This window comes from Streptomyces sp. NPDC026672, from assembly GCF_040638185.1.
Lineage (GTDB): Bacteria > Actinomycetota > Actinomycetes > Streptomycetales > Streptomycetaceae > Streptomyces.
On the sequence record NZ_JBEZXS010000004.1, the window covers coordinates 57,331 to 280,682 of the forward strand.

Annotated in this window: 235 protein-coding genes, 2 tRNA genes, 4 pseudogenes and 1 riboswitch (2 of these 242 only partly in view); of the genes and pseudogenes, 103 read left to right on the top strand and 138 right to left on the bottom strand. The window is 69.4% G+C overall.

Annotated features, from left to right (window positions below; all coding sequences use genetic code 11):
• Together pflA and AB0F77_RS05135 are read left to right on the top strand one after the other, a co-directional pair.
• On the top strand, positions 1-289 hold the final stretch of the coding sequence (pflA, locus tag AB0F77_RS05130) for a pyruvate formate-lyase-activating protein (protein WP_361941658.1). It extends 551 nt beyond the left edge of the window; the window shows 289 of its 840 coding nt (coding positions 552-840); its start codon lies beyond the left edge, outside the window; its stop codon occupies positions 287-289.
• Positions 290-350: 61 nt separating this feature from the next.
• On the top strand, positions 351-521 hold the full coding sequence (locus AB0F77_RS05135; RefSeq protein WP_361941661.1) for a hypothetical protein: 171 nt from the start codon (positions 351-353) through the stop codon (positions 519-521).
• A 19-nt stretch (positions 522-540) separates the two neighbouring features.
• Here the strand turns inward: AB0F77_RS05135 and mscL are convergent, their stop codons facing one another.
• The 6 genes from mscL to AB0F77_RS05165 all read right to left on the bottom strand — a co-directional run bounded on the left by mscL (position 541) and on the right by AB0F77_RS05165 (position 6,377).
• The gene (gene mscL / locus AB0F77_RS05140) at positions 541-1,011 is read right to left on the bottom strand and encodes a large conductance mechanosensitive channel protein MscL (RefSeq protein ID WP_361941664.1); all 471 of its coding nucleotides are present in this window, start codon (positions 1,009-1,011) and stop codon (positions 541-543) included.
• Positions 1,012-1,149: 138 nt separating this feature from the next.
• Positions 1,150-1,632, bottom strand: a complete 483-nt coding sequence (locus tag AB0F77_RS05145) for a hypothetical protein (RefSeq protein ID WP_361941666.1) — start codon at positions 1,630-1,632, stop codon at positions 1,150-1,152.
• Positions 1,633-1,908: 276 nt separating this feature from the next.
• On the bottom strand, positions 1,909-2,742 hold the full coding sequence (locus AB0F77_RS05150; protein ID WP_361941669.1) for an S-methyl-5'-thioadenosine phosphorylase: 834 nt from the start codon (positions 2,740-2,742) through the stop codon (positions 1,909-1,911).
• A 100-nt stretch (positions 2,743-2,842) separates the two neighbouring features.
• Entirely contained in the window at positions 2,843-3,184 is a 342-nt protein-coding gene (locus AB0F77_RS05155; RefSeq protein WP_361941672.1) for an FmdB family zinc ribbon protein, read from the bottom strand.
• 67 nt (positions 3,185-3,251) lie between these two features.
• Positions 3,252-4,541 carry an MFS transporter gene (locus tag AB0F77_RS05160; RefSeq protein WP_361941675.1) on the bottom strand — a complete coding sequence of 430 codons (1,290 nt, stop codon included), beginning with the start codon at positions 4,539-4,541 and terminating at the stop codon, positions 3,252-3,254.
• 336 nt (positions 4,542-4,877) lie between these two features.
• Positions 4,878-6,377: a potassium/proton antiporter gene (locus AB0F77_RS05165; protein ID WP_361942536.1), complete on the bottom strand. Its 1,500-nt coding sequence runs from the start codon at positions 6,375-6,377 to the stop codon at positions 4,878-4,880.
• Positions 6,378-6,671: 294 nt separating this feature from the next.
• Between AB0F77_RS05165 and AB0F77_RS05170 the strand changes: the two genes are divergently transcribed.
• Positions 6,672-9,509 carry a penicillin acylase family protein gene (locus tag AB0F77_RS05170; protein WP_361941678.1) on the top strand — a complete coding sequence of 946 codons (2,838 nt, stop codon included), beginning with the start codon at positions 6,672-6,674 and terminating at the stop codon, positions 9,507-9,509.
• Between the two features lie 111 nt (positions 9,510-9,620).
• Here AB0F77_RS05170 and AB0F77_RS05175 read toward each other — a convergent pair whose 3' ends face one another.
• The gene (locus AB0F77_RS05175; RefSeq protein WP_361942539.1) at positions 9,621-10,241 is read right to left on the bottom strand and encodes a 5-formyltetrahydrofolate cyclo-ligase; all 621 of its coding nucleotides are present in this window, start codon (positions 10,239-10,241) and stop codon (positions 9,621-9,623) included.
• A 108-nt stretch (positions 10,242-10,349) separates the two neighbouring features.
• Here AB0F77_RS05175 and galU point away from each other — a divergent pair, with 108 nt between their 5' ends.
• The 7 genes from galU (at position 10,350) to AB0F77_RS05210 (ending at position 16,071) form a co-directional block, all read left to right on the top strand.
• Entirely contained in the window at positions 10,350-11,252 is a 903-nt protein-coding gene (galU, locus tag AB0F77_RS05180) for a UTP--glucose-1-phosphate uridylyltransferase GalU (RefSeq protein ID WP_361941681.1), read from the top strand.
• A 4-nt stretch (positions 11,253-11,256) separates the two neighbouring features.
• Positions 11,257-12,579 (top strand): gephyrin-like molybdotransferase Glp, encoded by a 1,323-nt coding sequence (gene glp, locus AB0F77_RS05185; protein WP_361941684.1) that lies wholly within the window; start codon positions 11,257-11,259, stop codon positions 12,577-12,579.
• A 178-nt stretch (positions 12,580-12,757) separates the two neighbouring features.
• Positions 12,758-13,237, top strand: coding sequence for a cyclic pyranopterin monophosphate synthase MoaC (gene moaC / locus AB0F77_RS05190; RefSeq protein WP_361941687.1), 480 nt, complete (start codon positions 12,758-12,760; stop codon positions 13,235-13,237).
• The gene (locus tag AB0F77_RS05195) at positions 13,234-13,749 is read left to right on the top strand and encodes a MogA/MoaB family molybdenum cofactor biosynthesis protein (RefSeq protein WP_361941690.1); all 516 of its coding nucleotides are present in this window, start codon (positions 13,234-13,236) and stop codon (positions 13,747-13,749) included. Before moaC ends, AB0F77_RS05195 begins: the two co-directional genes overlap by 4 nt.
• A 20-nt stretch (positions 13,750-13,769) precedes the next feature.
• On the top strand, positions 13,770-14,432 hold the full coding sequence (locus AB0F77_RS05200) for a GNAT family protein (protein WP_361941693.1): 663 nt from the start codon (positions 13,770-13,772) through the stop codon (positions 14,430-14,432).
• Between the two features lie 185 nt (positions 14,433-14,617).
• Positions 14,618-15,901 carry a gephyrin-like molybdotransferase receptor GlpR gene (glpR, locus tag AB0F77_RS05205; protein WP_361941696.1) on the top strand — a complete coding sequence of 428 codons (1,284 nt, stop codon included), beginning with the start codon at positions 14,618-14,620 and terminating at the stop codon, positions 15,899-15,901.
• Between the two features lie 96 nt (positions 15,902-15,997).
• A tRNA-Ala gene (locus AB0F77_RS05210) sits at positions 15,998-16,071 on the top strand.
• Positions 16,072-16,167: 96 nt separating this feature from the next.
• Here AB0F77_RS05210 and AB0F77_RS05215 read toward each other — a convergent pair.
• The gene (locus tag AB0F77_RS05215) at positions 16,168-16,662 is read right to left on the bottom strand and encodes a GNAT family N-acetyltransferase (protein ID WP_361941699.1); all 495 of its coding nucleotides are present in this window, start codon (positions 16,660-16,662) and stop codon (positions 16,168-16,170) included.
• Between the two features lie 68 nt (positions 16,663-16,730).
• On the opposite strand from AB0F77_RS05215, the gene AB0F77_RS05220 reads away from it, so the two are divergent.
• Complete coding sequence (locus AB0F77_RS05220) at positions 16,731-17,534, top strand: exodeoxyribonuclease III (RefSeq protein WP_361941702.1); 804 nt, start codon at positions 16,731-16,733, stop codon at positions 17,532-17,534.
• Positions 17,535-17,558: 24 nt separating this feature from the next.
• Here the strand turns inward: AB0F77_RS05220 and AB0F77_RS05225 are convergent, their stop codons facing one another.
• On the bottom strand, positions 17,559-18,179 hold the full coding sequence (locus AB0F77_RS05225) for a MerR family transcriptional regulator (RefSeq protein ID WP_361942542.1): 621 nt from the start codon (positions 18,177-18,179) through the stop codon (positions 17,559-17,561).
• Positions 18,180-18,376: 197 nt separating this feature from the next.
• On the opposite strand from AB0F77_RS05225, the gene AB0F77_RS05230 reads away from it, so the two are divergent.
• The 4 genes from AB0F77_RS05230 (at position 18,377) to AB0F77_RS05245 (ending at position 21,989) form a co-directional block, all read left to right on the top strand.
• Positions 18,377-19,882 (top strand): NAD(P)/FAD-dependent oxidoreductase, encoded by a 1,506-nt coding sequence (locus AB0F77_RS05230; RefSeq protein ID WP_361941705.1) that lies wholly within the window; start codon positions 18,377-18,379, stop codon positions 19,880-19,882.
• Entirely contained in the window at positions 19,879-20,814 is a 936-nt protein-coding gene (locus tag AB0F77_RS05235; RefSeq protein WP_361941708.1) for an alpha/beta hydrolase, read from the top strand. The genes AB0F77_RS05230 and AB0F77_RS05235 overlap by 4 nt, the downstream gene beginning before the upstream one ends.
• Positions 20,811-21,695 carry an SDR family oxidoreductase gene (locus tag AB0F77_RS05240; RefSeq protein ID WP_361941710.1) on the top strand — a complete coding sequence of 295 codons (885 nt, stop codon included), beginning with the start codon at positions 20,811-20,813 and terminating at the stop codon, positions 21,693-21,695. The genes AB0F77_RS05235 and AB0F77_RS05240 overlap by 4 nt, the downstream gene beginning before the upstream one ends.
• Before the next feature lie 108 nt (positions 21,696-21,803).
• Complete coding sequence (locus tag AB0F77_RS05245) at positions 21,804-21,989, top strand: hypothetical protein (protein ID WP_361941713.1); 186 nt, start codon at positions 21,804-21,806, stop codon at positions 21,987-21,989.
• Between the two features lie 142 nt (positions 21,990-22,131).
• On the opposite strand, the gene AB0F77_RS05250 is transcribed toward AB0F77_RS05245, so the two are convergent.
• Positions 22,132-25,383 carry a S41 family peptidase gene (locus tag AB0F77_RS05250; RefSeq protein ID WP_361941716.1) on the bottom strand — a complete coding sequence of 1,084 codons (3,252 nt, stop codon included), beginning with the start codon at positions 25,381-25,383 and terminating at the stop codon, positions 22,132-22,134.
• 177 nt (positions 25,384-25,560) lie between these two features.
• Here AB0F77_RS05250 and AB0F77_RS05255 point away from each other — a divergent pair, with 177 nt between their 5' ends.
• The 5 genes from AB0F77_RS05255 to AB0F77_RS05275 all read left to right on the top strand — a co-directional run bounded on the left by AB0F77_RS05255 (position 25,561) and on the right by AB0F77_RS05275 (position 30,553).
• Positions 25,561-26,160 (top strand): TetR/AcrR family transcriptional regulator, encoded by a 600-nt coding sequence (locus AB0F77_RS05255; RefSeq protein WP_361941719.1) that lies wholly within the window; start codon positions 25,561-25,563, stop codon positions 26,158-26,160.
• Positions 26,161-26,288: 128 nt separating this feature from the next.
• Positions 26,289-28,505 carry an MMPL family transporter gene (locus AB0F77_RS05260; protein WP_361941722.1) on the top strand — a complete coding sequence of 739 codons (2,217 nt, stop codon included), beginning with the start codon at positions 26,289-26,291 and terminating at the stop codon, positions 28,503-28,505.
• Positions 28,506-28,647: 142 nt separating this feature from the next.
• Complete coding sequence (locus AB0F77_RS05265; RefSeq protein ID WP_361941725.1) at positions 28,648-29,160, top strand: YbaK/EbsC family protein; 513 nt, start codon at positions 28,648-28,650, stop codon at positions 29,158-29,160.
• 147 nt (positions 29,161-29,307) lie between these two features.
• A complete protein-coding gene (locus tag AB0F77_RS05270; protein ID WP_361941728.1) occupies positions 29,308-30,198 on the top strand; it encodes an NAD(P)-dependent oxidoreductase in 891 nt (296 codons plus the stop codon).
• A gap of 79 nt (positions 30,199-30,277) precedes the next feature.
• On the top strand, positions 30,278-30,553 hold the full coding sequence (locus AB0F77_RS05275) for a DUF1876 domain-containing protein (RefSeq protein WP_361941731.1): 276 nt from the start codon (positions 30,278-30,280) through the stop codon (positions 30,551-30,553).
• Positions 30,554-30,583: 30 nt separating this feature from the next.
• Here the strand turns inward: AB0F77_RS05275 and AB0F77_RS05280 are convergent, their stop codons facing one another.
• The 6 genes from AB0F77_RS05280 to AB0F77_RS05305 form a co-directional block, all read right to left on the bottom strand.
• Positions 30,584-31,753 (bottom strand): serine hydrolase domain-containing protein, encoded by a 1,170-nt coding sequence (locus tag AB0F77_RS05280; protein ID WP_361941734.1) that lies wholly within the window; start codon positions 31,751-31,753, stop codon positions 30,584-30,586.
• Positions 31,754-31,827: 74 nt separating this feature from the next.
• Complete coding sequence (locus AB0F77_RS05285) at positions 31,828-32,274, bottom strand: organic hydroperoxide resistance protein (protein WP_361941737.1); 447 nt, start codon at positions 32,272-32,274, stop codon at positions 31,828-31,830.
• A gap of 105 nt (positions 32,275-32,379) precedes the next feature.
• A complete protein-coding gene (locus AB0F77_RS05290) occupies positions 32,380-32,847 on the bottom strand; it encodes a MarR family transcriptional regulator (RefSeq protein WP_361941738.1) in 468 nt (155 codons plus the stop codon).
• 69 nt (positions 32,848-32,916) lie between these two features.
• Positions 32,917-33,696, bottom strand: coding sequence for an ABC transporter ATP-binding protein (locus tag AB0F77_RS05295; protein ID WP_361941741.1), 780 nt, complete (start codon positions 33,694-33,696; stop codon positions 32,917-32,919).
• Entirely contained in the window at positions 33,684-34,445 is a 762-nt protein-coding gene (gene cbiQ, locus AB0F77_RS05300) for a cobalt ECF transporter T component CbiQ (RefSeq protein ID WP_361941744.1), read from the bottom strand. The genes AB0F77_RS05295 and cbiQ overlap by 13 nt, the downstream gene beginning before the upstream one ends.
• A gap of 1 nt (position 34,446) precedes the next feature.
• Positions 34,447-35,490, bottom strand: a complete 1,044-nt coding sequence (locus AB0F77_RS05305; RefSeq protein ID WP_361941747.1) for an energy-coupling factor ABC transporter permease — start codon at positions 35,488-35,490, stop codon at positions 34,447-34,449.
• Between the two features lie 188 nt (positions 35,491-35,678).
• On the opposite strand from AB0F77_RS05305, the gene AB0F77_RS05310 reads away from it, so the two are divergent.
• Positions 35,679-36,041 (top strand): SsgA family sporulation/cell division regulator, encoded by a 363-nt coding sequence (locus AB0F77_RS05310; RefSeq protein ID WP_361941750.1) that lies wholly within the window; start codon positions 35,679-35,681, stop codon positions 36,039-36,041.
• 192 nt (positions 36,042-36,233) lie between these two features.
• Here the strand turns inward: AB0F77_RS05310 and AB0F77_RS05315 are convergent, their stop codons facing one another.
• The 3 genes from AB0F77_RS05315 to AB0F77_RS05325 all read right to left on the bottom strand — a co-directional run bounded on the left by AB0F77_RS05315 (position 36,234) and on the right by AB0F77_RS05325 (position 41,574).
• Positions 36,234-37,898, bottom strand: coding sequence for a penicillin-binding transpeptidase domain-containing protein (locus AB0F77_RS05315; protein WP_361941753.1), 1,665 nt, complete (start codon positions 37,896-37,898; stop codon positions 36,234-36,236).
• Between the two features lie 105 nt (positions 37,899-38,003).
• Positions 38,004-39,635, bottom strand: a complete 1,632-nt coding sequence (locus AB0F77_RS05320; protein WP_361941756.1) for a penicillin-binding transpeptidase domain-containing protein — start codon at positions 39,633-39,635, stop codon at positions 38,004-38,006.
• A 154-nt stretch (positions 39,636-39,789) separates the two neighbouring features.
• Positions 39,790-41,574 carry a phospholipid carrier-dependent glycosyltransferase gene (locus AB0F77_RS05325; RefSeq protein ID WP_361941759.1) on the bottom strand — a complete coding sequence of 595 codons (1,785 nt, stop codon included), beginning with the start codon at positions 41,572-41,574 and terminating at the stop codon, positions 39,790-39,792.
• A 194-nt stretch (positions 41,575-41,768) separates the two neighbouring features.
• Here AB0F77_RS05325 and rsmI point away from each other — a divergent pair, with 194 nt between their 5' ends.
• The 10 genes from rsmI (at position 41,769) to AB0F77_RS05375 (ending at position 55,083) form a co-directional block, all read left to right on the top strand.
• The gene (gene rsmI, locus AB0F77_RS05330) at positions 41,769-42,671 is read left to right on the top strand and encodes a 16S rRNA (cytidine(1402)-2'-O)-methyltransferase (RefSeq protein ID WP_361941762.1); all 903 of its coding nucleotides are present in this window, start codon (positions 41,769-41,771) and stop codon (positions 42,669-42,671) included.
• 429 nt (positions 42,672-43,100) lie between these two features.
• Positions 43,101-43,544 (top strand): hypothetical protein, encoded by a 444-nt coding sequence (locus AB0F77_RS05335; RefSeq protein WP_361941765.1) that lies wholly within the window; start codon positions 43,101-43,103, stop codon positions 43,542-43,544.
• A gap of 47 nt (positions 43,545-43,591) precedes the next feature.
• Positions 43,592-44,485 (top strand): TatD family hydrolase, encoded by an 894-nt coding sequence (locus tag AB0F77_RS05340; RefSeq protein ID WP_361941768.1) that lies wholly within the window; start codon positions 43,592-43,594, stop codon positions 44,483-44,485.
• 98 nt (positions 44,486-44,583) lie between these two features.
• Positions 44,584-45,993 (top strand): ubiquitin-like domain-containing protein, encoded by a 1,410-nt coding sequence (locus AB0F77_RS05345; protein ID WP_361941771.1) that lies wholly within the window; start codon positions 44,584-44,586, stop codon positions 45,991-45,993.
• An 82-nt stretch (positions 45,994-46,075) separates the two neighbouring features.
• Positions 46,076-46,978, top strand: coding sequence for a 16S rRNA (adenine(1518)-N(6)/adenine(1519)-N(6))-dimethyltransferase RsmA (gene rsmA, locus AB0F77_RS05350; protein WP_361941774.1), 903 nt, complete (start codon positions 46,076-46,078; stop codon positions 46,976-46,978).
• Positions 46,975-47,868, top strand: coding sequence for a 4-(cytidine 5'-diphospho)-2-C-methyl-D-erythritol kinase (locus tag AB0F77_RS05355; RefSeq protein ID WP_361941777.1), 894 nt, complete (start codon positions 46,975-46,977; stop codon positions 47,866-47,868). Before rsmA ends, AB0F77_RS05355 begins: the two co-directional genes overlap by 4 nt.
• A 148-nt stretch (positions 47,869-48,016) precedes the next feature.
• Positions 48,017-49,825, top strand: a complete 1,809-nt coding sequence (locus AB0F77_RS05360; RefSeq protein ID WP_361941780.1) for an ABC-F family ATP-binding cassette domain-containing protein — start codon at positions 48,017-48,019, stop codon at positions 49,823-49,825.
• 365 nt (positions 49,826-50,190) lie between these two features.
• Positions 50,191-51,987, top strand: coding sequence for a PQQ-binding-like beta-propeller repeat protein (locus AB0F77_RS05365; protein WP_361941783.1), 1,797 nt, complete (start codon positions 50,191-50,193; stop codon positions 51,985-51,987).
• Between the two features lie 62 nt (positions 51,988-52,049).
• Positions 52,050-54,110 carry a PQQ-binding-like beta-propeller repeat protein gene (locus AB0F77_RS05370; RefSeq protein WP_361941786.1) on the top strand — a complete coding sequence of 687 codons (2,061 nt, stop codon included), beginning with the start codon at positions 52,050-52,052 and terminating at the stop codon, positions 54,108-54,110.
• A gap of 259 nt (positions 54,111-54,369) precedes the next feature.
• The gene (locus tag AB0F77_RS05375; protein WP_361941789.1) at positions 54,370-55,083 is read left to right on the top strand and encodes a LuxR C-terminal-related transcriptional regulator; all 714 of its coding nucleotides are present in this window, start codon (positions 54,370-54,372) and stop codon (positions 55,081-55,083) included.
• Positions 55,084-55,197: 114 nt separating this feature from the next.
• On the opposite strand, the gene AB0F77_RS05380 is transcribed toward AB0F77_RS05375, so the two are convergent.
• A complete protein-coding gene (locus tag AB0F77_RS05380) occupies positions 55,198-55,521 on the bottom strand; it encodes a hypothetical protein (protein ID WP_361941792.1) in 324 nt (107 codons plus the stop codon).
• 20 nt (positions 55,522-55,541) lie between these two features.
• Positions 55,542-57,233, bottom strand: a complete 1,692-nt coding sequence (locus AB0F77_RS05385) for a sodium:solute symporter family protein (protein WP_361941795.1) — start codon at positions 57,231-57,233, stop codon at positions 55,542-55,544.
• Between the two features lie 177 nt (positions 57,234-57,410).
• Here AB0F77_RS05385 and galT point away from each other — a divergent pair, with 177 nt between their 5' ends.
• From galT to galK, 3 genes are read left to right on the top strand one after another with little or no spacing between them, the layout of a single operon-like run.
• Positions 57,411-58,472, top strand: a complete 1,062-nt coding sequence (gene galT / locus AB0F77_RS05390) for a galactose-1-phosphate uridylyltransferase (RefSeq protein ID WP_361941798.1) — start codon at positions 57,411-57,413, stop codon at positions 58,470-58,472.
• Positions 58,469-59,437, top strand: a complete 969-nt coding sequence (gene galE / locus AB0F77_RS05395) for a UDP-glucose 4-epimerase GalE (RefSeq protein WP_361941801.1) — start codon at positions 58,469-58,471, stop codon at positions 59,435-59,437. Before galT ends, galE begins: the two co-directional genes overlap by 4 nt.
• Complete coding sequence (gene galK, locus AB0F77_RS05400) at positions 59,438-60,592, top strand: galactokinase (protein WP_361941804.1); 1,155 nt, start codon at positions 59,438-59,440, stop codon at positions 60,590-60,592.
• 99 nt (positions 60,593-60,691) lie between these two features.
• Here the strand turns inward: galK and AB0F77_RS05405 are convergent, their stop codons facing one another.
• Positions 60,692-61,171 (bottom strand): GNAT family N-acetyltransferase, encoded by a 480-nt coding sequence (locus AB0F77_RS05405; RefSeq protein WP_361942545.1) that lies wholly within the window; start codon positions 61,169-61,171, stop codon positions 60,692-60,694.
• 259 nt (positions 61,172-61,430) lie between these two features.
• Here AB0F77_RS05405 and AB0F77_RS05410 point away from each other — a divergent pair, with 259 nt between their 5' ends.
• Positions 61,431-62,204 carry a response regulator transcription factor gene (locus tag AB0F77_RS05410; protein ID WP_361941807.1) on the top strand — a complete coding sequence of 258 codons (774 nt, stop codon included), beginning with the start codon at positions 61,431-61,433 and terminating at the stop codon, positions 62,202-62,204.
• Between the two features lie 231 nt (positions 62,205-62,435).
• Here the strand turns inward: AB0F77_RS05410 and tamR are convergent, their stop codons facing one another.
• Positions 62,436-62,933 carry a MarR family transcriptional regulator TamR gene (gene tamR / locus AB0F77_RS05415; RefSeq protein ID WP_361941810.1) on the bottom strand — a complete coding sequence of 166 codons (498 nt, stop codon included), beginning with the start codon at positions 62,931-62,933 and terminating at the stop codon, positions 62,436-62,438.
• A 104-nt stretch (positions 62,934-63,037) separates the two neighbouring features.
• Between tamR and AB0F77_RS05420 the strand changes: the two genes are divergently transcribed.
• Both AB0F77_RS05420 and AB0F77_RS05425 read left to right on the top strand, forming a co-directional pair.
• A complete protein-coding gene (locus AB0F77_RS05420) occupies positions 63,038-63,850 on the top strand; it encodes a trans-aconitate 2-methyltransferase (RefSeq protein WP_361941813.1) in 813 nt (270 codons plus the stop codon).
• Between the two features lie 2 nt (positions 63,851-63,852).
• The gene (locus AB0F77_RS05425; RefSeq protein ID WP_361941815.1) at positions 63,853-64,251 is read left to right on the top strand and encodes a VOC family protein; all 399 of its coding nucleotides are present in this window, start codon (positions 63,853-63,855) and stop codon (positions 64,249-64,251) included.
• Here the strand turns inward: AB0F77_RS05425 and AB0F77_RS05430 are convergent.
• Both AB0F77_RS05430 and AB0F77_RS05435 read right to left on the bottom strand, forming a co-directional pair.
• Entirely contained in the window at positions 64,248-64,925 is a 678-nt protein-coding gene (locus AB0F77_RS05430) for a TetR/AcrR family transcriptional regulator (protein WP_361941818.1), read from the bottom strand. The two genes, AB0F77_RS05425 and AB0F77_RS05430, sit on opposite strands and share 4 nt — an antisense overlap.
• The gene (locus AB0F77_RS05435; protein WP_361941821.1) at positions 64,922-65,929 is read right to left on the bottom strand and encodes an acyl-CoA desaturase; all 1,008 of its coding nucleotides are present in this window, start codon (positions 65,927-65,929) and stop codon (positions 64,922-64,924) included. The genes AB0F77_RS05430 and AB0F77_RS05435 overlap by 4 nt, the downstream gene beginning before the upstream one ends.
• 303 nt (positions 65,930-66,232) lie before the next feature.
• Here AB0F77_RS05435 and ppc point away from each other — a divergent pair, with 303 nt between their 5' ends.
• Positions 66,233-68,965 (top strand): phosphoenolpyruvate carboxylase, encoded by a 2,733-nt coding sequence (gene ppc, locus AB0F77_RS05440; protein WP_361941824.1) that lies wholly within the window; start codon positions 66,233-66,235, stop codon positions 68,963-68,965.
• A gap of 78 nt (positions 68,966-69,043) precedes the next feature.
• On the opposite strand, the gene AB0F77_RS05445 is transcribed toward ppc, so the two are convergent.
• The 7 genes from AB0F77_RS05445 to AB0F77_RS05475 all read right to left on the bottom strand — a co-directional run bounded on the left by AB0F77_RS05445 (position 69,044) and on the right by AB0F77_RS05475 (position 74,761).
• Positions 69,044-69,550, bottom strand: a complete 507-nt coding sequence (locus tag AB0F77_RS05445) for a hypothetical protein (protein WP_361941832.1) — start codon at positions 69,548-69,550, stop codon at positions 69,044-69,046.
• Between the two features lie 42 nt (positions 69,551-69,592).
• On the bottom strand, positions 69,593-70,195 hold the full coding sequence (gene pth, locus AB0F77_RS05450) for an aminoacyl-tRNA hydrolase (protein WP_361941835.1): 603 nt from the start codon (positions 70,193-70,195) through the stop codon (positions 69,593-69,595).
• A 69-nt stretch (positions 70,196-70,264) separates the two neighbouring features.
• Positions 70,265-70,861, bottom strand: a complete 597-nt coding sequence (locus tag AB0F77_RS05455; RefSeq protein WP_361941838.1) for a 50S ribosomal protein L25/general stress protein Ctc — start codon at positions 70,859-70,861, stop codon at positions 70,265-70,267.
• Between the two features lie 237 nt (positions 70,862-71,098).
• Positions 71,099-72,079 carry a ribose-phosphate diphosphokinase gene (locus AB0F77_RS05460; protein ID WP_361941841.1) on the bottom strand — a complete coding sequence of 327 codons (981 nt, stop codon included), beginning with the start codon at positions 72,077-72,079 and terminating at the stop codon, positions 71,099-71,101.
• 132 nt (positions 72,080-72,211) lie between these two features.
• A complete protein-coding gene (gene glmU / locus AB0F77_RS05465; RefSeq protein ID WP_361941844.1) occupies positions 72,212-73,660 on the bottom strand; it encodes a bifunctional UDP-N-acetylglucosamine diphosphorylase/glucosamine-1-phosphate N-acetyltransferase GlmU in 1,449 nt (482 codons plus the stop codon).
• A 150-nt stretch (positions 73,661-73,810) separates the two neighbouring features.
• Positions 73,811-73,886 (bottom strand) — tRNA-Gln (locus AB0F77_RS05470).
• Between the two features lie 14 nt (positions 73,887-73,900).
• Positions 73,901-74,761 carry a hypothetical protein gene (locus AB0F77_RS05475; protein ID WP_361941847.1) on the bottom strand — a complete coding sequence of 287 codons (861 nt, stop codon included), beginning with the start codon at positions 74,759-74,761 and terminating at the stop codon, positions 73,901-73,903.
• Positions 74,762-74,927: 166 nt separating this feature from the next.
• Here AB0F77_RS05475 and AB0F77_RS05480 point away from each other — a divergent pair, with 166 nt between their 5' ends.
• Complete coding sequence (locus AB0F77_RS05480) at positions 74,928-76,313, top strand: histidine kinase (protein ID WP_361941849.1); 1,386 nt, start codon at positions 74,928-74,930, stop codon at positions 76,311-76,313.
• 70 nt (positions 76,314-76,383) lie between these two features.
• Here AB0F77_RS05480 and AB0F77_RS05485 read toward each other — a convergent pair whose 3' ends face one another.
• Positions 76,384-76,878, bottom strand: a complete 495-nt coding sequence (locus AB0F77_RS05485) for an SUKH-3 domain-containing protein (RefSeq protein WP_361941852.1) — start codon at positions 76,876-76,878, stop codon at positions 76,384-76,386.
• 103 nt (positions 76,879-76,981) lie between these two features.
• The gene (locus AB0F77_RS05490) at positions 76,982-77,518 is read right to left on the bottom strand and encodes a YwqJ-related putative deaminase (RefSeq protein ID WP_361941855.1); all 537 of its coding nucleotides are present in this window, start codon (positions 77,516-77,518) and stop codon (positions 76,982-76,984) included.
• A 290-nt stretch (positions 77,519-77,808) separates the two neighbouring features.
• Between AB0F77_RS05490 and AB0F77_RS05495 the strand changes: the two genes are divergently transcribed.
• From AB0F77_RS05495 to AB0F77_RS05505, 3 genes are all read left to right on the top strand, one after another.
• Positions 77,809-78,837: an SMI1/KNR4 family protein gene (locus tag AB0F77_RS05495; protein WP_361941857.1), complete on the top strand. Its 1,029-nt coding sequence runs from the start codon at positions 77,809-77,811 to the stop codon at positions 78,835-78,837.
• Positions 78,838-78,843: 6 nt separating this feature from the next.
• Positions 78,844-82,218 carry an SUKH-4 family immunity protein gene (locus tag AB0F77_RS05500; protein ID WP_361941860.1) on the top strand — a complete coding sequence of 1,125 codons (3,375 nt, stop codon included), beginning with the start codon at positions 78,844-78,846 and terminating at the stop codon, positions 82,216-82,218.
• A gap of 211 nt (positions 82,219-82,429) precedes the next feature.
• Complete coding sequence (locus AB0F77_RS05505) at positions 82,430-83,341, top strand: cellulose-binding protein (protein ID WP_361941862.1); 912 nt, start codon at positions 82,430-82,432, stop codon at positions 83,339-83,341.
• A 119-nt stretch (positions 83,342-83,460) separates the two neighbouring features.
• On the opposite strand, the gene AB0F77_RS05510 is transcribed toward AB0F77_RS05505, so the two are convergent.
• Positions 83,461-84,954 carry an MFS transporter gene (locus tag AB0F77_RS05510; protein ID WP_361941865.1) on the bottom strand — a complete coding sequence of 498 codons (1,494 nt, stop codon included), beginning with the start codon at positions 84,952-84,954 and terminating at the stop codon, positions 83,461-83,463.
• A 418-nt stretch (positions 84,955-85,372) separates the two neighbouring features.
• Here AB0F77_RS05510 and AB0F77_RS05515 point away from each other — a divergent pair, with 418 nt between their 5' ends.
• The 4 genes from AB0F77_RS05515 (at position 85,373) to AB0F77_RS05530 (ending at position 93,564) form a co-directional block, all read left to right on the top strand.
• A complete protein-coding gene (locus AB0F77_RS05515) occupies positions 85,373-86,161 on the top strand; it encodes an ABC transporter ATP-binding protein (protein WP_361941868.1) in 789 nt (262 codons plus the stop codon).
• Complete coding sequence (locus AB0F77_RS05520) at positions 86,158-88,725, top strand: FtsX-like permease family protein (RefSeq protein ID WP_361941871.1); 2,568 nt, start codon at positions 86,158-86,160, stop codon at positions 88,723-88,725. Before AB0F77_RS05515 ends, AB0F77_RS05520 begins: the two co-directional genes overlap by 4 nt.
• Before the next feature lie 261 nt (positions 88,726-88,986).
• A complete protein-coding gene (mfd, locus tag AB0F77_RS05525; protein WP_361941873.1) occupies positions 88,987-92,520 on the top strand; it encodes a transcription-repair coupling factor in 3,534 nt (1,177 codons plus the stop codon).
• Positions 92,521-92,847: 327 nt separating this feature from the next.
• Positions 92,848-93,564 carry an HNH endonuclease family protein gene (locus AB0F77_RS05530; RefSeq protein ID WP_361941875.1) on the top strand — a complete coding sequence of 239 codons (717 nt, stop codon included), beginning with the start codon at positions 92,848-92,850 and terminating at the stop codon, positions 93,562-93,564.
• A 42-nt stretch (positions 93,565-93,606) separates the two neighbouring features.
• Here AB0F77_RS05530 and AB0F77_RS05535 read toward each other — a convergent pair whose 3' ends face one another.
• Both AB0F77_RS05535 and AB0F77_RS05540 read right to left on the bottom strand, forming a co-directional pair.
• Positions 93,607-94,356, bottom strand: a complete 750-nt coding sequence (locus tag AB0F77_RS05535; protein WP_361941878.1) for a hypothetical protein — start codon at positions 94,354-94,356, stop codon at positions 93,607-93,609.
• Between the two features lie 182 nt (positions 94,357-94,538).
• On the bottom strand, positions 94,539-95,246 hold the full coding sequence (locus AB0F77_RS05540) for a hypothetical protein (RefSeq protein WP_361941881.1): 708 nt from the start codon (positions 95,244-95,246) through the stop codon (positions 94,539-94,541).
• 190 nt (positions 95,247-95,436) lie between these two features.
• Here AB0F77_RS05540 and AB0F77_RS05545 point away from each other — a divergent pair, with 190 nt between their 5' ends.
• The 7 genes and pseudogenes from AB0F77_RS05545 to AB0F77_RS05575 all read left to right on the top strand — a co-directional run.
• Positions 95,437-97,719, top strand: coding sequence for an N-6 DNA methylase (locus AB0F77_RS05545; RefSeq protein ID WP_361941884.1), 2,283 nt, complete (start codon positions 95,437-95,439; stop codon positions 97,717-97,719).
• 241 nt (positions 97,720-97,960) lie between these two features.
• Positions 97,961-98,611, top strand: coding sequence for a hypothetical protein (locus AB0F77_RS05550; protein ID WP_361941887.1), 651 nt, complete (start codon positions 97,961-97,963; stop codon positions 98,609-98,611).
• 38 nt (positions 98,612-98,649) lie between these two features.
• Complete coding sequence (locus AB0F77_RS05555) at positions 98,650-100,134, top strand: serine/threonine-protein kinase (RefSeq protein WP_361942548.1); 1,485 nt, start codon at positions 98,650-98,652, stop codon at positions 100,132-100,134.
• A gap of 154 nt (positions 100,135-100,288) precedes the next feature.
• Positions 100,289-101,116, top strand: coding sequence for a glycoside hydrolase domain-containing protein (locus AB0F77_RS05560; RefSeq protein ID WP_361941890.1), 828 nt, complete (start codon positions 100,289-100,291; stop codon positions 101,114-101,116).
• A gap of 212 nt (positions 101,117-101,328) precedes the next feature.
• Positions 101,329-101,973: a SurA N-terminal domain-containing protein gene (locus tag AB0F77_RS05565; protein WP_361941893.1), complete on the top strand. Its 645-nt coding sequence runs from the start codon at positions 101,329-101,331 to the stop codon at positions 101,971-101,973.
• 191 nt (positions 101,974-102,164) lie between these two features.
• Positions 102,165-103,193, top strand: a complete 1,029-nt coding sequence (locus tag AB0F77_RS05570; RefSeq protein ID WP_361941896.1) for a nucleoside triphosphate pyrophosphohydrolase — start codon at positions 102,165-102,167, stop codon at positions 103,191-103,193.
• A gap of 183 nt (positions 103,194-103,376) precedes the next feature.
• Positions 103,377-104,144: pseudogene (locus AB0F77_RS05575) on the top strand (cytochrome P450); the annotation flags it as partial.
• A 111-nt stretch (positions 104,145-104,255) separates the two neighbouring features.
• Here AB0F77_RS05575 and AB0F77_RS05580 read toward each other — a convergent pair.
• Positions 104,256-105,503 carry a cytochrome P450 gene (locus AB0F77_RS05580; protein ID WP_361941899.1) on the bottom strand — a complete coding sequence of 416 codons (1,248 nt, stop codon included), beginning with the start codon at positions 105,501-105,503 and terminating at the stop codon, positions 104,256-104,258.
• Positions 105,504-106,031: 528 nt separating this feature from the next.
• Here AB0F77_RS05580 and AB0F77_RS05585 point away from each other — a divergent pair.
• Together AB0F77_RS05585 and AB0F77_RS05590 are read left to right on the top strand one after the other, a co-directional pair.
• Positions 106,032-106,385: a hypothetical protein gene (locus AB0F77_RS05585; protein ID WP_361941901.1), complete on the top strand. Its 354-nt coding sequence runs from the start codon at positions 106,032-106,034 to the stop codon at positions 106,383-106,385.
• A 269-nt stretch (positions 106,386-106,654) separates the two neighbouring features.
• Positions 106,655-107,323: a hypothetical protein gene (locus tag AB0F77_RS05590; RefSeq protein ID WP_361941903.1), complete on the top strand. Its 669-nt coding sequence runs from the start codon at positions 106,655-106,657 to the stop codon at positions 107,321-107,323.
• 34 nt (positions 107,324-107,357) lie between these two features.
• Here the strand turns inward: AB0F77_RS05590 and AB0F77_RS05595 are convergent, their stop codons facing one another.
• The 62 genes from AB0F77_RS05595 to AB0F77_RS05900 form a co-directional block, all read right to left on the bottom strand.
• On the bottom strand, positions 107,358-108,857 hold the full coding sequence (locus AB0F77_RS05595; RefSeq protein WP_361941906.1) for a hypothetical protein: 1,500 nt from the start codon (positions 108,855-108,857) through the stop codon (positions 107,358-107,360).
• Positions 108,854-109,042: a hypothetical protein gene (locus AB0F77_RS05600; protein ID WP_361941909.1), complete on the bottom strand. Its 189-nt coding sequence runs from the start codon at positions 109,040-109,042 to the stop codon at positions 108,854-108,856. Before AB0F77_RS05600 ends, AB0F77_RS05595 begins: the two co-directional genes overlap by 4 nt.
• Before the next feature lie 3 nt (positions 109,043-109,045).
• Positions 109,046-109,288 (bottom strand): hypothetical protein, encoded by a 243-nt coding sequence (locus AB0F77_RS05605; RefSeq protein ID WP_361941912.1) that lies wholly within the window; start codon positions 109,286-109,288, stop codon positions 109,046-109,048.
• The gene (locus tag AB0F77_RS05610) at positions 109,285-109,752 is read right to left on the bottom strand and encodes a hypothetical protein (protein WP_361941915.1); all 468 of its coding nucleotides are present in this window, start codon (positions 109,750-109,752) and stop codon (positions 109,285-109,287) included. Before AB0F77_RS05610 ends, AB0F77_RS05605 begins: the two co-directional genes overlap by 4 nt.
• Before the next feature lie 7 nt (positions 109,753-109,759).
• Complete coding sequence (locus AB0F77_RS05615) at positions 109,760-110,050, bottom strand: hypothetical protein (RefSeq protein WP_361941918.1); 291 nt, start codon at positions 110,048-110,050, stop codon at positions 109,760-109,762.
• 14 nt (positions 110,051-110,064) lie between these two features.
• On the bottom strand, positions 110,065-110,550 hold the full coding sequence (locus tag AB0F77_RS05620) for an HNH endonuclease signature motif containing protein (protein ID WP_361941921.1): 486 nt from the start codon (positions 110,548-110,550) through the stop codon (positions 110,065-110,067).
• Entirely contained in the window at positions 110,547-111,062 is a 516-nt protein-coding gene (locus AB0F77_RS05625; RefSeq protein WP_361941924.1) for a hypothetical protein, read from the bottom strand. The genes AB0F77_RS05620 and AB0F77_RS05625 overlap by 4 nt, the downstream gene beginning before the upstream one ends.
• A gap of 9 nt (positions 111,063-111,071) precedes the next feature.
• Positions 111,072-111,833 (bottom strand): transglycosylase SLT domain-containing protein, encoded by a 762-nt coding sequence (locus tag AB0F77_RS05630; RefSeq protein ID WP_361941927.1) that lies wholly within the window; start codon positions 111,831-111,833, stop codon positions 111,072-111,074.
• Positions 111,834-111,891: 58 nt separating this feature from the next.
• A complete protein-coding gene (locus tag AB0F77_RS05635) occupies positions 111,892-112,176 on the bottom strand; it encodes a hypothetical protein (RefSeq protein WP_361941930.1) in 285 nt (94 codons plus the stop codon).
• 2 nt (positions 112,177-112,178) lie between these two features.
• Positions 112,179-112,925 (bottom strand): peptidoglycan recognition family protein, encoded by a 747-nt coding sequence (locus tag AB0F77_RS05640; RefSeq protein ID WP_361941933.1) that lies wholly within the window; start codon positions 112,923-112,925, stop codon positions 112,179-112,181.
• Complete coding sequence (locus AB0F77_RS05645; protein ID WP_361941936.1) at positions 112,925-113,230, bottom strand: hypothetical protein; 306 nt, start codon at positions 113,228-113,230, stop codon at positions 112,925-112,927. Before AB0F77_RS05645 ends, AB0F77_RS05640 begins: the two co-directional genes overlap by 1 nt.
• A gap of 14 nt (positions 113,231-113,244) precedes the next feature.
• Positions 113,245-115,050, bottom strand: coding sequence for a fibronectin type III domain-containing protein (locus AB0F77_RS05650; protein WP_361941939.1), 1,806 nt, complete (start codon positions 115,048-115,050; stop codon positions 113,245-113,247).
• 165 nt (positions 115,051-115,215) lie between these two features.
• Entirely contained in the window at positions 115,216-115,617 is a 402-nt protein-coding gene (locus tag AB0F77_RS05655; RefSeq protein ID WP_361941942.1) for a hypothetical protein, read from the bottom strand.
• 1 nt (position 115,618) lies between these two features.
• The gene (locus AB0F77_RS05660; RefSeq protein ID WP_361941945.1) at positions 115,619-115,867 is read right to left on the bottom strand and encodes a hypothetical protein; all 249 of its coding nucleotides are present in this window, start codon (positions 115,865-115,867) and stop codon (positions 115,619-115,621) included.
• Positions 115,868-115,979: 112 nt separating this feature from the next.
• Positions 115,980-116,228 carry a hypothetical protein gene (locus AB0F77_RS05665; protein ID WP_361941949.1) on the bottom strand — a complete coding sequence of 83 codons (249 nt, stop codon included), beginning with the start codon at positions 116,226-116,228 and terminating at the stop codon, positions 115,980-115,982.
• Between the two features lies 1 nt (position 116,229).
• Complete coding sequence (locus AB0F77_RS05670; protein WP_361941952.1) at positions 116,230-116,523, bottom strand: hypothetical protein; 294 nt, start codon at positions 116,521-116,523, stop codon at positions 116,230-116,232.
• Between the two features lie 5 nt (positions 116,524-116,528).
• Positions 116,529-117,098 carry a hypothetical protein gene (locus AB0F77_RS05675; protein ID WP_361941955.1) on the bottom strand — a complete coding sequence of 190 codons (570 nt, stop codon included), beginning with the start codon at positions 117,096-117,098 and terminating at the stop codon, positions 116,529-116,531.
• Positions 117,095-117,895, bottom strand: coding sequence for a hypothetical protein (locus tag AB0F77_RS05680; protein WP_361941958.1), 801 nt, complete (start codon positions 117,893-117,895; stop codon positions 117,095-117,097). The genes AB0F77_RS05675 and AB0F77_RS05680 overlap by 4 nt, the downstream gene beginning before the upstream one ends.
• A 1-nt stretch (position 117,896) precedes the next feature.
• Positions 117,897-118,103 (bottom strand): hypothetical protein, encoded by a 207-nt coding sequence (locus AB0F77_RS05685; RefSeq protein WP_361941961.1) that lies wholly within the window; start codon positions 118,101-118,103, stop codon positions 117,897-117,899.
• Complete coding sequence (locus tag AB0F77_RS05690; protein ID WP_361941964.1) at positions 118,100-118,375, bottom strand: hypothetical protein; 276 nt, start codon at positions 118,373-118,375, stop codon at positions 118,100-118,102. The genes AB0F77_RS05685 and AB0F77_RS05690 overlap by 4 nt, the downstream gene beginning before the upstream one ends.
• A gap of 3 nt (positions 118,376-118,378) precedes the next feature.
• Complete coding sequence (locus tag AB0F77_RS05695; protein WP_361941967.1) at positions 118,379-118,753, bottom strand: hypothetical protein; 375 nt, start codon at positions 118,751-118,753, stop codon at positions 118,379-118,381.
• 117 nt (positions 118,754-118,870) lie between these two features.
• Positions 118,871-119,158, bottom strand: coding sequence for a stage V sporulation protein S (locus AB0F77_RS05700; RefSeq protein ID WP_361941970.1), 288 nt, complete (start codon positions 119,156-119,158; stop codon positions 118,871-118,873).
• 61 nt (positions 119,159-119,219) lie between these two features.
• Positions 119,220-119,786, bottom strand: a complete 567-nt coding sequence (locus tag AB0F77_RS05705) for a crossover junction endodeoxyribonuclease RuvC (RefSeq protein ID WP_361941973.1) — start codon at positions 119,784-119,786, stop codon at positions 119,220-119,222.
• Entirely contained in the window at positions 119,786-120,259 is a 474-nt protein-coding gene (locus AB0F77_RS05710) for a hypothetical protein (protein WP_361941976.1), read from the bottom strand. The genes AB0F77_RS05705 and AB0F77_RS05710 overlap by 1 nt, the downstream gene beginning before the upstream one ends.
• Entirely contained in the window at positions 120,256-121,164 is a 909-nt protein-coding gene (locus AB0F77_RS05715) for a hypothetical protein (protein ID WP_361941979.1), read from the bottom strand. The genes AB0F77_RS05710 and AB0F77_RS05715 overlap by 4 nt, the downstream gene beginning before the upstream one ends.
• Positions 121,146-121,511 carry a WhiB family transcriptional regulator gene (locus AB0F77_RS05720; RefSeq protein ID WP_361941982.1) on the bottom strand — a complete coding sequence of 122 codons (366 nt, stop codon included), beginning with the start codon at positions 121,509-121,511 and terminating at the stop codon, positions 121,146-121,148. The genes AB0F77_RS05715 and AB0F77_RS05720 overlap by 19 nt, the downstream gene beginning before the upstream one ends.
• Positions 121,511-121,825, bottom strand: coding sequence for a hypothetical protein (locus tag AB0F77_RS05725; protein WP_361941985.1), 315 nt, complete (start codon positions 121,823-121,825; stop codon positions 121,511-121,513). Before AB0F77_RS05725 ends, AB0F77_RS05720 begins: the two co-directional genes overlap by 1 nt.
• Positions 121,825-122,868 carry a hypothetical protein gene (locus tag AB0F77_RS05730; RefSeq protein WP_361941988.1) on the bottom strand — a complete coding sequence of 348 codons (1,044 nt, stop codon included), beginning with the start codon at positions 122,866-122,868 and terminating at the stop codon, positions 121,825-121,827. The genes AB0F77_RS05725 and AB0F77_RS05730 overlap by 1 nt, the downstream gene beginning before the upstream one ends.
• Before the next feature lie 57 nt (positions 122,869-122,925).
• Positions 122,926-123,129 (bottom strand): hypothetical protein, encoded by a 204-nt coding sequence (locus AB0F77_RS05735; RefSeq protein ID WP_361941991.1) that lies wholly within the window; start codon positions 123,127-123,129, stop codon positions 122,926-122,928.
• Between the two features lie 36 nt (positions 123,130-123,165).
• Positions 123,166-123,582 carry a hypothetical protein gene (locus AB0F77_RS05740; RefSeq protein WP_361941994.1) on the bottom strand — a complete coding sequence of 139 codons (417 nt, stop codon included), beginning with the start codon at positions 123,580-123,582 and terminating at the stop codon, positions 123,166-123,168.
• Positions 123,579-123,947, bottom strand: a complete 369-nt coding sequence (locus AB0F77_RS05745; protein ID WP_361941998.1) for a hypothetical protein — start codon at positions 123,945-123,947, stop codon at positions 123,579-123,581. Before AB0F77_RS05745 ends, AB0F77_RS05740 begins: the two co-directional genes overlap by 4 nt.
• A gap of 22 nt (positions 123,948-123,969) precedes the next feature.
• Positions 123,970-125,853, bottom strand: coding sequence for a DNA polymerase (locus AB0F77_RS05750; protein WP_361942001.1), 1,884 nt, complete (start codon positions 125,851-125,853; stop codon positions 123,970-123,972).
• 81 nt (positions 125,854-125,934) lie between these two features.
• Positions 125,935-126,663, bottom strand: a complete 729-nt coding sequence (locus tag AB0F77_RS05755) for a hypothetical protein (RefSeq protein ID WP_361942004.1) — start codon at positions 126,661-126,663, stop codon at positions 125,935-125,937.
• Between the two features lie 3 nt (positions 126,664-126,666).
• Positions 126,667-127,122 carry a hypothetical protein gene (locus AB0F77_RS05760; protein ID WP_361942007.1) on the bottom strand — a complete coding sequence of 152 codons (456 nt, stop codon included), beginning with the start codon at positions 127,120-127,122 and terminating at the stop codon, positions 126,667-126,669.
• Positions 127,119-127,598 (bottom strand): hypothetical protein, encoded by a 480-nt coding sequence (locus AB0F77_RS05765; RefSeq protein ID WP_361942010.1) that lies wholly within the window; start codon positions 127,596-127,598, stop codon positions 127,119-127,121. Before AB0F77_RS05765 ends, AB0F77_RS05760 begins: the two co-directional genes overlap by 4 nt.
• A 104-nt stretch (positions 127,599-127,702) precedes the next feature.
• Positions 127,703-129,289, bottom strand: coding sequence for a DEAD/DEAH box helicase (locus tag AB0F77_RS05770; RefSeq protein ID WP_361942013.1), 1,587 nt, complete (start codon positions 129,287-129,289; stop codon positions 127,703-127,705).
• Positions 129,289-130,263, bottom strand: coding sequence for a CHC2 zinc finger domain-containing protein (locus tag AB0F77_RS05775; protein WP_361942016.1), 975 nt, complete (start codon positions 130,261-130,263; stop codon positions 129,289-129,291). The genes AB0F77_RS05770 and AB0F77_RS05775 overlap by 1 nt, the downstream gene beginning before the upstream one ends.
• Positions 130,241-131,479 (bottom strand): DnaB-like helicase C-terminal domain-containing protein, encoded by a 1,239-nt coding sequence (locus AB0F77_RS05780; protein ID WP_361942019.1) that lies wholly within the window; start codon positions 131,477-131,479, stop codon positions 130,241-130,243. The genes AB0F77_RS05775 and AB0F77_RS05780 overlap by 23 nt, the downstream gene beginning before the upstream one ends.
• Positions 131,476-131,751, bottom strand: a complete 276-nt coding sequence (locus AB0F77_RS05785; RefSeq protein WP_361942022.1) for a hypothetical protein — start codon at positions 131,749-131,751, stop codon at positions 131,476-131,478. Before AB0F77_RS05785 ends, AB0F77_RS05780 begins: the two co-directional genes overlap by 4 nt.
• Positions 131,751-132,584, bottom strand: a complete 834-nt coding sequence (locus AB0F77_RS05790; RefSeq protein ID WP_361942025.1) for a BRO family protein — start codon at positions 132,582-132,584, stop codon at positions 131,751-131,753. Before AB0F77_RS05790 ends, AB0F77_RS05785 begins: the two co-directional genes overlap by 1 nt.
• On the bottom strand, positions 132,585-133,037 hold the full coding sequence (locus AB0F77_RS05795) for a hypothetical protein (RefSeq protein ID WP_361942028.1): 453 nt from the start codon (positions 133,035-133,037) through the stop codon (positions 132,585-132,587). It lies immediately after the preceding gene.
• Entirely contained in the window at positions 133,034-133,696 is a 663-nt protein-coding gene (locus AB0F77_RS05800; RefSeq protein WP_361942031.1) for an ATP-binding protein, read from the bottom strand. The genes AB0F77_RS05795 and AB0F77_RS05800 overlap by 4 nt, the downstream gene beginning before the upstream one ends.
• Positions 133,696-134,229, bottom strand: a complete 534-nt coding sequence (locus AB0F77_RS05805) for a hypothetical protein (RefSeq protein WP_361942033.1) — start codon at positions 134,227-134,229, stop codon at positions 133,696-133,698. The genes AB0F77_RS05800 and AB0F77_RS05805 overlap by 1 nt, the downstream gene beginning before the upstream one ends.
• Positions 134,230-134,401: 172 nt before the next feature.
• Positions 134,402-134,845 (bottom strand): hypothetical protein, encoded by a 444-nt coding sequence (locus AB0F77_RS05810; RefSeq protein WP_361942036.1) that lies wholly within the window; start codon positions 134,843-134,845, stop codon positions 134,402-134,404.
• Positions 134,846-134,943: 98 nt separating this feature from the next.
• Positions 134,944-135,822: a hypothetical protein gene (locus AB0F77_RS05815; protein WP_361942039.1), complete on the bottom strand. Its 879-nt coding sequence runs from the start codon at positions 135,820-135,822 to the stop codon at positions 134,944-134,946.
• Between the two features lie 145 nt (positions 135,823-135,967).
• On the bottom strand, positions 135,968-136,276 hold the full coding sequence (locus AB0F77_RS05820) for a hypothetical protein (RefSeq protein WP_361942042.1): 309 nt from the start codon (positions 136,274-136,276) through the stop codon (positions 135,968-135,970).
• Positions 136,277-136,289: 13 nt separating this feature from the next.
• Complete coding sequence (locus tag AB0F77_RS05825; protein ID WP_361942045.1) at positions 136,290-138,368, bottom strand: hypothetical protein; 2,079 nt, start codon at positions 138,366-138,368, stop codon at positions 136,290-136,292.
• Positions 138,365-141,286 carry a hypothetical protein gene (locus AB0F77_RS05830; protein WP_361942048.1) on the bottom strand — a complete coding sequence of 974 codons (2,922 nt, stop codon included), beginning with the start codon at positions 141,284-141,286 and terminating at the stop codon, positions 138,365-138,367. Before AB0F77_RS05830 ends, AB0F77_RS05825 begins: the two co-directional genes overlap by 4 nt.
• A gap of 9 nt (positions 141,287-141,295) precedes the next feature.
• On the bottom strand, positions 141,296-142,072 hold the full coding sequence (locus AB0F77_RS05835; RefSeq protein WP_361942051.1) for a hypothetical protein: 777 nt from the start codon (positions 142,070-142,072) through the stop codon (positions 141,296-141,298).
• Between the two features lie 11 nt (positions 142,073-142,083).
• Positions 142,084-143,607, bottom strand: a complete 1,524-nt coding sequence (locus AB0F77_RS05840) for a baseplate J/gp47 family protein (RefSeq protein WP_361942054.1) — start codon at positions 143,605-143,607, stop codon at positions 142,084-142,086.
• A gap of 99 nt (positions 143,608-143,706) precedes the next feature.
• Positions 143,707-144,801, bottom strand: a complete 1,095-nt coding sequence (locus tag AB0F77_RS05845) for a poly-gamma-glutamate hydrolase family protein (RefSeq protein ID WP_361942057.1) — start codon at positions 144,799-144,801, stop codon at positions 143,707-143,709.
• A gap of 10 nt (positions 144,802-144,811) precedes the next feature.
• Complete coding sequence (locus AB0F77_RS05850; protein ID WP_361942060.1) at positions 144,812-145,786, bottom strand: phage baseplate assembly protein V; 975 nt, start codon at positions 145,784-145,786, stop codon at positions 144,812-144,814.
• Positions 145,783-146,982, bottom strand: a complete 1,200-nt coding sequence (locus AB0F77_RS05855) for a contractile injection system protein, VgrG/Pvc8 family (RefSeq protein ID WP_361942063.1) — start codon at positions 146,980-146,982, stop codon at positions 145,783-145,785. The genes AB0F77_RS05850 and AB0F77_RS05855 overlap by 4 nt, the downstream gene beginning before the upstream one ends.
• A complete protein-coding gene (locus tag AB0F77_RS05860) occupies positions 146,969-147,253 on the bottom strand; it encodes a hypothetical protein (RefSeq protein WP_361942066.1) in 285 nt (94 codons plus the stop codon). The genes AB0F77_RS05855 and AB0F77_RS05860 overlap by 14 nt, the downstream gene beginning before the upstream one ends.
• 10 nt (positions 147,254-147,263) lie before the next feature.
• Positions 147,264-147,971, bottom strand: coding sequence for a hypothetical protein (locus tag AB0F77_RS05865; RefSeq protein WP_361942069.1), 708 nt, complete (start codon positions 147,969-147,971; stop codon positions 147,264-147,266).
• Positions 147,971-150,937 carry an NlpC/P60 family protein gene (locus AB0F77_RS05870; protein ID WP_361942072.1) on the bottom strand — a complete coding sequence of 989 codons (2,967 nt, stop codon included), beginning with the start codon at positions 150,935-150,937 and terminating at the stop codon, positions 147,971-147,973. Before AB0F77_RS05870 ends, AB0F77_RS05865 begins: the two co-directional genes overlap by 1 nt.
• 142 nt (positions 150,938-151,079) lie before the next feature.
• Positions 151,080-151,937 carry a hypothetical protein gene (locus AB0F77_RS05875; RefSeq protein WP_361942075.1) on the bottom strand — a complete coding sequence of 286 codons (858 nt, stop codon included), beginning with the start codon at positions 151,935-151,937 and terminating at the stop codon, positions 151,080-151,082.
• A gap of 30 nt (positions 151,938-151,967) precedes the next feature.
• Entirely contained in the window at positions 151,968-152,552 is a 585-nt protein-coding gene (locus AB0F77_RS05880) for a phage tail protein (RefSeq protein WP_361942078.1), read from the bottom strand.
• Positions 152,553-152,630: 78 nt separating this feature from the next.
• The gene (locus tag AB0F77_RS05885) at positions 152,631-154,625 is read right to left on the bottom strand and encodes a phage tail sheath subtilisin-like domain-containing protein (protein WP_361942081.1); all 1,995 of its coding nucleotides are present in this window, start codon (positions 154,623-154,625) and stop codon (positions 152,631-152,633) included.
• Between the two features lie 5 nt (positions 154,626-154,630).
• Positions 154,631-155,581, bottom strand: a complete 951-nt coding sequence (locus AB0F77_RS05890; protein WP_361942084.1) for an Ig domain-containing protein — start codon at positions 155,579-155,581, stop codon at positions 154,631-154,633.
• A 233-nt stretch (positions 155,582-155,814) separates the two neighbouring features.
• A complete protein-coding gene (locus AB0F77_RS05895) occupies positions 155,815-156,036 on the bottom strand; it encodes a hypothetical protein (protein ID WP_361942087.1) in 222 nt (73 codons plus the stop codon).
• 86 nt (positions 156,037-156,122) lie between these two features.
• Entirely contained in the window at positions 156,123-157,118 is a 996-nt protein-coding gene (locus tag AB0F77_RS05900) for a hypothetical protein (RefSeq protein ID WP_361942090.1), read from the bottom strand.
• Positions 157,119-157,182: 64 nt separating this feature from the next.
• Here AB0F77_RS05900 and AB0F77_RS05905 point away from each other — a divergent pair, with 64 nt between their 5' ends.
• On the top strand, positions 157,183-157,371 hold the full coding sequence (locus AB0F77_RS05905) for a hypothetical protein (RefSeq protein WP_361942093.1): 189 nt from the start codon (positions 157,183-157,185) through the stop codon (positions 157,369-157,371).
• Between the two features lie 47 nt (positions 157,372-157,418).
• Here AB0F77_RS05905 and AB0F77_RS05910 read toward each other — a convergent pair whose 3' ends face one another.
• The 15 genes from AB0F77_RS05910 to AB0F77_RS05980 all read right to left on the bottom strand — a co-directional run bounded on the left by AB0F77_RS05910 (position 157,419) and on the right by AB0F77_RS05980 (position 168,857).
• Complete coding sequence (locus AB0F77_RS05910; protein ID WP_361942096.1) at positions 157,419-157,628, bottom strand: hypothetical protein; 210 nt, start codon at positions 157,626-157,628, stop codon at positions 157,419-157,421.
• Entirely contained in the window at positions 157,628-158,740 is a 1,113-nt protein-coding gene (locus AB0F77_RS05915) for a hypothetical protein (RefSeq protein ID WP_361942100.1), read from the bottom strand. Before AB0F77_RS05915 ends, AB0F77_RS05910 begins: the two co-directional genes overlap by 1 nt.
• A 10-nt stretch (positions 158,741-158,750) precedes the next feature.
• Positions 158,751-159,434 carry a hypothetical protein gene (locus AB0F77_RS05920; RefSeq protein ID WP_361942103.1) on the bottom strand — a complete coding sequence of 228 codons (684 nt, stop codon included), beginning with the start codon at positions 159,432-159,434 and terminating at the stop codon, positions 158,751-158,753.
• Positions 159,418-160,017: a hypothetical protein gene (locus AB0F77_RS05925; protein WP_361942106.1), complete on the bottom strand. Its 600-nt coding sequence runs from the start codon at positions 160,015-160,017 to the stop codon at positions 159,418-159,420. Before AB0F77_RS05925 ends, AB0F77_RS05920 begins: the two co-directional genes overlap by 17 nt.
• Positions 160,018-160,023: 6 nt before the next feature.
• A complete protein-coding gene (locus AB0F77_RS05930) occupies positions 160,024-160,866 on the bottom strand; it encodes a hypothetical protein (protein ID WP_361942109.1) in 843 nt (280 codons plus the stop codon).
• 2 nt (positions 160,867-160,868) lie between these two features.
• Positions 160,869-161,360: a hypothetical protein gene (locus AB0F77_RS05935; protein ID WP_361942112.1), complete on the bottom strand. Its 492-nt coding sequence runs from the start codon at positions 161,358-161,360 to the stop codon at positions 160,869-160,871.
• Positions 161,360-161,650, bottom strand: coding sequence for a hypothetical protein (locus tag AB0F77_RS05940; protein WP_361942115.1), 291 nt, complete (start codon positions 161,648-161,650; stop codon positions 161,360-161,362). Before AB0F77_RS05940 ends, AB0F77_RS05935 begins: the two co-directional genes overlap by 1 nt.
• 112 nt (positions 161,651-161,762) lie before the next feature.
• A complete protein-coding gene (locus AB0F77_RS05945) occupies positions 161,763-162,149 on the bottom strand; it encodes a hypothetical protein (RefSeq protein WP_361942118.1) in 387 nt (128 codons plus the stop codon).
• 78 nt (positions 162,150-162,227) lie between these two features.
• On the bottom strand, positions 162,228-163,370 hold the full coding sequence (locus AB0F77_RS05950) for a N4-gp56 family major capsid protein (protein WP_361942121.1): 1,143 nt from the start codon (positions 163,368-163,370) through the stop codon (positions 162,228-162,230).
• 81 nt (positions 163,371-163,451) lie between these two features.
• Entirely contained in the window at positions 163,452-164,279 is an 828-nt protein-coding gene (locus AB0F77_RS05955; RefSeq protein WP_361942124.1) for a hypothetical protein, read from the bottom strand.
• A 59-nt stretch (positions 164,280-164,338) separates the two neighbouring features.
• Positions 164,339-165,925, bottom strand: coding sequence for a phage portal protein (locus AB0F77_RS05960; protein ID WP_361942551.1), 1,587 nt, complete (start codon positions 165,923-165,925; stop codon positions 164,339-164,341).
• Entirely contained in the window at positions 165,922-166,053 is a 132-nt protein-coding gene (locus AB0F77_RS05965) for a hypothetical protein (protein ID WP_361942127.1), read from the bottom strand. The genes AB0F77_RS05960 and AB0F77_RS05965 overlap by 4 nt, the downstream gene beginning before the upstream one ends.
• A 74-nt stretch (positions 166,054-166,127) precedes the next feature.
• On the bottom strand, positions 166,128-166,835 hold the full coding sequence (locus AB0F77_RS05970; RefSeq protein WP_361942130.1) for a hypothetical protein: 708 nt from the start codon (positions 166,833-166,835) through the stop codon (positions 166,128-166,130).
• Between the two features lie 3 nt (positions 166,836-166,838).
• The gene (locus AB0F77_RS05975; protein ID WP_361942133.1) at positions 166,839-167,234 is read right to left on the bottom strand and encodes a hypothetical protein; all 396 of its coding nucleotides are present in this window, start codon (positions 167,232-167,234) and stop codon (positions 166,839-166,841) included.
• A 69-nt stretch (positions 167,235-167,303) separates the two neighbouring features.
• On the bottom strand, positions 167,304-168,857 hold the full coding sequence (locus tag AB0F77_RS05980) for a terminase family protein (RefSeq protein ID WP_361942136.1): 1,554 nt from the start codon (positions 168,855-168,857) through the stop codon (positions 167,304-167,306).
• Positions 168,858-168,961: 104 nt separating this feature from the next.
• Here AB0F77_RS05980 and AB0F77_RS05985 point away from each other — a divergent pair, with 104 nt between their 5' ends.
• From AB0F77_RS05985 to AB0F77_RS05995, 3 genes are all read left to right on the top strand, one after another.
• A complete protein-coding gene (locus AB0F77_RS05985) occupies positions 168,962-169,984 on the top strand; it encodes a hypothetical protein (protein ID WP_361942139.1) in 1,023 nt (340 codons plus the stop codon).
• Positions 169,985-170,128: 144 nt separating this feature from the next.
• A complete protein-coding gene (locus tag AB0F77_RS05990; RefSeq protein WP_361942142.1) occupies positions 170,129-170,584 on the top strand; it encodes a KTSC domain-containing protein in 456 nt (151 codons plus the stop codon).
• Between the two features lie 268 nt (positions 170,585-170,852).
• Positions 170,853-171,080 carry a hypothetical protein gene (locus tag AB0F77_RS05995; RefSeq protein ID WP_361942145.1) on the top strand — a complete coding sequence of 76 codons (228 nt, stop codon included), beginning with the start codon at positions 170,853-170,855 and terminating at the stop codon, positions 171,078-171,080.
• Here AB0F77_RS05995 and AB0F77_RS06000 read toward each other — a convergent pair.
• The 3 genes from AB0F77_RS06000 to AB0F77_RS06010 are packed head-to-tail and all read right to left on the bottom strand — an operon-like array spanning position 171,077 to position 174,873.
• On the bottom strand, positions 171,077-172,192 hold the full coding sequence (locus AB0F77_RS06000) for a glycosyltransferase family 4 protein (RefSeq protein ID WP_361942148.1): 1,116 nt from the start codon (positions 172,190-172,192) through the stop codon (positions 171,077-171,079). The two genes, AB0F77_RS05995 and AB0F77_RS06000, sit on opposite strands and share 4 nt — an antisense overlap.
• The gene (locus AB0F77_RS06005) at positions 172,189-173,574 is read right to left on the bottom strand and encodes a hypothetical protein (protein WP_361942151.1); all 1,386 of its coding nucleotides are present in this window, start codon (positions 173,572-173,574) and stop codon (positions 172,189-172,191) included. Before AB0F77_RS06005 ends, AB0F77_RS06000 begins: the two co-directional genes overlap by 4 nt.
• A 48-nt stretch (positions 173,575-173,622) precedes the next feature.
• Entirely contained in the window at positions 173,623-174,873 is a 1,251-nt protein-coding gene (locus tag AB0F77_RS06010) for a nucleotide sugar dehydrogenase (protein ID WP_361942154.1), read from the bottom strand.
• Positions 174,874-174,939: 66 nt separating this feature from the next.
• Between AB0F77_RS06010 and AB0F77_RS06015 the strand changes: the two genes are divergently transcribed.
• Complete coding sequence (locus AB0F77_RS06015) at positions 174,940-175,713, top strand: glycosyltransferase family 2 protein (protein WP_361942157.1); 774 nt, start codon at positions 174,940-174,942, stop codon at positions 175,711-175,713.
• A 25-nt stretch (positions 175,714-175,738) separates the two neighbouring features.
• Here the strand turns inward: AB0F77_RS06015 and AB0F77_RS06020 are convergent, their stop codons facing one another.
• From AB0F77_RS06020 to AB0F77_RS06030, 3 genes are all read right to left on the bottom strand, one after another.
• Complete coding sequence (locus AB0F77_RS06020; RefSeq protein ID WP_361942161.1) at positions 175,739-176,641, bottom strand: TauD/TfdA family dioxygenase; 903 nt, start codon at positions 176,639-176,641, stop codon at positions 175,739-175,741.
• 231 nt (positions 176,642-176,872) lie between these two features.
• Positions 176,873-177,343 (bottom strand): hypothetical protein, encoded by a 471-nt coding sequence (locus AB0F77_RS06025; RefSeq protein WP_361942164.1) that lies wholly within the window; start codon positions 177,341-177,343, stop codon positions 176,873-176,875.
• A 17-nt stretch (positions 177,344-177,360) separates the two neighbouring features.
• Positions 177,361-177,753 carry an ATP-binding protein gene (locus AB0F77_RS06030; RefSeq protein WP_361942167.1) on the bottom strand — a complete coding sequence of 131 codons (393 nt, stop codon included), beginning with the start codon at positions 177,751-177,753 and terminating at the stop codon, positions 177,361-177,363.
• Positions 177,754-177,955: 202 nt separating this feature from the next.
• On the opposite strand from AB0F77_RS06030, the gene AB0F77_RS06035 reads away from it, so the two are divergent.
• Entirely contained in the window at positions 177,956-178,843 is an 888-nt protein-coding gene (locus AB0F77_RS06035; protein WP_361942170.1) for a DUF5753 domain-containing protein, read from the top strand.
• Positions 178,836-179,066: a DUF397 domain-containing protein gene (locus AB0F77_RS06040; protein ID WP_361942173.1), complete on the top strand. Its 231-nt coding sequence runs from the start codon at positions 178,836-178,838 to the stop codon at positions 179,064-179,066. Before AB0F77_RS06035 ends, AB0F77_RS06040 begins: the two co-directional genes overlap by 8 nt.
• A 588-nt stretch (positions 179,067-179,654) precedes the next feature.
• Here AB0F77_RS06040 and AB0F77_RS06045 read toward each other — a convergent pair.
• From AB0F77_RS06045 to AB0F77_RS06070, 6 genes are all read right to left on the bottom strand, one after another.
• On the bottom strand, positions 179,655-179,984 hold the full coding sequence (locus AB0F77_RS06045) for a hypothetical protein (RefSeq protein ID WP_361942176.1): 330 nt from the start codon (positions 179,982-179,984) through the stop codon (positions 179,655-179,657).
• Positions 179,974-180,180 (bottom strand): hypothetical protein, encoded by a 207-nt coding sequence (locus AB0F77_RS06050; protein WP_361942179.1) that lies wholly within the window; start codon positions 180,178-180,180, stop codon positions 179,974-179,976. The genes AB0F77_RS06045 and AB0F77_RS06050 overlap by 11 nt, the downstream gene beginning before the upstream one ends.
• A 5-nt stretch (positions 180,181-180,185) precedes the next feature.
• Positions 180,186-180,548: a hypothetical protein gene (locus AB0F77_RS06055; protein ID WP_361942182.1), complete on the bottom strand. Its 363-nt coding sequence runs from the start codon at positions 180,546-180,548 to the stop codon at positions 180,186-180,188.
• Positions 180,548-180,967 (bottom strand): hypothetical protein, encoded by a 420-nt coding sequence (locus AB0F77_RS06060; RefSeq protein ID WP_361942185.1) that lies wholly within the window; start codon positions 180,965-180,967, stop codon positions 180,548-180,550. The genes AB0F77_RS06055 and AB0F77_RS06060 overlap by 1 nt, the downstream gene beginning before the upstream one ends.
• Entirely contained in the window at positions 180,960-181,208 is a 249-nt protein-coding gene (locus AB0F77_RS06065) for a hypothetical protein (protein ID WP_361942188.1), read from the bottom strand. The genes AB0F77_RS06060 and AB0F77_RS06065 overlap by 8 nt, the downstream gene beginning before the upstream one ends.
• 171 nt (positions 181,209-181,379) lie before the next feature.
• Positions 181,380-181,862: a hypothetical protein gene (locus AB0F77_RS06070; RefSeq protein ID WP_361942191.1), complete on the bottom strand. Its 483-nt coding sequence runs from the start codon at positions 181,860-181,862 to the stop codon at positions 181,380-181,382.
• A gap of 96 nt (positions 181,863-181,958) precedes the next feature.
• Between AB0F77_RS06070 and AB0F77_RS06075 the strand changes: the two genes are divergently transcribed.
• Positions 181,959-182,246 carry a hypothetical protein gene (locus AB0F77_RS06075; RefSeq protein WP_361942194.1) on the top strand — a complete coding sequence of 96 codons (288 nt, stop codon included), beginning with the start codon at positions 181,959-181,961 and terminating at the stop codon, positions 182,244-182,246.
• Positions 182,247-182,529: 283 nt separating this feature from the next.
• On the opposite strand, the gene AB0F77_RS06080 is transcribed toward AB0F77_RS06075, so the two are convergent.
• From AB0F77_RS06080 to AB0F77_RS06105, 6 genes are all read right to left on the bottom strand, one after another.
• Positions 182,530-182,862 (bottom strand): hypothetical protein, encoded by a 333-nt coding sequence (locus AB0F77_RS06080; RefSeq protein WP_361942197.1) that lies wholly within the window; start codon positions 182,860-182,862, stop codon positions 182,530-182,532.
• A gap of 19 nt (positions 182,863-182,881) precedes the next feature.
• Positions 182,882-183,148, bottom strand: coding sequence for a hypothetical protein (locus AB0F77_RS06085; RefSeq protein ID WP_361942200.1), 267 nt, complete (start codon positions 183,146-183,148; stop codon positions 182,882-182,884).
• Positions 183,145-183,540, bottom strand: coding sequence for a peptide ligase PGM1-related protein (locus AB0F77_RS06090; protein ID WP_361942203.1), 396 nt, complete (start codon positions 183,538-183,540; stop codon positions 183,145-183,147). The genes AB0F77_RS06085 and AB0F77_RS06090 overlap by 4 nt, the downstream gene beginning before the upstream one ends.
• Before the next feature lie 520 nt (positions 183,541-184,060).
• The gene (locus AB0F77_RS06095) at positions 184,061-184,987 is read right to left on the bottom strand and encodes a fibronectin type III domain-containing protein (protein WP_361942206.1); all 927 of its coding nucleotides are present in this window, start codon (positions 184,985-184,987) and stop codon (positions 184,061-184,063) included.
• 130 nt (positions 184,988-185,117) lie between these two features.
• A complete protein-coding gene (locus AB0F77_RS06100; protein ID WP_361942208.1) occupies positions 185,118-185,432 on the bottom strand; it encodes a hypothetical protein in 315 nt (104 codons plus the stop codon).
• A 380-nt stretch (positions 185,433-185,812) separates the two neighbouring features.
• Complete coding sequence (locus AB0F77_RS06105) at positions 185,813-186,199, bottom strand: STAS domain-containing protein (RefSeq protein ID WP_361942211.1); 387 nt, start codon at positions 186,197-186,199, stop codon at positions 185,813-185,815.
• A gap of 216 nt (positions 186,200-186,415) precedes the next feature.
• On the opposite strand from AB0F77_RS06105, the gene AB0F77_RS06110 reads away from it, so the two are divergent.
• On the top strand, positions 186,416-187,153 hold the full coding sequence (locus AB0F77_RS06110; protein ID WP_361942214.1) for a hypothetical protein: 738 nt from the start codon (positions 186,416-186,418) through the stop codon (positions 187,151-187,153).
• Positions 187,154-187,668: 515 nt separating this feature from the next.
• Here AB0F77_RS06110 and AB0F77_RS06115 read toward each other — a convergent pair.
• Both AB0F77_RS06115 and AB0F77_RS06120 read right to left on the bottom strand, forming a co-directional pair.
• Positions 187,669-187,860, bottom strand: coding sequence for a hypothetical protein (locus AB0F77_RS06115; RefSeq protein ID WP_361942216.1), 192 nt, complete (start codon positions 187,858-187,860; stop codon positions 187,669-187,671).
• Positions 187,861-187,864: 4 nt separating this feature from the next.
• Entirely contained in the window at positions 187,865-188,920 is a 1,056-nt protein-coding gene (locus AB0F77_RS06120) for an endonuclease/exonuclease/phosphatase family protein (RefSeq protein WP_361942219.1), read from the bottom strand.
• Between the two features lie 183 nt (positions 188,921-189,103).
• Here AB0F77_RS06120 and AB0F77_RS06125 point away from each other — a divergent pair, with 183 nt between their 5' ends.
• The 30 genes and pseudogenes from AB0F77_RS06125 (at position 189,104) to AB0F77_RS06270 (ending at position 212,023) form a co-directional block, all read left to right on the top strand.
• Positions 189,104-189,499 (top strand): hypothetical protein, encoded by a 396-nt coding sequence (locus AB0F77_RS06125; RefSeq protein ID WP_361942222.1) that lies wholly within the window; start codon positions 189,104-189,106, stop codon positions 189,497-189,499.
• 2,226 nt (positions 189,500-191,725) lie between these two features.
• Positions 191,726-192,370, top strand: coding sequence for a hypothetical protein (locus tag AB0F77_RS06130; protein ID WP_361942225.1), 645 nt, complete (start codon positions 191,726-191,728; stop codon positions 192,368-192,370).
• Between the two features lie 2 nt (positions 192,371-192,372).
• Positions 192,373-192,852, top strand: a complete 480-nt coding sequence (locus tag AB0F77_RS06135) for a hypothetical protein (protein ID WP_361942228.1) — start codon at positions 192,373-192,375, stop codon at positions 192,850-192,852.
• A 133-nt stretch (positions 192,853-192,985) separates the two neighbouring features.
• The gene (locus AB0F77_RS06140) at positions 192,986-193,201 is read left to right on the top strand and encodes a hypothetical protein (RefSeq protein ID WP_361942231.1); all 216 of its coding nucleotides are present in this window, start codon (positions 192,986-192,988) and stop codon (positions 193,199-193,201) included.
• Positions 193,198-193,371 carry a hypothetical protein gene (locus AB0F77_RS06145; protein WP_361942234.1) on the top strand — a complete coding sequence of 58 codons (174 nt, stop codon included), beginning with the start codon at positions 193,198-193,200 and terminating at the stop codon, positions 193,369-193,371. Before AB0F77_RS06140 ends, AB0F77_RS06145 begins: the two co-directional genes overlap by 4 nt.
• Positions 193,372-193,666: 295 nt before the next feature.
• Positions 193,667-194,059 carry a hypothetical protein gene (locus AB0F77_RS06150; protein WP_361942237.1) on the top strand — a complete coding sequence of 131 codons (393 nt, stop codon included), beginning with the start codon at positions 193,667-193,669 and terminating at the stop codon, positions 194,057-194,059.
• A 70-nt stretch (positions 194,060-194,129) separates the two neighbouring features.
• On the top strand, positions 194,130-194,423 hold the full coding sequence (locus AB0F77_RS06155) for a hypothetical protein (RefSeq protein WP_361942240.1): 294 nt from the start codon (positions 194,130-194,132) through the stop codon (positions 194,421-194,423).
• 146 nt (positions 194,424-194,569) lie between these two features.
• Positions 194,570-194,851 carry a hypothetical protein gene (locus tag AB0F77_RS06160; protein ID WP_361942243.1) on the top strand — a complete coding sequence of 94 codons (282 nt, stop codon included), beginning with the start codon at positions 194,570-194,572 and terminating at the stop codon, positions 194,849-194,851.
• Positions 194,852-194,954: 103 nt separating this feature from the next.
• A complete protein-coding gene (locus tag AB0F77_RS06165) occupies positions 194,955-195,422 on the top strand; it encodes a hypothetical protein (RefSeq protein WP_361942246.1) in 468 nt (155 codons plus the stop codon).
• A 2-nt stretch (positions 195,423-195,424) separates the two neighbouring features.
• Complete coding sequence (locus AB0F77_RS06170) at positions 195,425-196,171, top strand: hypothetical protein (RefSeq protein WP_361942249.1); 747 nt, start codon at positions 195,425-195,427, stop codon at positions 196,169-196,171.
• Between the two features lie 83 nt (positions 196,172-196,254).
• Positions 196,255-197,022, top strand: coding sequence for a hypothetical protein (locus AB0F77_RS06175; RefSeq protein WP_361942252.1), 768 nt, complete (start codon positions 196,255-196,257; stop codon positions 197,020-197,022).
• A gap of 45 nt (positions 197,023-197,067) precedes the next feature.
• Positions 197,068-197,592, top strand: a complete 525-nt coding sequence (locus tag AB0F77_RS06180; RefSeq protein ID WP_361942255.1) for a hypothetical protein — start codon at positions 197,068-197,070, stop codon at positions 197,590-197,592.
• Position 197,593: 1 nt separating this feature from the next.
• Positions 197,594-198,049: a hypothetical protein gene (locus tag AB0F77_RS06185; protein ID WP_361942258.1), complete on the top strand. Its 456-nt coding sequence runs from the start codon at positions 197,594-197,596 to the stop codon at positions 198,047-198,049.
• A gap of 63 nt (positions 198,050-198,112) precedes the next feature.
• The gene (locus AB0F77_RS06190; RefSeq protein WP_361942261.1) at positions 198,113-198,700 is read left to right on the top strand and encodes a hypothetical protein; all 588 of its coding nucleotides are present in this window, start codon (positions 198,113-198,115) and stop codon (positions 198,698-198,700) included.
• Positions 198,701-198,836: 136 nt separating this feature from the next.
• Positions 198,837-199,868, top strand: coding sequence for a DUF932 domain-containing protein (locus AB0F77_RS06195; RefSeq protein WP_361942264.1), 1,032 nt, complete (start codon positions 198,837-198,839; stop codon positions 199,866-199,868).
• Between the two features lie 121 nt (positions 199,869-199,989).
• Positions 199,990-200,871 carry a hypothetical protein gene (locus AB0F77_RS06200; RefSeq protein WP_361942267.1) on the top strand — a complete coding sequence of 294 codons (882 nt, stop codon included), beginning with the start codon at positions 199,990-199,992 and terminating at the stop codon, positions 200,869-200,871.
• An 8-nt stretch (positions 200,872-200,879) separates the two neighbouring features.
• A complete protein-coding gene (locus AB0F77_RS06205) occupies positions 200,880-201,749 on the top strand; it encodes a hypothetical protein (protein ID WP_361942270.1) in 870 nt (289 codons plus the stop codon).
• Positions 201,750-201,840: 91 nt separating this feature from the next.
• Positions 201,841-202,902, top strand: coding sequence for a DNA cytosine methyltransferase (locus AB0F77_RS06210; protein ID WP_361942273.1), 1,062 nt, complete (start codon positions 201,841-201,843; stop codon positions 202,900-202,902).
• A gap of 34 nt (positions 202,903-202,936) precedes the next feature.
• Complete coding sequence (locus AB0F77_RS06215) at positions 202,937-203,554, top strand: hypothetical protein (RefSeq protein WP_361942276.1); 618 nt, start codon at positions 202,937-202,939, stop codon at positions 203,552-203,554.
• A gap of 192 nt (positions 203,555-203,746) precedes the next feature.
• A complete protein-coding gene (locus AB0F77_RS06220; protein ID WP_361942279.1) occupies positions 203,747-204,946 on the top strand; it encodes a hypothetical protein in 1,200 nt (399 codons plus the stop codon).
• A gap of 113 nt (positions 204,947-205,059) precedes the next feature.
• The gene (locus AB0F77_RS06225) at positions 205,060-205,515 is read left to right on the top strand and encodes a hypothetical protein (protein ID WP_361942282.1); all 456 of its coding nucleotides are present in this window, start codon (positions 205,060-205,062) and stop codon (positions 205,513-205,515) included.
• A 78-nt stretch (positions 205,516-205,593) separates the two neighbouring features.
• Positions 205,594-206,064 carry a hypothetical protein gene (locus tag AB0F77_RS06230; protein ID WP_361942285.1) on the top strand — a complete coding sequence of 157 codons (471 nt, stop codon included), beginning with the start codon at positions 205,594-205,596 and terminating at the stop codon, positions 206,062-206,064.
• Entirely contained in the window at positions 206,061-206,798 is a 738-nt protein-coding gene (locus AB0F77_RS06235) for a hypothetical protein (protein ID WP_361942288.1), read from the top strand. The genes AB0F77_RS06230 and AB0F77_RS06235 overlap by 4 nt, the downstream gene beginning before the upstream one ends.
• Positions 206,799-206,897: 99 nt before the next feature.
• Complete coding sequence (locus tag AB0F77_RS06240) at positions 206,898-207,689, top strand: hypothetical protein (RefSeq protein ID WP_361942291.1); 792 nt, start codon at positions 206,898-206,900, stop codon at positions 207,687-207,689.
• A 158-nt stretch (positions 207,690-207,847) separates the two neighbouring features.
• The gene (locus AB0F77_RS06245) at positions 207,848-208,171 is read left to right on the top strand and encodes a hypothetical protein (RefSeq protein WP_361942294.1); all 324 of its coding nucleotides are present in this window, start codon (positions 207,848-207,850) and stop codon (positions 208,169-208,171) included.
• Between the two features lie 11 nt (positions 208,172-208,182).
• Complete coding sequence (locus AB0F77_RS06250; RefSeq protein ID WP_361942297.1) at positions 208,183-208,491, top strand: hypothetical protein; 309 nt, start codon at positions 208,183-208,185, stop codon at positions 208,489-208,491.
• 292 nt (positions 208,492-208,783) lie between these two features.
• Complete coding sequence (locus tag AB0F77_RS06255) at positions 208,784-209,479, top strand: Lsr2 family protein (RefSeq protein ID WP_361942300.1); 696 nt, start codon at positions 208,784-208,786, stop codon at positions 209,477-209,479.
• A gap of 107 nt (positions 209,480-209,586) precedes the next feature.
• A pseudogene (locus AB0F77_RS06260) lies at positions 209,587-209,937 on the top strand (Lsr2 family protein); the annotation flags it as partial.
• Positions 209,938-210,905: 968 nt separating this feature from the next.
• Positions 210,906-211,331 carry a hypothetical protein gene (locus AB0F77_RS06265; RefSeq protein WP_361942303.1) on the top strand — a complete coding sequence of 142 codons (426 nt, stop codon included), beginning with the start codon at positions 210,906-210,908 and terminating at the stop codon, positions 211,329-211,331.
• Positions 211,331-212,023: a hypothetical protein gene (locus tag AB0F77_RS06270; protein ID WP_361942306.1), complete on the top strand. Its 693-nt coding sequence runs from the start codon at positions 211,331-211,333 to the stop codon at positions 212,021-212,023. The genes AB0F77_RS06265 and AB0F77_RS06270 overlap by 1 nt, the downstream gene beginning before the upstream one ends.
• 70 nt (positions 212,024-212,093) lie before the next feature.
• On the opposite strand, the gene AB0F77_RS06275 is transcribed toward AB0F77_RS06270, so the two are convergent.
• Positions 212,094-212,780 (bottom strand): YkgJ family cysteine cluster protein, encoded by a 687-nt coding sequence (locus tag AB0F77_RS06275; protein WP_361942309.1) that lies wholly within the window; start codon positions 212,778-212,780, stop codon positions 212,094-212,096.
• A 274-nt stretch (positions 212,781-213,054) separates the two neighbouring features.
• Between AB0F77_RS06275 and AB0F77_RS06280 the strand changes: the two are divergent.
• The 8 genes and pseudogenes from AB0F77_RS06280 to AB0F77_RS06315 form a co-directional block, all read left to right on the top strand.
• Positions 213,055-214,167, top strand: a pseudogene (locus AB0F77_RS06280) (recombinase family protein); the annotation flags it as partial.
• A 948-nt stretch (positions 214,168-215,115) separates the two neighbouring features.
• A pseudogene (locus AB0F77_RS06285) lies at positions 215,116-215,625 on the top strand (cytochrome P450); the annotation flags it as partial.
• Between the two features lie 201 nt (positions 215,626-215,826).
• Positions 215,827-216,864 (top strand): transglycosylase family protein, encoded by a 1,038-nt coding sequence (locus AB0F77_RS06290; protein ID WP_361942312.1) that lies wholly within the window; start codon positions 215,827-215,829, stop codon positions 216,862-216,864.
• A 197-nt stretch (positions 216,865-217,061) separates the two neighbouring features.
• A riboswitch (cyclic di-AMP (ydaO/yuaA leader) is annotated at positions 217,062-217,229 on the top strand.
• Positions 217,230-217,233: 4 nt separating this feature from the next.
• Positions 217,234-217,950, top strand: a complete 717-nt coding sequence (locus AB0F77_RS06295; RefSeq protein WP_361942315.1) for a transglycosylase family protein — start codon at positions 217,234-217,236, stop codon at positions 217,948-217,950.
• 344 nt (positions 217,951-218,294) lie between these two features.
• Positions 218,295-219,581: a phosphopyruvate hydratase gene (eno, locus tag AB0F77_RS06300; RefSeq protein ID WP_361942318.1), complete on the top strand. Its 1,287-nt coding sequence runs from the start codon at positions 218,295-218,297 to the stop codon at positions 219,579-219,581.
• Between the two features lie 101 nt (positions 219,582-219,682).
• Positions 219,683-220,159 carry a septum formation initiator family protein gene (locus tag AB0F77_RS06305; protein ID WP_361942320.1) on the top strand — a complete coding sequence of 159 codons (477 nt, stop codon included), beginning with the start codon at positions 219,683-219,685 and terminating at the stop codon, positions 220,157-220,159.
• Positions 220,160-220,231: 72 nt separating this feature from the next.
• Positions 220,232-220,831 (top strand): DUF501 domain-containing protein, encoded by a 600-nt coding sequence (locus tag AB0F77_RS06310; RefSeq protein ID WP_361942323.1) that lies wholly within the window; start codon positions 220,232-220,234, stop codon positions 220,829-220,831.
• On the top strand, positions 220,828-221,769 hold the full coding sequence (locus tag AB0F77_RS06315) for a Ppx/GppA phosphatase family protein (protein WP_361942326.1): 942 nt from the start codon (positions 220,828-220,830) through the stop codon (positions 221,767-221,769). The genes AB0F77_RS06310 and AB0F77_RS06315 overlap by 4 nt, the downstream gene beginning before the upstream one ends.
• A gap of 4 nt (positions 221,770-221,773) precedes the next feature.
• Here the strand turns inward: AB0F77_RS06315 and AB0F77_RS06320 are convergent, their stop codons facing one another.
• Entirely contained in the window at positions 221,774-222,043 is a 270-nt protein-coding gene (locus AB0F77_RS06320; protein WP_361942329.1) for a type II toxin-antitoxin system RelE/ParE family toxin, read from the bottom strand.
• A complete protein-coding gene (locus AB0F77_RS06325) occupies positions 222,040-222,312 on the bottom strand; it encodes a type II toxin-antitoxin system Phd/YefM family antitoxin (RefSeq protein WP_067233910.1) in 273 nt (90 codons plus the stop codon). Before AB0F77_RS06325 ends, AB0F77_RS06320 begins: the two co-directional genes overlap by 4 nt.
• Positions 222,313-222,907: 595 nt before the next feature.
• Between AB0F77_RS06325 and AB0F77_RS06330 the strand changes: the two genes are divergently transcribed.
• On the top strand, positions 222,908-223,352 hold the 5' portion of the coding sequence (locus tag AB0F77_RS06330) for an NAD(P)/FAD-dependent oxidoreductase (protein ID WP_361942333.1). The gene runs 938 nt beyond the window's last position; only the first 445 of its 1,383 coding nucleotides appear in the window; its start codon is at positions 222,908-222,910; its stop codon lies beyond the right edge, outside the window.

Below are 223,352 nucleotides of genomic sequence, written 5' to 3' on the forward strand. Positions count from 1 at the left end.
CCTCGCCTTCGCCCGGCGGCTCGCCGACCTGGGCACGGAGGTCCACGTCCGTTTTGTGCTCGTGCCCGGTCTCACCGACGACCCCGCGAACATCGAGGGCGTCGCCGCCTTCGCCGCCGGTCTCGGCAACGTCTCGCGCGTCGACGTCCTGTCCTTCCACAAGCTGGGCGAGGCCAAGTGGCAGGCGCTCGGCATGCCCTTCACGCTCCACGACACCCCCAGCCCCACCGCGGAGCAGACGGCGCGGGCCAGGGACGTCTTCACGGCCCACGGCCTGTACGCGGTGTGAGTGCGGCAGACCCTGGCTCCGGCCCGGACGACGGCCGCGGGAGGGGCCGTACCCTTGAGACATGAGTACCGGCCCCGACCCCGAGCCGCGCGACCCGAAGGCCGCGCTGATCTTCGACGATCCGCTGAGCCGGCCGTCCTCGGACGACACGGACCGCGGATGGGGCGAGCGAGGCGACGGTGACGCCGACCTGAAGCGCTTCCTCGACGAGAAGCCGCCCCACCACCTCTGAACGGCGCTCCGCAGCGCGGCTAGCGCCCGTCGGGCGTGGAGCCCGAACCCGAGCCGCGCTGGGCGACCAACTCGTCGCGGATCTGCTTCAGCACCTCCAGCTCGGACAGCTCGATGACCTCGTGGGTGCCTTCCTTCGCCTTCCTGCGGGCCTCGACCCGGGCCAGGTACTTCGCCATCGGCAGGACCATCAGGAAGTAGACCACCGCGGCGGTGATCACGAAGCTGAGCGTGGCGCCGAGCACCGAGCCCCACAGCAGCTGGATGCCGTGCGTTCCCTGGCAGGACGTGCTCAGGCACGAGCTGTAGTTGTCGAGGTTCTGGGTGCCGATCGTGCCGACCAGCGGGTTGATTATCCCCTTCACCAGTGAGTTGACGATGTTCGTGAAGGCGGCGCCGATGACCACTGCGACTGCCAGGTCGACGACGTTGCCGCGCATCAGGAACGCCTTGAAGCCCTGCCAGACGCTTGGTTCCTTCTTCTCGCTCACCTCGGGGACTCTCCTCATGTGCACAGGGTGTGGAACGAAACGCTCCGCAACCTACGACACGATGAGGCCATCCTGTCCAATTCCATCCCCCGATCGAGCGACTTGACAGCGTGGCGCCAAGCAAACGACGGGTGAAGTTCAGCACAGCGTCACCGCCAGCCGCGCCGTCGCGCTCGCGCCGACCAGCCGGGCCGCCGTGGAGCGCGGCACCGAGAGCACGACCAGCGCGCCGCTCTGCGCGCCGTCGTCCAGTGGCTCGGGCAGCGCGCTCACCCGCGCGCCGCGCGCGATCACCCTGGGCTCACCGCCGGTCGCCGGATCGTCCGCGGCGACGACGTCGACCCGGTCCCCCGGCCTCAGCAGCCGGACGGTCGCGGCGTCGGCGATCCGCACCGGCGCCGTCACCGTCTCCACCGCGTCCGGCCGTCGTACGGGCTCCGCCGCCGGATGCCCGCGGGGCCGCTCGGAGCGGTGCGGATCGGTGGCGGTGCGCGGCCCGGCGGCCACCAGCGCGGCCGCCGTGACGGCGAGCCCGGCGGCTACGGCCCGCCGCCGGTGCCGTACGAGCCGTTGCAGCTGATGGCGGCCGCCGCGCACCCGGACCGGCGCGAAGTGGGGCACCTCACAGGTGGCCGGCGCGTCGATGCCGAGCGGGCGCGGCGTGGGGAAGGGAGGCGGGAAGGACGAGGAGGACGGGGAAGGAGACGAAGGAGAGGAAGGCGACGAGGACGGGGAGGGGTACGGGGGAGTCAAGGACATGAGGACCACCACCTGCGGCGAGGGATCGGCTGGTGACCCCACGATGCGGCCTCGCGCCGATGTCCGCCGGAGCCGGTGGCCTACCGACGGGTTGTGGACAACTCGCTCACCCGAACGGGGAGTTCCGTCCCCGGACGCCTACGGCAGAGCGAACCCCGGGTCCATCCCGCCGAGGGCGTTCGTGCACAGGCAGTCGCGGGCCGAGTTCTCCGGCAGCGCGGCCACCGCGTCGAACAGCACGCCCCGCAGTCGGTCCACGTTGGCGGCGAACACCTGGAGCACCTCGTCGTGCGAGACGCCCTCGCCGGTCTCGGCGCCCGCGTCGAGGTCGGTGACCAGGGTCAACGACGTGTAGCAGAGCTCCAGTTCGCGGGCGAGGGACGCCTCGGGGTGACCGGTCATGCCCACCACCGACCAGCCCTGGGCCTGGTGCCACAGCGATTCGGCGCGCGTCGAGAAGCGTGGCCCCTCGATCACGACCAGCGTCCCGCCGTCCACGGCCTCCCAGTCCTGGCCGCGGGCCGCCTTCAGCGCGGCGGCCCGGCCGGTGGGGCAGTACGGGTCGGCCAGCGACACGTGCACCACGTTCGGGACGGTCCCGTCGGGCAGCGGCAGCCCGTCGAAGTAGGTCCCCGGCCGCGACTTCGTGCGGTCCACGAGCTGGTCCGGGACGAGCAGCGTGCCGGGGCCGTACTCGGGGCGCAGACCGCCGACCGCGCAGGGGCCGAGGACCTGGCGCACACCGAGCGAGCGCAGCGCCCAGAGGTTGGCGCGGTAGTTGATGCGGTGCGGCGGCAGATGGTGGCCGCGGCCGTGGCGGGGCAGGAAGGCGACCCGCCGGCCGGCGATCTCGCCGAGGAAGAGGGAGTCGCTGGGTGCCCCGTAGGGGGTGTCGACCTGGACCTCGGTCACGTCGTCGAGGAAGGAGTAGAAGCCCGAGCCGCCGATGACACCGATCTCTGCGTTCGCCATGACGAGCACATTAGCTGGCCGGACGGACGCCGGAAGCCCGTCCCCCGGGAACGCCGAAGACCCCGTCGTCCCGTGACGGCGGGGTCTCGCGAGCGGAGTGTCAGGCCGCGGAGGTGTTCGTGGAGCTCGACGAGGACGACGGGGAACTCGACGAACTCGATGAGGACGACGAGCCCGACGCGGACGACGTCTTCGCGTCCGACGACGTGGAGCCCGACGAGGACGAGCCGGCGGGCTTGGTGGCCGGGCTGCTGCTCGAGGAGGAGCCGCGGCTGTCGTTCCGGTAGAAACCGGAGCCCTTGAAGACAATGCCGACCGCGGAGAACACCTTCTTCAAGCGGCCACCGCAGTTGGGGCACTCGGTCAGGGCGTCGTCGGTGAACTTCTGCACCGCCTCGAGGCCCTCGCCGCACTCGGTGCACTGGTACTGGTAGGTCGGCACTGTCTTCCTCCTGGCACTCTCACTCGATGAGTGCTAACGACGGTCCATAGTGACGTATTCCCGGGGATCAGTCCACTGTGACCGGCTCGCGGTGACCGACGCCACGTGCCACCGTGCGGTTCCGCTGCCGCGCGGTGAGCCGTGAGCGCAGTGCCACCAAGGTGATCAGGGCGAGCATCGTGCCGGCCATCGGCACGAGGAATCCGGCGCCGCCCCGGAAGCGGTCCTCCAGTTGTCCGGCCACGGTGACGGCGGCCGCCTGGCCCAGGGCGACCGCGCCGGTCAGCCAGGTGAACGCCTCGGTGCGGGCGGCGGCCGGGACCAGCCCTTCGACCAGGGTGTAGCCGGTGATCAGGGCGGGGGCGATGCACATGCCGACCAGCAGGCCGAGCCCGGCCAGGACGGGCACCGAGTGGGCCGTCCACAGGACGGACGCGGTGAGCGCGAGCGCCGCGTACCCGATCACGAGCCGGTGGCGCGGGCCGGTCCGCCAGGCGATCGCGCCGCACACGACGCCGGAGAGCATGTTGCCCGCGGCGAAGGTGCCGTACAGGACGCCGTTGAGACCGGGTTCGCCGATCGACTCGCTGAACGCGGCGAGCGAGACCTGCATGCCGCCGAAGACGGAGCCGATCCCCAGGAAGGCCACCGCCAGGACGCGCACGCCGGGGACGCGCAGCGCGGAAGGATGCCTCCCCCGCGTGTGGGTGTCCTTCGTCACCGTCGGCTGCGTACGCCTGCTCGCGGCGAACAGCAGGCCGCCGACGAGGGTCAGCGCGGCCTCCGCGACGAGGCCGGCCGCCGGGGCCACCGTGGTGCACAGGGCGGTCGCCAGCAGCGGGCCGACGACGAAGGTCAGCTCGTCGGTGACCGACTCGAAGGCCGCGGCGGTGCCCATCAGGGGCGAGTCCTGAAGCCGTACGCCCCAGCGGGCGCGGACCATCGGGCCGATCTGCGGGACCGAGGCGCCGGTGGGCACGGCCGCCGCGTACAGCGCCCACAGGGGTGCGTGCGACAGGGCGAGCGCCGTCAGCGCGAGACCCGACAGCGCGTGCACGAGCACCCCGGGGATCAGCACCGCGCGCTGGCCGTGGCGGTCGGCGAGCCGCCCGCCGTAGGGCGCGAACAGGGCCATGGAGACGCCGGTGACGGCCGCGGCGGCGCCGGCGGCGCCGTACGAGCCGGTGGTGTGCTGGACGAGCAGCACGATGGAGAGGGTGAGCATCGCGAACGGCTGACGCGCCGCGAAGCCGGGGAGCAGGAACGTCCACGCGCCGCTGGTGCGCAGCAGCTGCCCGTAGCCCGGGCGGGACGGTGCCGGAGTGTCCGACGGCTCGGTGGTGACCGTGGATGCCACGGCCCGTGCCTTTCTGCCGCCTGGTAGCGCGCCCGTGCGGGGGGCGCCGAGAGCTGTCCTCTTGCGCGGAACTGCGGTGGATACCGGAGCCCGCTGAGGAGAGCGTCCCGGCCGCCATACGGTCGCGCCAGCTCTGCGTCAGGCAGAGTTGGTTCGATCAGGGTGCCTCGATCGTACAGGGATCAAGGCCCGGAACGCCTGTGAAACCGAGCACCGAAGGACGGTTCACCTGGGATCGTCGGGGGAGCGGAGCACGGTGAGTGGGGCACGCGCGCGGCGCGTGGGGTACGGCGCGCACCGCACCGAGTACGGCGCGCGGAAAGGCGCTCAAGGTGCTCACCTTCCGCCGCCGTTCGTCCCCAGCCACCCGGCCAGCTTGCCGCCGTGCGCGACCGCGCGCAGGCGGCGTTCCGCGGCGTCCCGGACGGGGTCGGTGGTGACGACGAGGAGTTCGTCGCCGTGCCGCAGCGCCGTCGTGGGCATGGGGACGAACGATTTCCCGTCACGTACGACGAGGGTGACGGCGGCCCCGGCCGGCAGGCGCAGCTCGTTGACCTCGACGCCGTGCATCCGCGAGCCCTCGGGGATGGCGACGGACAGCAGATGGCCGCGCAGCCGCTCCAGGGGCGCGGACTCGATGCCGAGGTCGGCCGCCTCCGGTTCGTCGCCCAGGCGCAGCTTGCGGGCCACCCAGGGCAGCGTCGGGCCCTGGACCAGGGTGTAGACGACGACCAGGATGAAGACGATGTTGAAGATCCGGTGGCTGGCATCGACACCGTTCACCATGGGGATCGTCGCCAGGATGATGGGCACCGCGCCGCGCAGCCCGGCCCAGGACATCAGGATCTGCTCCGGCCACGGCACCCGGAACGGCATCAGGCTCAGCACCACGCTCAGGGGCCGCGCCACCATGGTCAGCACCAGCCCGATGACGAGTCCAGGCCAGATGTCGTCGCCGAGCTCGTGCGGGGTGACCAGCAGGCCGAGCAGGACGAACATGCCGATCTGGGCGATCCAGCCGAGTCCTTCGGCGAACCCGCGCGTGGCGGGCCAGTGCGGCAGTTTGGCGTTGCCGAGCACCATCGAGGCGAGGTAGACGGCGAGGAATCCGCTGCCGTGCGCCAGGGCGCCCGCGGCGTAGGCGGTGACCGCGATGGCCATGACGGCGATCGGGTAGAGGCCGGAGGCGGGCAGGGCGACGTGCCGCAGTCCCCAGGAGCCCAGCCAGCCGACCGCGAGCCCGATGCCGGCGCCGATGGCCAGTTCCAGCGCTATCTCGCCCACCAGCACGTACCAGTGCTCGATCGGCCCGGCGGTGGAGAAGGCGACCACCAGGATGACCACCGGGGCGTCGTTGAAGCCGGACTCCGCCTCCAGCGTGCCCGTCACGCGCGCGGGGAGCGGGATGCGGCGCAGCACGGAGAAGACCGCCGCCGCGTCCGTCGAGGACACGACCGCCCCGATGATGAGCGCCTGCCGCCATTCCAGCCCGGTCACGTAGTGCGCACCCGCGGCCGTGACCCCGACGCTGACCGCCACCCCGAACAGCGCCAGCGTGGAGGCGGCGGGGAGGGCCGGCCGGATCTCCTTCCACTTCGTGCCGAGACCGCCCTCGGCGAGGATCACGACCAGGGCCGCGTAGCCGATGACCTGGGTCATCTCGGCGTTGTCGAAGTGGATGTCCCCGATGCCGTCCTGGCCCATGAGGACGCCGATGCCCAGGTAGACGAGCAGGCTGGGCAGCCCGCTGCGCGACGAGACCCGGACGGCCGCGACGGCGACGAGCAGGACGACGGAGCAGATGAGCAGGAGCTGGTTGAGGTGATGGACAGTCAGCGGCGGATCCCTTCACCGGCCTCACGCGCGGGAGGCGCGAAGCGTACGTGCGCGCGGTGCGAAGCACCCGTGACGACACGCACCGGTGCCGTGGTGCTCCGCACCCAAGTACTTCATTACCTTACCTAACTCTTGACGTTTTCTTGACGCGCGGCGAGGCAAGATCGAACGCCCGTCCGCGCGGGTTCCCGACTCCGCGTCAAGGGGCACCGGGCCCTGCGCCTATGGTTGCTCCAGCGCTCATTCAAAAGGACAGCCCGCCTCGCCGCTCGCGTTAGGACAGCAAGGACAGCGATGCCCCCCAACACCACCGCCACAACGGGTGACAAGCCCGGCAAGTCCGGCAGGAAGAAGGGGCGAAAAGCCCGACTGCTCGTCCTGGTGCTCGTCCTGGCCGTCGTCGGGGGCGTCGCTTACGGGGGGTACTGGTCGGTCAGCACCGTCCGTGCCTCCTTCCCGCAGACCAGCGGTTCCCTGACACTGGACGGCCTGTCCGGACCGGTCGAGGTGAAGCGGGACGGCAACGGCATCCCGCAGATCTACGCCTCGTCCGACGCGGACCTGTTCATGGCGCAGGGATACGTCCAGGCGCAGGACCGGTTCTACGAGATGGACGTGCGCCGGCACATGACGTCCGGCCGCCTGTCGGAGATGTTCGGCAAGGGCCAGGTCAAGAACGACGAGTTCCTGCGCACCCTGGGCTGGGACCGGGTCGCGAAGAAGGAGTACGACACCAAGCTGTCGGCCGCGACGAAGAAGTACCTCCAGGCGTACGCGGCGGGGGTCAACGCCTATCTCCGGGGCAAGGACGGCAAGGACATCTCCCTGGAGTACGCGGCGCTCGGCTTCAGCAACGACTACAAGCCGCAGCCTTGGACCCCGGTCGACTCGGTGTCCTGGCTGAAGGCGATGGCCTGGGACCTGCGCGGCAACATGCAGGACGAGATCGACCGCGCCCTGATGACCAGCCGCCTCGGCCCGCAGCAGATCCGCGACCTCTACCCGGACTATCCGTACGGCCGCAACAAGCCGATAGTCCAGGAGGGTCAGTACGACGAGCTGACCAAGTCGTTCAAGCAGGGCGAGGGCGCCACGACCGGTTCGGGCACCTCCACGGGCTCGGGCACGACGGGTTCGGGCACCGCGACCGGCTCGGGCGTCACGAGCGGTTCAGGGGCCACGACGGGCACCGGGGGCACCGAATCCTCGTCCACGTCCGGATCGGCGCTCACGAGCCAGCTGGAGGGCCTCTACAACGTCCTGGACGACGTCCCCGCGGCCGTCGGCGTGAACGGTCAGGGCATCGGCTCCAACTCCTGGGTCGTCGGCGGGGAGCACACCATCACCGGCAAGCCGCTGCTCGCCAACGACCCGCACCTGTCGGCCTCGTTGCCGTCGGTCTGGTACCAGATGGGCCTGCACTGCCGCACCGTCTCGGACAAGTGCCAGTACGACGTCGCCGGTTACACGTTTGCCGGGATGCCCGGTGTGATCATCGGCCACAACGCGGACGTCGCCTGGGGCATGACCAACTCCGGGGTCGACGTCACCGACCTCTACCTGGAGAAGCTCAGCGGCGACGGCTACCTCTACGACGGCAAGGTCCGGCCCTTCAAGTCCCGCGAGGAGACCATCAAGGTCGCCGGCGGCCCGTCCAAGAAGATCGTCGTCCGGGAGACCGACGACGGCATGCCCCTGCTGTCCGACCGCGACAACGAACTCGTCAAGGTCGGCAGGAAGGCCACCGTCGACACCGCGGCCCCCGACCGCGGCGACGGCTACGGCATCGCCCTCAGGTGGACCGCCCTGGACCCGGGCACGACCATGGACGCCGTCTTCGCGCTCGACAAGGCGGCCGACTGGAGCGACTTCCGCGACGCGGCCGCGCTGTTCGACGTGCCCTCGCAGAACCTGATCTACGCCGACACCGACAACCACATCGGCTACACGCTGCCCGGCCGCATCCCCACCCGCGCGGACGGCGACGACGGCTCCGTCCCGGCGCCCGGCTGGGACCCCAAGTACCGCTGGACCGGCTTCGTCGAGCAGGACGAGCTGCCCTACGAGCTCGACCCCGCGCGCGGCTACATCGTCACCGCCAACCAGGCCGTGGTCGACAAGGACAAGTACCCCTACACGCTCACCACGGACTGGGGCTACGGCACCCGCAGCCAGCGCATCAGCGACCTGATCGAGTCGAAGATCAAGGGCGGCGGCAAGATCTCCACCGACGACATGCGCCAGATGCAGCTGGACAACAGCAGCGAGATCGCCAAGCTGCTCGTGCCCAAGCTGCTCCAGATCGACCTCGGCGACAAGGACGTCCGCCAGGCGCAGAAGCTGCTGGAGGGCTGGGACTACACGCAGGACGCCGACTCGGCCGCCGCCGCGTACTTCAACGCGGTCTGGCGCAACGTCCTCAAGCTGGCCTTCGGCAACAAGCTGCCCAAGGAGCTGCGGCCCAAGGGACAGTGCCTGTGGGTCGACAAGATCGACAGCACCGGTCCGGTGGACGACGACACCAAGGTGCGCGAGTGCGGCGAGCGCGACGCGGACCAGGCGCAGCCGGACGGCGGCGACCGCTGGTTCGAGGTGGTCCGCAACCTCATGGACAAGCCGGACAGCGACTGGTGGACGACCCCGGCCTCCCGCACGGGCAACCGCCCCGCCGCCACCAACCGCGACGAGCTGTTCAAGCGCGCCATGATCGACGCCCGCTGGGAGCTGACGGCCAAGCTGGGCAAGGACATCGACACCTGGAGCTGGGGCCGGCTGCACCGCCTGTTCCTGAAGAACCAGACCCTCGGCACCAGCGGCCCCGGCATCCTCCAGTACGTCCTCAACCGAGGCCCCTGGAAGATCGGCGGCGGCGAGGCCACGGTCAACGCGACCGGCTGGAACGCCGCCGGCGGCTACGGCGTCGTATGGGTGCCGTCGATGCGGATGGTGGTCAACCTGGACGACTTCGACAAGTCCAAGTGGATCAACCTCACCGGCGCCTCCGGGCACGCCTACAGCGCGCACTACACCGACCAGACGGACAAGTGGGCCAACGGCGAACTGCTCTCGTGGTCGTTCTCCGCGAAGGCGGTCGACGGCAGCACCAGCGACACCCTGGTCCTCAAGCCGTGACCCGCTGACCGCGGCCTGACCGGACCTGGTCCGACCGAAAGGGCCCTCCCCACGTGTGGGGAGGGCCCTTTCGCATGCGCCCCGGTGCGGAAGCCGACGGGGGCCCCGGGATCAGGGGCTCGCGAAACGGCGCACGCCCGACGGCGTCACCACGGCGTGCACCGGACGGTCGTGCGCCTGCGCGGGCACACTCGCCACGACCTCCGCGTCGTACAGCAGCACCACGAGCGCGGGGCGCACGCCCGCGCGCTCCAGCCGGGCCAGCACACGGTCGTACGAGCCTCCGCCGCGCCCCAGCCGCATCCCGCGCCCGTCGATCGCGAGCCCGGGCAGCAGGACGACGTCGGCGGTCAGCACCGCGTCCGGGCCGAGCCGCTCGCCGCCCGGCTCGAAGAGTTCCATCCTTCCCGCGTGCCGCACCCGCGCGAGGGCGCCCTCACCGGCGTACGCGCCCCAGTCCAGGTCGTTGTCCGGCAGGAGCGCGGGAAGCAGGACCCGCACGCCCCGCGCGCGCAGCGCGTCCAGCAGCGCGAGCGTGCCGGGCTCGCTCCCCACGGAGACGTACGCCGCCACCGTGCGCGCCCGCTCCAGCTCGGGCAGCTCCAGCGCGCGCCCGGCCAGCACCGTGCCCGTGTCCCGCACGGCGTCCGCCGTCAGTCCGTCCCGCGCCGAGAGGATCTCCCGGCGCAGCGTTCGCTTGTCGGGCTCGGCGCCACGTCCGACGTTTTCCACAGGTCGCACCCGCACCCTTTCCATGTGTTCATCCTTGATATGCCCATATGAGTGCTTGGTGGTCGGAGCCACGGATTCTCGCCAAAGGCACCGGATAGGGTTGCCGGCATGACTGAGTCGCACCCCAGGATCAGCAAGGCTGTCATTCCCGCAGCAGGTCTCGGCACCCGGTTCCTGCCGGCGACCAAGGCCACTCCCAAGGAGATGCTGCCGGTCGTGGACAAGCCCGCGATCCAGTACGTGGTCGAGGAGGCCGTGGCCGCGGGGCTCGATGACGTTCTCATGATCACGGGACGCAACAAGCGTCCCCTGGAGGATCACTTCGACCGCAACTACGAGCTGGAATCCGCCCTGGAGAAGAAGGGCGACGCGGAACGGCTCGCCAAGGTCCAGGAGTCCAGCGACCTCGCGACCATGCACTACGTGCGCCAGGGCGACCCCAGGGGCCTCGGTCACGCCGTGCTGTGCGCCGCCCCGCACGTCGGCCACGAGCCCTTCGCGGTCCTGCTCGGTGACGACCTGATCGACCCGCGCGACCCCCTGCTCCAGCGCATGATCGAGGTCCAGGAGCGGCACGGCGGCAGCGTCGTCGCGCTCATGGAGGTCGCGCCCGAGCAGATCCACCTCTACGGCTCCGCGGCCGTGGAGGCCACCGGCGACGCCGACGTCGTCAAGGTGACCGGCCTGGTCGAGAAGCCGGACCCGGCCGACGCCCCGTCGCACTACGCGGTCATCGGCCGTTATGTGCTCGACCCGCGCGTCTTCGGCATACTGCGCCGCACCGAGCCCGGCCGCGGTGGCGAGATCCAGCTCACCGACGCCCTCCAGCAGCTCGCCCAGGACGAGAAGGTCGGCGGGCCCGTGCACGGGGTCGTCTTCGAGGGCCGCCGCTATGACACCGGCGACCGCGGTGACTACCTGCGTGCCATTGTCAGACTCGCGTGCGAACGTGAAGACCTGGGCCCGGACTTCCGTACCTGGCTCCGCAGTTACGTAGCCGAGGAGATGTAGCGAGTTGAGCAGCGCCGCGACCCCCGCCGCCGACCAGGACCGCCTCTGGTCCGTGGACGAGCACCTGGAGGACGTCCTCACCACCCTCCGCCCCCTCGACCCCATCGAGCTGCAGCTGCTCGACGCCCAGGGCTGCGTCCTGGTCGACGACGTCACCGTGCCGGTCTCCCTGCCGCCGTTCGACAACAGCTCCATGGACGGGTACGCGGTGCGGGTCGCGGACGTGGCGGGCGCGAGCGAGGAGTTCCCGGCCGTCCTGGAGGTCGTCGGCGACGTGGCGGCGGGCGCCGCCGAGCTGATCCACGTGGGTCCCGGCCAGGCCGCCCGCATCATGACCGGCGCCCCGCTGCCGCCCGGCGCCGAGGCCGTCGTACCCGTGGAGTGGACCGACGGGGGCCTCGGCGAGGGGCCCGTGGCCGGCATGCGCGCCCGCAGCCTCGCCCCCGAGGGCGCCACCGGGCACGTACGCGTGCACCGGCCCGCCGAGGCACGCGCGCACGTGCGCCCGAAGGGCAGCGACGTGCGGGCCGGCGACCTCGCCCTGGAGGCGGGCACGGTGCTCGGCCCGCCGCAGATCGCCCTGCTCGCCGCGATCGGCCGCGGCAGCGTACGCGTGCGCCCGCGCCCGCGCGTGGTCGTCATGTCCACCGGCAGCGAACTGGTCCAGCCGGGGGAGCAGTTGGCGAACGGCCAGATCTACGACTCCAACAGCTTCGCCCTCACCGCCGCCGCCCGCGACGCCGGAGCCATCGCCTACCGGGTCGGTGCCGTCGCCGACGACGCCGACGTCCTCCGGACCACCATCGAGGACCAGCTCGTGCGCGCCGACCTCCTGGTCACCACGGGCGGCGTGAGCGTGGGCGCGTACGACGTCGTCAAGGAGGCGCTCGCGCACGCCGGGGACGAGGACGAGCCGGGCGGCGGTGTGGAGTTCCGCAAGCTCGCCATGCAGCCCGGCAAGCCGCAGGGCTTCGGCTCGATCGGCCCCGACCACACCCCGCTGCTGGCCCTGCCCGGCAATCCGGTGTCGTCGTACGTCTCCTTCGAGCTGTTCGTCCGCCCCGCCATCCGCACCCTGATGGGGCTCGACGACGTCCACCGCCCCAGGACGCGGGCCACCCTGAAGGCGGACAAGGCGCTGAGCTCGCCCCCGCGGCGCAGGCAGTTCCTGCGGGGCTCGTACGCCGACGGCGAGGTGGTGCCCGTCGGCGGCTCCGGCTCGCACCTGATCGCCGCCCTGGCGCACGCCGACGCGCTGATCGTCGTCCCCGAGGACGTCGACACCGTCGAGCCGGGCACCGAGGTCGAGGTCGTCCTGCTCGGCTGACCCCCCGGCGCGCGGCGCCCCGCACCGGCGTGCGCCCGCGGGCCGCGCGCCCCCGGCGTCCCCCGCCGGGGATCACGGGGTCCTGCTCGGGTGGACGCGCGGACTTGGCGGTACCGTGTCGCGCACGACAGGCCCGCTCACCGCACCGCGCGGGCCCTACCCGGGAGCGCCGCACACCATGAGTACGCAGGACCGACTGACGCACATCGACGAGGCGGGCGCGGCCCGCATGGTCGACGTATCCGGGAAGGACGTGACCGCGCGCACCGCCCGCGCCAGCGGCCGCGTCCTCGTCTCGCCCCGTGTGGTCGAGCTGCTGCGCGGGGAGGGCGTCCCCAAGGGAGACGCACTGGCCACCGCCCGTATCGCGGGCATCATGGGTGCCAAGCGGACCCCGGACCTCATCCCGCTGTGTCACCCCTTGGCGGTCTCCGGTGTGAAACTGGACCTGTCGGTCGCGGACGACGCCGTGGAGATCCTGGCCACCGTGAAGACCACGGACCGTACGGGCGTCGAGATGGAGGCCCTGACCGCGGTGTCGGTGGCCGCCCTCACCGTGATCGACATGGTCAAGGCGGTCGACAAGGGAGCGGTCATCACGGACGTGCGGGTGGAGGAGAAGACCGGCGGCAAGTCGGGCGACTGGAGCCGGACGTGAGCGCGGGGGCGTACCGCGCGCTCGTCGTCACGGCGTCCAACCGCGCCGCCGCGGGCGTCTACGAGGACAAGGGCGGCCCGCTGATCGCCGACGCCCTCGCGCGCTTCGGCTTCGCCGTGGACGGGCCGCGCGTGGTGCCCGACGGCGACCCCGTGCGGGACGCGCTGCGCGCCGCCGTGGAGGCCGGGTACGACGTCGTCGTCACCACCGGGGGCACGGGCATCTCGCCCACCGACCGCACGCCCGAGGCGACGCGCGAGGTGATCGACCGCGAGGTGCCGGGCATCGCGGAGGCCGTCCGGGCGTACGGCCGCGACAAGGTGCCGACCGCCGCGCTCTCCCGGGGCCTGGCCGGGGTCGCGAGCGGCACGCTGATCGTCAATCTGCCGGGTTCCTCGGGCGGGGTGAAGGACGGGCTGGCCGTCCTGGAACCCCTCCTGGTCCACGCCGTCGACCAGATCCGCGGCGGCGACCACCCCAGACCCGGTGCCATCAGTGGGGGTGCGAGCTGAACAGCCCATCCTGGCCCGTCGTGCTGGTGGACGGCGACATCGTCCTCAGGCCCATAAGGCTGCGCGACCAGCGGGTCTGGCGCGAGGTGAACCGGCGCAACCGGGACTGGCTGCGTCCGTGGGAGGCGACGATCCCGCCGCCGACGCCCAGCGGTCCTGTCACGCACCGGCCGACCTACCGCCAGATGGTCCGGCACCTGCGGGCCGAGGCGAACGCCGGCCGGATGCTGCCGTTCGTCATCGAGTACCAGGGGCGGCTGGTCGGGCAGTTGACGGTCGCCGGGATCACCTGGGGCTCGATGTGCTCGGGGCACGTCGGCTACTGGGTGGACCAGTCGGTGGCCGGGCGCGGGGTCATGCCGACGGCGGTGGCGCTCGTCGTGGACCACTGTTTCCGCACGGTCGGGCTGCACCGCGTCGAGGTCTGCATTCGTCCCGAGAACCGGCCCAGCCGGCGGGTCGTGGAGAAACTCGGATTCCGCGAGGAGGGGTTGCGTCCGCGATATCTCCACATCGACGGGGCCTGGCGCGACCACCTCGTCTTCGCGCTCACCGCGGAAGAGGTGCCCGAGGGATTGCTCGCCCGCTGGCGCCGGGAACGCTCCCAGCGGGCCCAGGAGTCAGGCGGGTCCGCGAACAGCGTGCCCCGGAATCCGCAGAACACTCCGGGGAATCCCGGGTAGCCCCGGAAATTGAATAAGTGTTCGAAATTGATCGGCCGCCGACCGTCTCGGAGCCGGTAATTCGCGGCAACGGCGGCCCGCTGATCGGATGCGTCACACAAAAAGCTCGAAATATCAGCCAGATCGTGCGACACACCGACGCAATTGGCGGATGGCCTCAGGGAAACCCCTCTACCGTGTGAGGCGTGAGCAGCAGCGGCCTCATCTACGCAGTCATTGTCGGGGCCTGGGCCGCCTACTTGGTGCCGATGTGGCTCCGTAGGCAGGACGAGCTGAACGAGGCCCGTCCGACGGAACGCTTCAGCACCGCCATCCGGCTGCTGTCCGGACGGGCGGGCATGGAGCGCCGTTACGCCAGGGACCTGCGGGCGCGCTCCGCCCATGAGGGGGAGCCCGACGCCCGCGACCCGGGCGACGCCACCGACTCGGTGGACGTCCGGGCCTTCGCCATGCCGCCGACGCGCCGTCAGGCGCGGGCGGACGTGGAGCCGGAGGCACCGGCGCCCCCGGAACAGGAGCACGAACGCGCGAGCGCCCCGGCGCACGCGTCGGCTTCCGCGCCGGCGCGGAAGCGTGACTCCGCGCCCCCGGCACCCGCGCCCGCCCCGGCGCCCAACTCCGCACCCGAGCCCGCGCGCAAGCGTGTGCCGGCAGCGCGGCGCACGCCCTCGGCCTCGACGCAGGCGGCCGCCGCGCGCGCCCGGCGCTCGAAGGTCCTCGCGCGCCGTCGGCGCAGCACCGTGGTGCTCTTCCTCGCCTTCACGCTCGGCGCGATCGTCGCCGCCGTCGGCGGGCTCGCGTTCCTCTGGGCGCCCGGCGTGCCCGCCGTGCTGCTCAGCGCGTACATCGCGTATCTGCGCTCCCAGGAGCGCCGCCGGTTCGCCTACCAGATGGACCGGCGCCAGGCCGAGGCCGCCGCGCAGCGGCTGCGGGAGCGCCAGCCCCGGCGGCGCGCGCCCCTCGACGAGGGCGCGCTCCCCGACGAATCGGACGAGGGACCAGAGGACGTCCCCGACCCCGGACTGTCCGCGCTCGCCGCGGATCGGCGCGCTCTCGTCGAGCAGACGGACCACGCCGAATGGGTGGACCAGCAGCGTGAGCGCCGGCGGCGTCCCGAGCAGGGGGACAGCTGGGAGCCGGTCCCCGTGCCGCTGCCGACGTACGTCACCGCGCCGGTCGCGCCGCGCGCCACGTCCGACGTGGACCTGAAGGCGCCCGACGCGTGGAGTTCGGCGCGCTCCAGCTCCGTGGCGGGGTCCGTCGCGGCGGAGCAGGAGACGAAGCCCGCGGAGCAGCCGGAGACGGCGCCGACGCGGGAGCCGGTGACCGTCGCGGAAGACAGACCGGCGGCCGACGGGCGCAGTGACGCCCGCCGCGCCGCCTCCGCCCGCCGCGCGCGGGAACGTGGCCGCACACCGCTGTTCGACCAGTACGAGGACGGCGACCGGCCGCGCGCGGCCAACGAGTGACGGCCGTGGTCCCGCTCCGGGAACCCGCCCCCTGACCAGTCGGGGAACGGATTTCCAAGCACCCCGACGGGGGTGCTAGAGTTTCACTCGTTGCAAGGGCCTGTGGCGCAGTCCGGTAGCGCACCTCGTTCGCATCGAGGGGGCCAGGGGTTCAAATCCCCTCAGGTCCACGCAGCATGAAGCCCCGGTCGGCGAAAGTCGACCGGGGCTTCATCGTGTTCGGGGACGCGCGGGGGCCGACCCCGGAGGGTCGGCCGTGGCGCGGCCTACAGCGCGGTGCCCGGCCGGAGGGGCTTCGCGAAGCAGCGGCTCGACTCGTAGGCGCGGTAGTAGCCGAACTTGGTACAGGGCTCGTAGCCGCTGGAGGTGTACAGGGCGATCGCCTCCGGCTGCGCGGTGCCGGTCTCCAGGACCATGCGCACCCGGCCGGCCGCGCGGGCGTCCTCCTCCAGGGCGGCCAGCATGCGGCGGGCGAGGCCCCGGCCGCGCATCTCCCGGACCACGAACATGCGCTTGAGTTCGGCGTCGCCGTCCTCGTTGCCCTCGCCGTTCTCGTCCTGGCTGCGCCAGCCGCCGGTGGCCACCGGGCGGTCGTGCTCGTCGTACGCGATCAGATACACGCCCGCGGGGGGCTGGAAGTCCGACGCGTCGAGGACCGTGGCGTCGCCGCCGTCGCCGTAGCGCACGTGGTACTCCGCCTGGACCTCGTCGTTGAGTTTGACGGCGTCGGGGTGTTCGAAGGGGACGGGGCGTATATTCATGCTGGGCATCGTACTTCTATGCGGGTAAGGGAACCGGACGTCGTCCAGTGTGCCGGTATCGTGCCCTGGTGCTGACTGTGACCTCGGTGAACGTGAACGGACTGCGGGCCGCCGCGAAGAAGGGCTTCGTGGAGTGGCTGGCGGAGACCCCCGCCGACGTGCTGTGCCTCCAGGAGGTGCGTGCCGAGCCGGAGCAGCTGCCCGCGGGCGTGCGGCAGCCGGACGGCTGGCACGTCGTGCACGCCCCGGCCGCCGCGAAGGGCCGCGCGGGCGTCTCCCTCTACACGCGGCGCGAGCCCGACCGCGTCCGGGTCGGCTTCGGCTCGGCCGAGTTCGACACGAGCGGGCGGTACGTCGAGGCGGACCTGCCCGGTGTCACCGTCGCCTCGCTCTACCTGCCGTCCGGTGAGGTCGGCACCGAGCGGCAGGACGAGAAGGCGCGCTTCATGGGCGAGTTCCTCGTCCACCTCAAGGAGCTGCGCGAGCGGGCCGCGGCCGAGGGGCGGGAGGTCGTCGTCTGCGGCGACTGGAACATCGCCCACCGGCAGGCCGACCTCAAGAACTGGCGCGGCAACACCAAGAACTCCGGCTTCCTGCCCGAGGAGCGCGAGTGGCTGGGCGCGGTCCTCGACCCGGCGGACGGCGGTTACGTCGACGTCGTGCGCGCGCTGCACCCGGACGTCGAGGGGCCGTACTCCTGGTGGTCCTACCGGGGACGGGCCTTCGACAACGACTCCGGCTGGCGGATCGACTACCAGTGCGCGACACCGCGGCTCGCGGGCCGGGCGGTCAAGGCGGTCGTGGAGCGCGCGGCCACGCACGCCGAGCGGTGGTCCGACCACGCGCCCGTGACCGTCGTCTACGACCTCTAGCGGCACTCCACGGCCGCCGACGGCTCAGTCCTCCTTGCGCAGCCTGCGGTCGAGGGCGAGGGAGAGTTCCGCCTCCACCACGCTGCGGGCCAGCGGGCGCAGCCGCTGGAGGTCCTCCTCGGGGCCGTGACGCAGGATCAGGTCGGTGAACAGGGCCGCCAGGGCGTCGGCGTGCTCGCGGACGCGGGCGCCGGCCGTCAGGACCTCCGCGAGCGGGATGCCCTCGCGGACCAGGGCCGAGGAGACCTCCAGCAGACGGCGGCTGACGTGGACGATCTCGTCGCCGTCGGTGCCGAGGTAGCCGAGGTCCAGGGCGGCGGCGAGGTTCTCCGGGGTGACCTCGCCCTCGAAGCGGGCGGCCAGCTCCTCGGGTGTGAGGCGGACCGGCTCCTCCTCGGTGGGCGTGCCGACGCCCAGCAGGTCGGCGACGTCGCGGCCGCGGTCGAGGGCGTCGGCGAGTTCCGCGATGCCGTTCAGGGTGTGGCCGCGCTCCAGGAGCGCCGAAATCGTGCGCAGACGGGCCAGGTGGTGGTCGTCGTACCAGGCGATACGGCCCTCGCGGCGGGGCGGTGCGATCAGTTTGCGTTCGCGGTAGAAGCGCAGGGTGCGGACCGTGATGCCGGCCAGCCGGGCCAGCTCCTCCATGCGGTACTCGCGGGGGGCCCGCCGGTCCCCGGTCACGTCCTCGCCCCGTACTGCGTCTGCTGCCACTCCCGAAGCCTAGATCGTACCGGCGGTAACTTTCCTTCTCGCGACCCCTACCCATGAGTACGGAGCTGCCCTACCCTCCCATTGCGCCAGTGTTCACTGGCGGAGTCGGAGTGATGCCGGGAGGCTGCGGGATGGCCGAGCACGAGCACGTACGGGTGGCGGTGATCGGGTCCGGGTTCGGGGGACTGGGCGCGGCCGTGCGCCTGCGCCGCGAAGGGATCACCGACTTCGTGGTCCTGGAGCGGGCCGACGGCGTGGGCGGCACCTGGCGGGACAACAGCTACCCGGGGTGCGCCTGCGACGTGCCGTCCCACCTCTACTCCTTCTCCTTCGCGCCCAACCCCGACTGGCCGCGCACCTTCTCCGGGCAGGAGCACATCCGCGCCTATCTGGAGCACGTCGTCGACGCCTTCCACCTGCGGCCGCACATCCGGTTCGGCTCCGAGGCGAGGCTGATGAGCTGGGACCCGCGCAGGCTGCGCTGGAACATCGAGACCAGTCGCGGTCCGCTCGGCGCCGACGTCGTCGTCTCCGCCACCGGGCCGCTGTCCGACCCGAAGGTCCCGGAGATCCCGGGCCTGGACTCCTTCCCCGGCCGGGTGTTCCACTCCGCCCGCTGGGACCACGGCCACGACCTGCGCGGCGAGCGGGTCGCCGTGATCGGCACCGGCGCCTCCGCCATCCAGATCGTGCCGTCCCTCCAGCCGCTCGTATCGCGGCTGACCCTCTTCCAGCGCACCCCGCCCTGGGTGATGCCGCGCGTCGACCGGGCCATCAGCGGCGCCGAACGCACGCTCCACCGCAGGCTGCCCCTCACCGCGCGGGCCCGGCGCGGACTGCTGTGGGGCATCCGGGAGTTGCAGGTCCAGGCGTTCACCAAGCACCCCGAGGAGCTCGGGTTCGTCGAACGGCTCGCCAGGCGCAACATCGCCCGCGCGATCGAGGACCCGGCCCTGCGCGCCAGGCTCACCCCGGACTACCGCATCGGCTGCAAGCGGATCCTGCTGTCGAGCGCGTACTACCCGGCGCTGGCCCGGCCCAACGTGGACGTGGTCGCGAGCGGGCTCGCCGAGGTGCGCGGCTCGACCCTCGTCGCCGCCGACGGGAGCACGGCCGAGGCCGACACGATCGTCTTCGGCACCGGCTTCCACGTCACCGACATGCCCATCGCCGAACGGGTGGTGGGCGCCGACGGCCGGACGCTCGCGGAGAGCTGGAAGGACGGCATGGAGTCGCTGCGCGGGGCGTGCGCCACCGGCTTCCCCAACTTCATGACGATCATCGGGCCCAACACCGGCCTGGGGAACTCCTCCATGATCCTGATGATCGAGTCCCAGCTGAACTACCTGGCCGACTACCTGCGTCAGCTCGGTGTCCTCGGCCCGCGCGCCGCCCTCGACGCCCGGCCCGGCGCGGTACGCGCCTGGAACGACCGGGTGCAGGAGCGGATGCGGCGCACGGTGTGGAGCAACGGCGGCTGCACCAGCTGGTACCTGGACGCGAACGGCCGCAACACCACCGTCTGGCCCGGGACGACCACCGAGTTCCGGCGGGCCACCCGGCGCGTGGACCTCGCGGAGTACGAGGTCCTGCGCGTTCCCGCGCACAGCGGCGCGCGGACGGAGGTGGAGGCGTGAGCCTGCCGACGCACGCCGCCCCGAGCGCCTTCACGCCACCCGTCCCCGCCCGTGCCCTGACCGTGGTCTCCGCCGACGGCGCCCGCCTGCACGTCGAGGTGCACGGCCCCGACCACGCGCCCGCCGTCGTCCTCGCACACGGCTGGACCTGCTCGACCGCCTTCTGGGCGGCGCAGATCCGGGACCTCGCCGCCGACCACCGCGTCATCGCGTACGACCAGAGGGGGCACGGGCGCTCGCCCGTGAGCCAGGCGTGCACCACGCGCGCGCTGGCGGACGATCTGGAGGCCGTGCTCGCGCACACCCTCGCGCCCGGGGAGAAGGTCGTGATCGCCGGCCACTCCATGGGCGGCATGACCGTGATCGCCGCCTCCGCGCGCGAGGGCTTCCGGGAGCACGCGGGCGCGGTCCTGCTGTGCAGCACGGGAAGCTCACGGCTCGTACCGGAGGCACGTGTCGTACCGTTGCGCGCCGGACGCGCACGCACCTGGATCACGGCGCGCCTCCTGGGCTCGCGCGCCCCCCTGGGACCGGTCACGCCCCTCGCGCGCCGAGTGCTCAAGTACGCCACCATGGGCGCCGGTTCCACTCCCCCCATGGTGGAGGCGTGCGCGCGGATCGTGCACTCCTGTCCGCGCGCCGTGCGCGGCGCGTGGGCGGGAGTGCTGGGAACTCTCGACCTCGACCACGGCGTAAGGGAGTTGACGGTGCCCACGGCGGTCGTCGTCGGCACCGCCGACCGGCTCACGCCACCGGTGCACGCGCGGGCGCTCGCCGCCGCGCTCCCGGCGTGCGTCGGGCTGACCGAGCTGCCCGGCATCGGCCACATGACCCCGGTCGAGGCGCCGGGAGCGGTCACCGGCAGGATCCGGGAACTCGTCACCACCTATCCGATCGGTGAGCGGAACACGCACGTCGAGGAGGACGCATGAGCAGGGTCGGGCTCGCGGGGCAGGTCGTGGTGGTGACCGGGGCGGCGCGCGGTGTGGGCGAGTCGCTGGCGCGCAGGCTGTCCGCGCGCGGTGCGACGCTCGCGCTGGTCGGTCTGGAGGCCGCCGCGCTGAAGGAGGTCGCCGGGCGGCTGCACGGCGAGAGCGGCCACTGGTACGCCGACGTCACCGACCACGAGGCGATGGCGCGGGTCGCCCGGGAGGTCGAGGAGCGGTTCGGCAAGGTCGACGTCGTGGTGGCCAACGCCGGTGTGGCGGCGGGCGGTCCGTTCGCCGACTCCGACCCGGTGGCGTGGCGGCGGGTGATCGAGGTCAATCTGATCGGCTCGGCGGTGACGGCCCGCGCCTTCCTGCCCGCGCTCGTGGAGAGCCGCGGTTACCTGCTCCAGATCGCCTCGCTCGCCGCGATCACCCCGGCGCCGATGATGACGGCGTACTGCGCGTCCAAGTCGGGCGTGGAGGCGTACGCGCACAGCCTGCGCGCCGAAGTCGGCCACCAGGGCGTGCGGGTGGGCGTCGGATACCTGTCGTGGACGGACACGGACATGGTGCGCGGCGCCGACCGGGAGGACGTGATGCGGGAGTTGAGGCAGCGGCTGCCGTGGCCGTCGAACAAGACCTATCCGCTCGGTCCCGCGGTCGACCGGATCGTGGCGGGGATCGAGCGCCGGTCGAGCCATGTGTACGCGCAGGGGTGGCTGCGCGGGATGCAGGGCGTGCGCGGGGTCCTCCCGACGCTCGTCGGGACCGTCGGGCAGCGCGAGATGCGGCGGTTCGCGCCCCGGCTGCGGGGCATGCGCACGGGGCTCGTCGGGGCGGGAGGGGCGGCCGACGAACAGGAGCGCGCTACGCAGCGTGAGTGATCGACATGCGCAGCGTGGTCGCCCGTGTGAATCTGGTCGAGGCCCCACCGAGGGCCGATCAGGCCCCGCTCGGGGCCGTACCCCCACCCACCACGGGAGTGAACCCACATGGGTATGAAGGACCAGTTCCAGGAGAAGTCCCAGCAGGCCCAGCAGCAGGGCAAGCAGAAGGCGCAGCAGGGCCGGGACCAGGCCCAGCAGCAGGGCCAGCGCGGTCGCCGGCAGGGCGACGAGGAGATGAACCGCGCCCGCCGCGAGGGCGAGGACCGTCACGACCACGACTACGACGCCTGACGTCGTCCGCCGTGACGACCTGACGTCGGTGCCCGGCAGCCGGTGCGTGCCGCCGGCGGCCGGACGGCGAAGGGGCGCCCCTCCCGGGGGGCGCCCCTTTCACCTCGTCCCTCTCTCGACTCGCCCCACGCGGCGGGAGCTCTCAACTCGTCCCGCGCGGCGGGAGCTTGGGGCGGGAGCGGTCGGGGACGTCGCCGAGGTCCGGCGGTGTCGCGGCCGGCTGGGTGTCCAGCAGTTCCAGGGCCAGCTCCACCGCGCGGTCCATCTCGACGTGCCGGCCCTCCGCCCAGTCCAGGGGCGAGCGCAGCACCTCGATGTCGGGGGAGACGCCGTGGTTCTCCACGGACCAGCCGTACGCGTCGAACCAGGCCGCGTTCATCGGCACCGTGATGACCGTGCCGTCGCCGAGCCGGTGCCGCCCGGTCATGCCGACCACACCGCCCCAGGTGCGCTGCCCGACCACCGGACCGAGCCGGAGGAGCTTGATCGCCGCCGTGATCATGTCGCCGTCGGAGGAGGTCGCCTCGTCCGTGAGCGCCACGATGGGTCCCCGGGGCGCGTTGGAGGCGTACGAGACGGGCTGGGCGTCGCGGGTCAGGTCCCAGCCGAGGATGGTGCGGGTCAGCTTCTCCACGACGAGTTCGCTGATGTGGCCGCCCGCGTTGCCGCGCACGTCCACGATGAGCGCGGGCCGGGAGACCTCAAGGCGCAGATCGCGGTTGAACTGGGCCCAGCCCGAGCCGCCCATGTCGGGGATGTGCAGATAGCCGCACCGGCCGCCGCTCAACTCCCGTACGACCTGGCGGCGTTTGGACACCCAGTCCTGGTAGCGCAGCGGCCGTTCGTCGATCAGCGGGACCACGGCCACCCGGCGGGCCCGGCCCGTGCCGCCCTCGGCGGAGGTGAAGGTGAGCTCGACCGTCGTCCCGCCGGAACCGGCGAGCAGTGGGTACGGCCCGGTCACGGGGTCCACGCGCCGGCCCTCGACGTGGGTGAGCACGGCGCCCTCGCGGATGCCCGTACCGGCCAGCGGGGAGCGGGCCTTGGAGTCGGAGGAGTCGCCGGGCAGGATGCGCTTGACCGTCCACTCGCCGTCGCGGCACACCAGGTTGGCGCCGAGCAGGCCCTGGTGGCGCTGGTAGTGCGGCGGGCCCTCGTTGCGGCGGGCGGCGGTGACGTAGGCGTGGGAGGTGCCGAGTTCGCCGAGGACCTCGCGCAGCAGGTCGGCGAACTCGTCGGGGGTGGAGACCCGTTCGACCAGCGGGCGGTACTGCTCAAGGACCGCGTCCCAGTCGACGCCGCACATCCCCGGGTCCCAGAAGTAGGCGCGGATGAGGCGGCCGGCCTCGTCGTAGGACTGGCGCCACTCGGCGGCGGGGTCGGCCTCGTGCAGGATGCGACGCAGGTCGATCCAGACCGTCGTGTCGGCGTCGCCCGGCTCGGTCGACGGCACGGCGCGCAGTTCGCCCTCGTCGACGACGACGAGCCGGGTGCCGTCGCCGCTGATCCCGAACCAGTCGAGGTCGGAGGCGAGTGGGGACCTCTTGGCCTTGCCGATGCTGAAGTGCTCCAGGGTCGGCCTGCCGCTGGTGTCCGCCGGGTTGGCGAAGGTCTCGCCGAGCGCGCCGGAGATCGGCCAGCGCAGCCACACCAGGCCGCCGCCGGCCACCGGGTACAGCGCCGAGTACTTGGACGCGGTGACCGGGAAGGGCGTCACACGGCTCTCCAGGCCCTCGACCTCGACGGTGACGGCCGTGCCGTCGCCGGGTTCGTCCTCGACGGGGTCGAGTCCGCCGGCGGCGGGGCGGCCTTCGGGGTTCAGGGCGAAGGGGGAGGGGGTGGCCGAGGAGAGCGGGACGAGGTAGGGGCGGCAGCCGAGCGGGAAGGACAGGTCGCCGGTGTGCACGTCGTAGACCGGGTCGAAGCCGCGCCAGGAGAGGAAGGCCAGATAGCGGCCGTCGCGGGTGAAGACCGGGTTCTCGTCCTCGAAGCGGCCGTTGGTCACGTCGACGATCAGTCGCCCCTCCTGGCCGGGGCCCGGTACGCGGGCCATCTTGATCTGCCGCAGGGAGCGTCCGACGCCCGGGTGCGACCAGGTCAGCCAGGTCCCGTCGGGCGAGAACGCCAGGTCGCGCACGGGTCCGTTGAGCGACTGGATCAGCTCGGTGACCTCGCCGCCGGAGTCCTCGCCTGCGTCCAGGAGCAGCAGCCGGCCGTCGTGCGAGGCGACGGCCAGGCGCTCGCCGGGCGGGTCGGACACCAGCTCCAGGACGCGGCCGAGCGCGCCGGAGGCCAGCCGGCGCGGCTCGCGGTCGCCGCTGGCCCGGGGCAGTTGGGCGATCTCGACGGCGTCCTCGCCCTCCGCGTCGGTGACGTAGGCGACCTGCCCGGTGGAGCCGAGCATCTCCGGGAGGCGGACGCGTACGCCAGGGGTGTCGCTGATGGTGCGGGCGGGGCCGTCGCGGTGGGTGAGCCAGTACAGGCTGCCGCGTACGACGACGGCGCTGGCCCGGCCGGTCTCGTCGACCGAGAGGCCGTCCACGTGCTGGGCGGCCGGGACCGGGTGGCGGCGGCGTCCCGCGCGCGGGCCGGACAGCCGGACGTCGAGCCTGCGCGGCCGGGCGTCCGGGGAGAGGTCGTCGACGAGCCAGAGGTCGCCCGCGCACTGGTACACCACGCGGGTGCCGTCACTGGCGGCGTGGCGGGCGTAGAAGGCGTCGTGGTCGGTGTGCCGACGCAGGTCGGAGCCGTCGTACGCGCAGGAGTAGAGATTGCCGACGCCCTCGTGGTCGGAGAGGAAGGCGACGCGGCCCGCGACGAACAGGGGGGAGTGCAGATGGCCGTCGAGATCGGGCAGCAGCCGTCGGCCGTGCAGCCACAGCCGGCCCGTGGCGCCGCCCCGGTAGCGCTTCCAGGCGGCGGGTTCGTGCGGCGGTGCCCCGGTGAGCAGGAGGGTCCGGCGCTCGCCGTCGAGGTCGGCGACCTGGATGTCGCAGACCGGCCCCCAGGGCAGCCGGCGGCCGGGGTCGCCGTCGGGGGAGACCTTGTGGGCCCAGGTGAAGTAGGAGAAGGGCTGGCTGTGGGAGGCGACGGCGAGGATGTCGCCGTCCGGGGTCCAGCCGCAGACCCGGGTGTCGCTGCTGCCCCAGTACGTCAGCCGGGTCCCGGGCCCGCCGTCGACGCCGACGAGGTGGATCTCGGGCACCGGGTCGCGCCAGCTGGTGTACGCGATGTGGCGGCCGTCGGGCGAGAAGCGGGGGTGGCCGGTCTTGGCGCGGTCGACGGTGAGCCGCCACGCGCGGCCGGGCGGGTCGAGCGGGGCCAGCCAGAGGTCGTCCTCGGCGACGAAGCACAGCAGGTCACCGCTGAGGTGCGGAAGGCGCAGATAGCTCACCCACCCATGCTTTTCCGCCGACGGGGGCCCAGCAACTCGTGACCGGTGCCCGGCACCTTACGCGGACTTGACGGACGTGACCCAACCCACGTACGAAACAGTTTCGTTTCGATGAGGGCTGCGGTACATTCGTCATGTACGAAACCGTGTCGTTCGGAGCAGGAGAGGGTGAGGGACATGACCGAGGCCGCGACGGCGCGCCGCAGTCGCATCACACCCGAGCGCGAGGCCGAGTTGTACGAGGCCGTGCTCGACCTGCTCCGCGAGGTCGGCTACGACGCCCTCACCATGGACGCCGTGGCCGCCCGCACCCGCTCCAGCAAGGCCACCCTCTACCGCCAGTGGGGCGGGAAGGCCGAGCTGGTCGTGAAGGCCGTCCGGCACGGCAAGCGGCACCGCCTCGACGAGATCGACACCGGCAGCCTGCGGGGCGACCTGCACGCCATGGTGACGGTCGAGGACGACTGCACCATCGAGCAGAACTCCGCGCTCATGCGCGGCGTGGCCATGGCCATCCACTCCAACCCCGACCTCGGCCAGGCGTTCCGGGCCCATCTTCTGGACCCCGAGATGAGCGGGTTCCAGAAGGTGCTCCAGCGGGCGATCGACCGGGGCGAGGTCCAGGAGGGCCGCCCGGCGCTCGACTTCCTGCTGCACATGATGGTCGGCGGCTTCGCCACCCGGGCGCTGTTCGACGACCAGCCGCCCACTCAGGCGTTCCTCATCTCGTACATCGACGCCGTGGTCCTCCCCGCCCTCGGCGTCCCCACCGCCTGAGCAGTTCCTCACCGGCCTCACGGCCTCACCTGACGCCACCGCTCACGTCGTCGGGCCGATCACGCCTGCACCCACGGGCCGATCACCCCTGCCCTGAACACCCCACGACTGACCGGGAGTACGCCCTCGTGGCCACGTTCCTCTATCGACTGGGCCGGCTCGCCTTCAGGCGACGGCACTTCGTCGCCCTGATCTGGGTTGCCCTGCTGACGCTCGCCGGCGTCGGCGCGGCCAACGCCCCAGCCGCCGGCAACTCGTCCTTCTCCATTCCGGGAACGGAAGCGCAGAAAGCATTCGACCTGCTGGAACAGCGCTTCCCCGGAGCCAGCGCCGACGGTGCCACGGCCCGCGTCGTCTTCAAGGCGCCCGGCGGCGCGAAGATGACCGACGCCGACAACAAGGCCACCGTCGAGAAGACCGTCCGGGAGCTGTCCGACGGCTCCGAGGTCGCCTCGGTCGCCGACCCCTACACCGGGCACGCCGTCAGCCAGGACGGCACGATCGCCTATGCCTCGGTGAAGTACAAGGTCTCCGGCATCGAGCTGGAGGACGCCTCGCGCACCGCCCTGGAGGAGGCCGCGCAGGACGCGCGGGACGCCGGACTGACCGTCGAGGTCGGCGGTGACGCCCTCAACACCGCGCCCGAGACCGGCGCCACCGAGGTCATCGGCATCGCCATCGCCGCCGTCGTCCTCGTCATCACCTTCGGCTCGCTGCTCTCGGCCGGGCTGCCGCTGCTGACCGCCCTGATCGGCGTGGGCATCGGCGTCTCCACCGTCACCGCGCTCGCGAGCGCCCTGGACCTCGGCTCCACCACCTCCATCCTGGCCTCCATGATCGGCCTCGCCGTCGGCATCGACTACGCCCTGTTCATCGTCTCCCGCTACCGCGCCGAACTCGCCGAGGGCCGCGAGCGCGAGGAGGCCGCGGGACGCGCCGTCGGCACCGCCGGCTCGGCCGTGGTCTTCGCCGGCCTCACCGTCGTGATCGCCCTGGTCGGCCTGTCGGTCGTCAACATCCCGATGCTGACGAAGATGGGCGTCGCCGCCGCCGGCACGGTCGCCGTCGCGGTGCTGATCGCCCTGACGATGATCCCCGCCCTGCTCGGCTACGCGGGCCGCCGGGTCCGCCCGACCGGCGTGAAGAGCAGGTTCCTCGGTGGCAACCGCGCCGCCCGCGCGGGCAAGGCAGGCAAGCCCAACATGGGCACCCGCTGGGCGAGCTTCGTCGTACGGCGCCCGGTCGCCGTCCTCCTGCTGGGCGTCGTCGGCCTCGGCGCCGCCGCCGTCCCGGCCGCCTCCCTCCAGCTGGGCCTGCCCGACGACGGCTCCCAGCCCACCTCCACCACCCAGCGCCGCGCCTACGACCTGCTCTCCGAGGGCTTCGGGCCCGGCTTCAACGGACCGCTGCTGGTCGTCGTCGACGCCAAGGGCAGCGCCCACCCCAAGAGCGCGTTCACCGAGGTCGGCGACCAGATCAAGGGCCTCGACGACGTCGTGACGGTGACCCCGGCCGCGCCCAACCCGGCCGGTGACACCGCCACCATCACCGTGGTCCCCAAGTCCAAGCCGTCCTCGTCGACCACCGAGGACCTGGTCCACGCGATCCGCGGCAAGGGCGCGGAGATCACCGCCGACACCGACGCCAAGGTCCTCGTCACCGGCTCGACGGCCATGAACATCGACGTCTCGCAGAAGCTGAACGACGCGCTGGTCCCGTACCTCGCGCTCGTCGTGGGACTCGCCTTCCTGCTGCTGATCGTGGTGTTCCGCTCGGTCCTCGTCCCGCTGAAGGCGGCCCTCGGCTTCCTGCTCAGCGTGCTCGCGGCCCTCGGTGCCGTCGTCGCGGTCTTCCAGTGGGGCTGGCTGTCCGGCCTGATGGGCGTCGAGGAGACCGGCCCGGTCATGTCGATGATGCCGATCTTCATGGTCGGCGTGGTCTTCGGCCTCGCCATGGACTACGAGGTGTTCCTCGTGACCCGGATGCGGGAGGCGTACGTCCACGGGGAGACGCCGAGCCAGGCCGTCGTCACCGGCTTCCGGCACGGCGCCCGGGTCGTCACGGCCGCCGCCGTCATCATGATCGCCGTCTTCTCCGGCTTCATCGGCTCCAGCGAGGCCATGATCAAGATGATTGGCTTCGGACTCGCGGTCGCCGTTCTCTTCGACGCGTTCGTCGTCCGCATGGCGATCGTCCCGGCGGTGCTCGCCCTGCTCGGCCGCCGCGCCTGGTGGCTGCCGAAGTGGCTGGACCGCGCCCTGCCCAACGTCGACGTCGAGGGCGAGGGCCTGCGCGCCCACGAGGACGGTCCCCTGGACGACGAGCGGGAGCTCGTCCGCGCGTAGCGCTTCGTCGGGTTGGCCGCGATCGGGGGCGTACGAAAAGCCGGCCGGTGAGGGTTCCGTGGGGACGGGGCTGCCCTCACCGGCCTTTTCGTGCCGGAAACCTGGTCGCGTGCCGTCCGCGCGCACCACTACGGTGCCGTCCATGACCACAGCCGCCACCGACGCCGAGGGCTCCGGAGCCCACCCCCGGTTCGCCGCAGCCCTGGAGGAACTGGGCCTCGGCGAGCTGCACTCGCGTATCCGGCGCTTCCCGGACGCCACGCGCACCGCCGCCGAGGCCGCCGCCGCGGTCGGCTGCGCACTCGGCCAGATCTGCAAGTCGCTCGTCTTCGCCGCGGACGGTGACCCGGTCCTCGTCCTCATGGACGGCGCCTCCCGCGTCGACCTGGACCTCGTGCGCGCGGAACTCGGCGCCGGACGGGTCACCCGGCCCCGGGCCGACGTCGTCCGCGAGACCACCGGCTACGCCATCGGCGGGGTGCCGCCCTTCGGGCACCGCACCCGCACCCGGGTCCTCGCCGACCGCTCTCTGCTCGCCCACGACGTGGTCTGGGCCGCCGCGGGCACCCCGTACACCGTCTTCCCGATGGCCCCCGGCGACCTCGTCGCCCACGCGGGCGCCACCCTCGTGGACGTACGCGAGCGCACTGCGTGACCCCGACGCGCTGCGGGAGTCCTCGATCCTGGTCGGGGCGGGCATCGGGCTGATGCCGCACGGCGGATGATCCGTTCGCCCCGGTGGTGCGGGAAACTGGGGAAGGACAGCGTCGAACGGGAAGCAACGAGAACAGGGAAGCGACGTATGACCGACAAGCTCACCGTGAGCGTCCTGGGCACCGGCATCATGGGCGCCGCGATGGCCCGCAACCTCGTCCGCGCGGGACACACCGTGCGGGTGTGGAACCGCACCCCCGCCAAGGCCGAGCCGCTGGCCGCCGACGGCGCGCAGGTCGCCGGTTCGCCGGCCGAGGCCGTGCGCGGCGCCGACGCCGTGCTGACCATGCTGTACGACGGCGCCGCCGTCCTCGACGTGATGCGCGAGGCCGCCCCCGCACTGCCCCGGGGCGCCGTGTGGGCGCAGTCCACCACCGCGGCCGTCGACTCGATCCCCGAACTGGCCGCCTTCGCCGAGCAGTACGGGCTGGTCTTCTACGACGCCCCCGTGCTCGGCACCCGGCAACCCGCCGAGGCCGGGCAGCTCACCGTGCTCGCCGCGGGCCCCGAGAAGGGCCGGGAGACGGTCGTACCGGTCTTCGACGCGATCGGCGCCCGCACCCTGTGGACCGGCGAGGACGCGTCCCAGGCCGGTGCGACCCGGCTCAAGCTGGTCGCCAACAGCTGGGTCCTCGCGGCCACGGCCGCCACCGGCGAGGTCCTCGCCCTCGCCCAGGCGCTCGGCGTCGACCCGGACGACTTCTTCGGCCTCATCGCCGGCGGCCCCCTCGACATGGGCTATCTGCGCGCCAAGGCCGGGATGGTGCTGGAGGGGCGGCTGACCCCGGCCCAGTTCGCGGTGACCACCGCCGAGAAGGACGCCCGGCTGATCGTGCGGGCGGGCGAGCGGAGCGGGGTGCGGCTGGACGTCGCCGCCGCCACGGCCGACCGGCTCGCCCGCGCCGCCGCGCAGGGGCACGCGGACGAGGACATGGTGGCCGCCTACTTCGCCAGCTTCGAGGAGAAGCCCGCCACCTGAGCGAGCGGCGGCGGTGTCCGACGTGACGTCCCGGCACCGGAGGCGCACCCTGGTAGGAGCGATTCCGGAGGTGGTCGTCATGATGCACACCGCGGTGGGATGGCACATCGAGCTGGAGTTCGTGGAGGACGACCAGCACACGCGGGCGGTGGCCCTGGTACGCCTGCCCGACGGGACGGAGGTGCGGGCGCACGGTCACGCCAGCCGGCACCGCACCGACACCAACCAACCGCGCGTCGGCGAGGAGATCGCCGGCGCCCGCGCCCTGAACGAGCTGGCCATGCAGCTGCTCACCAAGGCGCACACGGAGATCGACTCGGAGTCCGGGCGCGTCTCGCACCCGATCAACGTCTGAGGAACCCGTGGGCCGGGGCGGCGCGGACGGCTACGCGAGTGCCGTCCGCACCGCCTTGACCAGCGCCTGGGCGCGCGGATCGGCGGTCACGCCGGGCCGGAAGCCATTGGTCACGTAGCCGAACGCGAGGCCCGACTCCGGGTCGGCGAACGCGAGCGAGCCCCCGCGTCCCGGGTGGCCGAAGGAGCCGGGCGACAGCAGCGGCGAGGCGACGCCGTGCAGCATGTAGCCGAGGCCGAAGCGGGTGCCGACGACCAGCACGCGGTCGGGGCCCGCCGACTCCTCGGCGCGGGCGAGTTCGGTCGTCCCGGCGGTGAACAGCCGTCGTCCGCCGTCCACTTCGCCGATCAGGGAGGCGTAGAAACGCGCCAGGCCCTCGGCGGTGGCGACACCGTTGGAGGCGGGCAGGGCGGCGGCCCGGTACGCGCGGGAGTTCTCGTCCGGGAGCGGTGTGATCGCGGCGAAGGCACGGCGGGTCAGGGATCCGGGGTCGGCGTACGCCTCGGCGACGGCCCGCTTGGGACGGGTGCGCAGCGCGCCCTCCGCCTCCGGGACCTCGGCCGGTCCGACGCGCCCCACGCGCGGCTGCTCGGACGGGGGCACACCGAGCCAGAGCTCCGCGCCGACGGGCCGGGCGATCTCGGCCGCGATCCACTCGCCGACCGGGCGCCCGGTGACGCGCCGCACCAGCTCGCCGGTCAGCCAGCTGTAGGTCTGCGCGTGGTAGCCGTGGTCCGTGCCCGGCTCCCACACCGGCGCCTGCGCGGCGACGGCCGCCGCGCCGAGATCGGGGTCGGCGGCCTCCTCGGGCGTCAGCGGCCGGTCGAGCACGGGCACGCCGGCGCGGTGCGCGAGCAGATGCCGCACCAGGGTGCGCTCCTTGCCCGCCGCTTTGAACTGCGGCCAGTACGCGCCGACCGGCGCGTCCAGATCCAGCTCGCCGCGCTGGTGCAGGAGCAGCAGCGCGGCGGCGGCCACGCCCTTCGTCGCGGAGCGCACGACCTGGGCGGTGTCCCGCTCCCAGGGCGCGTCGCCGTCGATGTCGCGGGTGCCGCCCCACAGGTCGACGACCCGGTGCCCGTCGCGGTAGACGGACACCGCCGCGCCCCGCTCCCCGAGCAGCTCGAAGTTGCGGACGAACGCCTCCCGGACGGGCTCGAAGCCCCCGGCCACCGTGCCGTTCACGACCGTGCCGCTCACGTCCGCACTTCCCTTCGGCTCGCCTTCGACAGTGGGTGCAACCCCTGTGACAAGCCTGCGATTCCTTCGTTGCGTCAGCCGAGGACGATCGTTACATCGATGTTGCCTCGGGTGGCGTTGGAGTACGGGCAGACCTCGTGCGCCTCGTCGACCAGCTTGGCCGCGACGTCCGCGTCGAGGACGGGCAGCGAGACGTTCAGGGCGACCGCGAGGCCGTAGCCGCGGTGCTTGTTGGGGCCGATGCCGACCTTGGCGGCGACCGTGGAGCCGGTCAGGTCGTAGCCCGAGCGGTTGCCGACCATGATCAGGGCGTTGTGGAAGCAGGAGCTGTAGCCGGCGGCGAACAGCTGCTCGGGGTTGGTGCCGTCGCCGTCGCCGCCGAGTTGCGGGGGCATCGCGACCTTGAGGCCGATGTGGCCGTCCTGGCTGGTGACGAAGCCGTCGCGGCCACCGTGTGCGGTGGCTTCGGCGACGTACACGATCTTCGTCGGGCGGGTGTCGACAACGGCGCCGTCAGTCATGGCGGGGCTCCCCAGAAACAAGTGCGCACAAGAACATCGTGCACAAGGTACTGGTCGGTAGGGGGCCGTTCGTCGGCAGGGGTGGGGACCGTGCGCGGCCGGGGATCAGCGGCGCGCGGAGGCCGCCTCCGCGCGCTCCGCGATGCCCCACAACTCCGCGCGCAACCGCGCCACTTCGGATGCGGCGAGCCCCGTCGTCGTGAGCAGCGCGCCGGGTACGCGCGCCGCGCGCTCCCTCAGTTCCTCCGCGCGCCGGGTGCACACCACGAGCACCGAGCGCTCGTCGCGGGCCGAGCGCTCCCGGCGCACGAGACCGGCGCCCTCCAGCCGCTTGAGCAACGGCGACATCGTGCCGTAGTCGAGCCGGAGCGCGCCGGTCAGTTCCTTCACCGTGGTCTGCCCCCGCTCCCACAGCGCGAGCAGGACGAGGTACTGCGGGTAGGTCAGCCCGAGTTCGTCGAGCAGCGGACGGTACGCGGCGGTCAGCGCGCGCTGGGCGGCGTAGAGCGCGAAGCACAGCTGGTCGTCCAGCGACAGCGAAGCGGCGGCCCCTTGTTCGTCTTGACGCGTCACGCGCCCATTCTCACGGACGCACCGGGACGGCCGTCACGGAAACGCGTCATCCCCGCCGCGTGGCGGTGATCACGTTCCCGCCGTCACCGACCTCGGGTCGAAGCCGAAGGGGAGTTCCAGGCGGTGGGTGCGCATCAGGGTGTCGTCGGACAGCACCTCGCCGGTCGGGCCGTCCGCCGCGATCACCCCGTCGCTGAGGATCAGCGCGCGCGGGCACAGCTCCAGCGCGTACGGCAGGTCGTGCGTGACCATCAGCACGGTGACGTCCAACGAGCGCAGGATGTCGGCCAGTTCACGGCGGGAGGCGGGGTCGAGGTTGGAGGAGGGCTCGTCCAGGACGAGGATCTCCGGCTCCATCGCGAGGACGGTGGCGACGGCGACCCGGCGGCGCTGCCCGAACGACAGGTGGTGCGGCGGCCGGTCGGCGAACTCCGCCATGCCGACCCGCTCAAGGGCCGTGCGCACCCGCTCCTCCAGCTCGGGCCCCTTCATCCCGGCCGCCGCGGGACCGAACGCCACGTCCTCGCGCACGGTCGGCATGAACAGCTGGTCGTCCGGGTCCTGGAAGACGATCCCGACCCGGCGCCGGATCTCCGCCATGTGCTTCCTGCCGACCGGCAGCCCGGCCACGGTCACGGTGCCCGCGCCGCCGCTCAGGATGCCGTTGAGGTGCAGCACGAGGGTCGTCTTGCCGGCGCCGTTCGGGCCGAGCAGCGCGACCCGCTCGCCCCGGCCGACAGCGAAGTCCACGCCGAACAGGGCCTGGTGGCCGTCGGGGTAGGCGAAGGCGAGGCCGGAGACCTCCAGGGACGCGGGCGTGTTGTCGGTGGCAGCAGTCACAGGGTCCATCCCAGCAGACAGACGACGAGGGCGGCGAGGGGGAGGGCGAGGGCGTACGACCACTGGGCGCGGTCCGCGCTCACCTCGTCGATCACCGGCATCGAACCGGCGTACCCGCGGCTGACCATGGCCAGGTGGACCCGCTCGCCGCGTTCGTAGGAGCGGATGAACAGGGCGCCCGCCGACTTGGCGAGCACGCCCCAGTGCCGTACGCCCCGGGCCTCGAAGCCGCGCGACTCCCGCGCGATGCGCATGCGCCGCATCTCGTCGGTGATGACGTCGCCGTAGCGGATCATGAACGTGGCGATCTGGACGAGCAGCGGGGGCAGCCTGAGCCGCTGGAGGCCGAGCAGCAGCTCGCGCAGTTCGGTGGTGGCGGCCAGCAGGACCGAGGCGGCGACGCCGAGCGTGCCCTTGGCGAGCACGTTCCAGGCGCCCCACAGGCCGTTGACGCTCAGCGACAGTCCGAGGACGTCGACCCGCTCGCCCTCCGCCACGAACGGCATCAGGACGGCGAAGGCGACGAACGGCACTTCGATCAGCAGCCGTTTGAGGAGGAAGGGGGCGGGCACCTGCGCGTAGGACGCCACGAGGGCGAGCAGGACGGCGTGGAGCCCGAACGCCCAGATCGCCTCCCGCGGTGTCGACACCACGACCACCACGAAGGCGAAGGCGGCGGCGAGCTTGGTGTGCGGCGGCAGTGAGTGCACGGGTGAGTGCCCGTGCCGGTACAGCCGGTGCGCGTGCCCGGAGCCCATGTCAGATTCCTGTGCTCACGGGGGAGACGTCCGCGCCGCGGCGCCTGCGCACCGCCCAGAAGACCGCGCTGCCCGCGACGACGGTGACGCCCACGCCGATCACGCCGGCGAGCCCGCCGGACAGCCGGGCGTCGGAGACGTCCTTGACCCCGTAGTCGGCGAGCGGCGAGTCGGCCGACGCGTGCTCCTCGGTCTTCGTGTCGATGCCCTTGTCGTGGGCGACCTTCTCCAGGCCGTCGGGGTCGGCGGAGGCGTAGAAGCTGACGAAGCCGGCGAGCACCAGCGAGGCCACCAGGCCGGTGATCCACACCTTGCGGTGCGAGCGGGCTGCCACGGGCACCGGTTCGGCGCCGGGCGTGTCGACGAGCTCGCCGTTCACCCGCAGCTTGAGGCGCTGCCGGAGGCCCCGGGCGCCGTACACGAGGTCGGGCCGCACGGCGACGACGGCGCCGACGGTGAGCGCGGTGATGACGGCCTCGCCGACGCCGATGAGCACGTGGACGCCGATCATCGCCGTGGCGACCTTGCCTATGGCGACGTCGGTGGTGCCGCCGATCGCGTAGATCAGGGTGAAGGCGACCGCGGCGGCCGGCACCGAGACCAGCGCGGCCACGAAGGCGGAGCCGGTCACCGAGCGCCGGGTGCGCGGCAGCACCTTGACCAGGCCGCGGAAGACGGCGTACGCCACGACGGTCGTGACGATCGCCATGTCGGTGATGTTCACGCCGAGCGCGGTCAGTCCGCCGTCCGCGAAGAGGATGCCCTGCATGAGCAGGACGACGGACACGCAGAGAACACCTGTGTAGGGGCCGACGAGGATGGCGGCGAGGGCGCCGCCCAGCAGATGGCCACTGGTCCCGGCCGCGACCGGGAAGTTCAGCATCTGCACCGCGAAGATGAACGCCGCGACGAGTCCGGCCAGCGGAGCGGTGCGCTCGTCGAGCTCGCGGCGGGCGCCGCGCAGGCTCACGGCGATGGCGCCGGCGGCGACCACTCCGGTGACCCCGGAGACGGGGGCGTCGATGAATCCGTCAGGTACATGCACCGTTCGATTTTAGTGGCTTGTTGCGAACCTTTTGCAAGAGCGAGGAGGTCGTGCATTGCGGGGAGAAGGGTGTGCTCATCGGGGCGGGTTCACCGCTCCGGTGAGCGCAAAACAGGAAATATGCGACATTGGAGGAGGAGGCGGATGCACAGCTTTCATACAGGTCACGCAGCGTTAGGGGCCGTCCGATGTCCGTAGTCGAGCAGTACGCACGCGTCCACATCGTCACGGACGAGGACGATCCCACCGACCCCGGCGCCGTTCCCGTCATCCTGCGGTACGACCCCGAGGCCGACCCGCGGTCGGTGCGGATCGGCCTGCCCGAGCCCCTGCCCGGACCGCACGAGTGGACCTTCTCCCGCTCGCTGCTCGAACAGGGCCTGCGGGCCCCGGCCGAGAGCGGCGGCGTACGGGTGTGGCCCTGCGGCCGGGTCCAGGCCGTCGTGGAGTTCCACTCGGCGCACGGCGTCTCGGTCGTCCAGTTCGAGTCGAAGGCCCTGCTCCGCTTCCTGCGCCGCACGTACATGGCCGCGGAGCCGGTGACCCGCTAGGGCGTGTTTCGAAAGTGGCGCCGTCCGCCCGGAGGGCGGGGCCCGCGGCGTCTGGTGCGTGCAGTCGCAAGGCGGAGGATCGCCCTCGTACTGGATGTACTTGGGCGTTCCGACAACGCAGCGAGTGTGCGTGCCAGGCGTCGCGGGCCAGGCGGGACTTTCGAAACACGCCCTAGACGTCGGGGGCGACGGTCAGCCGCCCGCCTTCAGGAGGGACGCGACGATCGGACCGGCCGTGTCACCGCCGTGGCCGCCCGCCTGGACCACGCCCGCGGCGGCGAGGTCACCGCGGTAGGCCGTGAACCAGCCGTTGGGCTTCTTCTGGTTGTCGACCTCGGCCGAGCCGGTCTTGGCGCCGTAGTCGGGCCCGAGACCGGACATGGCCTCGGCCGCCGTGCCGTACGCCGCCGTGTAGTTCATCAGCTCGCGCAGCTGCGCGAGCGTGCCCGCCGACATCGTCCGCGTGGCCTTCACGAGCGTGCGGTGGTCGAACGACGGGTCCACCAGGTACGGCTGGTGGAACGTGCCCGTCTTCACCGTCGACGCCACCGACGCCATGTTCAGCGGGTTCATCCGCACCCCGCCCTGACCGATCAGCGAGGCCGCCATCTGCGCCGCCGACTGCACCGGCACCGACCCGTCGAAGGTCGGCACGCCGATCGCCCAGTTGTTCATCGACAGCCCGAACACCTGCTGCGCCTGCTTCGTCAGGTCGTCGTCGTGCAGCTTCTTCGCCTGGCTGATGAAGGCGGTGTTGCAGGAACGCGCGAAACTCGCCTTGAACGTGCCGCCCTTGATCTCGAAGTCGTCGTCGTTGTGGAACTTCCACCCGCCGTACGTGAACGTCTTCGGACAGGGGTGCTTCTTGTCCGCCGACGCCAGCCCCTTCTCGATCAGCAGCGACGACGTGACGACCTTCATCGTGGAGCCGGGCGCCAGCGAGCCCTGGAAGGCCGTGTTGAAGCCGTGGCCGGAGTTGGCCACCGCCAGCACCTCACCGGTCGACGGCCGCAGCGCGACGACCGACGCCTGCGGCCGGCCCTCGACCTGCTGCTCGGCCACCTTCTGCAGGTCCGGGTCCAGCGTGGTCTTCACCGTGCCCGGCGTGCCCTCGCTCAGTTCGAGGACCGTCTTGTCGGACAGCTCGGCCTTCTTCGACTCCTTGCCGCGCACCACCCGCAGCTCGACGCCGGCCTTGCCGCCCGCCTTCTTGCCGTACTTCTCCCGCAGCCCGTCCAGCACCGTCCCCAGGGACGGGAAGGCCGCCGCGGTCAGCTCGTTCCCTTCGCGGTCCAGCGCCTTGACCGGTGGGGTGCCCGACTCGCCGGTGACCAGCGTGTCCCCGTCCTTGAGGTCCGGGTGGACGACGGCCGCGTGCCAGCCGACCAGCGGCTCGCCGTTCAGCTTGTTGCGCACGACCGTGAGCGCGCTGTCGTACGCGAGCGGCTTGCTGACGCCCTGGAAGGTCACCGTGGCCTTCACGGAGAACGGGACCCGGTCGCCCTCGGCGACGCCCGGCGCCAGCGTCACGCCCGTCAGATGCGCGCTCTCGGTCAGGCCGGTGAGCAGCGACGTGGCCGCGCCCACGTCGTCCGTGGCGTCGGCGGCCTCGGCGACCCGGCCCTGCTGCCACGCGGTCAGGAAGCGCGCGGACGCCGTCCGCACCTCGCTCGCGGACAGCGGCCCCGTCTTCACGTGGGCCGCCGTGGTGTGCGTCTCGTCCTCGGCCGCCGCTCCACCGCCGCCCAGCAGCGCGTAGGCGCCGAACCCGGCGCCCACGACGGCCACGGCGATCGTGCCGCCGACCACCGCGGGTCTCTTCGTCCGCCGTTCCGCGACACGCCTTCTCTTGCCCACTGCTCAGATCCTCCGCGCCTCGCCCAGGGTCCCCCGCCGCCCTCGTGTCCCACACACACCACAACGACGGCTACCAGCCTAGAGTCCCGTGCCGTCGTGACCGGCTCAGCCCGCGGTCCGTAGCACAGCTGCGACAATCGGGCCGGCCGCGTCGATGCCGTGACCGCCGTCCTGCGTCATGGCCGCCGCCGCGACGTCGTTGCGGTAACCGGTGAACCAGCTGTTCGACTTCGACTGTCCGTCGACCTCCGCCGAACCGGTCTTCGCGCCGATGCTGCCGCCCAGACCGGACATCACACCGGCCGCGGTGCCGCTGGTCGCCGTGCGGTTCATCATCGCGCGCAGCTGCTGCACCGTGCCCGCCGACAGCCCCCGCGCCTGTGCCCGTTGACGGTCGTCCAGCTTCAGCGGTACGAGGATCGGCTGGCGGAAGGCCCCCGTCATCGCGGTCGCCGTCACGGACGCCATGTTGAGCGGGTTCATCTGGACCTGGCCCTGGCCGATCATGTTGGCGGCCTTGTCCGGGCCGCCGGAGGCGGGGACCGAGCCGTCGAAGGACGGGATGCCCGTCTGCCAGTTGTCCCGCCCGAGCCCGAAGCGGTCCTCGGCCTCCCGGGTCAGCGTGTCCGGGTTCACCTCGTCCGCGAACTTCACGAAGGCCGTGTTGCACGAGCGGGCGAAGCTCTCGGAGAGCGTGGCGTGTTCGTCCGGCTGGAGACCGGTGAGGTTGTGGAAGGTCTGGCTCAGCGACACCGCGGAGTCCGGGCATGGGGCCGGGCCGTTCATCGAGGTGATCCCGTTGTCGATCAGCGTGGCCGCGGTGAGGATCTTCATCGTGGAGCCGGGGGCCAGCTTGCCGAGGAAGGCCGCGTTGAAGCCGTCCTGGCGGTGGTTGGCGACCGCCAGCACCTCGCCCGTGCTCGGCTTGACCGCCACCACGGACGACTCGGCGTACTTGCTCACCGCCGTCTCGGCCGCGGCCTGCGCGGACGCGCTCAGCGTGGTCGTCAGCCGGCCCGCCCTGCCCGTGGCGAGGGTGACCAGCGGGGTGTCCGGGGCGCCGTCCGCCTCGTGCCGGATCGCCAGCTCCACCCCGGGTGTGCCGCCCGCCTTGTCGCCGTACTTGGCGCGCAGCTCGTCCAGGATCGGGCCCAGGGACGGGTACTTCTCCTTCGTCAGCACGACCCCGTTGCGGTCCACCGCCTCGATGGGCGGCGCCGCCGACTCGCCGGTGACCAGGGTGTCGCCCTGCTGGAGCTGCGGATGGACGACGGACGGGCTCCAGTCGACGAGGGCGCGGTGCGTGGTCACACCGCGCACGACCGTCAACTCGCTCTCGTAGTCGAGGGGCTTGGACTTCCCCTCGTACGACACGGTCGCCTTCACCGTGAACGGCACGGTGGTGCCGGTCGCCGTGCCGGGCGTGATGTGCACCCCGCCGATGTGGGCGTCCGCGCCGTAGGCGGTCAGCAGCTGTTCGGCGCTCGCCGCGTCGTCGGTGTACGTCGCCGCCGTCGCCGCGTCGCCCTTCTCCCACGCGGCGAAGAACCGCTGTGTGGCCTCACGGACCTCGGAACTGCTCGGCGGGCCGGTCTTCACCGCGGGCGCGCTCTTGCCGACGAGGCCGCCCCCGCTCCCGTCCAGCGCGGACAGGATGTTGTACGCCCCGTACCCCGCCCCGCCGACCAGCACCGCGAACACGCCGCCTATGACACCGGCCTTGACCCCGTTGCGCATGACGCGAAACCCCTCCCCCTGCCCCCGTGTCGGTCTTTGCACCCTAAGTGACACCGGGGAAACGGTTGAGCAATGTTGTCGGAACTTGTCCGAACAGAGATCGCGAAACGCCGAATCACGCCGGGACCCGGGCGGTCCGGTCACACCCGCCCGATCACACCCAGGTGTCCAGCCACATCCGCGAGCGCCAGTTGTCGATGGGGAGGGCTGTGCCCGTGTACAGGGGCCAGAAATAGATGAAGTTCCAGGCGATCAGGAGGACCAGGACGCCCGCGCTCGCCGCGCCGACCACGCGGCGGGTGTCGCTGGAGCCGGGCGGGCCGACCAGGGCGCCGATCATCATGGCCACCGCCAGGCACAGGAACGGCACGAAGACGACCGCGTAGAAGAGGAAGATCGTCCGCTCCTGGTACATGAACCAGGGCAGGTAACCGGCCGCGACACCGCAGGCGATGGCGCCCGCGCGCCAGTCGCGCCGCAGCAGCCAGCGCCACAGCACGTACAGCAGCGCGAAGCAGGCCGTCCACCACAGCAGCGGCGTGCCGAGCGCGAGGACCTCACGGGCGCACTTCTCGCCGGCGTCCGCCGGGCAGCCGTCCGTGCCGGGCGACGGGGACTCGTAGAAGTACGAGACCGGGCGGCCCAGGACGAGCCAGCTCCACGGGTTGGACTGGTAGGTGTGCGGCGTCGACAGGCCGACGTGGAACTTGTACACCTCGTGCTCGTAGTGCCACAGGCTGCGCAGCCAGTCCGGCAGGAACGTCCAGTTGCCGCCCCTGCCGTCGGTCGCCGCCCAGTTGCGGAAGTAGCCGCCGGAGCCGTCGGCCGGCGAGAGGATCCAGCCGGTCCAGGACAGCAGGTACACGCCGATCGCCACCGGGACGGTCGCCAGGAACGTGATGCCCGTGTCGTGCCGGAGGGCCGCCGCGTACGGGTGGTGGGCCCCCGCGACCCTGCGCGCGCCGACGTCCCACAGCACCGCCATCACGCAGAACGCGGCCAGGATGTAGAGGCCGTTCCACTTGGTGCCGATGGCGAGACCGAGCATCAGCCCCGCGGCCCAGCGCCAGGGGCGCAGGCCCAGCCGGAAGGTGTCGCCCACCGTCGCGTCCGGGCGGACCCGGCCGTCCGCGTCGACCGGCAGCGCGTCGGCCAGCTTCTGCCGGGACCTGTCCCGGTCCACGATCAGACAGCCGAACGCCGCGACCACGAAGAACATCAGCACCCCGTCCAGCAGCGAGGTGCGGCTCATCACGAAGTGCAGTCCGTCCACGGCCATCAACGCGCCCGCGAGGCAGCCGAGGAACGTCGAGCGGAACATCCGGCGCCCGATGCGGCACAGCAGCAGCACGCTGAGCGTGCCGAGCAGTGCGGTCATGAACCGCCAGCCGAACGGATCGAACCCGAAGACCAGTTCACCGAGTCCGATCACGTACTTGCCGACCGGCGGATGCACCACGTACGCCGGATCCGAGGGCAGGCTGACGCCCGAACCCTTCTGGAGCACCAGGTCGTTGGCGTTCTTGCCCAACTGGTCCCAGCTGACCTCGAAGCCGCGGTGGACGAGCGCCCACGCGTCCTTCGCGTAGTACGTCTCGTCGAATATCACCCGCCTCGGGCTGCCCAGGTTCCAGAACCGCAGCAGGCCCGCCACGAGCGTCACCAGCAGCGGGCCCACCCAGCCCGACCAGCGGGTGATCCGCACGGCCAGGGCCGGCGGCACGCCCAGCGCCAGCCACAGGCGCGGGCTCGGCTCGGCGTACGGCGGCACCAGGCGCTCCACGACACCCGTGGTGTCGGTCCTGGTCGCCGCCGGGTCCGTGGTGCCCGACGGGTGTCCCGTGTATCCGAAACGGCGCAGCCGCTGCTGCCACGCCGGCCGCTGGTCGTGCGGGGCCTGGCTCTGCCGGGTGTCCGTGGAGGACGCGGTACTGGTCACCGCGCCATCGTAGGGAACCCTTCTGTGTGAGTCCCGCGCATGGGCGGTACGGGTGGTGACGGGATCGATTTCGGAGGCCGGTTCCGGGGGCCGGGCGGTGGTCCGCGGCGGGGTCTTCCGTGCCTCTCCCGCCGTTCTCCCGCGCGGGCGCGCGTGCCGGTGGGGCAGCGCGCGGGTGCTGCGAGGATGGGGGCGTGACTGGAACCCTTGTTTTGGCGGGCACCCCCATCGGCGACATCGCGGACGCGCCGCCCCGGCTGGCGGAGGAACTGGCCGGCGCCGACATCGTCGCGGCCGAGGACACGCGGCGGCTGCGGTGGCTCACCCAGGCGCTGGGTGTCACCCCCAAGGGGCGGGTCGTCTCCTACTTCGAGGGCAACGAGGCCGCCAGGACCCCGGAACTGGTCGAGGAACTGCTCGGCGGCGCCCGTGTGCTGCTGGTGACGGACGCGGGGATGCCGTCGGTCTCCGACCCCGGGTACCGGCTGGTCGCCGCTGCCGTCGAGAAGGACGTCCGGGTCACCGCCGTCCCCGGCCCGTCCGCGGTGCTCACCGCGCTCGCGCTGTCCGGGCTGCCCGTCGACCGGTTCTGCTTCGAGGGGTTCCTGCCGCGCAAGGCCGGCGAACGGCTGTCCCGCCTGCGGGAGTCCGCGGACGAGCGCCGCACCCTCGTCTACTTCGAGGCCCCGCACCGCCTGGACGACACCCTCGCCGCGATGGCCGAGGTCTTCGGCCCCGAACGCCGGGCCGCCGTCTGCCGGGAACTGACCAAGACGTACGAGGAGGTACGGCGCGGTCCCCTCGCCGAACTCGCCGCGTGGGCGGCCGAGGGCGTGCGCGGCGAGATCACCGTTGTCGTCGAGGGCGCCCCGGAACGCGGGCCCGAGGAGCTCGACGCGGCGGAACTCGTACGGCGTGTGCGCGTGCGTGAGGAGGCGGGGGAGCGCCGCAAGGAGGCGATCGCCGCGGTGGCCGCCGACGCCGGGCTCCCCAAGCGCGAGGTGTTCGACGCGGTGGTGGCGGCGAAGAACGCGGAGCGCGGGAGCGGGAGTGGGAACGGGAGCGCGAGCGGGAGTGGGGGTGCGGGGCGGGTGTGAGCGCTCGGCCGGGGCGCTCGTGCGAGGGTGCGCGCGGGGCGCGTGAGCGGTGGTTCGCGCTGGTTAATCCGGAGGCCGTGCGCGCCGGAGTCGCGGGCGGGCGTGGGCGCTTGCGGGAGGGGCGTGCGGGGCGGGAGTGCGCGCCCCCTGGCCTGCGGTGTTGCGTCCTCTGAGCGCGCCGCTCCTCCCATGAGCGTGCGCCCCACGGCACGGTAAAGGGCGCTTGCGGAAGGCAAAGCTCACCCCTGCCCGCCGGGCCGATTCGGCAAGGAAAGTCCAAATCGCCCCCAACACTCGGCAGACCTGCTGCATTCACGGCCGTGGAGGCGTCCACTGGTCGAAGGGACGCACCCGTCCCTCGTCCCCAGGGTTCCGGGGGGAACCCGCACGACGGGGACGCTTGTCCGGCGGACAAGAGGAGCAGTTCGCATGAGTGAGATCGCAGGGCAGACCGGCCTCCACGGCACGGCCACGGCCGTCGTCCACGAGTCGTATTCCTTCGCCTGCATGCGCTGCGGGCACGGCTGGGAGCAGTCGTACGAGATAGAGCACCACAGGGACGCCGACGGCAGCGAGTTCGTGATGTACGTGGCCGACGGCCGTTTCGTGCCGTCCCCGCTGAGCCGGCCGACGTGCCACAACTGCGACGGCCATCTCGTCCGGATCATGCGGCCGGGCCAGGTCTCGTCCGTGCGCAGCGCGGCCCGCCGCCCGGAGCGCACCGCGCCCGCGAACACGGCGGGCACGAACACGGCGGACGCGACGGGGACGACCGGGACCGCCGAGGTGCCGGAGCAGGCTGCGGCGGCCGAGGGGCAGCACCACTGGCACCTGTCCGATCTCCTCCACCCCTTCCAGCGCAAGGCGGGCTGAGCAGGGCGCCGGCGTTCGGGGGCGGGCCCCTTCCGTAGGATCGGGCCATGCCTTCGAACGCCGACAGGGCCGACAAGAACGCGGCGCCGCCGCTCCCGGAGCCCCTGCGGGTGCCGGTCGCCGACTCGCACACCCACCTCGACATGCAGTCCGGCACGGTCGAGGAGGGCCTGGCCAAGGCCGCGTCGGTGGGCGTGACGACCGTCGTCCAGGTCGGCTGCGACATCAAGGGCTCCCGGTGGGCGGCCGAGACCGCGGCGGCGTACGAGAACGTCCACGCGACCGTCGCCCTGCACCCCAACGAGGCTCCGCGCATCGTCCATGGGGACCCCGACAACTGGTCCCGGCAGGGCGCGCGTGAGCCCGGCGGCGACGCCGCGCTGGACGAGGCCCTCGCCGAGATCGACCGGCTGGCCGGGCTGTCCCAGGTCAAGGGCGTCGGCGAGACAGGGCTCGACCACTTCCGCACCGGCCCCGAGGGCAAGGACGCCCAGGAACGGTCCTTCCGCGCCCACATCGAGATCGCCAAGCGGCACGGCAAGACCCTCGTCATCCACGACCGTGACGCCCACGCCGACGTCCTGCGCGTCCTCAAGGAGGAGGGCGCCCCCGAGCGCACGGTCTTCCACTGCTACTCCGGCGACGCGGAGATGGCGGAGATCTGCGCCCGCGAGGGCTACTACATGTCCTTCGCCGGCAACGTCACCTTCAAGAACGCCCAGAACCTGCGCGACGCCCTCGCCGTCGCCCCGCTGGAGCTGGTCCTGGTGGAGACCGACGCCCCCTTCCTGACGCCGGCCCCCTACCGCGGGCGCCCGAACGCCCCCTACCTCGTCCCCGTCACCGTGCGCGCGATGGCCGCCGTGCGCGACATCGACGAGGACACCCTGGCCGCGGCCCTGGGGGCGAACACGGCCCGCGCCTTCGGCTACGACGGCTGACACGCTGGGTAGTCGCGCCACTTGGGAGAGTGACGGGCGCTCCGCTAGGTTCTGGGGGCCCGATCCGGACCCCTCTGCCCCACCGGGAGCGCTTCGGCGTGAGCACCTCGCGTGACGAGACGTACGGCCCGCACGACCCCCAGGGCCCAGGACCCCACGGCGCACCGCCGGATGTGCACAGCGCACAGACGATGGCGTACGGAGTGCGAGGGGCGCCCGGTGCTCCGGCGCGCGCCGGAGCGTATGCCGTGCCCCACGCGCCCACCCGCGCGGAACCGGTGGTGCCGCGCCAGGTGGGGCGCACGCCCGACCAGGGGGCGCAGGCGCCCGTTGCGCGCACGAAGCGCACGAGCCGTGCCGAGCGCCGGCGCACTGCCCGGTCCGCCCGGCGCCCGGAGTCCGCCGTGCGCCGTCTGCTGCCACAGGCGCTGGTCGTCGCCTTCCTCGCCGGCGGCACCACCGCGTTCGTCGCCGACGACAAGGCCATCGAGCTGACCGTCGACGGAAGGTCCCGCATCCTGCACACCTTCGCCGACGACGTCACCGAGCTGCTGGCCGAGGAGGGCGTGCGGCTCGGCGCGCACGACGTGGTCGCGCCCGCCCCCGGCGCCGCGCTCACCAGCGGTGACGCGGTGGCCGTGCGCTACGGGCGCCCCGTACGGATCACGCTCGACGGACGGGCGCGCGAGGTGTGGACGACGGCGCACACCGTGGAAGGGGCGCTCGATCAGCTCGGCGTACGCGCTCAGGGCGCGTATCTGTCCGCCTCGCGCTCCCAGCGCATCGGACGCGCCGGGCTCACGTTCGACGTCCGCACCGAGCGCAGCGTCACCGTCATGGCCGACGGCCGCGCGCGGACCGTGCGCACCAACGCCGCGACCGTGCGCGAGGCCGTGGCGGACGCCGGGGTCACCCTGCGCGGCCGGGACACCACCTCCGTCCCTCCCGCCGGCTTCCCGCGCGACGGGCAGACGGTGACCGTGCTGCGGGTCACCGGCCGGAAGGACGTGTGGGGGGAAGAGCGGGAGGAGGTGCGGGAGGAGACCGTCCCCTTCGCCGTGCGCCGCACCGCCGACCCCACGCTGTTCACGGGCACGGAGGTGATCGACCGGCCCGGCCTGCCCGGGGTGCGCCGGGTCACCTCTCTCGTGCGGAGCGTCGACGGGGTCCGGCAGAAGCCCCGCCGGGAGCGCGTGGAGCTGGTGCGGGAGCCGAGCCCGCGGCTCGTGCGGGTCGGCACGAGGCCCGGGCCGGACGCCGACGCCGCCGACGCCCTGGACTGGCGGGCACTCGCGGTCTGCGAGTCCGGCGGGCGCCCGCACGCGGTGGACCCGTCGGGGACGTACGGCGGGCTGTACCAGTTCGACACCCGCACCTGGCGCGGCCTCGGCGGCAAGGGCCGCCCGCAGGACGCGTCCGCCGCGGAGCAGACGTACCGGGCGAAGCGGCTCTACCTCCGCCGCGGCACCAGCCCCTGGCCGCACTGCGGCTCCCGCCTGGAGGACTGACGCGGGCCGGTGACGGTCCGCCGTGGTGCCCGTGGTGCTCCGCCCGGCGGGAGGGGGCGCCGGGGCCCCGTACCCTTGTGCCGTGAGCAGCCCCACCCCCGACGCCCTCCTCGGCCCCGCCGACATCCGTGAGCTCGCGGCAGTGCTGGGCGTACGCCCCACCAAGCAGCGCGGCCAGAACTTCGTGATCGACGCCAACACGGTCCGCCGTATCGTCCGCACCGCCGGGGTACGCCCCGACGACGTGGTCGTCGAGGTCGGCCCCGGGCTCGGGTCCCTCACCCTGGCGCTGCTGGAGGCCGCCGACCGGGTCACCGCCGTCGAGATCGACGACGTCCTGGCCGCCGCGCTGCCCGCGACGATCGCGGCGCGCATGCCGGAGCGCGCGGAGCGCTTCGCGCTGGTCCACTCCGACGCGATGCACGTCGACGCACTGCCCGGCCCCGCCCCGACGGCCCTGGTCGCGAACCTGCCGTACAACGTGGCCGTCCCCGTGCTGCTGCACATGCTCGACACCTTCCCGAGCATCGAGCGCACCCTCGTCATGGTGCAGTCCGAGGTCGCCGACCGGCTTGCCGCGGCGCCCGGTTCGAAGGTGTACGGCGTGCCGTCCGTCAAGGCCAACTGGTACGCCGAGGTGAAGCGGGCCGGGGCCATCGGGCGCAATGTGTTCTGGCCCGCGCCGAACGTCGACAGCGGGCTCGTCTCGCTCGTCCGGCGCACCGAGCCGGTCAGGACCACCGCCTCCCGCCGCGAGGTCTTCGCGGTCGTCGACGCGGCGTTCGCACAGCGGCGCAAGACGCTGCGGGCGGCCCTCGCCGGATGGGCGGGGTCCGCGGCGGCGGCCGAGGCGGCGCTGGTCGCGGCCGGCGTTTCGCCACAGGCGCGCGGGGAGTCGCTGACGGTGGAGGAGTTCGCGCGGATCGCGGAGGCCGCATCACCGCCGGGGACGACCCCCGCACCCCCGAACGAGGAGAGCAAGTGAGCGTCACGGTACGGGTCCCGGCCAAGGTCAACGTCCAGCTCGCCGTGGGCGCGGCCCGGCCGGACGGGTTCCACGGCCTGGCCAACGTCTTCCTCGCGGTGGGGCTGTACGACGAGGTCACGGTGACCCCGGCCGACGAGCTGCGCGTCACCTGCGAGGGCCCCGGCGCCGACCAGGTCCCGCTGGACCGTACGAACCTCGCCGCGCGCGCGGCCCTCGAACTCGCCGCGCGCCACGGCATCGACCCCGCCGTGCACCTCCACATCACCAAGGACATCCCGGTCGCCGGGGGCATGGCGGGCGGCAGCGCGGACGGCGCGGGGGCGCTGCTCGCGTGCGACGCGCTGTGGGGGACCGGCGCCTCGCGGGACGAACTCCTCGACATCTGCGCCGGGTTGGGCAGCGACGTGCCGTTCGCCCTGGTGGGCGGGGCGGCGCTCGGGACCGGGCGCGGGGAGCAGCTGACGGAGCTGGAGGTCGGCGGCACGTTCCACTGGGTGTTCGCGATGGCCGAGCGGGGGCTGTCGACGCCGGCGGTGTTCCGGGAGTTCGACCGGCTGGCCGAGGGCCGGGAGGTCCCCGAGCCCGTCGCGTCCGCGGAACTCCTCGCCGCGCTCGCCAAGGGCGACCCGGACGCCCTCGCCGCCGCCGTCTCCAACGACCTCCAGCCGGCCGCGCTCTCCCTCTACCCGGAGCTGGCCGACACCCTCGCGGCGGGCCTCGGGGCGGGCGCGCTCACGGCGCTGGTCTCCGGTTCGGGCCCGACCACCGCGTTCCTCGTCCGGGGCCCCGAGCCGGCCGAGAAGGTCGCGGACGCGCTGCGGGCGTCGGGGACGTGCCGGACCGTGCGCATCGCGTCCGCGCCCGCGCCCGGGGCGACGGTGCTCTGAGGCCGCCGCGCGCGCGGGCGCACCCCCGTCCGCACCGGCTCACCCCTTCCGCGCACCCGCCCACCCCTCCCTCCAGCCCTCGCGCCCCGCTCCCACCCCCGCAGGCTCTACGCTTGAAGGCTGATCGATCCCCGCGCACAGGAGTGAAATGGCCGTCAACCTGGTCAATGTCGAGAACGTCAGCAAGGTGTACGGCACCCGTGCCCTGCTGGACGGTGTCTCGCTCGGAGTGTCGGAAGGGGACCGGATCGGGGTCGTCGGGCGCAACGGCGACGGCAAGACCACCCTCGTCCGGATGCTCGCCAAGGTGGAGGAGGCCGACACCGGGCGGGTCACGCACACCGGCGGACTGCGGCTCGGCGTCCTCACCCAGCACGACTCGCTCGATTCGGCCGCGACCGTGCGCCACGAGGTCATCGGGGACATGGCCGACCACGAGTGGGCGGGGAACGCCAAGGTCAGGGACGTCCTGACCGGACTGTTCGGCGGGCTCGACCTGCCCGGCTTCCCCAAGGGCCTCGACACGGTCATCGGACCGCTCTCCGGTGGTGAGCGGCGCCGTATCGCGCTCGCCAAGCTGCTCATCGAGGAGCAGGACCTGATCGTCCTCGACGAGCCCACCAACCACCTCGACGTCGAGGGCATCGCCTGGCTGGCCCGGCACCTCCAGGAGCGCCGCTCGGCGCTGGTGTGCGTGACCCACGACCGGTGGTTCCTCGACCAGGTCTGCACCCGCATGTGGGACGTGCAGCGCGGCACGGTCCACGAGTACGAGGGCGGCTACTCCGACTACGTCTTCGCGCGGGCCGAGCGCGAGCGCATCGCCGCCACCGAGGAGGCCAAGCGGCAGAACCTGATCCGCAAGGAGCTGGCCTGGCTGCGCCGCGGGGCGCCCGCGCGGACGTCCAAGCCGCGCTTCCGCGTGGAGGCCGCCAACGAGCTGATCCAGGACGTGCCGCCGCCCCGGGACAGCTCCGAGCTGATGAAGTTCGCCTCCTCGCGGCTCGGCCGGACGGTCTTCGACCTGGAGGACGTCAGCGTGCAGGCCGGCCCCAAGCTGCTGCTCCAGCACGTCACCTGGCAGCTCGGACCGGGCGACCGGATCGGCCTCGTCGGCGTCAACGGCGCAGGCAAGACCTCGCTGCTGCGGGCCCTGGCGGACGCGGCGCGCTCGGAGGGCGAGACGCAGCCGGTGGCCGGGCGGGTCGTCGTCGGTCGGACCGTCAAGCTGGCCTACCTCTCCCAGGAGGTCGCCGAACTCGACCCCGACTTGCGGGTCCTGGAGGCCGTGCAGCAGGTGCGCGAGCGCGTCGACCTCGGCAAGGGCCGGGAGATGACCGCAGGCCAGCTGTGCGAGACGTTCGGCTTCACCAAGGAGAAGCAGTGGACGCCGGTGGGCGACCTGTCCGGCGGTGAGCGCCGGCGCCTCCAGCTGCTGCGGCTGCTGATGGACGAGCCCAACGTGCTCTTCCTCGACGAGCCCACCAACGACCTCGACATCGAGACCCTCACACAGCTGGAGGACGTCCTCGACGGCTGGCCCGGCTCGATGATCGTCATCTCCCACGACCGGTTCTTCGTCGAGCGCACCACCGACCGGGTGTTCGCGCTGCTCGGCGACGGCGCGCTGCGGATGCTGCCGCGCGGCATCGACGAGTACCTGGAGCGGCGCCGGCGCATGGAGGAGGCGGTCACCGCGTCCGCCGCCGCGACCGCGCCCCGGGCCGCCGTGCCGGAGCGGAGCGCCGCGGACCAGCGCGCCGCCAAGAAGGAGCTCCAGCGGATCGAGCGCCAGCTGGACCGCGTCTCCGAGAAGGAGTCCACGCTGCACGCCCGGATCGCCGAGAACGCCACGGACTTCGCCAAGGTGGCCGAACTCGACGCCCAGTTGCGCGAGCTGACCGGCGAGCGCGAGGAACTGGAGATGCGCTGGCTGGAACTGGCCGAGGACGCGTGAGGCGCGCGGGGCGGTGACAGCGGGGTGGTGACACCCGTGACAGGCCCGCGCGTTCGTCCGCCCCGGTCCGGACCGGAGTACCGGTCCGGACCGGTCTGGTTTCGGCCGGTCCTGATCCGTTCCTGATTTGGGGTGGGCAGGGCGAATCGGGGCGGGGGCGCGCGGTGCGTGGAGGGGGTGTGAAGGGTCGTAACGGAGGCATCACGGCGCGGTTCTCCCTTGGGAACAGCGGGGGATCGGGCCCGGACCGGTGTCGGTGCCGAGTGATAGAAATGGGCAGTCCGGGAACCGTCCGACGGCCTTCCCGGGCCCGCCACCGCCTTCGGGTGTGGCCAGAAATCAGTGAATACAGGGGGAAAGCGCTGATGACCCAGCCGCCGGAGCAGCCGCCGCAGGGCGGTTTCGGAGCACCGCAGGAACAGCCGCCGCAGGGCGCGGGATTCGGCGCCCCGCAGACTCCGCCGCCGCCCGCCCCGCAGACGCCTCCGCCCGCCGGACCGCAGCCCCCGCAGCAGCCCGGCCCCTATGCCCAGCCCGGCCCGTACAACACCCCTGGTCCCTACGGCCAGCCGCAGCAGCCGGGACCGTACGCCCAGCCGCAGCAGCCCGGACCGTACGGGCCACCGCAGCAGCCGGGACCGTACGGACAGCAGCCCGCGTACGGCTACCCGGCGCAGCCCCAGTACCCCGGCGCTCCCGTCGGCCCCGGCACCCCGCCGCCCGGTGGCGGAGGCGGCTTCAGGGGGAAGCCCGCGCTGGTGATCGGCGCCGCGGTCGCCGCGCTGCTCGTCATCGGCGGCACGGTGTTCGCGCTCACGAGCGGCGGTGACGACAAGAAGCCGGTCGCGCAGAAGTCCGACGACCCCGAGCCCACCGGCTCCGCCTCCGCCGACCCGGTCAACCCCGGTGACGGCAGCGGCGACGGCGGTGAGGACCCCGAGAACCTCAACGAGGGCCGCAAGCCCGGCGAGTCCAAGGTGCTCTGGTACAAGTCGGCGCCGGACGCGCCCGGTTCCGGCGCCGACGCCCCCGGCATGTGGATCACCGGCAGGACGGCGGTGAAGGCGGCGTACAAGCAGGTCTTCGCCTTCGACGTGGCCGACGGCAAGCCCACGTGGGCGCCGATCACGTTCCCGGAGAAGATCTGCGCGGTCACACCGCAGAAGTCGGCGGACGACAAGGTCGTCGTGGCGTACATGAGCGGCAGCACCGACCGCGCCAAGTGCAACCGGCTCCAGCAGATCGACCTGAACACGGGCGCGAAGGGCTGGAGCGGCGAGGTCGCCGACGGCGCGCTGTTCGACAGCACGATCACCGTCGAACTGAGCGTCGCCGGCAAGACGCTGATGGTGGGCCGCTCGCAGTCGGGCACGGCGTACGACCTGGCCACCGGGAAGAAGCTGTTCGACAAGAAGAAGTACGGCGCCTCCTGCTTCCCGACCGCCTTCGCGGGCGGCACGGACCGGCTGGTCTCCGTGGCCTCCTGCGGCGCGGGCGGCACCGACGCGCACGACGAGATCCAGGAACTCGACCCGGCCACCGGCAAGGTGCGCTGGACCCAGAAGGTCAAGAACGGCTGGACGGTCGCGCGGACCTACTCCGTCGACCCGCTCGTGGTCTATCTGACCAACCAGGACAAGAAGGCGTGGAACATCTCGACCTTCACCGCGAGCGGCGGCTTCCGCTCGGAGGTCAAGGTCGACGAGAAGTTCGCCCCGCAGTGCGGCTGGGCGATCCTCGAACGCGACCTCCAGGGGTGCAGCGGTGTCGTGGTCGACGCCGACACCCTCTATCTGCCGACCGACGCGACGAGCGGCGCCAACGAGATCGTGGCGATCGGCCTCGCCGACGGCAAGGAGAAGTGGCGGGTCAAGTCGCCCGCGGACGAGAAGATGACGCCGCTGAAGACCGACGGCGGTCACCTCGTGGCGTACGTCGAGCCGACCTACGACGCGGGCGGCCAGGTCGTGTCGATCCCGACCACGGGCTCGGGCCACCAGCCGGTCCGGCTGATGCAGAACCCGGAGGGTGCCGCGCGGATCGAGGGCGGCTTCTACGACGGTGACGTCGACTGGGTCGACGGGCGTCTCTACATCTCCTCCACCCGGCTGACCGGCAACGACGACACGAAGGAGAAGCTGATGCTCGCCTACGGCAAGTGAGGCCGCCCGGCCCCTCCACATCGTCACCGCCGTCCCCGAGCGCTCTCCAGAGGTAGCCCGCCATGACCCAGCCGCCCGACCAGCCCCCGCAGCAGGGAAGCTTCGGCCCGCCCCAGGACCAGCCACCCCAGCAACCGCCCACCCCCGAGCCGCCCGCCCCGCAGCCGTCGGCACCCCAGCCCCCGGCCCCGCAGCAGCCTCCGGCCCCCGAGCAGCCCGCGCAACAGCCGTCGGCGCCCCAACCCCCCGCCCAGCAGCCCCCGGTCCCCGGGCAGCCCGCGCCGCACCAGCCCCCCGCACCCCAACCCCCTGCCCAACAGCCCCCGCAGCAGGGCGGTTTCGGGGCTCCGCAGCCTCCGCAGGGCGGTCAGCCGGGCTTCGGGGCTCCCCAACCCCCGGTCGGTCCGCCGGACTTCGCCAAGTCGCCGGAGCCGGGATACGGCTACCCGCAGCAGCCCCCGCAGGGCACCGGCCCCCAGACCCCGCCGTCCCCGCCCCCCGGATACGGATATCCGCAGGGTGCGCCCCCGCAGCCCCAGGGCTACGGCTACCCGGGCCAGCAACCCAACCCGTACGCCCAGCCGACGGCCTACGGCCGGCCCGGGTACGGCTACCCGGGGCAGCCCACCGTGCCGATGCAGCCGCAGCCCGGTATGCCCGGCGGGCCCGCGAAGTCCAGGGCGCAGCTGGTCATCATCGTCGCGGCGGTCGTCGCGATCGCGCTGATCGTGGGCGGCGGCATCTGGTACGCGAAGGGCTCGGGCGACGGCCAGGACGGCAAGAAGGACACCACCGCCGGCTCCGGCGGCACCACAGGAGGCCAGGACACCAAGGGCGACAGCGGCGGCGGCACCTCCACGGGCGGAAAGGAGAAGGTGCCCTCCGACCCCGCCTCCAAGGTCCTCTTCCAGGTCCCGATGCCCAAGGTGGACGACACGGTCGTCACCTCCGGCTCCTGGCTGACCGACAAGGTGTACGCCAAGGCCGGCGTCGCGCAGATCGTCGGCTACGACCCCGCCAAGGGCACCAGGCTGTGGACGATCCCGCTGCCCGGCCCGGTCTGCACGGTCACCGACCACGTCACGGCCGACCACAGGACGGCCGTGGTCTTCCAGCCGAAGATGCCGCAGAAGAACTCCTCGGCCGGGTGCAGCCAGATCGCCGTGATCGACCTCGACGCGGGCGCCAGGCTCTGGACGAAGACGGTCCGGTCCGGTGACACCCCGATCAACCTCGACAACGTCACGATCGCCCAGGACACCGTGGCGGTCGGCAGCACCAGCGGCGGCGCCGCCTTCGACCTCTCCACCGGCAAGTCGCTGTGGCAGCCCAAGCCGGCCGACACCTGCTACGACGCCGGGTACGGCGGCGGTGCGAAGCTGGTGGCGGTCCGCAAGTGCGGCACGTACGACAGCCGTCAGCTGCACATCCAGACCATCGACCCGAAGTCCGGGAAGGTGATCTCCGAGTACAAGATGGCCACGGGCATCGAGTACGCCGCCGTGGTCTCGACGGACCCGCTGGTCGTGGCCGCCGACGTCGGCGACAGCGCCGGCGACGGCAGCGGCATCTCGGACTACTTCTCCATCGACAACAGGACGGGCGGCCTGCGCGCCCGCATCTCCGCGCCGGGCGACGAATTCGGCGGCCGCTGCGACGGCATCTCCCGCATCGAGTACTGCAAGGAGATCGTCGTCGGCGGCGACCGGCTGTACGTGCCGACCGAGGAGCACGACGGCGACGGCAAGTACAGCAGGACCAACGAGATCGTCGCCTTCGACCTGGCCACCGGGAAGCAGACCGGCCAGCGCGCCGACGCGGGCGACGGCTACACGATCTCCCCGCTGCGCATGGACGGCGGCAACCTGCTCGCGTACAAGCGCCCGCCCTACGACAAGGGCGGCCAGATCGTCAGCATCGACGGCGGCTCGTTCAAGGAGACCAGGCTGCTGGAGAACCCGGCGACCGAGTCGGTGCGGGACGCGGAGACCGGCATGCTGCCGGAGTACGCCGAGATCCGCTACGCCGAGGGCCGCCTCTACATGTCCGCGGTCTTCGCCAGCAAGCGGCAGACCTCGTCCGGCGACGAGTACCTGGTGGTCGCGTTCGGCGCCGGCGGCTGACCGGCCGCGCCCCTCGCCGTGACGGCTCCGTCCCTGCTCAGGGGCGGAGCCGTGCGCGTACCGCTCATCACCCGCGAAAGCAAGAAAACCCTGAGATTCCTCCGATCCGGGGCACTTCTCATCAGTAGGGGCAGCGCAACGTCGAACAAGCGTGTAGCTTCCGGGGGCATGAAGGCGGAGGTGCCGGGGGCCCTCTGTCCACGCGGACCAGTGGGCATCCATAGTGGGGCATCCATTGGGGGGACTGGGGGGTTGCTCTGTGGGAGTGCGGCTCATGGTGGTCGACGACCACCGGTTGCTCGCCGAGGCGCTGGCCTCGGCGCTGAAACTGCGCGGACACCGGGTGCTCGCGGCGGCGGCTCCGGCCGCGGGCGCGGCCGAGCTGGTGATCGCCCGCGCGCCCGAGGTGTGCCTGCTGGGCACGGCGGCGCCGGCCGAGCCGGGGGTCTTCGACCCGGTGGTGCGGATCAAGCGGGAGCGGCCGCAGGTGGCGGTGCTGGTCCTGGGTCCTGTGCCCTCGCCGCGCGGGATCGCGGCGGCCTTCGCGGCCGGGGCGGCGGGGTACGTACGGCACGACGAGCGGATCGAGGGCGTCGAGCGGGCGATCATGAAGGCCAGGGCGGGAGAGGCGGCCGTCGCACCGCAACTGCTCCAGGGCGCGTTCGGCGAACTGCTGAATCCCGCGGCCCAGCCCGACGACGAGGGTCAGCGGCTGCTCCAGATGCTCACCCCGCGGGAGGTGGAGGTGCTGGTCAGGGTCGCCGACGGCGAGGACACCCGGCTGATCGCGGCCGGCATGGGCATCGCCCCGTCCACGGCCAGGACCCATGTCCAGCGGGTCCTCATGAAACTGGGGGTGGGCTCCCGACTGGAGGCGGCGGCGCTCGCCGCGCGCACGGGGCTGCTGGACCGGGCGGGCCCGCCGTCCGGTCCGGGACCGCGCCCGTATCCGGCGGAGGGGCCGGAGCGGTAGGCGCTCCGGCCCCTCGGGAGCCGTGCCGTCAGTGCCGGGTCGCGGGGCCGGCCGGCGTGCGGTCCGGCGTGCGGCCCGGCGTGCGGTCAGGGCTGCGCTCCGGCGTGCGTGCGGTCACTTCGCCGGTCCGTCCTGCGGTTCCGTCTCCGCGGGGACCGGCGGGGGAGTGGGGCGCAGCTTCAGCCAGGCCAGGAAGAACAGCCCGAGGAGGAGCATGCCGATGCCCGTCCACAGGTTGATGTTGATGCCCTGGGCCTTGTCGATCTCGGCCTGGGAGTCGGTGATGCCGGTGATCGTCACGATGACGCCGTAGAGGACGAACAGCCCGCCGATGATGCGGCGCAGGTCGAAGATGCGGGCGGCGGTCGCGGACTTCTCCTCGAGTTCGCTGACCTCCCGCTGGACGTCTCGCTCGGAGTATCCGTGGTGCTCGTTCATGGTCTCTCCATCCTCCCGCGTCACAGCGAGAACGGGATGTAGCAAGCGGCCGCGATGATCACGGCGCCCCAGCCCAGCAGGGCCGGCTTGCGGTACCAGGCGTCGTCGCCCGCGGCCGGGGCCTCGGCCATACCGGGGGAGCGGGTGCCGTAGACGAGGCCCTGGAGGTCCTCCGCCGGCTTGGGGCTGGTGAACAGCGACACGACGACCATGACGACCGCGCCCGCGACGAAGCCCGCGATCGCGGAGACGAAGTTGGCGCCCTGGTCGGACGGGATGCCGATGACGTCCTGCTTGTAGAGGACGAAGTAGTTGATCATCGCGGCGGTGGTGCCCGCGAGCAGGCCCCAGAAGCCGGACTTGGCGGACGCGCGCTTCCAGAACATGCCGACGATGAAGACGACGAACATCGGCACGTTGAAGAAGGAGAACAGCGTCTGGAGGTAGCTCATGATGTTCGAGAACGACGACGCGAGGAACGCCGTGCCGATCGAGGCGAGCACGCCGATCGCCGTGATGAGCCGTCCGAAGCGCACGTAGTAGCCGTCCTCGCGGTCCTTGACGACGTACTTGGCCCAGATGTCCGTGGTGAACACCGTGTTGAACGACGACACGTTGGCCGCCATGCCGGCCATGAAGGCGGCGAGCAGACCGGTCACCGCGATGCCGAGCACACCGTTGGGCAGCAACTCCTGCATGAGGTACGGGATCGCGTCGTTGTACTGGAGGTCCGAGCCCGCGGTGCCGATCTTCGGGACCAGCGCGGCGGCGACCAGGCCCGGGATCATCACCAGGAAGACGATGAAGATCTTCGGGTAGGCGGCGATCAGCGGGGTGCGCTGGGCGGCCGAGAGGTTCTTCGCGGACAGGGCGCGCTGCACCTCGGCGAAGTTGGTCGTCCAGTAGCCGAAGGAGAGCACGAAGCCGAGGCCGAGCACGATGGTCAGCCAGTTGGCGCCCAGCGGGTTGACGCTGCCGATGCCGGTGCCGCCCCAGGCGGTGGTGAAGTCCTGCCCGTGGGTCGCGGTGAGCTTGTCGGTCAGACCGCCCCAGCCGCCGACCTTCTTCAGACCGAGCATGGTGATCGGGATGAGGGCCGCCAGGATCACGAAGAACTGGAGCACCTCGTTGTAGATCGCGGACGACAGACCGCCGAGGGTGATGTACGCCAGCACGAAGAAGCCGGCGACCACGATGGCCACCCACTGCGGCCAGCCCAGCAGGGCCTCCACCACGATCGCCAGCGCGTACAGGTTCACACCGGCGATCAGGATGGCGGCAAAGGCGAACAGGATCGAACTCAGCAGATGGGCGGCCCTGTCGAAGCGCAGCAGCAGGAACTCGGGGACCGAGCGGACCTTGCTGCCGTAGTAGAAGGGCATCATCACCAGGCCGAGGAAGACCATGGCCGGGATGGCGCCGATCCAGTACCAGTGCACGGTGTAGGCGCCGTACTGGGCGCTGTTGGCCGCCATGCCCAGGATCTCGGTGGCCGCCAGGTTCGCCGAGATGAACGCGAGACCGGTGATCCAGGCGGGCAGCGAGCGCCCGGAGAGGAAGAAGTCGAGGCTGGTCTTCACCGAGCGGCGGGCCGCGAAGCCGATGCCGAGCACGACGACGAAGTAGATCGCCAGGATCGTGTAGTCCAGGCCGTTGGTGGGGAGCCGTAGCCCTTCCGCGAGATAGGGGGACATGTGTGTGGGGGTTTCCATGAGTACCCGCTTCGTTGCGCGAACTGATCCGGTGCGGAACCTATGCCTCCGCCTTCAGTGATTGAACACTTCTGCTGGTGTTCTTTGTTGGATTGTGATGGGCAGGGGAGGGATGGAATCTGGTCTGTTATGTTTGATTGTGTTGATTGATTGGGTGCGTACGTAGAGGAGTCCGGCGTGAAGAGGACCTCGACCCGGCTGGCCGACGGTCGTGAGCTGATCTACTACGACCTGCGCGACGACACCGTGCGCGACGCGGTCGACCGACGCCCGCTGGAGGCCACGGTCACCCGCTCCGAGATCCGCCGGGACGCGCTGCTCGGCGACAGCGTCGCGATCGCCTCGCACCGGCAGGGCCGCACGTACCACCCCCCGGCCGACCAGTGCCCGCTGTGCCCCACGCGGGGCGACCGGCTGAGCGAGATCCCCGACTCCTCGTACGACGTCGTGGTCTTCGAGAATCGTTTCCCCTCCCTGGCCGGCGACTCGGGCCGCTGCGAGGTCGTCTGCTTCACCTCCGACCACGACGCGTCCTTCGCCGACCTCGGCGAGGAGCAGGCCCGGCTGGTCCTCGACGCGTGGACCGACCGCACCGCCGAGCTGTCCCATCTCCCCTCCGTGGAGCAGGTGTTCTGCTTCGAGAACCGCGGCGAGGAGATCGGTGTGACGCTCGGTCACCCCCACGGCCAGATCTACGCCTACCCCTTCACCACCCCCCGCACCGCGCTGATGCTGCGCTCCCTCGCGGCACACCAGGAGGCGACCGGCGGGGAGAACCTCTTCGACGCCGTCGTGGCACGTGAACTCGCGGGCGAGCGGATCGTCCTGGAGGGTGAACACTGGGTGGCCTTCGTGCCGTACGCGGCGCACTGGCCGTACGAGGTCCACCTGTACCCCAAGCGGCGCGTGCCCGACCTGCTCGCGCTCGACGAGGCGGCGCGCGCCGAGTTCCCCCGCCTCTACCTGGAACTCCTGAGGCGCTTCGACCGTATCTTCGGAGAGGGCGAGCCCCCCACGCCCTACATCGCCGCCTGGCACCAGGCACCGTTCGGGACGCTGGAGGAGTTCGAGGGCGTGAACCGTGACGACTTCGCGCTCCACCTCGAGCTTTTCACCATCCGCCGGACTTCCGGCAAGCTGAAGTTCCTCGCGGGCTCCGAGTCCGGCATGGGCGTGTTCATCAACGACGTGCCGCCGGAGCGCGCGGCCGAGCGACTTCGAGAGGTAGCGAGTTCATGAGCGGGAAGTATCTGGTCACCGGTGGCGCGGGCTACGTCGGCAGTGTGGTGGCCCAGCACCTGCTGGAGGCCGGGCACGAGGTCACGGTGCTGGACAACCTCTCCACGGGGTTCCGGGAGGGCGTGCCGGCCGGGGCCGCGTTCGTCGAGGGCGACATCCGCGACGCCGCCAAGTGGCTCGACCCCTCCTACGACGGCGTGCTGCACTTCGCGGCGTTCTCGCAGGTCGGCGAGTCGGTCGTGAAGCCCGAGAAGTACTGGGACAACAACGTCGGCGGCACCATGGCGCTGCTCGCCGCGATGCGCGAGGCGGGCGTGCGCCGGCTCGTCTTCTCCTCCACGGCCGCCACCTACGGCGAGCCGGAGCAGGTCCCGATCGTCGAGACCGCGCCCACGAGGCCCACCAGCCCCTACGGCGCCTCCAAGCTCGCCGTCGACCACATGATCACCGGCGAGGCCGTCGCCCACGGCCTGGGCGCGGTGTCCCTGCGCTACTTCAACGTGGCGGGCGCCTACGGTGCCCACGGCGAGCGGCACGACCCCGAGTCGCACCTCATCCCGCTCGTCCTCCAGGTCGCCCAGGGCCGCCGCGACGCCATCTCGGTCTACGGCGACGACTACCCCACCCCCGACGGCACCTGCGTGCGCGACTACATCCACGTCGCCGACCTCGCCCAGGCCCATCTGCTGGCGGTCGAGGCCGCCGCCCCGGGCGAGCACCTCATCTGCAACCTCGGCAACGGCAACGGCTTCTCCGTGCGCGAGGTCGTCGAGACCGTGCGCCGGGTGACCGGCCACCCCGTCCCCGAGGTCGTGGCGCCGCGCCGCGGAGGCGACCCGGCGGTGCTGGTCGCCTCCGCCGACGCCGCCCGCGAGAAGCTGGGCTGGAACCCGACCCGCGCGGACCTCGCGGGGATCGTCGCGGACGCGTGGGAGTTCGCGCAGAACATCGCAGAGGAGCGGTAAGTGGGGGCACAGCAGGTGCGGGACGCCTTCGTCGAGCTGTACGGGAGCGAGCCGGAGGGCGTGTGGTCGGCGCCCGGCCGGGTCAACCTGATCGGTGAGCACACCGACTACAACGACGGCTTCGTCATGCCGTTCGCCCTGCCGCACGTGACGACCGCCGCGGTCGCGCGGCGCACGGACGGCGTGCTGCGGCTGCACTCGGCGGACGTCGAGGGCGGCGTCGTGGAGCTGTCCCTTGACGACCTCGCCCCCGAGAGCGACCGCGGCTGGACGGCGTACCCGGCGGGCGTCGTCTGGGCGCTGCGCGAGGCGGGGCACGCGGTGACCGGCGCCGACGTCCATCTGGCGTCGACCGTGCCGACCGGCGCGGGCCTGTCCTCCTCGGCGGCCCTGGAGGTCGTCGTCGCCCTCGCCCTCAACGACCTGTACGACCTCGGTCTCCAGCGCTGGCGGCTGGCCCGTCTGTGCCAGCGCGCGGAGAACGTGTACGTCGGGGCGCCCACCGGGATCATGGACCAGACCGCGTCGGCCTGCTGCGAGGAGGGCCACGCGCTGTTCCTCGACACCCGTGACCTCTCGCAGCGCCAGATCCCCTTCGACCTGGCCGCCGAGGGCCTGCGCCTGCTGGTCGTCGACACCCGCGTCAAGCACGCCCACAGCGACGGCGAGTACGGCAAGCGCCGCGCCGGCTGCGAGAAGGGCGCGGCCCTGCTCGGCGTGGACGCGCTGCGGGACGTGCCCTACGACGGCCTCGACGCGGCCCTGGAGCGGCTGGGCGACGACGAGGAGGTACGGCGGCTGGTGCGGCACGTGGTGACCGAGGACCAGCGTGTCGAACGCGTCGTCGCGCTCCTGGAGTCGGGCGGGACGCGGGAGATCGGCCCGGTGCTGACCGAGGGCCACGCCTCGCTGCGCGACGACTTCCGCATCTCCTGCCCCGAGCTGGACCTGGTCGTCGACACGGCCCTGGCCGCGGGCGCGCTGGGCGCCCGGATGACGGGCGGCGGCTTCGGCGGCTCGGCGATCGTGCTCGCGGAGGCCACGGACGTCGAGGCGATCACCAAGTCCGTCGAGGAGGCCTTCGCGGCGGCCGGGTTCCGGGCGCCGCGCGTCTTCGAGGCGGTCCCTGGACCTGGCGCCCACCGGGCGACCTGACCGTCCGGCGCCGCCGGGACACGGCCCCGCACGCACCCGCGTGCGGGGCCGTGCAGCGTCCGCGCGGACGCGGCTCCCACGCGGGTACGGCCCCCGGGCTCACGGTCTCCCGGGGGGCCGGTGCCGGTCGAACCGCTTGGTCATCGTGTACTCGGTCAGGCCCGGCGGGTAGTCCTCGATCACACAGGCCACCTCGTACCCCTGCCCGCGGTAGAAGTCCGGCGCCTGGAAGTCCCAGGTCTCCAACCGCACGGCCGCGCAGCCCCGTTCGTCGCGGGCGACGCGTTCCGCCTCCGCGAGCAGCCGACTGCCGAGGCCCGCGCCGCGGTGGACGCCGGCCACCCACAGATAGGTCACGTGCAGCCAGGTCGTCCAGGTGTGGCCGACCAGGCCGCCCGCGAGGTCACCGGCCGCGTCCGACGCCCAGACGTGCAGCGGGAGTTCGCGTTCGCCCGGGGTTCCGCGCAGGGCGCGCAGCACGGGGGAGGCCGCCATGTTGGTCTCCAGCAGCCGGGAGCGGAGAAGATCGCGCTTCGCCTTGTCGACTTCCGTCTCAATACGAAACATGCGGCACACCATAAACGCGACGGACGGCCAGTTCTGCAAATCCGCTTCCGCTCCGGGCCCCCGTCCGTACTCTGATGAACAGTGCCGGTGGGGGCCGGTGCTCATCAGGGGGCGAGACAGCCGGGTTCGACACCCGCGGTGGGGGTAGCAGTGTCTGCACGGCGGCGGCCGTGCGGTTCCGTCATCCGCGGGTGCCGAGTCCGCGCACGGTCGTCGTTCTCCGGACCTTGGGGTATCCCCTGCTCGTGGAGAGCCAGGGGAAGGGGGTTTCATGGTTCGTATCCGAGTCCTCGTCGTCGACGACCACCGCATCTTCGCCGAGTCACTGGCCGCCGCGCTGGCGGCCGAGCCCGACGTCGAGGTGTCCGCGGCCGGCAGCGGTCCGGCGGCGTTGCGCTGCCTGGAACGGGCGGTCGGCGAGGGGCGCCGCTTCGACGTGCTGCTCGTCGACGCCGACCTCGGCGGTCACGTGCCCGCCGCCCGGCCCGCCGTGCCGGTGCGGGAGGGCAACGAGGAGGTGCTGGTCGACGGCATCTCGCTGGTGGCGGGGGTGCGTTCGGCCCAGCCGGGGGTGCGGACGGTGGTCCTCGCCGAGAAGGACGACCCGCGGCGGGCGGCGCTCGCGCTCCAGGCCGGTGCCTCCGGCTGGGTCGCCAAGGACTGCTCGCTGTCCCGGCTGCTCACCGTCATCCGGGGGGTGCTGCGCGACGAGACGCACCTGCCGCCGGCGCTGCTCACCGGGGTGCTGCGGGAGCTCACGGCCGCACGCAGGCACCGCACCGAGAGCGAGCGGCTGGTGGAGTCGCTGACGCCGCGGGAGCGGGAGGTGCTGCGGTGCATGGTCGCCGGGCTCGGCCGCAAGGCCGTCGCCGAGCGGCTGTTCCTCTCCCCGCACACGGTGCGCACCCACATGCAGAACGTCCTCGGCAAGCTCGGCGTCCACTCCACCCTCGCCGCGGTCGCCCTGGCCCGCAGGGCCGGCGTGGGCCCGGCCGACCTGACCCCCACGTCCCGCATCACCCCGCAACAGCCCAACACGGCCTGACGGGGCGTCTCCGGCGGGGGCGGCCCCGGGCAGGTCGGTTTCGGACGAGTCGGCGCGGAAGGTGCGGCTCGGGCAGGCCGGCGCGGAAGGTGCGGCTCGGGCAGGTCGGTTCGGACGGGTCGGCGGGGAAAGACCGGCTCGGGCGGGTCGGTTCGGGCGGATGGGCTCGGACGGACGGGCTCGGGCAGGTCGATTCGGGCGGATGGGCTCGGGTGGATGGGCTCGGGCGGGTCAGTTCGGGATGTTGTCGAAGGGGGCCGTCAGCTGGCGCAGGAGGGCGGCGAGTTCGCTGCGCTGGGCCCGGGAGAGCTCCGCGAGGATCGCCCGCTCCTGGTCCAGCAGCCCGGCCAGGGCCTGGTCCGCGCGGTCCTGGCCCTCCTCCGTCAGCCGGACGAGCACCCCCCGCCGGTCGCTCGGGTCGGGCAGCCGCTCCACGAGGCCCTTCTTGGCCAGCCGGTCGATCCGGTTCGTCATCGTGCCGGACGTGACGAGCGTCTGTGTCAGCAGTTGCCCCGGTGAGAGCTGGTACGGCGATCCCGCGCGCCTGAGCGCGGTCAGCACGTCGAACTCCCACGGCTCCAGCTGGTGCTCCGCGAAGGCCAGCCGGCGCGCCCGGTCCAGATGCCGGGCCAGCCTGCTCACCCGGCTGAGCACCTCGAGCGGTTCCACGTCGAGGTCAGGGCGCTCCCGGCGCCACGCAGCGACCAGCCGATCGACCTCGTCCTCCATGGCGATCAGTGTAGTGGTTGTGTCGATGTGAAGTCTCTTGACATGGAATATCTTGACGTCGACTCTCTTGACGTCGAGATAATCATGCTGGGAAGGTGGACGACATGACCTCACCGACCTGGGACCCCGCCCAGTACCTCCGCCACGCGGACCACCGCGCCCGCCCCTTCGCCGACCTCCTCGCCCGCGTCCCCCGCCTCCCCGGCGACCCGCCCCGCATCGCCGACCTCGGCTGCGGCCCCGGCAACGTCACCACCCACCTCACCGCCCGCTGGCCCACCGCCCACGTCACCGGCTACGACAACTCGCCCGCCATGCTCGACCGGGCCCTCACCGAACACGCCGGCCCCACCCCCGGCGGCGGCACCCTCGACTTCGCCCACGCCGACCTGCGCGACTGGACGCCCTCGACGACGTACGACCTGATCGTCTCCAACGCCGCCCTCCAGTGGGTCCCCGGGCACCTCGACGCCCTCCCCGTCTGGCTCGACGCCCTCGCCCCCGGCGGCACCCTCGCCTTCCAGGTGCCGGACAACATCGACGCGCCCCTGCACACCCTCATGCGCGAACTCGCCGCCACCCCCCGCTGGAAACCCCGCCTCGGCGACGTCCTGCGCCACGAGGACTCCGTCCACCCCGCCGCCACCTACCTCGACCGGCTCACCCGCCTCGGCTGCGCCACCGACGTCTGGCAGACCACCTACCTCCACGTCCTGACCGGCCAGGACCCCGTCCTCGACTGGGTCAGGGGCACCGGACTGCGCCCCGTCCTCACCGCCCTCGCCGACGACCCCGGGGCCCGCGACGCCTTCGTCGCCGAATACCGCGACCTGCTCCGCGGGGCCTACCCCGCCGCCGACCACGGCACCGTCCTGCCCTTCCGCCGGCTGTTCGCCGTCGCCGTGAAGGAGGGCTGACGATGCGCACCGCGCTCACCGCCGTCGACCACGTCCAGCTCGCCGCCCCGCCCGGCACCGAGGACCTGCTGCGCCGCTTCTACGCCGGGACCCTCGGCATGACCGAGGTGCCCAAGCCGCCCGCCCTCGCGGTCCGCGGCGGCTGCTGGTTCCACGCCGGGAGCGTCCACCTGCACATCGGTGTCGAGGACGGCTACCGCCCCGCCCGCCAGGCCCACCCCGGGCTCCGTGTCACCGGCATCGACGGCCTCGCCGCCCGGCTCACGGCCGACGGCACCCCCGTCACCTGGGATCACGACCTCCCCGGCCACCGCCGCTTCTACTGCGCCGACCCGGTCGGCAACCGCCTGGAGTTCCTCGAACCCGTCCCCCAGGACTCGCGGCGGCCCCTCGGCCGCTAGGACTTGCGGTGGCCTATCAGCCGCGGCTTCGGCTCCAGCCCGTCCAGACCGTGCCACGCCAGGTTCACCAGGTGCGCGGCCACCTCCGCCTTCTTCGGGCGGCGCACGTCCAACCACCACTGCCCCGTCAGCGCCACCATCCCCACCAGCGCCTGCGCGTACAGCGGAGCCAGCTTCGGATCGAAGCCGCGGCTCTTGAACTCGCGCCCCAGGATGTCCTCCACCTGGGTGGCGATGTCCGAGATCAGCGACGCGAACGACCCCGTCGACTGCGGGATCGGCGAATCACGGACCAGGATGCGGAACCCGTCCGTGTACTCCTCGATGTAGTCGAGCAGCGCGAACGCCGCCTGCTCGCACAGCTCCCGCGGATGCCCCGCCGTCAGCGAACTCGTCACCATGTCCAGCAGCCGGCGCATCTCGCGATCCACCACCACCGCGTACAGCCCCTCCTTGCCGCCGAAGTGCTCGTACACCACCGGCTTGGACACCCCGGCCTTCGCCGCGATCTCCTCCACCGAGGTGCCCTCGAACCCCTTCGCGGCGAAGAGGGTGCGACCGATCTCCAGCAGCTGCTGGCGGCGCTCCGCACCGGTCATCCGGGTGCGACGGGCCCGCCGCGGCTTCTCGTTGCTGGGGGTGCTGCTGGGATCGGTCGCCACGCCGTCAATCATGCCGCCTTCGCGCTCTCCGCCCCCCGCCGGGAGTCGCCTTCCCCGGTGTTGCGACGCGAATCGATACGCGAGCGTGACGGCCAGCGCACGTCGTACGCCCAGCCGAGCATCTCGAACCAGCGGATGATCCGCGCCGACGAGTCCACCTGGCCCCGCTCCACACCGTGCCGCGCCGACGTCGGGTCCGCGTGGTGCAGGTTGTGCCAGGACTCGCCGCACGACAGCACCGCCAGCCACCACACGTTGCCCGACCGGTCCCGCGACTTGAACGGCCGCTTGCCCACCGCGTGGCAGATCGAGTTGATCGACCACGTCACGTGGTGCAGCAACGCCACCCGGACGAGTGACCCCCAGAAGAGCGCCGTGAACGCGCCCCACCAGGACATCGTCACCAGCCCGCCGATCAGCGGCGGCAGCAGCAGCGACAGCGCCGTCCACCAGATGAACTGCCGGGAGATCGTCCGGATCGCCCGGTCCTTGATCAGGTCCGGCGCGTACTTCTCCTGGGGCGTCTGCTCCTCGTCGAACATCCAGGCGATGTGCGCCCACCACAGGCCCTTCATCAGCGCCGGGACCGTCTCCCCGAACCGCCACGGCGAATGCGGGTCACCCTCCGCGTCGGAGAACTTGTGGTGCTTGCGGTGGTCGGCCACCCAGCGCACCAGCGGACCCTCCACCGCCATCGACCCCATGATCGCCAACGCGATCCGCAGGGGCCGCCTGGCCTTGAACGAACCATGGGTGAAGTAGCGGTGGAAACCGATCGTGATGCCGTGGCAGCCGAGGAAGTAGAAGAAGACCAGCAGCCCGACGTCGAGCCAGCTCACCCCCCAGCCCCACGCCAGCGGCACCGCCGCCACCAGCGCGAGGAACGGGACGACGATGAACAGCAGCAGCGTGATCTGCTCGATCGAGCGCTTCTGCTCGCCGCCCAGCGTCGCGGAGGGAAGAGAGGAGTCGGTCGACTTCGGGGCGTCGTCGATCACATCTGAACTCGTGCTCATGCGCGTCCCCTGTGGGATCGAGGGTCGGGGGAGAGGGACACCGGGCCACCGGAACCGAGCGGAACTCCGAACCGACATCCCTACGGTTCCGTAACCTACGGCGTCGTAAGTATGTCAGTGCGCCGTCCGGCGGCAAGAGCCCATAGCCAGCGCGTCCGCATGGACACCTATCCTTGGAGTCGGTCGGACAGCGCGGTCCGCTCTGATTTCTTCCCGGATGCCCGGCCCCTATGCGGCAGCCGCCGCGGGCCACCGTCCGGGTTCCCTCCCAGACGAGCTTCAACACTGCAAGGAGCCGCACCTGTGAGCAGTGCCGACGACCAGACCACCACGACCAGCAGCGAGCTGCGCGCCGACATCCGGCGACTGGGTGACCTCCTCGGCGAGACCCTCGTGAGGCAGGAGGGCCCCGAGCTGCTCGAACTCGTCGAGAAGGTCCGCCGCCTCACCCGCGAGGACGGCGAAGCCGCCGCCGAACTGCTGCGCGGAACCGAACTGGAGACCGCCGCCAAGCTGGTCCGCGCCTTCTCCACCTACTTCCACCTCGCCAACGTCACCGAACAGGTCCACCGCGGCCGCGAGCTGCGCGCCCGCCGCGCGGCCGAGGGCGGTCTGCTCGCCCGCACCGCCGACCGCCTCAAGGACGCCGACCCCGAGCACCTGCGCCAGACCGTCCAGCACCTCAACGTTCGCCCGGTGTTCACGGCGCACCCCACCGAGGCCGCCCGCCGGTCCGTCCTCAACAAGCTCCGGCGCATCGCCGCGCTCCTGGAGACCCCCGTCACCGAGGCCGACCGCCGCCGCCTCGACACCCGCCTCGCCGAGAACATCGACCTCGTCTGGCAGACCGACGAACTGCGCGTCGTACGCCCCGAACCCGCCGACGAGGCCCGCAACGCCATCTACTACCTCGACGAGCTGCACGCCGGCGCCGTCGGCGACGTCCTGGAGGACCTGACCGCCGAGCTCGAACGCGTCGGCGTCCACCTCCCCGACGACACCCGCCCGCTCACCTTCGGCACCTGGATCGGCGGCGACCGCGACGGCAACCCCAACGTCACCCCCGAGGTGACCTGGGACGTCCTCATCCTCCAGCACGAACACGGCATCAACGACGCGCTGGACACCGTCGACGAACTGCGCGGCTTCCTGTCCAACTCCATCCGCTACACGGGCGCCACCGAGGAACTCCTCGAATCGCTGCGCACCGACCTCGAACTCCTGCCCGAGATCAGCCCCCGCTACAAGCGCCTCAACGCCGAGGAGCCCTACCGGCTCAAGGCCACCTGCATCCGGCAGAAGCTCGCCAACACCAAGCAGCGCCTCGCCCGCAACACCCCCCACGAGGAAGGCCGCGACTACCTCGGCACCGCCGAACTCCTGCGCGACCTCACCCTCATCCAGACCTCCCTGCGCGCCCACCGCGGCGGCCTCTTCGCCGACGGCCGCCTCGGCCGCACCATCCGCACCCTCGCCGCCTTCGGCCTCCAGCTCGCCACCATGGACGTCCGCGAGCACGCCGACGCCCACCACCACGCCCTCGGCCAGCTCTTCGACCGCCTCGGCGAGGAGTCCTGGCGCTACGCCGACATGCCCCGCGACTACCGCGCCCGGCTCCTCGCGAAGGAACTGCGCTCCCGCCGGCCCCTCGCCCCGAGCCCCGCCCCCGTCGACGCGGCCGGCGCCAAGACCCTCGGCGTCTTCCGGACCGTCAAGCGCGCCCTGGAGATCTTCGGACCCGAGGTCATCGAGTCCTACATCATCTCCATGTGCCAGGGCGCCGACGACGTCTTCGCCGCCGCCGTCCTCGCCCGCGAGGCCGGACTCGTCGACCTCCACGCCGGCTGGGCCACCATCGGCATCGTCCCCCTCCTGGAGACCACCGACGAACTCAAGGCCGCCGACACCATCCTGGAGGACATGCTCTCCGACCCCTCCTACCGGCGGCTGGTCGCCCTGCGCGGCGACGTCCAGGAGGTCATGCTCGGCTACTCCGACTCCTCCAAGTTCGGCGGCATCACCACCAGCCAGTGGGAGATCCACCGCGCCCAGCGCCGCCTGCGCGACGTCGCCCACCGCTACGGCGTCCGGCTGCGCCTCTTCCACGGCCGCGGCGGCACCGTCGGCCGCGGCGGCGGCCCCTCCCACGACGCCATCCTCGCCCAGCCCTGGGGAACCCTGGAGGGCGAGATCAAGGTGACCGAGCAGGGCGAGGTCATCTCCGACAAGTACCTCGTGCCCTCCCTGGCCCGCGAGAACCTCGAACTCACCGTCGCCGCCACCCTCCAGGCGTCCGCCCTGCACACCGCCCCCCGGCAGTCCGTCGAGGCACTGGCCCGCTGGGACGCCGCCATGGACGTCGTCTCCGACGCCGCCCACGCCGCCTACCGCCGGCTCGTCGACGACCCCGACCTGCCCTCGTACTTCTTCGCGTCCACCCCCGTCGACCAGCTCGCCGACCTGCACCTCGGCTCCCGGCCCTCCCGGCGGCCCGACTCGGGCGCCGGCCTCGACGGCCTGCGGGCCATCCCCTGGGTGTTCGGCTGGACCCAGTCCCGGCAGATCGTCCCCGGCTGGTTCGGCGTCGGCTCCGGCCTCAAGGCCCTGCGCGAGGCCGGCCTCGACAGCGTCCTCGACGAGATGCACGAACAGTGGCACTTCTTCCGCAACTTCATCTCCAACGTCGAGATGACCCTCGCGAAGACCGACCTCAGGATCGCGCAGCACTACGTCGACACCCTCGTCCCCGACGAGCTGAAGCACGTCTTCGACACCATCCGCACCGAACACGAACTCACCGTCCGCGAGGTCCTGCGCATCACCGGCGAGAACGAACTCCTCGACGCCCAGCCCGTCCTCAGGCAGACGTTCACCATCCGCGACGCCTACCTCGACCCGATCTCCTACCTCCAGGTCGCCCTGCTCAAGCGCCAGCGCGACGCCGCCACCGCCGGTGACCAGCCCGACCCGCTGCTCTCCCGCGCCCTGCTGCTCACCGTCAACGGCGTCGCCGCCGGCCTGCGCAACACCGGCTGACCCCCGCCACGACACGGCCGTGCCCCCGGGTTCCACGAACCCGGGGGCACGGCCGTCTCCCGCACTCCGCCCGGCGGCCTACTGCACCGCCAGGAACGCCGCCGTCAGCAGCACGAACCCCGCACCCGCCAGCGTCCACGCCGCCCGCCGCAGCCGCAGCCCGCCCGCGACCACCACCGACGCCAGCAGCAGCGCGCCCCCGAGCGGCACCCACGCGTACAGCACGCCCCCGGGACCCGACCGCACCGCCTCGCCCGTCCCCGGCCGCACCACCACGTCGTACGTCCGCCCCTTGCGGACCGCCACCGAACTCTCCACCGTCACCGGCCCCCGCGCGCCCGTGCTCCCGGCAGCCGGTGTGAACGTCCCCGTGCACGTCTCCCCGTCGCACGACCGCACCGCCACCGTGCCCTGCTCACGGCCCTTCGTCAGCATCACGAGCTGCGCGTCCGGCCACGACCCCCACACCCCCGCGATCAGCAGGAGCACGGCGACCGCGCCCATCGCCGCGAGCCGTCCGAACCGCAGCGCGGCGACCGGAGCCGGACGGGAGGAGGAGGCAGTGGCAGGCATGGCGGGGATCATTGGCCATGCCCCCACGAAAGGTCAACTCCCGTGGGCGACAAGTCAGGAGTTGTACGAACTCTGCGCCCGCTCGAGACCCTCGAGCACCAGACACTCCACCGCGTCCGCCGCCCGGTCCACGAAGTAGTCCAGCTCCTTGCGCTCCGCCGACGAGAAGTCCTTCAGCACGAAGTCCGCCACCTGCATGCGCCCCGGCGGCCGGCCGATCCCGAACCGCACCCGGTGGTAGTCCGCGCCCATCGCCTTCGTCATCGACTTCAGCCCGTTGTGGCCGTTGTCCCCGCCGCCCAGCTTCAGCCGCAGCGTCCCGGGGTCGATGTCCAGCTCGTCGTGGACCGCCACCACGTTCGCGAGCGGCACCTTGTAGAAGTCCCGCAACGCGTTCACCGGACCGCCCGACAGGTTCATGTACGACATCGGCTTCGCCAGGATCACCCGCCGGTTCGCGGGACCCGGCGGACCCATCCGCCCCTCCACGACCTGCGCCTGCGCCTTGCCGGCCCGCTTGAACCTCCCCCCGATCCGCTCGGCCAGCAGATCGGCCACCATGAACCCGACGTTGTGCCGGTTCATCGCGTACTCCGGTCCGGGATTGCCCAGGCCGACGATCAGCCACGGGGCACCTGCGGGGGTGGTCACGTCCATGTCTCCTTGATACGCGCCAGCCGCCGTCCCCCGGGGGAACAGCGGCTGACAGAACGACGACGGCGGGGATCAGGCCTCGGCGACCTCTGCGCCCTCGGCCTCCTCGCCCTCGGGGGCCTCCTCCGCCTGCGCGGCCAGCACCTGGAGGACCACCGCGTCCTCGTCCACGGCCAGCGTCACGCCCGACGGCAGCGTGATGTCCTTGGCGTGGACGGAGGCACCGGCCTCCAGACCCTCCACCGACACGGTCACCGACTCGGGGATGTGCGTGGCCTCGGCCTCGACCGGCAGCGCGACCAGCACGTGCTCCAGCAGGTTGCCGCCGGGCGCCAGCTCGCCCTCGGCCTGCACGGGGATCTCGACCGTGACCTTCTCGCCACGCTTGACCAGCAGCAGGTCGACGTGCTCCAGGAAGCCCTTCAGCGGGTCACGCACGACCGACTTCGGGATCGCCAGCTCGTTGGTCTTGCCGTCGATGTCCAGCGAGATCAGGACGTTCGGCGTGCGCAGCGCCAGCAGCAGCTCGTGGCCCGGCAGCGTCAGGTGCACCGGCTGGGAACCGTGCCCGTACAGCACACCAGGGACCTTGTTGTCACGACGGACGCGGCGCGCGGCACCCTTGCCGAACTCGGTGCGCGTCTCGGCGGCGATCTTTACCTCGGCCATATGGATCACTCCTCGTAGAGATAGCAACGGACGTGGTCACCCGGCCACGAACGGCCTGCTACGAAGAGCGCGTCGATAACGGACCGCCACACCCGCGGATGGACAACGGGCGCGGCCTCCCTCGCCGAGCAACTGAAGCAGTCTACTCGGCGAGGGAGGCCACGCCCAAAACGATCTCCGGTCGGTGTCGGCGCGACGACCGCCTGATCGTTCCTGCCCGGTCCGCCGCGCGACGACCTACTGCTCGTCGAACAGGCTCGTCACCGAACCGTCCTCGAACACCTCACGCACCGCGCTCGCGATCGTCGGCGCGATCGACAGCACCGTCAGCTTGTCCAGGTCCCGGCCCAGCTCACCCGGCGTCGGCAGCGTGTTCGTGAACACGAACTCACCCACCCGGGAGTTCTTCAGCCGGTCCGCCGCAGGACCCGACAGCACACCGTGCGTCGCCGTCACGATCACGTCCTCGGCGCCGTGCGCGAACAGCGCGTCCGCCGCCGCGCAGATCGTGCCACCCGTGTCGATCATGTCGTCGACCAGCACGCACACACGGCCCTTGACCTCACCCACGACCTCGTGGACGGTCACCTGGTTCGCCACGTCCTTGTCGCGCCGCTTGTGCACGATCGCCAGCGGCGCGCCCAGCCGGTCGCACCACCGGTCCGCCACCCGCACCCGGCCCGCGTCCGGCGACACCACCGTCAGCTTGTCCCGGTCCACCTTGCCGCCCACGTAGTCCGCCAGCAGCGGCAGCGCGAACAGGTGGTCCACCGGGCCGTCGAAGAAGCCCTGGATCTGGTCCGTGTGCAGATCCACCGTCAGGATGCGGTCCGCACCCGCCGTCTTCATCAGATCCGCGATCAGACGCGCCGAGATCGGTTCACGCCCACGGTGCTTCTTGTCCTGCCGCGCGTAACCGTAGAACGGCACGATCACCGTGATGGAACGCGCCGACGCACGCTTCAACGCGTCGATCATGATCAACTGCTCCATGATCCACTTGTTGATGGGCGCCGTGTGGCTCTGGATCAGGAAACAGTCCGCACCGCGCGCCGACTCCTGATACCGCACATAGATCTCGCCGTTCGCGAAGTCGAAGGCCTTCGTCGGGACGACCCCGACACCCAGCTGCTGGGCGACCTCCTCGGCAAGCTCGGGGTGGGCGCGGCCGGAGAAGAACATCATCTTCTTCTCGCCGGTCGTCTTGAACCCGGTCACAGCACTGTCTCCTCAGAGGTGTCTCAGCCAGGCGACGAGCGGCCTCCCGACAGGGCGCGACAGACCGTCTCAGCTGGTGGGGTGGGATGTGCACTTATCACGGTACGCCGTGTTTGGCGCACCCGTTTCAGGTCAGCCCTCGCCCCCGCCCGCCCCGGAAGCCGCCTCGGCCGCCTTCGCGGCCGCGCTCCCCGGACGCTTACGGGCCACCCAACCCTCGATATTCCGCTGCTGACCACGGGCCACGGCCAGCGAACCGGGCGGCACGTCCTTCGTGATCACGGACCCCGCGGCGGTGTACGCGCCGTCCCCGACCGTGACAGGCGCCACAAACATGTTGTCCGAACCGGTACGGCAGTGCGAACCCACCGTCGTGTGGTGCTTGTCCTGCCCGTCGTAGTTCACGAACACGCTCGCCGCACCGATGTTGGTGTACTCACCGATCGTCGCGTCCCCCACGTACGACAGGTGCGGAACCTTCGTCCCCTCGCCGATCGACGCGTTCTTCGTCTCCACGTACGTGCCGACCTTCGCCTTCGTCCCCAGCCGCGTCCCCGGCCGCAGATACGCGTACGGCCCCACGCTCGCCCGGACGCCCACGTGCGCGTGGTCCGCCACCGTGTTGTCCACGCGCGCGCCCGCGCCCACGTGCGTGTCCGTCAGCCGGCTGTTCGGACCGACCTCCGCGCCCTCCCCGACGTGCGTCGCACCGCACAGCTGAGTCCCCGGGTGCACCACCGCGTCCTGCTCGAAGGTGACCGTCACGTCCACCCACGTCGTCGCCGGATCGACCACCGTGACCCCGGCCAGCATCGCCTCGGTCAGCAGCCGGTCGTTCAGGATCCGCCGCGCCTGCGCCAGCTGCACCCGGTTGTTGATCCCCGCGATCTCCCGGTGGTCACCGGCGACCGACGCGCCCACCCGGTGCCCGGCCTCCCGCAGGATCCCCAGCACGTCCGTCAGGTACTCCTCGCCCTGGCTGTTGTCCGTGCGCACCTTGCCCAGCGCGTCCGCCAGCAGCCGGCCGTCGAACGCGAACACCCCCGAGTTGATCTCCCGGATCGCCCGCTGCTCCTCGGTCGCGTCCTTGTGCTCCACGATCGCCGTCACCGCGCCCGACGCGTCGTCCCGCACGATCCGGCCGTAACCGGTCGCGTCCGGGACCTCCGCCGTCAGCACCGTGACCGCGTTGCCGTCGCCCTCGTGGGTCGCGGTGAGCGCCCGCAGCGTCGCGCCCGTCAGCAGCGGGGTGTCCCCGCACACGACGACCACGGTCCCCTCGACCGGGCCGCCCAGCTCCTCCAGGGCCATCCGTACGGCGTGGCCGGTGCCGTTCTGCTGCTCCTGCACGGCGGTGCGGGCGCGGGGGTCGGTCTCGCCGAGGTGGGCCGTCACCTGCTCGCGGGCGTGGCCCACGACGACGACCAGTTCCTCGGGGTCCAGCTCGCGCGCGGAGGCGAGCACGTGTCCCACGAGGGAACGGCCGCAGATCGCGTGCAGGACCTTGGGTGTGGCCGACTTCATACGGGTGCCCTCACCCGCTGCGAGAACGACGACGGCTGCCGGGCGAATGGCGCTCACGGAGTTGCCCTTCGGCTGTGGACGGGTGGGGGTGACATCCGCAGGATACCGGGGCGTTTCAGGGGCGACACGAGACAGGGTCCTGACCGGCGGAGCGAAGGCTCCGGGGGATCCAAAGGGGGAAGGGGCCGAACCCCGATCTTGGTGCTGTGGCTCCCCCGCAAGGATTCGAACCTTGTCCTGCTGGTACCAAAAACCAGTGTGCTGCCAGTTACACCACGGGGGACAGCGCTCCTGACCCTACCGGAGACGGGCCTGCGCCTGAGCCACGATTCCGTTCCACCATCCTTCGATCCGGTTGTACAGGCGAGCGCTGCGCGCGACGGCGACGACCAGGCAGCCGTGGTAGTCGTCGCCGGTGTTCCTGCGGACCGTCTTCGGGTTGTGCTTCTTCAACGTCGGCCTGGCGAAGGCCGAGGTGTCGACACCGGCGACGTCCGCCCAGTACCGGTGCGCCCCGGCCACGTCGGCCGACTCGTGGATGAGCACCCGGTAGCTCAGCCGCTCCCGCTCCACCCCCAGGAGGTCGAGCCAGGCCAGGAAGGTCCGGATCACGCCCGGGTCGCTGTTCACGAGGACGACCCGCTCGCGCCGGGCGTAGGGCTTGCTCTTCGAGCCCTCGGCCCAGTACAGCGCGACGCCCGTCACGAGCAGTTCACGGTCCGTGAGCTCCCCGATCTCCAGCTCGGCCGTCCGCCGGGCGCTCGTGCGCTCGGCGTCCTCCGCCGCGCGGCGCCGGGCGAGACCCTCGTTCATGAGCGCCCGCCGTTCTTCCGGGGTGTACCGCGGTTCGGGGTGCGGGAGGTCGCGGACCCAGAGGGAGATGGTGCTTCTGGAGCAGGACAGTTCCTGTTCGATCCGGTCGTAGGTCCAGCCCTGGAGGCGGAGTTCCCGGGCCCTGGCCCGCAGGGCGTCCTTCGCGCGGGGCCGCCGGGTCCACTCCGGCGGAGGTTCGCCCTGGACCAGCCGGTGGAGCACCTCGTTGCTGAACACCTTCAGCTCGTCCCGGATCTGCCGCAGGCTCCACCCCGCCCGCCGCAGCGCGACCGCTCGCTCCCGCAACTCCTCGAAGTCGCCGTATTTGCTGTGTGAATGTGCCACAGGCACATGCTCTGACCGGAATGACATCCTCCGGGGTCGAACGGGCGTGCTTCAGCAGTTCGAGGGATACCGACCGGTTTCGCTGTTATTGGATTGCGGCGTGTGGTGTGGGCGAGTAGGCGAAACTCACCGGAAAAGCGAGCCCTGCCGCCCGTAGGCTGGACGCATGACCACGACGGGGGAAGACCACAGGGCGGCCTTGACCGGGCCGTGGTGGTGGGCGCGGTGGCGCAGCGCGGTGCTGGACGTGAGTCTGGCCGTCGTGTCCGCGCTGGAGTGCGGGGCGGAGGGCATTCCGTTCGCCAAGGACGCGGGCGTTCCGGTGTCCGTGGGGGTCGTGTTCGGACTGCTCGCGGGTGCGGTGCTGTTGCTGCGGCGCAAGTGGCCGATCGCCGTGGTGCTGGTCGCAATCGCGATCACGCCGGCCCAGATGGGCTTCCTGATGGGCATCGTGGGCCTGTACACGCTGGCGGCGGCGGAGCTGCCGCGGCGGATCATCGGGGCGCTGGCGGGCATGTCGCTGGTGGGGACGATGATCGTGACGTTCGTACGGGTGCGCCAGGACATGGCGCGGGGCGATCTGACGCTGGGCGACTGGTTCGTGCCGTTCGCGTCGATCACGACGTCGCTGGGTCTGACGGCTCCTCCGGTGCTGCTGGGGCTGTACGTGGGGGCCCGGCGCCGGCTGATGGAGAGCCTGCGGGAGCGCGCGGACTCCCTGGAGCGGGAGCTCCAGTTGCTCGCGGAGCGGGCGGAGGAGCGCGCGGAGTGGGCGCGGGGTGAGGAGCGGACGCGGATCGCGCGGGAGATGCACGACGTGGTGGCGCACCGGGTGAGCCTGATGGTGGTGCACGCGGCGGCGTTGCAGGCGGTGGCGCGGAAGGACCCGGAGAAGGCCGTGAAGAACGCGGTGCTGGTGGGGGACATGGGCCGGCAGGCGTTGACGGAGCTGCGGGAGATGCTCGGGGTGCTGCGGTCGGGGGACGGGACGGACCGGCGTGCGGCGGCGGTGCCGTTGGCGGCGGTGGGCGCGGCGGCCGCGGCGGCGGCGTCGCGTGCGGCGGACGACGCCGGTGCGGCGGACGGGGCGGGCTCGGCGAACGCTGCGGGCGCGCTGGGCGGTTCGGGTGCGGCGGGTGCGGCGGGCGTCGCCGAGGGGCCGTGTCTGTCGGAGCTGGAGGAGCTCATCGGGCAGTCGGCGGCGGCCGGGATGGTGGTCGACCTGTCGGTGGAGGGCGCGGTGCGCGCGTACGCGGCGCGGGTGGAGCAGACGGCGTACCGGGTGGTGCAGGAGGCGTTGACGAACGTCCACAAACACGCGGCGGGCGCGAAGACGCACGTACGGCTGGCGCACCGGGCGTCGGAGATCGCGATGCAGGTGGAGAACGAGCCGCCGCCCGAGCCGGCGACGGCGGACGCGGCACGGCTGCCGTCCGGTGGCAACGGTCTGCTCGGGATGCGGGAGCGGGTCGTGGCCCTGGGCGGCGTTTTTGTGTCGGGGCCGACGGACGCGGGGGGTTTCCGGGTGTCGGCGGTGATCCCGGCGGTGTAGCGCGGCCGGGTGCCGGGTGTGGCGCGGTGCGGGGATCGAGTGCCGGTGCCGGGCGGCTGCGGGGCGCGGGTCAGCCGGCGGTCAGGCGTACGGGTTCGGTGCCGGCGACGAGCGTGGCGAGGGCGTGGTCGATGTCGGGGCCGAGGTACCAGTCGCCGGTGTGGTCGAGGGTGTAGACGCGGCCCTCGGCGTCGATGGCGAGGAGGGCGCGGGTGTCGGTCTCCTCGCCGAGCGGGCAGACCTCGGTGCCGAGGGCGCGGCCGAGGTCGCCGAGGGTGCGGGCGAGGTGGAGGCCGTGCAGCGGGTCGAGGTGGAACACGGTGGGGGCGACGCGGCGGCCGGGTCCCGTGGGGTTGATGTGCAGGCCGCCGAACTCGGCCCAGGCCTCGACGGCGGCGGGGAAGACGGCGTGCCGGTGTCCGGCGGGTGAGACGTGCTCGCGCAGGGTGTCGGCCCAGACCTCCGCCTGCTTTATGTCCCAGCGCCCGGGCTGCCATCCGGCGTCGCGCAGCGCCGCGTCGACGGGCACGGGAAAGCGGGTGGTCGAGGTGCGGTCGGGGTGCATCTGCCCTTCGTTCGTGTCGTTCGTCGGCGGTGCCGTCGTGTTCCGGTGCCGTGCCGCCGTGTTGCGGCGTGCCGCAGTGGTACGGGCGTGGGTGGTGGGAAGTTCAGTCGTCGCCGGTGGCGGGGTCGACGACGCGCACGCCGAAGTGGGCGGTGAGCGCGGCGCAGGCGCGGCAGGGCGCGGCGAAGCTGCCGTGCAGGGGGTCGCCGTCCTCGCGTATGCGGCGGGCGGTGAGTTTGGCCTGCTTCAGGGCTTTGCGTGCCTCGCCGTTGGTCATGGGTTTGCGGCTGGCGCGTTTGCTGCGGGCGGCGTCGGCGGCGGTGATGTGGCGGGAGACGAGGATGGTCTCGGCGCAGCGGCCGGTGAAGCGGTCGCGCTGGGCGCTGGGGAGGGTGTCGAGGAACTCCTGGACCAGGGGGTGGAGCGCGGGGGCCTGGTCGCCGCGCGCGGCGGTGCCGGTGAGGGTGGCGCCGCGGACGGAGAGGGCGGCGGCGACGGTGGGCAGGATGCCGTCGCGCCGGTGCTGGAGGGCCGGTGCGTGGGACGTCTCGGCATGGCTCCAGCCCACCCGGGGGTCGCCCGAGGTCTCGCCGCGCGGGCCCGTGTGGGGTCCCGTCCGCGTCGCGTTCATGATCGTCATCTCCTCCCGGGTGGCGCCCCGAAGGACACAGAGTGCCAAATGCCGTGGCCGGTGCGGAAGCTGGGGCGGTGCGACACGCCAGGGTTTGGGCAGGCTGTCACGGTGGGGTGACGGCAGGTCACGGAAGCGGAGGGCCGATGACCGGTGTGGGTGAACCGCATAGGCTGTCGGCACCGCGATGCGCGCGGTGCAGGCGTCGGTGACGTTGGAGAGACAGTCGGATACGGGTCGTGGGGCGTCGTGGGCGGCGTGGCCTCGGTCCGTACAGAGTGCCGCAGGGGGCAACCGCGATGACGACAGGTCGGCTCGGGCTGGGGGGACCTCCCGGCAGCCAGGCCGGGGCGCACGCCGCGCCGCCGAACGCGGCCTACGCCGGGCAGGTCGTGCACTTCCCGGATCCGGTCCGGGCGGCGCGTCACCCGAGAGGGGTGCGGGTCGACGAGCGCGGCTATCCCGATTTCTCTCCGTACGCGCGCGCGGCGGCGGAGATCGCGGATCCGCCGGAGGGCTTCGGCGTCGACGAACTGCGGCTGACGGACTACGTGTCGGCGAACGCGGCGTCGGCGGCCTCGGGGCACGAGCTGTGGGGCACGGTGCCGGCGGTGGCGACGCCGCACGGCTGGACGTGGCACCACGTGGTGGGGACGCGGCGGTTGGAGCTGGTCCCGGTCGAGGTGAAGGCGCTGCTGCGGCATCACGGCGGGGTGGCGACGGCGCGGGTGGACCAGGGCAAGCGGGGGACGCGGCCGTTGCAGGAGACGCGGCCGGCGCACTTCGGTCTGCCGAAGTCGGGCGTGGCGGTGACGGAGCAGCAGGTGCAGGGGGTCGAGGAGGACCTGGGGTACCGGCTGCCGGGCGCCTACCGTTCGTTCCTGAAGGCGGCGGGCGGCAGCGCCCCGGTGGACACGGCGCTGGACGCGGAGTTGGGCCTGCTGCTGGACCAGCCGTTCTTCACGGTGCGTGACGAGGCGGCGGTGAACGACCTCGTGTACGTGAACAAGTGCCTCCGGGACCATCTGACGAAGGACTACCTGGGGGTGGGCTTCGTGCAGGGCGGTCTGCTGGCGGTCAAGGTGAAGGGCGAGCGCCCGGGTTCGGTGTGGTTCTGCGCGTACGACGACGCGCGGGACGTGGATCCCTCGTGGTCGCCGGCGGACCGGGTGGAGCGGTTGCTCCTGCCGTGCGGCGACGACTTCGACGTGTTCCTGTCGCGGCTGGCGGGCAGTCCGCCGGAGCTGGAGACGGTGGCGAACCTGATGGTGGACGGCGGCTTCGCGCATGTGGTCCCGGTGTCTTCGGCCGCGGCCGCGGAGGAGTGATTTTCGATGGTGACGTTCGCTCAGGCGCAGGAGCGCGCGGAAGAGTGGATCAACGGGGACGTCCCGGCGTACCAGCACCGTGAGGTGCGGGTGCGGGAGTTCGAGCTCGGATTCATAGTGTGGGGCGAGGACCGGGCGGAGGGTCCGCGGTCGGACGCGGGCGCGCAGCGGCTGGTGATCGCGCGGGACAGCGGTGAGGCGACGCTGTGGCCGGCGCTGCCGGTGGGCGAGGTGATCCGCCGGTACGAGGAGGAGTACGGCGGTGGCGACGAGGTCGCGGACGCGCCGCCGGCTCCCGCGGCGCGGGTGGACCTGAACCAGACGTCGTTCCTGCTGAGTCCTCCGGAGTGGTTGCAGGAGGCGGCGGACAAGCTGGGCATTCCGGATCACCGGTCGTCGGGGGGCGGTGAACTTCCGCAGACGCAGGCGGGGGTGCCGTCGCCTGCGCCCGCGCAGGATGCGGGAGCGGGGGTCGGGGCCGGGGCCGCCGGGGCGGGGACGTCGTGGCCGCCGGCCGGGGGGAGTGGCACGGGTGCCGCCGCGGCCGGTGCGGGTGCCGGTTCCGCCGGTGGGGCCCGGGGTGTCTTCGACGGTTCGGCCGGGGACACGCCGTGGGCCGGTACGGACACCAACTCCGACCTCGGTGACGACCGTTCGGTGCCGCTTCCGGCGACGGTGTTCGCGCCGCCGCTGAGCGAGGCGGACGACCGCACGCCCCCGCCCGCCGCGCCGGAGGCGCAGACGGCGCTGATGTCGGGGGGCAGCCAGCTGCCGCCGACGACGGTGGCCCCGGTGCTCGGCGACTCGCACACGCCGCCCGGCCAGGGCTTCACCCCGGGCGCGCCCGCGGGACCGCACGGTCCTGGTGGTGCGCCGGGTGTGCCGGGTGCGCCTGGTGGGTCGTACGCCGCGGGTGGTGCGCCAGGGGTGCATGGTGGCGGGAGTGCGCCGGGGGCGTCCGGAACGCACGGTGCGCCGGGCGGGCCCCAGGGCCACACGCCCCCGCCGGGTGCGCCGTCCCACGGTCACCAGCAACCCTCGGCGCCGGGCACCCCGCCTCCGCCGCCGGCTCCCACCTACGGCTACCCGCAGGGCCCCGGCGCCCACGGCACCCCGCCGCCACCTCCGCCGGGCACCCCGACGTACGGCTACCCCCAGGGCCAGGGCGCCCAGGGCACCCCGCCCCCGCCCCCGCCGGGTGCTGCCACGTACGGCTATCCGCAGGGTCCGGGCGGTCCGGGTACGCCTCCTCCGCCACAGGCGGGGAGCACCCCGCCTGTGCCGCCGGGTGATGCCACGTACGGCTACCCGCAGGGCCCGGGTGCTCCGGGTACGCCTCCTCCGCCGCCCCAGGTGGGGAGTACTCCGCCTCCTCGGCCGGGTGTTCCCACGTACGGCTACCCGCAGGGGCCCGGTGCTCCGGGTACGCCCCCTGAGGACGCGCCCGGATACGGCTACCCGCAGGCGGCGGACGCCGTCCAGGACGCGCCCCGGCCGCCCGTCGGCCCCGGTGCGCCGAACGCGGCCGACATCGCGGACGCCGCGACGAGCAAGGCGCCGCCGCCGCGCCGCGCGCGTGGGGGAGCGGGTGCGCCACCTCCGCCGCCCGGAGTCCCGGGAGCGCCGGGCGCGCGTCCGGGGAGCGCACCGCCGCCCGCCCCGTCGGCTCCTGGCGCCTACGCGCCCACGCAACTGGTGTCGGCCCTCGGCTCCGACGGCCCCCAGGACGCGCCGCAGCCACCGGGCGCCCCCAACCCGCCCTCCGCGCCGGGCACTCCGGGTGGCACGCCGCCCGGTGACGTCCACCACGCGGCCACCATGTTCGCCGACCCCGGGCTGATGGGCGCGGGTGCGGGCGTGCCGGCCCCGCCGGGCGCCCCGGGCATTCCCGGCGCCCCGGGTGCGCCGGGCGCCCCGCGTCTACCGAACGCGCCCGGCACGTCCGGTGGTCCGGGCACCCCCGGCATGCCGAATCCGCCCGGTGCTCCCGGTGCTCCCGGTGCCCCGGGCACGCCCGGCGTACCCCCCGCCCCCGCGACACCCGGTACTCCGGGCGCACCAGGCGCCCCGCAGCCCCCGGGCGCCCCCGGTATGCCCGGCGCCCCCGGCGCGCAGGGCCCCTCGGGAGGTGCGCGTGGTGCCGTTCACCACGCGGAGACGGTTCTGTCCGCGCCCCCGGCGGGCGGCCCCGGCGTACCCCCGCCGCCGCAGGCACCCGGCATGCCGGGAGCGCCGACGCCGCCCGGCGCACCCGGAGCCCCGGGCACCCCCGGTGTGCCCCCCGTGCCCATGGCGCCCGGCGCACCGCAGCCCATGCCCCCCGGCGCGATGCCGCCCCCGCCGCCGCCCGGCCCCGGGCAGTCGATGCCCGGTCAGCAGCCGGCGTACGGCTACCCGCAGCAGGGGCAGCCGACCGTCGGCCCCGGCTACCAGGCCGTACTGCGCTACCGCGCGCAGGACGGGTCCGAGCAGCAGCTGATCCGGCGTTCGGCGCCGGGCACGCCGCACCCGGAGTGGCAGATCTTCCACGAGCTGCGGGCGATGAACGTGCCGCCGGACAAGGTGCTGGAGCTGCACACGGAGCTGGAGTCGTGCGAGCTGCCCGGGGCGTACTGCGCGCGGATGATCCGGGAGCAGTGGCCGCAGGCGCGGATCACGAGCATCGCGCCCTACGGCACGGACCACGCGAGCCGGCAGCAGGGCATGCAGCAGTTGCTGGCGCACCAGGGCGAGTTGCACCAGGTGGCCGACGGCCCCGCGCGCCCCGCGCCGGTGCGGGCGCCGCTGCCGCCGGTGCAGTCGGCGCCGCCGGTCCCGCCGGAGGCGATCGGGCAGGAGCTGGCGGCGGCGTTCGGGCCGGGTGTGTTCCGGTTCGAGCAGGCCGCGGTGTCACGGCAGGGCGTGCCGCCGATCGTGGCGCACACGCTGGTCGTGGCGGGACTGCCGGCGGACATGGGCCCGTTCTTCTGGGCACAGGTCCAGCCGGGCCGCCCGGTTCCGACGCTGGCGGAGCTGGCGCAGGAGCGCGGTGTGCAGCCGGCCTCGGACGCGGGCTCGTACCTCGTGATGGGCACCGACTTCGGCAAGGCGATCTGCGTGCAGTACGGCACGGCGAACATCGTGGCCGTGCCGGTGGAGTCGGGCCCCGGAGGTGCGCCGGTGCCGCCGCAGTTCGTGAACACGGGCCTGCCGGAGTTCACGCGCTGCCTGGCGCTGCTCGGCCGGATGTGGCGGCTGCGGTTCGGTCTGAACCAGGAGCAGGCGGGCCGCTGGACCGTCGATTTCCAGGCGCAGTTGGCCTCCCTGGACCCGGCGGCGCTGGGTTCGCCGGAGAGCTGGTGGTCGGTGCTGCTGGAGCAGATGTGGGACGGACTGCTCTGACACGGGCGAGTGGGACGGGAGGGCCGGGCCGGTCGTGAGACCGCCCGGCCCTCCGGCGTTCCCGCACCCGGACGACGCAGCGGGCCGTCTGCCGTGCCCCCCGGCCGTGACATTCGCGCGGAGTGTCGCGTTATGAACACTTACGCCCGATCCTTCAAGATGTGCGCGAAATCATCATTTCGTGTGTGTCCGGCGGAGAGGGGTCCCCAGGGTGAGCAGCGCATCGACGTCGCCGCACGGCTTTGTGACCGTCCGGGGGCGCGGCTACCGCCCCGAACAGGTCGACGCCCACGCCGCGGGCATCTCCCGGGCCCGGGACGCCGCGTGGGAACGGGCCGCCCGGCTGACCGTGCTCGTCAGGGAGATGGAGGAGGCGGCGCAACGGCTGCGCGCGACGGTCGCGGGGCTCGCTCCGCAGACGTACGAGAGCCTGGGGGAGCGCGCGGCGGGTTTGTTCCGGCTCGGGATCGAGGAGGCGGCGGCCGTACGGGAGCGGGCGCGGCGTGAGGCGGAAGAACACGGCGCGCGGGCACAGGCGCACGCCCAGGACGTACGCCGAGCGGCGCGGGAGGAGGCGGACGCGCTCCGCGCGGACGCCGAGGAACGCGCCCGCGTGCGGTCGCTCACGGCGCGCGCCGAGGCGGACGACCTCCGTGTGAGCGCCCGGCGCGCGGTGAAGGAGTCGCGCGCCGAGTCCCTGGCCGCACTGCGGGAGGTGCGGCTGCGCACCTCGGCCATGCTCGCCGACCGGGCCGCGGAGCACGCCGAACGGTGGGCCGGCGCCGAGCGCGAGGAGGCCGGGCGGACGGCCGCGTTCGAGGCCCGGTACGCCGAGGCGGTCACCCGCGCGGAGGCCGAGGTGTCGGCGGCGAAGCGGGCGTTCGGCGCGGCGGAGGAGTCGGCACGGCGGACGCGGCACGAGGCCCACGCGCGGGCCGCCGGGATCCTGGCCGCGGCCCGGCTGCACGAGGACCGGATCGCCCGTGACACGGAGCAGTTGCTGCGCGACCACGGGGAGACCTGGGACCAGGTGCAGGCCCAACTGGACCAGGTGCGCGGCAGTCTGGCCGCCCTGACCGGCCGGGCGGTCCCGGAGCGGGCCGCGACGGACGCCGGGTCCTGAGGAGCGACAGGCGTCGGGCCCCGAGGAACGACGGACACCGGCCCCTGGGCCAGGACGCCGATCCCTGGGCCAGGACCCCAACCCCTCGGTGACGGAGGTCGGTCCGTCGGTGACGGAGGTCAGTCCCTCAATACCGGGAACTTCCGCGGCGCCAGGAACAGCAGCACCAGGAACGCCACCGCCGCCGCGCACGCCGCCCCCAGGTACACCGCGTGCACGGCCTCGGCGATCGCGTGCCGGGTCGCCTCCGGTGGCGTACCGGAGTCCAGGTCGCGGGTCACCGAGTCCAGGTCGCCCGCGCCGCCCAGCCGGGACGCCAGCACCCCGTTGGCGATCGCGCCGAAGAGGGCGGCGCCCACGGTCTGCCCGGTCTGCCGGCAGAACAGCACCGAGGCGGTCGTCGTACCGCGCTCCTCCCAGCCCACCGTCGACTGGACGCCCACGATCAGCGGCAGCTGGAACAGGCCCAGCGCGCCGCCGAGCACCAGCATCAGGAGCGTCGGCTGCCAGGCGGCACCCGGGTAGGGCAGGAACGGGAACGCGAACAGGACCAGTGCCGCCGCGCCCATGCCGAGCAGCGCGGTGTCGCGGAAGCCGATGCGCCGGTAGACGTGCTGGCTGAGCGCGGCCGACACCGGCCAGCTCAACGTCCACACGGACAGCACGAAACCGGCCGCGACGGGGGCGAGGCCGAGCACCGACTGCGCGTAGGTCGGCAGGAACACCGACGGCGCCACCATCAGCAGGCCCATCGCGCCCAGCGCGAGGTTGACCGCGGCGATCGTCCGGCGACGCCACACCCAGCCGGGGATGATCGGCTCCGCCGCGCGCCGCTCCACCCACACCACCACCCCGACCAGCACCAGCCCGGTGGCGAAAAGCGCGAGCGACGGCGCGGACAGCCACGGCCACGCCACCCCGCCCTGCACCAGCGCGGTCAGCAGCGCCCCGCCGCTCGCGAACACCGCGAGGGCGCCCGCCCAGTCCACGCGCGGGCGCGAGAGCCGTTCGCGCGCGGGCTCGTGCAGATGACGGACGATCAGCCACAGCGCGGCCGAGCCGATGGGCAGGTTGACGAGGAAGATCCACCGCCAGTCCGCGTACGCCGCGAGCACACCGCCGATGCCGGGTCCCGCGACCGCCGACACGGCCCACACGGTGGACAGCTTGGACTGGATCTTCGGGCGCTCCTTCAGCGGGTAGAGGTCGGCGGCGAGGGTCTGCACGGTGCCCTGCAACGCCCCGCCGCCCAGGCCCTGTACGACGCGGAACGCGATCAGCGAGCCCATGTTCCACGCGAGCGCGCACAGCAGCGACCCGAGCAGGAACACGGCCGCGCCCGCCACCAGCACCGGCTTGCGGCCGAAGGTGTCGGAGAGCTTGCCGTACACGGGGAGGGTGACGGTGACGGCCAGCAGATAGCCCGAGAACAGCCAGGAGAAGACGGAGAACCCGCCGAGGTCGCCGACGATCTGCGGCACGGCCGTGGAGACGACGGTGGAGTCGAGCGCGGCCAGTGCCATCGCCAGCATCAGGGCGGCCACGACCGCCCCCCGGCGAGCGGGCGCGGTGCGCTCGGTGGTGCCCAGTGCCGCGGGTTTCGTACGGCTCACCCGGATCCCTCCCCTGTTCTGTTCGTTTCCCCTTGCATCTATTCGCCGGAGGACAGCTTCCCACTTCACCCGGGCGTGGCGGGAGGGTGGCCGCCCGTCCTCCCACCAGGTGGACGCGACCCCGAGAAGGACTCCACCCGGCGGTGGAGAGCCCTTAGGGGTATCTCCGTACTGAGGGTCGGGGAGGGTTCGTCCCGGCGGAGGACGAGATGGGCCGACGCCGTCCTTAACCTGGCTTTATGCCGCTGGGGGGCGGCAGTCCCACGGGTCGGGGGTGGGGTTTTCCCCCGTGCAAGACGGGGCCGCGCACCAGCGCGCGGTACCCCCGCCGCCCACGAGACTCGTCGACGTAACCACCTCGCACGACCGGCGCGGCACCGCCCGCCGTTCCATCGCCGACCGATTTAGGAGACTTACCGTGACATCGGCTGTGACCACTCCCAGGCACGGGGGTACTGGAGGGCGTACGGCCGTTGCCGCGCGGGCGCGGCAGGTCGTCAAGGCGTACGGGTCCGGGGAGACCAGGGTCGTCGCGCTCGACCACGTCGACGTGGACATCGCACGCGGCCGGTTCACCGCGATCATGGGCCCCTCGGGGTCCGGCAAGTCCACCCTGATGCACTGCCTCGCCGGCCTCGACACCGTGACGAGCGGACAGATCTTCCTGGACGAGACCGAGATCACCGGTCTGAAGGACAAGAAGCTCACCCAACTGCGCCGGGACCGCGTCGGGTTCATCTTCCAGGCGTTCAACCTGCTGCCGACCCTGAGCGCCCTGGAGAACATCACGCTCCCCATGGACATCGCGGGCCGCAAGCCGGACCGGGCCTGGCTGGACCGGGTCGTGGAGACCGTCGGCCTCGCCGGGCGGCTCAAGCACCGGCCCAACCAGCTCTCCGGCGGCCAGCAGCAGCGCGTCGCCGTCGCCCGTGCCCTGGCCGCCCGCCCCGAGATCATCTTCGGTGACGAGCCGACCGGGAACCTCGACTCCCGCGCGGGCGCCGAGGTACTGGGCTTCCTGCGCCGCTCGGTCGACGAACTCGGGCAGACCATCGTGATGGTCACCCACGACCCGGTGGCCGCCTCCTACGCGGACCGGGTGCTGTACCTCGCCGACGGCCGGATCGTCGACGAGATGTACAAGCCCACCGCGGACACCGTCCTCGACCGCATGAAGGACTTTGACGCGCGGGGGCGTACGTCATGACCGTCCTGAAGACCTCCCTGCGCAACTTCTTCGCGCACAAGGGGCGCATGGCCCTGTCGGCGGTCGCCGTGCTGCTGTCCGTGGCCTTCGTGTGCGGCACGCTCGTGTTCACCGACACGATGAACACGACGTTCGACAAGCTGTTCGCGGTGACCGCGTCCGACGTCACCGTCGCCCCCAAGGACGCCAAGAGCGACGAGACGCCGCAGAACGGCGTCCCGCTGTCGCTGCCCGCCGCCGCGCTGACGAAGGTCAGGGCCGCGGACGGTGTGAAGTCCGCCGAGGGCGCGGTCAGTTCGATGAACGTGACCGTCGTGGACTCCGACAACAAGAACATGGGCTCCAGCACCGGCGCCCCGACCATCGCCGGCAACTGGACGTCGAACGACCTGCGGTCCATGGACATCACCTCCGGACACGCCCCGCGCGGGCCGACCGAGGTCATGGTCGACGCCGACACCGCCGACAAGCACCACCTGAAGCTCGGCGACGACCTGCGCACCATCGCCGTCACCGGCGACTTCACCGCCCGTGTCGTCGGCATCGCCACCTTCAAGGTCACCAACCCCGGTGCGGCCGTCGTCTACTTCGACACCGCCACCGCCCAGCGCGAACTGCTCGGCGCCACCGGACGGTTCACCCAGATCAACGTCACCGCGGACACGGGCGTCTCCGACGCGCGGCTCAAGCGGAACGTCGCGGACACCCTCGGCGCGGGCGCCTTCAAGTTCCAGACCGCCAAGGAGAACGCCGACGAGAACCGCAAGGGCGTCGGCGAGTTCATGAACGTGATCAAGTACGCCATGCTCGGCTTCGCCGGGATCGCGTTCCTGGTCGGCATCTTCCTCATCATCAACACCTTCTCGATGCTGGTCGCCCAGCGCACCCGCGAGATCGGCCTCATGCGGGCCATCGGCTCCTCCCGCGGGCAGGTCAACCGCTCCGTGCTCGTCGAGGCGCTGCTGCTCGGCTTCGTCGGCTCGGTCCTCGGCATCGGCGCCGGCGTCGGCATCGCGGTCGGCCTGATGAAGCTGATGGGCGCCGTCGGCATGGACCTGTCGACCCGGGACCTCACGGTCAAGGCCACCACCCCCGTCGTCGGCCTGCTGCTCGGTGTGATCGTCACCGTCCTCGCCGCCTACCTGCCCGCACGCCGCGCGGGCAAGGTCTCCCCGATGGCCGCGCTGCGCGACGCGGGCACCCCCGCCGACGGCCGGGCCGGCCTGGTCCGCGCCCTGATCGGCCTGGTCCTCACCGGAGCCGGCGCCGCCGCCCTGTACGCGGCGGCCACCGCGACCAAGGCGAGCGAGGGCTCCCTCGTCCTCGGCGTGGGCATCGTCCTCACCCTGATCGGCTTCGTCGTCATCGGCCCGCTGCTGGCCGGCGGCGTCGTACGGGTGATCAGCGCGGTGCTGCTGCGGGTCTTCGGCCCCGTCGGCCGCATGGCCGAGCGCAACGCGCTGCGCAACCCGCGGCGCACCGGAGCCACCGGCGCCGCCCTGATGATCGGCCTCGCGCTGGTCGCCTGCCTGTCGGTGGTCGGCTCCTCCATGGTCGCCTCCGCCACCAGCGAACTCGACAAGTCGGTCGGCGCGGACTTCATCGTCCAGGGCAACCAGCCGATCGTCCCGCAGGCCGAGCGGGCCATGGAGCACACGCCGGGCCTCGCCCACGTGACCCGCTACAAGGTGCTCGACGCCACCCTGACCTCGCCCGACGGCAGGAAGGACGACTCCGGGCTGACCGCCGCCGACCCGTCGTACGCCGACGACCTGCGCCGCCCGGTCACCGAGGGCACCCTCAAGGACGCCTACGCCCCCGGCGCGATGTCGGTCGGCTCCGACTACGCCAAGAAGCACGGCGTGCACGTCGGCGACACGATCACCGTCGCCTTCAAGGGCGGCGACACGGCGCGGCTGAAGGTCGCGGCGATCACCGACGACTCCACCGCCATCGACCAGGGCGCCCGCTACACCAGTATGACCACGATGGAGAAGTACGTCCCCAAGAGCCAGATCCCGCCGAACGTGATCATGTTCGCCAAGGCGGAGGACGGCAAGGAGAAGCAGGCGTACGCCGCCCTGAAGCAGGCGATGAAGCCCTACCCGACCTACCAGGTCCGGGACCAGACCGACTACAAGCAGGAACTCAAGGACCAGGTCGGCCAGCTCCTGAACATGGTCTACGGCCTGCTCGCCCTGGCGATCGTCGTCGCGGTCCTCGGTGTCGTCAACACCCTGGCCCTGTCGGTGGTCGAGCGGACGAGGGAGATCGGCCTCATGCGGGCCATCGGCCTCTCCCGCCGCCAACTGCGCCGCATGATCCGTCTGGAGTCCGTGGTCATCGCCCTCTTCGGCGCCCTGCTCGGCCTCGGCCTGGGCATGGGCTGGGGCGCGACCGCGCAGAAGCTCCTCGCCCTGGAGGGCCTGGGCGTCCTGGACATCCCCTGGCCCACCATCATCGCCGTCTTCGCCGGCTCGGCCTTCGTGGGCCTGTTCGCCGCCCTGATCCCGGCGTTCCGGGCGGGCCGGATGAACGTACTGAACGCCATCGCGACCGACTAGCCGCACGGCTCCGGCCGACGGCACGACCACCGCACACGGGGGTTGCGGGGGACCCGGCGCCGGGAAGTCCTGAGGGACTTCCCGGCGCCGGGCTTGCCCGTGCCCGCCGGGGTCCCGAGGCCCGCCCGTGATCACGTGCGAAGCCACGTTGTCCACAGGCACCGGCACGAGACGGAGCCAAGTCGTACGCTGGAGACCCCCGGCCCACCACAGGTGTCGGGCTTTTAGCGTTGCCCACCTCCCGGACGGAAACACCCCTCCATGAGCCTGCACGGTCTGCTCGACGCCGTCGTCAAGGACGCCGCCCTCGCGGAAGCGATCAAGGCGGCAGCGGACGGCAACCGCATGCACGTCGACCTCGTCGGCCCCCCGGCGGCCCGCCCCCTCGCGGTCGCCGCGCTGGCCCGAGAGTCGGGCCGCCCCGTGCTGGCGGTGACGGCGACGGGCCGCGAGGCCGAGGACCTGGCCGCCGCCCTGCGCTCCCTGCTGCCGGCCGACGGCGTCGTCGACTACCCGTCCTGGGAGACCCTCCCGCACGAGCGCCTCAGCCCCCGCAGCGACACCGTCGGCCGCCGCCTCGCCGTCCTGCGCCGCCTCGCCCACCCCAGCACCGACGACCCCGGGGCCGGCCCCGTCTCCGTCGTCGTCGCCCCCGTGCGCTCCGTGCTCCAGCCGCAGGTCAAGGGCCTCGGCGACCTGGAACCCGTGGCCCTGAGGGCGGGCCGGACCGCCGACCTCAACGCGGTCGTGGACGCCCTCGGCGCGGCGGCGTACGCGCGCGTGGAGCTGGTCGAGAAGCGCGGCGAGTTCGCCGTGCGCGGCGGCATCCTCGACGTGTTCCCGCCCACCGAGGAACACCCCCTGCGCGTCGAGTTCTGGGGCGACGACGTCGAGGAGATCCGCTACTTCAAGGTCGCCGACCAGCGCTCCCTGGAGATCGCCGAGCACGGCCTGTGGGCGCCGCCCTGCCGTGAGCTGCTGCTGACGGACGACGTCCGCGCCCGCGCGCGTGCCCTCGCCGAACAACACCCCGAGCTGGGCGAACTGCTCGGCAGGATCGCCGAGGGCATCGCCGTCGAGGGCATGGAGTCCCTCGCGCCCGTCCTCGTCGACGACATGGAACTGCTCATGGACGTCCTGCCCAAGGGCGCCATGACCGTGGTGTGCGACCCGGAGCGGGTCCGGACCCGCGCCGCCGACCTGGTCGCCACCTCGCAGGAGTTCCTCCAGGCGTCCTGGGCGGCCACCGCGGGCGGCGGCGAGGCGCCCATCGACGTCGGCGCGGCCTCCCTGTGGTCCATCGCGGACGTCCGCGACCGCGCGCGCGAGCTGGACATGATGTGGTGGTCGGTGTCCCCGTTCGCCGCCGACGAGGAACCGGGCTCGGACACCCTCAAGCTGGGCATGCACGCCACCGAGACCTACCGCGGCGACACCGCGAAGGCGCTCGCCGACACCAAGGGCTGGCTCGCCGACGGCTGGCGCACGGTCTTCGTGACCGAGGGCCACGGCCCGGCGGCCCGCACCGTCGAGGTGCTCGGCGGCGAGGGCGTCGCCGCCCGCCTGGACGTCGACCTCGGGGAGATCTCCCCGTCGGTGGTGCACGTGGCGTGCGGCTCGATCGACTACGGCTTCGTCGACCCGGCGCTCAGACTCGCCGTCCTCACCGAGACCGACCTGTCCGGCCAGAAGGCCGCCGGCCGCGACGGCGCCCGCATGCCCGTCCGCCGCCGCAAGACCATCGACCCGCTCACCCTGGAGCCGGGCGACTACATCGTCCACGAGCAGCACGGCGTCGGCCGCTACATCGAGATGGTCCAGCGCACCGTCCAGGGCGCCACCCGCGAGTACCTGGTCGTGGAGTACGCCCCCGCCAAGCGCGGCCAGCCCGGCGACCGGCTCTACATCCCCACCGACCAGCTGGAGCAGATCACCAAGTACGTCGGCGGCGAGGCCCCCACCCTGCACCGCCTCGGCGGCGCCGACTGGACCAAGACCAAGGCCCGCGCGAAGAAGGCGGTCAAGGAGATCGCCGCCGACCTGATCAAGCTCTACAGCGCGCGCATGGCCGCCCCCGGCCACGCCTTCGGCACGGACACCCCCTGGCAGCGCGAGCTGGAGGACGCCTTCCCGTACGCCGAGACGCCCGACCAGCTCACCACGATCGCCGAGGTCAAGGACGACATGGAGAAGTCGGTCCCGATGGACCGGCTGGTCTGCGGCGACGTGGGCTACGGCAAGACCGAGATCGCGGTCCGCGCCGCCTTCAAGGCCGTCCAGGACGGCAAGCAGGTGGCCGTGCTCGTCCCGACCACGCTGCTGGTGCAGCAGCACTTCGGCACGTTCGGCGAGCGGTACGCGCAGTTCCCCGTCAACGTCCGCGCCCTGTCCCGCTTCCAGACCGACACCGAGGCCAAGGCCGTCCTGGAGGGACTCAAGGACGGCGCGGTCGACGTCGTCATCGGCACGCACCGCCTGTTCGCCTCGGAGACGAAGTTCAAGGACCTCGGCCTGGTCATCGTCGACGAGGAGCAGCGCTTCGGCGTCGAGCACAAGGAGCAGCTGAAGAAGCTCCGCGCCAACGTCGACGTCCTGACGATGTCCGCGACGCCGATCCCGCGCACCCTGGAGATGGCGGTTACCGGCATCCGCGAGATGTCGACGATCACCACCCCGCCGGAGGAGCGCCACCCGGTGCTCACGTTCGTCGGGCCGTACGAGCAGAAGCAGATCGGCGCCGCGATCCGCCGCGAACTGCTGCGCGAGGGCCAGGTCTTCTACATCCACAACCGGGTCGAGTCCATCGACCGCGCGGCGGCCCGGCTGCGCGAGATCGTCCCCGAGGCGCGGATCGCCACCGCCCACGGCCAGATGTCCGAGTCGGCGCTCGAACAGGTCGTCGTGGACTTCTGGGAGAAGAAGTTCGACGTCCTGGTCTCGACGACGATCGTCGAGTCCGGCATCGACATCTCCAACGCCAACACCCTGATCGTGGAGCGCGGCGACACCTTCGGCCTCTCCCAGCTCCACCAGCTGCGCGGCCGGGTCGGGCGCGGACGCGAGCGCGGGTACGCGTACTTCCTGTACCCGCCGGAGAAGCCGCTGACCGAGACCGCCCACGAACGCCTGGCCACCATCGCCCAGCACACCGAGATGGGCGCGGGCATGTACGTGGCGATGAAGGACCTGGAGATCCGCGGCGCCGGCAACCTGCTCGGCGGGGAGCAGTCCGGGCACATCGCGGGCGTCGGCTTCGACCTGTACGTGCGCATGGTCGGCGAGGCGGTCGCCGACTACCGGCGGCAGCTGGAGACGGGGGAGATCGAGGAGGAGACGCCGCTGGAGGTCAAGATCGAGCTGCCGGTCGACGCGCACGTCCCGCACGACTACGCGCCCGGCGAGCGGCTGCGCCTCCAGGCGTACCGGGCGATCGCCTCCGCCGACTCGGAGGAGGACATCAAGGCGGTGCGGGAGGAACTCGTCGACCGCTACGGCCAGTTGCCCGAGCCGGTGGAGAACCTGCTGCTGGTGGCCGGGCTGCGGATGCTGGCGCGGGCGTGCGGCGTGGGCGAGATCGTCCTCCAGGGCACCAACATCCGCTTCGCCCCGGTGGAGTTGCGCGAGTCGCAGGAACTCCGCCTCAAGCGCCTCTACCCGGGCACGGTCATCAAGCCGGCCGCGCACCAAGTGCTGGTCCCACGCCCGAAGACCGCGAAGGTCGGCGGCAAGCCGCTGGTCGGCCGCGATCTCCTGGGCTGGGTGGGCGAGTTCCTGGCGTCGGTACTGGGGTCGTAGGCCACGTTTCCGAGGCGGCCCGGGGGTCGTAGGCCAGGTCTCTGAGGCGGCCCGGGGGCTGGGGTCGTAGGGCGCGGTTCCGCGGCGGCCCGGGTGCGGAGTCGTAGAACACGTTCCCGAGGTGGCCCGGGGCCGGCTCCCGCGTACGCTCGCGCGGTCCTGCCCCCGCCCCCGGCCGCCCACAGGGCCGAACGCGCCCGGTGACGCACCCGGGTTGCCTCGTGCGCCCCGTGGGCCCACTGTCCCCGGCGTCCCTTCCTGCGGTTACCGTGGGTCGGGTTGTGATCCGCCCGTGCGGGGGCGGACCCGAGGCAAGGGGGGACGCGCGTGAGGCGTCTGAAGGGCGGCGCCCTCGCCGCCGTGGTCGTGATGGCCACCGCGGCAGGCTGCACCGACCAGCTGGACCAGGGCACTTCGGGACCGGAGCGGACGGGGAGCGGGGGCGCCGCCCTGACCGCCGCCGAGTCACTGCCCGTCAAGGGCCGCGCCCCGAAGACGGGTTACTCCCGCACCCGCTTCGGCACGGCCTGGGCCGACACCGACTCCAACTCCTGCGACACCCGCGACGACATCCTCAAGCGCGACCTGAAGGAGGTGAAGTTCACCGACGGCGACTGCAAGGTCTCGTCCGGCGTCCTCGAACCCGACCCCTACTCCGGCAAGGACGTCACCTACCGGCGCGGCCGCAGCCTGGTGGACATCGACCACGTCGTCGCCCTCTCGGACGCCTGGCAGAAGGGCGCCAAGTACTGGGACCCCAGCAAGCGCATAGCCCTGGCCAACGACCCCCTCAACCTCCTGGCCGTCGACGCGAGCACCAACCGCGGCAAGGGCGACGGTGACACGGCGACCTGGCTGCCGCCCAACACGTCGTACCGCTGTGTCTACGTGGCCGCGCAGGTCGCCGTGAAGAAGAAGTACGGCCTGTGGGTCAGTTCCGCCGAACAGGCCGCGATGAAGAAGGTCCTCACCGGTTGCCCCGGCCAGAAGCTCCCCTCGGGCGGCAACCCCACCAACGCCCCGTCCCGCTTCCACGCCCGCTGATCGGGGTGGATGCGGCTCGGACGGGTACGGCCCGGGCGGGGCTCAGCCGCCGAGCTTGTCCAGGTCGATGATCGTGCCGGAGGGCTTCGTGGCGGGCACCGGCTTCTCGTAGTCGCCGAACGTGAGCGTTCCGGGGTCCTTGTCCGAGACGCTGTCGATCCGCAGCACGTACGGCTTGCCCTCGGTGGCGACGTACAGCGTGTACCGGTCCTTGCCGTCCTTCTCGTGCAGCACGATGGCCGGCGTGCCGTCGACGGTCGTCGTCTTCCCGCGCGTGGCGTCCGACTCGACGCCGTCGGCGCCGTCGAGCACCGAGTCCAGGTCGCAGAAGCCGGCGATGTCCTTGGCGTCCTGGCCCGTCGCGGCCATCTTGGTCCACTTGCCGGCCAGCATCGCCACGGCCGCGTCGGTGTCGGCCTTGGACTCGCCCTTGCTCTGGGCGCGCAGGAACGCCTCGTCGTACTTCATGTAGACGGTGTCGCCGGTCTTGACGAGATCGGCCTTGCCCTCGCCGCCCATGCTCATCGTGCCGGCGCATTCGCCCTTGGTGTTCAGGGCCATGTCGACGGTGATGGTGCCGTCGCTCTCGTCGTCGGCGATGTCGCCCTTCATCCGGAGGGAGGAGGCGCCGGTGGTGGCCTTCAGGGCGCGTTCGGCGATCTCGCCGCCGCTCAGCCCGGCGAACGGGCCCTTCGGCTTGCTGTCGGCCTGGTCCTGTCCGGGCAGACAGCCGGTGAGCCCCGCGGTGGCCGCGGCGGCGAGGCAGAGGGCGGCAAGTGCGGTGCGACGCATGGGAGTTCCTTGGTGGAGAGTCGGGGTGATGAGCTGTGCGGTGTGCGGGTGGGTGCACGGGCGCGCGGTGATGCCAGGGCCCGGGGTGTGCTGCCGGGGGTGACGCATGGGGGGTGAGGTGGGGGGTGGCGCGGTGGTGCGTGGATGCCGATGCCGTACGGCGTCCGGCGTCCGGCATCCGGTCAGGCGGTCTTCTTCCAGTCGCCGCAGCCGGTGGTCTTGAAGTAGCCGTCGGTCGCCTTGAGGGTGACGACGGCGGTGCCGGTCACGTTGTTGTTGGCGATGATCGAGTCGAGCCCGTGGTCGGCGTCCTTGGTGCGCTCCCAGTAGCAGGAGTCGTCGGTGTTGCCGGTCGACCGGTACGTCCCCGGCGCGATGTCGGTGCCGACCTCGAACATGCCGCCGTCGCCGGCCATCGAGGACGCGGGGGTCCCCTTCGCCTTGGGGTCGACCGCCTCCCAGTCCTTGCAGCCGCTGGACTTGAACAGCTTGTCGCCGGCCTTGACGGTGACGTAGCTGGTGCCGGTGACGTTGTCGTTGGCCAGTAGCGAGTCGGTCTCGCCGCTGGCGTCCTTGGCCCGCTCCCAGTAGCACATGCCGTCGGTGTTGCCGGTGGTGCGATACGTACCGGGCTTCACGTCCTTGCCGACCTGGAAGTCGCCGTCCCCCGAGAACGCGACCTTCTTCTTGACGGCCGCCTTGGTGCTGCCGCTCCTGGCCTTCGTACCGCCGGAGGTGTGCGGGGCGGACGCGGAGGCGCCCTTGCCGGAACCGCCGTCCTTGCCGTCGGCCCCGTCGCTCCCGTCGTGGCTGCCGGCATTGGCCGACACGACGGCGATGACGGCGAATCCCACGACGGCCCCCACCAAGATCTTGCCCTTCATGCCCATGGGTGTCCCCTCCCCGAAGTGGCAACCGCCCCTGATCGACGATCGCCCGTTCGCTGGGTCAATGACATCAGAGCCTGTGAACCGAGTCAACACGATTCACGTAATGGTGTGAGTACACGGTCGTGAATGCATGGAAAGTGAGTGCGTCGGTATGCTTGATGTCACACATGGGATGAGGGGAGCGGGGCGGGTGCAGGACAACGCGACAGAGGTGACCGCGGCCGGGATCGCACGGCTCGCCGGCGTCGGCCGTGCCGCCGTCAGCAACTGGCGCCGCCGGCACGCCGACTTCCCCAAGCCCGTCGGCGGCACCGAGACCAGCCCCTCCTTCGCCCTCGCCGAGGTCGAGGCATGGCTGCGCAAGCAGGGCAAACTCGCCGAGGTCCCGCTGCGCGAACGCGTCTGGCAGCAGCTCACCGGACACCCGGAGGGCCCGGTCGCCGCCCTGGTGCACGCCGGCTGCGTCCTCCTGCTCATCCATGAGCGCCCCACCGTCTGGCTGGAGGCGAGCGCCGGTTCCGACGAGCGGCTGGCCGCGATGCTGCCCGCCGCGCTCGACGAGGTGCTGGTCCCGCGCTTCGGCGCGGTGCGCGGACGGCGGGTGCGAGAGGGGCGGGACATGGGCGGGGCGGCGGGTGTGAACCTGGCGGTTCCTGTGAACAGTCCGGCCCCCGCTCACACGCCGCCCGCCGTGAACGCCGAGCCGGGTGTGAACGCTCCGCCCCCTGTTCACACGTCGCCGCCCGTTCACGACGCACCCCTCGTTCACACCCAGCGGCCCGTGAACGCCTCGCATTCCATGAGCACCCCCCGCTCTGTGAACACCACCCATCCTGTGAACAGCCATCCCGCCGTTCACACCCCCGCCGGCCCCGATCTCCTCCCCTCCACCCCCCTCCTCCGCGGCGTGGCCGAACTCGCCGCGGACATCGGTGCCCGGCAGACCTTCGAGTTCCTGCTGGGACGGCACCTGGACGCGAACCCGCGGCAGTACACGCTCACCCCCGCCGAACTCGCCCGGCTCATGGCCGACCTCGCCGGCCCCGCCCGCACCGTCCTCGACCCCGCCTGCGGCACCGGCGCCCTGCTGCGGGCCGTGGGCGCGCGCCCCGAGCAGGAGCTCTACGCCCAGGACAGCGCACCCGACCTCGCCGCGCTCGCCGCGCTGCGGCTCGCGCTGCGGACGCGCGCCGTCGTGCGCGGGGCGGCCGGGGACACGCTGCGCGCCGACGCGTACCCCGACCTGCGCGCCGACGCCGTCCTGTGCCACCCGCCCTTCAACGAGCGCAACTGGGGCCACGACGAACTCGCCTACGACGCCCGCTGGGAGTACGGCTTCCCCGCGCGGACCGAGTCCGAGCTGGCCTGGGTGCAGCACGCGCTCGCGCGGCTGACCGACGGCGGCACCGCCGTGCTGCTCATGCCGCCCGCCGCCGCCTCCCGGCGCTCGGGCCGCCGTATCCGCGCCGACCTGCTGCGCCGCGGCGCGCTGCGGGCCGTCGTGGCGCTGCCGGTGGGCGCGGCGCCGCCGTACAACATCCCGCTGCACGTGTGGGTGCTGCGCCGTCCCGACCGGACGCCGGCGCAGCCCGAGGTGCTGCTCGTGGACACCGGCCGGTTCGCCACCGAGGGGCGCGGCGGTCCGGACTGGCAGGCCGTCCGCGACGCGGTGCTCGACGCCTGGCACGCCTTCGACCGCGCGGGAGGGCAGGCCGAGCGGCCGGGCCTCGCGCGTGGCGTGCCGGTGATCGAACTGCTCGACGACGACGTCGACCTGGCCCCTGCCCGTCACCTCCCGCCGCCCACCGAGGCCGACGGCGCCGAGCAGCTCGCCGCCGTGCGGGATCGGCTCGGCGAGACCCTGCGGCTGACCGGCACGCTCACCCCGCCGCCCCCCGAGTCCGCGCGGCCCGCGCGCTGGCCGCTGACCACCGTCGGCGAACTCGCGCGCGGGGGCGCCCTGGTGCTGCGCACGGGCGGGAACGGCGGTCGCGCGCGGGTGCCCGTCCTCACCGACCACGACGTCCTCGCGGGCACCGGGCCCTCCGGGACGCTGCCCGAGAGCGACGAGGAGGCGGTGCTGACCGAGCCCGGCGACGTCGTCGTGCCGGTGGTCGGGGGCGGCTCCATGGCGCGCGTCGTCGACGGGGAGACCGCCGGCGCCGCCCTGGGGCGCAGCCTCGTGCTGCTGCGCCCCGACCCCGCGGCGCTCGACCCGTGGTTCCTCGCCGGGTTCCTGCGCGGCACCGCCAACAACCGCCAGGCCAGCAGCTACGCGTCCACCGCGACCCGGCTCGACGTGCGCCGCCTCCAGCTGCCCCGGCTGCCGCTCGACGAACAGCGGCGCTACGGCGCGCGGTTCCGGGCGCTCGACGAGTTCGAGCGGGCGCTGCGGCACGCGGGCCGGCTCGGGGACCAGCTCGTGCGCGGGATGTACGACGGCCTCACGGACGGCACGGTGGCCCCGTCCTGAGGCGCCCGACACGTCCCGGGAGTCCGGCTCGTCCCGGGAGTCCGGAACGTCCGGCTCCGTGCATCCGGGACGGCACCCGCGGCGTCGTACAGGGGGGAGCGGCACGGCAACGGTTCGGTACAACCCGGGACCGCTTGTCCGTGGCGGGCCATATGCTCGAAGCGACAAGCGCAGGACCGGCGTTGCCCGTGCGACGTCCCGCGCCGGACGGGTACGCCCTCTTCAGGCATCAGGAGCAGCCATGCAAGGCCACGGCTACGCACAGCCGGTGAAGCAGCCGCCGCCCACAGCGTGGCTGGTCTTCCTGCGTGTGCTGTTCGTGGCAGTGGCCTTCCTCAGCATCGGCTTCCTGACGTGGACGCTGCTGCTGCGCCTGGCCGTCGTGACGCGCAAGTCGCTGGACTGGGGGCTGTTCGTGGCGGTGCTGACGGCCGACGTCCTCAGCATCGTGCTGCTGGCCAGCGAGCCCGGCGACGAGATACACACCACCGGCGGCTACGTGGCGCTCACCCTGCTCCTCGGCACCCTGCTGGCCGCGGTCGCCTACTACCTGGCGGCGGACATCCACCACTTCCAGGGGCTCGCCGAGGGATACCGCGCGCGGCTCGCGATGGGCCCGGCCTACGGCTATCCGCAGCCGCCGTCGCCGTACACCGCGACGACCGTGCCGATCGTGCCCCAGACCCGGGCCCCGCACCCGCAACCCCAGCCCCACCCCGGGCCGCCGCAGCCGCACACCCCGCCCCCGATGCCGCCCGCGCCGCAGCAGCCGCCCGTGTCCGGTCCGCCCCAGCGCCCGGCGCCCGCCCGCATCGACCAGGTGCGCGCCGAACTCGACGAGCTGAGCGACTACCTGCGCAAGCACGACGGCCACCACGAGGGCGGAAGGTGAGCGTGGCGACGGGACGCGTCGTCGCCGGCCGTTACGAACTGTCCACGCTCATCGGGCAGGGTGGCATGGGCCAGGTGTGGACGGCGTACGACCAGCGGCTGGACCGGCGCGTGGCGGTGAAGCTGCTGCGCCCCGACAAGGTGGCCGGGCAGGAGGCGGACGAACTGCGCCGCCGGTTCGTGCGCGAGTGCCGGGTCACCGCGCAGGTCGACCACCCGGGCCTGGTGACGGTCCACGACGCGGGCAGCGAGGGCGAGGAGCTGTTCCTCGTCATGCAGTACGTCGACGGCGCGGACCTCTCCGACCACCTCGCCGAGCACGACCCCTACCCGTGGCAGTGGGCGGTCGCGGTCGCCGCGCAGCTGTGCGCCGTGCTGAGCGCCGTGCACGCCGTGCCGATCGTCCACCGCGACCTGAAGCCGCGCAACGTGATGGTGAAGCAGGACGGCACGGTCACCGTCCTCGACCTCGGTGTCGCCTCCGTCATGGACACCGACACCACCCGGCTGACGCACACCGGCTCCCCGATCGGCTCGCCCGCCTACATGGCGCCCGAGCAGGCGATGGGCGGCGCGGTCGGCCCGTACACCGACCTGTACGCGCTCGGGGTGCTGATGCACGAGCTGCTCAGCGGCGACGTCCCGTTCTCGGGCTCCACCGCGCTCGGCGTGCTCCACCGGCACCTGTACGAGCCGCCGCTGCCCGTGCGCCGGATCCGCCCCGAGGTCCCGGAGTCGCTGGAGGCGCTGGTGCTGCGCCTGCTCGCCAAGGACCCGCAGCACCGGCCCGCGTCCGCGCAGGAGGTGTACGAGCACCTGGCGCTGCTGCTGCCCGCGCGTGGGACGCCCACCGGGGCGCCCCTGGACCCCACGCGGCCCTTCCTGCGCCCGCACGCTCCCTGGCCGGACCGCGCGCGCACGCCCGCGCCCCAGCCCGCCCCCGTGGCGGCCGTGCCCGACAAGCACGACGTCGCGGCCGCCGTCGACGAGGTCAAGCGCCTCCTCGGCGAGGGCCGCATCACCCAGGCCGTCGACATCCTGGGCGCGATCCTGCCCACCGCCGCCGAACAGCACGGCGAGCACTCCCCGGTCGTGCGCACCCTGCGCAAGCAGTACGCGGCCACGCTCATGGACGACGGCCAGTACCGGCGCGCGCTGCCCGAACTGCGCCGCCTCGCCGACGAACGCGCCGCCGAGGCCGGCCCCGCCGACCCGCAGTCGCTGCGGTTCCGGCACGACGTCGCCCAGTGCCTGGAGCAGCTCGGGGAGCCGGCGGCGGCGCTCGCGGAGTACCGGGCGCTGCTGCCGTACTACGAGAACCAGTACGTGTCCGGTGATCCGCTCGTCGCCCACGACGTGCGCCGGCGCATCGGGCACCTGCTGCTCGCCCTCGGCGACCGGCCGGCCGCGCACGACACGCTCGCGCGGCTGCTCGTCGACGTGGAGCGCGTGCACGGGCCCGGTCACCCGCTGGCCGCGGAGATCCGGCGCACCCTCCAGTGGCTGGGACAGGTGCGCGGCTAGTTTTTGCCGTTACCTGAGGGAATCTTGTGAGCCGCTGGGGACGGGGTTTCCCGAACGCGGACGCGCCATTGGATAGGTTGCGATCCGTTTTGCGCGCCGTGCGCCTTCCGCCGTGCGCGCCGGCACCACGAGCACATCCAGGGGTGGGGTTCCCATGACCGGCCATCGGCTGTCGAAGAAGCGCAGATACATCACGTGGGCGGTGACCGGGACCGCCGTGCTGGCCGGGGCGGGTTTCGCCGCGCAGACCTCCATGGCCGCCACCGCGTGGCCCGCGCAGCGGACGTACACCGGGCGGGCCTTCGACACGTGCGCCGCGCCCTCCCTGTCCGCGATGAAGGCGTGGCACGGCGGTCTCTACGGCGCCGCGGCCGTCTACGTCGGCGGCCGCAACCGCGGCTGCGCCCAGCCCAACCTCACCGCCTCCTGGGTGAAGTCGGTGAGCGCCGTCGGCTGGAAGCTCATCCCCCTGTACGTCGGCGCCCAGCCGCCCTGCCAGAGCGGCGCCAACCCGGAGAAGCTCACCGCCGCCAACGCCTCCTCCCTGGGCGCGACGGACGGCGCCGACGCGGTGGCCAGGGCGTCCGCGCTCGGCATGAAGGTCGGCAGCCCGGTCTACCTCGACATGGAGGCGTACGACATCAGGAACACGTCGTGCAACAACGCCGTGCTCGCGTACGTCCGCGCCTTCGACAAGACCCTGCACGACAAGACCTACCGCGCGGGCTTCTACGGCTTCACCAGCTCAAGCGCCAAGGCGGTCGCGACCGCCACCAACAGGACGGACCTGCCGGGCAACCTCTGGTACGCGCTGTACGACCAGAAGAACACCACGACGACGGACTGGCCGTTCGCCACCGGGACGTACACCGACCACAGCCGGGCGCACCAGTACCTCGTCAACAGCAAGGAGTCCCGCGGCGGCTACACGATCACCGTGGACCGTGACGCGTGGGATGCCCCGGTGGCGATCACGGGCTGACGCCGCGGGCCCGCGGGGTGTGTGCCTCGCGCGCGGGTGGCAGGGCGGTGCTGTGCGCGGGTGGTGCGGTGGTGCCACGCGCGGGTGGTGAGGCGGTGCCCGAACAGGGAGTGAATCGTTGGTCGAATGGGTTGGCCGGAGGCTGCCCACTGCCTACCATCGATCACCGCAAGACTTTGTGCATCGCCGCACAATCTCCCTGGGAGGTTTCCTTGCACCGCCGCCGTCGCACCGCGCTCCTGCTCACCGCCGCGATCGCCGCGGCCCCCTTGCTGTCCGCCTGTGGAAGCGAAGCGCATCCGGGCGCCGCGGCCGTCGTCGGCGGGCAGCGGATCTCCGTGGCCCAGCTGGAGACCCGGGTGCAGGAGGTGCGGCAGGCACAGCGGGCCGCGGTGCCGGACGAGAGCCAGTACCAGCAGGTCCTCGCCTCCACCAGCAGCCTCACCCGCGACACCCTGCACACCATGGTCCTCGACCGGGTGCTGCACCGGGCCGCGCAGGACCAGGGCATCTCCGTCTCCCGCAAGGAGATCCAGGGGATGCGGACGGGACTGGCGCAGCAGGCCGGGGGAGACAGGGCGTTGCAGACGGCGTGGCTCCAGAAGTACGGCGTCGCGCCCAAGCGGCTCGACGAGAACCTGCGCCTCCAGCTGGAGGCGCAGAAGCTGGCGCAGACCCTGGGCACGGACACCACGGAGCCGGCCTTCTGGAAGGCCCTCTCCAAGGCGTCCCAGGAACTCCACGTCGACCTCAACCCGCGTTACGGCGCCTGGGACGCCCAGAAGAGCAGCCGGGTCGACGCGAAGACCCCGTGGGTACGAGAGGTCACGGCGGGCGGAATGCAGCAGCCGGCGTAGCCGGGGAGGGCGGGCGCCGGGAAACCGGGCCCGTCGGTGGAGTGAACGGGCCCGTCGGTGAGGGCGGGCCCGTCGGTGACAGCGGGTCCGGCGGCCCCACCCCCCCGGGTGAGAGCGGGCCCGCAGGCCCGCCCCCCAGGTGCCTGTGGATAACTCGTGGGGCTGTCCGCCGGGTGCGTTACGTTCGTTGCGTGGACATCACCAGTGTCGAAGTCGCCGCTCAGGAACCCGGTCCGGACGCCGCCCCCGGTCGGGTCGTTCTGCTCACCACCAGTCACCGGGTTGCCCCCGGCCTGCTGTCCTGGCCCGCCTGGCAGGCGCTGCGCGGCGCCGACCGGGTGCTGTGCGCGGACGGCGCCCATCCGCAGCTGCCGTATCTGCGCGAGGCCGGCATAACCGTCGACGAGGCGTCCCCGACCGCGCAGGACGTGGTCGACGCGTGCGCGGGCGGCCACACGGTGGTCGTCGTGGCGACCGGAGAGGGTGAGCCCGCGCTCACCGACGGGCTCGCCCGGCTCGCCGGATCGGGCCGGGTGCGGATGCCCGACCTGGAGCTGCTGCCCGCCTCCTACGACCTGCCCGGGGCCCGGCTGCTCGACCTCGTCCAGGTCATGGACCGCATCCGCGCCGAGTGCCCCTGGTCCTCCCGGCAGACCCACGAGGGCCTGGCGAAGTACGGCATCGAGGAGGCGTACGAGCTCGTCGAGGCGATCGAGGCCGGCGACCGCGACGAACTCCGCGAGGAACTGGGCGACGTCCTGCTCCAGGTCTTCTTCCACTCCCGGATAGCCGAGGAGCACCCCGACGCCCCGTTCTCCATAGACGACGTCGCGGGCGGCATCGTCGCCAAGCTCATCCACCGCCATCCGCACGTGTTCGGCGACGAGCGGGCCGAGACGCCCGAGGACGTCAAGGAGCACTGGCTGCGCACCAAGGCGGAGGAGAAGCGCCGGGACTCGGTGACCGACGGCGTCCCGCTCGGCCAGCCCGGCCTGGCCCTCACCGCCAAGCTCGCGTCCCGCGCGCGGACGGCGGGACTCGACGTGGCGCTGCCGCGCGGGGAGGGCGTGGGCTACGAACTGCTGGCCCTGGCGGCCCGCGCGGAGGCGGAGGGCGTGGACCCGGAGGCGGCCCTGCGCGCGGCGGCCCGCACCTACCGCGACGCCCTGCGCACAGCAGAGGGCCTGACCGCCGACCCCACCAAGCCCACGGAAGCCTGACCCCGCCGACCCTGCCGACCCCGCCGACCCTGCCGACCCGGGCGGCCCCCGACCCACGGGTCCGCCGCCCGGCCCCGGCTCACGTCGCCCGGCCCCGCCGCTTGGCCCCGGCCCCCGTCACCCCTCCGCTCCCACCCCGCGGCCTCCGGCGGGGCAGGGCCGGCGCCGGGATACCGTCGGTGGGTGAGTGAGCAGAGTCGTCCCCCGGTTTCCGGTCCCGAGTTGTTCAGCCGGGAGTTCGCCGCCGATCCGTATCCGGCCTACGCCTGGTTGCGGGAGCACGCGCCCGTGCGGTGGACGGAGTTGCCCAGTGGGGTCGAGGCGTGGCTGGTCACACGGTACGGCGACGCCAGGGCCGCCCTGGCGGACCCGAGGCTGTCCAAGAACCCCGCGCACCACGACGAACCCGAGCACGCCCGGGGCAGGACCGGCATCCCCGGCGAGCGCAAGGCCGAGCTGATGACGCACCTGCTCAACATCGACCCGCCGGACCACACCCGGCTGCGCCGACTGGTGAGCAAGGCGTTCACACCCCGCAGGGTCGCCGAGTTCGCGGACCGCGTGCAGGAGCTGACGGACCGTCTCATCGACGGCTTCGCACCCCATGGCCACGCCGACCTCATCCACGAGTTCGCCTTCCCGCTCCCCATCTACGCCATCTGCGACATGCTCGGCGTCCCGCGCGAGGACCAGGACGACTTCCGGGACTGGGCGGGCATGATGATCCGCCACGGCGGAGGCCCGCGCGGCGGCGTCGCACGGTCGGTGAAGAGGATGCGCGCCTACCTCGCCGACCTCATCCACCGCAAGCGCGAGGCACTGCCCGCCGACCCCGACCCGGGCGAGGACCTCATCTCCGCGCTCATCCGCGCCTCCGACCACGGTGAGCACCTCACCGAGAACGAGGCCGCGGCGATGGCGTTCATCCTGCTGTTCGCCGGGTTCGAGACACCGATGCAGGCAGGAGCAGAATTCAGGTTTTCGTGCTGAACCGCACCTGACCTGCTGATACGGCACTAGACGGCCCTCGGAGCCCCAGCGGCACGGGGGCCGTCGTCATGATCAACTAGATGGAGCCTCGGGAGTGAACGCCACCGGAAGGGTGCGCAGGCCCCGCATGATCAGCCCACCCCTCCACCGTAGATCGGCGGGGGCTACAGCTAGCTGAAGGTCTGGCAGGCGGCGGAACAACGTTTCCAGAGCAGTGCGCCCCTCCAGCCGGGCGAGGGGGGCGCCGAGGCAGTAGTGGATGCCGTGCCCGTACCCCAAGTGCTGGTTGTCCCGGCGGGCGAGATCGAGGGTGTCTGGCTCCTTGAAACGCTCGGGATCACGGTCCGCCGCCGCGAGCACCACGAGGACAGGGTCACCCTTTCGAATCGACTGTCCCCCAATTTCGAGGGCCTCGGTGGCGTACCGCCAGGTGGCCAACTCCACCGGGCCGTCGAAGCGCAGCAGCTCCTCCACGGCCCTATCGAGAAGAGAACTGTCGCCCCGCTCGGCTGCATCCTGGAAAACAGACCGCTGAGCGGGGTTCCGGAAGAACGCATGGGCGCTGTTGCCGATCAAGTTAATGGTCGTTTCGAAACCAGCAAAGAGGATCACGAACGCCATCGCCGCGGCCTCGTTCTCCGTCAGGTGCTCGCCGTGGTCGGACGCCCGGATGAGGTCCGAAATCAAGTCGTCGCAGAGATCCGCCCGCTTCTTGTGAATCAGCTCGGCGAGGTAAGCGCGAATCTTCTTCACTGACCGGGCGACGCCGCCCCTGGGCCCGCCCTGGTGGCGGATCATCATGCCCGCCCAGTCCCGGAAGTCGTCTTGGTCCTCCTCGGGGACGCCGAGCAGGTCGCAGATCGCGTAGATGGGCAGGGGGAAGGCGAAGTCGTGGATGAGGTCGGCCTCGCCACGCTCGGCAAAGTCGTCGATAAGACTGTCTGCCAGTTCCTGGACCCGAGGTGCGAAAAGCGCGGTCCTGCGCGGGGTAAAGGCTTTGGACACGAGGCGGCGCAGCCGGGTGTGGTCCGGGGGGTCGATGTTGAGCAGATGCGTCATGAGGCCGGCACCGCGCTCCCCTGGAATGCCAGTCTTGGCGCGGCCTTGAGCGTCATCAGCGTGATGCACCGGGTTCTTTGAGAGGCGACTATCGGCGAGTGTCTGCCGTGCGTCGGCGTACCGGGTCACGAGCCAGGCTTCGACTCCGCTGGGCAATACCGTCCGGTGCACGGGGGCGTGCTCGCGGAGCCAGGCGTAGGCGGGGTAGGGATCGGTGGCGAACTCCCAGGAGAAGAGTTCCGGCGTCGGGGTGCGGTTCACCTGACGACGGTATCGGGCGCCTCTACGGCTGGCGCCCACTGTCAGAACGAGAACTCACGACTCTAGGGAGGCGTAGAGGTGCAGCGTCCATGAGGCATACCGTTCGGTTGCGGCCCGAGGGTCGGTATCAGTGCACCGGCTGTCGGGCCGCCTTCGTTTCTCGCGAAAACGCCCACCAGGCAAAGTTCGGGTGTCCTAGGGTGCCGCTGCCGCACGGCTTCGTGCGGGAGCACATCGTGTACCCGAAATGGGGCACGGACCGGTCCTGTGCGAACTGGAACTGTGATGAGCCGGACCCGTCGCACCTTCACGGCCCTGAGCCGTTTTGCGACGACACCCAGTGTCCGTGCATGGCGCACACCTGCGACTGCGACGTGTGCAACGGCACGGTTTCCGCCCCGGGGCTGAACGTGCTCCGGGACAATCACGAGGGCGACGAGGCGGAGAAGCTGAGTCGTCGAGACAAAGTGGGGTGAAAGGGCGACATGAGTCACGTCGTGGCGAAGCTGGAGAAGAAGTCCGGCGGCGATGAACGGCAGGTCGGCCGTGGCTGAGATGGGCGCCGGCCAGATGCCGAAGGGTGATCCGTTCGAGGTGATCCTGCGGCAGGGGGAGATCCTGGCGGAATGGACCGAGCGTCTGCGAACGGACCTGGAGGCCATGGAGGCGCTGTTCGAGTCGGGCACGGCCGGCCCGGCGGCGACCATGGACGCGTCGGACGGTGCTCTGGAAGAGCACACGCTGGCGCTGCGGGCGGAGACGCTGAAGGCATTCCAGCACCTTCAGACGAAGGCCCGTGAGGTGGAACTGCACCTGGCGAACAAGGTCGGGAACGTGCACCAGATCCTGGGTGTCGAGAAGGAGAGTGACCGACGTGACTGATCTGCGCAGGCTGCGTAGCCGCTGACCAACGCGGCCGTTAGAGCCCCTCGTTCCTTCGGGATCGGGGGGCTTCGTCATGTCTGGAGGAGCGGCATGCCGGTTTTGCATTTCCTGTTTCAGAGCGATGTGTCGACGGTCCTGACGGCCGTGATCACGGCGGGCGTATCTCTCGGGATCACGATGTGGGCTTCGAGGGACAAGGAGCCTAAGAAAGGTCGAAGGCAGTGAAAATTCCCCCGGAGACAGACCCGGGTGGTAGACAGGCGCCCATGGAAGAGCAGAAGGGCGGCCGGCATTCGGCGGTGGTCGATGCCGTTCGGGAGATGGAGGCAGCGGCGCGGGATGACGCGCTGCTGGCCGTGGGGGCGACGAGCCGGAGCCTGGCTCGACGGCTGGGGGTGACCGAGACGACCGCTCTGCGGTATCTGCGGGAGACGATCGCGGCGGGCCATCTCGTGGAGGTCGGGCACATCGGCCGTAAGCTGCTGCTCCCGTGGCCGGCAGAGCTGGCGAGCCCGCCGGAGCGCTGGGCGACGGGCGAGGTATCGCGTGGCACCTTCCGGTTGGTGACTTCCCGCGAAACCGGTCCGGCCATGGCGAAGATCCGATTCGTCTTCGCGCCGGAGCGGTTGAAGCAGGTGATGGACAAGGCCGTGGCGGAGGAAGCCGCAAAGGCGGCCGAGCAGCGGGCGAAGGACGACGCTGACGAGGCAGTGGAGCAGGCCGTGTTCGCGGAGAACTATCCGGCCCTCGCGGTTTTGCTCTCACGGCTCCAAGAACGGGTGCCCCCGGTGGGCTCAGCGCGTGGCGTGCGCTTCTACGCGGAGGAGCGTCCGGAGGGGCGCGTGCGTGGGCGAGTGACCATCGAGATGGGCGACGCGCACTTCGATGCCTTGGAGGAGATCCTGCGCACCGGGCTGCGGCCCGGCGCCGAGTAGGACACGGTTCCTGTGGAGGGGCCCGGCGAGGGAGCTACTCCCTCGGTACGGGCTCCTCGACGATCTCGGCGTCCATGATGCCCATCTGGCTGAAGGCTTGTTCGGCTGACACTGTCCCGACGGGGGACAGCGCGGGGGGCCCATCCGACTTGGGGCCGAAGAGGCGCGAGATCAGCCCGACCTCTGCGTTGTCCTTCGACTGCATCTTCATCGAGAAGGTGAAACCCGACTCTTCGATGTCGCTCTTGAGCTTGACGAACTTGGCGAGGCGATCCATTTCCTGGGAGAGATTTGGGTCGGCGTACCCGCCTTCCACCTCCTCTGACATGCGCATCGAGAAGACGCGCATGGCCTGCATGCTGATCATGCTGTCCAGAAGGGCGATGTACTGCTCCTTGGTGCGGACGCGTACAGGCATCTCGTACGCACAGGATTCCCCGGGCTGGTACTCGGGGCACTTTTGGGCCAGGAAGCATCCGTCGCAGACGCGGACGCCGGGGTCGACGGCGTTGATGCGGTGCTCGGTGCGGGTCTTGCGTTCCCCGGTGTCGGGGTCGGTGTAGCGGTGGGTGAACTCCTCGGTCGCGATGCCGGGGAGGAGCTTCTTCACCCGTGTGGCGGGCGGTTCAGTTACCCCCTCGTGCTCCTCTTCTGAAGAGGTCGCCGCAACTGTGGTGGCACTGCTTTCCGCGTTTCCGGAACCGGGGGGTAGGGCGGTGGCAGTTACTCCCTTGCCGTGGCGCTGCGAAATGTGGGCGATCTGGTGCTGCCACGACCACAGGCTGAGGCGGAGGTTCTCCGTGGCGTCGTCGGCGTCGATGAGGTCGATGTCGAGGCCGGCGCCCGTGATCAGTGTGCGGTGACGCTTTCGGGCCTGTCCCTTGTAGCGGGCCGGGTAGCGCTTCATCTCGTTGCCGGTCCACACGAACGTCTCGCCATGCTGTGCGGCCGACAACCAGGTGGTGGAGGAGACGCTGTACCAGTCGGCGGCGAGCATGAGCGGCGGGCTGGAGAAGCCCATGCCGTGGAGCTTGATGTGCCGACTGAGGGAGCGCAGCGTGGGGATGATGTCCCGGTCCCCGCATGTCCCTTGGCCGACGGCGATGTAGGGGAACTGGTCAGCCATGCGCTTGAGGACGTCCAGACCCCACTCCTCGTGCCAGACGACGATCGACTTCTCCGGGTCGAGGTGCTGCCGGCGGGCTTCGATCCAGTCCCTGCCCATGGGGAGGGCGTCGAACTCGACGTACGCCTGGACGCGATCCACGTTCTGCTCAACGAACTCGTCGTAGTGGGTGGCGATGTCCTGGATTTCCTCGGGGGTGACTTCGACGCCGGCCCGGTTCAACGTGTGGCAGCCACTGTCCAGGAAGACGGACTGCTCGGGGGTGTAGTGCTCCGCGATAGACCAGGGCTTGGAGAACTTCACCCGCCGGCGCAGGCCCATGTAGCTCATGCCGACGTGGGGGACGCCCTCGGCGGCCAGGAGGCTGCGGTGGGAGGGGATTTCTGCGCCGGCGAAGTAGAAGATCACGTCGGTGTCTCCGGGGTGGCTGCGTCGTAGAACTGCTGGCGCCGGAAGGACCGGTTGTCCTCGGCGCAGATCCCGGCGATGTCGCGGGTGATGTAGGTGATGGCGTCTTCGTGCTCGGGGTAGTACTCGCGGGCCTGCCGCAAGATCTGGGCGAAGGCCCGGTAGTGCTTGCGGGACATGGCCACGGGTCAGTCCTGCCGCGGGTCGACGAACTCCACCTGGGTTGCGCCGTCGTGGCCGTGGATGTGCTCGACGTGGTCGACGCTGTCGTACTGGGCGTGCGTGGCGACCTCGGTACGCCAGCGCAGAGCGCAGGTGCCGTCAGGCCACTCGACGCCGTCAGCGACATGTCCCGCTCCGGAGACGCCGGTGACGTCGGTGCGACGGACGAGCTTGAAGCGGCGGGGGGCGAGATGCGCGGGGATGATCATCGTTGCTCCGGTGCGTGGGGGGTGAGTCGGATGTCGTGCTGGCGCTCGACGGCGCCGGCGAGGTCGTCCCAGGGGCGGATGGCCGACGGGCCGGCAGAGGGATTGCGAGGGCCCTGGAATGCGGGGGTGACCAGGGCGGTGTTCCAGCCCGCGGCCAGTTCGGCGGCGGCGCAAGCGGGGTCGGACTCGATGACGAGGGCGCCGATGCGCCAGGCGCGGACCCGATGGAGGGCTTCGAGGCGGCCGGCAGGTCCGGGCTCGGGGGTGTGGAGGTAGGACTGGTGGCCGGTGATGTGGCGCTTTTGCAGCCACAGGGCGATGTCCTGCTCGGTCCAGGTGTGGGAGAGCAGGTGAAGCCGGCAGTTCTTGTTCAGCGCCTGGTAGAGGCCCCAGCCGGTGTCGTAGTGGCCCTCGCTGTCGGGGACGCGCAAGACGCCCTCGACGACCATCACCGCGGCGAGCACGAGGGCCTCAGAGCTTGAGCTGGTCGGCGAGGGACTTGTTGGCGGCGGCCTGCTGCATCTGCGCCGTCATGGCCATGAGCTGGTGCGCGGTGATCGCGGCCTGCTTGCTGGCCTCGATGTCGGAGACGACTTCGGAGGCGCCGAACTTCATCTCGATGACGCTGGCGGTGTGTTCGACGGTGACGGGCTTGAAGAAGTCCGTGATGGCTTCCCACTCGCCGTTCTTGTGCTGCACGACCAGGAAGGCGGTGCGGGCCTGGAGAGTGCCGTCGGGGCCGTTCGGGGTGGGGGTTTCCATGGGCACGGTGGCTCCTAGTCGATTTCGTGTGCGTAGATTTCTTCTTTTTCCTGCCGGCGGGCTTGGCGGCGTTCTTTGTCGCGGGCGCGGATGCATGTGATGCACTCGCGGCGGCCGGAATGCCAGCGGGTATTTTCTTCGCTGTATTCGTGACCCTTGGGGCAGTGGGTTTTCCGTGCGTTGCGAGCCGAGAAGGATTCGCCGCGAGCTACGTTCTCGGTAGCGGGTACGGGCTCCAGGTGGTCTGGGTTGCAGCAGGCGCGAATACGGCATCGGTGGTCGACATGCCAGCCGGGCGGCACGGTCTTCTGGTTGGCCAGTTCCCACGCGATGATGTGGGTGCCTTTGACTTGGCCGTTGGGCAGTCTGAATTTCCCGTAGCCGTAGTCGTCCTTGGCGCCGAGCCATATGTGGCAGTCGTCGAATTCGGTGCCCTTGTCGACCTTGTCGAAGTAGCGGCGCTCCCAGCCACCGGCCGGGGGCCGTCGCGGCGGGGTCATTCGTACAGCCCCAGCCTGTGCCGTACCTTCTGCTCGTTCACGCTCCGGATCGGGCAGTAGTCGCAGAGGTAGCGCTGACCGGCGGGGTTGGACTTGTCCCACTTGGGCAGGCCCTCGGCCTTGCGGTCGCCAGCAGTGGGCGGCGTGAGGAGCTTCTTGTCGGAGTGGAAATCGGAGCAGGTCTCCGGCCGGCCCCGGCCGCGCCAGCACTTCATGGCGTCGTCCTTGAGGGTGTCCACCGCCTGGTAGACCCAGGGCTCCATTCCGGTGGCTCCCTCTTCTTGCCAGACACGCTTGAGGATTTCCTCGCGGGCGGAGCTGTCGGAATGCCAGCGGTCCTCGTCCACGCCCTGGACCGGGTAGAGCCGGCCGAAATGCCTTTCACCATTGGGGTACTGGTGCTTGGCTACGGCGTATTCGAGGACCGTGTCTCCGCGCGGGTCACCCTCGTAGTGCGGGAGCACTTCGGTGGAGTGGCAATCCTTGCAAAGGAGTAGGCGGATCTGCGTCATGCGTTGACGCTAATACCACCCATTTTTCTGCCAGAAATTCCAGGCTCCACACGGGCTTCCGTAGCGGGCCTTCATATAGGAAAGCCCCCACCGCATTTGCGTGAGGGGGCTGGTGCGCCAGTCGGAGCCGGCCGATGCCATCTTGGAGCCGGGCAGTGCCTGGAAGAGGCCGTAGGCACCTGAACTCGGATTGACGGCCCGGTGGTTCCAGCCGCTTTCGTGCTCGACCACTGCGCTCAGACAGGAGTACTGGGCGGAGGAGAGCCGTGAACGGGCGAGGGACTGGGCGCCGGACACGGTGGCCGTGTGAGCGGGAAGCCCGCGGCTCCGAGAGCGGTTGGCGCGCGGCGGCGCGGCGGGGCGCTTGGCCTCTGCGGTGGCCTTCGCTGCTGCGCGGCGTTCGGCGGCGACCTTGGCCTCTTGTGCTCGCTGCTCTGCGGCGGCCTTGGCCTCTTGTGCTCGGCGCTTGGCGGCGGCCTCTGCGGCGGCTTCGCGGTGCGCGGCGGCTTGGGCGGCGGCCTGGAGCTGGAGGGCCTCGATGACCTTGAGGTGGTCGTCGGGCAGGGCGTCGAGGTTCGTCATCGACGGCATGAGCACAGGCTGCGGGGTGGGGCCGTCGGGCTTGGCGTCGGCCGGCGCGACCACCAATGCGGTCGTCAAGAGTGTGGCGAGGGCGACGGCCGAGGCGATGCGGAATGAGCGCCAGGGAATGTCGGGGAGTTGCGGGCGGGACACGGGGTGGCCTTTCAACGGGGACAGAACCCCGGCCATCCCGCAGGCGTTCCGGCGTCCGTCACCCTAAAGGGCCGAAAAATGATCCTGGTAGCCGCTAAACGGGCGGCGGTCCGTAGATCGGGTTGTGGGGCTTGGCGGGCGGAGTGGCGTAGGCCGGCGGGCGGGCCAGGCCGAGGAACCACCCGAAGGCGGGGCTCGCCTTGGTCTCCAGCAGGCGGAAGAGGCCGTAGTAGACGACGGCGAACGCGGCGGTGAGTCCGCCGGCGAGCGCCTGTTCGTCAATGTCGACGTAGATGCCGGCCAAGAGCGTGCCGAGCCAGCCGACGATGACGGGGACGGCGGTTCGCCACCACGAGCAGAGCAGGTCGTAGAGAGTCATACCTAGGCCGCTTTCTTTTCCAGAGCGGCGATGCGTACGCCTTGCGCCGCGACGAGCTTTTCAAGGGCTGCCACCCGGGATTCGAGGGTCGGCGTGGGCGTGGTCGGCGGCGTGGAGGGGCTCCAGTTCGACGCGTGCGCGAGGCGCTCGGCGACGCGCGTGCGGATGGCGGGCATCGTGAAACCCACGGGGTCCGACTTCTGGTTGGACCACTCCAGGTGTCCGATCACGGACTTGGAGCCCCAGCCGTGAGCACGGCACACGGCGGCCGTGGCACGGACGATGGTCTCGACCTGCTTGGTCGGCCACGGGTCCTTGCCGTCGCCCAGGTTTTCGCACTCGAAGCCGTACAGACGGCTGTTGCCGTCGACCGCGCCGGCGTCTCCCTGGCCGAAGCGGGTGGCTGGGGGCTTGGTGGCGTAGGACTCGGCGATCACGGCCTTGAGGACGTCGGGGTCGCCGCCCCCGGCATGGTTGGCGCGGCCCATGCCCACCAGATAGACCACACCGTCCTTGCCGATGACGCCGTGGCAGAGCGGGCCGGGCAGCCCGGTGTAGCCGTCACGGCAGATGGCAACGGTGTTCTGGGTGCCCTTGGTGACGGTGTGGTGGACCACGACTCCGTTGACGGGACCCCAGGCACCCACACTGTCGCGGTTGTGGGTGCGCCAGGAACCGACCTCGACGACGGTGACGCCCTCAGCCCGCAAGGCGTTGAGGAAGGCGGTGGCGGTGAGGGGGGTGGCCATCAGCTCACCACCTTCGGCCAGGCCCACTGGCCCGGGTCCTCGCCTTCGGAGCGGGAAGTCGCCCAGTAGGTGTCGTTGCCGTCCATGAGGACTTGCAGGTTGACCAGGTCGCCGGACCAGACGCGGACGACGACCGCGGGGAAGATCTGCCCTTCGGCGACATCGTTGCCGACGTGCGCGATGGTGCCGTTTTCCTCGGCGTAGGCACCGGACTTGTAGGCGTCCTTGCGGCGCTTGTTGATCCGCTCTGCGTCGTACTGGGTGACGCGGTAGTGGACGGTCCGGCCGATGGTGGGTGAGGCCACTGTGCTCAACTTCCTTACGAGGCGGGGGTGGTGCCCGTGACAGCCGGGCTCGACTTGGCGCCCTCGCCGACCGTGTTCACGGCGGCCACGGTGATGGAGTAGTCCGTGGACGGCGTGTAGCCGGTGAGGGTGGTGGAGGTGGAGCCGGCCGCGACGGTGGCCTTGAGGGTCGTGCCGTCGTAGACCTTGTAGTTGGTCACGGCAGGCTGGGCGCCCGCGGGCGCGGTCCAGGAGACGTCCATGCCGGTCGTGGTCACGTTGTTCACCGCGACGGCAGTGGGGGCGCCGGGGACGGCGTTGGTCTTGCCGGTGATCGCGGTGGACTTCGCCGACTCGCCGACGGAGTTGGTGGCGGTGACCGAGATCGAGTAGTTCTGGCCCGCGGTGTAGCCGGTGACCGTGCCACTCGTGTTGGGGGCGGTGACGTCGCCCTTGTTCGTGGTGCCCTGGTAGAGCGTGTACTTGGTGACCGGCGGGTCCATCGTGATGGCGTTCCACTGGACGGGGACACTCGTGGTGGTCGGCGAGCCGTTGAGGGCCAGTCCGGTGGGCGCTGCCGGGGCGGCCGGGGTGGGGACGGTGCCCGTGAGCGCGTTGGACGGTGTGCCGGTGCCGAGGCTGTTGCCCGCGACCACGGTGAACGAGTACGCCTGGGCGGCCTTGTAGGACAGCGTGACGTGCGGGGCCGTGCCGAGCGGGGCCTGGACGGTGGCGACCTTGCGGGTGCCGTCGTAGACCGCGTAGTAGGTCGGGGCGCCGTTGGCGGAGCCGATGGACGGCGGGACGAGGGTGAGCTTCACCTGGCCGCCGACGATCGGGGACTCGGTGAGCGTCGGTGTGCCGGCCTTGCCCGGAGAGGCGGTGGCCGGAGGGATCTGGCTGCGCAGAACCGGGGAGAACGGGCCGGTGGCGGTGCCGTTGGAGTCGGTGCGTACGGCGCGCACCTTGAGGGCCAGGCGCTGGTCGGGGGTGGTGTAGTTCGGGGTGGTGAAGGTGACGGTCTGAGTGGTGCCGGAGGGCTGGTTGACCTCGCCGAGCTTGACGTCGCCTTCGTTCAGGCCGGGCCGCGCGAGATCCATGGGGACGTCGGTCTCCCGGGAGCTGTTGTCGAAGACCTCGTACTTGGTGACGTTGAGCTGCTTCTGCCAGCGCAGGGTGATGGCGCCGCCGCCGCTGGAGGTGATGACCGGGAGCGGGCCGCCGAACTGAAGGTCGTTGACCGGGCCGGGCGGGATGGTGTTGTGCTGCTGGTCGAAGCCGACGGCCGGGGTGGTGACGGTGAGTTCGTCGGAGGCCGGGCCGTAGACGTTGTCGTGGTTGTACGCCTCGACCGTGACGGTGTACTCCGTCTCCGGCGCGATGCGCGTCCACTGCGGGTGGACGGGGTCGGTGCGGTCCCAGTAGCCGGTGATCAGCGCGTCGGTGTCTCCGCCGGGCACGATGACGTCACCCTCGCCGACGACCGTGACGCGGTGGCCGGCGATGTAGATGTGGTCCAGGCCCCGGGAGCCGAGGTTGTAGCCGCCCTGGTCGGGCAGCGGCGGCAGGGGCGGCATCTTGGAGTGCGCCGCGATCTCACCGATGTTGGAGCGCCAGTAGAGCTGGATCTCACGCGGCTGGACCCGGCCGGCGCCGGTGTCCTCCCCGTCGGCGGTCTTGTACCAGGAGGGCTTCGGGGGGACGACGCTGTCACCGTAGTCGGCCGGCCGGGCGGCGACACGCTCCTCGGCGGTGAGCGGCGGGTTGACGAGAGCGACCGGGCTGCCGGGCTCGCTCGTCAGCGCGCTGTTTGTCTCAAGGTTCCACTTTTCGTTAGCCATTGACGTCGTCGCTTTCCGGAGGGGCCTTCAGAGGCGTGGGCGTGTCAGGGTCGCGGGGAACGGGCGGGGGGTCTTCCGGAACGAATCTCGCGATGAGTCGAATGAGGGCGAGGCCCATAGCGCTGATGAGAATCGAGACGACCTGGGCCGCGACGTCGTTGAGGTTCATGGCCGCTCCCGCAGGTGGCGCAGCCAGGCCGAGAAGGCGACCACACAGACCCCAAAAACCGCGAGGGCATTGGCGATCTGCATGCCCAGGGTCGCGGGCGAATTCATCAGCGACACCGCGCTGAAGGCGAGCAGGTACGCCGCGATCACGCCCATCAGGCGGAGGCTGGAGGACTTCAGCGAGTACACCAGCGACACGAATCCGAGAACCACGCCGATCGAAACGTAGACGAATGCGATCCAGTAAGTGGCGGTGAATTCCTGCGCCTTGACCACGGAGAACGGCGTCGTGGTGCCCTGGGCCTGCCGCAGGGCTGTCGCGGCAACGTACAGGCTCAGTCCCGCGCCGAGGATCTTCTTTGTGATCATCGGCGGGTAAATGAATGCGTGCTGCCTCACGTCACATCCCGAGGTAGAGGTGGGGTGCCGGAGTGGGCACGTAGTTGGGGGTGCTGACCGCACGACCGTCGGGCGTCGCCTTCGTCTGGGCCTCGTGGATGCCGTACCAGACGTCGTCCAGGTCACGGCGGGCGTCGTACGTGGTCGCCTCGACCTCTCCGCCCCGGTCGCGGACGACCTTCTTGTAAGCGCCGTCGGTGAGCCCCTCGTTGACCTCTCCCGTGAGGGAGCGCTGGTTTGCGTAGCTCACTTCGTCCCACCTGCCTTCTTCTTCGGAGCCGCCTTCTTCGCGGCGGTCTTCTTCGCTGCCTTCGCCTTTTCCTTGTTGCGGCGCAGCCAGTTGAGGATTCGAGGCAGGCGCATTACTTCTCACCGAGCTTCCGGACAGCGGGGGCAGCGCGCTTCTTCGACGAGCCCGCCGAGACGCCGGCGCCCATGGTCCGGCCGACAGAAACTCCGGCCGAGAACTCCGAATTGGTGGACGGCGCCTTCGGGGCGTACGCACCCTTGGTGCGCTGGTCCTGGAGATTCGCCTTGCCGTGGGTGACGCCGGTGATGTTGTCGCCCCGGCCGGTTCGGCGGCGGTCGGTGGAACGGGTGGCCTTGGGCATGTCACATCACTCCCAGAGCGGGGTACGAGGTCGCGGAATACCCGGACTGACGCTGGCTGTAATCGACGCGGCTGCCCGGATACACGTCGTCGAGCCGCGCGATGTCGTCGATTCCGGGAACGTGCTGCCGGTACCCGAAGCGGGGCGGCGTGCGGCCGATATTCGGAATGGGAGGCTTGATCCGGCGCGCTGCATCCGGCGGCAGATCGGTCCACTCGCGCAGGTAATTCGTGACCTGCTGCTCCTGGAGCGTCGACCATGGCCGACGCGCATACATGGAGTCCTGGGAAAGCAACGCCCTCACCTCCAGGCCGGCTTGAATCGCATGAGCTGCGCGCGGCGCTGCTCATTGACGGCCGTGAAGGGAGGCGTGACTTCCTGGGTGTACACGCGCTGCGCGGTGGCGAACCGGGCCTGAGTGGCGACGAGCGTTTCCGACTTGCCGTCGTTCACGAGCGGGGAGCCGATGAAGCTGCCACGCTGCGTCCACTTCTCTCCGCGTGCCTGCGCTTCAAGCGCGGCCGTGGGGTTGACGTCGTCGGTCCAGTAGTAGTCGGCCGGGTCGATCCGCTCCCCCTTGTGCACGCCCCTTTGGTAGGAGCGCTGGGTGGCGCGGTTGCCGATCTGATTGAGGAGCCGGTCCTGACGCCGCGTGTTACTGCCGATGGTGCCGAGATAACCGTCGGGGTATTCGGCGCTCGGAACGTGGCCTGTCTCCATCAGCCGCCGGGCGTCGAGAATGTCGCGGGCGCCGGTCATCAGGTAACCGCCGGACCCGCCGGTGTACGTCATCCCGCCGCCGGTACCGGCCTGGTAGGGCGGGTTGTAGGAGAGGTTGGCGTTCGCGCCTGCGCGGTTGGGATAGCTCATGACTTGTTCCACCCCTGGCTGGTCTTGTAGAGGGGGTTGCCGGAGCGGGCCGGGTCGGTGGCGACCTTGTTGACGGACTGGAAGGCGCGGGCGCCCAGGCCGACGGCCAGGCCGCCGTACCGCGCGGTGCGTCCGGCCCAGGCCGGCATCTGGGGTCGGGCCGCGGTGCTGGGCGGCGCGGTGGGCGCGGGCGGCTGGTTGGGCCGGGCCGGGGCGGCGGGCGGCGGGCCAGCAGATGCGGGGCGGGCCGCTGCCGGGGTGGGGCCGACGGTGGGCGGCGCTCCGAAGCGCTGGCCGGCCGCCTGGTAGGCGGCGCGGTTGATAGTCACTGGAGGCCGGGCCGGCGACGGTGCAGAAGCCGCGGGTGCGGGGGTAGGGCCGGGCCAGTGGGTCGGGTTGGGACCGGCGGCTGAGGGAGAGGCGGAGCTGGCCGGAGTGGGGCCGAGCATGCTGATTTCCGGCTGGCTCCAGTTGCTGCGAGCCGGGGCCGGTGCGGGTTGTGCAGGCTCCGGGGCGGGGGTGACTCGCTGGTCGCGGACGGCCGCGTTGCTCATGCCGGGGAGGGCGTGCTGGGCCGTGCGGAACTGGGAGGCGTTGAAGGTTGGCGCGGCCGGCCCCTGCGGGTTGCGGACCTCGTCGGCCTGGAAGAGGGACAACTGCTGGCCCTGCGGCCGGGGGGCCGGTGCGGGGGCCGGGTCCGGCTGCGGGGCGGGGGTGGACCGGTAGGAGCGCATGGCCTGGTCGCCGAACCCGCGAAAGGCGGGCTGGCGGAACTGGCGCGGGTTGAGGTTGGCCATGTCACCTCCAGGTGGAGTTGGCTCCGTGTGCGAACTCGGTGAGGGCCGGGCCGCGGTCGAGTCCGGCGTTGAACGCGAACGAGGAGTCGGCCTGCTGGTCCATGTCCGGGCGGCTGGGGGCCACGGCGAGAGAGCCGTTGGTCGCCGAGCCGGTCAGCGGCAGGGATGCGGTGCGGGGGCTGCTGGGAGAGGTGGCGCCAGTGCTCATGAGCGGGCCCACCCCAGGTCGTCGGCCGGTGCCGAGGAGGGGGCGGGAGCTGCGGCCGGGGCTCCGTCGTGGGACATGGCACGGGCCGCTGCCGAGCCGAACTGCATCGTCGACAGCACCCGTCCGCTGTTGCTGGCTGCGCTGGTACCGGCGCTGATGGCGCCCGAGCTGGCGGCCGAGGTCACGGCGGAGCGGGCGGCAGTGCCGGTGACGGCGCCGACGGCCTCGGTCGCGGCTGCCCTGCCGAGCAGGCCGGCGATGAGCGGCAGCATGGGTCAGCCCGCCTTGTAGCCGGTCGAACCTCCGCTGCGGAAGTTCTCCTGCTCGCCGAACGCGGAGCGCACCTGACGGCTGCTGGTGGTGGCGCAGCAGGGGCAGCCGGGGCCGTGGTAGGAGCGGGCGACGGTGACGACGCCGGCCGGGCCGTAGGTCTCGGAGGCCGAGGTGGTGCGCTGGCTGCGGTTGGACTTGTTCTTCACCGTGGGGTCGGCGCCCTTGGAAAGGCCGGAGCGGGACCGGGAGGTGCCGTTGGTCGGGCGGGCCCAGGTGACGCGGTGCGATTCGCTGCCCATCGTCGGGAATTCGCCCGTGTTGAGGCTGCTGACGACGTTCGTCTTGCCTCGGTTGGGCGGGGTCCAGTGCTGGCTCATGTTCTCCTCCGCGCGGCGGTCGGGGCCCTGGAGATGCTGAACATGAGTGCTGTACGAATTGGTGGTGAGCGGGCCTGCTCTCGGGAGTTTAGGTCTCCGTAGTTTTCGGCGAATATTTCACGAGCCCATGACGCGGATCGCGATGCCGAGAAGTTCCCCTTCGGGAGACTTGCTGCGGAAGAAGGTGATCTCCTCGGTCAGAGTGGTGCCGAACGACGAGACAAATGACTGCGCGATCGGGATGGCCTTGACTGACTGGTTGATGGCACCGGCGCCCACCGCCTTCAAGACGACCTGGTGTCCGGCCTTGATGGCGTGGGCGATGGCGGAGCCGAGTTCAGGCGGTGGTGTCGTCGACTTGACGCGGAATTCCTTGTCGGAGACCGCATCGGGCTGAGTCTGCACGATGATTGCTCCCTGCATTAGAGCTGATGCAGGGAGCGTATGTGCGCGGAATTACTTCCGGTTATGCCGCCTTTTTCGACCGGGCCGGCTTCGGGTTGAGCAGGGAGTCGATGACTTCCTGCTGGAACTTCAGCTCCAGGGGCTGCTCGGCCTCCAAGTCGGCCGCGATGCGGGCCAAGGCGTAGGCGTCGGCCGCATCATGGCTGGAGGACTCGTGCTTCCAGCGCATGTACACGGCGAGCATCATCTTGTCCTTGTCGGCCCGGCCGCTGCCGGTGACGAACTTCTTCACCGTGGTCGGCGCGACAGCACGCAGCAGATGCGGGGGAAAGGTCTGCACGAGGGCCAGGCGCATGACGCCGCCCAGCTCGCCCAGCTCCTCCCTGCGGAACTTCGAGCCGTAGGCGTAGCCCTCGAAGCACACCTGGCCGACGGTGCCCTCCTGGCGCAGGTACATGAAGTGCTCGCGCAGGATGTTGTGGACGTAGCCCAGGCGCTGCGGGCCGGTGCCGGCTTTGGCCGGGGAGAAGTCGTAGACGTGCTCGGTGGCGATGTTGGTGGAGGGGCTGAAGGAGACGACCGCGCAGCCGGAGTAGGACTGGTCGATGCCGATGTAGATGCGGGGCATCAGACCCCCCACCGGTGGGCGCGGGTCTCGGTGTCACGGCTGTTCTGCCGACGGCTGAGATCTCGGGAACAGAAGCTGCCGCGGGCTTCGGCATTCCTGTGGACCATGTCGAGGGCCTCGCACAGGCTGAGGGCCGCGACATGTTTCTCTTCGTCGGCCTGGACCCGGGAGTCAGCCGCGGCAGCGGCCTTCCTGCCTGCGACCGTCTTCTCCATGGACGCGTTCAGGGAAGCGGTGGCCAGGGAGTGGTTGAGGTTCTGCTTCGCGGCCTTCTCGTTCGCGCGGGCCTCGACCAGGCGCGCGGCTGCGTACGCGGTCCAGGAGACGTACTGGCCGTAGAGGACCATCAGCTCCTGGTCGGTCAGCTCCGTGATGTCGAGTGGCAGAGCGGGGAGGTAGCCGTCGGGGCGCTCTTCCTTCTCGAAGCCCATCGTTTCGAGTTCGTCCCAGAGACGTTCGGCGGCGGTGGTCACTTCTGCTCCTTGAATTCCAGGCACGAGGCGCAGCCGATACGGCCGTTGATGTTGCAGTGAGGTGCGACGTCGGCGGCGACGCAGTCGACGATTGCGGCAGCGGCTTCGATGAGCGGCTCGGAGTAGCTCTCGTCATAGGTGACGGTGAAAGACTTCGTCTCCTGGGTGTTTTTGAAGTCGTAGAAAAAGATGGTGCGGTCGACTTCGAGATCCTCGAAATGCACGCCGAGGTACATGTAGAGCTGGGTCTGGCGCACGGCGGAAGGCAGCGGCCGGCGGAAGTCGCGCCACAACCGGGTGAGATCGGGCAGCTTTCCGAACTCGTCCGTTTCGACCGTGTAGCGCTCAAGGAATTCCGGGCGCTCGAAGCGCAGCGATCCGAGCCCGAGGGTCTTGATCTCGATGAGCGCGTTGTCGTGCGGGCTGTAGCCGTCCGCCTTGCCCCCGATACGCAGAGGGTGAGCGTTGAGGGGTACTTCGGCGTACTCGATGCACCGGCGGGAGGCAGAGCAGAGCTGGCAGCAGGTCGGCGTCTCGTCGTCCCAGAACACCTGGTCGCAGGCCCGGCAGTGCCAGTCGCCTGCCAGGCGGCCCATCTCGGTGAGCCACCGCTGCCACTTCGTATGGGTCTCGTGCCCCTCCTGGAAGATGTTCTCGCGGGTGAAGCTCGTCTTCCTGCGGTCGGCTGGCTCGACTTCCAGGCGGAGGCGGTGGAACGCGGCGAGGTGGCACCAGTCCGGCTTGACCATCTCGCTCGGGTGGAGGACGTCCTGGCGCCGGCCGGAGGGCTTGAGGGCCTTTTCCAGGACGTGCTTTTGCACGTCCCCGTAGAGAGGCTCCATGCTCTTGGCCGCGTTGAGGTATTCGGTGAGCGCGTGTCCGCCCTTTACGACGCGGCTGGCCACTGGGTCTCCTCGTTGCTCGGTGATTCTGTTTCTCCGGGGGCGTGCCAGATCCAGCGCTCGGGCATTCCGGGGTACCGCATGCGCATATCCAGGCGGTCCTTGGCGTTCATGCCGCCCCAGATGCCGAAGTTCTCCTTGTTGAACATGGCGACGCGGAGGCATTCCGTGCGGCGGGGGCAGACCCTGCCGTCGTAGGTGCCGTTACAGATGTCGAGCGCGAGGGCTTCGTCCTCGAAGAACACGTCGCGATTGCGCGTCGGGGTGAGGGATGCGTCGCGGCACTTTGCCTCTCCCCGGTGATGTGATTCGCTCCAGTTGGGTGCGTTGACGACGGCGCGAATTCCCATCACGTGCCCTCCTCGCGTTCAATGAGGCGCAGGAACGTTTCTCTGGAGAGGACGACCCAGGTGCGACCCCGCATTTCGATGGCGAAGGCCATGTCGCGAAGGTCGAGGAGGGCGTTCTTCTCGGCATTGATCAGGTCGCGGTGGGTGAGGGAGAAGCTGGCCGCGGCCGTGGTCTTGCATTCGATGGACCACTGCTGATTGCGGACGTCGTTCTTGACCGCCCAGCCATTTCCACTTCCGGCGACGGTGGTCCCGCCGATGTCCTTGGCGAACTTCTTCTCCTGGGTACGAGAGGATTTGATTCGGCGGTCCATCAGTCCTCGCTCCGGATCGCGGCCATCACGTCGGCGCTGAGCTGCTGCTGGAGGTCGAGGTCTTCCCGCATGGCGGCGGCCATTTTCTTGTCGCCGTGCCACTGGTAGTCGGCGTACTTGTACCAACTGCCGTCGAGGCGAATGAGGCCGTGGTAGATGCCCTGGGTGATGAGCTGCGAAGCGAGGTCGTATTCGCCCGCGTAGATTCCCGTCGAGCTGTTGGCGAAGTAGAAGCGGAGCGTGGCTACTTGCTGCGGGGCGGCTGCCTTCGACTTGAGAGTCTTGGCTTTGATGACCTGGCCGACGCGTATCGATCCGCCGGCGGGGCGCTTCTCGTCGATCCATTCCGTGCGGGAGACTTCCAAGCGCGTGTAGTACGCGTAGTTCTTGGCTTTTCCGCCGGGAGAGGTTTTCGGGGTGCCGCCCGCCGGAGCCCAGGCACCGATCTGGTCTCTGAACTGGTTGACGATCAGGGCCAGCAGCGGTCGTTCCTGCTCGACGAGGCTGCGGCGGGTCGCCTGCCCGACCTTCCGGAAGAACTTGCCGGTCACCCTGGCCCCGGACGCCATGGTCGCCTCGTCCATGTCCTTGGCGTCCTCGTCGAGTGCGACCAGCGCCGGGTAGGAGTCGAGCACGACAGCGTCCACGGCCCGCGACTCAGCCGCCTTGATCATTTCGGCGTACGCGTCTTCCATCGCGTTCGTCTCGAAGACGATGACGCGGTCCACATCGACTCCGAGAGTCGTGGCCCATTCGTGGTCGTAGCCTTCTGCGGCGACCCAGAACGTCGTGAACTCCGGATTCTGCTGTTGATTCGCGGCGATGGTCTTGTGGACGATCGTTGTCTTCCCGGAGCTTTCGCTGCCCAGGATTTCGTTCCACTGGTTACCTGGCCACCCTCCCCCGAGCATTACGTCGAGAGAGAGTGACCCGGAAGGGAATCGGGGAACGGCAGGCATCTTGGACGCAAGAACTACCGAGCCGGCGCCGTACTTCTTGTTGATCCGCGCCATGAGAGCGCGGGTCTCATCACTGAGCGGCATTCCCAAACCGTATGAAACGGAAAAAATACCGCACAGGGCCAAATGGGTGGCCTATTTTTAGATGTCCTTACACCCGGCTGGCTCATCGTCGGTGCCGAGGCAGACGTGCGTCCAAGCGGGCTCGGCGCCGTCAGGGCCGATGCTGGCCGCCGGAATGCGGGGCGTTTCCGCCGGGGCATCGCTTGCGCTTTCCCCGAAGAAAATCATGTACAGGCCGACGGCGATGAGGCTGACGCCGGCGACAAGAAGTGCGGCACGCATGGGATCTCCTTGGACGAGTGGGTGCCTGGGAAGAACTCAGAGCCGGCCGATGATGGTCTGCGGGTTGTAGCCGCTGCCCTTGGCCTGGTGCAGCGAGACCTTCTGTGGAGCCGAGCTGTTGTTGGCGATGGCGACGCCCTGGGTGGAGTTCTGGACGGGCCACCCACAGTCGAAGCACTGGGCCATGGAGTTGGGCGTCGCCCGCCAGTAGTGCTCGCCCTGGCAGGACGGGCACCGCTCCGACTGCTTGGCGGACTGGGCGCGCTCGGTCTGGTACTCGCGCTGCACCTGCTGGGGATCGCTCCGGGGGGCGGCCGGCGGAGTCTCGGGCCGGACGTACGTGGGGTGGGCCCACCACGGCGTCCCGGCCGGGGTGAGGCCGGCCTGCTGGCGAGGCTGGGGCTGGCCAGCCTGGGCCTCGCGGAACTTGTTCAGCCAGAAGTCACTGCTCATGAGTCCTCTCCGATTTTCAGCGTTCCGTTTTCCAGAAGGTGAGAGATAACCGCGGTACAGGCGGTACGGCTGACGAAGTTGAACATCGCCATCGAGCGTTCGTCGATGTCCCTTCCGTCGCCGCTCAGATGGGTCAGTCGGCAGAGGACATTCGCTGCGACATCGGCGTGCGAAAGTGCCTCGTATGCCACCGGCATGAATTGTTCGATCCGCTGGTGGGACTGGATGTGTTCAACCTCGTCCACGTCCGGGCCGGCCGGGACCAGTCCGAGCATTAGGCACACCTCGTCGAAGTCGCGGCACGCGACAATGTCGCGGAGCATTCCACGGAATACTGCGGGTGCTGAGGTCTCGATGTCTGGCATGGTTCCAGCCTAGGTCGTGGAATTATTTCGCTTCAGACCAGCGGTGGCAGATTTTTACGTCCGTGGTGACAGGCACGGAGAGGAGCTGCATTCCCTCGCCCGCCATTGCCTCGTGCAGCACCTTGGCGCCTTCCTCGGCGATATCGGCCGGGCACATGGCAGCGATCTCGTCATGCACGGTGAGCAGGATCTGCATGTCCGGCAGCAGGCTCTTGTGCAGGCGCACCAGGGCGAGCTTCGTGATGTCCGCGTTCGATCCCTGAATGTGGGAATTCACGACCTGGCGCTCTGCCTTGGCCCGGAGGCCCCGGTCGTACGACAAGAGGTCCGGCAGGCGCCGCTTCCGGCCGAGCAGGGTGCGCAGGTAGGGCTCCGGCCGGCGGGACCTGACGGTGCGCAGGAGCTTGCGCTTGTAGGCGTAGACCTCGGGGAACTGCTTCTCGTGCGTCGCGAGGATCTGCTTGGCCCGGCGCAGGGTTGTGTGCGACATGTCCGCGACCTTCTGCGGCCCCGCGCCATAATTGATGGCGAATGCGATGGCCTTGGCTACTTGCCGCATTTGCTTGGTGACGTCTTCGGGCGCGACGCCGAATACGGCTGCGGCCGTCGCGGTGTGGGCGTCCACTCCGTCCCAAAACCCTTGCCAGAGTGCGCCCTTGCCCGCGAAATGCGCGAGGATGCGCTGCTCGATCTGAGCGTAGTCCGCGACCAGGAGGACGAACCCGGGAAGCGGGTCGACCAGGTCGCGGATGGCCTTCCCCCACTCAGTGTCGGCGCGCGGCCAGTTCTGGATATTGGGGGTGGAGGCGCTGAACCTCCCGGTCACCGTGCCGTATTGCTTGAGCATCGGGTAGATGCGCCCGTTGAAGATCTGGGTCGGTTTTTCCTCGCCGTCGCCCAGGTACCCCTCGACATACGTGGACAGGATTTTGCTGACGTCCTGGTAGCCGAGGAGGGCGCTGACGAAGTTGTTGCGGCCTTTGTAGGGCTCCAGGGCTTCGGCGTCCGTGGACGGAGCGCCCTTCTTGGTCAGCTTCCGGGGCTTGAGACCCTGCTCCTCGTAGAGGATCTTCTGTTTCTGCGGGGTCGAGTTGATGTTGAAGACCTTGCCGGCGGCCCGGTAGACCTCGGCTTCGGCATGCTCCATCTCGGCGCGCAGCCGGGTGCGCAGTTCCCTGAGCGCGTGGATGTCGATGGGGACGCCGCGGCCCATGTGGAGCAGGCAGTGCAGGACGTCCATCTCCAGGGCCCACATGTCGTCCAGGCCCTCGGCCGTGATCTTCGGCCGCATGTCTTTCCAGTGGAGCCAGGTGGTACGGCCGTCGAGCCACGCGTACTCCTGGACCTGGCCGAAAGGGTGTTTCTCGACGCACTTGCCGGTGTTGTCGTGGTCGTAGTCGAGCCCGTAGCGCTCGCGGTCCAGTGGCTTGAGGCCCAGGAGCCGGTTCTCGTCGAGCAGCCAGGCGGCGACGATGGTGTCCCCGTAGGGCGGGGGCGGAAAGCCGCGGCCAGGGAAGTACTTCGCGACACTCAAGAGGTCGAACGGGGCGTTATGGGCGACCTTGACGCGGTCGGAGAAGAAGAGGTTCTCCAGCGCGCCGAATACCTGTGAGGGCCGGAGCTGTTTCGGGGGCTCGTCGAACAGAGCCGGAAGGTGCTCCCACTCGCCGGTCTGCTTGTTCTTCCTGCGGGTGGCTTTCCGCAGAAGGTTGTAGCCGTTGGGGTGGCCGAGCGGGATGACCGAGCAGGCGCCATCAGTGGACAGGGAAAGCCACGTGACTTCGTTGACGGCCGGCACGCCGCGGTGCGGTCCGACGGTCTCGACGTCGAATGCGAATCCGTCGCGCCCCTCGAAGTACTCGATGACGTCGTGGAGTTGGTCGGTCGTGGTGACGAGCTGGTGCACGGAACGTCCCCTGGATCGGAGAAGCAGCCCGCCCCGGGGTGTGGGTCCTCACCCGGGGCGGGCGGTCGGCGGGGGTTGGGCTCAGCCCTCCATGACGAGGTCGACGACCTCCTGCATGGCGTCCTCGTCGAGCTTCTCCTTCACGACGTCGCCCCACTGATGGGCCTCGGCCAGGAACGTCTCCAGGGCCTCGTCGGTGAGGGGCTCGACGTCGTACTCCTCGTACAGATCGCGCTCCTTGACGCGCTCCAGGGTGTACTCGACCGACTTCTTCTTCTGTTCCTTCTTGATCGTGAAGTACAGATCGCCCCGGTTCAGCGGGCCGCGCTTGCCGTCCGTCGCGATGTCCTTGAGCTGCCGGGCGATCTTGATGCCGGCCTCCCAGATCTTCATGACGGGAGTGTCGGGGTCCTCCAGGCTGATGACGTCGAAGCAGGCGCTGAACCGCTTGGCCTTGTCCCCGACCACGCAGAGCGGGCAGTCGGGTGTGCCCCAGCAGCGCACCGACTTCGAGCCGTCCTCGATCTCCTCGATCCAGTGGGAGTTGTACACGTCGAAGGGGCCGTCCCCGAGAATCTTGATGACGGTGGCCTCCTCCGTGACCTTGAGGTACATGTCGCTGCCGGAGGCGGACGCCGTCTTGTCCATGGCGTCCCAGCCCGCCATCTGGGTCGGGCCGCCGGCGCCGGTGGCTACGACGCGGCCAGAGATGGCCTCGCGCTTGCCGACCTCGAACCCGGCCTGCTCGGTCTTGGACGTAGTGGCGGGAAGCTGGCGGCGACGACGGCCGTACGTGCGGGATTCGGGCATGGTCTAGCTCCAGTCCTGAATGGGTTCGGGGAGTGCCGCACGCGTCTGGATGAACAGTTCGCGGCAGCGCTCAGGGAAATTCGTCTGCGAGATGAAGCGCTGCGTCTGGGAGAGGACGCCCTCTTCGAAGGCGATGAGGACGACGCCCTCGATCTGGCGCCTGGTGTAGAGGCGCCGTCGGCCGTTCCTGGAATCCGAGTTGTAGATCCAAGTCGCCCCAGGGAAAAGGCCGTTGGCTTCCCACTTGTAGATCGTCTTCGGGGCTCGGCCGAGTGCATTCGCAAGGTGGGAGATGGCGAAGAATTCCCGGTGGAAGCCGGAGATCTTCTTGTAGACGGGGTCCTCGTCCCAGCGGGCGTCTCCGCCCGGATAGCCCTGCGTGGGGTGGGCGGCACCGATGGGGCGGCTGGTGCCCGGGTAGACGTCCAGAGGCTGGCGAGGGGGGACGATGCCGTTCACGTCGTCAGTCCCCGGAAGGCGAACGTTTCCTTCTGGACCATGATCTGGTCCATGTCCTCCTCGGACAGCTCGCCCTCCTGGAGGAGGACGTACAACTCGTCCGCGTCCAGCGTGGGGACCGGGGGGAAGGCGCGACGGTAGACCTGGTCCCCGCGTCCCTTGGTGATCCGCTCGGCCGCCTCCAGGTCGGCCACGATGGACACGCGACGCTCCCGCTTGATGCGGATGTACTCGCTGTCGCCGACCGGAATGGGGAAAGGGAGATCGATGTACTGAGATCCCTTGTGGTCTGCGTATCCGCGCGACTGGACCGCGGCCACCACCTTGTCGCGGAGTTTGTTCATCCGCGAGGTGAGTTCTGTCTGCTGTGCCTTGAGTACGGCCCATTCCCGGAAGGTCGGAATGACCGGGTCGAACGGGACGGGCTTCGATTCGGGTTCCGGTGAGGCCGTGCTGTCGATGTTCTCTTCGGGCACGTTTGCTCCCAGGGCGGTGCTCGGGGGAAGGAGCTACTCGGAATGCTCCGGTCCGAAAACCCTACGAGTCTGAAAAATCGCGGCCAATCGGCCAAACGAGTGCCTCAGCCAACATTTTCGATGTGCTCGGCGAGTGACTCGATGTCCATGTCCAGGGCGCCGGCGCCGGTTCCGTCGACCACGGCCTGAGACAGTTTCTGACGCAATGCGAGCGTGGCCTGCACGCGTTCCTCAATGGTCTCCTCGACCACGAGATTGGTGACGTGGACGCGGTCGAATTTCGACGAGGCCCGGACATGCCGGGTGTTTCGCTGAGAGAGGACGCCGTTCGAGTAGGGCAGGTCGTAGTTCACCAGGTACTGGGCCTCGGGGAGGTCGAGCCCGTAACCGCCCGCATTTGTGGAGATGAACAGCCGGCATTCCGGGTCGGTCTTGAAGCGGGCCAGGACGGCGGCCTTCTCGTCGGAGTTGAGCTGCCCGTGGAACAGGACCATCCCGCCGTGCTTGTCCAGCCGCTCCGACAGGTAGGGCAGCATCTTCCGGTAGTCGGTGAAAATCGCGGCCTTGGTGCCAGGCTCGGCGAGCATAGTGCCCACCAGGTCGTCCAGTACGGCGAGCTTCGGCGCCGCGTGGAGGTCCGGCAGGTCGTAGCGGCCCGCGGCGAACTCGGCGGCGTACTGCGAACCGCCTGTGCCCTCGTGGAACGCCACCGCGGAGTCCATCAGGAGCTGCGGGTGGTCCAGCAGGAGCCGGGCCGCCTGGAGGCGGGCCATGAGCTTGCCCTGGGCGCCGAAGGCCCCGTCCGGTTTGATGCCGGCGTAGTAGGCCGCCAGGTCGAAGTCGCCGCCGGCCTCGGCCAGCTCGTCCATCGCGGCCTGGAGGTCGGCGAGGATGGCCTTGTAGATGGACCTCGTGGTCTTGTCGAGCTGCACGTGCCGGGTGGTCTCGGTGACGGCGGGCAGGTACTTCGCGACCTCGGGGTCCAGCCTGGATTTCCGGATCATCGCGCGGCTCAGGTTCTTGTGGAGCAGCCCGAGGTTCTTGTAGGAGGAGACCCCGCCGAAGAAGTTGCGGTTGATGTAGGACTTCTCGAACAGGTCCCAGCGGCCCAGGATTTGGGTGTTGACCCATTCCATGATGCTGAAGACTTCCTCGGGCCTGTTCTCAACCGGCGTGCCGGTCAGAGCAATTCGGATCGGGGGCCGGAGTTTCTTGACACGTTTGGTGGTCTGGGCCGAGAAATTCTTGATCGCGCTGGCCTCGTCGAGCACGAGCGCGTCGGCCGGCAGGGCGCACAGCTCCTTCCAGTCGTGCAGGACGGAGCCGTAGGACACGATCACGTAGTCCGCGTGGTGCGCGGCCTGCCACTGCCGTCGGCGCTGCTTGGGGGTGCCGTTGATGACGGCGCACACGTCCTCGGTCGGTACGACCAGGTCCATGCCGCGCAGCGTGATGGTGCGGGTGGGGGTGTCGGTGAATCTCGCCAGGGCCTGTGCCCACTGCCACTTCAGGCTGGAGGGCACCATGATCACGCACTGGCGGATGTCTCCCCGGCCGAAGAGTTCTTCGAGGGCTGCGATGGTGAGCACGGTCTTGCCGGTGCCCATGGAGTAGGCGACGAGGATGCGTCGGTCGGACAGGACGCGGTCGACGGCCTCGTACTGGTACGGGAACAGTTGTCCGGTGAACATCAACGCCTCCTGCGCCAGGGGTGGTGGGCGTTCTCGTACGCGGAAAGCGCGTCGGCGTCGCTCATGTCCCCGAGGTCTTTCGCTGGGGTGTGGCTGTAGTCGAGGAATTTCATGGGGAGTCCACGCGGCCTCCAGCGGCCGTGGATTTTGTCCCGGGATGTGCGGCCGGCCACGTCGTTGTCGAGGCCGAGAACGAGATTTCGGCAGCGAGCTTTCAGGAGCCGCATCTGTGCTTCGGAGACGTACGCACCGAAGCTGGAGAAGGCGCCGGGTATCCCGAGCGCGTGAGCCCGGACGGTGTCGAGCGGGGATTCCAGGAGCAGAGCGGTTTCGCCGCGCCAGGTCAGGTCGCCGAAGAGCGTGAGCGACTTGTGGATGCCCGCGGGGTAGTTGCGGAAGAACCGCTTGCCTTTCTCCTGCCAGCCCCACAGCTCCCTGGTGAACGGGTCGCGGATGGGGAGAATCCAGCGCCGCGTCTCGGGGTCCCACAGAACGCCGAAGTCCCGGCATGCCTCGGGTGTGACGCCGCGCCGCTCGCACGCCCTGGTCGGCGGTGGGACGAACAGCGCCAGGGATGCCTCGTTGACGCGGGCGGTTTCCGCGGCTTCGGGGGCCGGGCCGTTGTCCTCGACGGTGCGGTACACACCATGGCGGGCGATCCACTGGAACGCCTCGATGCGGTTGTAGCCGAGGCCGTCTTCCACGAGTTCGATGAAGGGCCCGGCGTACCCGCAGGAGAAGCAGTGGAACAGGCCGGTCGTACCGTTGACGGAGAAGCTCGGCCGACGGTCCTGCTTCCCGGTGAGGGCCAGGTGCGCGGGGCACCGGGCGAGATACTCCGTTGAGTCGGGCTTGCTCAACTCCCGTAGTACGTCGATTCCCAGGGCGCGCAGGGCGCTGGGAATGTCGTGCGGGACCGGGTTGGCGAAGGCTGCCAGGCTGTCCCAGAAGTCAGTAGGGGAGGTCGGCTTCAACTTCGGCCTCCTCGAACTGCGGGGGCTCCCAGGAGATGGAGATCAGGTGCTCCTGGGGCGGGGCATTCCGGCTCGCCAGGACTTTCATGCGGTAAATGAAGTCCTCGTCCGTCGCTTCCATGCCGACGACAAGGTCCGCGTCCTGGCCCCACGCGGACGTGTAGCCGAGGCTGTTCACGGTCAGGCCCTTGGCGCCGACCTTGTGCGAGAGGCTCTGCGTGGTGACGACCACGGGAATGTCGTTGTTCAGTGCGAGCCGTTTGAGCCCCCGGGAAATATTCGTGAGGGCGATCGGCGTCTGTGATTCGCGGCTGATTTCGTCGAACAGGAAATACGCGCCGTCCACGAAAATCACGCTCGGCGAGAGCTGGTCGATCTTCGTCTGGAGCCCAGCGATGGTCATGGCGCCAGCCCGGTCCTCGGTGACGATGTACGGCTGCTCGCCGAGGGGATCGGTGAGGGCGGCTTCGAGCTGGCGCCACTCCTTCGCGGAGATCTGGCCGGTCTGGAGCTTCTTGGGGTTGACCCTGGCGAGGAACCCGTCCAGCCTCCTGGCGATCTCCTGGTAGGGCATCTCGAAGCTGACGAGGAGCGGCTTGGCGCCGAAGTCGTACGCTGACCGCGTCATCCCGAGCATGACCGTGGTCTTGCAGGACTTGGCCAGGCCGGTGAGGACGATCATCTGCTGGGGCTGGATGCCGAGGGTGGCTGCGTCGAGGAACTTGAAACCCGTGGGGATGCCCAACAGCTCGCCGGGGTTGTCGCGGGCCTGGCGGTAGACGTCCAGGCGCTGGGCACCGGTGGCCGCGTAGTCGACCTCGCGGGAGCCGACGGCCGCGGTGGTCGCCTGCGCGAGCATCATCCGCAGCAGCGGCAGGGCGGCCTCCGAGCCGCCCCTGTCGAGGGCCTCGCCGACGGCGCCCATGCCGAGGTCGATGATGGTGCGGCGGCGCTGTTCGTGCAGTTCCCGCAGCAAGTATTCGATCGGTCCCGAACTGTCCTCGCTGAAAGGGAAGTTGGGGTGATCGCGGTGGATCACCTCCGGGGTGGGCGGCTCTCCGAAGTCCGCCTTGAAGGCGAGGATGGACGAGAAGACCTTGCGGGTCTCGGGGTCCAGGAAGTGGTCGGTGGTGATCCCGCCGGCCTGACCGACGACCGTGTCCAGGTCCCCGGTCAGGGCGACGTAGGAGATGACCTCCTCCTCGATGCTGGTCACACGATCTCCAGCAGCGTGAGAGGACCCACTTCCTCTTCGAGGTCGCCGATCGCGACGGGGCCCATGCAGTCGTCGTCCACAACGGGCTCGACGGTGATGCGCGGCAGTTCGTCGTCCTGGAACGTGACGACCACGGCCCAGCCCACGAGCGGGAGGCAGTCGTAGCCGCGCACCCCGATCTCGGACTCGAAGCGTGCCGTCTTGCCGACCTTGTCCGGGATGAGCTGAACGGTTTCGCGGCGGAAGGCGCCCGGCGGGAGGTAGTCCGTCATCAGGAGGAACCGCCCTGCGGGAGAGGGCGGGCTGTCCGGGTGGAGAGCCCGTGCCGGATTGAAGGAACGTTTCCTCTATCGGCGAGGTCGCGGAGGATCTTGCGGATGGCCTCCATGCCCTTGGGGGTGACGTAGACCGTGTACGTGGTCCTGGCCCCGCCGTCCTCGCCCATCCGCGTGTAGACGCGAGTGGCCAGCAGCCCGGCATCCGCGATTTTCGCGGTGACGTCGTAGTACGAATCCCGGTAGGCGTTGCGGTGCCGGAAGATCCATCCCTTCTCCACGAGCAGGAGACGCAGGCCCTTTTCCTTGATCCCGAGCAGTTTCGCGGCCTCACGGACCAGGAGGAACTTGTCGCTCGCGAAATAGGTGTCGGCGGCTTCGACCTTCGGCGCGGCGGCTTCGAGTTCCTTCTTGGCCGCTTCGAGTTCCTCCCACTGCTGCGCGGCCAGGAGCAGCGCGTCGCCGAAGGTCTTGGGGGTGTCGAACGCCGGCCGGTCGGCGCCGTAGCCGCCGGTGCGCCGGATCTCCGGCAGGACTTCGCCAGTGATCCATTTCTTGAATGCCCTGGCCTCAGCCTTCCGGCTGCGGAGCACCATCGAGTACAGGCCGGACTCGTTGATGACCGACATGCGCTGGTCACCGCCGGGGGTGCTCACAGTCTGAGCACCCTTTTCGTCGTCGTCGAGGCCGCGCAGAGCGGCGTCGGGCCGCTCCATTTCGAGGACGTTGCACACGTCGCGGGCGACCCACCAGGGGGCGCCGTCGACCATGAGCACCCTCACGCGCTTGTTGGTCTCGGGAAATACGAGGGGGATGGCGTCGATGCCCATTTACAGGACCTCTCGCATGAGTTCGGGTGCTTGCGGGGGGACCAGGAATCCCTTGGGGCCGTACAGCAGGTTGTGTTCCGGGAAGCCGTGGAAGATCCGCGCGACGTCGTCGAGCAGGGCGATGAGCCGGCTCATGTCCCGGGGCTGTGAGACGACCAGCCGGGTGTGGGGCACGTGCTCCCGGTCCAGGCGTTCCGCGAGTGCGCCGACGGCCGCGACGGGCAGGTAGGTGACGACCGCGACGCGCTGGTCCGCCTCCCACAGGTCCCACAGGGCCTGGACGGCTGCCTGGTTGGTCTCGTAGAGGGCCAGGGCCGCCCGCGGCCGGTGCCAGCGCAGCCGGCTGTGGAAGCGCTTCACGCTGTACCGGGTGGTGGGGACGCCGAGCAGTCCTTCCCAGACCACGTAGACCTCGGCGGGCAGCGGCGCGTCGTCGAGGTCCCCGCCGATCACTGGTCACCTCGCCGGTAGGACTCGCCGGTGAAGATCTGCCGGCGGGTGCACTGGTCCATGAAGGAGCGCAAGGGCTTGGAGTACCGGGCGGCCCAGTCGTCGCCGGAGAGGTTCGTGGTGATGAGTGTCGGCCGGCCCTCGTCGTATCGCTGCCGCAGCAGGCGCTCCAGGGTGTCCTCGGCGAACTTCGAGTCCGTGCTGTGCTCGTGGCCGACGTCGTCGAGCAGGACCACGTCGGCCCACTGAACGCGTTCGACGGCGTACTGCCAGCGGGAGATCTGCTCGGGATCTACGTTTTGATCCGCACGAACAAGTTTTCGCTCGCGCTCGATGTGGTCGCTGTAGCGGGCGCAGTACACGGTGAGGCCGTACCGCCTGCGCAGCTCGCACAGGACCGCGGCGGCCAGGGTTGTCTTTCCGGTCCCGGGCTGGCCGGCGAACAGCAGGCCCAGCCCGTAGACATTGGGGCTGGTCGGCAGGCCGCGCCAGTTCTTGGACTGCTGCGCGCGGTAGCCGTTGACGAAGTGCCGGGCCTTTTTGACGGCTTCCGCCTGGCCGCCCATTTCCTCGACGTCGTTGAAGGTCAGGCCCCTCAAGCGCGGCGGGATTCCGGTCCCGACCCACCGGGCCTTCTCGGGGTCCATACGCGTGGTGATCATCAGGCGCTCTCCCAGGAGGAGGTGAAGGCGTTGTCCGCGGCCGGGTCGTTCTGGGCGGGCTGCTCCCAGGTGCGGTACTCCTCGTCGGTGACGGTGAGGCCGGTGCCTCGCAGATCCCGAAGGAGTTGGTAGCGGCGCCACTTGAAGTCCCAGACGTACGGTTTGTTGGGGCTGCGGCCGGCGAGGTGGCTGACGTAGAGGTCGACCAGGGCGCGGCAGTCGTCGGGGCTCAGGCGGGCCTCGCGCCGCAGCTCGGAGAAGACCGCGACGAGGGCCTGGCGGTTGCCGATCTCCAGGCCGCCGGACCAGCTCAGGGGCGGGCAGGCGGCGGTGAAGTAGTCGGCCAGGCCCGGGATGCTGTCCGGCCCGTACTGGCGGCCCCTGGAGCGCCGTGAGCGACGCTGGCCATGCTCAGGTGGAGTCCAGGAGGTCTGGGGCGCTGCGGGAGTCTCCTGGTCGCCTCGGAGCATCCTCTGGACGATGGCCGTGGCGTCGAGTTCGGCGTCGGGGTCGTGAATGCTTTTGCGAGCCATTTCTTCTCCTGGCTGTGTGGCGGGCCAGAACTGCCCCGAACGAATGTTCGTGGGCAGCTAATAGAAACCGTAGGTTTCTATTTGCCTAGCTATTTGCTTGAGCTAGGGCTTGCGCTTGAGCACGTATACGCGCGCTCGATGCGTCAGTTGCTGCGTCACCGGGATTACTCCGTCACACGCCCGCCGCGAGAGCCTCCAATTCGCGGTTCTGGGCGACGAGTTGTGCAATGGCCTTGTCGACGAGTTGCGGCTTCGGAGCACGCGCGAGCGCGGCCTGGATCGGGCCGAAAGGCGAGGAGATGTCGACCGAGGCGATACGGACCTGGGTTTCGGTGTGGGCGCCAGGCCACGCAAGAACCCGTACCAGCCCGTGAGTTCGCAGGTCCCGGATGGCGCGGGTGGCAGTGCGCAGGCAGACGTACATTTCGTCAGCAAGAGCCTGCTGGGTGATGTAGGCGCAGGACCAGCCGGTGTCCGCGTCGTAGCGGGACTTGGCGTTGGTCACCAGGAACGTGTAGGCCAGCCGCGCACGGGCGGGAACCCGGCAGAGGATGTCCTCCACGGAAATCGGCAATTCGCTGCCGTTTTCCGAGTCTTCGAGAATGTGATCACTCATGCTATTCTCCCGGAGAATGCAGTTGATATGGCGTGGCGGCCATCAGGAGCCAGGCCCCGGCGGAATCCGGTCAAGGTCCGCCGGGGCCTTTCTGCGTGTCATGCCGGAACGCGGCGCTTCTGGACGCCCTTCTGGGGACGGCCCCGCCCTGCGGGGACCCACTCGTTCTTCTTCTCGTCGAAGATCTCCACCCGGGTCTTCTTCGGGTGGCCGTCCTCGACGGACTTCTCCGGCTTGGGGGCGAGAAGGGAGCGGCCGTGGATCAGGGACTCCCGCGTCTCGGCGATCCGGTCCAGCAGGCCGGTGCCGATCGTGTCCAGCAGTTCCTCGGCCCGGGTGAAGGCCGCGGTGACGGTGGCGGCCTCCTGGGCGCTGAGCGTCACGTCGGGGGCGTCGGAGACGACCGCGAGCGCCATCTGTCCGTCGGCCTCGGTCTCGACGGCCGGCGTCTCCGGCGGCGTGTGGTCCGGCAGATGGCGCCAGGTGATTTCCAGCAGCGCGCGGGAGAGGTCGTGCACCGGGATCTCGGCGCGTAGCGCGGCGGCGGCGACCTCGGCAGTGGCGTCGTCGAACGTCTCGTTCTCGCTGATCACGAGCAGCATGGGGTTCTCGCCCTTGCTGAGCTGCTCGATGAGAGCGATGCCGATGTTGTCGACGATCGTGATGTCGTCCTCGGCGGACTCGACGTTGCCCAGCACGTCGACCGTGTGGCCGTTGCCCGTCTCGTCCCAGATGACCTTGTAGGGCAGCTCGCAGCGGATGGCCCACTCCCACACGCGGTGGACACCCTCGGAGGTGACGGAGCCTCCGGCCGGCAGGAACACCGCCAGGTCGTACTCCTCCGAGGGGGCGAAGTACCCCTCGCCGTCTTCCGGCCCGAAGGCGAACTGATCGTTGAGGGAGTCGCAGACCAGTTCCGGGGATACGTCGCCGCCCCCGAAGATTCCGAGTGTTACCGGGCGCTTCCCAGTAGCCATATTTTCCTCACATGGGTTGATGTGCTTGGCGGGAGCGATGTTGCCTTCCCTGCCTGCCGGAAAATAGGGGTGTCGTGACCGTTTCTGTCGAATCCACTCTGGCGGCGCAAATAAGCCCGGGAGAGTGAGACACCCCCGCTGACCTCTAAGGACCCGGCATTGGCATACCTCGTCTGGCCCTGCCGCGGACGATCGCCGAAATGTTTTGTGTCTCACTCGAACGGCGGAGCATGGTGAGAGTTCCGGCGAGTGAAGCTGCCGCGATAGGCAGAAGGAAGTCCCTGTCCACCCAATGGTCGAGAGCCAGGGCGGCGCCCAGGGCGGTCAGGGACTTCAGGTATCCGGCGGCGATCTCAGGCAGACGCAGCAGGTCACACACCGGGCGGACCAGGGGGAGCAGGACGCATTCCCAGGCGAAGAAGGTGGCCAGTGCGAGCACGATCAGATATGTCATGAGGGCCCCTGCATCAGGGGGCGCTCGCGTACACGATCCGGTACGAGGCGCCCACGCCGAGTTGGCGCTGGATGATCTGATCGAGACGGTACTGATTGACTCTTTTTCCGCGGTAATAGTGGGAGCGGGAGTCTCCGGGAGTGCCCTCCCACATGTAGTCGCCGCTCGGATTATTGCCGTCGAAATACGGGGCGACCTTGTCGGCTTCTTCGAGAAGGAAGTGGTCGTAGTAGAAAGTGAGCGGCCCGATGTTCGCGTACGGGCCATTCGCCACAACCGACTCCCACAGCAGCCCGTCGTATTGCACTCGCGCGCTCGCGGTGTACGGGATGCTCTGCGACCAGTTCGGCTCGGCGACCGGGGCCTGGTCGACCTGCGCCCACACGGCGTCGTTCGTGCCGGGCTGGATCGCGCTGTACACCGAGGCGATGTCGTCGGCTGCGTACCCGAGACTGACCGCACCGTCGCCGCCGAAGGTGGGGCTGGTCTTGAAGGTGACCGCTAGCCGGTACCAGGTCGTGTTCCCGGTGGGGTCGAAAATCGGGCTGCTCGTGCCGCGTACGAGCTGATCGCCGTTGTGGGCCCAGATGGTGATGGGCACGGAGGAGGCGACCGGCTTCACGTACAGCGACGCGGTGTAGACCGTGGAGGGCTTCAGGCGGGTGATGAGAGCGCTCTGGCCGGTCACGGTCGTCACGCCGGTGCGCGGGGACAGGCCGTTGATCAACGTGGCGGTGGGCGCCGTGGTGATGCTGAAGGACGCGGCGTTTCCCACGATGCCGCCGCCGGAGACCAGGGTGAGCGCGGCGGTCAGGCTGGGGTCCTTGACCTGGTTCCATCCCCACACGCTGTTCTGGAACGACGGGTTCTTCACCAAGTTCAGGCGGGTCGCGCGGAGCTTGAGCACGAGCTGGCGCGGCGGCTGCCAGGAGCGGGCCGGGCTGGCGCTGTTCTTCTTCGTCGCCAAGGTGGACGGAATCCAGATGCGGTGCTCGTCGGTGAAGAAGACGAACCGGCTCGCGCCACCGCTGGTGACGCGCGGGACGACGGCGGCCCACACCGCCGTGTCCTCCATGAGGAGCTGGGCGCTGGCCTGCTGCCACTTGAACCCCCCGGCCGTGGTCACGGCGGAGCCGGCGGCGTAGGTGCCGATGAGGTTGAAGCTGGCGTCGTAGCGCAGGATGGCGCACTGGAACTGCTGGCCGGCCACTTCCGCGGCGGCGGAGATCTGGGCCTGGTAGGTCACGCCGGGCTCGACCCGGACGAAGGCTGCCTGGAGCGGTCGCAGCGTGAGCGTGGCCGGCGCCGCCACCGGAGTGCCGCCGACGTCAGTGCTCGGAGTCGTGCCCGGCAGCGCGTCGTCGGTGGTGAAGGCCCTGTATTTCACGTCGGCGTACGTCTGCCGTCGGGCGAGGAGGTTCGGGTAGGTCCCGAAGTTCTGCACGGCGGTGTAGGAGTTCGTCGGCGGAGGTGACTGGTAGACGAATTTCCCGGAGAAGGCGCCGCAGGAGGCTCGCTCGGTCGTCCGGCTGAACGTCATGTAGCTGGTCTCGCCAGCCCCGCCGACGGGCTCGTACAGCATTCGGCCCTCGTAGGACGCCTGCTCCAGCGTGAAGAGGTTGGAGCCGAACTGGTTGGTGTCCAGATCGCTGCCCGGCGGGGTCTTCTCGAACTGAACGTAGGCCAGTTGCTGCGTCTCGTTCACCGCCATGTTCGACGAGGTGACGCCGAGACGGGCCTGGTCGAAGATGCCGTAGATGCGGCCCATGGGACCGGGTACGTACTCGGAGTTGGGAACGGTGAGGGACAGGGAGAGACGCTTCCACTGTCCGACGGTGTCACCGGTTCCCCCGGGCCGATACACGCCAGAGGTGACGTGAGTGAAGGCGGGGTCCGGGTAGACGGAGGGGCCGTAGGGCACCACGGCGATATCGGCGAAGGCACCCGGGACGTCGGACTGCGTCAGGACGCATGAGCCGTTGCCCACGCTGGTGCCGGCGAGCGATATCTGGGTGATGAGCCGGAGGGCTGGGTCGAATACGCCGTTTCCGACGCTCGTCCCGGCGAATTCGACGGGGATGGGGACGGTCATGAGCGCACCCTTTCCAGCAGCCCCCAGCCGTAGGAGGTGTTGTTGCGTGTGTCGTTGACGGTCGCGAGGGTGCGCCAGCTCTGGCCGGGAATTCGGGACTCCACGAGAATGTCTGCGGCACGGTTGCGGACGCGGAACCGCTCACCGGACTGCACCGGTGTCCAGGTAGCAACTTGCTCTACCGTGACGGCCGTTACCGTCGAGCCGGACAGGGTGACGGTGGTGTAGGTGAGCCGGTCCCGGGAGGCGAGCCAGTAGGCCGTTGAGCTGTAACGGAAGACGACGCCGTGCTCCATCGTTCCGGCGCTGTTGTCCGGGGCGGACATGAAGGTGACGTACGCCTGCTCGCCCTGGTGCCCGGCGGGAACCGGGTCATAGACCCACACCCGGTTGAACCACAGGACACGGCCTGCCTTCTTCTCGTTCGTTCCGGCGCCGGCATTCCAGGCGGTGGGCCGGACGACGCCCCGCGCGTTCTCCCAGGTGCCGTACGAGACGTTCCAGGGAATCGGGACACCCATCTGACCGGCGGCAGGCTTCACGTAGCCCGCGGGTGCGCTGCCGGTGGACTGCGGGTAGGCGTAGTTCTGCAACTCAAAGCGGTCGTACAGCAGTTGGGCATCAGATCCCAGGAAGCCAGTGCCGCCGAAAGTGCCGTAGGAGTTGTAGAAGTTGATGAACAGACGGACGTCTTCGCCCGTCGCCGTGGCCGTGCGGTTGTGGTACAGCGTGTACGTGTAGCGCTGCGAGTTCAGCCCGCACCAGCGCCACCACTGGTTGTCCGTGTTGTAGCCCGACGGGAAAATCCCCAGGGAAGGGAGCGCGGCTTCGTAGAGGTGGCCGCGCCAGGCAATGCGGTCCCCCTTCTTGTACGCCTTCGTGGCCGACCACGAAATCACCTTCGGCGTATAGACGGAGTCGGACACGATGCGGCTGGGCTCAGGGGACGTGTTCGCGGTGTAGGGCGTGAACGTCCACTTCTCCGGGCTGAGGTCCGGCTGCCGGCCGACGGACTGCGCACGGGCCACGTACACCGGAGCCTTGCCCCATCCCAGTGGATTCCAGATGACCGCCTGGCCCGGGAAGTAGGTGTTCGTCGAGTCCCAGGTGGAGGCCCGGACGAGCCCGGACAGGAACACTTCGCGGGTGCCCGCGGTCGTCTTGGCGGTGTAGTTCAGGGAGTTGCCCGTACCTGGACTGCTGGTACCTGAGCGGGCGCCCTGGGGTGAGATCCACCAGTCGGGGCTCACGCCGGAGGAGACGTCCGGGTTGATGGTCCCGCTGGGCAGCGAGAGGTTCCAGCTCCCGTAGCCGCCCGTGAGCATGTTCTGCTCGGTCAGAGTGTCCTGGAGCGTATTGGGCGTCAGGGCCTGCCAGTACGTGGCGGACAGAGCGTCGCCGGTCGGCCGTACGTTGATGTTGATGCCGCCGCCCTGGATCATCCAGTAGCACGCGGTGATGCCGTAGCCCGTCGAGAGGGCGTTCTTCCCCGTCACCGTGAGGGCCAGGGTGTTGCCGGTCGCGGTCAGGTTGAAGTTTCCGACGAGCTGAATCGGGATGAGCTGCCGGGAGGGGCTGTAGAGGTCGAGCGCCGGCATGGTGGCGGCGACCCCGTTGACCTTGGCGGTGATGATGCCGCCGCCGGGGTCGGCTACCGCCACCAGGAGCACGTTGTAGAATCCCGCCCCGCCGCTCGCCGCGCTGAAGGTGAACGTCAGGATGTCGCCGACGGCCGCGTTGTCGAGGTGGATGTAGCCGGGGTACGGGTCGGCCACGCGGTCGGGGTCACGCACGATCGTCCCGGTGCCGGTCCGGGTCGGATTCGTTCCGGCGACATAGGACAGGTACGCGGACTCGCGCCGGGGAGTGCCGACCGCGGCGTACAGCTCGCCGTTGTACTGAACGATGTCGGAGTAGAGCTGGGAGCCGGCCGTGGTCGAGTAGACAGTGTCGCGCTGCCAGGTCGGATACGTGGGGCTGGTGAAGGCGGATTCGTCGAGGTCGTGCAGTTCGTTGTAGCCGATCGACACGTCCGAGTCCCACCCGGTAATCGCCTTCACCAGCGCGGCTGTTGAGGAAACACTGCCTCGGTCGCGCTGAATCAGGGCAGCATCGCGGACGTAGGTTCGGCGAAGTTCCGGCAGCGTGGGCAGGCGGTCTGCAATGCCCATCTGCTGTGCCAGTAGGGTGATTTGCCGGTCAGTGCATCGCAGGACGTTGTTGAGGCGCAAGAGTTGGTCGTTCTCGCACTTCATGACATCGAAGAAGTACCCGAACAGCATGCAGAAGCGGGCGAGTTGCTCGTTGACGGGAATGCTCGATGCTGTTGATTCGACTGTTTCGACCTTGTACGGGCGCGGGATGTTGTCGTAAAGGAGGAGGCTGTTTCCGAAGTCCCCGACAGCGAGTCCGACTCCGCCGCCGCAGCGCATCCACTGCTCGCTGATGGAGGAAAGGCTCCAGTAGGTCGGATTCAGATCGGGGGCGCCGCTGGGGCCGGCCTGAATGGCGATGTAGACGCTGGAGTTGTAGGTGACCAGGTCGCCCGGGTAGTAGGTGACCGTTGAGTCCCAGGTGTCCGGTGCCGTCGAAACGAAAATGCCGTAGTAGTAGACCTGTCCGGGTACCACCGTGTCGTCGAGGAACGTGTTGGTCTCCGTGCCAGCCGGTGTCTCCAGAATGTTCCAGCCGTCGTCCTCGGCCTCCGGGATTCCATAGCTGTTACGCACCAGGCGGAGCTTCGTCCAAGCCTTCACCCCTGCGAGAATCTGCGAGGCGGCAGCCTGAATCGGCGTATCCCACGCCACCTCCAGTGCTCCGTAACTGCGCTGCTCCACAGTGACGTTGGAGTTGAAGGCGACGAAAAGAGGTGCGCCGTAGAGGGTCTTGGCGTAAATGTCGAGCTGGTAGACACCCATGGCGTTACCTCACGTCAGGTCGCGGACGAAGGAGACGCTGATCGTGGCGTTGGCGTCCACGGTGTTGTCTGAGGCCCCGTGCTGGCTGACTTGCACCTGCATGGGAATTCCGGCGTTCCATCGGCCCTGCCACGACAGGTTGATTCGGTGCCTGATCCATGTCTGGGTCTCGATGAGTGAGTCCTGGCCAGCGATCTCGTCGTTCCCGCGCATGAGCCGGACGTGCACGAAGTGCAGGTCGTTCGGGCGGCGGACGGTGGAGTCGGCCCACACCTGAATGCTGACGTCCCAGAATCCCGTCATAGGTGCGACTACGTTCGATCCGCCCTGGTACATCTTGTTCGGGTCGAAGTCGGCCGCACCCCATTTGAAGGGAACCCATTTCCCCTCTCCGGCCGGGACTTTCATGCCCGGTGCGCGGATGACAGCAGCGGCGGGCTTGCTCGGCTTGGTGCCGGACTGCCCGACCAGGAGCTGGGTCATCAGCGTCAGCCAAGTTGCCTGCTGCTGGAGGGCCTTGAGCCGATCGGTGACGCTTGCGAAGGTCTTGCTCTGGCCGAAGTTGGAGACGGGCGCTGGCGTCTTGAGCGTCATGGCGCCCGCCTTCGGCGGCCAGGTCGTTCCGCTGGGTGACCAGCCGCCCCAGATATGCGGGTTGGTGCCGACGGTCTTCTCAATGGCAGCCAACTCGTTCTGGATATCGTTTACATGCGCGGCCCAGATCGTGTCGACCTGGTCGACTTTCGGAGTCCACGACTTAACCGACATGGGGTATACGGCAGGCATAGCGTTCGCTCCTATACTCCGCCGCTGGCGGTAATGACCATGTTCCCGATGATGGGAATCTCGTTCTCTCGGCAGATGACGTCAGCGGTACCGCTTTGCGGGAGATCGGAGCGGGCCATGAGCTGAATGACGACCCAGTCCACACCGGCGACGTCCTGAATGGCCCGGTACAGGTGGGAGATGGAAATGCGGGAGGAGAACGTCGTCTCGGGCGGCGTGAAGACTTCCTGAATCGCCTGCTGCACGGCGAGCTTCACGGTGTCGCGGCGGTAGCGCGGCAGCACGGACAGCAGCACCGGAAGCGTGGTGGAGCCGATGTTCACCGGGATCAAGGAGCCGTTGACGACGTTGACGACGACGCCGGACAGGGCCCGCTCCTGCACGTACTGGGCGACCGCGTCGCGCTGACCCTCGGAAGGCAAGATGTTGTTCGGGCCGATGACGTAGATCGTCACGGCGCTCGCCGAGCGGACCACGGCGCGGGCGTCGGCGACACCGGCGACCGCCAGCGCGAGGTCGGCGTAGTCCTGGGAGGAGACCGCGCGGCCCTGGGTGCGGAAGAGGCGCGGTGCGTTCTCGCGGATCTGGTCGGTTGGCTCCACGTCCGCTCCGCCGGCCATGGGCGCCGAGCCGGCGACGACCACGCCGGGCAGGGCGTCGGCCAGGTCGACGATGGAGCCCTGGGGGATGTTGCCGTAGGAGCCGCCTCCTGTGCGGTACGCGGCGGCGAGCTTGATGCCGGTGGCCGGCAGCGCACCGTTGGTCCCGTCGCCGAAGGTCACGCGGGTGACGCCCTGGTCGTCGGTCTCGGCGGTGAAGACGAGGTCGCTGTCGCGGACGAGGAGGAAGTCCCGTACGCGGGTCCACTCCGTGCCGCCCACGCCGTCGTCGAGGAAGATCCTCACTGTGTCGAGCAGAACCGGCGTCTGGGCGAGAGCGAAGACCTGGCTCTTGGTGCCGTCGCTGGTGCCGATGTCCTCGACGCGGACGGTCGAGCCCGGGTCCCCCGATGTCGAGGGGTACAGCACCAGACTGCGGTCGCCCTGGGTGACCCCCTCGACGACCAGGCCGACGATCTGGGGCACGGGGGTGGTGTAGGCCGGCACCGTGACGGGGGCGGCCAGTTCGTAGGTGACGGGGCGGTCCAGGCTCGGGATGTACTCGGTGATCACCTGCGTGCCGATGTCCAGCGTCATGGGAGAGACCAGGCCGGGCGCCGGGGAGAACGCGACCTGGCCGGTGGCCGGGATCGCGGGATGCGGCTGGTAGCCGAGCTGCTGGGCGATGGCGACCACGCTGGAGCGCTGGGTCGCGGTCGCCAGGAACGACTCATCGGCGATTCGGTCCTGGTAGAAGGAAACGATGTCGCCCATATACGAGAAAAGCTCGACCATCACCACGCCGAAATCAGCCGGCGACCGCGATGTCCATTCCGGAAGGATCTGCGTCGCGTACTGAAGCAGTGAGTCCCGGTAGCCGGTGAAATCACGCGAGGTGTAGTCGATCTGCGTTACGGCCCCGCTGTCGACTGCCACGGCATACACTTCCCTTCCGGTACCTCCAGCGGAACCGAATGAGAAATGAGTGCTGGCCTAATACGGGGATTCTACGGAGCCGGGCAGGACGCCCGTTAATTACTCTGGCGTGGAAATCACCGTCCCGCCGACCAGGACGCCGACTGTGCGGGTGTTGTCGCGCTCGGCTCCGGGGACGTCCGCTCGGCTCACCTGGACGTTGACGTTGACGGCGCCCAGGGCCTCGTTCACGTCGGCCACGATGGCGGAGACGACGGCGGACGGCTCGAACTGGGCGACGGCGTCGATGACCGCGCGCTGGAGCTGGTCGTTGGCCACCTCGGCGTTGACCGCGAACAGGGCGGCGCTCGTCGGTACGCCGTACGTGCTGCGCATCACCCTCTCGCCTGGCAGCGTGCCCACCAGGGCGTGCACCCGGTCCAGGAGCTGCTCACGCTCGTCGGTGGTGGCCGAGACGCCGCCGGAGTGGTCGATGGCGAACGGGGTCCTCATGGCAATGGAGACGGCCTGGTCGTCGGGGGTGCGGGGCTGGGTGATGACTGGCGGGACGTCGTCGGTGTCGCTGTCGAGCGGGACCAGGGCGCACGCCCGACGGATGGCGTCGCCGTAGGCGAAGAAGTCCGGCAAGCGGTTCTCTGGCAGGGCGATGGCCGTGGCCGACAGGTCCCCACTGGCGTAGAACGACTTGCGCAGGGTCAGCGAGAGGTCGAGCTGGACGCCGGCCCTCGGCCTGTTGCGGTTGCAGATGTTCTGGGGGTCATCGCCCGCGAAGCTCACCGGGGCGCGGTCGGTCTCGAAGCCCGCGGCGTTGAGTTCCTGCACGATCAGCGAGGCCAGGACGGTGTCGGCTCCGCTGATATAGGTGACCTTCTCGGCTTCCTGCTGGTCGGCGGTGCCGTGCCAGACCACGGTCCGGCTGGAGTTGCCCGTGTTCACGACACAGAAGGGCTCGTCGAACGCGGTCGCCGGCAGGGCGAGGCTCTCGGCTGTGAGGTCGTTCAGCGCTTCGAAGGAGTACCAGGCGCCGGAGTCCCCGGCCGCGTATGCCGCGAGCTGCGAGGTGGGCGGGTCGATGCCACCACCATGAATGGCTGCGTGCAGCAGGTAGGTGCCGCTGCCGTAGCGGTTCTTGATGTCGTAGTCGATGCCGAGGATTTTGTCGGCTGCCAGGTAGCGGAAATTCGGGTAGGCCACTGCCTTCTCCTCAGATAATTCGGGCGCGGACTCCGGTCAGAGACATGTCGTAGGGGGACGCGGCTCCGGCGGGGAACAGTGCCTGGACATCGCCGCTCGTCGTCAGGGTGATCCGGGCGGCCGGGGTGTCGTGCTGCCCGACCGGGATCACCACCATCCACTTGTTGTCGAACGTGGCGGTCGTGCTGGCGTCGGTGGTGCGGTAGTACGCGGTGACGGTGTACGTGGTGCCGGGAGTGAGGCCGGTGACGCTGCGGGCGTTGGAGGTGCTGGCGTTGTTGGTGGACTGTGTCTCGGCGGAGCGGTTGTCCTCCTCGACCGCGATGGTGGTGCCGCCGAGAGAGACGCGGCAGCTCATCAGGCAGCGGCTGGCGGCCGTGGAGTTCTGCATGAGTGCACCCCACGTGATGATCACCTGTCCGGAGGCCGGGGCGACGAAGGTGAAGCTGGGGCCGTTGGGGTCGGTGACGTAGGTGAGGCTGGTCGTGGTGGTCGTAGTCCGGTACTCACCCAAGACGGTCTTGGAGTTGTACGCGCTGCGGTAGACGGTGGCGGTGGTCGCGCGGTGCGCCTCAATGGGCCACGCCCCTTGGGGCAGGCTGGCGAATTTCACGGTCACGCCGAGGCCGATCGCGGTTGAGGTCTCCACGGACCCGGACAGCTCGACCATGCCGTCCTGCGTGACGCGGTACACCGGCGACCCGGCGGAGGAGGCAGTCCACCCCGGTTCCAGAGCCAGCGGTGTCCAAAGGCCGGGTACCGCTGTCCGAAGACGCGGCCAGTAGATGGGGTGGCTGCGGTCCCCGCCGTCGAAGGCGACGTAGACCTGATCGCCGGGGAGCGCTGTGCCGATGCTGGCCGGCTCCGCCCAGCCGCTCACGGCGGTACCCATGATCTGAGGGATGCGCAGGCGCACCCGGCCGCGGTTCTGCGGGTCCTGCGCCGTGACCACGAGACCGCTGTAGGTGCCGTACAGAGGGGTCATGACAGCCCTCCGGTGTACGCGGCCCGCCAGCGCCCGTTGACGAGCACGGTGGGGGCGGGGTTGACGGGGGGCTGCTGCACCTTCAGGTCCAGCTTCCGGGCGTCGTTGCGGCCCAGCACGAGCGTGGAGGTGTACGTCGTCTTCTGCGGGTAGAGCAGATTCACGTTGACCTTGTGCACGGCGGAGCGGACCATCCACAGGCCGAGGTTGGTCTCCCCGACCGCGTCGCCCTGGACGTCGACCACAGAGCCGGGACGCAGGCGTGGGTCGCCGTTGGTGACGGCGCGTGCCTCGACCCACAGCCAGTCCGACTCCGCGGCCAGCAGGCGGCTCGCCTGGTTGTACGACGCGGCCGGCCGGTCGGCGTACTGCCGGTCCAGGACGGCGGCCACCTGCTTGCCGTGGAGCGTGGTCCGGGTCTGGGAGTAGGAGGCGGGCGTGAGGATGCTGGAGGTGCGGTTGTAGGCCACTGCCTGGTACCGGGCGCGTACGCCGCCCGCGGGGTCGGTGTCGCCGAGAACTGCGGAGAACTCGCGCAGGGTGTCGATGACTCCCGGCGCCTTGGTCATGCGGAACAGCGGCACGCTTCGGTCGGAGGCGGGCATGACCGTCTCGCGGTCGACGAACCACATCACGGTGCCGTCCACGTAGACCCGGTAGCCGATCTGGTCTGCCACGTCGCACAGGAACTGCCAGTCGCTCATCGACTGCATCTGCTGGGCGAAGATGACGGCCGAGCCGTCCACACGGGGCTGGAGGTTGTACTCGGTGGCCACCGTCCGGGCGATGGCGCTCGCGCTGGTGTCGCGCCAGGTCCGGTTGCGCCGGGTCTGCATCAGCATGGATGTACCGGTGAGGGTGTAGACCACCGGAATCTGCACAGCGTGCCCGAAGCGGGGGTCCGTCTCGCTGGCCAGGACACGGGAGGAGGCGACGTAGCCGTACCAGTCGGCCGAGTCGTCGGACCACCAGCCGAACCGCAGATGGACAGGGGTGTTCTCTCCCCACACGGACCCGGCCGGCGTGCGCCACTGCTGTGAGGGCATGGCCGGGTTGTAGGTGTGCATCACCGTCAGCTCCGCCACCTGGTGCGCGTTCTCGGCCTGGTACAGGTCGAAGCTCGACACCCAGGCCCCGCGCTCCAGGGCCGGCTCTGTTGCCGTCAGGTGGGGGCGGTAGGTGTTACGCCACGCCACGGGGCACCATGATCTGAAGACCGGCCGGCGGCTGCGTCCAGTCGAGGACCCGTGGGTTGGCCTCGGCGTACATCCACCAGGACGTCTCGCTGCCGTAGTACTGCGCCGCGACCGCGTCGACCCGTTCGGCTGCGCGCCACCGGTAGTCGGACACGCGCAGGGACTGGTCGACGGGCGGGCGCTGCATGACCGCGAGCTGGAGCTGACCGTTGCGGTCGGGCACGAGCGCAGTCTCGTTGCGCTGGTAACGCGAGGTCCGGGAAATGGCCACTGCTCTCTCCTCACACCCACCCGTACGACGACATGAGCGTCATGCTGATATCGACGGCGCACCGCACTGGCGTCATACGCCGCGAGAAATGCGTGTAGGTAATCCCGATGTTGTTGATGTAGCCGAAGTACTCCATGCGGGAAAGGCTCGGCAGCTTGTCCTTGAAGGCGTGACGAGCCTGTCCGAAGCGGCACCACACCGGACTCATCTGCATGATGCCGAGGACATTTCCCGAGGTGGCCGCGTCCTCGCCGTCTGTGGCCTGAGCCTCTTGCGACGTATTGATTCCGACGAGGTTGTACAGAACGTGGATATCGGCCATCACGCCGTACGTGCCCTCGATCGTGTTGAACTTCGTCGGGTCGGACATCTCATAGGTGCGATCGAAGAGCAGCGCGAAGGAAAGCGTGCCGCCCGCCGCGACCAGAGGAACCCCGGTGTCCAGGTCGGAGCGTGTGTATGGGGGCATGACTTGATTCGCCGCGTCGGTGCTGTGGTTCACGCTGACTGTGGACGGGTTGTAGAGAAAATTCAGCAGATAGAACCGGTTGGTCTTCGTGCTGCTCTTGGGAAACGCGGTCACCATGTAGCCGCGCATGATGCCCAAGTCGTTCTGCTCGCCGGGCAGATACGTAGGGATGTTCTGGATGCGGGAATCGAAGGTGTTGTCGTAGATTCCCTTGCCTGGGACAGCCCCTTCGGACTTCTTGTCCGCCATTACCAGCCTCCCATCAGGGACTTGATCCGGTCGTCGGCGGCTACGTAGCTCACGAAGGACGTCGCGGCGGACTTGGCTCCCTCGGCAGTGGCGGACGGCATCTGCACCACGACGGAGCCGGCGCCGAAGGAGAGAGTCACCGCGCCCGTGCCCCCGGCAGAGTTCGAGCCCTGGCCGGGGCTGGGGTTGAGGCCCTGGTTGAGCAGGGCCTGGCGGACGGTGTGCGCGGCGTTGGCCTCCAACACCATTTCCCCGCCGTGGAGTTTGGCGTCCACGCCCTCACCGCGCTGGCCGGGAACCTCCCAGGCGCCGTCCTTGTACCAGTGGGGATTCTTGGAGTTCCAGAAAGACCACGCCTTGCTGGGCGTGCCGTACCGGCCCTTGATGTACTTCAGACCCCAAGCGATCTGCTTGGACGGCGAGTTGCGCCACGCCGAGGTGGCGGTTTCCTTGTGGATATTCGACATGGCCTGGGGAATTCCGTAGGCGTCGGAGTTCGGGTTGTCGGCCCAGTGACGCCAGCCGGACTCACCCATCCACAGCTTGTAGAGGGAGTCCCACTGGCCGCCCGTCCACCCGTATTCGGCGGCCATTTTCTTGCCCAGCTTCACGTTCGCCTGGACGTTGTGGGGGGCGTCCTGTCCCGCGTTGCCACCGGAGCTGGTGCCGGCGTCGGCCTCCTCGTTCTGGGAGGCGCTGGGGGTCCGGCTGACGCTCTGGGCACTGCCTACGCTGCCGCCGGAGAGCGCGGCGGCCAGGGCGTCGACCTCCTCGACCGACCCGTACGCTCCGGAGACGCTGAGCCCGCCCCCGCTGCCGCTCTGGCTGGCCGTGGGGTCGGTCTGATCGCCGGAGAGAGTGGCCGTGGCCGCCATTCCGCCGGACATGACGCGGCGGGCCCGCGTGAATTTGGAGTACATCGGGCCCTCGACGACGCCCTTACCGGGATTGGCGGCCTCGATGACCCGGCCGTTTCCGGCGTAAAGGCCCACGTGCGAAAGGTCCTTGTAGAACACGAGGTCCCCGGGCCGCACATCGTCGATCGGGACTTCGACGCCCTTTTTGATCTGGTCGTAGGTGACGCGGGGCAGGCTCACGCCGGCCTTCTTGTAGGCGGCCTGCACGAGGCTGGAGCAGTCCCAGGCGTTCGGTCCCTCGGCGCCCAGGACGTAGCGGTCGCCTACCTGCGCGCGGGCAAAGCTGAGAGCGCTGGCGATGCCCCCGCCGGTCACACCGGCCTTGTCTGACTTCTTGGACCCGGACCCGCCCTGCTTGGATTCCGGGGTACCGGAGTCACCGCCGAAGAAGCCCGATATCCCTCGCCACGCCTTCTTCGCGTACGAGTCCTGGTCCGTTCCTTCTCCCCAGTCGCCGAAGAAGAAGTTCGGGCCGGAGTTCCAGCCCGCCTGGGCTCCGGACTTCGCGCCCTTTCCGGCGTCCTTGAGACGCGAGACGGTGCCTCCGACGGGCCCGCCAGCCTTGTAGGCGCCGGTGAGGCCGCCGAACCAGTCGGCGAACGGGCCGAGTGCCTTCTGGAGGAGGGTCTTGATGTCCGCGAGGGTGTCGGCACTCGCGCGGGCCGCGTCGAGGAAGGACGCGCTCGCGGGCAGATGGCCCTCACGCGTGAGGCCCTGGAGGTAGCGCTGCGAATCCTGGTAGCTGCCGCCGACGCTCGGGGCGTAGTCCTTGATCTTCTCTCGCGCCTTGTCGCCCGCGTCACCGCGCTTGCCCGCGTCCTCGATGAGCTGGAGAGCCTTTTCCGAGGAGAGCCCCTTCAGCCCCTGCTTCTCCGGGTTCACGAGATTCCGGAGGAGTTCGGTCTGGTTGCGCATCGCTTCCAGGGACTGGCCCGAAAGCCCCGCAGCCCGGCCGTAGTTCGCCAGGGACATCGAGAGCGAGCCGCCCTGCATGAGCTGGTCGTGGAGCTGCTTCGAGGAGAGGCTGCTGAAGTCCCCGCCGTTCACCCGCTGCGCCAGACTCAGGGCGATGGCCGCGGAGGAGTTCTGCCGGCCGTTCGCGAGCCGCGTCGGGGCGAGGCCGAACATTTGAGCCGCGTAAAACGCCTGGCCCGTGCCGAGTTCGTTCTGGAGCTGGGCGCCGCCCTGCATCCCGAGCCCGGGGGTGATGTACGCGGCGGACGAGGCGCGGCTGAGCTGCCGCTGGACCTGGGATGACGCGCTCTGGAGCGTGATGTCGGTCGCGCCGCCGTAGAGATCCTCGTTGGAGGTGGCCCACATGACGGCGCCCGCGGACTTCAGATTGCGCCCCATGGCCCGCGCCCGCGTGCCAGCGCTCCCGTTCCAGTCGGGTGCGGCCAGGTTCATCCGGCGCTCGTACTGCCCGAGCTGCTCTTCGAAGCCGCCGCTGTAGTACGACCGCGCGGCCCCGACCACGGCCCCGGTCACCTGGCCGGCGAACGCGAGGCGGTTCATCGTGGTCTGCGTCGCCGACTGCTGGCGCAGGCGCTGCATGTCCGCGTTCATGCGCGCCATCGACCCGGAGAAGTTGTTCTCCCGGAGATCCCACTCCCGGTCGATGCTGTCGGTGCGCGCCCGGTAGAGCTGTGAGCCCTCCCGCAGACGCTGACGGGCTTCGTTCTCCTGGGCGAGCGTCGAGCGCGGGTTGTTGATGATGCCCATCTGGGTGCGCCGGTACTGCGCCCAGCGGATCTGCTGCTGCTGGACGTCGTCCTGCATCCGCTGGCGGGCGACGATGTGCGCCTGGTTGGCCTGGAGGTACTGCTGCTGGAGATTCCCGAGCTGGTGATCCTGGCGTGTCTGCCCGCCCATGGGACCGTAGGCCCCCATGCCCATCGTGCCGAGACCGGCCTGACTGGCGAACCTGTTGGTGAAGGTCGTGAACGCCCGGGTGAGGGCGTCGATTTGGCTGCCGAGATTGTTCGCGCCGAAAAGCCGGCCGCCCGCGGGGTTGGGGGGCGGATTGGGCGGCGGGGGTGGTGTGGCCACTTACGCCCTCCTTTCAATTTCCCAGGCGGCGCGGCGAATCCAGTGGCGCCGTTCACGGATGGCGAGGTTCTTCAGCTCGGACAGACCCCAGTGCGGGTGGACTTGGGAAAGGACTTCGATTTCGCTGAACGCGCGGCGGTAGTCACACTCCGCGAAACAGCATGGCCAGGTCGATCGGCAGCTCTACCTCCTCCCCGCACGTCTCGTGCGTGAAGGTGAAAGCGTTGTACCGGGGCCCCGGCTGGGTGTCCGTGAGGAATTTCAGGATGGCCTTCCGGTCGCCCATCCACAGATGGGTGGCGGGCGGGCGCTTGATTACCGTTCCGTCGCCCTGCCGGACACGCAGGACACAGCGGTTGAGGATTTCCGAGTCCTGCTTGGCGCCATTGCCGTCCTTGATGGCGAAGACGGCGGCCTGGTCCTCGCCCGTCGGCAGCCGGACGAATGCCACTGCCCCGTGACGGAGGGGAACTTCGAATTCCGTCTGCTCCGGGTCGGCGAGGTGCGTGAACGGGATGGCGCCGAGCGGAACGGTGAGGTCGGTGAGTTCCTTGCAGTACGGGCAGGGAAGTTCCGTGAACTCGATGGCGTCACCGAACGTCGCACGCCGTACGGACATGACGAGCAACTCGCGGTCACCGATGAGGAGTTCGGCGGCGAGCTTGCGGCTCATGGGTTCGTTGCCGACAGTCCTGACACCGCGCAGCAGCAGGGTTTCGAAGACCTTGTACGAGCTGCTGCCCGCGGCGGCTATCGCCTCTTCGTCGGCCCCGGTGAGTTCCTTGACCTCTGCTTCGCGGTACCAGGTTCCCTCGCGGCAGATTCCCCTTTCGAGAGTGACGTGGTTCTCGTCGGGTGCACTGATGACGGGTTCGCCGGAGTTCCGGTCCTCCTTGAGGAGTGCCTGGGTCGCCGCGGTGGCTGCCTCCGGGTCCTCCAGGCCCTTGATGGCCTGGGCGCCGAAGGAGTCGAAGTCGGGGAGCACAACGGATTCGGGCATGATCGTTTCGTCCTTTGAGTGGGGTCCGGATTACGGCAGAGAAATGCCGCTGCCGGGGCCGTACTTGCTGGCGATCTTGAAATCCCAGCCCTCGTGGGCGAGAGTGATCTGCTGAAGTTCCACACCGTTTGCGCCGGAATCGAGGTCGCCGAACGCGATGCTTGTGGGCCAGCAGTTGTAGACGCGCCAGCCCGCCTTGTAGGTGACGCTGGAAGTCGTCACCGGGTGGTCCAGCAGGAAAATGTCCATCGTCGCGCGGAAGTTGTACGAGCCGTTGTTTCCGCCCGTGCCCTGCATGACCATGAACAGTTGCTTCAGCCACGCGTAGATGTCGGAGTCGCCGCAGATGAGTCCGCGGGAAAGGGTGATCGGAGCGAAGTCGCTCTGCCCCGGCATCTTCTGCGTCGTCGTGTTCATTCCGCCCTGGCGGTAGACCACCACGTCCGTTGTGATGGAAAGTCCGCTGACGGACATGAACCCGAGCTGGTTGGAGCGCTTGCTGGAATCCAGCGTTGACCCCGCCAGGTGGATCATCACCTGGAACTTGAAATTGCGAAGGGGGTCGGTCTGGAGCTGCGCGAGCGACGGCTTCTGTGTGGTGGTAGTGGCTCCCACGGGTCACCTCTCATTCCCTGTCGGAGGGCCGCCGTAGACGAGTCGAAATGAGAGGCGGTGTGTCTGGTGTGGCGTCGGTCAGGTGGTGGACTCGACGGACGTGGTGGTCGTGGAAATGCCGCCCTGGTACTGCGAGATCTCGATCACGATGAATTCCGCCGGGCTGGCGAGAGCGACGCCGACCTGAATGTGGATTTCTCCGTTGGCGACGGTCTGGCTCGTGTTGTTGGTCTCATCGCAGACCACGAAGAACGCCTGATCCGGGACGCTGGACTGGAGCTGGTCGGCCTGGGTGAGCGTGAGGAGCTGCTGCGTCACCAGGGCGTTGAGCGTCTGCCACAACTCGGGTCCGTTGGGCTCGAATACCGCGAACCTGGTGACGTCCTCCAGGAGGTTCTCCAGGTAGGTGAGCATGCGCCGGACGGAGATGTACCGGTCCGGCATTCCCTGGCGGAGGGTGCGGGCGCCCATGATGCAGAAGCCGCTCTGCGGCACCGGCCGGATGACGTTGCAGCCGACCTGGTTGAGCGAGTCGAGCTGGTCGAGCGTGAAGTTGTTCTCGACACCGACGGCGCCGATCAGGCTGTAGGCGGTGCCCGCGGGAGAGCGGTTGGGGCCCACAGCCGCGTCCGCCTGCGCAAACTGCCCCATGACAGCCCCGCCGGGCGGCAGCATGCGCGTGGAGGAGACCGAGGCGCCGGCTGGGTCCGCTACCTGAATCCACGGGCCGTAGAACGCTGCGTACGAGGACTGCGGGGAGTAACCGCCGACCGTTTCCGTGTACTTGTTCGCGGCGACGTCGGGGGCGATGGGAGGCGGCTGGCGGGGAGCGTCGAGCACGAGGAATGCACCGCGGCGCTGTTCGACCCAGGAGAGGACGGAGTTGACCTGGGTCTGGGGCGGGATGTGGTCCGTCATGGACGTGTTGCCGCAGAGGTTGAGCAGGAGCACGTCCGAGATGGAGCCGAACTGTGCGGCGAGCTGCTCGGCGAGGTTGACCGCCAGGACGCCGTCGGCTCCGCTTTCCAGAGGTGCGTCCGCGACGTACTCGGGCTGCCAGGAGGCGTCCGGGGTGGCGCCGGTACCGGGTGTCGCCGAGGTCGGCGGGAGCATGTTCTGGACGGTGATGTACGTCGAGCCGCCCTTGCTGGAGTTGATCAGACCGACGATGTAGCGGGGGTCGCCGGGGTTGAGGGAGACGTCCTGCCAGGTCTCGACGAGGCCGGCCTGGGCGGTGGAGCCGTACTTCACGAACACGTGGAAGCGGCCCGACGTCCAGGAGGGCGCCGTGGTGATGTAGACCTTGTTGCCGTAGGAGCCGCGTCCCCGGGCGGTGACCTGAAGCGCATCGACCGCCGTGTAGCCCGGCGCCGTGTCGAAGGTGGCCGGTGCCGTCATCGGGTCGCCGGCCGTGGCTCCCTTGTACGGAGTGATCTGCACGGAGTAGGTCGTGTCCGGTGCCAGGTCGGTGAACGCGGCTGCGGGCTTTCCCTCGGTCGGCTGCGCGACCCACACCGTCTTGGAGAAGGACCCTTCGTCAGGTCGCGTGACGACCACCTGGTAGGCGTCCACGGCGGACGAAGGGGTGATGGCGTCCCATTCGATGGCGAAGGCCGTCTGCTCGGGGTTGGAGACGACGGGAGCGACCGGCGCCGTCAGGGTCACGTTGGTGACCTTCGGGGTGGGCTTCGTCCCGGTGCCGCTGGGGGCCGTGCCGTCGGGGGTGGCGACGATGTTCTCCGGCGGCGCGAGCGGCGTGTTCTTCACCACCAGGCGCGCGGCCACGGAGTCGGTCGGCGTGGCCCGCAGAATCCACGCCTGCTGGCCGCCGTTCGCGAAGTACTCGTACACCTGGAAAGGGAGGTAGTTGAGACCGCTCCCGAACCCGCCGTAGAGCGACATGAACTGCTCCCACGACGTCACCTTCACCGGGTTCGAGGGCCCCGCGTCGTGAGTGCCGACGAACGTCGCAACCGCGAGCCCCGGCGGAGAAATGGGCTGCGGAAGAGGGTTCAGCGACTCGGTGATATACACACCCGGCCGCTTGTAGGGGAATGTCGTGGGCGTGGTCATCAGCATCAGCTCCCAGGGGGTGCGGGCGAGACGGTGAGCGTTAGGGCGGCCGAGGCGACCTGCGGGGCGAGATCGGAGTCGCGGGCGGAGACCAGGAACTGCGCCGGCGAACTGGTGGGGGCCTGGGGCGTGCCGAAGAGGACGCCGCCGTGGGACAGGGCCAAGCCAGCGGGGAGGTGGGAGCCCTCGGGGAGCGACCAGTGCACCTCGCCGTGGCCACCGGTGCTGCCCAGGGCCTGGCGGTACGGGTGGCCAGCGGTCGCGGCCGGCAGCGTCGTGGTGCTGATCGACAGCAGGGCCTTGGTGACCTCGTGGGTGGGAACCCAGGGCCGTACGCTGCCCTCTTCCCACGCCTGCTTGTCGAGGAAGTCGATGAGAATGCGCTGGGCCGGGTTGAGGTCCCAGATCTCGTCCGCGAAAATCTCGCTGGACACACGCACAGCCCAGGTCGCGCAGAAAAGACGCTTTCCCTGTTCGTCCTTGGCCTCGGTGTAATCCGGCCCGCCGAGCAGGTCCAGCCGCCGTACGGTGCCGTCCTCGCCGATCGGCAGGTACCCGAAGCGAGGGGGGAGGAAGTCGAACTGCATCAGGCTGCCGGTCAGCTCGATGATGTGCAGTTCTTTCCGGGCGTACACATCCACCTGGTAGTCGATGTTGAGTGGAATCGGCATCTGAGCCATGTACGGGCTCTGCGTGGGGTCCGTCATGTCGGCCCACGGTTCATAACCCTCGGGCGCGTAGTGCAGATTCACGACGCCCCGGCTCTCACGTTCGGGGTCGCGTGAGATCCGCGTGTGAGATATCAGAGCAAGTGGGTAGGTGGCGTCCGCCAATTCGTACTCGGGACTCCTGTACCGGACGGTTACCTTGCGGCCCACACCGGAGGTCGAGTCATGCACCACCAGACCCTGGAACTTGTGCTTCAGGGCCTTGTCTTCGTTCAGAAGAAAGGGCACGGAACTCTCCGGTATGGGCAGATGTGGATCGCCCCACCAGAATGCTTCCGGCTATTTGGGAGTGGTTAATTCCCACTGGTCGGAGTGCAGGTCAGAAGACGCCCAGGATCTTCAGGACGACGATGACGAGAAGAACGACCAGCACTACGCCGACGATCTGCGCGACAGTCATGACGTTTCCCCTTCTCGATGGCCGGGGCCTGCCGCCGGCCGGGCCGCAGGCCCTCGCGGTCCTACTGCTGGTCCTGGTCGCCCTGGTCGCCGTCGTCGGCGGCGGGCTGGTCCGGGGCGAACGCACCGTCGGATGCGTAGTGGTAGCCCGCGGCCAGGGCCGCGTCCTCGGGCATGAGTCGCTGGCCCTCCTGGACCGTCCGCTGCGACGGGTCGTCCAGCTCGAACGGGCCGTCCTTGATGGTCTTGTCGTTCTCGTCCGTGCTGACCGCGACATAGCGCATGGAAGTCTCCTCCAGAAATGGGAACAGCGATCACGAGAGATCGGATTCGAGCGTCGCACGCCATTTAGGGAGGGGAATAATGCGCGTCAGAACCAGGCAGTCCCGGACCACGACTTGACCGGCTTGGTGACCCAGGCACTGCCCGACCACACCTTCACCGGTTTCTGGACCCAGGCGCTACCTGTCCACACCTTGGGGATAGTGGTGGGGATGGCGTTGACGTTGTCGACTTCAGCCGGAGTGGTGGTACTGCCCGTGTCGGAGTACCCCTCGAAGTTGGTGCGCAGGGTCCCGAATTTGAGCCACTGTGGCGTCGTCATGCTGCGGCGTACGGTCCATGTCGCTGCGTCGGGAGATGTCTCCCAGTAGAACGTGCCGGCGGCTTCTCGGAACCGCCACCATCGGTGAGTGACGGGATTGAATGCGAGCGTTGTTGGTGTCGCGTCGAAGTAGCCGACACAGTTTTCGAAAGTCAGATTGCCCGTGGCGACGGTGTACTTCGTGCGGATGAAGGTTCCGTCGTCGACCGGGCCGAGGACGATCGCGGAGAAGTTGGTGCCGGTGCCGCCAGTTGGCAGGTTGACGACCTCGAAGTAGTGGGTCGAGTTCGCCATTTCGTAGCCGACGTCGGTAGCCATCAAGCCCGGGTACTGATCATTCGCGGCGATGGCGGCGCGCTTCCAGGTGGTGTTCCAGAAGGTGCCGCCCCAGTACACGAAGCGGCTGCCGATGCCGGTAGTGAACTTGTCCACGATCTCCGCGGTGGGCGCGTTGAACAGGCCGTCCGCACCGGAGAAGTCGACCCAGCCGGGGTTGGTGGTGACGGCCGTGGCGGTGTTCGCGAGGTCCGTTGTGCCTGTCGCCCCGTAGTACAGGGTGCCGGTGTAGGACGTCGCGGACGTGTTGGTGGCCTGGTAGCCGAACTCGACCACGATCCGGTCGCCGGTCTGTAGGGCGACGGACCCGATGGCCTGTCCGGTAGCGGCACCGCCGGCGGCCGTCGTCGGCCAGTTCGACGAGCCCTGCCAGTTGTCGAGCAGGGTGCCGCGGACTGTGTCGCTGTCCCCGGTGGTGACGTACATGTGCACTCGCGTGACGAGGAGCGCGGCCGTCGCCGACTCGACTCGTCCGACGCAGAAGTCAGTCGTGCCCGAGAGCGTGCCGGCCTTCCGGGCGGGAGGGCTGACCCACCGTCCCAGCAGGACACTGTTCTGCGAGGCCGAGGTCTCGGCCTTGGCCGACGTCGTCGAGGCGCCGGCCGGCTGCCGCCCGAGCAGTCCGGCAACGGTGGAGGTGGCGTCCGTCCACGCGCCCCGCTTCGTGGCCGGTGTGTAGGGCGCGGCCGAGCTGGTGAGCCAGAATCGAGTCGCCACGGCGCAACCTCAGTTCGTGTCGATCCACACGTCGCCCGCAGTCGGGCTCGCGGGCGCGGTGATACCGACGGTGATCTTGGGTGTGGGGAGCTGGGCCTGGGGGACTTTGGCCGTGGCGTCCAGGCCGGCCACTCCGTTCGCGGCGCCGACCTTGTCCGTGGAGACCACGTTGCCCCCGGTGGCGGGCACGGTCTGGGACGCGAGCTGCCGGGCGGGCATCAGCCCACCACCGTCACGCTGAAGGTGTTGGCGGCGTAGCTCGCGGCGAGGGTGAGGGAGACGGTGTTGGCGTCGACCACGATGAACTTCCCGCCGACCAGCTCGCCCGTGGAGACCTCGCGCAGCGACGGTTCGAGGATGTCGAGCGTGTTCAGGTTGTGCGTGATGTTGAGCGGGGTGCCGCCGGTGACTGCGCCGACGTTCGCCGCGAACTTGCCGGTGGCGCCCAGAGCGGTACGGGCCCCGGCCGCCGTGGTCGCACCGGTGCCGCCCTTGGCGACCGGGACCAGGCCGACGGTGAGGCCGGACGCGCTCTTGGAGAGGCTGGCGTCGGCCAGCTCCAGGGAGAACGTTGTGCTGGACAGCTCCAGGCCCTGGCCGTCGGCCGTGTAGGTCTGGCCGCCGGTGGAGAACTTGGTCCAGGTCTGGGTCCAGGACCCGGGAGCGCCAGAGGGGGAGGCGGTCTGAATGTACTGAGCGCCCGCGTCCGTGCCTTCGGCCACTGCCACCATCGTGCCGTCGAGGATCTCTCCCGCGGCGTCCGCGTCCGACCGGCGGGTGGCCGCCCCTCCGCTGGTGCTGTAGGTGTAGATGCCGTTCTGCGTGCCTGTCGTCTGCGCGGTGGCCAGGAAGCTGTCGCCGCTGCCCAGGGTGACACCGCCGACGGATGCCGGCAGTGAGGACAGGTCGACGTTGGCCGTGGCCACTGCCCGGACCGGGTCCTTGACCCCGGCGATGCCGGCCCGCAGGTTGTCGGCGTACTGCTTGGTCACCAGGTCGGTCGGGGCCGTGGGGTCGGCACCGTTGGTCGCCCGCTGGCCGTTCAGGGAAACTGCCGTATTCGGTGCCGCGAATTCGTCGAGCCGGTATCCCTTCACGGTCGCGGCCAGGTCGGAGATGGTGCTCGCCGTCTGCGTACCGGTGTGGTCCGCGCGGTCGAGCGGATTCTTCCAGGCCGTCAGGTTCCAGAACCTGACGACGTGATTGACGGAGTCCGTCCAGAGCTGTCCTTCCACCGGCGTGGCCGGTGCCGAGGACGACGTCTCGGGAACGAGGCCGCGCACGGGGAGCTTGTTCAGCTTGAGGGATTCGCGGAAGTCGGTAACTGCCATCGGGGGACTCCTAGCTCAAAATCGCCGATCCGGTCTCCGCGAAAGCGAATTGGACGGTCACGGTGGTGGGGCTGAGGTTCTCGACGAGCCCGCCGATTTCTCGTCCGCTGGTGTCGTAGGTGCGCACGCTCGGCGGGTACGGGAAGGAGTGCGGGATGGTCCACTGGGCGCTCGCGGCCGTCTGGGTCCACGTCACTGCCCGGGGAGCGACGCGGTCTTCCAAGGCGTCCAGCTCGGCTTGCGAGACCTCCCCGGGGGCGCCTTGGGCACCGGTGGCACCAGTGGGGCCGACGACGGGCAGATAGCGGCCGGTGTAAGGGGAGACGGGGGCCAGGTCCGCGAGGTCGACCGGATCTCCGCCGGGGCGCTCGGGCAGCATGATGTGGTACTGCCTGATCTGCGCGCCCTTGAGCTTCTCCGTGACCAGGTAGGTCCAGTCCCTCGGGGACATGCCGGGGCCGTCGGTGGCTATCAGGTCGACCTCGAAGCGGCCCTGGTCCTCCTTCGAGATCTCCACGGTCGCCACGGTGTTGGCGATGGTGTCCGCGGCCGGCATCGTCAGGACCGACGGCGGGGCGAAGGTGAGCGTGCCGGTCAGCGGAGTGCCGTCGGGGGCGATGAACCGTCCCGTCAGATGCACCGAGGGGACGCCGGCCGGCAGTGCGTACACGGTCGCGTCAGGCGTAGGGGTCATCGTCGCCGCCCTCCTCTGGGAATTCCGCAGCGAGAAGTGGCTGCGGCGGATCGGGATTGCGGCTGAAATCGCGCAGATAAGGGGCGAACATCGGGTCGTTGACCAGTTCGTCGTCACGGATCTGCTGAGCGTCGAGGGTGACGATGATGTCCCTGCGGCGGATCTGGCCCCGGATATCGACCTGCTTCACCGCGAAGAGGATGTTGTCGTAGGCGATACGGTCCCGCTGATAGGCGCCGTGCTTGATGTTGATGTCGGTCAGCCCGGTCTTGGCGAGCTGGTCGAATTCACACGTCACATGGAGGGAGTCGACGATGTACAGGCCACTGTCACGCGGCTCCGTATTGGCCGTCTCCGAGTGGTTCACGTGCAGCGCGGGAAGCTGCCAGCGGCCGTAGAACTGCTTGCCGACCCCGGTCGCCTCGTCGTAGACCGGGTGCATTTCCGAGGCGCCGTACTGCCACCGGAAGTACGTGAACGAGTCGCCGGTGGAGCGCTGCCACCCGCGCAGTCCCCGGTGAATCAGCGTGGTCTCGGTGTTGATGTTCCACCGGCCGCGTTTCCAGTCCAGCCGCCCACGCATCGACGCTCACCCCCACAGTCCCGGGTAGGTGGGCGAGGGCACGTTCGACTCGTCCTCGTACTCCTGGCCGTCGATCGGCGGGAGGAGCCGCTGGGGCCGCGAGGAGTCGTCGTACTCGCGCGACTCGAAGACGGGCACCAGGCGGTTGGTGGTCCGGCTGACGCGGCGCAGGGTGAACATCTCGATCCTGCCGAGACCCACGTTGAGCTGCTGGGCCAAGGTGTTGTAGCGGCCCTGGAGCCCGGTGGTGGCGTCCCCGATGTGCTGCATGAGCTGCCGGTACCGCTGGGTCCTTGGGACGAAGGTCCCCTCGGCCGTGGAGATGTCGATGTCCGTGGCCGCGTCGGTGGCCAAGGTCCACAGGCAGTTGATCGCCGCGAGGTAGGCGACCAGCGGCTCCTCGACGGCCGGCAGGTTCTCCAAGGTGAACGGCTCGCGGTCGTAGCGGATGAAGCCGTGCGCGTCCCGGTACCGCGTGACCTTGCTGCGGCCGTAGGCGTGCTGCTGCACCGCGTCGCCGATGTAGGTCTCCAGATCGGCGTCGGTGAACAGGCCCTGCGCGATGCCCCGGACGATCAGGGTCTGGCCGTGGTGCAGGGGGGAGAAGTCCGGGTTGATCAGGACGATGCGGCCTTCGGCCGCGTCGAGGACGTAGTCGGTGTCGGCGATCAGGTCGACAGTGGCCGGCGGGTCCACGGTGGTGACCTTGGCCGTGACCTCGGTGACGCCGGTTTCGGAGAGGTCGTAGGAGGCCAGCTCGTCCGCGCCCAGGTAGGTGTCGAGGAACGGCGACTGCATGTCGCCGATCTCGTTGCGGATGCGCCGGATGATCCCCGCCGTGTCGGCCATGGTCAGCTCACCGCCAACGTCATCTGGAGGCTGCCGACGGCGAGTTGGAGGGCCTGGTTCTGACTCGTGGTGATGGCAGTGGCCAGGTTCCATGCCATGAGGCACAGGCCGGTGGGCTGACCGGCCGAACTGGTCATGCGGGTCACCAGGGCCGCGCCGGTCACCGGGGCCGCAAGACCTGTCGCATCACTGAACGGACCGAACTGGACCAGGTCGCTTGTGGAGGACGTCCTGGTGCCGGTCGCGGCAGCCGCCCACGGGATGGGCTGGCGGGCGTAGCCGGTGCCGGCCGCCTCGATGCCGAGCAGCGTGGTCATGTCCGTCTGGGCGTCGGTCACGACCTGGGTGAGCAGCATCAGGTATGTCGCCCTCGGCAGCGGGTCGCCGGCCTGCGTCTTGGCCAGCCACTCCGCCTCCAGCGCCGTCGAGCGGCCGGTGAGGTGGTCCAGCGCGGAGACGGCGCCCTGGACGGCGATGAATCCGTTGGCGGCCATCAGACGGAACCGCCCTGGCTCGACTGCTGCGCCTTGAAGTCCTCGAACTCCGGGGGCTCCTCGCCCGCGGCGACCAGCTCGGCGAACTGGGAGACGGGGAAGGAGATGTGGTGGACCGCGACCCGCCCCGGCGAGGGGCTGTCCAGCCACATGCACAGGACCGAATCCTCGAAGCTGTAGCCGACGCCGTACGTCGCGGGCTCGACGACCTCCAGGACGTAGAGCTGACGAGGGTTGTCGGGGTGCTCTTCGCCGGTCGGGCTGGTGTAGTGGTAGGTCTTCGTGAGCATTCCGACGCCGTCACCGTGGTCGGAAAGCAGGGAATACCACTTCCCCTTCTCAGGGGCAGTGCCGGAGTCCTTGAGACTGCTGGGCGCCGCCATCAGAGGCACTTCCCTTCCGTCAGAGCCACTGCCACACGTAACCGAGGCGGTCCAGGTGCTGCGCCACGTGGAGTGGCACGGTGTACACCTGGCCTTCCTTGAAATCGAATGAGGTGCCCTGCCCGATCGTCACTTTCTCCAGATCGCAGGCGATGCGGATGTTCACGGACTCCGGTGGGATGTCCACCGGTCCTTCCGCTACGACTTCCTCGGACACGTTCTGGAGCGTCCGGCCCTTTTCGTCGAGGGCGATCGGTTCGTCCAGCCCGGCCTTCTGCTGTGCCTGGTGCATGGCGATCTCGTCCTTGCGCTTCGCCAGTTCCTCGGCGTGCTGCTCGGCGAGAAGTGCCTTCTGGTTTCCGGTGTGATCCTTCGGGTTCCGCTTGGTGCGCGGATTTGCGGGCATGTTCGTTCTCCTACCGAATCGTGTAAGGAATTCGGGACGGCGATGGAACTGATACCGCCGCCCTTTCGTGCGGGTGGTTCAGTTGGTGGCGCACTGCACCACGGCGTAATCCGTGATGAGCCCGAGTCCCCAGATCGAGTACCAGGCCAGCGCGTGCTCACGGCCGAAATCGAGCACGCCGCCGTCGCGAAGTTCGACGGGCAGGGAGATGGCGTGCCCGGCTGCGTTGTCGCCGATTACCAGAGCGCGGTAGATCGGGTTCGACGGGGCATTCGGGTTGGACGGCTGGGCATTGACGGCAGGGATTGCGGGGGTCGAACCGGAGGCGGTTCGGGCGGGCTGCCCGCCCCACTTCTGCGCGTCGCCCTGCGGGATGTTGGTCCCGAGCTGCGGGGTGGGCGGCGGGGTCGTGTTGCCCTGGAAGACCTGTGTGGTTTCCACAAAAACCACGTCCGAGAGCCGGCCGATCTCCCCGAGCATGAAGTTCCCCGGAGCCGCGTACTTGGTGACCTCGATGAACTCGGGGTCATCGCGCAGTCGGCGGGACTGGTGGGGGTGGACGAAGGCGACGTACGTCTCCCCTAGCCGGGGGACGTTCTTGCTGCTCAGAGTCTCCACGGCGTCCTTCACGAGGGCGGCCGTGAAGTAGAAGCCGCCGTTCGCCGACAGGGTCGCCTCGGAGTCCGCGAACATGCCCCGGTCGTAGGGGCTCAGAGGGGTCCGCGTGGCGCCGGCGGACCAGGAGGCCATCTTGTCGTACCCATACAGAACCGAGGGTGCGCCGAGGAGGGTGTCCCGGCACATCGAGTCGAGGTACGTGGCCATGTTCCGGCCCAGGAGACGAGCGCCGGAGGCCATCACGTCGTCGAAGCTCGCATTGAGCAGAAGTTCGGTCACCGCAATCGCAAAGCCATGCTCCGCGACGGTGATGGTGATCTGCTCGGCAGAAAGGGCGTGAGTTTCCATCCGGACGCCCTCGACGAGCTGCTGCGCACCGTCCAGAGAGCGGTAACGCATGAACGACACGCTCAGGCCCGGAGCGGTTCCCAGCTCGGTCTTCTTGACCATGAACTGCTCGAAACGCAGCACCGGCATGGCCTGGAAAAGGATCTCCTTCGACCAGATGTGCTGGATGGCCGGAGTGAGCATGCTGGAGTTCGCCGCCTGGTAGGCGGTCGGAGTGGGGGACAGAACCGGAGTACCGGTGATTCCGCTTGCCACGTTGTACCTCTCATCCCGTGACGGACCCGCCGAGATGAATGGGAATGAGAGGCGGTCTGGCTAATTTTCTGGTGGACGCGGTCAGTCGAAGAGGCCGCGATTGTTGGACTGCTTGGCGGCGGCACCGAGAAGCTGCGAGCGGTACTTCGCGAACTCCGCCATCGGCATGTTCTTGATGTCCTCTGCCGAGAGCTGCCGAGAACCGCCCTCGCCGTCCGTGGGACCGTTCCCGGTGTAACCGGTCGCAGCCACGCCGCGCATCTGCGAACGAGTAGTTTCCTGAGCCGACTGAACGGACTCGAAGATCTGCGACGTCTTGTCCTTGAGCAACTGAATGGACGCGTCGACTTCCTCCGGGGTGTTCCCGGAAATGAGATCTACGAGTTCCGGGGCGATGTTGGCGCGCTCGGCGCCAGCCCGCTCCTGAATGTAGGCCCGGAGCTTGTTGTACTCCGACTCCTTCGCGAGCGCTGCCCGCTCCTGCTCCCGCTCCTTCTCGATCTGCGCGAAGCGCTTCTCCCACTCGGAGGAACGCTCCTCCAGGAGCTTCTTCGCGCTCATCTCGGATTCCGACTTCGCCTTGGCCGCGTCCTGTTCGGCCTTCAGCCGCTCAGCCTCCTCGGCCTCGCGTGCCTCGCGCTCCTCGCGGAGCCGCTTCAGCTCCGCCTCCAGGGCCTCGCTGCGCTCGTCGACCTTGTTCAGGCGGGAGTACAGCTTGTCCTTCTCCTCCTGGCGGACGCGTTCCAGGTCGGCCGCGGTGAAGCGGGCTTCTTGGCCGGCGGGCTGCGGCTTGGCCGGCTCCTGGACGGTTACCGTCCCCTCGGGGGTGACGGTGGTACCCGTCGCGGGGCCGCCCGGCGTGCCGGGGGTCGTCTCCTGCGGACCGTTGGGTGCGGGGTTTGGTGCCACGGTGGTTCACTCCAGGCTGGTGAAGCCGCCTGAACGAGTAGGAATGAATGGCGGGCAGTTCAGTCGTTTTCCGGGTTCCGTCGCTGGGCCAATTTGGTGCCCTTCGACAGCGTCACGAGTTCGCTCAAGACCGATTCGGTGTCCTTGCCTTGACCCACTCCCGGTACTCCGGGAAGCGGGCCGGCGCTTGTCGCCCCTGTGTTTCCGGACCCCGAAGAGCCCGATGCGGCAGGTGCTGGGGGCGGGCTTTCCACGCCTTCCGGCGGCAATCCCGTTGAGCGCAAGATAGCTGCTGCGATTTGCGCCTTGATATATTCGAGCGCTCCGTCTTCTTTCGCCTCGGTCAGGCGCTCGTCGAAAATCTCCTGCATCTTCTCCCCGGGGAAGATCTCCCCGAGGTCCCGCAGGGCCCCACGCTTGGATTCCAGCCCCAAGGCCAACTTCGCCTGGACCTCGTTCAACTTGACCAGGACGTCCACCGGCAGCGGCGGCGGCCAATCCACGGTCGTGTCGTACACCTCGGGGTCGCGGGGGTCGATGACGAGAGGCTGTTCGTCGGATACGCGGATTCCCTGCGTGCTGGGGTCGTAGATCCGGCACTCGGGCTCGTAGAGAAATAGCGTCCGCAGCACGAGTTCGTTGATGCGCCGCAGACCCTGGGTGTAGTTCGCCTGCTTCAGTCCGTACCGCTGCATCAAGGGGAAGAACTGAATGCTGAGCGCGACGCCCGAGGTGTTCGAAATCGCTTGGGCCTGCCCGAGCGCTGTCTCCGGGACCCCGGTCAGTTCGTGCATGGCGCGTTTGATCAGGTCCAAGTAGGCAAGCGGGCCGTTGAGATCGACACCGTTTTCGAGGTTGAAAACATTGGCGTCTTTCGGGAGGCCACCCCAGATCTTGCGAGCCCCCTTCTCCAGGTGGCTCGCCTTGGCGCCGGTGATGATGGTGACCGGGGCCGCGTGGTAGTTGACGATGTCGCTGATTTCCGTGCACTTCTCGTTGTACTCACGGTTCAGCGGAATGAGGTCGACGATGTCGGACAGACCCCAGGGCGATCCGGATATCGCGATGTTCCGGATGTGCACGATGGGAATCTGACCGAGGGGATTCTCCCGGGCGTCGAGCAACTCGTCGTTGACGTACTCCTCAATGTATTCCTCGGTGATGATCTCGGTGTACGTGTATACGGTGCGTGTCCCTTCCAGGGAGGTACCCCAGAACTTGTACTTCATCTTGAAGCGGAGTAGGCGGTCCCGATCGTGCGGGTGGTACTCCGGGAAACACTGGGCCGCGTTCAGCGGGAGAACTCGAACCCGGCCTGGGTGGGTGTTACCGGCGGAGTCCATCCACGCCGGCTCGTATGCCACCTTCACGAAACAGTCCCCCGCAACGGACCCGTTCTCGCCCATCTGCCAGAGGGTCGACTTCTTGTCGTTGTCGACGGTCCAGACCCGTTCCAGAAGCGCTGGAACAATGTGCTCGAACTTCTTCTCCGACTGGAAGTGGACACCCCGGCCGAAGGTGAAGTTGGTGATGTACCGGCTCAACGCGCCCGTGTAGTTGATCGTGACGTTGGGTTCGCCGGCCTCACGTTTGTACGCCCAGTGGTAGCCCAGGTACCAGGCCCAGTGATTCGAATAGCGCGTCAGGCGGGGACCGTGGACTTCGAATTCCTCGGTAACTCGTCCGCCAGCTCGACCAGTCCCAGCGGGCTGACGGAAATGGTCAGGTCACTGGCGGCTGCGCGCATGGACGGTGAGGCAAAGGCGATGGACATCAGGCATCACCTCCTTTCGATTCCGCCAGCGGAGTCGAGTGTGAGATGAGTGCTGGGCTGATGAGTGAGCGGGATCAGATGGTCGGCAGGTAGGGCACGGTGGCTCCGCTCCAGGGCAGCGCGATGAGGTACATGCGGGGGTCGACTTCCTGCGTCTGGATTGCCTTGGCGGAAGTGGCCGCGCCGTAGATGTCGACGGACAGACCCACGCGCACGGACTTGCCGGCCTCGACGGTCTCGATGAAGAAGAGCGTGTGGGACTGGTCGGTGCCCGTGGAGATGTGCTGGTTGCGGTCGACGTACGTGGTGGCCCCGTCGGCGCGGAGCTGGAGCCGGGCACGGACCGCGGCCGTGGTGGTGTCCGTCCAGCCGACGGAGATGCCGGCCCACGCGATCAGAAGGCGCCGCTGGGTGAAGGAGGGCACCTGGTAGCTGTGCACGAGCGTCGGCGTCTTCACGTTGCCGGCCAGGGAGAACAGCGAGGTGCGCGACGTGGCCACGGCCCAGGGCGCAGCGCTGAGGGCCGTGATCTGCCCCTGCATGGTGGTGATGGCGCTCTGCTGCGAGGACTGCGTCGCGTTGAGGCTGCCGATGGAGGCCGATGCCTCAATGAGGGTGGGGCTGAGCGGGCCGCTCGGCGCGACCGCCCCACCGATCACGTTCTTGAGGAGCGTGTCGATGGGGTCGGCCACGGCCGCCAGGTCCACGGGAACGTCCGGGATCTTCCCCTCGGTGGGGATCGGGATCTTTCCCCACGGAGTGAGCTGTCCGGGGTTGGTCACTGCTCAGTCCACCCGGGCGTAGTTCCGGCGCTGGTTGCGGCCCTCTCCCCGGTCGACGCAGGAGTAGGACTGCTCGGGCTCGGAGGCGCCCTGCGCCATTTCCTGAATGAAGGTCGGGGCCTCCGGCCAGCTCGCGGAGCCGACGTGTGCGCGCTCGCGCATCGTCTCCTCCGGCGGCTTTTCGAAGACGTTCGCGTTGTGGTTCATTCGGCCAGCCGGCGTCTGGTAGCCCTGCATGATGCCCTTGCCGAACTCGTTCGGGATGTCGGTGTCGGTGGCGACACCTTCCTGAAAGCGCAGCGGGCCGCGGCGGCTCGCGTTCTGGGCGTGCTTCGTCTCGTAGAAGCGGTCTGCGGACTCCTGGAATTCAGGGTCCGGGGCAAGCGGGCTGTTCGCCATGGTGTGCCTCCCGGCGATTGAGACGTCTCACCAGGACGCTAAAGGCGCTGTTTTCTGCCCCGATAATTGCTACCAGGGGGTGTTGTGCATTTCGACCTCGGGCATCGTGAGGTCCGCCGTCAGATAGAGCGCGTTGGAGAGCGAGTCCACGTAGTCGTCGTGGGCCGCGTCCACCTCGGGAGCGGCGACGATGATGTGAGGGCCCTGATAGTTCAGCTCGGCGTCCTCCATCTGCTGCCGGAAATTGCGCCAGTTTTTGGTGGACCGAGTCTTGGCGTGCGCCGGCCACACGACCAGGCCCTTAGACATGAGGTCCATCATGTGCGCCCAACGCTTCGTCTGGTTGGTCCGGTCGCTCTTGAGATCGACGATCTGCGCGTATGGCATGAGCACCCGCAACCGGCTCGCCACAACGTCGCCCAGGCCGCCGGCGTCGATTCCTATCGCGAACACCGAGTAGTGGTTGAGGAATTCGACGATCCTGTAGTACTGGCTTTCCCAGTCCAGGCCCTGGAGGTCGAGCCAGTTCAGCACACGGTGTTCGTAATTTCCGTACTCGTCCGGGTAATCCCAGTTGACCCAGCAGACCGTTACGACGGTCGAGTCCGTCTTCCGGGCCGGGTCGATTCCGACGACCACCGGGGAGCGGTGCCACTCCTGCACGACCCGCATGGAGGTGTCGCCGAGGGCGTCAAACCGGTCGCTGGTGACCAGCATGCCCTTGTCGAGAAGCCAGATCAGGCGGTACGACAGCTTGAATTCGTCGGAGTCCTCACCGAGCCGGTCCATCTCGCTCTGGACGAACTTCTTGTACCTCGGAACGTGCTTGGAGACGGTCTTCCAGTCGACCTGGAAGTGATCCTGCTGGCGGCCCTTGCGGTTGGCGTTCCGACGGTTCTTCTGGATCTGCTCGTAGAAGCCGGATTTGGTGTAGGTCGGGGTGCCCGTCATCACCATGAGGCCCGCGGTCGAGGCCAGCATCGGGCCGATCGACTTGTTCAGTACCTTGTCGTCGGCGGCCTGGGCCTCGTCGATGACGACCAGGTGGTAGGTCTGGCCCTCGATCATCGCCTTGGGGTGCGCGGTCTGCTTTCGGATGAGGCTGCCGCAGCGCTTGAGGAGCAGTACCTTTCCCCGGGCGACCAGTTTTTCGTCGATCTCGGGGTCCGAGAGGATGTCCTGGGCGCGGTCGGAAGTCAGCCGGCCGACGATGCGCGAGAAAAGCGTTTCGCTCATTTCGTCGGTGGGAGCGAATACGCCGATCCACAAGCCTTCTTTGAACTTGCCGAGCAGACTCGGAAAGACCTTGGCCAGCCGCGGCAGCATGATGGCCGCGCCGGCGACGACGTCGGCCACGGTCTCGGACTTGCCGGACTGCCGGCTCCACAGAGCCGTGAGCTTGGCAGAGTCCTCGATGATCAGGGACTCCAAGATGCGCCGCGCGAAGGGGAGTTGGTACGGCCGCAACGGATGCCCGGACAGCTCGTCGATGACGACGATGATCTTGTCGATGATGTCGGAGACCAGGGCATGGTCGATGCCGGCGGCCTCGGGCCCGGACTCGGCTTCCTCGGGCAGGCCAAGGGTCAGCTCGTGTTCCGTGGCATCGAGTGGCGTCCCCATGGCCCGAACCTAAAGTCGGACAAATAGGGGCCAATAATGTCCGATGGTGGCCAGTAGTTGGCAGTTCGGCAGACCTAACGCCAAGTAAGCGTTAGTCTCGCCCCATGACCGGCCCGAACTTCTTCGATCTCTCAGCACTCAACGCGGACCGCCTGGAGGAGCGCACCGTCGACCAGCTCGCCGACGGCTTCCGCGACCTCAAGGCCCTCAAGCACCCGGAGACGGCCGACCGCTACCGCGCCGAGGCCGGCTTCTTCTTCGGCTTCATGCGCCGCTTCGGTGCCGACCCAGCGGCCTGCACCCAGCCGCACGTTCTGCGTTACCTCGATTACCTGGCCTCCGAAAGCCACCCCGAACACCCCGGGGACTGCTGGGACGAGTGCAGGCACCTGCCCTACGCCCCCAGCTCCCGACAACACCGCCTCGACGTTCTGCGGGCCTTCTACGAGTACGCCATCGCCAACGGGCTGGGACTGGCCGCCAACCCCTGCGCCGCCCTGGCCGTCCCGGTCCCCCGCGTCGAGCACATCGACCACCTCTCCGAATGGGAGGCGCACGATCTCTGGGACGGCTCACGCGAACACTCCCACCGCGACGGGGCGCTCGTCGGCCTGCTGCTCGGTCTCGGGATGCGCAAGGAGGAAGCGCGGCTCGTACGCATCGAGAACCTCGGCAAGAACTCCTTCGGGCCGACGTTGAGGTTCTGGCGGGTCAAGCGGCGGTTCTGGCAGACCATCAACCTGCCCGCGCCGACGGCCGCCGCGATCTTCCTTCAGGTCGGCGACCGTACCTCCGGACCGCTGCTGCCGTCTCCGCGCTGGACCGAGACCGAGGCTGGCGTCCGGGAGAAGGCCCACCTGTCGGACGCCGGGATCGACGACATCCTCAAGCGGATCGCCCAGTACACCGGTGTTCGGCCCGACGACTTCTACAGCCACCTCGGCCGCAAGACGTCGATCACCATGTCCCGCACCATTCCCGGCCTGCCCCTCGAAGTCACGATGACCTTCTACGGGCATGCCACGCTCAAGGACCACCAGAAGTACGACGCCTTCGCGCACGTCACGTTCAAGGAGCCCATCTACAACCCGGCCCAGGGCCGAGACTTCTGGCGCCTGGCCGCCTGACCTCCGGCGAATATCACCGAAAAACCCTCTCTGCCTACGGTCGTGATACCGGACAGCAAGGAGGGTTTTCTCATGCCGCCGAGGAGAAGGCGAATCGGACCCCGGAACCCCCGCGCCGCGAAGAACCGAGCGCCGAATTCAGGTGTGACCCCGTACAGGACAATCCAAGAGCAGGAGTTCTACGGCGCCGGCCAGCAGCCGCGCACGCCCGATGTCAACTCCCGCCCCGGGTACTCGCGTGCAGACATCAACACTGCGATCGACGAGGCGTCCCAGAACCTCAGCCCCGAGAAGCGCGAGGCACTCCGCCGCGCCCAGTGGCTGTGGGACGACGAGCAGCTCCTGACCACCCGGCCCACGAACACGTCCTACCCCCCTCGGCCGCGCACCCTGGCGGCCGGCTACGACGACGAGTCGCAGACCCTCTTCGTACGGTTCCGCGGGCAGCGCACGGGGCCACAGGAGTACGCGGACGGAGTCGGCTACGAGTACTACAACGTCACCCCGCAGGAATGGGCAAAGTTCCGCGACAACTGGTCTCCAGGCCGGTACGTCAATGCCGTCCTGAACGGAAAGCCCTACACCCCGGCGAGCTGGTAGTGCTCATCACCACAACTCGCTGCCGACGCGACTGGCCCCACCGGTATCGCACCTACTACCAGGAGACCGAGCCGCCCTACCGCCGCTCCGACCCCGCCACGGTCTACCGGCTCGGCACGCGCGGCCTCGTGATCGGCCGCTGGACCTCTCGGGCCCAGGACGAGCACCAGGCCCTCACCGACGCCCTGGGAGCCCGCCCAGCCACCCTCCTGGGCTCCGACGGCCAGCTCCTGCCCAACTTCCGCCGCAACTCCCCGGAGAGCGCCTCGTGTTCACCCGCCGGCCCGCCGAAGACGTCCTCCTCGACAAGGCCCGAAAGCGGGTCGCCGGCCTGAGCAAGAACGCCGCCCTCGAATGGGGTGTGGTCGTCTCCGGCTACGTCATGCGGATCTTCGAGCAGCACCCGGCCACAGTGCACACGGAGGACGACCTGGGAGAGCTGGACACCGCCATCGCGGCCCTCCGGGCTATTCGGGAGCGGCTCGGCCCCGGCTAAAGCGGCTCTGTAATCCGGAGCGTGAGTTCGCGAAACTGGCGGGCGGTGATCGTGATGTCGTATCGGCATGCATTATGGAGAGCCGCTTTGGTCAGGGCCCTGCGCTGGTGGGAGTCCCGGCCCATCTCGTCTAGAGCCGCAGCCAGCGAGAGCGGGTCGCCAGGAGCGTAGGCAATGCCAGCGCCTCCGAGGATTTCCCTCACTCCGGGAAGTTCGGAATAGACAACCGGAAGTCCATGGGCTTGAGCCTCAATGAGGACGAGTCCGAAAGCCTCCAGACCCGTGGTTGTGAAGACCCAGGCGTCGAAGTTCGGCAGGCGGCGCCACAGTTCGGCGCGAGGCAGGAACGGATCAAAATGGACTCGATCCCGCAGTCCGAGGTCGATAGCCCGCTGTTCCAGATACTCCCGTAGGGGTCCATTGCCGATCACGGTGAGATGGTGCGGCTGATCGGTTGATGCGAGGGCTTCGACGGCGGTGATCGTGGATTTGTTGTCGTCCAGGCGACCGGCCTGTACCAGAGACAGGGGCCCTGTCCCTGCGGGCGGCTGATCACGTACATGGGCATCGGCCAGACGGATGCCCCACGGGATGATCACGATGCGGTCGGTGAACTGGCGCCCGGTGAGGCGGTCGATACGGTCGGCGAGGACGGAGGTCGGGGCGACGATCGCGGCGCTGGCGGCGGCGACTTCGAGCACCGCCTCGTGTTCCGACGTGTTGCGCTCGGCCGCCATCACTTCGGGGCCGTGAGCGATGGAGATGATCGGGATGGTGCCGGCGGTGCGACTGAGCGCGAGGCTGAGTGCGAACCCGACGTTCTGGGCGTGGATGGCGTCCGGTCGGATCTGCTCGATGAGCGTCCCCACCTCTTGCGTCAACTGGTCCACGTAGGTGTCGAAGCCAGGGCCCTGGGGTCGTTTCGTCGTGGAGAGGGGGATCAGGTGATCGAATGCGGTCTTCCACACCTGATGGACCGGTGTCCGGCCGAGGAAGGTCGTATGGGTCTCGGGCATGGCGCGGTAGAGGTCACCGACGAGGATCATGCTGCCGGACGAAGGCTCGGACGTGCGGTTGATGCCGGTGAGGATCGTCAAGGGCTTCGTGGTCATGCGGAGATCCCCTCGATGGATGACCGTTGGGCGGGAACCGGGGACGGGGCACTACGGTCCATCGTGACCTGCGGATCAGCAGTGATCATCCGTCCGCGGTTGCGAGGGGGCGCCCACCACGACGCCAGGTGCGGCGTGAGGACCGCGGTGATCTCCTGGGCTGGGTGCAGGAAGCCCTTGCTGTCCTGCTTTGCCGTCCACGCCCTGACGGCCGACCGGGGGTAGACGGGGTGTATCCCGATCTCGCCCTTGGGGAGGAGGCCGTTGAAGGGCGTGGGGATGCCCTCGTGGTTCCAGTAGTCCCAAGCCTCCATCGCCTTGGCCTTCTCGAAGCAGTGGTAGAGCTGCCGATAGCGCGGCATGTACCGGATCTCGCGAAAGATCATCTGCCCGATCAGTCCCGGCGCGACGTACCGGAGCGCGCTGAGATCAATGCCCCGGAAGGTCACCGTGGCCGCGTCCTGGGACGGGTGCAGCGCGATCCTGGCGAACAGATGCGACAGCCGCCGCCGCACGTACTCGGCGACTCCCGGAGCGAGCGCCGGTTCCACGCCGACGATGAGCTGGACGAGCTGCTGGTGGCGCGGATGGAAGCGAGCCAGGTCGAACAACCGGTGCATGCCATCCACGGCGGCGAACGCGAGTCGCTTGTACAGCCAGTTGTTCAGCTCTCCGACCTGGGCGTAGCCCTTGGTCTCCGGAGTCCTGGAGTGGAGCATCAGGTACTCGGACAAGACCTCGAAGTACAGGTAGCCGAGAAACGGTACGGCGGGCACGGCCGCGGCCAACTGGTCGATGAACTCGGGGGCCTCCGTGGCGCGGCCGACCGCGTTTCGCAGAGCCGTGTCGAGGAATCCGGCCGCGGCGTCCAGCCCGGCCAGCACGACATGGTCGAGCTGGTCGTTCTCGGCCCGGGTGAGAAAGCTCCGGTAGCGCAGGTAGGTACGCAGGTGGATGGCACCGAGATGTAGATAATCCACACCCTTGGTTGGGATCGGAGCGTCCGGGATGACCTCGAAGATCATGGGCGTGGTGTCGGGCTTCGTCTGCATCAGGTAGGCGCCGAGGTTGTGCGGACGCATTCCTTCACGCTGACGTACCAGAGGGGAGCAGTACAGGGCTCCGACCAGGCACCCGGTGGAGACGTGCAGCTCGCCGCTGGTGCGGATCGCGGCGATGTCCTTGGTGGTGTGCAGCAGGTACATGGGCCGGCCGCTGGCGAGCGCCTCCGCCATCGCGCTGTGCTGGATCAGCCAGCCGTTCGGGGTGTCACCTTCCAGGTAGCGGCGCCAGTCGCCCTCGCTCTCGGCCAACGAGGCAGGAGCGGGGCGCTGCGCGGGCCGGGCATAGTCCGTGTGGACGTGCTCCCACTCTTCACGCAAGGGAACTCCTGGGGTTGAAGTCAGCGGCAGACCAGGGGAGTTCGGGAGCTACAGGGTCTCGACATTCGCTCCGGACAGGCGGTTTCGGCAGTCGAGCACGTACGACGCGTGCTCCTCGATCATCGCGAGGTCGAATCGCGGATGATCCATGAGAAGAACCACCGCATCAGCGGCGGCTACCTCTTCCGGGGTGGCATCGACCCGAGGCACGTTCAGCCCGGTGTCGGCGCCGTCCGGGATGTTGGGTTCGGCGCCGCAGACATCGGCGCCGAGGTCCATGAGAAGTTCGGCGACACGTGCCGACGGGGAATTGCGAAGGTCGGTGGCGTTGAACTTGTAGGTCAGGCCGAGCAGCAGAATCCGAGATCCGCTGACCGGCGTGCCCCGCTTGTTGAGTGCTTCCACGAGGCGCCGGACGACGTAGTCGGGCATGTGCCGGTTCACGTCGGCGGCGAGTTCCGCGAACCGGAACGGGATGCCAAGTTCCTGCTGGGCCTTCCACGAGAGGAACATCGGGTCGACGGGCAGGCAGTGTCCGCCGACCCCCGGCCCCGGGGTGAACTTCGTGAATCCGAACGGCTTGGTCGCGGCGGCGTCGATCGCCTCCCAGATGTTCACGCCGAGGGCATCGGCCAGCATCGCCATCTCGTTGATCATGGAGATGTTGACGAACCGGAAGGTGTTCTCCAGCAGCTTGGCCAGCTCGGCGACCTTCGGTCCTGACACGGGCACGGTGGTCTCGAAGATGCCGTCGTAGAAGCCCTTGATCACGTCGAGCGATTTGGCGTCGATTCCGGACACCAGCTTCGGCGTCCCGTCGAACGACCAGCGCTTGTTTCCGATCCGCTCGGGGCTGAAGCCGGCCAGGAAGTCCGCCCCGCCCTTGAGGCCCGAGGTCTCTTCCAGGATCGGCAGCAGCAGCTCCTCAGTGGTGCCGGGATAGCTCGTGGACTCCAGGACCACGGTCGCGCCGGGGCGCAGGTGCTCACCCAGTGTCCGAGCGCAGGACTCGATGTAGGTCAGGTCAGGCACGCCGTCCCGCAGCGGGGTCGGCACCGTGATCACCGCGATGTCGAAGCCGGCCAGCGCCGCAGTGTCGGCAGTCGCGGAGTAGGCCCCGGAGTCCAGAACCGCGCGCAGCCGCGAGGAGTCCACGTCCCGCACGTAGGACTGGCCGGCGGCGAGCTGCTGGACACGGTCCGTGTCCACGTCGTAGCCGACGACGCGGTGCCCCACCTCGGCCGCGCGTACGGCCAGGGGAAGCCCTACATAGCCCTGACCAGCGAGAACTATCTGCATGGCAGCTCCTACTCAATCGCGATGCTTGAATGGACCGTCGTTCCTGGTCTGGCAAGGAGAAGCGCTGTGCCCCTGGTGTCGGTCGTGATGCCCGTCTACAACTCGGCAGCCACCCTCGGCGCGGCCGTCCGATCGGTCCTCACGCAGACCCACAGCGACCTGGAGCTGCTGGTCACCGACGATCAGTCGACCGACGGCTCCATGGACCTTCTTCGCGAGTTCGCCAAGCAGGACGAGCGCGTTCTGCCGGAATCGGCGCCGGAGCGGGGCGGTGCGGGCAAGGCCCGCAACCGCTCGATCAACCGGGCCCGCGGGGACTACATCGCCTTTCTCGACAGCGACGACATGTGGCTTCCGGAGAAGACCGAGAAGCAGCTCGCCTTCGCCGTGGAAGCCGCTGTGCCGCTGACGTACACCTCGTACTTCAAGATGGACGCCGACTACGACGGCGAGAGCACCGCCTGGGTCCCGAACGGGCGGGTGATCCGTGCGCGGGAGCACGTGGACTACCGCGCGATGCTGCGCCGGGACTACATCGGTGCCTTGACGGCCATGTACGACCGCCAGGCCCTGGGTACGAGGCTGATGCCGGAGATGCGCAAGCGCCAGGATTACGCGCTGTGGCTGAGCATCCTGCGGGACGGCGCGGAGGCCCGGGGCCTTGCTGAGCCACTGGCGGTATACCGGGCCCACCAGGCGGGATCGCTGTCCTCGAACAAGATGTCCTTGGTCAGGTACAACTGGGAGCTGTACCGCGAGCACGAGCGTCTGTCCCTCCCGCGGTCGACGCGGGCACTGGCCGGCGCCGTGTGGCAGTCGCTTAGCAACTCGCGCATCTAGACAGGTCACCGGTGTCGTCGGCCGACTACTCGGCCGAGCCGTGGCCGGCCCCCGCGCGCAGGAAGAGCTGGAGGAGCAGCCGCCGGTCGGAGACCGGGATGGCCTCCTGGCCGTTGTGGAGCGCCTCCCGGCCGTGCAAGAAGCGGCGCTGGTTCACGATGAGGTAGTCCCCGGGCTTGAGCATGAAGGAGACCTGGCCCCGGACAAGCTCCGCAGCGAGTTCCCTGGCGGCGTCAGCGTGCGCCTGGCCGAGCTGAGACCGCTCCAGCATCTTGGCGGTGAACCGAACGAACCCTTCACCCGGGCCGGAGCCGTCCAGGATCGGGAACGGCTTGCACTCCTCGCCCACGCCGAACAGATCGAAGAAAGTCCCGTAGTGGTAGGCCGACTCGGCCAGCAGGGCACGGCTGTCCTCCGACAGCCGCGCGACAGCCGCGTGCCCGTCGGAGAGGATGCTGGGGCCGCCGCCGAGCGGGTCGGGGCGGACGCACAGGAGCGTGGAGTAGTCCGGGGGCAGGGTCCCGTTCACCAGGTCCATGTGGAACGCGTTGTACCCGATGCCGCTGGACTTGCCCGGGTCCTTGTCGACCTTGACACCGATGTCTTTCCACAGGGGCCACCGCGGGAAGGGCGAGAAGGGGACCGCCACCTCGACGGCGAAGGCCGTCGCCAGCCGCAGGAACCTGTCGTCGCCGATCCCCAGGGCCTTGGCGAGGTTCCCCAGGCGCAGCACGGCGTATCCGCCGCCCTTCCCGGTCAGTGCCTGGCGCAGCGTCGCGGCGGTCTCCTCGAACCGGGGGGTGGCCGTCAGCTCGGTCCGGTACCGCTCCCTGGTGGACTGCGCCAGGTGCGGACCGTCCAGTTCCCAGGCCGGGAGAGGAAGGTCGATCAGAGAGGCTTCGAGTTCGCTCGGGAGGTCGATGAACACGCGGAGTTTCCTTATCTCTTGGGGGTTTCCGGGTGTCGTTCAGGTGCCGTGCAAACGGGGAGGAGCGGGGTACTTGTTGAGCTGCTCTTTTTCGGAGAGGGGCCCGGCCGGTACGGTGCAGAACACCGGCCGGGCCCATCAGGGCGACGGAAGGGGACTTTCCCAGGGCGCACATCCCGAAAAGTCGATGTGGAGCGCTTCTGTCGCGCTTCACCCCGTCCGCCGCAGCATCTAGTCGCCCTCGCCGCGCTGGCGACGCGGCAAGGGCTCCTTGAACGGCTGGGGCTCGGGGCTCCAGCCGTCGTCGCGATCGGTACCCCCCACGGGTTCCCTGCTCGCGTTCTCACCCGGGCGGGGGCCGCCCCGCTCAGGCGAGTCCTGGGCCGGCGCTGTGTCCGGCAGCTCGTACAGTGCCCCGGCGAGGCGTTGAAGCGTGCCGGTGTCGGTCAGGGCCGTCGTTCCGCCTTCGGTCACGAGCTGAGTCGCATCCCAGACTGCTTCGGCGTCCCGCCGGGCGCGCTGCGCGAGAGTCAGTTGCGCCGCCCTGCCTTGGGCCAGCAGATCGGCCAACTCGGAGGAGTCGAAGCGGACTTCGATCTCCGCCTCCTCGATTCCATCTACGGGCGTCAAATACCGTCCGCGCACCTTGAGTTGCACGGGCAGGTCCGCCAACTCGTCCTGAGCCAGGGCATGTTCGGGCATCGGTGTCAGTCGAAAGGTCACAGCACCCCTTTCGGCTGGAAGCGCACGCACTTTCCGCCACGGATTGCGTCCTCGACGACCTTGTAGCCCGGGGCGAGCATCTCCAGCAGGTCAAGACCCCGGCCTCCCTCCGACGTCAGGTCGTGCTCCCGGTGACGAGGTAGCAGCGGCGATTCGTCCCAGACCTCGATCCACAGATCTGAACCAACCGTCACGGTGTACTCGTCCCCCGCGCCGTGCACGACGGCGTTGGCGGCAACCTCAGTGATCAGTAGTGCACACGTGTCTAACAGGTCTTCGTCGGCGCCCAGGTCTGCATAGAATTTCCTAGTCCAACTACGCGCCGTGGGGACGGTGTTGGCCTCGCGGCAGAAGGTTCTCGCCGCCTGGAACTGGCTTGGCAAGTGCATGGCAGCCTCCAGCGCGACTGCGGCCAGCCGCGCAGAACGGTCACACACCGCGACGTGGATCGTCCGGTGCGTGATGACGAGTGTGGTGCGTACGCAGTCGCGTACGCAACCCCGTCGCCGGAAATGCCCCCGGAAGTGCCGCCAACAGGCCCCTACGCGCTACCCTGCGGTGGGACGCATGCACAGCCGAGGGGAGGTACTCGTGGCACTCAACACAGCCGCCATGGCGGCTCGAAAGCGATTCGGCAAGGCGCTGCAAGAGGTCCGCAAGGCTGCTCGCCTGCCCGATGGCTCCCCCGTGCAGCAAATCGATGTTGCGCGAGCCCTGGGCTACAAGAGCTACAACCGGGTCTCCCAGATGGAACAAGGCTTGACCTGGCCCAAGGACAGCGAGTGGAAGATCCTCGTCAAGATCCTGAACATGGACCTGGAGACGCGTGTTCGTCTGGAGACGATGCGGACCGAGGGCATGTCGATCGCCGACGCCTGGTGGACCGCCTTCGACGGGGAGTTCCCCGAGAGCCTCCTCCAGTTCGTGGCCTACGAGGACGCTGCCCAGCGAATCACCACGTGTGCCCCGAACATCCTGCCGTCGCTGCTCCAGACCGAGAGCTACGCGCGCTCCCTGACGGCGGGCGTCGCTGGTTCCGTCCTCACCCCGGACGCCGTCGAGCGCTCAGTGGAGCTGCGCCGGAACCGACGAGGCATCTTCATCAAATCTGATCCGCCTGCCGTGGAGTTCATCTTCAGCGAGGGTGCCTTGCGCCAGGAGGCCGGCGGCAAGGCCGTCATGCTGGAGCAGCTCGACTCGCTCATCGAGGACGGCTCCTCTCGTGCGATCAGTCTCCGAGTCGTGCCCTTTACAGAAGTGGCCACATCGGTGTACATGGTGCATCTGCTCGAATTCGGCGGGGCGGATGAAAAGCCGCTCACGGCCTTCGATTCCATGACGGGGATGACTTTCCAGACACGCCCCAGGGAGGTTCGTGAGAATCGGCACTACGTTGAGGCCATGAAAAGGCTGGCCCTGCCGCATCTGGAGTCGATTGCCATGATCAAGAAGATTAAGAAAGAGATGTCTAGTGCTTAACAAGAGCGAGCTGAGCGGCCAGGCCATCCCCGAGAGCGCATGGGTTAAGTCGTCGTTCTCCGGGGCTGGCAGTGGTGGGGACTGTGTGGAGGTCGCCAAGATCGAGGGTGGCCGCGCCCTTCGCGACTCCAAGAACCCCAGTGGACCCAAGCTGTTCTTCACGAACGCCGAGTGGTCCGCGTTCGTTGCGGGCGTACAGGCCGACGAGGCTGACCTGGTGTAACCCCGGTCCGACATGACAAGGCCCGCTCACCCCGTTCAGGTCGGGGAGGGCGGGCCTTGAGTTTTGACGGCTTACAGGCCGAGGAAGACGCCGAGCTGGACGGTGACGGATACGAAGACGTCGATGACGCTGGCCATGGGGGACCTCCGGGTCAGTACGTAGGCATGGAGAAGATGCTGCTGCGGCCGTTGGTAGTGGACGGTGCGCCGGTGGGAGCGGCGCCCAGGCCGAGCTGCGGGCGGGTGGGCCGGCCGCGGACGGGCGCGGTGCCCGGCTGTGCGGTCAGCCGTGGTAGGGACGCGGCTTGGAGCGCCGGTGTTGCGCCGGGGCGGGGGTCGGGCAGCTCGGTGGGCCAGCCGGCCGCGAGTGAGCTGCGAGGGCCGCCGGTAGGAGTGCCCGGGAGCACTTCCTGAAACGCCTGCCAGCTCGGGTTGGGACGCCGGACGAGGGGCATGACGGGTACCTCTTTTCGGATGGGGCGTAATCCACGGTGGCCGCCGGAAAATTGTTCGTGGTAATCGTGGACAGGGGTGAGGCCCGCGTCCTGGCTCGGGGGAAACAGGTCGCGGGCCTCTGTCCGTAGGCCGGTCAGGGGTTTCCGTATTCCGGCTTCGCGTAAGTCATTTTGGGGATCAGGAGGTTCAGCGCTTGGATGCGCATGTACTTCTCCTCCGTGGAGTGACCGTCCCACGGGTACTCCTTGACAGTCGGCACCTTGAGGCCGTCGAAGCAGTCCTTGTCGTCGGGATGGATGTGCCACGAGGTCTGGCCCTTGGGCGTCTCGATGTACAGCACCGGGTACTCCGGGGCCTGGAGGTCGGTGTGGGAGAACACCCCTCCGAACATTCCGACGTAGCCGCCCAGGAGATAGGCGCGCTCGCGGTAGAGCGTCAGCCCGGATTCCAGCTCACTGTGCACGGCGCACCGCCATCAGCGGAACAGGGAGCACCTGGCCGTCGCGCATGGTCTCCCATCCCATGCGTAGAACCATTTCGATGTTCCGGGTGTTGCTCCGGAGGAAGCCTGCAACGACGCTTCCGGTCGGGTCGGCCAGGCGTACGGGCGTCAATTCAGTCATCAGGGTGACCCCTTTCTGATCTGGGTTGACGCTCATATTCACTACCCGATGGGAACTGTTGTCAGCGACACGGACGGCTGACTGAGTGAAATACTCCCGCCCCCTACGCCGAAGCGCATTTCTCGGTGAATCTCGGCGAGCGTGAAACTGTTTCTGTCTCGCTCGAATGGCGGCATGTACATCCCGTAGAAGCAGTCACGGTCCTTGTCGTAGCCGACCCGGCAGAGGCCGGCCGCCGCGCGGTAGGGGACCTCCCAGCGCTGCCAGTGGGTGGAGACGAACCCGAACCGGTGCAGCTCCTGCATGGCGGCCTGGAGCCGCTGGTGGGGCACGATCGGCTCGACGACTCTCCAGCCGTGTTCCTCGGGCTCGAAGTCGCGAGGGAAGGGGAGCAGCCCGAACATCAAAGGCTCCTCGGGGCGAAGGTGAGGCAGGCGGCGATGCCGAGCTGCACGGCCATCCGTCGGCGTCTGGCCTCGCTCGTCCTGCGACCGGTCTCCACGAGGGTCTTCTCCAGGGCTCGCACGAGGTCGGCCCGGACACCCAGTGCCTCACCATCGGCGTAGACGTGGGTGTCGAGCCGGTCGGCTTCAGTGTTCGCCAGGTGCAGCAGCGGAACGTTGGCGGAGGTCGGCCCTGCGGTCCGCACGTCGGTGTGCTCGCACTCGACGCAGCAGCACACCAGGGAGCGGAATTCGTCCATGCCCAGGCACATGGTGTGGTGGCCGAGGGCGCAGGCGGTGGAGAGGTAGAGCACTTCCATGAGGCCGTGGAGCAGTTTGGCGGCCTGGTTGAGCGGCATGTCGAGGTCGGCGTCAGACACAGTCCATCTCCTCCTGTACGGGGGCGAGTTCCCAGGACTCGACCGTCTGACGGCCGGCATTGGTGATGGTGTATCGAGCGTGGCCGTCTCGCTTGACACTGACGGCGCACTGTTCGCGGACGAGGGCCTGGAGCGCAGCGAAGGCGCGACCGGACTGGATGCCCGTGGTGTCCACGATCTGAAGGACGGTGCACTCCCCATGGACGAAAAGTGCGTGCAACGCCTGCATTTTCTCGGTCATGACACCTCATTCGCTCTTGCTGTGGGGTGTGCATAAGCAGAGAGCCCCCCGCCGGGATCAGGCAGCAGGGGGCTCCCATGCACAGATTTCTGGTAGGAAACGGCCGACGAGGTAAGGCCGACACCCATACAGATACCGTACAGAGACATAAACGGGGCGTCCCCAATTTGGTTACGGATCTGTTGGGTGCTCACTCGGATGGCATAGCTCCGAGCACAGGTCTTCGAGCATTGCGGGGACGAGATCGCACACGAGAACCGAAGGCTCGGCGGGGTCATGTTGGTGTGCCCAGGACCGGCAGAGCATGCGGGCGATGTCGGCCGCGACGTGCCGTGACCTGCTGATGGGGCGCATGGTCAAGCCCAGGCCCTGGCGGCGATAACGCATGCGGCGAACCCACGCGGCACCGAACTCCGGGTCGCGCCGGCGGAGGTACTCGACCGCCCGGTAGGAACAGTGGGTCTCGACCCCGAAAACCATGGGGAAGAAGACTTCTTCGGTCACGGTGAACGCCAGCCGGCCCATGCTCGCGGAAAGCTCTATGGGGTGGGCTTCCATGAGGCGCTGGTTCGCCTTGTCATTTGTGATGAAGGACCGTACGTAGTCGCACCCGAGCAGGCGCCAGTCCGTCCCGACACTCGTTGCTTCCGGCATGTTGCGCATCGTAGCCATTACTGTCCCCGTATGAATTCAAGGCGCCAACTCAGGACTGTGTGTCCCGAGTGCAACAACGAAATTGGTCCCACCCAAATGGCCTATGGGTACTGCGGGGAGTGCCGCGACTTCTACGCCGCGCAGGCGGATTTCAACGCGGCGCCGGATGCGTTCACACCGCCGCAGATCATGGGCGGGGGGTGGATGCGCTGCTGCGGCGCCGCGCTGCGGGCCTGGGCCGTGTACCACCCGGCACCGTGGACGGCTGGCGAGAGCGTGCCGTGTGTCTACCAGCTCGGCAACGAGCTGCACGGGATGCGGCTGTGCCCTTGCGGTTACTGGCACTGGGCGAAGGCCACCTGTGACGAGAAGCCGCCGGCATGAGCGGGCCGACCGCGTGCCCCTGCATCGTCGAGGCCCTGGCCGTCCTCGCCGTGGACCCCGCGACCCGGCCCGGACGCTGCTGCGTCTGCCCTTCCCACGTGCAGCTCGTCGTGTGGGATGGAGCCCGGTGGCGCTGGAGCAACCAGCCGGCCGACATCGACACGGCGCTCCCTCGAACGGCGGATGGAGGAATTGTCGGCGCGTGCCAGACTGATCCGCGGATTGAGGAAGTCCACGCATGAGAATGCCGCACTCCAGGTTCCCGGGGTGCGGCATTCTCGCGTCACGTCCTTTCGAGTACATCGGGGAATATCTCCACTTCCCACGAGCCGTCCGGCATCCGCTCGAAGAGGGCGTTGCAGGGGAATACTTCGTTGTGGCCGAGGACGGCCAGGGCGCGCTCGTCGATGTCCAGGGCCCAGGGGAGGAACTCGCGGGGCAGCCGCCAGGTGCCGTTCCTGGTCTCGATCCACGCCAAGCCGCTGTCGGCGTCCGCGTACACGGCCTTCAGCTCGGTTCTTCGGCGTGTGTAGCCCTCGTCGATGCGGAACTCCCGGAGGGTCCGCACCTCGTTGAGCTGCCGCGTCAGGTTCACGCCGTTGAAGGGCGTCTGCACCCTGTCTTCCCTCCCAGGATCAGGCGGAGATCTTCTCCACGGCGACCGTCTCGCCGACGCGGCGGAAGGCGAAGGCCGCCGGCATCCGCAGCTCACGTCGTCTGGTCTGGGCGTCCAGCTCCATGGCCCAGGGCCAGAGCGTCCGCGGCAGGCCGTAGGCGTTGCCCTCCATCGTCAGGACGTACCAGCGGCTTCCCTGCGGTTCCGGCGTGACGCCGTTGATATGCAGGACCAGGCCCTGGTCGCCGGCCGGCACTGATGGGACGAACAGCATCGGAAGCGTCACTGTCCCGGTCCCGTCCAGGAGAGTTCGGCCGCCCAACTCGGTTCATTAGTCGGCTCGTTGGTGCCGACCACCACCATGGCCATGGCCTGCTTGTGCTCCTGGACGGCCTGGTCCGGATCGTCGTAGGTGACGAGCACCTCCAGGAGCGCGTTCTCGGGGGCCGGCGTGTACAGGGCCGTGCCCCATACCCGGGGCCGGTAATTCAGGGACACCACCACGCCGGCCCGAGCGTCCGGGTCGAAGACGAGGCCCAGGGTGCGCACGGTGACCCATTCACCGGTGGCGAGGCGGAGGTCGGACTTGAGCAGTGTTCGCCGCTCGACGTCGGCGATGAGGTGCGCCGCCTCGGATGACGAAACGGGACTGCCGTCCGGGCCGTATGAGAAAGGCACCCCCGAAGGTCCCAGTGCGACGGAGGCCAACTCGGTGACTGACACTTCGAATTCTCCCTCCAAAGCGGAAGGCCCGGTACAGAGGCGGGCGCAGGCAAGGGGGGGTTTGCTGCGCGGCCTCTGTACCGGACCGGACTTGGGTGGACGACGAACCCCCGAGAGCAATGGAAGAGGCCCGGGGGCCCGTCGTGTGCACCGCGAAACATTCAACCCACAGACCGACCCAGGAGTCACGGGGGAAAAGAAAAATTGTGGGCCTGTCACTCTAATGGGTGACGGCGGTCTTGTGGTCCGCCCGGTTACACGCTGCGCATATGCCTGCCGGTGGCGATGTCCAAGATGCCCGCAATATCCATCTGAAACGCCGGGTCATCAGCGCATATGGCCACGCTGGGTAACATCGCTCCAGCATCTGGTGCAGGTCTCCCGAGGCCCTTCGTCACCCATTCGGCGGGGCGCCAGGAAGTGTTCCGCGGTGTCAATTGTCACCAAGGATCGCCTAAGCAGATGGAGATTCCCCCTACCCCCGCGTGCGCACCGCGGCCGGGTTCGAGACGCTAATCGTCCGCGAATCTCGCGCCCACTCGACCGTGTACCAGTAGTCCGTACCAGACGACAGGCCGGTGTCCTCGAACGTGCCTGACAGATCCGTGGAGTACGCCACCTGCTGGGCCAGGAACGGCGACCCCGGCGACGTCGATCTGATCCACCGGTAGATCCGCACCGTGGCCTTCACCGAGGTTCCCCACGCCAGCTTCACCGAGCTGTACGTCGCGGAGTCCGCCACCACGCTGACGGAAGGCTTCGAGCCCTTCGTGCCCGTCGTGGTGAACCGCGTCTCCGCAGACCACTCCGACGTCACCTCACCCGCGGTCACCCGGGCCCGGACCGCGAACGGTGCCCCGGTCGACAGACCCTTCAGCCCGAACGAGCCGTCGTACGGCCCCATCTCCGACAGATTCCATGGCACGTCCGAGACGGAGTACCAGGGGCTGTCCGTCCGTGTGTCCTTCACCTGCGCCTCGACGAGACGCGGCTGGCCGGCCAAGGCCGGGGTGAGGACGTAGACGGTGGCGTTGCGGTCCAAGATGCCGGCGACCGTCAGCGTCGGCGCCTCCAGCGCCGAACCCGTCGTCTCCGCACTGGCCTCCGCGCTCCACTCCGACTCTGCCTGGACCCGGAAGGTGTACTGCGTCCCCGGCCGCAGGCCGCCCACGACCAGACTGCGCGCATCCCCGGCCACGGACGTCTCTGGCCATGAACCACTGCCCGTGACCGACCACGCCACGACGAAAGCCAGCGGATCTTGAGCGCTCGACCAGGACACGCGAACGCTCGTATCCGAAAGGACTTCGGTCGACACATCCGCCGGCACTTCCACCGCGAGCGAACTCACGCTTTCCGTAGCCGCCAAAGTCGTGGTTGTGGCGGAACGCTTCGCGGCCATATCGGTATCTCCTTCGCGGGACGCACTTCCACAATCGTCGCATCGCGAAAATGAGCACGAAAAGGCCCCACAGATGTGCTGACGGGGGATGCAGCACTCCTGCGGGGCCAGCTTTCGGGCCGGAAGCAGCCTACGCCGCGTCCGGCCTTCCGACGGAGAGGCCCTCGACCCAGTCGTCACGCTCGTCACCGAACGCCGACCCGAGGTACGGGGCCACACGCCCCTCACGGTCGCGGAACCAGAGCGCGGGAAGGCTCTCCTGCTCGCCCTCCACCAGACCGGTCGGCCTCGCGGCCTCCGGGACCGTCACGTACGCCTTAGCCCGGAAGACGCACTTGCCTGCCTGCTCCCACGAGAGGCTCGACACTACGACGCCCGGCTTTTCCTTCAGCAGCCGACGCGCGTCCTCCCAGGACATCGTCGCCTGCCCCTGTCTCTCGCTCATCGTCCGTCCCCTTGATCCGATCCCAATCGATCTCGCTCATGCATCCCGGGCAGAGAAGGAGCTTGAGCATCCCCTGCTCGAAGTGCCGGCGGTGGCGCTTGCAGTAGGGGACGACGAGCGGCAGTTTCGGCTCCGCCGGGTCGTAGCCCTCCATGCGGTTGACCTCGCCGAGCAGTTTCCGCAACTGGCCTACCGCACTCATCCGGCGTCTCCCGTCGATCCCACGGCCTGCCAGTACCCGCAGGGCCGCTCTCGCACATACTCAACCAGCCCACTCACCCCGACGGGTGACAGTCCGTCGGAGAGGATGAACCGTGGGTCACGACGGTACGGGCTGCGCACGCAACTGCGTACGCACCACGGCGAATTGGCATATGCCGCTACGTCGCTGGCGTCTCCACCGCCACCGGTGCGAGCCCTGCCAAACACGAGTCCATCGACTGGAACACTCGGTAGACCTTGTCCAGCCCTGTGATCCGCATGATGTGTTCGAGCTTCCCGCCAGCCGATACGACGATGGCGAGGTGACCATGCGGGCTGCGCCGCCTCAGTGACTTGAGGATGTAGACCGACACCCCGATGGCCGTTGAATCGAAGAAGCTCACCTCTGAGCACTCCAGGACAACGTGCCCCCAACTGCCGTTGGTCTGCCACCGCTCCTGGAAGCACTCCCGAAACTTGGGGGCGGTGTAGACGTCGACCTCGCCCTCGATGCTGATCACCAACACGTCCTCGCGAGGCTCCGACGTCTCAAGGTGCAGATCCATCACCCACTCCCTCCTGGACGCACCCGCCGCGCCCTTCGGCCCGCACCCTACGCCTGCGTACGCAACTGCGTACGCAGCATCGACGAATCGGCGCATGGCTCCGGCACCGCGCACCCCACCGCCACCAGCAATAAGAGAAAAGAACTGTCGCCCCCTCACCCAAACGGCCCACACGTGAATTGCCTTATCCGCCCGCCAATGCATAACGTCCCACCCATGACGACGCGACTGAGCCAGGTCGTCGCGGTGGAGAAGACCCGGAAAACTGAGGCGTACGGCGCATTGACCGCCGCGCACCACGAGGTCCAGAAACCCCCGTTGCTGACCGGCATTTCACGCACATACCGCCCCCGGGACGAAGAGGGCGAACAACTCCCCGCTGAATCCACCCGAGTTCAGCTCCGAGCCGATGACGCAATCAACCGCGCCCTCGCTGGCCTCATGCCGTTCTACGACGTGACCGCCACCAAGGACTGGGCGAATTGCACCGCCCGTGCCGACATCCGCATCGGCGACCAGGTGCTCCTCGCCCAAGTCCCCGTGACCTACCTGCTTTTCCTCGAAAAGCAGCTCACATCGCTGCACACCTTCGTCGAGAAACTCCCCGTCCTCGACCCTTCCGAGCAGTGGCAGTGGGACGAACAGGCGGGCGTCTGGCGCACCGCGGCGCAGGAGACCCTCCGCTCCAAAAAAGTGCCTCGCAACCACGTCAAGGCCCCGGCCACCGACAAGCACCCGGCCCAGGTCGACGTGTACTTCGAGGACGTGCCGGTCGGCACCTGGACCACGGTCAAGTTCTCCGGAGCCCTCCCGGCAACCCGCCGGCAGGAACTCCTCAGCCGCCTCCAGGTCGTCCGCGACGCGGTCAAGTACGCCCGAGAAGAGGCCAATTCAGCCGAGGCCCAGAACCAACGGCCTGGCGCCACGCTGCTGAACTACCTGTTCGCGGCGTAACCCACAGACCCCCGCCGCCGGCGTGCGGCGGGCGCGCAGGAGCGCAAACTGAAACTAACGCCTGAAATTTGGAACACGGGCAGGCCACAGCGGAGGTTCAAATCCTTCTCCCGGCACCACACGCCGGGGTAGCCCAGAGGTAGAGGCAAGCCTGCCCCGAAAACTCAATTTCTCGCTCCAGTTTCAACACGCCACCAAGCGCCGGATCGACCGGCCCGAGCAACATCATCGAGATGAGGGTTCGAGTCCCTCTCCTGGCGCTTCATGCCGGGGTGGTCCAATGGCAGGGCGCGGCGATTTCAATACGACTCGGAGCCTTAAATGTGTCGGCGTGAGCTGATGGGTGGACAACCCTTCTTAGGGCTCGTTTTAGGAACGAGTAACCTCCCCAGGGGGGTCGGGACTGGCTACGTCCCGGCCCCCCGCCAGCATTCTCAACAGCCCATTGCCGTCAGCCAGTTGTGTCACACCGCGACCGATGGGCCAGGTAGCACTACGCCGGAACGGAGCGGCACTCAGGCCGGGCCGCCCCCGTAGTTTTCGGCGACATACGTCCGGGACGCCTGCTGAGCGTTCGCGAACCGGGTCTCGGCTTCCCCTTCGGCCTGGGTGTCGCCCGCCGTGCGAGCGGCCTGCCCATCGCGGGCCGCTTCCTCCATCTGACGGTTCGCCTCCATGAACCCGGAACCAGTCTTGATCTCCGCCATGCCGCTACGCCCCAACCCTGCTGTAAGCGAGCGCAGCCCACGACTCCAGAGCATCGAACTGCCGCCCCAGAGCTTCGACGAGCTTCCTACGCGACAGAATCACCTCCAGGCCGTGGTGGTCGCTGACGCCCGCGGTGTCGATGACGTTGACCTCGATCACGGACTGGACCGTCCACGGGTCCATGTAACCCCGGTCGATCCGCCGACCGCCTCCTTGGCCGTCCGAGGCGTGGCCGGCCGTCGCGTCCAGGGCCCGAACCTGCCCGAACTGCTGCGCGGCGTACCGGGCCGGGTCCCACATCCCGCAGTCCAGCATCAGCTCGTCGAGGTACGTGCACGACGTCCACGAACCATCCGGCTGCTTGCGGGCACGGTGCCGACGGTGTACGAGATCCGTGATCTCTTCCGACCCCCAGTCGATCGGCGGCACTACCTCCCCGATCGGCACGGGGTACTCGTTGCAGTCACCGAATCCCCAGAACGCTGCCCACCGCTTCTCCGGGTCGCCGCCATGCTTCGCCTGGACCTTGTCCACCAAGGCCGACAGCTCATCCGCCTCCTCCTCGCGCTTATTCGGCGAACAGAAGGAGTTGTGCCAGGCCGCCGTCACGATCTGCGTTGGCGGCACGTCCTTCCCTCGCAGCCGGAGCACGACGTTCGCGGGCGGAGTACGCCAGACCTGCCGCTGTTCGTGCCGGGACACGAACTCGAACGTGCTCTCCCTGAAGAACAGCCCGCTGGGGTTCCGGCCGGCTCCCATGGGCGCGCGACATCCCCGCATCCCCAGAACCTGCTGAGCAGCCCCGTACCGGGCATTCGCCGCCCTTCGCGCTTCGTCAGCAGCCTCCATGTCCGCTTCCGTTGCATCTTCAAGGAGCGGTCCTGTCTGGGAGTAGGTCATCTCCGCCCGGCCCAACCAGTCGAACCGGCGCGGCACCAGAATCTCTTGGTGCGCCTGGGTCCACCTGCCGGGCAGCACATCCGGCCGCTCGCTGGCGCCCCCGTCATGCTCCAGGTTCAAAAACCCGAGCCGAACCACTGCTTCGCCATACGTCTTCACCCTGCTCCTCTCGACGAGACCCGCTGCGTACGCAACGGCGTGCGTAACTGCGTACGCAAGTGTGTACGCGACGAGAAGATACGACCTGAGCGCTCAACGAGGGCTAGGTTTGGGAAGGTTGAGGCCGGCGGAGCCTGCTCCCGGCAGGCGACGCGACGCAAAAATCCCCGCCAGGAGGACGACTTGAGCACGGCAACCGAAGACCAGGTGCACCACCGGGGCCGCGACGGCGAGCTGCTGACTCTGGGCGAATTCACCCGGCTCTACGCCGACCGCGAGTACCGCATCGTGGCCAAGGCCGAGCACCTGGACGCCGTGGTGCAGACCCAATGGGAGGGCATCGACGACGGCGTACAGGTCGGTTGCATGTGGCACACCGGCATCTGCTGGGCCGGCGCCTGGACCACGGTGTGGGAGGACTACTGGCCGACCACCGAGGGCGAGGCCAAGGCAAAGCACGAGGAAATCGTCGCCCTGCTGCGCGAGACCTGCCCCGAGCAGCCGGCCGCCGGCCGCCGAGCCGAATTCCAACGCCGTCTGCGGTTGGTGCAGAGCGCGGTCACCCCGGCCTCGACCTAGAGCGTCGTCCCGCAGTCGCAGCGGTGGCCGGCGTGGCACTCGCACGCGCAGTGGACCAGCATGCAGAGCCCCGGGCAGTTGTCCGCGCCGCATGTCTCCCACACGAGGCACGCGTACCAGCGCTCCCAGGGGCAGCAGGCCGGCCCAGGCGTCGCTTTGTCCATACCGGGACATTACGCCTATTTCCCTCGCGCCATTTTTTCGCGCATTTTGCTAGGGTCGCCACTGCCGGTCGCCCTTTCTGAACTCGTTGGGGGCGGCTGGCGCCTCGGCCCCGGGCCCACGGCCGTCGGCAATAAAACGGAATATTGGCTTCCGGCCACTGTCGGCGGCACGGACACTGCCTCGTGATCTAGGGCCGATTTCCGCGAGAAGGCCCAGGCACCCAATTGTCCGGTTCGCCCGTTTAAGGGTGGGGGGTCCTTATTTAAGGGGATTCGACCCCAATGTGGCGAACACGAGGTACGCGATACTTGGGGTGTTAGTCGTGAATACGAGATACCCCCGGGTCTGGCCTGGAAGGCGGCATAGGTCGCGTACGCCAGGTAACGCACGCAATGCCCGAAGTTACTTGGCGTAAGATCCCTTACGCCAAGTAATCGTAGGCGCACCGTGACGCTACCGGCACGTACGGCGACATTACCGGAGCAACGATTCCGGTTTGCGCAGCAAATACCGGCATAATGCGCATCGCGCGTGAATATCGCATGAGCGCCCATAGCGGTGCAAGCGTGAGGTACTGCCTAATTGGTGTTTATCGGCACTTACCCGGCATCCCTGGCATTAGCCATATCTCACGCGTAGGTGAGTTACCACCTCAGAGCACCGCATGAGCCGCACACGGCCATGAGCCAGGCACAAGCCACGGAGTGGGGCAAGGGTGCTCATCCTCCCCTATCTCTCATGTGTGCTCTATGTCGCATCGAGGGCAGATGCCTTAGAACCCCCGAATTTTCGCGCCCTGGCATTTTCTAGGGCGTGTCCGTCATGCCCTCTTTGTGGGGGCGGGCCGCTGGGCGCCCGTGTGAGCCGTCGACCGGCCCCGGGGGACGTCCGGGCGCCCGTGCCGTGACAGGCTCTCACGCGGGCGCGTGCGGCACGGCGCGGCCCCGTTCCGGGGGGAGCGGCCCCGGCATGCTGGCACCGTGCGGCACCGTGGCCGGGCGCGTACGGGCCCCGTGGGGAGCGGCCGGAGCGACGGGCCCCGGGGGGTGCCGGGCGCGGCAGGCGGGCGCCTAGCCAATCGTGGGGATTTTCTGGGGCATTCCCGGACATAGCGAGGGCGCCGACCGCCCCCGGCGGTTGCTGACAGCCCGTCATTTCTGCCATGACATGAACCACTAGAGCCGCATTCGTAAGGAACTAAGCGGCATGGCATTTCATGTGCCCTTTTTCCCGGGCATTCTGGACAGCTTGATCGTCCACATTCTGAGATTTCCCCCCTCTTTTCAAGATTCTTTAGAGCCCGAAAACCCTGTCTGAGCTGGCAATATCACGCCACGCTCACAAATGATTACAGGAAAGGTGTTCCCCCCATGGGGGGAGACACCTAATGTCTTCCATGTCGCCACCGAGGGACGCGAACCCCGCAAGGGGGGAGCGGCCGGAGGGGGCGGCGGGGACACACGCGGGCAACGACGACCACGCGATAGCACCCCCGGGCACGCCGGGCGAGTGCATGGACCTAGGTAGAGCTGCGCGCTTTTCGGCGGCTCCCCCCGCATGTCCCGGCGGGTGCGAGTGGTGCACGTGCTGTGAAACACGTGTGCGCCTGGCAATGCGCCGTACCCGTGAGGGCCGGTTGCCTGTCTGGCGAATATTGACAGCTAATCCGTGCGCGTTACGTGAGTGACGTCAAGCGGGAAAGCGGACACCGAACACGTATGCCCTTGTCCAAGGTAGGGGCGCGGGTACGTCGCTAGGTGGTGGACTGCAAAGGGTGAATTCCCGGGGTCCTTTATCACTTGCCCGATACCGAATGATCCTGGCTTGCACGACAAAAAGTCTGGCGACGGATTGGCTTTGGCGAAAAAGCACAAGGGGTGACGTGTGCCTGAGAAACACGCGCTACCCATCCGCCTAGTACCGCTTAGCGGGAACGGTGTCTTTTGCCTACGGGAAGGGGGAGTGTCCCCCGGGATTTCTCCCCCTTCCTGTCAGCATCTCGTCAGATCTGCCGTAGGCGCCAATTTTCCCTATTCGCCTCGCACCACTAAGGGGTTTTCCATGGCTGGTAAGCCGTTGTTCGCTGGTCTCTCGATCGATGACCCTACGCCCGCACAGATTTACGCCGACCATTTCGCGCGTGAGCAGTACCAGGAAAGCGCACGCGCGCATTTGCAGACTCCCGCCACTCCGCCGGAGCGTCGCCCGATTCCTGGCCGGTCGTCGTACGACCCCCCGAAAGCAGACGTCAAGCTCATCACGACCCGTTCCCGGGGTGAAGTGCGCCCGTCGACCGGTACCCCCAGTGTGCCTACGGGTTTGCGTAAGAGCGCCGGTGAAAAGCTGCGCCCGAAAGCTAAGGATGGACGCCGTAAGACGCGCGCTGCCGCTGCGACGCGTTCCAAGGGTGCCGAAAAGATCGTCTATAACTCGCGCGTCGGCATGACCGCCGGTAGGCGCATGACGCCCGAAATTCGCGCGCAAGTCGAATTGCGCGCGGCTGCTCAGACTCTCGTAAATGTTCAGGCGCGCGACAACGCGCAACAGGAAAGCGCACGCGTGGCACGTGAGGACGCACGCGAAAACCTGCGCCTGGCAATTGGTCGCGAGCGCGACGCAAAAGCGCGCAACGACGACGCCGCCGCAAGGGCCGCTCGCGACGATATCCGCAAGTTCCGTAAGGCCGCCACGTACAAGGGAGTCTGACCATGACGCCGCCGCTCACCTACAGCACCATTGCCGCAATCGACGTCGCCAACTCCGGGCGCATGCGCGCCGGACTGGCCGCGCTGGAACGGCGCAACCTGGGGGCCAAGCGCGGGCGGGCCGCGCGGCAGCACAAGGCGCGCGTCGCGGCTGAGCTGCGCCGCACCAACCCCGGCATCGTCGGTGAGCCCGTGCGCCGCGCGGACGTGCCGGTCACCTTCAAGGCCGAGCCCAAGCGGCGCAGGGCGACGCGTCCGGCCACGTCGACCGCGCCGGAGCCCGTCAAGGCCGCACCGGCGTACCGGCCCATCAAAGCCGCTGACCTCCCGTCGGAGATCAAGGCCGTGACGCGTAGGCACCTGGCGGACGGCGACCTTTCCGCGGACTGGTTCTGCGTCGGCATTCTCGATCGGGACGACCTGACGGTGAACGTGTACGCGCGCAAGCACGGCGCGTCGGTCCGCTACTCGACGGGTGCCTGAACAGGAATACCGAAAGGAAACCGGCAACGCAGCCACCAGTGCCGACAACACGATCGGCTGACGGGACGCAACCGCAACAGGCCGCACCCATTTTGGTGTGCGGCCTTTCTCATGCCTGAAGGGAGTCATTCCGGTGACGCGACTGATCTACACGGTCGAGGTCTTCGACTGCGCGCCCGGCACCACGGTCGGATTCTTCAACATCACGACGACCGATCCGGAGGAACTCGACCGGTTGGCCCGGCAGTTGTGCACGGCGATCGGCCCGGAGTCGGGTGGTTACGACTTCGCGATGATCCACGTGCGCGAGGAGGAGCCCGCGCCGGTTCTCAAGGCGGTCGGAGCATGAACCAGTGCCCCACCGTTTCGCTCGCCGTCCGAATCCCCGGGCAGGAACGGCCGCGACTGAACCTGTTTTGCCCGCTGTACGGCAAGACCAAGCGAGGCCGTAAGCGCGCCGATTTCACGCGCACGGCCAAGCTGTCCATTCAGATGATCGACCGAAGGGTGACCGCGTGAGCGACACGGAAATCAAGAACTGCACGGCGGCGGCGCGGCGGCCGGTCACGCACGTACACATTCGGCACCACGACACGGACGGACACCTGACCCACACCACTACGCCCCCCAACCTTCTCTCCCCCACGTTCTGGGGCAACGGCAGAAATGCGGGTCTGCCCCTCACCCGCCCCGGTTGTTTCCCGAACGAGATCCAGGGCGCGTAAATGGCTTCGGTCGGGCTTGGTGTCAGGGGGCATCGAGGCCGGCCGTGGCTGTGCGCGTTCATCGATCCCTGCTCGAAAGGACTATCGGCATGCCCATTTGGCTGGCCCACGACGGGGCCGGGAAATTCGAAACGTCGGAGACCTCCGACGGTGCCCGGCACCTGATGCAGCGCAACTCTGGCGAGGCGTGGCAGACCTTCACCACGGGAACGACCGGTGAGGCGCTGCTGACGCGGGCCGGTAACTCGCTGCGGGTCGATGCGCTGTTCATCGACGGACGCGTGCGGTTCATCTTCTGGGAGTCGCCGGAGGAGTGGGTGCTGCCCGATTGCGGCCACCCCATCGACTGTGCCGACCGGAGGACCGAAGAGGGCCTCTACGGACGCGCCCCGGTCGAGGGGCCGGAGGGGCAGTGGCGCTGCTTCCACGTCGAGCACCTCGCGCCTTTCCCGATCCCGATGTGGGCGGGCTCGCAGCCGTAGGGGCCCGGACACCACAGCAACGGCGCCGCCAATTCAGGTGGCGCCTTTTCCATGTCTCGAAGGGGGCGCAATGCGCGTCAAGGTTGGTGAGCGTCTCGGTCTGACCTACAACGGCGGGGCGAGCGGAACGGTACTCGGCCCTGCGGTGGTTCTGGCGGTGCGGGAGACGCCGAACAGCGCGTACAAGCAGCGGGCCGACTTCCGCATGCAGCACGGCGACGTGATGGATCGACCGGTGCATGGGGACTGGGTGCTGAAGAAGTCCCAGTGTGAGGCCAAGACCCTGGAGGTGTGGGGCCCGATCTGGGAGCGGCTCGCGGCCGAAGACTGGGAGCCGCCCGCGGATGAATCCGGCGGCAAGTGATTGGCCGGTAGGACAACTGAACCAGGCGAGTGGAAAGGGAGCCTCGGCGCGTGCGTGTTGCACCGGTCGGCTCCCTTTTCGCTGCCCAAATGAACTGTAGGGATGTCATCCAAACGGCCCAGGGAGTTCGGCCGAGGTGGGAAGGGATGCACATAGTGCATTGGGCCTATGTCCAGTGGGCGCCGGAAGCGGAAGGCGTGCACGAAGTCAGCGTTACCGCCGACCACGCCCATAAAAAGTGCGGGGAAAAGTCGGCTGAAACCGACGTCACGGTTGACTGTGACGTCGTCCTTCCCGATGAGCTGCGTCACGTTGTCTGGGGCGCGAGCGAGGACAGTGCGATAGCCGCCGCCCGTCTCTTCGCTCTGGAAGCCGTCTCCTATGGGGCGCCTTACTCGATTCACTACATCGGCGAGATACGGCAATAAATGCCCCTCGTTCCATTGACTGAGCTAACGGCAGTCCAGGACGCAGCAGCAACGCCGCGCCCCGGGCTGCCGACTGTCAGCCGTAATTCAAGGAAGGAAAGAGATGCGAATTCCGGAGCTGGGCCTGGACGACCGAACCCCCGGCATGCAGGTCTCCCAGGCGCTGCGACACGAGCAGAACATGGGCGCCGCCAGCAGCGAGGACGGGGTCCACGAGTTCTTCCGCCTGCCCTCCTACGAGGGCTACAAGGCCGAATGCGGCTGCGAGCAGTGGGAGTCCGAGCCGCTGGAGTCGATGTCCGCGGTGTTCAAGGCGTTCAACGAGCACCTGGAGGCCGCCCTGCCCCAGCCCGACGAGGCCGCGTTCCTGGAGGACGTGGCGAAGCGGGAGTGGTTCGGCACCGTGCTCGGCATCCGGCGCCTGGTTGACATCGAGGCCGGCGTGGTCCGGCACAAGGGCTTCCTGGTGGCCGGCACGGGCGGCTGGGTCGAGTTCGACCAGCACAACGGGGCGCTCAAGGCCGGGCAGTGGCGCCCCTTCGCCACCCAGACCGAGCAGCAGGAGGGCTGACGATGGCCAAGAAATCCCCGTCCCGCCCCCGATGGGTGAGGAACACCGACCCGCACACCCCCGGCGCGCTGCTGAAGCAGGGCCGCGCGGTGATCGGGCGCGTTCTGTACAGCGACATGACGCGCAACTACTCGTGCTTCGTCGGAGAGTCCGTAGTCGAGCGCTGGCTGGGATGCGCGGCCGACCTGGAGGCAGCGAAGAAGAAGGTCGACGACGCCCGCGCCCTCGACCTCGCGACCGAGTTCCTTCAACGGATCAAGCCGGGACAGCGGGTGTCGCTCTTCGATCCGCGCTCCGTGAACTACCGGGACAAGTGGCACGCGGAATTCGTGCTGGACGGTGAGCAGCCGAACCTCCCGTACAACCCGATCTGCAAGAACTCCCGGCACTTCCGGATCTACATGCGGATGCACAAGGACGTCGTCTGCTTCATCTCCAACCTGTGTGCGTGCGAGCTGGCCAACGGCTCGAAGCGACTCGCGGTTTGGGACATGCCGGAGGACGCCAAGCACTCCATGTCCGCGACCGGTTTCGACAACGGGATGCACTACGAGGACCGCCGGACGTGGCAGTCCACGATGTGCGGTCTGCTGCTGGAGACGACCGGCGGGGTGAGTCTGCGGGAGCAGGGACACAGCAGCTACATCACGATCCACTCGTTGGACCGGCTCACCTGCCCCGGCTGCCTGATGCGCGAGGGCAAGCCACCGCAGGAAATCGACGGCGTGACCATCTTCGGCATCGAGTGAAAAGCCCGCCCGGTCCATGATTCGGCGGGTGAAAGTCTCGGGCCGGGCACTTGCGTTATTCGTTCGAGAAACAGGAGCGGCGTATGAGCGCTATGGAAATCAGGCTCGTGGAGCAGACAGACCCCGACGAGACCACGCCCAACCCGGGCTGGTACACGGTCGAGGACTTCGACGACAAGGATGCAGCAGAAATCCGCGCGGGCACGCTGGTCCGGTACACGGTGCAGGTCATCACGACGGACGAGGACGGCACGATCCGGGTCCTGGGCGACTCGCTCAACCACGTCGCCGTTCCGGGCCTGGCGGGCATCTGGACCAGTCCGTGGGCCATCCCGGAGCAGCGCACGTACGAGATCGTGCGCGCGGCCAAGGACGAGCTGACCGCCGCATCGGGCCTGGAAGTCGGGGACCACGTCGCGTGGATCGGGTACCGGCCCGACGGTGCCGGCCGACTCCACGAGGTGGTGGAGATCCCGAAGGACGACGAGGGCGCGTGCGAGGGCGTGGTCAAGATGCGCCAGCTCGACGCGGTCGAGGGCAACGCCCTGCGCACGCTGCGGGTGAACACCGTGTCCAAGGAGATCGGGCCGCGGAAGCCGAACGCGGGCCGCGACCGCGGCGGGCTCGGGGAGAAGTTCCGCAAGCGGGAGGGCGGCGGCTTCCTGGTGTACGCGGGCGACTACGCCGACCAGGTCGTCATGTCGGCGCACATGGCCGGGTTCGCCTACTCCGGCTGGGCGTGCCGGTCCATCGACGAGTTCGGCGAGGACGCCTGGGTGTTCGGCGCCGACCGCGCGCAAGCGATCCGCCTCCACGGCCGCAGGCACCCCAACAAGGGTGTGACTTGCTGACCATCCGCCCGCACAAACTGATCAGTCGGACAGTAAGGAGGGTGCGTGAAGTACGCACTGATCGACCCCACGGTCCGTAAGGCCGCGGCGAACGAGTACTACAACATCACGACCGAGGAGTACGAGGTCGTGCGGCACTACGGCGCATACCGCGTCCTGGAGTCGTTCCTGATGCCGGACGGTCAGGTCCTGGTCCTGGCCCACCACGCGACGGCCTCGGAGCCGTTCGCGGTCGGGGTCCACAACGCTTCGCTCGGCGTGTACTGGAGCAACGGGAACGACGCCCGCCGCAACTACGCCTGGCGCATCGCCGAGTCGTTCGGCCTGACGGTCGACAAGGAAGGCTCGAAGGCTGTCGTGCCCGCGAGCCGGGAGTACGCCACCACTCTCGTGCAGCAGATCAAGAAGACCTCCGAAGACCTCGGGGCCGCAGTCGACGACCAGGACGTGCCGGGACTGGACCGGTCCGCAGCCGGGCTCCGGGATGCGGCCGTTTCGTTGGCCAAGCACCTCCAGCGCACGGGCGTCCTGTCCGAGACGGTCTACGAGCGCTGGGAAGTGGTGGGCTGACATGCGCAAGTCATTGCAGGTCGTGATGCTGAACCTTCAGCACGCGGCGTACGACTCGACACCGGGTGCGCTCAGGAAGGACTACGGGCCGCAAGGTAAAGGCCCGCACGGTGAATTCCTGCGGCCGATCACCGAGGCTGAGGCGGCCGAGCGCAAGCCCGACTTCGAGCGCCTGGCGGCCGAGCTGCAAGAGCGGGACCCGGGCACCTACGAGGCGTGGCTGGCCGACTTCGAGTTCTGGCAGTCGTTCGATCCGGCGGTGCGCATGCCGCGACCGGACGAGTACGAGCGGCGTGAAGACGGGCTGCTCTGCTTCAACGAGCACCGGCTGATCAACACCCGGGAAGTCGTCGACTACTTCGACGAGGGAAAGGCGTTCGCCTACGCCTGCCGACGGTGCGGCCTGACGACGCACCGTGCCGGATTCATCGGCGCGAAGTGCCACAGCAACGAATGAGGGGGTGACTAGGCTGTGCCAACAGAGGGCACGAAGCCGAGTCGGAAGGTGATCCCGTTCAAGGTGGACGAGGAAACGCGCGAGGGATACGTCCAGAACATCATCGAGGCGTTCGGTCACGCGGCCGAGGCCCAGAAGCAGCGGGGCCGGGCGTGGTACCGGACGGCCCACGACCTGGCGAACCTGATCTCGGATGGCAACGTGCGGGAAGGCGCGGGCGTGATCGCCGCCCTGTCGGCCAACAAGTCCTGGAAAGAGAATGAGCGTCTGGCGCGCGGCGCCTACACCGACGGCCCCTCCGGACACACCCGGGACAACATCCGCAAGGTCGAACGGATCATCATGGGTGATGACCCGGAAGACGTGCTCCCGATGTCCGCGAAGACCGGCCATTTCTTCCGCTGCATCCTCGACCCCGAGGACCCGGACCCGGTCGTGATCGACCGCCACGCCCACGACATCGCCGTCAACGAGATCTTCGGCAACGGCGACCGCGGCCTGGAATCGAAGCAGCGGTACGCCCTCCTGGCGCACTGCTACCGCGAGGCAGCTCTACGCCTGGAAGAGATCCCCAGCGTCGTCCAGGCAATCACCTGGGTCGCGCACACCGAACGACTTGCCGGGGTCGGCTTCCGACCGAAGAACCGGTAACGAGATACCGAGCGCCACAAGGGCGCAGCAGTAACGCCGAGCGGCTCGCAATCGCGGGTCGCTTTTTTTCATGCCCATTTATTGCGGCCCATTCGGCGGTGGGCCGCATTTTTCACGCCTGAAAGGATTTCATCCCATGAGCAGGGAAACGCTGAAGTGGCTGAACGAGAACACGCTGATCGGATTCACCGACAAGCGAGGCAAGGCGTGGCACCACCGGGCCGGCAGTGACAACCACTTCTCCGGCGCGGTCCCGATCGAGGAGGTGGAGCGCCGGCTGTTCTCCTGGACGGCCGAGGAGCGCCCGCTGTTCGTCGAGCTGGAGACCGGCAACCGCGAGCTGATCGCCGCGGGCCTGGTCGAGCCGGAGAAGAAGCAGGTCGCCATCCCGGGCCGCAAGGCCATCGTGCGCAGCGACACCAGCCTGGTCATGGGCATCTTCAAGGACGGCTATCAGCCGCACCAGCCCAAGCAGTGGCTGTTGGACAACGTGGCCACGATCCTGGACGACGAGCTGGCCATCGGGTCGGCCGGTCTGCTGCGGGGCGGTGCCCAGGCGTGGGTGTCGGTCGAGGTCCCGGAGACGATCAAGACGCCGGAGGGCGTGGAGTTCCGGCCGAACCTGATCGCGGCGACCTCGTTCGACGGCAGCCTGAGCACGACCTACAAGCGCATCGTGACCAACGTGGTGTGCGACAACACCATGAACGCGGGCCTGAACGAGGACGGCCAGCAGTTCAAGGTCAAGCACAGCTCCAACTCGCTCAGGCGCATCACCGACGCGCGCAAGGCACTCGCCATCGTCCACTCGGTCGGCGACGAGTTCAGCGCGGCGGTGGCCGAGCTGTGCGCCCAGCAGATGACCGACCGCGAGTTCGAGCGGCTGGTGCGGGAGCAGCTCGCGCCCATCGAGCAGGGCGACAGCAGGACGACCGCGCGCAACGCCCTGCGCAAGCAGGGTGAGTACCTGGACCTGTGGCGCAACGACGAGCGAGTGGCCCCGTGGCGAGGCACCAAGTTCGGCGCCTACCAGGCCGTGAACACCTGGCAGCAGCACGAGTCCGGGATGCGCGGCGACAACCGCGCCGAGCGGAACATGGGCTACACCCTGACCGGCAAGTGGGAGTCGGCCGACGACACCACGCTGAGCCTGCTCGCCGCCGTCTGAGTCTGAGTGCTCATGGTGCGGGGCGGCCTTCCGACGGGGGAGGCGCCCCGGCGCCACGAACGCTCAGCCGATTCAACCGGCATTCCGTAACTCCCACCCACCCTGAGAGGGGCTATTGGGCATGCGCTGTTCCACCTTGCAGAGCCGCGACGACGGCACGTGCACGGGTACCGCAACACACCTGATGATCTACTCGACGCCCGACATCGACGGAGAGCAGGGCGCCCGGACCCAGCACACGGACCCCGTGTGCGAGCCGTGCGGGGACGCCTACAAGCGGCGTCCGTTCTACAAGGCCCGGATCGTTCCCCTGCACATCTTCAGCCCGGTGCCCGCCTTCAAGGACATCGTGAAGGGGCACCGGCTGGTCGACCACCCCGAGCACGAGTCGCAGTGCCACGACTGCGGGCGCACCGGAAGCGTCGAGCAGTTCAAGCTCTCGAAGCTGCACGGTTGCCCGGCTCGCCCGGAGTCCGTGAACAGCCGCGAGTTGCCGCAGGCCGACGTCAGCTCGGATGCCTCACGGAACGAGTTGGCCGCCCGCTGGTGGAAGTACGTCACTCACGAAGTCGGCATGGGTATCGGAGACTGGCGCAAGATCACGGACGATCGCCTGGCCGTCGCCTCCTTCACGTTCCGCGACCGGGAGTACGTCCTCCTGCACTCCCCGAGCATGCCGTACGTCTGGGCCGAGAAGTTGGAGAACCGGGGCCGACCCTGGCCGGACGAGATCAACCCGGAATACCGCGTGAACTACAAGCAGGTCGTTTTCCACTTCCACGACCTGCTGAACAGGTACGAGAACACGTACTTCGCCACCTACACCCCGGGCCGTGAGGACGTCGTTCTCCACGCTCCCGAGGGCGCGATCATCGCGGTGCTCCGCGTCGAGCTGGACGGCACCGGCACACGGGAATGGCGTCTGCGCGTCGTGACCGACGCCGTGTGCGACACCTTCGGCGCCATCGCCGACCTCACCTTCCAGACCCGCATCTACGAGTAGGAACCGCCATGTCCGATTCGATGTACACCGACATGCGTCTCGTCGCGGAGCCCCTCCGCCTGATCGCGCAGGACACAGCAGCAACTCTCGGTCCAGAGTGGCGAGTTGAGGCGATCCTGAGTTCCGCGATCGTCGTGCACCCCATCGGCTTCCGTATCTGCCTGGACGACGGCACCGACCAGGTCATCCTCACCGCCCACGTGTCGACCAGCACCGACAAGCGCAAACCGCTGGCGGACGTCACCGCCGTAGTCGAAACCGCCGATGACCGCGCAGTCACGGTCCGGCGGACGGTCGACGCCATCCGCACCGAGATCCTGCCGCACTTCGGGCGCGAGAACGCGGTGGCCGGCCTGCGTGTGCTCTCCCTTCCCCTGCGGGACGCCGGAGTCAGCGCCATCGCCCAGGGCAGCAGCCGGCAGACCACCATCGAGTACCGGCCGGAGTTGCTCAACGCCAAGACCGCGGAGTACGCGGAAGGGGAGCGGCGTCCGCTCGGCGTGATCATCACTTCCACGGGGGGCGACGACACTCGCGTGGAGATCCGTATCCCGCACCTGTCCATCCGGGAGGCGGCGCGGATCACGGAGGGCATCCGGCCGGGGCTCGGTCACCCCGTGCGGGACGTCAAGAGTCTGCCGGAGGAGGTACGCGACGAGGTCGCCGCCACGTTCCCGGGGCTGACCGCGCAACACGTCGTCAGTGACGTGCCCCGGTACACCGACCTGAAGGACGACAGCGGCGTCCTCACCATCCGCCACGGCCTGGAGGTGACCCGGACGGACGGGGGGATGCGGCACCGGTCGTGGGCGGCGGTGTGGCTGCGGGGCGCCACCGTCGCCCAGGCGCTCACTGTCCTGTCCGCCTACGCGGCCTGAGCAGAGGGAGGAAGACGGTCGCTATCGAGACTCGCCAATCCTGGTGGGTCTTTTTCTATGCCCAAATACAGGAAGGGACCCGCACAGCGCCATGGATGTCAGCAACGCGGACGCCGTTGACCTATTCGGCGGCCCCGGCGGATGGGACTGGGCCGCCCGGGGCCTCGGCATATCTGTGACCGGTATCGAAAAGGACCACGCCGCCTGTGAGACGCGCCGAGCGGCTGGCCTGGGCACCGTTGAAGGCGATGTGCGTGACTACGGACCGGGCGACTTCCCCGCGGCCCGCTACCTCAAGATCGGTTCGCCGCCGTGCCAGCCGTACGCCATCAACGGGCTGGGCAAGGGACGCGCAGCATTGGACAACGTGTTGGCACTCGCCAAGCGAATGGCCGCTCGTGAGGACATCTCTCGTGATCTGGCCGCGTTCGAGGATGAGCGGATCGGCCTGGTGCTCGAACCGTTGCGCTGGGCGTTGCAGGCGATCGACCAGAAGCGGCCCTACGAAACCATCACGCTGGAGCAGGTCCCCACGGTGCTGCCGGTATGGGAGGCGCTGGCCATCATCCTGCGTGCCGAGGGCTACAGCGTCGCCACCGGTAAGTTGAGTGCGGAGGAGTACGGCGTCCCGCAGACCCGTGTCCGCGCGATTTTCGTTGCGCGTCTGCATGGCGAGGCCAAGCTGCCCGCGCCCACCCATCGCAAGTACCGCAAGAACGTGGCCCAACAGGACGGCGACCAGTCGCTCAGGCCGTGGGTGTCCATGGCCGAAGGAATTGGGTGGGGCATGACCCACCGCCCCGGACTCACGGTCACGGTGGGCACCGGCAGCGGGGGAGCTGACCCCTCGTGCGTCGGTGGGTCCGGAGCCCGTGCCACGCTCTACGGCGAGCGGGACTCGGGACGATGGGTTGCGTTCAATCGACTGATGTCCGTTGACGAACTTCCGGCATACAAGGGCGGACGCAAGGACCAGATCCGCGTTTACGCACGAGACGCAGCGCTCCTCCAGTCTTTCGAAGACGGCCACCCGTGGCGCGGTTCCACCACCCAGATCCTGACGCAGATCGGTAACGCCTTCCCGCCGCGCATGGCCGAGCAAGTCCTGTGCGCCGCTCTCGACCTCCGCCCTTCTTTGCGCAGCGTCGCCTGAAGGGTCGGCTTTTTCACCAGAAAGGACGTCAGACATGACACGTCGCAAGCGATTCCCCTACTCCGCCCTCCCCGATGGCCAGTTCGTCCGTGTGTGGACCGACTCCGTCCACCCCCAGTACTACTACGGCCGGATCAAGTACCACCGCCGCAACGACAAGGGGCGGCCGGTCGGGATCACCGCCGTGGAAACCCTCGACCCCCGGCACCTGGGCGACTGGTACAGGCGCCCGCGCGGCTGGTACGGCGAGATGGGCACCGAGTTCATCGAGCCGGTGGAACACCTCACCGAGGAGCCCAGCGAGGGCTCGTTCATCTGCGGCCATCCGATCGGCTCCACGGACGAGCCCCGCTACTGCACCGAGACGACCGTCGAGGGCACCGACCGGTGTGCCGCCCACCAGGACGGAGTGGGAGGGCTGAAGTACACCGAGGCGGAGTGGCGCGAGGCGCTGGAGATCGCCGAGGAGAACGAGTTCGACGAGATCGATTCCCGCGAGCGTGGTGGGGAGCTGGCCGCCGTGGTCGCGGACATGTACCACGAGGACGTGGTCGGCCGGGACGAGGTCAAGCTGTACGCCGCGATCACCGTGGCCGGCGGTCGGGCCAAGGAGTGGGACCGGGAATTCCTCATGCGCGAGATGACCGGCTGACGCGACTAACCCAGCCGAGGACACAGCAGCAATTCCGCGCGGCCTGTGATGGGCCGCTTTTTTTATGCCCAAAAGGAGGCGTCCGGCTTGAAGGCGGAGTGGTGCGAGGAGTGTTGCGGCCCGTGTGGGTGCTACGACCCGGACGCGCCCGAGCCCGAGCCGCAGGGTCTGGAGCTGGGGGGCGATGCCCTCGTGGCCTACCTTGACAGCCTCACCGAGGAGGAGCGGCAGGAGATCGCCGGGCCGTGGCCGGTCCGCTGGCTGTACCCCTGGCGCGAAGGCCAGCCGGAGCGCGGCATCAACGTATGCGGCGGCTGTGGTGGAGGCTGCGTGGGGTTGCGGCTGGTGCTCGGTGTCGAGCTGGACCTGATCTGCGTCGACAGCTCCAAGGACGCCACCGCTACGGCTCAGGCCGCCGGGTGCAACGCGATCCGTATGGACGTACGCGATCTCGACCCCCGGCATCCCGCACTCCGCGGAACCCGGCGCGCGGTCTTCACCATGCCGTGCCCGGACTGGAGTGTGGCAGGCAAGCGGCTCGGTCTCCAGCCGGAGAACATCGAGATCCTGGTCGACGCGATATCTGACGTGGCCGAGGCGTACGGGAACGTCTGGCGGGCCGGTGGTCACCATGGGGATGCCTCGACGGCTGTGTTCGGCGACCCGTACGACGACGTCACCGTGGCGGAGATGTGGTCGTGGGTCGGTGAACTCACGGAGGGGAAGAGGACGGCCGGCCTCATGCTGGCGCCGGTTCTGGTCGGGATGGGGCTCCTTGCAGCAGGGGCGCCGCTTGAGTCGGTGATCATCGAGCAGGCGTGGACGCTTCCCGAACCCGTCAAGGCGGCCATCGGGATCGAGTACATCGTCGCCGGCTGGAACGGCGTGGTCTGGGACATCATGGACGCTGGCGACTACGGCTCCCCGTCGACCAGGCGGCGGGCCATTATGGCGGCGTCGCGCGAGAAGACCCTGACCCGCATCGAAGCGCCTGGCATCACCACGTGGGCCTCCGACGCGATCGGCTGGGACCCGGAGACTTGGATTAACACCCGCGGTGTCCGCAAGACGTCCGGTGGGAACGAGTTCAAGCTGGGCCGCACCATGCCGGGCGTCACGTCGAAGATCCGCGGCTGGTACGACGCCGATGACTCCGAGCACCGCTTCACGATCGCAGAGGTGTGCCTGCTGGTCGGGTTGCCCGCGGACTTCCCGGTGATCGGGTCGCGTTCATCGCAGTGCCAGCAGCTCGGCGACGTCTTCTCCCCTCTGGTGTCGGCCGCAGTGTGGGGCGTCCTGTTGGACATCAAATGGCTCCCGAGGCTGGCGCAATACCTGGCGGATCGGTACCCGCACATTCACGGCCAGGACGTGTACGCCGAAGCGGCGTGAGGCCAAATCCTCAGAACTGTTATGGCGTCACTCGAATGGGTGACCTTGCCAATTTCGGGCCCGCTCGTTGACCAAGACGAGGGGGCCCTTTTATGTCCGAAAAGGAGAACCCAATGCCGTCTCTGTTGAAGTGCAAGGGCTGCAACGACCGCTGTATCGAGCGCGACGAGGACACGGAGGTTGACGAGGACGGCTACGCGAAGCGGTACTGCGGCGAGTGCGTCGTGAGCCACGGCTACCCGTCTCCCGATGAGCAGACGTTCCGCACGATCGTCGCCGACTGGGAGACCTGCCCCGACGCCCTCGGTGACGACCACTCCCCGGACATGCTGCCGGTCGTCATCACCGTGGCGGCCACCTCCCGGGAAGAGGCGATCCAGGCCGCGGCCGACAAGCTCCAGGAGTATTACGGCCCGGCCGTCGACCGCCTCTACCGCACCGACATCGAGCGGGACGAGTGGTTCGGCAACGACGCGGGCGACTTCATTCCCTTGCTCCGCGTCGCCGCGATCTTCATCGGCTCGCCGGCACTGGACAACGACGACTCGATGACCACCGTCATCCGCTGACCCGGCCGCTTCCGTGGCGCCCCCTCGGGGGCGCTCGCGGTCTCTGCCCGGCCCGTCCTGTACCTCAAGGAGAAACGTATGCCCACCCAGGCTCAGGCCGAGAACCGCATCGAGATCATGAGGGGGGTCCGACCCAAAGAACTGTCCGAGTACGCCGGTCACTACTTCCAGGTGATGCGCGGCACCTACGGCTACGCCGGGCTCCTGGTCCAGGTCGACGGCGACTACGCAGAGATCTTCCAGCCCCGCCTCCGCGGCACCGAGCGCTTCAAGATCTTCGACTGCGCGTTCCTCCGCCAGCTCGACAAGACCCCGCGCCCGGCCTACGCCCGCGCGCTGGCCTACCAGCAGGACTGGACGGCCACCGACCTCAGCCTGCGCCAGGGCGTCGAGGACGGTCCGATCACCGACCAGGTCATCTGGGACCGCCGCCGTGGTGAGTGGGAGGACGGCCTGGCCGAGATCCACGAGGCCCTGATGCGCGAGATGTACGACGTCCCGGTCTGCGACACCCACCCCATCCACTACGACGAGGAGTTCTCGGGATGACCCCGACCAGCACCGAACCGCCTGGGCTCAAGACACCCGAGGGTGGCTCCATGTCCCAGCCCGACAGTCCCGCGAAGTGGCACGCGCACCCGTACGTCTGGGCGTTCCACGCCATCGGGGGCAGCCTCAGCACCACCTACATCGAGAGCGTGTGCCAGCAGGCCGAGACCGATGGCGCCCCGCCCGACGCGGTCTACAAGACCCGCGGCGACGACGTGACCAGGCCCGACGAGTGGATCACCGTCGGCATGATCGCCAACGCCGACCAGCAGGCACGCGTCCGTGCCTACGCGAAGGCACTGGTGGACTGGCAGGCCGCTCTCAAGGCTCACCGCACCCGGCCGAAGGTGCAGCCGCTCCCCAAGGAGATGCAGACCGAGGCCGCCGCGGGACCCGAGCAGTACGAGTACACCGTGGCCTTCACCGCGCGGATCTCGGGCACGGTGAAGGCGGCCAGCTTCAGTGAGGCCATGAGCATGCTCGCGCCGAGTGAACACACCGGCCAGAGCGGCTATGTGGGTGGACTGGCGTCCAGCATGGAGGGCGTCGTGTGGTTCCTGAACTTCGACCCGACCAGAGCCGACATGGTCTCCACGAGCGACCCACGCGTGCACGGACCGGGGCGCCAGCCGGGGCAGGTGACTCCGGTCTCCGCTTCCCCTCCGGGTACGCCGGCGCCGGAGCCCACAACAGGTGTCCTCGTACGACGCCAGCCCACCGCGCCGCCCAAGTAGCGCCTCGCCCCAGACCGGTCCGGCCCCTGACTTCCCCATGAGCCAGGAGCCGGACCTTTTGCTGCTTCTGCCGTCAGACCCCACGGAAGGATGCTTCACGTGCTGCACATCGACACCTCCGCGATCCCCGACTACTTCGAGCGCTGGCCGAAGCAGGGCAACGGTGAGATGCACGAGCTGACGAAGTTCGTCGGCTTCTCGACCTTCACCGTCGAACTGCGTCAGATCACCGAGAAGAACATCGACGAGTGGCTCTACCGGCTCGACATCTTCTACAGCCTCTACGGCCTGCTCACCATCGACGGCGTCGAGCGTAAGGTGACCCGCGAGGAGCTGGAGGGGCACATCGGGCTGAAGATCAACGCCGGTGAGATGAACCGCGCGGAGTTCGACGAGAAGATCGCCGAGCTGCGGTACCTCAAGGAGCACAGCCGGCCGCGCCCGCTGTTCGTGCACATCCGTCGGACCAGCCTTCACCAGATGGACCGGCCGTGCGACATCTACCAGTACGTCCACAGGAAGGACGGAGACGAGCAGCAGCGCGTCGAGGTCTACCCCGACGGCCGGCTGCTGTGGGTGGAGGGCAACTTCGAGGGCACCGGCGAGATCGACTGGGAGTACGCGACCTTCCACGGCCTGGAGGCCCTCGCCCGGCCCGGTCAGGAGGCGGAGTTCATCGAGGAGGAGGTGTTCCAGCGGCTGTGGGAGCGGGCCACCGGAGACCTCTGCGGCTGGGTCGAGGAACTCAAGGCGACGAAGGAGTGGAGCACGATCGACGAGACTGAGTCGGTCTACTGCACGCAGCCCCGCAACGACGCCGGGTCGGCCTTCTGCGTGGAGCACTACGAGATGGCTCGGCGGATGTTCCCGCGGCTCTTCCCGGCCGGCTGAGCCCGGACACAGCAGCAACGCGTCGGTCGGCGCGGTCCTGCTGCCTTCTTCGCCAGCCCATCCCTACGCGCGCAGGGGTGGGCTGGAGTGGATCGCAGCCGAAAGTATCCCCGAACATAGGGCCTGGTCATCGGCAGCACTGAACCCTGGGAGGACACGTGGCCGCTTCGGGCTACCGCATGAAGTACACCGATGTCGACATGAAGGAGCAGGCGATCAGGGAGCGCTCCGTCAATCGGCTCGCGTACGTCGCCAAGCATGCGCCCTGTGGCCGGTTTGAGATCAAGAAGAAGTCCGGCGAGCTGTGGGACAGCCACGAGGTCCGCACGCTGGAAGAGCGAGGCTTGTGGGACGTCGAGTGGCTGGAGGCGGGCGACGAAGACCACGAGGGGGGCTGGCGCATTCTCCACCTGAATGACATCGGCAGGAACGTCCTTCGAAAGTGGCACGAGAGCGGCCGTACGACGACGGTTGCGGAATGAGAGGAGAGCCGATGACCAGGCTCAAGGACAAGCGCTGGACGCTGGTGCAGCACTCCGCGTACGTGGCCAAGCAGGACCCCAGGTTCCAGCACCAGGTCGAACAGGTCAGCATCACAACTGAGGCCGAGCTGGGGCGAGTTCTGAACCTCGGCGGCCTGGTGTTCGACTCGTACATGGCTGCGGACGACGCGGTCGACGACGTCAACAACCCCACAGGGCCCGACGGCCAACCCGTCGAGCCCACGCTGACCTTCCACCATTCCTACAAGCAGTCCGGTCTCCCCCTTTACATTGCTCCAAAGGAGGGTGCAGCACCGTAACCCTCTACCTCACACTGGGCAGTTGAGGAATGGTGGGCTCGTCATCCGAATGGGTGACAGGAGCATCCAATGGGACCGCGCCTGTCGAAGGACGGCGCAAGGAATAGGCCAGACTACGGGGGATGGCGTACGCGGGGGGCGTGGCATATGCAGTTCAGTGCTCCCGCACCCTCGTTTACACGCCAGGTAGTTTCTACTTCTGAATATTTCAACAAGCCAACAGCCTCCTGGGGGCTGCCCGCTACAGTGCGGCTCCAGGCAGTAATTGTCGTTTCGCCTTGGAGGAAGAGACATGGCGCAGACAGTCCGGGTACACATCGTCGATGACCTCGATGGCAGTGAAGCGCAGGAGAAGGTGAGCTTCACCTTCGACGGTAAACCCCGGGAAATCGAACTGTCTCACGAAAACGCCGCGAAATTCCGACAGCTCATGCAGCCCTATATGGAGGCAAGCCGCCCAGCCAAGGCCGACAACATCGCGACGAAGGGTGCCCCGGCGCCCGTGCTGACGCAAGCCCAGCAACGCGAAGAGGGCGTCGCCATCCGCGCCTGGTGTGCGAAGCACCACCTACCGGTCAACAGTCTCGGCCGCATCCCAGCCATGACCCGCAAAGCCTGGGAGCAGGAGACCCGCCACGGCGACCGCAGCCTGCTCGACCAGCTATTGGCCAAGGCAGGCATCGACCCGAGCGAGTCGGAAGACAAGGAGCCCGACAAGGTCGTCCCCATAAAGGCCAGGATCTCGGTTGAAGATCACCTGGAACGGGTGGCGCGTACCGTCGGCAAGCTGTCTGACCCGCAAGCGACCCGCCTTCGTGAGGCCAGCAAAGGGAGCGGCACCGCCACAGCGAAGCACGCTGCCGACCGCAGCAGTTACGAGGCACTCGCAAGGCGCGGCTGCATGCGCCGAGACGCCGAGGACACCTACACCATCACGGAAGTGGGGCGTACCTGGGTGCGACTGCATGAGCCTGCACTGACCGCCTGAGACCCAGAGCCCGTTCCCCCTCCCCGGGCTCCATGACCCCATAGCGAAAACCGCCCTGACCTCGCCCTTCGGCGGGGTCTTCGGCATGCCCAGAAACGGAGACCGCCATGCAGAAGACCATCATCACCCTCGTCGACGACCTTGACCCCAGCGGTGAAACCGTCGCCGACGAGACCGTCCGGTTCGCCCTCGACGGCGTCGAGTACGAGATCGACCTCACCTCCGAGAACGCAGACGTCCTGCGTGCCAGGCTCAAGCAGTTCATCCAGGGCGGCCGTGTCGTCAAGACCTCCAGCAGACGCGCCTCACAGCCGTCAACTACGCCGGCGGGTGACGGCGCCACCTACAGCCGGCACCAAGGCGGGGTGGACCCGGCGGCCGTCCGCGCCTGGGCGAAAGAGCAGGGTCTGAACCTGCCCCAGCGTGGCCGAGTGCCCAAGAAGGTCAAGGAGGCGTACACGGCGCACAGGTTCGGCAACTCGGCCAAACTCGACGAGTTGAAGAACGACCCGCACTACGTCGGCGCCGTGGCGGCCACCGTCGCCCTTGACACGGCGCCGAGGGAGCCGCGTCCGCGCCGTCGGCTGAACCTTCGGGAGGAGCCGCCCGCGGTGCAGGAGAGTGCAGCCGCCGACGTGCCCACCGAGGACTCGGACGAGGCGAGCGCTCGCGAGCACTACACGGACCTGAAGGAGGCTGGCCTGCTGAGTGACCGGGCTTCCGCCGAGGGGTACTGGGAGCGGCGTACGGCGGGCGGGCTGGAGCGTACCGACAAGGTCGAGGAGATGACCCTGTTCGAGCGCATTCAGATCCTCACCCCCAGGAACGTCACCCTGCTCGCCAAGCTCGCCGGCCTCATCAACCCCGACGGGCCCGGCAAGATCAGCTACCTGAAGTCCTCCGTCGAGCGGCTGGAGAACCTCGAAGTCATCGTCCAGGACCCCGAGTCCGAGTTCGGCTGGTCCATCACCGACTTCGGCCGGTACGCCCACGAACTGCACAGCATGGGTGAGTAGGCCCACAGAACACGTGACAAGAACGACACCACCCTGCGACAGCATGCAGACATTGAAGAGGCGAATCGTGGCAAGGCGCCCTGCCATCTGCCGACGGCAGCAGCCCAGTTGGAGAGCTTCGAGTTCATTGAGGAGGCCAGGTCGCGCGAACTCTGCCCCGCCGAAACCGAGTTCGGCCGCTGCGTATTCGAGGTGCGTAGCTCGCGGAGCGCGTGACTGTGCATGCATCACGGATGAAATGTGTGCGAGCGGTGAAGCCCGCAGTCAGATGGCTGCGGGCCATCCCTACGTCCCATGGAGATTCACCCGTTCGAGTGGCGCCTAAACATTTCTTTCAACTGCGTTCCAAGCGGCCGACTTTCCCCGCTAACTTGTCCAGAACGCAATTGGACAGCCACAAGGAGTGACCGGTGGAAGACAAGCTCGTCAGCGACGCGGAGGTCTACGCCCACGTCGAGTCGATCCCGCCAGACCTCGTAGATTGCCTCGCTGAGCGGCACACCTGGGTTGCCTATGACTGGCACGGCTTCAACGCGAACGGCCGTCCTGTCCGCAATCCCAACAACGCTGTCTCCATCGACCAGACGCAACGCTGCGACCGTTGCGACATGCAGCGCCACACCACGTTGACGATCGGCCGGCGCGGGCCCATCGACCGCACGGAGTGGACCTACTCCAACCGCAACCCTGCGCTCGTCAGCCCCCGAGGCGTCTCCAAGACCGGCATCAACGTCCGCCGCGAGCTGGGCATCGGAAAACTGTGGGAGGAGATCACTGAAGCGCCCATTCCCTTGCATGCCGGCAAGCGCGCCAAGGCCGCCCGAGGAGCCGCCTGATGGCGAACGCTCTGGTTAACGTAACCACCTGCGACTGGCACGCCGCACTCCCCGAAAAGCCCACCGTCGCAGGGCAGCACGAACGATTCCTCGAAGGGGGCGGCAAGGTCGACCTGTGCGACCCCTGCACCTGGTTCTTCGACCTGTTCTACTCCCGCCGCTTGGAGATCCTCCCCATGCTCCAGGCCGAGGTTCTGGACGCCTTCCACCGCTCGGCACGTGACCCCTCCCCGCGTCGCGTACCCGCTCAACTCTCACTGACCCCAGAAGCGAAGGACCCGCAGGCGGACGATGCCCCCGCGACATCCCCGGCAGCGGCCAGCGGCAAGCGGAAGCAGCCGAAGCGAGGTACCTGGAAGGAGGACACCGTCCAGGTCCGCTGTCCGCTTCCCCACCGCGCCGGCAGCCCCCGTAAGTACTGGGTCGACCTCCGCAACAGGACCGGCCACGCCCACAGCCACAGGAAGGGCAACGGCGACAACTACGCCGGGCCGGACATCGCCTTCGAACTCCAGCCGGGCGAGGAGTTCACGCACTTCTGCTACGACCACGCGGTGTGCGCCGAGGCCGGCGGTTACGGCTTCATCGGTGCTGAATCCCTCACCGCGCACATCAGCAAGTCGAAGTCGTGGCCACCGGCCACCCCGGAAGCCAAGGACGCAGCAGCAACGCGTCGCCAGTCCGCCGCGTAGTCCGTCCCCCGCATTACCGCGAAAGCCCCCGGCACGGCTGAGTCCCAGCCGCCGGGGGCTTCCTCGTGCGTCAGAGAGTCGGTCGACTGAGGATCACAGGGGTGCCCAGCCTCGTCTCGATGTGCGGCTCCTCACGGACCGGCTTGCAGGCCGAGAGCTGCATCCGCAGTAGGGCTACGTGTTCGGGCTGGGAGAGCGCGGCGTCGATCTGGGCAGGAGGCAGGGCTCCTGGTGTGCCGCCGTACCACTGAGCCCGCGACAGGACCCGCAGTGCCTCGACGGTGTCCATCAGGCCGCCCTCGGGCACGCACCCCCAAGGGCACGCCATCTCAGGGAAGAGTCCCCACAGTCGGCACAGGATCGGCCGTACGTCGTAGACGCGGCAGCGCTTGGTCTCCTGGTCCAGGGCGTTGCACACGGTTCCGTATGGTCGGCCGTCCGGTCCCGTGAGGAGATGCCCCTCCCGAAGGCGCAGACCGGCCCGCTGGGTGCGCCGGATATCGACGGGCGTAGCGCCCACATTTCCCCCGCACGAGCCCCAGCATTTCCCGGCACACTCGATGGCCGGCAGCGACTCGTACAGTTCCTTCAGAGCTGGTTCGTCACGCATACAGCGACCCTGCCGCGCCCCGAGCCCCTGTGCCGATCGCCCGTTCGTGTGATGCACAAACAATTTTGGAGAGGAATAGCGAGCGTCAGGAATGTGCGTCAACTGGGGGTGTGTCTCACTCCCACGTATGGATGACCTGTCTGCCATTGGATTGACGCAATTGCACTTAAAATCTCATTGACCGGAATCGTGCATAACGTGCCGGTATGTCCGATCAAGTCACGTTCGTCTGGGAAAAAGGTCCCCCGCTCCTGCCCGCGGAACGGCGGCGGCTCCTTCAACTGCTCTTCGGATCGCCAACAGGGGTACGCTCCCCACAAACGGCACCGGCCCCAGAACGCTGTAGCGAGCGCAATGAGGCCGGAACCTTCCCGGCGGTGAGCCAACACCCCGGGGACGGAACAGTCTCGGAGGACTGAACATGCCCATTGTGGCACGCCCGCGCCTGCACGAATCCGCGGCCATCATCGTGGCGAAATACGCCCGCGTCTCCACCCTGGACCAGCTCGACGGCTTCGGCCTCGAAGACCAGGACAAGATTTCCAACGGCTGGCTCGACCGCCACCCAGACGCCACGGTCTACGACGAGTACGTGGACGAAGCAGTCTCCGGTGCCCTGGAAAGCCGCCCCGAGATGGACCGTCTCGTCCTCGACGCGCACCAGCAGCACTTCAACCGCATCCTCGTCCCCAAGGTCGACCGCATCGGCCGCACGGCCCGCGCCGCCTACCAGTGGGCCTGGAACATGGCGGACCTCGGCATCTACTTCATCTCGGTCACCGAGGGCATCGACACCAGCACCGACGCAGGCTGGTCCCAGTTCATGCAGTACGTCACCTTCTCCGAGATGGAGTGGCGGCGTATCAAGGAGCGCACCTTCGCTGGCCGCGAACTGAAGATCAGCTACGGCGGCTGGCCGGGCGGCCCCGCCCCTTACGGCTACATGATCGCCCAGGACACCTCCTGGGTCGGCAAGCGCCGCAAGAAGTTCTCCGTTCTTGTCACCGACGACCACGAATCCATGGTGCTCTCCGTGGCCGTCGAACTCGTCGTCGACCAGGGCATGAACTACACCGAGGCATGCGACGAACTCAACAAGCGCAAGCTCTTTACCCGCAGCGGCGTGCCCTGGACCGTCGGCAACCTCCGTAACCGCCTGTGGAGCGAGACGATCCACGACGGCTACGTGGTTTATCGGAAGACAAACCGCGGCAACGGCAAGAACACGACCCTGCGCTACGACGACGGCACCCCCGTTTACGGCGAACCGGTCAAGATCGGAGTCCCGCCCATCTTCAGCGAGGAGCGGGCTCGGCTCCTCATGGAAACGCTCAAGAAGATCGGCTTCCAGAACGGCCGCATCAGCGACCAGGTCTACCCGCTCAGCGCACGCATCGACGGGCGCTGCGGCGAGGTCTACACCGGCGCCGGCCGTAAAGGCGACGCACGCGCCTACCGCTGCAAGGGCATGCTGAAGGAGGAGGGGTCCTGCGGCGAGCCGCACTTCAACGCCAATGAGATCGAAGGCGTCATCTGGGCGGAACTGACCAGGCTCATGAAGGACGAAGGCCGCCTCAAGGCGATGGCGGAGGAATGGGTCAGCAGCCTGCCCGGTGACAAGGAGAAGTACGAGGAGCGGGTCACCGACTTCGCCGCGAAAATCGCGACCCAGGAAGACCTCATCGACCGGAAGGTGCCCGAGTACATCAGGGCTGGCGTCGACCCGGTCGTCCTCAAGGCGTCGGTCAAGGAGATGCAGCAGGAGCTGGAGGAGTTCCGGAAGCAGAAGAAGTTCGCGGAGCAGTGGTTGGAGGCGTACGCCGAGTATGAGCGCCAGGCACACAATCTCGTCGACATCGCGAACAACGCCCGCGAGCGCCTGGAGAACATGACGCTGGAGGAGCGCAAGGAAATCTTCGACATGTTCAACATTAGGGTCACCCCCGGCACGATGGAGAACACGTCCAAGCCTGGCGCCAAGTGCGACGTGAGCCAGTGGCACTGGAAGACCGGAACCCTCGTCCCGCCGGACCCGACCGACGAGGAATGGGAAACGGTCCTCGCGGTCCTGCGGACGTTCTTCTACGGGAAGGCGAAGAAGCACTTCACCACGAAATATGACATCCGCGCGCAGTTCTGCGGAATGCTCCACCGCCTGCGCCACGGCCTCTCCTGGAACGACATGCCCCTCACCTGGGGGCCGATCGATCCCATGCGGACTCGACAGCTCAAGTGGTGGCAGAAGGATGCCTGGCCCGCGGTCATGGAGGCCCTCGGCGCGGACAAGAGGGGGGTGGAGGCATACCGCCGGCCGACCCTTCCTCAGCTCACGGTCACCGGCCAGCTTCGTGCCGGCCTGCTGGCGGAGGTGCGGAGCGAGGCGCCCAGGGACAAGGGGGAGAGCGCGATCATCGACCCCAACGCGGTCAAGGCGGACGGGCCCGGCTACTCCATTCTTTCTGCTACCGGTCAGATCGGCGTCGAGACGACGGTCAACCTCATCGGCAACGGCACGTACGCGCTGCTCACCCACCCCGAGCAGCGCCGCCGCCTGCAGAGTTCCCTCGCGGCGGGCGAACGCGGCCTGCTGGAGACCGGCGTCGAGGAACTCCTGCGCTACGACGGCCCGGTGGAGCTGGCGACCTGGCGCTTCGCCACCGAGCCGCTGCGCGTCGGCGGACAGGACATCGCGGCCGGCGACCCCGTGCTCGTCGTCCTCGCGGCGGCCGACCGGGACCCCGAGCGGTTCGCCGACCCGGACGTCCTCGACCTCGGCCGACGTGACAATCAGCACCTCGGATACGGGCATGGCATCCACTACTGCCTCGGCGCACCCTTCGCCAGGCTCGAAGGTCAGACCGCGCTCGCCACCCTCCTCACCCGCCTCCCCGACCTCCGACTCGCGGTGGAACCAACCGATTTGCGGTGGCGTGGTGGGCTCATCATGCGCGGACTGCGCACTTTGCCCGTGGAGTTCACACCCGTACCGTAATCAACCCCCGTGCCCCGAACCGTTCCTCGGCCGGAGGCATGTGCGCGGGGCAAGGTGACGCACGCTCAACTCCGTGATCTTCACGTGATCTGCGCGGCATGAACTTGTGACAGTGATCGTCAGTCGATACGTTCACTCGTCAGCGTGGCACTCCCGCACCACCGCCGCGCCGGTCAACGCTGTCGCACGAAAGGCAACCGCATGCTCTCCGGGAACGGTCGTCACCGTCGCCCCCGTCAGGCTCCGGCTCTCCTCGTCGCGGCCGGAGTGACCGGCTCCGCCATCGCCATCCCCCTCCTCGGTGCCGGCGGCGCGAGCGCGGCGGACGGCACCACCTGGGACAAGGTCGCCGAGTGCGAGAGCGGCGGCTCCTGGAGCGCCAACACCGGCAACGGGTACTTCGGCGGTCTCCAGCTGACCCAGGACTTCTGGGAGAAGTACGGCGGCATGGAGTACGCCTCCAGCCCCGACCAGGCCAGCCGTTCGCAGCAGATATCCGTCGCCGAGAACATCCTCGCCCACCGGGGCACCGCCCCCTGGGCCACGTGCGCGCTGCTGTCCGGGCTGAGCGCCAAGTCGGGCTCGGTCGACGTCGACACCGGCGTCTCGGACGACGATGCGTCCGACCCCGAGGACTCCTCCACCCCCTCGGGGCTGTCCGATTCATCGAATTCCAGTGACTCGTCCGGTTTGCCGGACTCGTCGCCGTCGGACGGTTCTTCGCACGGTTCCTCCCGTGACTCGTCCCCCTCCTCGCCGTCCGGGTCCGCGTCGCACGACGGCCGGGACGACAAGGGCGACGAGGACGGCAAGGGCGGAAGCACGGGTGACGACCACCGCTCCTCCCGGTCGTCCGGGGCGGACACCTCGCGGATCCCCGCTCCGGCCGCCTCGACCGAGGCGGACGAATCGCCCGTCGTGCTCCCCGGGGCCGACTCCGCCGACAAGTCGGCGCAGAGCGGCGGCTCCTGGAGCCTCGTCGACACCGGCGCGCTCGGCGGCGGCAGACACCGTGGCGGCAGCGCGGAGGAGACCCAGGAGAACGGGACGAAGAGCCAGACGGTCGAGTCGTCGGGCCGTCACGCCTACACGGTCCGCGACGGCGACACCCTCTGCTCCATCGCCGACTCCCTTGACCTGGACGGCGGGTGGCGCAAGCTGTACGCCGACAACCGGGCGGCCGTCGGTGTCGACCCGAACCACATCGCCCCCGGTCAGACCCTGGAACTCAACGCCTGAAAAGGTGTGAACCAGGCGGAGTTGACGTCCTGATTCGCCATTGAATGTCCGCTTTGGTGAAAGTGTGGGATGAGTCTCAGAAGCCCTGATCGTCTTTGATATTCCGCGGATCGCGTGTCTACGGTCATGTCCGCTCGTCACCACGAGCCCCGGCTGCCGCAACGCCGAGTCCTGCCAGCGGCCGTACGGGAACAGTCGTCGCGTCAGCGCCGCAGGCAGGAGCGGGGGACCCAAGGTAGGCGCCGCGCCGGTCGTTGGACCGGGGTGGCTCGGGGTGAAGCCGTGCCTCTTCACGGGGGCACGGCCGGGCAACTCAACCGGCCCGAACCCGACAGCTCACCTCGCAGGCGTCGGTGAGGGGATCGATCCATGCTGTTCTCCGGCAAGGGCAAGCACCGCCGTCCGTCCAAGGCCACTCGTGCCATCGCGTTCGCCGGTGTCACCGGCGCCGTCGTCGCCGTCCCGCTCATGGCGGCCGGCAACGCCTCCGCCGCCACCGCGTCCCAGTGGGACGCCGTCGCCCGGTGCGAGTCCGGCGGCAACTGGTCCATCAACACCGGCAACGGCTACTACGGCGGTCTCCAGTTCTCCGCCTCCACCTGGGCCGCGTACGGCGGCACGCAGTACGCCTCGACCGCCGACAAGGCCACCAAGTCGCAGCAGATAGAGATCGCCGAGAAGGTCCTCGCGGCGCAGGGCAAGGGCGCCTGGCCGGTGTGCGGCACGGGTCTGACCAGCACGCCGTACAGCGGTGGCGGCACGTCGAGCAGCGCCCCGTCCTCCTCCTCCGGCTCCTCCGGCTCCACCGGCTCGTCGAAGTCCACGACCGCGAACCGGTCCACCGAGAAGCCGGCCGCGTCGCGCTCCAGCGAGCGTCCGGCGCCGAGCAGGACCGTGACGACGCCGACCGGCAAGAAGGTCGAGAAGGGCGACGGGGAGTACAAGGTCGTCAAGGGCGACACCCTCAGCTCCATCGCCCAGAAGCACAAGGTCGCGGGCGGCTGGAAGAAGCTGTTCGACCTCAACAAGGACATCGTCCGGGACGCCGACCTCATCTACCCGGGTCAGCAGCTCCACCTGAAGTAACCCACCCCCGGCCCGGGCGCCCCCACGCCCCCCACGAGGGCCACTTCCCCCCCACACAAGGGCCGCCTCCCCCACGAGGCCCCCGGTCTCCCCGCCCCGGTGCGTGTTCCCCCGTACGCACCGGGGCGGGGTTTCGTCCGTCCGGGGTCGGGGGCAGGGTGTCCACCGTTCCCGTCGGCTCCATCCGATTTCCACCCAGGATTTGTTCCGAGGTGGAACAATACGGTCCGTTCGTGTGTGTCCACGGGACGGTCGGTCGGCTGGCCGATGGCCCCGGGGCGGTTAGGCTCTAGTCGCAAGGCCCACACAGCCCCGCACTTCCAGCGTCACATCCCAAGAAGGAGATGCTCGTGCCGTCCATCGACGTCGTCGTAGCCCGGGAAATCCTGGACTCCCGAGGCAACCCCACGGTCGAGGTCGAGGTCGGCCTCGACGACGGCAGCACGGGTCGTGCCGCCGTTCCCTCCGGCGCCTCCACCGGCGCCTTCGAGGCCATCGAGCTCCGCGACGGTGACCCCAACCGCTACCAGGGCAAGGGCGTCGAGAAGGCCGTCCTCGCCGTCATCGAGCAGATCGGCCCCGAGCTGGTCGGCTACGACGCCACCGAGCAGCGCCTGATCGACCAGGCCATGTTCGACCTGGACGCCACCGACAACAAGGGCTCCCTCGGCGCCAACGCCATCCTCGGCGTCTCCCTCGCCGTGGCGCATGCCGCCTCCGAGGCCAGCGACCTCCCCCTCTTCCGCTACCTGGGCGGCCCGAACGCGCACCTGCTCCCGGTGCCGATGATGAACATCCTGAACGGCGGCTCGCACGCCGACTCCAACGTGGACATCCAGGAGTTCATGATCGCCCCGATCGGCGCGGAGTCCTTCTCCGAGGCCCTGCGCTGGGGCGCCGAGGTCTACCACACCCTCAAGAAGGTCCTGAAGAGCAAGGGCCTGGCCACCGGCCTCGGCGACGAGGGCGGCTTCGCCCCGAACCTGGAGTCCAACCGCGCCGCCCTCGACCTCATCCTGGAGGCGATCAAGGAGGCCGGTTACGTCCCCGGCGAGCAGATCGCCCTCGCGCTCGACGTCGCCGCCTCCGAGTTCTACAAGGACGGCAAGTACCTCTTCGAGGGCAAGGAGCGCTCCGCCGCCGAGATGACGGAGTACTACGAGGAGCTCGTGGCGGCCTACCCGCTCGTCTCCGTCGAGGACCCGCTGTTCGAGGACGACTGGGCGGGCTGGAAGGTCCTCACCGACCGGCTCGGCGACAAGGTCCAGATCGTCGGCGACGACCTGTTCGTCACCAACCCGGAGCGCCTGGCCCGCGGCATCGAGGAGGGCACCGCCAACGCCCTGCTCGTCAAGGTCAACCAGATCGGCTCGCTGACCGAGACCCTGGACGCCGTCGAGCTGGCCCAGCGCAACGGCTTCAAGTGCATGATGTCGCACCGCTCCGGCGAGACCGAGGACGTCACCATCGCCGACCTGGCCGTCGCCACCAACTGCGGCCAGATCAAGACCGGTGCCCCGGCCCGCTCCGAGCGCGTCGCCAAGTACAACCAGCTGCTGCGCATCGAGGAGATCCTGGACGACGCCGCGGTCTACGCCGGCCGCAGCGCCTTCCCGCGCTTCAAGGGCTGACCCGGTAGGGGCCAGGCCTTGGCCAGTCCTCCGTACGTCCCCGTACTCGGTCCCGTACCGTGTCCGGGGACGTACGCGCATGGGCGACGGGAGGCGGGAAGATGGCCGTGAAGGACCGGGACCGGTTCTCCACCGCGACCAGGCTGCGGCTGCTCGGCGAGCAGACGGCGGCCCGCGTCTACCGCTCGCAGACCAAGCGCCAGGCCCGCCGCTCCCGGCTCACCGGCCGCGCGGCCCTGCTCGCCATGGTCCTGTGCTCGCTGGTCGTCGCCCTCGCCTACCCGATGCGGCAGTACGTCTCGCAGCGCGCCGAGGTCGCCGACCTCCAGCGGGAGCGGGAGCAGGCCCGCGAGCGGGTGGAGCAGCTGCGCGACCTCAAGGCACGCTGGCAGGACGACGCGTACGCCGAGCAGCAGATCCGGATGCGGCTGCACTACGTGATGCCGGGGGAGACCGGATACGTCGTCATCGACCCGGGCGCGGCCCGGCAGACCCGCGCCGATCTGGCCGCCGCCCAGCGGCCCTGGTACTCCAACGTCTGGGACGGTGTCGACAAGTCCGACGCCTCCGACCGCTGAGCGACCGTCGGCCGGCGCACGCGCGCACGGCGGCGGCCCACTGAACGACAGAAAGACATCCTGAAGACAGCCATGCACACGCCCCCGCCGCCCACCCCGCGCACCGAGCCCACCGACGCGGACGTAGAGGCATTCAAGCAGCAGCTCGGGCGTCCGCCGCGCGGCCTGAGGGCCGTCGCGCACCGGTGCCCGTGCGGGCAGCCGGACGTCGTGGAGACGGCCCCCCGGCTGCCGGACGGCACGCCCTTCCCGACGCTCTACTACCTGACGTGCCCCAAGGCCGCCTCCGCGATCGGCACACTGGAGGCGAACGGCGTCATGAAGGAGATGACGGAACGCCTCGGCACCGACCCGGAGCTGGCCGCCGCGTACCGGGCCGCGCACGAGGACTACGTCCGGCGCCGCGACGAGATCGAGGAGCTCACCGGCTTCCCGAGCGCGGGCGGCATGCCGGACCGGGTGAAGTGCCTGCACGTGCTGGTGGCCCACTCGCTGGCCGCCGGCCCCGGGGTGAACCCGCTGGGCGACGAGGCCCTGGCGATGCTGCCCGAGTGGTGGCGCAAGGGACCGTGCGTCGTGACCGGGCCGCCCTCCGGCGAGGGCTGGCAGGTCGAGACGAGTGACAGCGGCGGACACTTCGCCTTCAAGCCCGTCGAGGAGGACGAGAAGTGACCCGTGTCGCCGCCGTCGACTGCGGTACGAACTCCATCCGGCTGCTGGTCGCGGACGCCGACCCGGTGACGGGCGAACTCGTCGACCTGGACCGGCGCATGACGATCGTGCGGCTCGGGCAGGGCGTCGACCGGACCGGCCGGCTCGCGCCCGAGGCGCTGGAGCGGACCTTCGCCGCGTGCCGCGAGTACGCGGCGGTGATCAAGGAGCACGGGGCGGAGCGGGTGCGCTTCGTCGCCACGTCCGCGTCGCGCGACGCCGAGAACCGGGACGAGTTCGTCCGGGGCGTCCTCGACATCCTGGGCGTGGAGCCCGAGGTCATCTCGGGGGAGCAGGAGGCGGAGTTCTCCTTCATGGGCGCGACCCGGGAGCTGGCGGGCCGGGACGACCTGCCCCGGCCCTGTCTCGTCGTGGACATCGGCGGCGGCTCGACCGAGTTCGTCGTGGGCGACACCCGGGTGCGGGCGGCGCGCTCCGTCGACGTCGGCTGCGTCCGGATGACCGAGCGGCACCTGGTCAGCGAGGGGGAGGTCGCCGACCCGCCGGGCGCGGAGCGGATCGCCGCGCTGCGGGCGGACGTCGAGGCGGCGCTCGACCTCGCCGAGGAGACGGTGCCGCTGCGCGAGGCGCGCACGCTCGTCGGGCTCGCCGGGTCCGTGACGACGGTGTCCGCGATCGCGCAGGACCTGCCCGCGTACGACTCCGCGCGCATCCACCACTCGCGGGTCTCCCGCGAGCGCGTCCGCGAGATCACCGAGTGGCTGCTCCGCTCCACCCACGCCGAACGCGCCGCGGTCCCCTCGATGCACCCCGGCCGCGTCGACGTGATCGCCGCCGGCGCCCTGGTCCTGCTGGCCGTCATGGAGCGCACGGGCGCGCCGGAGGTCGTGGTGAGCGAACACGACATCCTCGACGGCATCGCGTGGTCTTTGGCCTGACCGCCTACAGGTTGCGGTACACGTCGCGCCGGTCGCCCACCTTGACGACGAGGATGAGGAGTTCACCATCGTTGATCTGGTAGGCGACCCGGTAGCTTCCGACCCGGAGCCGGTAGAGCCCGGACGGGCCGGTGAGCTTCTTGACGTCGGCGTCCTCGCGGTACGGGTCGTCACCGAGCGCGGTCAGCGCGGTCAGGATGCGCATGGCGTCGGGCCGACTGATGGCCCGGAGCTGCCGATGTGCCGCCGTGGTGAACCGGAAGGCGTACTTCACGCCGCCTCGCCGTCCCGCTCGGTGAACAGGTCTGCCAGCAGTTCCGCCATCGTCACTGTGGGGCCGCCCTCGGCCAGGACCGCTTCGGCTTCGCGCGCCAGCATGACGTCGGCCGCTTCCTCCAGCGCTTCGAAGTCCGCGATCGGGACCACGGCTGCCACCGGAGCGCCGTTGCGCGTGATGACGGTCGGAACGCCTTCCTCGGCCCGGTTGATGTGGTCGGCGAGGTGCGCGCGGGCTTCCCGTACGGTCACGGTGTTCTCGGTCATGAGGTCAGTGTACGCATTTGCGTGTACACGTGGTCCGGTTCAGGGAGTCGCGTTCGCGGGCGATCCTCGACGGGATCGCGTGGTCGATCGCCTGAGGGTCGCCCGAGGCGGTCGCGGGGTGTCCCGGGAGGCTCGTGGGCGCGGTCTCCGGAGGTGCCGGAACACCCCCGGATCGCTCTCCTGTGAGCAGGTGGGACGCCCGATGAGCGGGGTTCCGGGGGTGTGACACACCCCTTCGGAACAGCCTCGCGGGAAACTTCGTGAAGTTCTTCACAAGGAATTCGAGGGTGTCGAGGGGCCGAACGGCCCTCGTTGGACCGTTCGGGGCCCTGGCGGGGTGCCGCGGGTCGTCGGGAGAGTGTTGCGAGGGTGTTTCCGGGGAGTGTCACAGAGGGGTCCGGCGGGGGTCCCACCAGGGGTTCGCGCGACCGGAGGGGCAGCTCACGGGGCCTTGACAACGGGTGCAACCGGACGCGGGGGCCGGTGCCCGGACCCACCCCTACACAAGGGGGCCGCGGAGTTTAACACAGGCCCCGTCGGACCTTGTGAAGGGGCGCACGAGCGACCCCCCTGGGGCAGGTGGATACTCGATGGCATGAGCACCACGGAGCGTCCCAGGATCCTCGTAGTAGGCGGTGGGTACGTAGGCCTGTACGCAGCTCGGCGCATCCTCAAGAAGATGCGCTACGGAGAGGCGACCGTCACGGTCGTCGACCCCCGGTCGTACATGACCTACCAGCCCTTCCTCCCCGAAGCCGCCGCCGGCAACATCTCCCCTCGGCACGTCGTCGTCCCGCTGCGGCGCGTGCTCCCGAAGGCGGAGGTCCTCACCGGCCGGGTCACCACCATCGACCAGGACCGCAGGGTCGCCACGATCGCCCCGCTGGTCGGCGAGGCGTACGAGCTGCCCTTCGACTACCTGGTGATCGCGCTCGGCGCGGTCTCCCGTACCTTCCCGATCCCCGGCCTCGCCGAGCAGGGCATCGGCATGAAGGGCATCGAGGAGTCGATCGGCCTGCGCAACCACGTCCTCGAGCAGC

What these genes read in the sequence shown, in the direction of transcription:
- AB0F77_RS05385 (WP_361941795.1), bottom strand. Translation starts at nt 57,233, where the DNA reads ATGGAAACCCCCACACACATGTCCCCCTATCTCGCGGAAGGGCTACGG.
- AB0F77_RS05320 (WP_361941756.1), bottom strand. Translation starts at nt 39,635, where the DNA reads ATGCGCAACGGGGTCAAGGCCGGTGTCATAGGCGGCGTGTTCGCGGTG.
- moaC (WP_361941687.1), top strand. Translation starts at nt 12,758, where the DNA reads ATGAGTACGCAGGACCGACTGACGCACATCGACGAGGCGGGCGCGGCC.
- AB0F77_RS05285 (WP_361941737.1), bottom strand. Translation starts at nt 32,274, where the DNA reads ATGACTGACGGCGCCGTTGTCGACACCCGCCCGACGAAGATCGTGTAC.
- AB0F77_RS05745 (WP_361941998.1), bottom strand. Translation starts at nt 123,947, where the DNA reads ATGCCAGACATCGAGACCTCAGCACCCGCAGTATTCCGTGGAATGCTC.
- AB0F77_RS05605 (WP_361941912.1), bottom strand. Translation starts at nt 109,288, where the DNA reads ATGATCATCCCCGCGCATCTCGCCCCCCGCCGCTTCAAGCTCGTCCGT.
- AB0F77_RS05630 (WP_361941927.1), bottom strand. Translation starts at nt 111,833, where the DNA reads ATGGCCGGGGTTCTGTCCCCGTTGAAAGGCCACCCCGTGTCCCGCCCG.
- galE (WP_361941801.1), top strand. Translation starts at nt 58,469, where the DNA reads ATGAGCGGGAAGTATCTGGTCACCGGTGGCGCGGGCTACGTCGGCAGT.
- AB0F77_RS05800 (WP_361942031.1), bottom strand. Translation starts at nt 133,696, where the DNA reads ATGATCACCACGCGTATGGACCCCGAGAAGGCCCGGTGGGTCGGGACC.
- AB0F77_RS06000 (WP_361942148.1), bottom strand. Translation starts at nt 172,192, where the DNA reads ATGACCACGAAGCCCTTGACGATCCTCACCGGCATCAACCGCACGTCC.
- AB0F77_RS05615 (WP_361941918.1), bottom strand. Translation starts at nt 110,050, where the DNA reads ATGGAAACCCCCACCCCGAACGGCCCCGACGGCACTCTCCAGGCCCGC.
- AB0F77_RS05560 (WP_361941890.1), top strand. Translation starts at nt 100,289, where the DNA reads ATGACCGGCCATCGGCTGTCGAAGAAGCGCAGATACATCACGTGGGCG.
- AB0F77_RS06200 (WP_361942267.1), top strand. Translation starts at nt 199,990, where the DNA reads ATGCGCTGTTCCACCTTGCAGAGCCGCGACGACGGCACGTGCACGGGT.
- AB0F77_RS05985 (WP_361942139.1), top strand. Translation starts at nt 168,962, where the DNA reads ATGACCGGCCCGAACTTCTTCGATCTCTCAGCACTCAACGCGGACCGC.
- AB0F77_RS05535 (WP_361941878.1), bottom strand. Translation starts at nt 94,356, where the DNA reads ATGCGTCGCACCGCACTTGCCGCCCTCTGCCTCGCCGCCGCGGCCACC.
- AB0F77_RS05940 (WP_361942115.1), bottom strand. Translation starts at nt 161,650, where the DNA reads ATGCTCACGAAGACCTACCACTACACCAGCCCGACCGGCGAAGAGCAC.
- AB0F77_RS06275 (WP_361942309.1), bottom strand. Translation starts at nt 212,780, where the DNA reads ATGGCAGACAGGTCATCCATACGTGGGAGTGAGACACACCCCCAGTTG.
- AB0F77_RS05835 (WP_361942051.1), bottom strand. Translation starts at nt 142,072, where the DNA reads ATGCCTGCCGTATACCCCATGTCGGTTAAGTCGTGGACTCCGAAAGTC.
- AB0F77_RS05410 (WP_361941807.1), top strand. Translation starts at nt 61,431, where the DNA reads ATGGTTCGTATCCGAGTCCTCGTCGTCGACGACCACCGCATCTTCGCC.
- AB0F77_RS05135 (WP_361941661.1), top strand. Translation starts at nt 351, where the DNA reads ATGAGTACCGGCCCCGACCCCGAGCCGCGCGACCCGAAGGCCGCGCTG.
- AB0F77_RS05725 (WP_361941985.1), bottom strand. Translation starts at nt 121,825, where the DNA reads ATGGACCGCCGAATCAAATCCTCTCGTACCCAGGAGAAGAAGTTCGCC.
- tamR (WP_361941810.1), bottom strand. Translation starts at nt 62,933, where the DNA reads ATGGAGGACGAGGTCGATCGGCTGGTCGCTGCGTGGCGCCGGGAGCGC.
- AB0F77_RS05635 (WP_361941930.1), bottom strand. Translation starts at nt 112,176, where the DNA reads ATGACTCTCTACGACCTGCTCTGCTCGTGGTGGCGAACCGCCGTCCCC.
- AB0F77_RS05225 (WP_361942542.1), bottom strand. Translation starts at nt 18,179, where the DNA reads ATGGAGGAGCTGGCCCGGCTGGCCGGCATCACGGTCCGCACCCTGCGC.
- AB0F77_RS05370 (WP_361941786.1), top strand. Translation starts at nt 52,050, where the DNA reads ATGACCCAGCCGCCCGACCAGCCCCCGCAGCAGGGAAGCTTCGGCCCG.
- AB0F77_RS05650 (WP_361941939.1), bottom strand. Translation starts at nt 115,050, where the DNA reads ATGGCTAACGAAAAGTGGAACCTTGAGACAAACAGCGCGCTGACGAGC.
- AB0F77_RS05295 (WP_361941741.1), bottom strand. Translation starts at nt 33,696, where the DNA reads ATGGACCCTGTGACTGCTGCCACCGACAACACGCCCGCGTCCCTGGAG.
- AB0F77_RS05680 (WP_361941958.1), bottom strand. Translation starts at nt 117,895, where the DNA reads ATGGCCAACCTCAACCCGCGCCAGTTCCGCCAGCCCGCCTTTCGCGGG.
- AB0F77_RS05685 (WP_361941961.1), bottom strand. Translation starts at nt 118,103, where the DNA reads ATGAGCACTGGCGCCACCTCTCCCAGCAGCCCCCGCACCGCATCCCTG.
- AB0F77_RS06250 (WP_361942297.1), top strand. Translation starts at nt 208,183, where the DNA reads ATGACCAGGCTCAAGGACAAGCGCTGGACGCTGGTGCAGCACTCCGCG.
- AB0F77_RS05720 (WP_361941982.1), bottom strand. Translation starts at nt 121,511, where the DNA reads ATGGGAATTCGCGCCGTCGTCAACGCACCCAACTGGAGCGAATCACAT.
- AB0F77_RS05625 (WP_361941924.1), bottom strand. Translation starts at nt 111,062, where the DNA reads ATGACGCAGATCCGCCTACTCCTTTGCAAGGATTGCCACTCCACCGAA.
- AB0F77_RS05945 (WP_361942118.1), bottom strand. Translation starts at nt 162,149, where the DNA reads ATGCCCGCAAATCCGCGCACCAAGCGGAACCCGAAGGATCACACCGGA.
- AB0F77_RS05770 (WP_361942013.1), bottom strand. Translation starts at nt 129,289, where the DNA reads ATGTTCACCGGACAACTGTTCCCGTACCAGTACGAGGCCGTCGACCGC.
- AB0F77_RS05405 (WP_361942545.1), bottom strand. Translation starts at nt 61,171, where the DNA reads ATGGTGTGCCGCATGTTTCGTATTGAGACGGAAGTCGACAAGGCGAAG.
- AB0F77_RS05790 (WP_361942025.1), bottom strand. Translation starts at nt 132,584, where the DNA reads ATGGGCATCGACGCCATCCCCCTCGTATTTCCCGAGACCAACAAGCGC.
- AB0F77_RS05230 (WP_361941705.1), top strand. Translation starts at nt 18,377, where the DNA reads ATGGCCGAGCACGAGCACGTACGGGTGGCGGTGATCGGGTCCGGGTTC.
- AB0F77_RS05435 (WP_361941821.1), bottom strand. Translation starts at nt 65,929, where the DNA reads ATGAGCACGAGTTCAGATGTGATCGACGACGCCCCGAAGTCGACCGAC.
- AB0F77_RS05480 (WP_361941849.1), top strand. Translation starts at nt 74,928, where the DNA reads ATGACCACGACGGGGGAAGACCACAGGGCGGCCTTGACCGGGCCGTGG.
- AB0F77_RS05590 (WP_361941903.1), top strand. Translation starts at nt 106,655, where the DNA reads ATGGAAGAGCAGAAGGGCGGCCGGCATTCGGCGGTGGTCGATGCCGTT.
- AB0F77_RS05665 (WP_361941949.1), bottom strand. Translation starts at nt 116,228, where the DNA reads ATGCCCAAGGCCACCCGTTCCACCGACCGCCGCCGAACCGGCCGGGGC.
- AB0F77_RS05240 (WP_361941710.1), top strand. Translation starts at nt 20,811, where the DNA reads ATGAGCAGGGTCGGGCTCGCGGGGCAGGTCGTGGTGGTGACCGGGGCG.
- AB0F77_RS05975 (WP_361942133.1), bottom strand. Translation starts at nt 167,234, where the DNA reads ATGGCGAACAGCCCGCTTGCCCCGGACCCTGAATTCCAGGAGTCCGCA.
- AB0F77_RS05215 (WP_361941699.1), bottom strand. Translation starts at nt 16,662, where the DNA reads ATGAATATACGCCCCGTCCCCTTCGAACACCCCGACGCCGTCAAACTC.
- AB0F77_RS05900 (WP_361942090.1), bottom strand. Translation starts at nt 157,118, where the DNA reads ATGTACGTCACCACCGGGGACAGCGACACAGTCCGCGGCACCCTGCTC.
- AB0F77_RS05850 (WP_361942060.1), bottom strand. Translation starts at nt 145,786, where the DNA reads ATGACCCCTCTGTACGGCACCTACAGCGGTCTCGTGGTCACGGCGCAG.
- AB0F77_RS05640 (WP_361941933.1), bottom strand. Translation starts at nt 112,925, where the DNA reads ATGGCCACCCCCCTCACCGCCACCGCCTTCCTCAACGCCTTGCGGGCT.
- AB0F77_RS06155 (WP_361942240.1), top strand. Translation starts at nt 194,130, where the DNA reads ATGCGCGTCAAGGTTGGTGAGCGTCTCGGTCTGACCTACAACGGCGGG.
- AB0F77_RS05380 (WP_361941792.1), bottom strand. Translation starts at nt 55,521, where the DNA reads ATGAACGAGCACCACGGATACTCCGAGCGAGACGTCCAGCGGGAGGTC.
- AB0F77_RS06195 (WP_361942264.1), top strand. Translation starts at nt 198,837, where the DNA reads ATGAGCAGGGAAACGCTGAAGTGGCTGAACGAGAACACGCTGATCGGA.
- AB0F77_RS05275 (WP_361941731.1), top strand. Translation starts at nt 30,278, where the DNA reads ATGATGCACACCGCGGTGGGATGGCACATCGAGCTGGAGTTCGTGGAG.
- AB0F77_RS06110 (WP_361942214.1), top strand. Translation starts at nt 186,416, where the DNA reads ATGACGACGCGACTGAGCCAGGTCGTCGCGGTGGAGAAGACCCGGAAA.
- AB0F77_RS05730 (WP_361941988.1), bottom strand. Translation starts at nt 122,868, where the DNA reads ATGCCGCTCAGTGATGAGACCCGCGCTCTCATGGCGCGGATCAACAAG.
- AB0F77_RS06010 (WP_361942154.1), bottom strand. Translation starts at nt 174,873, where the DNA reads ATGCAGATAGTTCTCGCTGGTCAGGGCTATGTAGGGCTTCCCCTGGCC.
- AB0F77_RS06290 (WP_361942312.1), top strand. Translation starts at nt 215,827, where the DNA reads ATGCTCTCCGGGAACGGTCGTCACCGTCGCCCCCGTCAGGCTCCGGCT.
- AB0F77_RS06305 (WP_361942320.1), top strand. Translation starts at nt 219,683, where the DNA reads ATGGCCGTGAAGGACCGGGACCGGTTCTCCACCGCGACCAGGCTGCGG.
- AB0F77_RS06175 (WP_361942252.1), top strand. Translation starts at nt 196,255, where the DNA reads ATGAGCGCTATGGAAATCAGGCTCGTGGAGCAGACAGACCCCGACGAG.
- AB0F77_RS05895 (WP_361942087.1), bottom strand. Translation starts at nt 156,036, where the DNA reads ATGCGCTATGTCGCGGTCAGCACGGACGAGAACGACAAGACCATCAAG.
- AB0F77_RS05810 (WP_361942036.1), bottom strand. Translation starts at nt 134,845, where the DNA reads ATGAGTGATCACATTCTCGAAGACTCGGAAAACGGCAGCGAATTGCCG.
- AB0F77_RS06070 (WP_361942191.1), bottom strand. Translation starts at nt 181,862, where the DNA reads ATGCCGGAAGCAACGAGTGTCGGGACGGACTGGCGCCTGCTCGGGTGC.
- galU (WP_361941681.1), top strand. Translation starts at nt 10,350, where the DNA reads ATGACTGAGTCGCACCCCAGGATCAGCAAGGCTGTCATTCCCGCAGCA.
- AB0F77_RS05690 (WP_361941964.1), bottom strand. Translation starts at nt 118,375, where the DNA reads ATGCTGCCGCTCATCGCCGGCCTGCTCGGCAGGGCAGCCGCGACCGAG.
- AB0F77_RS06325 (WP_067233910.1), bottom strand. Translation starts at nt 222,312, where the DNA reads ATGACCGAGAACACCGTGACCGTACGGGAAGCCCGCGCGCACCTCGCC.
- AB0F77_RS05170 (WP_361941678.1), top strand. Translation starts at nt 6,672, where the DNA reads ATGCCCCCCAACACCACCGCCACAACGGGTGACAAGCCCGGCAAGTCC.
- AB0F77_RS05830 (WP_361942048.1), bottom strand. Translation starts at nt 141,286, where the DNA reads ATGGGTGTCTACCAGCTCGACATTTACGCCAAGACCCTCTACGGCGCA.
- AB0F77_RS05485 (WP_361941852.1), bottom strand. Translation starts at nt 76,878, where the DNA reads ATGCACCCCGACCGCACCTCGACCACCCGCTTTCCCGTGCCCGTCGAC.
- AB0F77_RS06025 (WP_361942164.1), bottom strand. Translation starts at nt 177,343, where the DNA reads ATGCCCGAACATGCCCTGGCTCAGGACGAGTTGGCGGACCTGCCCGTG.
- pth (WP_361941835.1), bottom strand. Translation starts at nt 70,195, where the DNA reads ATGGACGTGACCACCCCCGCAGGTGCCCCGTGGCTGATCGTCGGCCTG.
- AB0F77_RS06130 (WP_361942225.1), top strand. Translation starts at nt 191,726, where the DNA reads ATGGCTGGTAAGCCGTTGTTCGCTGGTCTCTCGATCGATGACCCTACG.
- AB0F77_RS05150 (WP_361941669.1), bottom strand. Translation starts at nt 2,742, where the DNA reads ATGGCGAACGCAGAGATCGGTGTCATCGGCGGCTCGGGCTTCTACTCC.
- AB0F77_RS05930 (WP_361942109.1), bottom strand. Translation starts at nt 160,866, where the DNA reads ATGGCCGACACGGCGGGGATCATCCGGCGCATCCGCAACGAGATCGGC.
- AB0F77_RS05365 (WP_361941783.1), top strand. Translation starts at nt 50,191, where the DNA reads ATGACCCAGCCGCCGGAGCAGCCGCCGCAGGGCGGTTTCGGAGCACCG.
- AB0F77_RS05620 (WP_361941921.1), bottom strand. Translation starts at nt 110,550, where the DNA reads ATGACCCCGCCGCGACGGCCCCCGGCCGGTGGCTGGGAGCGCCGCTAC.
- AB0F77_RS05360 (WP_361941780.1), top strand. Translation starts at nt 48,017, where the DNA reads ATGGCCGTCAACCTGGTCAATGTCGAGAACGTCAGCAAGGTGTACGGC.
- AB0F77_RS05520 (WP_361941871.1), top strand. Translation starts at nt 86,158, where the DNA reads ATGACCGTCCTGAAGACCTCCCTGCGCAACTTCTTCGCGCACAAGGGG.
- AB0F77_RS05540 (WP_361941881.1), bottom strand. Translation starts at nt 95,246, where the DNA reads ATGGGCATGAAGGGCAAGATCTTGGTGGGGGCCGTCGTGGGATTCGCC.
- AB0F77_RS06135 (WP_361942228.1), top strand. Translation starts at nt 192,373, where the DNA reads ATGACGCCGCCGCTCACCTACAGCACCATTGCCGCAATCGACGTCGCC.
- AB0F77_RS05805 (WP_361942033.1), bottom strand. Translation starts at nt 134,229, where the DNA reads ATGGCTCGCAAAAGCATTCACGACCCCGACGCCGAACTCGACGCCACG.
- AB0F77_RS06095 (WP_361942206.1), bottom strand. Translation starts at nt 184,987, where the DNA reads ATGGCCGCGAAGCGTTCCGCCACAACCACGACTTTGGCGGCTACGGAA.
- AB0F77_RS05255 (WP_361941719.1), top strand. Translation starts at nt 25,561, where the DNA reads ATGACCGAGGCCGCGACGGCGCGCCGCAGTCGCATCACACCCGAGCGC.
- AB0F77_RS05270 (WP_361941728.1), top strand. Translation starts at nt 29,308, where the DNA reads ATGACCGACAAGCTCACCGTGAGCGTCCTGGGCACCGGCATCATGGGC.
- cbiQ (WP_361941744.1), bottom strand. Translation starts at nt 34,445, where the DNA reads ATGGGCTCCGGGCACGCGCACCGGCTGTACCGGCACGGGCACTCACCC.
- AB0F77_RS05265 (WP_361941725.1), top strand. Translation starts at nt 28,648, where the DNA reads ATGACCACAGCCGCCACCGACGCCGAGGGCTCCGGAGCCCACCCCCGG.
- AB0F77_RS05550 (WP_361941887.1), top strand. Translation starts at nt 97,961, where the DNA reads ATGCAAGGCCACGGCTACGCACAGCCGGTGAAGCAGCCGCCGCCCACA.
- AB0F77_RS06205 (WP_361942270.1), top strand. Translation starts at nt 200,880, where the DNA reads ATGTCCGATTCGATGTACACCGACATGCGTCTCGTCGCGGAGCCCCTC.
- AB0F77_RS06160 (WP_361942243.1), top strand. Translation starts at nt 194,570, where the DNA reads ATGCACATAGTGCATTGGGCCTATGTCCAGTGGGCGCCGGAAGCGGAA.
- AB0F77_RS06210 (WP_361942273.1), top strand. Translation starts at nt 201,841, where the DNA reads ATGGATGTCAGCAACGCGGACGCCGTTGACCTATTCGGCGGCCCCGGC.
- AB0F77_RS06115 (WP_361942216.1), bottom strand. Translation starts at nt 187,860, where the DNA reads ATGGCGGAGATCAAGACTGGTTCCGGGTTCATGGAGGCGAACCGTCAG.
- AB0F77_RS05310 (WP_361941750.1), top strand. Translation starts at nt 35,679, where the DNA reads ATGTCCGTAGTCGAGCAGTACGCACGCGTCCACATCGTCACGGACGAG.
- AB0F77_RS06050 (WP_361942179.1), bottom strand. Translation starts at nt 180,180, where the DNA reads ATGAGCGTCAACCCAGATCAGAAAGGGGTCACCCTGATGACTGAATTG.
- AB0F77_RS06055 (WP_361942182.1), bottom strand. Translation starts at nt 180,548, where the DNA reads ATGTTCGGGCTGCTCCCCTTCCCTCGCGACTTCGAGCCCGAGGAACAC.
- eno (WP_361942318.1), top strand. Translation starts at nt 218,295, where the DNA reads ATGCTCGTGCCGTCCATCGACGTCGTCGTAGCCCGGGAAATCCTGGAC.
- AB0F77_RS06030 (WP_361942167.1), bottom strand. Translation starts at nt 177,753, where the DNA reads ATGCACTTGCCAAGCCAGTTCCAGGCGGCGAGAACCTTCTGCCGCGAG.
- AB0F77_RS06145 (WP_361942234.1), top strand. Translation starts at nt 193,198, where the DNA reads ATGAACCAGTGCCCCACCGTTTCGCTCGCCGTCCGAATCCCCGGGCAG.
- AB0F77_RS05865 (WP_361942069.1), bottom strand. Translation starts at nt 147,971, where the DNA reads ATGGCGGACAAGAAGTCCGAAGGGGCTGTCCCAGGCAAGGGAATCTAC.
- AB0F77_RS05500 (WP_361941860.1), top strand. Translation starts at nt 78,844, where the DNA reads ATGGTGACGTTCGCTCAGGCGCAGGAGCGCGCGGAAGAGTGGATCAAC.
- AB0F77_RS05430 (WP_361941818.1), bottom strand. Translation starts at nt 64,925, where the DNA reads ATGATTGACGGCGTGGCGACCGATCCCAGCAGCACCCCCAGCAACGAG.
- AB0F77_RS05740 (WP_361941994.1), bottom strand. Translation starts at nt 123,582, where the DNA reads ATGAGCAGTGACTTCTGGCTGAACAAGTTCCGCGAGGCCCAGGCTGGC.
- AB0F77_RS05875 (WP_361942075.1), bottom strand. Translation starts at nt 151,937, where the DNA reads ATGCCCGAATCCGTTGTGCTCCCCGACTTCGACTCCTTCGGCGCCCAG.
- AB0F77_RS06075 (WP_361942194.1), top strand. Translation starts at nt 181,959, where the DNA reads ATGGCCTATGGGTACTGCGGGGAGTGCCGCGACTTCTACGCCGCGCAG.
- AB0F77_RS05785 (WP_361942022.1), bottom strand. Translation starts at nt 131,751, where the DNA reads ATGACGGACTACCTCCCGCCGGGCGCCTTCCGCCGCGAAACCGTTCAG.
- AB0F77_RS06185 (WP_361942258.1), top strand. Translation starts at nt 197,594, where the DNA reads ATGCGCAAGTCATTGCAGGTCGTGATGCTGAACCTTCAGCACGCGGCG.
- mfd (WP_361941873.1), top strand. Translation starts at nt 88,987, where the DNA reads ATGAGCCTGCACGGTCTGCTCGACGCCGTCGTCAAGGACGCCGCCCTC.
- AB0F77_RS05735 (WP_361941991.1), bottom strand. Translation starts at nt 123,129, where the DNA reads ATGCGTGCCGCACTTCTTGTCGCCGGCGTCAGCCTCATCGCCGTCGGC.
- AB0F77_RS05490 (WP_361941855.1), bottom strand. Translation starts at nt 77,518, where the DNA reads ATGACGATCATGAACGCGACGCGGACGGGACCCCACACGGGCCCGCGC.
- AB0F77_RS06165 (WP_361942246.1), top strand. Translation starts at nt 194,955, where the DNA reads ATGCGAATTCCGGAGCTGGGCCTGGACGACCGAACCCCCGGCATGCAG.
- AB0F77_RS05695 (WP_361941967.1), bottom strand. Translation starts at nt 118,753, where the DNA reads ATGAGCCAGCACTGGACCCCGCCCAACCGAGGCAAGACGAACGTCGTC.
- AB0F77_RS06235 (WP_361942288.1), top strand. Translation starts at nt 206,061, where the DNA reads ATGACCCCGACCAGCACCGAACCGCCTGGGCTCAAGACACCCGAGGGT.
- AB0F77_RS06225 (WP_361942282.1), top strand. Translation starts at nt 205,060, where the DNA reads ATGCCGTCTCTGTTGAAGTGCAAGGGCTGCAACGACCGCTGTATCGAG.
- AB0F77_RS05925 (WP_361942106.1), bottom strand. Translation starts at nt 160,017, where the DNA reads ATGCGTGGGCGGCTGGACTGGAAACGCGGCCGGTGGAACATCAACACC.
- AB0F77_RS05825 (WP_361942045.1), bottom strand. Translation starts at nt 138,368, where the DNA reads ATGACCGTCCCCATCCCCGTCGAATTCGCCGGGACGAGCGTCGGAAAC.
- AB0F77_RS05965 (WP_361942127.1), bottom strand. Translation starts at nt 166,053, where the DNA reads ATGTCCATCGCCTTTGCCTCACCGTCCATGCGCGCAGCCGCCAGTGAC.
- AB0F77_RS06310 (WP_361942323.1), top strand. Translation starts at nt 220,232, where the DNA reads ATGCACACGCCCCCGCCGCCCACCCCGCGCACCGAGCCCACCGACGCG.
- AB0F77_RS05495 (WP_361941857.1), top strand. Translation starts at nt 77,809, where the DNA reads ATGACGACAGGTCGGCTCGGGCTGGGGGGACCTCCCGGCAGCCAGGCC.
- AB0F77_RS06105 (WP_361942211.1), bottom strand. Translation starts at nt 186,199, where the DNA reads ATGGATCTGCACCTTGAGACGTCGGAGCCTCGCGAGGACGTGTTGGTG.
- AB0F77_RS06100 (WP_361942208.1), bottom strand. Translation starts at nt 185,432, where the DNA reads ATGAGCGAGAGACAGGGGCAGGCGACGATGTCCTGGGAGGACGCGCGT.
- AB0F77_RS05455 (WP_361941838.1), bottom strand. Translation starts at nt 70,861, where the DNA reads ATGGCCGAGGTAAAGATCGCCGCCGAGACGCGCACCGAGTTCGGCAAG.
- AB0F77_RS05815 (WP_361942039.1), bottom strand. Translation starts at nt 135,822, where the DNA reads ATGGCTACTGGGAAGCGCCCGGTAACACTCGGAATCTTCGGGGGCGGC.
- AB0F77_RS05420 (WP_361941813.1), top strand. Translation starts at nt 63,038, where the DNA reads ATGACCTCACCGACCTGGGACCCCGCCCAGTACCTCCGCCACGCGGAC.
- AB0F77_RS05935 (WP_361942112.1), bottom strand. Translation starts at nt 161,360, where the DNA reads ATGGCCGCCAACGGATTCATCGCCGTCCAGGGCGCCGTCTCCGCGCTG.
- AB0F77_RS05980 (WP_361942136.1), bottom strand. Translation starts at nt 168,857, where the DNA reads ATGGGGACGCCACTCGATGCCACGGAACACGAGCTGACCCTTGGCCTG.
- AB0F77_RS05425 (WP_361941815.1), top strand. Translation starts at nt 63,853, where the DNA reads ATGCGCACCGCGCTCACCGCCGTCGACCACGTCCAGCTCGCCGCCCCG.
- AB0F77_RS05820 (WP_361942042.1), bottom strand. Translation starts at nt 136,276, where the DNA reads ATGACATATCTGATCGTGCTCGCACTGGCCACCTTCTTCGCCTGGGAA.
- AB0F77_RS06230 (WP_361942285.1), top strand. Translation starts at nt 205,594, where the DNA reads ATGCCCACCCAGGCTCAGGCCGAGAACCGCATCGAGATCATGAGGGGG.
- AB0F77_RS06270 (WP_361942306.1), top strand. Translation starts at nt 211,331, where the DNA reads ATGGCGAACGCTCTGGTTAACGTAACCACCTGCGACTGGCACGCCGCA.
- AB0F77_RS05585 (WP_361941901.1), top strand. Translation starts at nt 106,032, where the DNA reads ATGAACGGCAGGTCGGCCGTGGCTGAGATGGGCGCCGGCCAGATGCCG.
- AB0F77_RS05705 (WP_361941973.1), bottom strand. Translation starts at nt 119,786, where the DNA reads ATGCCCCGCATCTACATCGGCATCGACCAGTCCTACTCCGGCTGCGCG.
- AB0F77_RS05755 (WP_361942004.1), bottom strand. Translation starts at nt 126,663, where the DNA reads ATGCCCGAATCCCGCACGTACGGCCGTCGTCGCCGCCAGCTTCCCGCC.
- AB0F77_RS05340 (WP_361941768.1), top strand. Translation starts at nt 43,592, where the DNA reads ATGCCTTCGAACGCCGACAGGGCCGACAAGAACGCGGCGCCGCCGCTC.
- AB0F77_RS06170 (WP_361942249.1), top strand. Translation starts at nt 195,425, where the DNA reads ATGGCCAAGAAATCCCCGTCCCGCCCCCGATGGGTGAGGAACACCGAC.
- AB0F77_RS06255 (WP_361942300.1), top strand. Translation starts at nt 208,784, where the DNA reads ATGGCGCAGACAGTCCGGGTACACATCGTCGATGACCTCGATGGCAGT.
- AB0F77_RS06215 (WP_361942276.1), top strand. Translation starts at nt 202,937, where the DNA reads ATGACACGTCGCAAGCGATTCCCCTACTCCGCCCTCCCCGATGGCCAG.
- AB0F77_RS05915 (WP_361942100.1), bottom strand. Translation starts at nt 158,740, where the DNA reads ATGGCAGTTACCGACTTCCGCGAATCCCTCAAGCTGAACAAGCTCCCC.
- AB0F77_RS05885 (WP_361942081.1), bottom strand. Translation starts at nt 154,625, where the DNA reads ATGACCACGCCCACGACATTCCCCTACAAGCGGCCGGGTGTGTATATC.
- AB0F77_RS05335 (WP_361941765.1), top strand. Translation starts at nt 43,101, where the DNA reads ATGAGTGAGATCGCAGGGCAGACCGGCCTCCACGGCACGGCCACGGCC.
- AB0F77_RS06150 (WP_361942237.1), top strand. Translation starts at nt 193,667, where the DNA reads ATGCCCATTTGGCTGGCCCACGACGGGGCCGGGAAATTCGAAACGTCG.
- AB0F77_RS05675 (WP_361941955.1), bottom strand. Translation starts at nt 117,098, where the DNA reads ATGAGCTATCCCAACCGCGCAGGCGCGAACGCCAACCTCTCCTACAAC.
- AB0F77_RS05910 (WP_361942096.1), bottom strand. Translation starts at nt 157,628, where the DNA reads ATGCCCGCCCGGCAGCTCGCGTCCCAGACCGTGCCCGCCACCGGGGGC.
- AB0F77_RS05245 (WP_361941713.1), top strand. Translation starts at nt 21,804, where the DNA reads ATGGGTATGAAGGACCAGTTCCAGGAGAAGTCCCAGCAGGCCCAGCAG.
- AB0F77_RS05445 (WP_361941832.1), bottom strand. Translation starts at nt 69,550, where the DNA reads ATGATCCCCGCCATGCCTGCCACTGCCTCCTCCTCCCGTCCGGCTCCG.
- AB0F77_RS06065 (WP_361942188.1), bottom strand. Translation starts at nt 181,208, where the DNA reads ATGACCGAGAAAATGCAGGCGTTGCACGCACTTTTCGTCCATGGGGAG.
- AB0F77_RS06295 (WP_361942315.1), top strand. Translation starts at nt 217,234, where the DNA reads ATGCTGTTCTCCGGCAAGGGCAAGCACCGCCGTCCGTCCAAGGCCACT.
- AB0F77_RS05920 (WP_361942103.1), bottom strand. Translation starts at nt 159,434, where the DNA reads ATGACCCCTACGCCTGACGCGACCGTGTACGCACTGCCGGCCGGCGTC.